The sequence below is a fragment of the Pyxidicoccus sp. M6 genome (assembly GCF_055568925.1).
In genome coordinates, this window is record NZ_CM145714.1 from 9,827,771 (window position 1) to 10,056,517 (window position 228,747).

Here is a 228,747-nt window from a genome sequence, read left to right on the forward strand (position 1 = left end):
GAGCCCAGGGCAAGCTGCCCAACCTGACCCAGGCGGTGGGTGCGGGCTGGGGCAACAACGGGAACGTGATGGTCGCCCGTGCCGGGCTGGACCTGACCGGGGCCCTCCAGTCGGGCATGCCTGCCATGGGCATCGACAACTGGGAGGATGCCGCCGCGCCGGTGTTCGCGGAGATCGCGCCGTTCCCGGCCGGCTCCGAGCTCTGGGTCAATCTCTATCTGGCCATCACCCGGAACTCCAACCGCGCCAGGTTCTCGTTCAACGCGGCCACCGGCAAGGTCGACCTCTCGTGGACGTCCAGCATGGCCCAGCCGTCCATCGACGCGGCGAAGCGGGTGTTCGACGCCATCAACAAGAAGGCCGGCACCGTGTACCGGACCGACCTCTTCGGCACCTACAAGACCTGGGGCGACGACCTCACCTATCACCCGCTCGGCGGCTGCGTGCTGAACGAGGCCACCGACAACTACGGCCGGCTGCCTGCGTATCCCGGGCTGTACGTCATGGATGGCTCGCTGGTCCCGGGCAGCATCGGAGTGAACCCGTTCGTCACCATCACCGCGCTGGCCGAGCGCAACATCGAGGAGATCATCAACACCGACCTGACCTAGGCAGGCCGTTACGGAAATCCCTCGTAATCTTTTCTGGGCCGGCTCTCGTCTTCGCGCCTCTCCACATTGAGACACGGTTCTGCCCACGGAGGGCAGAGCCGTAGCTCCACTGAGACACAAACACTGGAGAGCACCTCATGAAAAAGTATGTGTTGCTGTCGATGGTCGCCGCTGCGCTCGTGGGTTGTGGAGGAGGCGAGGAATCGTTCGAGATGGAGGGACAGGAGGACGAGACGGGGAACGTCACCGCCAGCGGGGTCGGCTGCAAAGTCTACATCGACTGGTGCAAGTCGCCCACCACCGGCAACGTTGAATGTTCCAACAACGGTCAGTGCACCTCCTTCCAGCACGCGCTCAACTGCGTTGCGTTGTTCAAGAAGTACTGCTGAGCGCGACGCTCCTCCGGGACGAAGCACACGCGCCGTCTCGCGAATTCTACCCGGGCATAAATGACGCCGATTTATACCCGGGTAGGTCGTCGCTACTTCGGGCTGAGCCCCTTGTTTTTCCTCGGGTTCCTCGTCGCGTGTCACATCTGGCCGCGCTCGCGTGTGTTTCTCCCCGCAACCGGAAAGGGAGATGCACATGCAACCCAGATTCAGTCGTTCAGGACGCAGCGCCAGCACGGCCCTCATGCTCGCCTTCTCGTGGCTTGCCTGGGGTTGTGGCGGCGAAGGCTCCCCCCGCGAGGGCCACGAGGAGACACAGCAACTGGGCCTCGTCGAGAGCTGTGCCACGGTGGTGCCCACCGGCGTGACGGCCAGCGGCGACGATGGAAACGTGCCCCAGAATGTCCTCGACGGCCTGCTGTCCACGCGCTGGTCGTCCTATGGTGCCGGGCAGTTCATCACCGCCGATCTCGGCTCGACGAAGACCGTCTGCTCCGTGTCCGTGGCCTGGTACCGCGGCGACCTGCGCCGCAACACCTTCACCATTTCCGTCTCCGAGGATGGCTCGACCTTCACCGAGGTCTTCTCGGGCCAGTCGAGCGGAGCCTCCGCCGCGCTCGAGACCTATGACATCCCGGATGGCACCGCCCGCTACGTTCGCGTGACGGTCAACGGCAACACCGACAACCTGTGGGCCTCGGTGAGCGAGCTCGGAGTCCAGGGCTCCGGCACGACGACGCCGCCTCCGCCTTCCGGCACCTGCGACCGGACCGCCACCAACGCGGCGACGCTGGCGAGCCAGTGGAGCGCGGCCACCGCCGGGCAGACCCTCTGCCTGGCCACCGGGAGCTACGGCACGTTCACCGCGGGCGCCAAGCCTGGAGTGGTGACCGTCAAGCCCCAGAGCGGAGCCACCGCCACCCTGGCGCTCCGCTTCAACGGCGCGAACAACGTCCGTCTCGAAGGGCTCACCATCACCTCTGCCACGCTGCTGGGCTCGACCCGCAACGTGACCATCACGGGGAGCCGCTTCACGGGCGCGGCGACGATTGACGGGGTGGCCAACTCCAACATCCTGTTCGACAACAACAGCCACCTCAACATCAACGCCCCCACGGGCTCCGTTCCGGCACGCATCCACCTGCCCTACAGCAGCGCGACACACTCCGGCGTCACCATCCAGAACTCGCGTTTCGAGGGTGGCGACGCGGACGGCATCCAGACGGGAGTAGGGGTCAACATCCTCAACAATCAGTTCAAGGACATCCAGGAGAACGGCCCCAACCACACCGACTCGGTCCAACTGCTCGGAGCGCCGGGCGCGGTGGTTCGAGGGAACTACTTCCTCAACTGCGTTACGGGCATCGTCGCCTTCGACGGTGTCGAGCGCGCGGTCATCGAAGACAACGTGCTGGATCTGCGCGGCCGCCCGTGGGCCATCGAGCTCTACTCGGATGACGGTTCCATCATCCGCCACAACACGCTGATGCATGGGGCCTGCGCCTACAACCTCCCCTGCGGAATCATCGACATCACTCGCAAGACGGCGGACGACGCCGGGCGGGGCACGGTGATTGTCGACAACGTGGCGACCGAAATCTCGGTGTCCAACGGCTCCACCGTGGCGGAGCGCCACCACAACCTCCTCCGGCAGGGCGCCCAGAGTGGCGAGCTGACCGGCGTCCCGGTGTTCGTGGGGGGAACCCAGCCCACGGACTACTCCGGCTTCCGCCTCGCGACGGGGTCACCCGGAAAGAGCGCGGCCTCGGACGGTACGGACATCGGTATTCGTTGACGGTGAAGGGCGCCAGGCGGCTGGCTGGCGGACCGGAGGCGCGGGGACTCGAGCCCCGCGCCTCCCCTATACTCTTTCGTGAGGACCCACCCATCGGTACGTCGTGGAAAGGCAACCGCGAGGAGATCGCCTCGCTCTATCGGGACTTCGCTCCGGCGATCCATCGTCAGTGCCTGGCCGTTCTCCGCGACCCGGAGGAGGCCCGGGACGCCACGCATGAGGTCTTCGTGAAGCTGTGCTCTGCCCGGCGGCTCCAGGACCGCGAGCACGCCGCGGCGTGGATCTACCGCGTGGCGACACACCATTGTCTGAACCGGGTGCGGAACGCCCAGCTTCACCGGGGAAAGCTGAACCAGCTGTCTCTCGACGTCGCCTCCACCGTGGCGCCCGAGACCTTCTCGGCGCGGAAGCTGACGCAGCAGCTCCTGAGTCGCTTCGATGAGACCACGTGCGTGGTGGCCGTGGGCGTCCTGGTGGATGGCATCGAGCAGACCGAGCTCGCTGGGATTCTGGGCCTCTCTCGCCGGACGGTGGCCCGCAAGCTGGAGCAGTTTCTCGCGCAGGCGCGAGCGTTGTTGAATGGGGGGAACGCATGACGGCCTGTCCTTCGCGAGTCGCCCTCGAGCAGTACGTGCTGGCGCCTGCCACGGCCGCCGCGCGCGCGCACATCGAGTCCTGCCCCGAGTGCGGCAACCAGGTGGCGCGCATGCGGGAAGAGGATGCATCGTTCCGCCGCCATGTCATGCCCGGCACCATCGATGCGGCGGTGGAGGCCGCCTCCGCTTCCCGGTGGAAGTGGCCGAGGTGGCCCATCATGGCACTGGCACTTCCGGCCATGGGGTTGGCGGTGGCGCTGATCGCGGTGCTTTCGCGGCCCATCGCCCCGCCCTCCGATTACGTAGGCGTAAAGGGAGCGGGCTTCTCGCTGGAGGTCTTCACCGAGGTCCAGGGAGGTTCCCGCCACGCGGCCGACGGCGCCGAGCTCCCGAGTGACGCCCGCGTCCGCTTCTCGGTGGCTATCGATCGGCCGTGCCATCTCTGGATCGTCTCCGTCGATGCCGCCGGGCAGCTCTCTCGCATCTCCCCCGCTGACGGAGACGGCGGAGCTTCGACACAGGCCTCGGGCCCGGTCTCCGGTGGCGGTCAGTTGGACGGTGTGGCGGGGCCGGAACGATTCGTTGCGCTCTGCAGCCCGGAGCCCCTCTCCTGGTCCGCGGTGGAAGAGGCCGTTCGGCGGACCTTCTCCCCACCCGGCGCGGACAGCGTCCGGCAGAAGCGTGACGTTCGAGGCCTTCCAGTCGGTGTAGCGCAGGCGAGCATCCTCGTGGAGAAGCGTGGATGACGCTCCTGGCGTTCCTCTCGGCTGCGCTCCTGAGCACCGCCCCGGCAGGACCCGCGCCGCGGTACGCCCTGGTGGTGGGGAACGACGAGGGGGCACCCCAACGGTCCCGGCTCTGGTTCGCGGAGCGCGACGCGGACAGGGTCGCGCGCGCCCTGGTGGAGCTGGGAGGATTTCCCGCGGAGCAGGTGGTGGTGCTGCGCGGCCAGGGGGCACAGGGAGTCCGGCAGGCGCTGGCCCAGCTCGAGCAGCGCATTGCCCGGTCGCCTGCCCGAGAGCGGTCGCTGTTGGTCTTCTACTACTCCGGCCACGCCGACGCGGCGGCGCTCGAGCTGGGGCGCGAGCGGATGAGCTTTGACGAGCTGCGGGGCCTGACCACCCGCTCCTCCGCGGCAGCGAAGGTGGTGCTGGTGGACGCGTGCCAGTCCGGTGCGCTGACGCAGGTCAAGGGGACCCGCGCCCTTCCCTCTCTCGACTTTCCGCTGCTGGCTCCGGGGGACGCGGTCAGGGGCGTGGCCTTTGTCGCCTCCACGGCCATGGGCGAGGCGGCGCAGGAGTCCGCGGCCCTGGAAGGAAGCTTCTTCAGCCATCACCTCGAGGTGGCGCTCCGGGGCGCTGGAGACAGTGATGGAGACGGCACGGTCACCCTCACCGAGGCCTTCAGGTACACCTCCCACCAGACCGTCATCGACACCGCCGCCACCGTGCGCGGGGCTCAACACCCGACGTACGACGTGAAGATGTCGGGCCGGGGAGATGTGGTGCTGAGCGACCTGCGGCGGGCGGAGTCTCGGCTCGTACTGCCGAAGGATGCCTCCGGGCTGTACCTGGTGCGTGGAGGGCCCGGCGTTCTCGCGGAGATTCCAGGAAGCCCCCAGGGGCTCACGCTGGGACTTCCCGCGGGGCGCTACGAGGTGCAGCGCCGGGAGGGGAAGCGCCGGACGGGAGGGCAGGTGGTGTTGGCGGCCGGGGAGACACGACAGCTCGACGGCCTGGTGGCGCTCGGGCCCGAGGAGGCGGCCGCCAAGGGAGGTGAGACGGTGGAGGTGCTGGCCGGTGGCGCGCTCATCACTGGGCTTCTGCCCGGCTTCGGGGCCAGCTTCGCCGGTCGCGTGGGGATGAGCCGCTTCGTGGGCGGGGCTCGGCTCCGCTTGAGGCTCGACGCGTTCGACCACGAGGGCAGGAAGGGCGTGCTCCAGTACCGGCTCCGGGGATTCAGCGTGGCGGCCGCGGGCCTCCATGGCGTGGGCGTCGGGCGCATCCTCCTCGAGGTGGGGCCGGAGCTGGGCGGCACCTGGGCCTCGCAGAAGACCTCGGAGGCGCGCTGGTCGGCCCCCATCTGGAGTGCCGGCGCGGTGGCAGGCGTCTCTCTCCGACTGGGCAACGAGGCGCGGCTTGCGCTGGAAGTGTCTGGCGCGGCGCTGGCTGTGCCCATCAACCGGCAGTGGAAGCTCCGCCCCGGACTGACCACCGCCCTGGCCCTGGGTTATGGCTTCTAGAGCGCTCCTTGCCGCGTGGGCACTGGCTCTCGCCGGCTGCCAGATGACCTTCATCGACGAGGTTGGCTTGCGCGCGAGTCAGCTTCCGGCCCATGCGCTCATCGTGGATGGGAGCTCGCTCGGGGGCCGGTGCGACGACGCCTTCTCCGCGGAGCAGGCCCTCTCATCCCAGACGCCGTGGTGCACCATCCCCCGCGCGCTCGAGGCCGCGCCGCGCGGCTGGTCGGTATGGCTCCGTGGCGGTGCCTACCCTGCCCTGATGGCTCGGACGCCGAGCGCCCGAAGCGCTGAGCTGGTCCTCCAACCCTATCCCCTGGAGCGAGCGGAGATCGCCGGGGTCGTTCTGGAGAGCCAGCAATACCTCCGGTTCCAGGGACTCCACTTCACGGGCCCGATCTCAATCAAGGCGGGCGTCTCCCACGTCTCCTTCTCCGATTGCGACATCACCTCGGAAACGCCGGCGGCGGGGGTGCACGTGGAGGCGCCAGTCGAAGACTTCTCGCTCGTTCGCTGCACCGTCCATGATCTCCACGAGGATGGAGATGGCGTCTCGGGGCGTGGCTTCATTGCCGATGAGGGGGGCGCCGGGATCCGCCTCCTGGAGAACCGCTTCCTCCGCCTGGAGGAAGTCGGGGTTCGCATCGCCAGCGCTCGAGACCTCACGGTGGAAGGCAATCAGCTTCCGGACAGTGCCCAGCCTTTCTTCATCACGGAGTCCCGTGACGTGACGCTGCGAGCAAACCGGGTCCACGGGGCCGGCGGCCCGGTCTGGCTGCACGGCATCGAGGGCCTGCGGCTGGAGAACAACCTGTTCACCGGCTTTCTCTACTGGGCGGTGGACCTCGCCAACGTGCCGGCGGCGCGGATCCTGAACAACACCGTTTGGAGCAACGGTAAGGGCGGCATCGATCTCAACGACGAGTCGGGGCCGGCCACCGTGGGAGTGGTGCTGCAGAACAACATCCTCCAGACGCTCGACGGCCGGAGCGCCAGGGCGGCCGCGTACGCGTTCGAGGACTACAACCTGGTGGGCGGCGGCAACGTCTCGGGAGCGCACGACCTGGCCCGTGCGCCCTTGTTCATGGATGCGGCAAGCCGCGACTTCCACCTGGCCCCGGGCAGCCCGGGCATCGACGCCGCGCTCGCCGACGGGGCTCCGGGAGTTGATGCCGACGGACGTCCTCGATGGGATGATCCGGAGGTTCCAGATACGGGCGCGGGTGATCCGCCGCACGGCGACCTCGGAGCATTCGAGGGCCGTTGACCGGCGCAGTTACGGCGGACAGCGGAAACGAAAAAGGCCCCAAGTCTCGTGGACTTGGAGCCCTCTCCGAAGCGAGGAGTACGGGACTTGAACCCGTGGGCAGGGCGATAGCAAACCCCAAGCAGGACGCGCTGTTACCCGCTATCGCCTTGATTTCCCTCGGGTCCGTCATCCCGCCTCGTCCCACTCCGTCCCCCGGTGTGCCGCCTCGAACCACGCTGGAGGGGCACACTGGGGGCACATGCGCCCCTTTCCTGCCAGTTCTCCGCATGGACGATGATGAGAAGCGCCTCATGAGAGCGGCCTGTGAGTGCGCCGAGCCGAGGTCAGCAGGCGGTGTTCCTATAGTTCGTCTTATGCAGTGACCGCATTGACCAACTACCCGTCCTTATGGGGTAACCGCCACTACTTGCCCTTGCGACGGCGCCCTTGAGTCTTTTTCTTCTTCTTCGGCGCCTTGACCTTGCGCTTAGCGTTAGCCTCCTTAAGCTTTTGCCGCACCTTGGTCAGTTGTTCACTAATCACATCGAGATCGTTCGTAGGATCAGGGACACCAGCAGCGCCCAGGTAGCGTTGCATGTCATGTTCAGTCTTTCGAAGATAGGCTCCCTCAAAGGCGAGCGAGTCAGACAGAGGAATCTGGCCAACAACAGCCTTAAACCCAGTGCCTACGCTCTTCAACTGCCAGGGCACATCCATCTCATCAAGGAAATGCTTAGCAGTCGGCCCAGTACTGGGCCAGAGTTCCTTCAGATGGTGACGCACAAGTATTTTTGTGTCCTCAATCTGTACCGGGACCTTAACAAATAGCGTTTGCGACTGGAGGAATCTCCCAACAGAAGAATAGTCTACGATGTATGCCCCGCTTTTCAGCTTTCCCAGACTCCATGGGAGTGAGTTCATGACGCACGGCACAACAGACTTCCAAGTCACATTCGTCCCGAGCTGAGCTCGGATTGCGTCTGGATATTTTTCCGCGCCTGACGCAAGCCGCTGAACCTGCTTAACCGCCTTGGCCATTTTCTCCCCGAACCAGAAAAGCGCCATCGGCCTGCGCAATGGGAGGGAGTAGCTCTTACATTCAAAAACAAATAAAATATCATCCCACACGAAAGCTGCATCATACTGATACGTCTTGTCGTCACGACTGAAGCTGAAGGACTTGGCATTTAGCTTTGCGCCATTGAGCAACTTCAGTGTCGCTTCTTCGAACGCAGTGCCCTTCGGACTGATCGATACTTGCAACAGCGAAAGCCGTGAGAGCACAACCCGAGGCAGATTGATCGTCTTGACGATGCCAGTGTGATAGACGAACGAACCGCCTTGCACTCGTATCAAGGGAGTATCAAACAGGTCACTTCGCCCTTTTGAAAGCGTGACCAAGTGTACGAATCGGGCGGACGCCTCGGACGACATTCCTACTTGTTGCAGTTCCTGTAGTGCTTCCGACTCGGAGATTTCGTCTACGAGTTTCTCGGATGCACGCGATGCTCGTTTCTGTAGCCACGCATAGCCTCTAATCCACTCTGCAAATCGCAAGCCGCCATAGCTATTTGAATCCTCCAACACATTGAAGTGCAAAAGGTTGCAAAGGCCAATTGCGGAGAATGCCTCTTCCTTAGATACGTATTGCTGCGGTGCTGGCGCAACGGCCTGCCCATCAGGCGGAATGCGTTTATCCACATTGGCCATGAAGGCAAGATCGGCCAAGTTGTCTAGGACATAGCGGTCTAGACGTTCCGAGGCGATGTGATCCATGAGATCTAAGGCCGTAAAATTCGGCTTGAACACGACGCTCTTTAGCGTTTTCTTGCTTCCGTCAAGGTCGACAGACGACATTTCGCCATCCGAGACTGTTCCGCCGAAAAAGCGCCACTGCTCTTCACTATACTCTATGTTGCTCCAGGCATTGCCAAGATACTCAGTAATGCCAACTGCATAGACATCCTCTTCAGAGGTGTCAACACGCGCCGGAACAACAACTCGATCTTCGCTGTCGATCCACCCATTGTTAATCGCCAGCATCGTGATTGATGAGGCAGTAACCTCTGCAAGTTTACCAAGAACGGAATCAGGCCGGTACAAGCCCCCTCCGTCTCCCTCAACGAGCATTGATGCAGGGTCAAAAATACGGCGGTTCTCACGTATTTGTTTCTGGATGTGTTGCTGAAGATCGTCCTCGATATGCCGAACTTGGCGGCCCATCCGAACGATCACAGCCCAAACATGACGGTCGACGGGAAGGCGTCCGGGGGCAGTTTTTGGCAAGGTCGATAGAAGCTCTCGAAAGCAGGCTTCGAAGCGCCTTCCCTCGGCAAGCCTATTCTGAATCTCTTGAGCACGATCGCGAAGTCCAGCATTCTCAAGCGCCGCCAATAGCGCGGTAACAAACGCTTCCCGCCTCTTGACCAAGCTTGCCTTCGGATACCGCTGCACAAGTTGAGTGCTCCGGTTGAACAACTCGGCAATATGCTCAACTTCGTCGGGATCTGAGATGTCAACTTTCTTGGCACAGCCAGCCCAATCAAGGGCTGCCACCAGTTTGTCGAGAGGATCAAGCGTATCTTCTTCATTCAGCGTATCTTCTTCATTTGAAGCTGTCATTGCCTCTCCAGTAACAGCAAGGCTGCGGCGTTCTTAGGCGACTCGCTTCCCGTTTCGCTTTAAGATCATGATGCCCATGGCAATACTCCCAGTCACGAGAAATCCGCTATCCTGGTATGGAGTCACAAGTCCGCGATAGCCAATCATCTTCGAGCGAAAGGGTTTGAAGTTCTCGAAGTGTCGTGCAACGAAGTCGCCAGCCATCTTGGGGACTAAATCGTCATCTCCTTCGGAAAAGGAATCTAGGGGGTCAAATTCAACTGGAACGGGATGAGCAGAAATCCCAATCCGAAGTACAAAAATCCCTCCTTCGCGCAGTGCATATGCAGCAGACCGCAAAGCACGCAGTATGCTTTTGCCTCTGAGGTTCACGGTTAGCAATCGATCAATCACCACATCGAATGTTCCAGGAGCATCTTCTCGGAATCGAAGTGCATCCGCCCGTGCAAAACGCAGGTTTGCCTGGGCCTTTTTGGGCAGCTTTCTCCCACGCTCTCTTGCCAACCGCAGCGCGGTGCCATCCTTATCAAGGTCGATGCCCAGTACTCTCCACCCCATCGCAGCAAGAAATAAACTCTCGGTCCCGTGACCACATCCCATGTCAAGGGCTCGTCCACGCGGAAGCACCCCTGCGGCGACAAGAGCAGCCAGTTCTGGCGAATGCCAATCAATCCGAGTGTCGTAGCCAACATGGCCAGGAAATTTTCGCAGAGTCTTCATAAGATGCAGGCCAGACTAGAAGGTACTTGGAGTTGGATGTGCACCGGATTCAGATTCAACGACGGAAACCTAATTTAACCAGGCAATGCCGAGTTGAGGGAGCTTTGAGAGGCAGTTTGAGACTGGGACAGTCCTAGCCGAATCCACAGTCTAGCGGGCCAGTGCGTCAGCGGAGTCAGGATTCGCACCAGTAGCGATCTGGAGCAGCCTGAAGCAACTGTGAGGGGCCGCCCCTTCGGCTCACACGCAGGTCACCGCTTCGGGTCGCAGTCTCGATCAGACCGGGAGTCGGCGCAGAGGGAGCATCAAGGGGCGGCTACGCCGAAATCTGAATGGTTCTGCGCCCTTGCCCATCCGCCCGCAGCATTAGGCAACCGGCCGCAAGCGGCCAGTCCGGAGCAACCAAGAGTCGCGATCCTTTTGGCTGGCCTGGGCGCGCTCCTCTTATTCGGCTCCTGACATCCAGAGTCTGGGGCTGATTCTGCTGGGCCTGTAGGCACCGGACGAGCGCGCCTACCGCGTCGTGATGTCGTCCAAGGTGCGCCCGTGACCATGGGGCCCCCGAAGGTCCAACTCCACCAACGTCTCGCTTGCGTCCTTCGCGGCGCGCCTTACCTCGGCAGCCGCATCGCGCTTGCCGTAAGCCTCGCCGTGCCACCGACGCAGGTCTGCCGCCAGCTCTCCCGCCGACTGGTAGCGCGCGGCAGGCTCCCGCTGGAGCAGCTTGCACAGCGGCACCCGCAGCAGTTCGGGAAGACTCGCCGTCATCGCGTCCACGTCTTCCGGTGCGTAGGTCGCCGCGCGCCAGATGACCGCGTCCATCGCGGGGCCCCAGCCGGCAAGCCGGGCACGCCTGAGCGCTCGATTGACCCGCTGGAGCTGCCGCCGCGACAGCCTCGCCTTGACCGCATCGGGAACCCCGTCGGGCGCGTCGAGCAGGTTTTTCCCCGTCGCCAGTTCGAGCATGACGAGGCCCAGCGTGTAGAGGTCCGAGCGCGCATCGACGCGGCCAGTCAGCAGCATTTCCGGAGAGGAGAAATAGGTATCCGCCTGCGGGCGGGCCACGGTGGACGCCACGCGTCCCGGCAAGTTGGAGAGCGCGAGCCCAAAGTCCGCGACCTGCACCGTGCCGTCCCAGTCCATGAAGACGTGATCCAAGTCGATGGCCCGGTGGACGATGCCGAGCGGATTCCCATTCTCGTCCGTTGCCGTGTGCGCGTGCTCAAGGGCGCTCGCCACCTGCGCGCCGACGTACAGCGAAAACAGGGGCGAGAACCAGCGTCGGCACTCTGAAACAACGGACAAGTGATCGTTGAGGGTATGTCCGGACGGGTGCTCGGTGATGACGTACCAAGCCCCTTCCGTCTTGCGTAGACCGTGGACGCGGAGGATGCCCGGGTGCTGGAGGTACGTTGCCAGGCGGACCTGCTCTTCCAGCTTCGCCCTTGCACGCTTGACGCGCGCCCCCTCCTCAGCGGTCGCCCTGCCTACCGCCTTGAGCAGCACCTTCCCCCGGGGGTTATTCCCCTCCATCGTCCGGCGCCGCGCGACGAAGAGGCTCAGCCCGTGGTGGGCCTCTCCCAGGTCTTCGCGGAACTCGTAAGCGAACTCGTCATCGGTGAACAGGATTGCTCCTCTGGGGAGCTTGAAGTCGATTGCCGGCATCCTCGGTCCTCCCGCCACTCGCGCAGGCTCCGGGCCGACGCGACGCAGGAGCACGTTACCCAGGGGATGGGACGGAAGGGAACCCCCTCACAGGGTGGTGTGCCGAAGTCGTGGCATCGGCCGAAAACCGACCACCTACCCGCCACGTCACCCTGCGGGGAACGCTCAGGGCCACTCAGAAACAGGCTTGCCGGTGCCCCAATTGCGAGCCTTCGCCGCAGTGTCCTTCAGCGCTTGGGCGGACAAATCCACCACGAAGCACACGGGCAGCTCGTCCTTTCCAGGCACCTTCACGCGGTCATATTTCACGATCACACTCCCGGGAGCCCCTCCGCGCGTCTTTTCGGGAATGAGATAGACCTTCCCGCCAAGAAACCGCGTGCCCGGGGGCGCAACCTGCAATTGCCGGGGGTCGCCCACGCCCTTCGGGACGACGCCCACCACGTCAGCGCCAGCGGGAAACCACGGGTCTTCCTCGCGTCCCTTCCGGTCGTCGATCACGAGTTCAAACCGCTCCCCGTCGACCCGCCACCCTAGCTCTTCGCTCATAGCCTCCTGCGCGCCCGATGGACACGAGAAAGGTTCGGGCCTGACCTGGACGCCTGGACACCCCATCGCAAGGGCGGCGGCGAGCGGCAGCGCCTTGCACACGTCCGGCAAGGGGGGCGCCTTTTGGACACGTCCGGCTCGCGCCTGCTTCGAGGGTTCGGGTCGCTGGGTCTTCACGGAAGCTTCCTCCTGAACGGCGGCAGGTGACGAACCTGCGTCTCCCGGAACGATGGGGGCGGGGGCTGACATATCAGGCGAGACTGTCTTGGGGGGCACGGAAGGGACGCGAGGGAGCACCGGGCGCGCGGCGACGGGCGGCTCGGTAGGTGGCGCGGACGCTTCCCGAGGGACATTCCAGAGGGCCACGACGGCGGCAAGCACGGCGGCAGCGGCACCCGCCGCGAGCGCCCCCAGCTTGCGCGGACGGGGCTTGCTCGCCGGCTCCGGCATAGCTGGCGCCTCACCGTCGGAGGGCTCAGGCTGCCGCTGCTCCGAAGGCGGATGCACTGGCGCAGCGTAGTCAGGCCCCGGATCCTCCAGAAGCTCCACAAGCTCGCGCCGAAGCACTTCGGTATCGACCGGACGCCGCGCGGGATCGCGGGACAGGATGCTTTCGACGAGGTCGCTGAACGCCTCCGGCACTCGCGGGTTCACCCTCCTTGCCGGGTCCGGCGGAATGTCAATGTCGTTGAGCGGCCAGCGTGCCCGGTACTCCGTCGGTCGCGGGTCGGTCAGCAGCTCATAGAGCATGGCTCCGACCGCGAAGATTTCGTCGGCCACCTGGAAGGCATACCGCGCCCGGTGCTCGTCTTTGTGCTCTCGGAGAAAGCTGAACTGCTCAGGGGCCCGGTAACGATCCGTGCCGGGGGGCAGGCCACCATCAGTCAAATCGTCAGCCAGCGCGTGAGTAGCACTGCTGAAATCAACGATGACCGGCTCACCGTCGCTCTTGCGAATCAGGACGTTGGCCAGCTTCAAGTCACGGTGAAGAACGCCCAGCCTGTGCATGTAAGCCAAGGCGGAGACAATCTTGACGGAGACACGCAGAACTTCATGCGCCGTGGGGTGCTTGCGTTCCTTCCACTCTCCAAGCGTCCACCCATCCACATATTCCAGCGCAAGGTAGAGGTTGCCAGTCTCCGCATATCCGGACCCGCGATGACTGACAATGTTCGGGTGATTCAGCGACGTGATGATCGACAGCTCGCGCATCATGCGGGCATGGGTCTGCATCTGGTCCCCGCTGGCGTCACGATGCCGTGCGAGCTTGAGCGCACATCGCTCGCCGTTCTTCTCCACGAGGTAGACGACGGCAGAGCCGCCGTTGCCGAGTTCCTTCACGACATGCCAGCCGTCGATGACCGTTCCGGAAGGCAGGCGGATCAGGTTCAAAGTCATCGGTCGCCCTCCGTAAAGCGAACATCCGGAATCACAAGACTGCGGCTCCCCGAACCGCGTACCTCCAATGAGAAAACCTCGCCCGCGCTCGCCGGAACCGTGTCCGCAACGGCGAGTACCCTTAGCGAGCCGCCGGGCGCGACCTCCCCGCCGCCGACTGTCACGACCCGAGCCCGAAGCGTGACGCCCCGCCTGCTCGTAAACGTCGCCTCCCGTGGCGTCCATGGTTGCTGACCGGCAGCGTTGACGATCCGCACGTCCACCAACGCCCACGTTGCCCCGCGATACGAGCCGCCCCGCCCTGACTCCAATCCCCGCGCTTCATCCTGAGCCTCGCCAACCGCGCCTGTTCTGACCCCATTCTCATCGACGTAGCCCAGCAGCACGAAGTCTTCCGGCCTCGGAGGGGGGCGCGGTGCTTCGACAGGGCAGGCTGCATCGGGCGGCTCGGGCCGCTCCACGTCGATCCGCGCGTCGACTTCGGCCGGGTCGGTCACGAGCACGAACGCGGCCCGTGCCGGTGCCCGCCCGTCCGCGAAGAAGACCGTCAGCTCGTGGCGCTCACCCGGCGGAAGATCCTCGACGGCTTGAACGATGATCGAGCGCTTGCCTACGTCGATCACCCGAATCCTCGTTCCGTCCCCAGGAACGGTCGCCGTATCGACCGTGCGCGGCTGCCCATCAACCGTCAGTGTGCTTTCCGCGATAGCGGTCGGGAAGTACAGCCATGTCGGCGACGCCGCTTCGACGCGAATCTCGGGCAACGGTGCATCCGGGTTGACGACGACAGAAGCGGCCCGCTTCCGCTCCGTGCGCGGCGGGGCGGCATCGGCTCGCGGCGCAGTCCCCCAGACGAGCACGAGCGCAAGGGCCAATCTAACAGGTTGCAGCAATGGTGCGTGACCTCCCAAGACAGCACGCTACCATCGGCTGCGCCTGCGCAGGGGCACCGTCTCGCCCGCAACGGCTCGCCCCAAGGGTCTACCGGTACACCTTGCCGCCCCAGAGGAACGCCCCTCCGACGAGCGGCACGCTGTAGGTCGCGACGTGCCCCGCTGGCATCAGGTGCGCGACGAGAAGCTTATTTCCCCACCCGGCCGTTCATTCAGCCAGTGCGGCGCGGGCGTTCTCTCGGCACCGACCGCGATCTCCCGGCAGTTACCCTCACGCCCCACCTTCACGTGAACAGCCGACAGGTGAAGAGTGCCCGAAGTGCCGGCACCTGGGAGTTGTGGAGCCGCCAAGGTGCGAAGACCTGGCCGGAAGAGGGACACCAGCGGAGGCCAGCCAAAGGCCCTGGAGGGCTCCAGGAACGCAGGAACCAACGCCACGAGCATCGAGAAGTGGGGAATGACACGACGGGGCCCTGGAGGGCGCCGGGAACGCGGCGGGCGTCGCTTGGCTGGACCTGACCGGGGAACAGAACGTTGGCGCCCTGGAGGCTCAGGAACGCGGCGACGGACGTGAGCCACCGGAAGAAGGGCAGTAGCGCAGTTGCCTGTGGAGCGTGTTAGCGCGAGTTGCCTGCCCGGCTTGTATCGGCGCCGCGTCAACGTCCAGCCAATCAGAGGCAGGTTTCGGCAAGAATTCCGGGGGGACGAACGGCGAAACGAGCGGGGTCCACGGTTTTTGGGAAATTTTCCCAGCGTGTACGACCGCCCAGCACGGTCCCGAGTGCTCGCACTTCGGAAATCGGAACCGGGGGGGCCCCAGGGCCGTCCACCGCGAGAGCAGGCTGCGGAATGCTAGGCCCTTTGGGTTGCGAGCGAGCGGAGCACGTTCGCCCATCGGTGCCGGTGCCCGTGAACCAACGGCCAAAAAACGCACGCATTTACCGTGATGGGAGAAACAACGAAAAACAAACATGATTGAAGTTCTCGAAAAGTACATTCCCCACGTCATTGCAGCGCTCACCCAAGCCGGGCCTGATGGCCTCACCGTGAAGGAGCTGCGCGGGCACCTCGTCGCGGGTGAGCAGTTCACTCGACGGGCCCTGACCCTTCTGCTGGCCACTGGCGCGGTGCGCGTGTCCCATCGTCACAGGCCCGGCGTGCGCGGTGCGGTGCCACGCGTCTACCTGCTCGCCGACCCCAACGCGCTGACGCCGGCAGCTACGCTGGCCCCACGTCGAGAGGGGGTGACGGAGTGACTGACGCAGCTCGTATCTCCTTCCCCTCTCTCTCTATTCTCCTTAAGGAAGAGAGAGTTCCGTCACTCCGTCACGTACAGAGTGAAAACCACGGTGACGGAGCAATGACGGAGCCCCAGCGCGTTGGGACTTCCGTCACAGCTCCCCCCATGCCGTCCCATGTTGACGCGGGAAACCGAGCGTCGGGCCCTGCGCAGGTGCCCGCTTCCTGGACGGTCTGCCTGACTGACTCGCGCTTCACTCCCGGGAGCCTGGATGTCGTGGAGTTCGGCTCAGCGGGCGAGCTGATGGCCGCTCTTTACGAGGTCGCCGCCGATCCGCTCGTGCGCCCGGAGAAGGATGGCCGCGCCATCATCCCTGCCAAGCCGCACCCGCCCCGCGCCGATGGGCTCTACGAGGGCAAGGATGGACAACCGACGCCAGCCCCCTACCGCCGCAACGCGAACTTCTCTCACGTCACCCTGGCCATCGTGGACTTCGACGGTGAAACGCAGGCTGCGTTGGATGCCTGGCTCGCGAGCCTGCGCCGTCGCGGGTTGTGGTTCCTCGCCTACCCGACGCACTCCTACGGGCGCACCGCGAAGCCCATCCGCTACCGCGTCGTCTTCCCGTTCAGCGAGCCCGTGCCCGCTGGCTCGGCGAGCCGCTGGTCCGAGCGCCTTTGGCCGCGCCTCATGCAGTGCGTGGGGCTCGGGGGCCTGACGGAAGCCACGTTGAAGGCCGATATCTCCTGCAAGGACGTTGCGCGGCTCTACTACCTGCCAAGCTGGGACCCCTCCAACGCGCTGCCACGTCCAGCCCCGGAGCACCACCAAGGCCGGTCGCTCGACGTGCAGGCCGAGTTCGGTCACCTGCTGCGGCAGCCCTTCGCGCGCTACGCCGAGAGGCCCAACGAAGAACAGGTGAACGGCTCGCGGGCGGCCGACCCCAACGACGTGCGCATGCGGCTCCGGCGCTTCAAGCGCCCCGACGCCGTGACGGTTCTCACGCAGATGGACGCGGGCGAAGTGCTCATGCTCGACGGGCAGCGGCACCTGGGCATCAACAAGCTGACCGAAATGCTCGCCCGCGTGGCCATGCCCGAGGAGAGTTCGGCAAGCCTCCTCGAAATCGCGTGCCGCTCGCTCGATGCGCTCGTGCGGCTGGAGCCCTCCCGTGACGTGTGGAGTGAAGCGCTGCGAGGGCTGCGCGGGGCTCGCGCCAAGCTCACGCAATGGGACCGCCAGAGAGCGGCCCAACGGGAAGCGGAGTACGCGGAATGGCGCCGGGCTCTGGGACTGGCGGCCAGCGCGGGCTGCCGAAACGAGGGCGCGCAATGAGCACGACCCTCAATCCCGGTGACGCGCTGGCGCACGCAGCCGATACGGCAGCGGCGCTTGCCCAGGTTGCCAAGCTGCCGCTCGTGAAGGTCGTTCCGCTGGAGCGATACCTTGCACGGCGCCACGATGGGCGCGGCTTCGCTCCGGAGTTCCTGACGCAGAAGGCGGCCGAGGACTACCTGATTCTGCGAGGGCTGGTGGAGCCGCGAAATATGTGGCCGCGTGGAGTCAGCCCGTTGGCCGCTTCGCCCGACGTGCCGACCCTTTGCGCGGGCGTCATGGCCATTGAGTGCAGGCCGAACGCGCCCGATCTCATCAGGCGCAAGGACGGGACGTTTGCGGTCAACACCTGGGAGGCTCCTACGCTCGCGCCAGTTCAGGGGGAGTGGTCCGCCGTGCGCCGCGTTCTGCTCTGGCTCGCCGAAGACGAAGCCGGCCTTGACTGGCTGCTCAACTGGATCGCGTTCAAGGTGCAGAGCCCGGGCTCCAGGCCGGGCACCGCCATCCTTCTGCAAGGGCCCCCGGGCTCCGGAAAGAACGTGCTCTATCGCGTGCTCGCGCACCTGCTGGGGCCCTCCAACTGCGTCCAGATTGGCGAGGCGGACCTGGCCAAGCCCTACAACCTCCACTTCGCTACGAAGCTCCTCATCTTCGCCAACGAGCTGCTCGACAACCACAAGCGCGGCGGTTCGCTCGGCGACGGGCTCAAGGCGATGATCACCGATAGCGAGGTCTTCCTGGAGAGCAAGGGCGTTCCCCGAACCCCAGCATCCAACCGCGCCGGGCTCCTCGCCGCTACCAACCGAACGAAGCCCATCGAAATCGAGGAGAACGACCGCCGCTGGACGGTGTTCCACAACAAGACCAAGCCCGCCGAGTATCAGCACCCGGACCTCGGCATGACGCATCGGGAGTTCTTGGAGTCGCTGCACGCGCCGGGTGCGGACGACGCCTTTACGCCGGAGTTCATGGTGCAGGTGGCGGCCTTCGCTCACGCGATGGTCACCCTCGCCGTGGACGCGCGGCGAGTCCGCAGGCCGCACGCGAACGCTTCCCGTGAGGAGCTTCAGCAGCTCAGCGAGCCGGTGACGGAGCAATTCCTGCGCGAACTCAAAGAGAGCCCAGATGGGGACGGGCTGCTTCGCGACTGGGCGACGAAGAGTCCCACCGCGCCGTCGAACATGCACGCGCCTCCGGGGCCCGTGGTCGGCAAGACGAAGGCGTTCACGAACGACGCGCTGTATGCGGCGGTCTGCGGCTTTTGCCGCATGGTGGGGCAGAAGCATCCGCCGCAGAAAAGGACCTTCCTTTCCGCGCTGAAGTCGGCGGGCTGGACTGAGCAGCGCGACAGCAAGACGCGGGGCTGGCTTCCTCCGTGGCACCAGACGGGCGACGATGCAACGGCGCTCGCATCGAAGGTCGTTCCTCTCACGGGACCACGTAGCACTGCCGGGGTGAGTGCTGGCGCCTCGTACTCGTCAGCCGAGTCCACGCCGGGCCACGCTACGCCCACCAACGGGAGCGGAGCCACACGATGAACATGCCCACGACAGAGGGCTCCAGCGCGCCCGAGTTCGTGACCGTCGAAGAGGCCGCAGGTCTCCTGCGCGTGAACCGGAAGACGCTCTACGAGTCGATCAGGCTCGGACAGGTGCCCGGAGTCCTCCTCATCGGTCGATCCATCCGCATCCGCCGCGTCGTCTTGCTACGTTGGATGCCGGGTAACGGCGGTCCTGCGCTCGGAGAGAAGCGATGAGCGTCAGGCTGCGGAAGTGGAAGACGAAGGAGGGCAAGGTGCAGGATGCGTGGTGGGTGGACGTGAAGTACCAGCACCCGAGCGGGAGGGTGGAGCGAGTCCGCAAGGCATCGCCCATCAACACCCGCCGGGGCGCTGAGGAGTACGAGCGTCAAGTCCGCCAAGCCCTCCTGACCGGTACCTTCGGGAAGGAGAAGCAGAACGAGCCGGGCCGGGTCCTCACCCTCGGGGATTTCGTCCCGCGCTTCATCACGTACAGCGAGAACAACAACAAGCACTCCAGCGTCGTCACCAAGCGGCAGATTCTTGATGACCACCTGCTGCCCGTGTTCGGGAACACGCCTCTTGACGCCATCGGTCCAGCGGAGATCGAGGACTTCAAGGCCGCGATGCGGAAGAAGCCAGCGGGCATTCCCGGACGGAGGGACGCCCCCTTGAAGGAGGCTCTGCGCAACCGCAAGGGCTCCGGGGTGAAGCTCCTGAGCCTCAAGTCCATCAACAACGTCCTGACCGTGCTGCACAAGTTGCTCGCACTGGCTCAGGAACAGGGCGTGCTCCAACACGTCCCGCGCGTGAAGCTCTTCAAGACGGACAAGCCCGCCTTTGACTTCCTCACCTTCGAGGAAGCCGAGCGCCTGCTCAACGCCGCCGAGCCGGAGTGGCGCACGTTGGTCCTGTTGGCGCTCAAGACAGGGCTGCGGCATGGGGAGCTGATCGGGCTCCAGTGGAGCGACGTGGACTTGAAGCGCGGCAAGCTCCAGGTGCGGCGCTCCATCTGGCAAGGCGTGACGGGGCTGCCCAAGGGCGGACGGGGACGGACGGTGGACCTTCCCGGCTCGGTGGTGGACGCACTCAAGGGGCACCGGCACCTGCGCGGCCCCTACGTGTTCTGCCAGCCGGACGGCCAGCCGCTCACCGCGAGCATGACGGAGCACCGGCTATCGCGGGCGGTGAGCCGGGCGGGCATCAGCCGCGAGCAGGGGCGCATCACCTGGCACGACCTCCGCCATTATGCCGACCTCCGAGTAATGCCGCGTCCCGGCCGCAGCGTGGTCATCATCGAGGAGGTGGTGGAGATGCACACGGCATAATCCGAGGCCGCGAAGTGCCTTGCTGGTGGGCGAAGAACGAGCGTCATTGGTCGTGGCCCGATGGCCTTCACGAGGAGACGCCCATGACGATCTACGCTGACACCACGCAGTCGCCGCGCACGCTGACAAAGCGCGAGCAGTTCCTGCTCCTGCGCACGACGGGACAGCGCTTCGATGGATACCGTGACCATGTGCTCCTCTCGCTCGCCCTCGCGACCGGGATGCGCGAGCACGAGTTGGTGGCCCTGAACGTCGGCGACGTGCTGACCGATGACGGCAAGGCACGACGCCGAGTGCAGTTGCGGATCTTCAAACGCAGCCGTGAGGACGCGCGGGGACAGGAGGTGGTGCTGTCGTCGGGCGTTCAGGCGAAGCTGGAGAAGTTCTTCCGGTGGAAGCGGCAGCGGGATGAGTCGATGACGACCAATGCGCCGCTCTTCGTGAGCCGCAAGGGCAACCGGTTGTCGACGAGGCAGGTTCGCCACGCCTTCCAGCTCTGGCAGGAGCGTGCCGGCTTCGCGCGGCGCTTCTCGTTCCATAGCGTTCGTCACTCGGCCATCACGAACATCTACGAGGCCACGCGCGACATCCGGCTGGCGCAGCGATTCGCCCGCCACAAGTCGATCACCAGCACGCAGCTCTACACGCACCCCACCGACGAGGCGCTGTTCCGGGCCGTGCAGGAACTGCCGTGCTGATGACGACGTCACGGCTACAGCCCCACCAGGAAGGCGAGCAGTTTGTCGCCGGGGCGATAGCGAGCGGGCTTCTGCTTCGTCGGCGTGGTGTGGGCGAGCGCCTTCTCCTTCAAGCCCATGTCGGCATGCAGGTAGAGCTGCGTCGTCTCGACGGACTCGTGGCCCAGCCAGAGCGCGATGACGGAGCGGTCGACCCCGTGCTGCAGGAGCGACATCGCCGTGCTGTGACGCAGCGTATGGGGCGTGGCCCTCTTGGCCTTGAGCGACGGACGTTGCTCGCGCGCGCTGGCGAGGTGGCGCTTCACCAGCGCTTCAACAGCGTCGCGGCTGAGCGGGCCGCCGCGCGAGCTGGGGAAGAGCGGCGCCGACGGCGGCCCTTCGTTCTCGGCCAGCCACGACTTGAGTACCGCGACGGCGTCCTTGCGCAGCGGCGTCGCCCGGTGCTTGCGGCCTTTGCCACGGCAGCGCACGTGGGCGCCGGTGCCGAGGCTGACGTCTTCGCGGCGCAGCCCAACGAGCTCCGACACGCGCAGGCCGGTCTGGGTCGCAACGAGCAGGAGCGCTCGATCGCGGCGCCCGATCCACTTCGTGAGGTCCGGCACCTTCAGCAGCACGGCGACGTCGCCGTCGTCGAGAAAGCCGACGGGCTTCCGCTCGTACCGCTTGTTGGGGATCGCGAGGACGCGCTGGCAGTGGAGCAGGTACGCGGGCTCGTTCATCGCGACGTAGCGGAAGAACGAGTGCAGCGCCGCCAGCCTCACGTTCCGCGAACGCACGCTGTTGCCGCGATCGCGCTCGAGGTGGTCGAGGAACTTGCTGATGAGGGCGGCGTCGAGGTCTTCGAGCGCGAGCGCGCTGGGCTGTTTACCCAGGCGCTTCGTCGCGAAGCCAAGCAGGAGCCGGAAGCAGTCGCGGTAGCTGGCGACGGTGTGCGAGCTGGCGCGCCGCTGCGCGAGCATCCTCTCGGTGAAGAAGGACTGAAGCAATGAGGGAAGCGTGGCGATGCTCATCGGCGGCCTCCCGCGCGCTGGCCCGTGACTCGCTCGGTCGCGAGCTGGAGCAACTCGGGAACCGCCTCGATGTACCAGTAGGTGTCGTTGACGTGCGCGTGCCCGAGGTAGGCCGACAGCTTGGGCAACTCGCGCTCGACGTCGACGCCAGCGCGGTACCAGGCGACCATCGTGCGTGCCGCGAAGCTGTGCCGCAGGTCGTGCACCCGAGGTCCGTGCCCGTGCCGGTAGCCCCCGGCAGGAGCGCGCAGACCGGCGGCGCGCGACACCATCGCGAAGTTGTACCGCGTGGCCCAGTCGGTGACGCGCCACCCACGCTCGGAGACGAAGAATGCAGGCGTCGTCACCACCGGGAGAGCTTGGTCCCGCTGCTTGGCGTACCGGCGAAGCGCCGCGATGGTGGAGTTGCTCAGGGGGACCAGTCGGGTCTTGCCGAACTTCGTGTTGCGAATGGTGAGCTGGCGCTCTTGCAGGTCGACGTCGCTGCGGTCGAGGGCGATGGCTTCGCTGATGCGCAGTCCGGCGACGGCGAGCAACCCGAACATCGTCGAGAACGTGGACGACCGCATGCCTCGACGGCACGACAACTTCTCCGCCTCGCGGACGATGTTGGCGATCTGCTCCTCGCTGAAGATGAAGGGCGGCTTCCTGCGCACCGACGCCGTCAGCAACCCCGCGTCAGGCACTTCGGTGCGCGGGTCCCGCGCGAGGTACCACGCCGCAAACAGGCGGATGCGCTGCATCCGCTGCGCCCATGTGAACGGGTCGCCGTTGGCCGGTCGGCGCGCCCAGCGCAGGGCGAGCTCGGTGGTGATGTGCTTGGCCCCTTCGGCGTTGAGGAAGCCGAGGAAGCCGCGCAGACACTGCTCCGTGCTCTCGAGCTTGAAACCGAGCGCGCGACGGAGCTTGAGGTAGTCGTCCAATGACTTGCGCAGCGTGCTCATCGGGCACCTCCGACAGGCCAGGGCTGGGCCAGCCGCTGCAGAGAGGCGATGTCCACCTTCGCGTAGATCTCCGTCGTCGCGGGGCTGCGGTGGCGGAGCACGACGCCGATCTCGCTCATCGAGGCGCCGTCGCGGAGCATGTTGGTCGCGAGCGAGTGGCGCAGCATGTGCGCGCCTCGCGTCGGCACGTCGAGCCCAGCCCTGAGCGTGGCGTCGCGCACAATCGTCGTCACCGTGCCCTGGCCTGCGATCGCGGCGATGGGAGCACGCATCCTTGTGAAGACCCGGCGCGTCTCGCACTTGGGCCGGTCCCTCTTGATGTACGCAGCCAGCGCCTCTCCCACCTCGGCGAGCAGCGGCAGCGTCTCGATCGTGCTGCCCTTGCCCCGAATGACCAGCTCTCCAGTCCGCCATCGGATGTCGTCGAGCTCGAGACGCGCGACCTCACACGCACGCAGTCCAAGCCGCGCGAGCAACAGAAGAATCGCGAAGTCGCGCCGTCCCATCGGCGTGCCTCGATCGCACGAAGCCAGTACCTGCTCGACCTGCCCGTGAGTGATGTACTTCGGCACGCCGGCGAACCGCCACCTCGCGACGGTGGGCACAACGCCGGTGAGGTCCACCTCGATCTCTCCCTGCTCGAGCAGGAAGCGAAAGAAGGACCGCAGGATGCTCATGTGGGTCTGTTGGGTGCGTGGAGAAAGGCGCTTGGCTGTCCACAACACGAAGCGCGTGATGTCTTTTTCTCCGAGCGCATGAAGTTGAAGCGGACCGTGACCGAAGCAGCGCTGGAGGAACTCCTGCACCACGGAGATGTGCCGACGCACGGTCTCGGGCATCAGCGCACGACGCTGCTCGAGGTACGTGGCGAAGCGGTGTGCCAGGGCGGCGGCCTCGGTGCGCTCCGGGGGCTGCTGCGATGGGACCACTCCCTGCGTGCGCAGGAGGCCGAGGAGCCGTCGCAGCGGCTTCGTCCCCGTGTGGCGCACGCGCGGCACTCGTCGCTGCTTCCGCCAGAACTCCGCGATGACGTCGTCGTCGATCTCCGCGACGCTCAGCCCGCGTCGCTCGAGCCATTGGCCGAAGAGTCGGAACACGTAGCAGTGATTGCGCACCGTATCTGGCGGGTACCCGTGCTCCTTCGCCGTCGAGGTGTAGGTATCGAGGTACGCGCCGAAGAACCCGGCGCGGTGGCGGCGCAGGATCTCTGCGCGCCTGAAGTAGTCGTCCAACATGGCTTCTCCTTGGGCGGCGTCAGTGCCGCCGGGAGAAGTCACCCTGATTATGCCGCGTCCAGAAAGGCCTCGGCGTCGCTCGCTGCTCGGCGCCACGCGCGTGTCGCGGCTCGAGTCGGCATTATTCGGAGGTCGGCATAATGGCGCTAATGCCGAGCGCGGCATTAGCGGCACACCTACGGCAGCCACCTCGCCATGAGGGGTGTCCCGCTCAAGGTCATCCAGGAGCTGATGGGCCACGCCACCATCGAAATGACGATGCGGTACGCCCACCTCGCGCCGGAGGCCCGGGAGAGCGCGGTGCAGCAGCTCGACAGGCCGGTGCCCCTCCAGCTCCACGCCGCTCCGGCCACCGACGCCGGAGGGGCACACTGAGGGCACATAGGGGGACGGAGGAAAAAGAAAAGCCCAGCAACCCCTGAGGATTGCTGGGCTCTCAATGGCGAGGAGTACGGGACTTGAACCCGTGGCCTCCGGCGTGACAGGCCGGCGTTCTAACCAACTGAACTAACTCCCCTCAACTATTGGCAACCGAAACACGAGCGCGGAAAAGCGAAGGGCCCGAAACCTTTCGATTCCGGGCCCTTCTTTTGGCGAGGAGTACGGGACTTGAACCCGTGGCCTCCGGCGTGACAGGCCGGCGTTCTAACCAACTGAACTAACTCCCCACAACCATGGGCGGAACAGGGATTGAACCTGTGACCCTCGCCTTGTAAGGGCGACGCTCTACCGCTGAGCTATCCGCCCTGAGGCGTCCGCCGCGCTGCAACGAGGGGGGCTTTTATAGACCGTGCCCCCCACTGTCAAGCATACGTTTTCGCAGGCCTGATCATTCCGCCAGGGCTCATCCGATACGTGCGGACGCTCGAACGAACCATGGCCTGACTGCCTGCTCGAAGGCCTCGAAACGCGCTCGGGGAAGATCGGCTTTCACCCTTCGTATAGCCGCCGATCCCTCACTCCCGAAGCCGAGAGCCTGACGACCATGCGAGAGCACCAGCGCTTCCCCTCCGATGTGAACCCGCCCTCCCCCGCCGCCCCTGGAGCCGAGCCCGTCCACCGGCTCTTCGCGGCCCAGGCCCGACGGACGCCCCAGGCCGTTGCCGTGGAGTCCGGCTCCGAGCGCCTCACCTACGAGGAGCTGGCCGGGCGGGTGCGGGACCTGGCGTTCCAGCTCCTGCGGCACGGGGTGGAGCCCGGCAGCCGGGTCGGCATCCTCCTCCACCCCTCCATCGACCTCGTCATCGCGGTGCTCGGGTGCCTCGAAGCCGGCGCGGCCTACGTCCCCCTGGAGCCGCTGCGACCGCTCGACTACACGAAGTTCGTTATCGAGAACGCCGGGGTCTCCGTCGTCCTCACCTCGCCCGAGCCGGCCGAGCGCCTCCAGTGCCTCCCGGTGCGCTGCATCTCCCCCACCGGGCACGAGCGCGCGCCCTCGGGGGCGGAAGACACGCACGTCTCCCCGGCGGACGCGGCCTACGTCATCTACACGTCGGGAACGACGGGGAACCCGAAGGGCGTCCTTGTCTCCCACCGCGCGCTCGCGAGCTATGTCGGGTGGGCGCGGGCGCTCTACGTGGGTAAGGAGGCCTCTGTCTTCCCGCTGTACTCGTCCCTGGCCTTCGACCTGACCGTCACGTCGCTCTTCGTGCCGCTGCTCTCGGGCGGGACGCTCATCGCCTACCCGGGGTCCTCGGCGGGCGCGGGGTTGATGGACGCCATCGAAGACAACCGCGTCGACACCGTGAAGCTCACGCCGAGCCACCTGTCGCTCCTCGTCACGCGCAAGCACCCCGGCAGCAGGGTGCGGCGGCTCATCGTCGGCGGCGAGAGCCTGGAGACCCGGCTGGCCCTGCGCGCCCTGGAGAGCTTCGGTCCGCACCTGGAGGTCTTCAACGAGTACGGCCCCACCGAGGCGACCGTGGGCTGCATCGTGCATCGGTTCGACCCCGCCAGGGACGTCCAGGACTTCGTCCCCATCGGCCGCCCGGCGGAGAACGCCCGCGCCTGGGTGCTGGACGAACGCCTGTCTCCAGTCACCGAGGGCGCGACAGGCGAGCTGTATCTCGGCGGTGACTGCCTCGCGCTGGGCTACCTCGGCAACCCGGAGGCGACCCGGGAGCGCTTCGTCCCCAACCCCTTCTCGAAGGACGAGGTGGTGTACCGCACGGGCGACCTCGCGCGCAGACTCCCGGGAGGACTCCTCGCCTTCGAGGGCCGCAATGACTCGCAGATCAAGTTCAACGGCCACCGCGTCGAGCTCGAAGGACTGAGGAGCCTGCTGAACCGGCACCCGTCGGTGCGCGACAGCATCGTCCTCCTCGGCACGGATGCGGGAGCCAGCGCGCTCGTCGCGTACTACGCCTCGGAGCAGGCGCTCGACGCGTCCACACTGAGGAGCTTCCTGGGGACGATGCTGAGCCAGGAAATCCTTCCCCAGTACTTCGTCCACCTCCCCTGGCTTCCGCTCACGGCCAACGGCAAGGTCGACACGAAGGCGCTGCCCCGACTCGAAGAGGTGAAGGCGGGAATGCGGAGCCACTCGGCACCGCCTCGCACGCCGACGGAAGAGGCGCTCGCGGCCATCTGGCGCAAGTCCCTGGGGCTCGCGGAGGTGGGCGTCGACGACGACTTCTTCGAGATGGGCGGCCACTCGCTGCTGGCCAACCGAATCATCCTGCAGATTCGCGAGGTCCTCGGCGTGGACCTCAACATGCGCAGCATCTTCGAGAACCGCACCGTCGCCGCGCTGGGCCGGAGCATCGAGGAGACGCGAGCCCGCTCGGAGATTCGCGTGGGCGCGGACGCCAGGAGTGACGGCGAAACACTCCCCCGATTCATCCCCGGCCCCGACTCGGCCGCCGAGGCGAAGCCCTCGCCCGGGGCCGCGACGAAGAAGAGCGACGAGGAGAACCTCGTCCTCGCGGAGTCCATCACCTCCGTGGACGAGAAGGTCGGCGAGTTCTACAGCCGCTTCCCCTGGCCGTGGAACTCCTCCAAGTTCGACACGCTCCAGGACCCCGACTTCGAGCGGACGATGGTCTGCCAGGAGGTGGGCGACTTCAGCCACACCCTCGTGCCTCGCGACGCCAACATCTGGGTGGCCGGCTGTGGAACGAACCAGGCGCTCCTCACGGCGCTGCTCTTCCCGAACGCGCGGGTGCTCGGCACGGACCTGTCCACGAAGTCGATTGAAATCTGCGCGGCCAACGCGGCCGACCTGGGCGTGAAGAACCTCGAGCTCCGGCTGGAGAGCATCAACGACGCGCCCTACGTGGAGCAGTTCGACTTCATCGTCTGCACTGGCGTCATCCACCACACCTACGAGCCGGCCCACGCGCTGGCTCGACTGTCCCGGGCCCTCAAGCGCGACGGCCTCATGGAGGTCCTCGTCTACAACCGCTTCCACCGCACGATTACGAGCGCCTTCCAGAAAGCCATCCGGCTGATGACGAAGGGGCTCTCGTCCAACGACTACGCGGTGGCGAAGCGACTGGCGGCGGGCTTCGCCATCGACAACACCATGGCGCGGTTCATCAGCCGCCACCGCGACTGGGAGGAGTCGGACTTCGCGGACCTGCTCATCAACCCCGTCGAGCACAGCTACACGGTGGACTCGCTGGCGGAGATGGCCGGCGGGTGCAACCTGGAGCTCGTGCGGCCCTGCATCAGCCTCTACGCGAAGTACCGCGCCGAGAGCATCTTCTGGGAGATGGCCTACGCAGACGCGGACATCCAGCGCGTCTACGACGCGATGCCGGACCTGGACCGTTGGCGCGTGTCCAACCTCCTCATGCACGAGAAGTCGCCGATGCTCTGGTTCTACCTGCGCCGCCAGGATGCGCAGCCCACTCGCCTGTCGGAGCGGCAGTTGAACGAAGAGTTCCTGCGCACGACGTTCGAGCGGGCGACGACGATGCAGCAGAGCTTCATCCGGGGACAGGACGGACGCTTCCGGCTCGCATCGAGGTCCATCGCCCACCCCGCCTCGGCGCCGGAGGACGCCGTGAAGCCGCTCTACGAGCGCTTCGACCGGAGCCGCGTCATGGGTGAGGTCTTCGCCGAGCTCGGGCTGCCGACGGACTTCGGCACCGTGCAGAGGGCTCGCATCCAGCTCACGACGCCGGCCTTCCCCTACCTCAAGGCCGTGGGCTCCCGGTGAGCGCGTGAGGGGCGCGCTCCCGGGCCGTGCCGCCGCGATTCAGCTCGTGCCGCGAGCCTCGATGCGTACCTCCTCCGCCGGATGCTCCAGACTCCGGCGGAGGTCTGAGGTGTCCACGGAAGGAGAGCCATCCGGCCCCACGAGCGTGTGCCCATCCGCGCCATAGAGCGCCGGGCGCCGGAACAGCGTGCGCAGGGCGTGCAGGTGTGGATAGACGATGGATGCCTCGGAATTGATCACGCGCAGCTTCTCGCGCAGGAGCGGAGCGAACTTCGGGCTCATCGCCGGGAAGATGTGGTGCTCCTGGTGGTAGCTGAAGTTCCAGTGGATGAGGTCCATCACCGGGTGCGTGTCCACGCTGGCCGTGTTGACGAAGGGGTTGTCGACACTCTCCGACGCCGGCTGCAGCCAGTGGTTGGTGGCGATGTAGACCATCAACGTGATGTTGCCGAAGACGTGCGGAAGGATGAGCGCGTAGAGCGCCCCTCTCCACCCCATGCCCCAGCCCAGCGCGCCCCAGCCCAGCGCGAGGAGCACGGTGAGCACGCGCTCCCGCGCCCGGTGCATGCGCACCTTCTCGAACTGCGGCTGGCCGCTGTAGTGCCACAGGAAGGCTTGCCCCTGCGCCGTGAAGAAGAACGTGAAGCTGATGTAGCTGAGCCACGTGCCCGAGCCGGGTGACAGCGCGTGGACCACCCGGGCGAACCCATGTGTCCTCCACTCGTGCTGCCGCGGGAGGATGTCCGGGTCCCTCACGTGGATGTTCGCGGCGCCGTGGTGCGCCTGGACGTGCCACGCGCGCCACGTGCCCGGCGTCACCAGGAACGGACTGAAGCCGACCCAGCCGAGGATGTCTTCGAGCACCCTGCTCCGGAACACGGAGTGGTGCAGCGCCTCGTGCGCGGCGAAGCCCACGGTGATGAGCATCTGCCCGAGCGTGAACGAGATGAGGAGGCATGCCCACCACGGCAGTCTCCCGCTCGCCGCCGCCCACACCAGTGCCACCATGACGGGTACGAGCGCGAGCGCGATGACTCCGCGCAGCGGCTGGGGCTTGAAGGCCTCTGGAGGCATCGCGCGCCGCAATTCGGTGCGCAGCCGCCGGAAGTCATCGACGGGAATGCAGTCTGTCGAAGGAATGGAGGAGCTCATTGCGTTCCCTCAAGCCATGGGGCGGGCAAGGCCACCTTCGATGACCATCTGGAGGCGGCCCGCCTCGTCGATGGCCGCGACGCTTCCGCACTGGACGAGTCCGCCCTCCACGCGAGGAGCGAGCGCCTTCAAGCGGAGCTGCTTGCGTCCCGCCCCTTCCACCAGGCCCCGGTCGAACGTGGCCCGCTGGAGCTGGATGGGAGCAAACACGGCGCCGGACACGCCCTCCACGTGCATGGCACTCAGTCGCCACGCCGCATCCAGGGCAAGCGCGGGGACGCTGCGCCCCGCCGCCTCCGTCGCGAGGCCCAACTTCGCGAAGCGCGCCGTCCGCTCGAGCCGGATGTCCTCCAGGCAGTCGAACATCTTCCGCAGCTCGATGGGTGAGCCCGTCATGCAGTGGGGATCCTGGACGGTGAGGCCTCCGCCCGAAGACGTGGCCGCGTCCAACTGCGGTGTGCCCCGAGGCGGCTCCGCCGTCAGCGTGAAGCGGGCCTCGGCGTAGACGACGTCCCGTTCGAGCACCACGCCGGAGGCATGGACGATGTCTCCAGTCAGCCTGACCTGCATACACATGCGTCCGGGCGCGTCGACCACGGGGGTGCACTCGGCACGCAGGGCCTGCCGCCCTCCGGGCTTGACGCGGATGAAGCGTGAGAACCGCACGTCCTCGATGGTGACGGTACGCAACTCCGGCCTCCCATCACCGAGCGCGGCCTGGAGCATCAGGTCCAGCGCCCACGCGCCGGGCAGCGTCGGTGTCCCCCGTACGAGGTGGTCTTCGAGGCACGGAATGCTCACCGCATCCACCACCACTTCCCGGCGGACGGGCCGCGTCGCGGGCAGCAACTCCAGCCCGTAGTACGCGCGCTCGCTCTCGGTGAGCTGCACGTTGATGGGCTCTCGCGGCCGGCCGTCGACGAGCTGGAGGAACAGGGCCTCGCCCTCCTCGGCGCGAATGCCTCGGAGCTGGCGGGTGGCTCCGAGCACCTTGTACTCGGAGCCGCGCGTCATCCCGATGCCGTCCCAGGCCAGCCAGCCCACGCTGCACCAGCGGACCTCGCGACTGGCATCGCTCACCCAGGCGCAGAGCCGGTCCAACGCCTCGTTCGCCGCTCCGTAGTCCGCCTGTCCGTCGTTGCCGATGAAGCTGAAGGCGGAGGTGAGGACGTGGAACGGCACGGGCCTGGCGAAGCGGCTCACGCAAGCCATGTGGAGATTGCGGAGCCCGAGCAGTTTTGTGTCCAGGTTGGTCCGCAGCTCCGCGAGGCGACGGCGGTTGAGCTTCTTGGAGGTCTGCGTGCCGGCGCCGTGGACCACGAGGTCCAGCCGCCCGTGCTCACGTACGAGCTCGTCCATCACCCGATCGACATCCTCGGAGCGGGTCACGTCGGCGGACCGGTAGACCATCTTCCCTGGGAGCTTCGCGAGCCCATCCAGCGTGGACCGCAGCTCTCGTGCGGCCAGGTACCGCTCGAAGCGCTTGCGCAGCTCGGGCAGCTTCGCGGCGCGGTTGCTGGCCAGCTCGGCGGCGTAGAACTCCCGCTCCACGCGTGGGAGGTCTTCTTCGCGCGCCTGGAGTACCTGCTCGGGTGCCTCGCCCGGGTCGCTCCGGCCGACGAGCACGACCTTGCAGCCGAAGCGCTTCAGGAGCGCTCCGGCGAGGACCGCCGTCACGCCTCGGCCTCCGCCCGTGAGCAGGACCACCGAGTCCTTGTCGAGCGTAGACGCTGGCTCCACCGTGACCTCCGTGGGCCGCAGGCGACGGACGCAGCGGCGCGGTCCGTCGAAGCAGACCTCGACGGAGGGGCTGCCGTCTTCCTCGGAGCCGAGCTCGTTGGAGACGAGCTCCAGCGCCGCGGGGAGCGGAAGCGGCGAGGTGGAGATGGCGCGAACGTTCCGGGCAGGAACCTCGCGTCCGATGGACTTCAGCATTCCGGCGAACAGCCCCGTCATCGGGTGCAGCGTCCGGCGCGGGCCCACTCCTCCGATGCACAGACTCGCCAGCTCGACCTCTCCCGCCGCCAGTCGCTCGTAGGCGCGCCGCGCGGCGAGGAAGAGGAGCTCCAGCGCTTCGTGGCGCAGAGCCGTGTCGGAGACCACCTCGGGCTCGCCTGCTCCGGACTCCAACCGGCAGACCGCGAGGATGACCTGTGGCTCGAAACCCAGCGACTCCAGCCCGGCCTCCGCCGTCTCCTCACGCGCGAGGTCGACTCCGTGGATGCGGCCCTCCGGCGCGGCAGTACCCGCGCGGAGGATGCGGTGCTCGGGTCCGCACAGCGTGGGTGCCAGGAGCGCGAGCTCGCGAGCCACTGATTCGTCCTGGGCGATGAACAACACGCGCCGGCCTCGCAGGTGAGCCGTGCGTGTCAATCGCGCGGGATGCTCGATGAGCACGGGCGCGTGGTAGCGGATGGGTGCCGCATGATCGAACCCGGTCGGCGCCGTCTCCGTTGGAGGCTGCTGGACCTCAGCGGGCCGAGGAGCGCAAGGACGCAGCTGAACTTCGAGACGACTGCCCGTCGCGGCATCCGGGTGGAAGCGCATCGTCGTGACGCGCCCCTCCGCGGCAGCAATGACCGACCGGAGGACCTCCAGACTCTCCCTGGCCGAGTGCGGCGGAAGCTGCACGGCATCCCCACGGGAGTCCGCCGACATCCTGAGCTGACACAGCGGCTTCAAGCCGCGCCGCGCGGCGATCTCTGCCGTGGTGACCGCCAACATCGCCACCCCCTCCTCCGGCGGTGACGACCCCAGCGTTTCTCCCGGCCGACGGACGTGCGTGCTGCCCACGAGCACCAGCTCGAACCCACTCTCCAGCACCGCACGCGCGGCCCGGAGCGACGCGGCCAGCGAGGCGGCGCCCGCGTCCACCACGAAGTTGGGGCCCTTGAGGTCGAGCGCCCCCGCGATGCGCCCCGGTGTGACGTTGGGCATCATCCCCTGGAGCGTGTACGCGCCCGAGGGACGCAAGGAGCCCGTCACGACCTCGTGAAGCCGCTCCACCGTCGGCAACACCGCCGCATGCTCGGGAGCGCGCTGGACGAGCTCGCGGAGCTTGCGCTGCGTGGAGGACGCCAACACGCGCTGGGTCGCCTCCACGCCACGACGGGTCTTCCCTTCGAGCCCGAGAACCAGCGCGGTCCCCGAGCGTAGCGAGTCGAACGCGCCGAGCCTCTGGACCAGCGCGCTCGCCACGGTGAGGCCGAGCGTCTGCGTCGCATCCATGTCCTCGGCGATGTCCGGCAACAGGCGCACCGATGAGGGCAGGCGGATGGCCGCCGCGTCGAAACGCGCTCCGGTTTCCGCGGGCGCTCCCAGCGCGGGCACTCCGCGCGCGTCCGGGAACAGCCCTTCCGCCGCCACGACCACCAGCTCGCTCATGGGAGCAGGCCGACGCGCAGGCACGACGCCTCGGTACTCCTCCAGCACCAGGTGCGCATTCGTGCCGCCGAAGCCGAAGCCACTCGTCGCGGCGCGACGCGGATGCTCCCCATTCTCCGGCCAGGGCCGCTCGCTCGTGCTCACCTCGAAGTCCGCGCCGAGGGCTCGCAGCTCGGCTCCGGGATTGTCGAAGTTGGACTGCTTCGGGACGAGCCGGTGCTCCAGTGCCTTGCACAGCTTGATGACCGAGGCCGCTCCCGCCGCCCAGCCCGTGTGACCAATCAGCGCCTTGACGCTGGCGAGCTGGATGCCTTGGCGCTTGCCTCCGAACACCCGCGCAATCGACTTGAGCTCCGTGGCATCTCCGGCCGGCGTGGCCGTGCCGTGTGCCTCGATGTACTGGATGCTCGCGGGGTCGACGTGGGCCGCAGCGTAGCACGCCTCCATCGCGGCCACCTGTCCCTCCGAGCGCGGGACGTTCGCCGAGCTGCTCCGGCCATCACTGGACAGCCCCGCGCCTCGGATGACGGCGCGCACCGGGAGTCCGGAGGCGACTGCGTCCGACAGGCGCATCAGGCCCACCACACCCGCGCCCTCTCCGAAGATGACGCCATCCGCCCGCTCGTCGAAGGGCCGGCTCCCCTTCGCGGAGAGCCCCTTGAACTGGGAGAAGAGGCAACTGTTTCCGGGGCCCGGTGAGAAGACGCCACCCGCGAGGACGAGGTCCGCCTCGCGCGACTCGAGCGCCTTCATCCCCAGCGCGATGGCGTAGAGCGACGAGGCGCAGGCCGCGTCGAGCAACACCGTGGAGACACCGCGTCCCACCACGTCCGTCACCACCGCCTGGAGCGCCGCGTGCGGCGCCAGGTCAGCGGAGGGTGAGCTGACTCCGAGGGCCTCTCGCGCGGCCCGAGCGAGGGCGTCGACTTCCGGGTCCTGGACACCCTTCGCGCGCAGCAGGGCCGCTCCGGCTTCCAGACACAGGGCGGCGTCGTACTCGGCGGACCCATCCGCGGTGGAGCCGAGCAGGCACTGGATGCGCCCCGAGGCGCTGATGGTCGTCGCCTCCAGGCCGCGCAGGGCCTGCGAGAGCGCGATGGCCAGCAGCTTCTGCTCGCGTACATAGCCGTGGAAGCGCTCCGGTTCGAGACCGGCGGGCGGAACGAGGTCCGCGTCACGCACAAGCCCTGTCAGCAGGGTATAGGTCCGGTCCGGCGTACCCACGGGGCCCACGAAGTCCGTCACCAACTCCGGATGCAGCTGGCCCTGGTCGACGATGCCGCTGATGCCCTGGCGGATGTTCTGCCAGTACGCCGCCGGGTCCTTTGCGCCGCCGGGAAGGATGCACCCGAGCGACACCACCGCAACCGAGGGGACCTCACCGCTGGTCGAATCGGTAATGACGGAGGACGCGTTGGCCGCATGCAAGCCTGCGACGTTGGCCACCTCGACGGGCGAGTCCTTCGGAACGATTCGCTGGACGATGCGCGTCAGCCGTCCATCCGTCCCGCAGTCCACGAAGCGGGTGCAGCCCGCGCGCGTCAGCGTCTCCACCGCTCCGAGGAAGTCGAACGGACGCACCAGATGCGAGGCGAGCGCATCCGCCAGCTCGCCGTGCCCTCCCGTGTACATGCGCCCTTCAATCGGCGAGTAGACGGGCGCCTGTGGCGGACGCATGGGCACGTTCGCGAGCGCGGCCCGGAACGCGTCCGCCGCCGGCTTCAGCCCCCGGTGATGGAAGGGGTAACGGCTGGAGATGAACGTGAACCCCTGCCCTCGCCCCTCCAGGAACGTACGAAGCCGCTCCAGCTCCGCGCGCGGACCCGCCACCACGGTCTGCCGGGCATGGTTGCGCCCGGCCATCTCCAGACTCCGAGCACCACACTCCGCGATGGCTCGAACCGTCTCCGCATCACCCAACGCCACGGCCGCGAGCGTTCCGAAGTCATCCGAGATGGCCCTCAGCGCTCGGATGCGCTGGCACACCACCTTGGCGCCCGTGCGCAGGTCCAGCGCCCCCGCCGCCGTCAGCGCGGCGATTTCTCCGAAGCTGTGCCCCACGAACACGTCTGGCCGCACGCCCTGGCCCCGCAGCCACCGCGCACCCAGCACCCCGGACAGGAAGATGCCGAGCTGGTCGAGCCGCGGCTCCTGTTCGAGCGCACGCGTCACCTCCGCGGCATCCCGGGCTTCGAGCAGCGGCGTCGCATCCAGCCCGATGACCTGGGACGCGGCCGCAACACCCGCGAGCTCGTCCCGCAGCTCGGGGTGCAGTTCCTTCAACCGGACGAAGAGCTCCGGCTGGAACGTGCCCTGCCCCGCGAAGAGGAACGCAGTGGAGCCGGGTGGCAGCCGGACCTCCCCCCCGGAAGCCGCCGCCGTGTCCACCAGCTTGGACGCTCCGAGCGACGCGGGGTCCGCGAGGAGCCGTTGCGCGAGCTGCCGGATGGCTTCCGGGAACAGCTCGTTGACGGCAGTGCCTCCGAGCAGCGCTCTCTCCCGGAAGCTCCGCGAAGCCTCGGGCTCGTGGATGCTCGGCATCGCCTCGAAGCATCGCCGGAAGGAGTCCGGGAACGCTCGGAGCGTGCCCTGCGCCCGGTCCGCGCAGAGGACCGTCTGATACCCGCAGGCCACCGGAGTGCCGTCGCTCTTCAGCGTCCGGAAGCAGAAGCGGACGGAGACCTCGCCGCGCTCCTCGACCGACGTCAGCACCACGAGCCTGTCTCCCAGCACCGCAGGTGCCAGGTTGCGCGAGTAGCCCTCGTAGGTGAGCAGCAGCACCTGCTCGAAGTCGCGCCGGAGGTCCGGCACGTCGAAGAAGTGCGGACCGAAGAGCAGGTGCTCGCGGCCGGCGCACTGGAACTTGAAGTTCGTCAGGAAGTGATGGCTCCCGTAGGCCATCGTGTCGTCGAAGTGGATGTCGTACGGGACAGCGAAGAAGCGCATGGGCAGGGCTCCGGTGGAGGGCTCAGGCATCGAGGGCGAGGAGCGCCCGCACGTCGTGACCATTTCGGCGACCCGCGCCATCCGCGTGCGCCGGCTTCGCGGCCGGGTGCGGCAGCAACCCGTCCACGGTCCCCGAGAGCCCACCGTCCACCACCCAGATGGCCCCATTCACCCGCTGCGTCTTCGCCCCCAGCAGGAGCTCCGTCACGTCGGCGACGTCGTCAGCGGTGCACAACCGCCCGCCGGGCGTGGCCGCCTCCCAGCGCGCCACGCGTCCCGCCGCGTCGGGAAACATCCCGAGCAGCTCGCCGTGCACCGGCCCCGCGGACACGCAGTTGGTGCGGATGCCCTCGGGGGCCAGCTCCGCGGCCAGGTAGCGCGTGAGTGACTCGACGCCCGCCTTCACCACGCCCTGGCAGCCCAGGTCGTGCATGTAGCGCTGCGACATCGAGGTGGACATCGTGACGATGCTGCCGCCGCCCCGCTTCGCCATCAGCGGCCGCGCACGCATCGCGCACTCGTAGGTGCCGGTGATGCAGGTCCGGAACGCCTTGTCCCAGTCACGCGGAGTAATCCGGTCGAACGGACCGATGAGCCCGTTGGACGCGTTGCACACCAGGAAGTCGAGCCCCCCGAGCTGGTCCGCGATGGCCGCGAACATCCGCTCCAGGTGCTCCTCCTGCGCGACCGAGCCCCACAGGTGCAGCGCCCTGCCGCCCGCCGCGATGATTTCTTGCGCGGTGCGCTCGCCCTCCTCGCGCGAGTGGAAGGAGTTCACCACCACCGTCGCCCCGGCCCGAGCGAGCCGCGTGGCGATGACCTTGCCGATGCCCTTCCCCGAGCCCGTGACGAGCGCAACCTTCCCCGCGAAGGGAAGCTCGGGCCGCGGCGAAATGGACGACGGTGCGGACGTTACCGCCGCAACGGGCGCGGTCCCCTGCGCGGCACGGGCGGCCTCGCAGATGGCGGAAAGGGTCCGCAGCCGCTGGGACGGCGTCGGCCCCTTCTCCAGGCCCAGCTCCTTCGCCAGCACCGCCAGCACCTCGGCCTGCTTCACGGAGTCGATGCCGAGCTCGTCCTCCAGGTCCGCGTTCGGCGTCAGCAGCTCCTCGGGGTAACGAGTCACCCGCGCGAACACCGCGCGCACTCGCGCTTCCAGGTCCTCGCTGATGGGCGGGAACGGAGCGGCAAGACTCGGGACGGACGCGGGCGCAAACGAAGTCGCGGAGCTGGCGAGGGTCGCGGGCGCAAAGGGCGCGACAGGGCCCGCGACGGACACGGACGTATGCGAGGCAGCAGGACTCGCTACGGACACGGACGTGTGCGGCGTGGCAGGGCTCGCCATGGCCACGGACGCATGCGAAGCGCCAGGGCTTGTGAAGGACACGGACGGAGCGACCGGTGCCACCGTCACGACTGGCGCCACGGTCCGCGCCGGAGCCGCGTCCGCGAGCAACCGCGCCACCACCTCCGCCATCGCGCCGAGCGTCCGGGCCTTTCCCCCCTTCGGCAGGCGCTCCGCGGGGATGTTGAACTCCCGTCCCACCACGGCGGCAATCTCGGCGAGCTTCACCGAGTCGATGCCGAGCTCATCCTCGAGCTGTGCCTCCGCCGTGAGGATGTCGAGGGGATACCGCGTGACGGCCGCCGCGCACTGGCGAACACGGTCGAGGACATTCGCCGCAAAAGCGGCGCTCTGCTGAGATGGATTTGGGGACATGTTTCGCGCTCTCGTCGTCGGTCTGTGCTGCGCGAAAACACATGCAACATGGGTCTGACACGCCCTGTTGGGGCGACTCAATCCGACACGGATTCAGCCCTGTCAGGACACACGCGTGACACGGCCGTGAAACACGGGCTGCATCCCGCGTTCCACCCACGTGCTCGACGCAAGCTTCGCTCTGGAGCGGCCCTCACGCGGGGGCCTGCGACAGAGACGGAATGAACGACACAAAATGCTTCAGGAGGGCACGCGCACACGCGGGCCCTCCCCTACGCCAGGGGTCGTCACATGCCTGAAAACACAAGACATGTGACAACGGTATCTGGATGTCTGATTTTGGATGGCTACTTCTTCGCCGCCACCTGCTCACGCAGGCGATGCTCCTGCGCGCGCAGCTCGCCCGACGGGTCGCTCGGAGCGAACTCCTCCGTCTCGAACACCTGGCGGAGCTCGATCATCTCGCCGCCCGCGGTGGGACAGCGCTTCATCCACTCGATGGCCTCTTCCCGGGACTTCACCTGAATCATCCAGTAGCCACCGACGATTTCCTTCGCCTCCGCGAAGGGGCCGTCGCTGACGACGGGCTTGCCACCCTTGGGAAAGCGGATGCGCGCGCCCTTCGCGGTGGGGTGCAGCCCCTCGCCGCCGAGCAGGATGCCCGCCTTCACCAGCTCCTCGTTGAACTTCCCCATCTCCGCCAGAATCTTCTCGTCCGGCAGGGCGCCGGTCTCGGCGGCGGGGCCGGGGTACATGATGACCATGAATCGCATCGTCGTCGCTCCTGTGGATTCGCTGCGGGTGTGCCCCGCCTTCTATCCATGCGTCGAACGAGCACCGAAGAATTCGACACGGATTTTCTCTTCCGGACAGGAACCGCCAACCCCTTGAAATCCCACGGCCCTGACGGCCGGTTGCTCAGTCCACCTCCAGCCCGTGGCGCTGATGCCACTGAGCGATGGACTCCTTGGGGTAGCGCTTGAACTCCAGCAAACGGGCGGCGCGACGCTGCCTGCCCGCCTACCCCACGGCGGCCGCGGGCGCCTCGGCGGCGTCCGGGAGCGCGTCGAAGCTCTCGAAGGGATTCTCCAGCATCTCGCGCAGCGTGTTGGCGAGCACGCCCGCGTGGAACCCGTCGATGAAGCGGTGGTCGAAGGTGGCGTTGATGTTCATCACCTTGCCCGGGACGATGCGGCCGTCCTCCACCACCGGCACCTCCTTCACCGCGCCGGGCGCGACGAAGATGGGCACGCGGGTGTACGGCGCCAGCGGCACGTACGCCGTGTCCAGCCCCAGAGAGCCCACGTTGGTGATGATGGCCGAGCCGAACGCGTCCTTCGGCATGCCGAGCCCGCTCAGGTCCAGGTTCAGCGTGTACATGAAGAAGGACAACAGCCACGTGAAGGTGTTGAGGAAGAGGTACGGAATCTTCTGGATGGTCCCCTTGCCCTTCTCCAGCGCCACGTCGCGGCGCTCGCGCACACGGCGCACCGCCTCCTCCAGGTCCGCGGCAATCTCCTTCAGGCTCTTCTTGTCCGCGTCTTCGATGCGCGCCGAGGTGAGGTCCACCTTGCCGCCATCCGTCTGCACCACCAGCGTGGAGAGCGTCACCTGCTTGCGCAGGTAGATTTTGTTGAAGCGGAGGATGGCGTTGGCGTCCGGGCAGCGGCGCAGGGCCTCGCCCATCGCCTTGGCCACCAGGTGCGTCACCGTCAGCCGCACGCCCGTGCGCTGGCGGAAGGCCTCGATGTACGCCATCGCCTTGTCCATGCGCACCGTCAGCGTGCCGTAGACGGTGGGGTCGTACGCCGTCTTCCAGCTTCCGATGGCCAGCTTGCGGAAGCTCGACAGGTCACGCTTCGGGGTCAACTCCAGGTGCGCCATGGCCGCAGTCCCTCCTCAGGAACGGTTCGCGGTGAAGGCTCAGTGTCCCTGCTTCACACCTTTCAAGGGAAGATGCCCGGAGTGCCTGCCCGCCTGCTTTCTCACAACGCGGTGCGCCACGAATTGGAGCGAGGCACCTGCATGCGGCTGCCTGCTCAATTCCTCATCAGGCCCTGCGCACCCCGGATTGTCCCGCGCGCCGGGAAGGACGGCAGTTCCCCCATGTCTTGATTACATGTCTCAGTACGCAATCCCTGTGCCCTGGGTCATATCCACCCCTTGCCATCGATGTATGATTAACGCATAACAATTCGCGGCCGAGACCCGGGCAGCGACCCCACTTCCCCCGGGCCCCCCCACTCCCGCCATGTCCCTGCCCCAACTGGAGTCCCCCACCGTCGCCGTCAGCCTGGAGCGTCTGGAGCGCATCCGCGACGTGCTGGCGATGATTTCCCTGGGCGAGTTCGACCCGTCCCAGCACCTCATCCACGTCGGCCAGGACGATGAGTTCTCCTCCTTCGAGGAGACCATCAACCTCTTCGCCCGGCAGCTCCACGCGTCGGTGACGGAGAACGAGCAGTCCATCAAGAAGCTCGTGTCCGCGCGCGCCGAGCTGGAGGAGAAGCTGGCCACCATCGAGCAGCAGCGGCTGGCCATCCGGGACCTGTCCACGCCCATCATCGAGCTGTGGGACAACATCCTGACGCTGCCCATCGTCGGTGTCATGGACACGCAGCGCTCGGTGGAGATGACGGAGCGGCTGTTGCACCGCATCTCTCAGGGCAAGGCGAAGTGCGCCATCATCGACATCACCGGCGTGGAGGTGGTGGACACCGCGACGGCCAATCACTTCGTGAAGATGGTGGCCGCCGCGCGCCTGCTCGGCACCCACTGCGTCATCACCGGCATCAGTCCCTTCATCGCCCAGACGCTGACCCAGATTGGCGTGGAGCTGCGCGGCGTGAAGACGCTGGCCACGCTCCGAGACGGCATCCAGGAATGCTTTCAGTACCTGCGCAACCACGCCTCCGCACGCACCCTCGGCTAGAGACAATCCAATTCCATGGTTGATACATCCTTCCGCGAGTACACAGTCACCGGCTCGAGCGCCACGTCCATCATCGAGGCCATCAAGTCGTTCACCGTCCTCGTCAACGAGCTGCTGTCGGCAATGAAGGTGCAGTCGCGCGACGCCAACGGCGCGCTCACCATCGACCCGACCGCCTGGTACCCCGTCGACGACTACCTGGCCGCCTACAAGAAGATTGACGCCCTGCTCGGGGGGCGCGGTCTGGAGAAGGTGGGTTCCTTCGTCCCCCAGAACGCCGTCTTCCCCGCCAACATCCAGGACATCCGGTCGGCGCTCGCGTCCATCGACATCGCCTTCCACATGAACCACCGCAAGGGTGGACAGCCGATGTTCAACCCGGTAACGGGCGAGATGCTGGACGGCATCGGGAACTACCGGAGCCAGCCGGTGGACGGGAAGAACGAAATCCAGATGGTCTGCGACACCCCCTATCCGTGCCGCTTCGACCAGGGGCTCATCAAGGGCATGGCCCAGCGCTTCCAGCCCAACGCCACCCTCACGCACGACACCTCCAAGGGCTGCCGGCACAAGGGCGGCACGAGCTGCACCTACGTCGTCACCTGGTGACGCGCCGTCCGCGCGAGGCCGACCGATGCGCGGCCTCGCGCGGTGCTTCCTCCCCGGCTACGGCTTCAGCTTGAGGCGCACCAGGTCCGAGCGCCGCGACAGCGGCGTGTACCAGGTGCCGTCCAGCTCGAACGGACCGGTGAAGGCCCCGGACACCACCACGCCGTCCTGCGTCGGCGCGAGCTGGAGCTGGTAGCCCAGGGCATCGAAGACGCGCACCCAGCGCGTCGACAGGTCCGCGCCGAACGCCGCCACCGTGGGCCGGGGCGTGTCGGTGGAGGGCCAGCCCACCGCGCCCAGCCCCATCCTGTCGCCCCCGCCCGACTGGGAGGTGACGAGGGTGCCCGCCGCGTCCACGACGAGGTCGTCGAAGACGTGCGCCGGGAGCTGGCGCAGCGCGAGCTCCGCGCCCGTGCTGGAGAACAGCCCCAGCATGCCGTCGCGCGGTCCGCCCTCGTAGTCATCCGGTTCGCTGCTGGCGTACTGCTGGCCCGCGAAGGTGATGCGGCCGCCGAAGTTCCCCACGAACGCCACGCTCCCATCCGGCAGGACGCCCACGCCCGCCAGGTCACTCCAGAAGACCGGGATGACGCGGGACCACGCGTGTGCGCCGGCCGTCGTCCACCGCGCCACGAAGGGCCCGCGCGCGGCGATGGCGCCCCCGCCGAAGTCCGTGTCGCCGCCCGCCCAGCCGCCGACGGTGACGTTCTCCACAGCGTCCACGGCGACGCTCGACGCCCGCGTGCCGCGCAGCCCGCTGCCCACCAGCACCCTGGACCAGAGGTACGCGCCGTCCCACTGGAGCTTCAGGACATAGGAGTTGGGGTACACGTCGTCGTACGGAAACGGTTTGCCCGAGTACACCGGGCCGGCGCCGAAGTCCGTGTAGCCCCAGAAGGTGCCCACGAGAATCGCGCTGCCGTGCGCGTCCGTCGCCAGGTCGAGCACGTTCATCGGGTTGTCCAGGCGCTCCTCGGACGTGTCGAACCACGCCGTGAAGCCGCGCGTCCAGTCCACCGCGCCCGACGGCGTGAGCTTCACCACCACCATGCCCGAGCCCTGAGGCAGCGCCCCCTTCCCCAGGTCCGGCGCCCCGGAGTAGCTGCCCGCCACCAGCACGTTGCCCAGCGCCGTCACCACCACCCGGCTCAGGCTCACGCCCGCCTGCGCGAAGGAGCGCGTCCACGCCACGGTGCCGTCCGCGCGGTGCAGGGTGACGACGTCCGTCTGCTCCGAGGCGTAATAGGGCGCGTCCTGGGTCTGCTCCACCGTGCTCAGCGCGGCGAAGCCTCCGTCCGGCGCCGGGGCGACGTGCACGGAGCGCTCCGCGAGCGGCCCCCCCGACTGCCGGGCCCACGCCGTGGTGCCCGAGGGCCGCGTGCCCCGGTACGAGCAGAACGCGTCCGTCTCGTACACGACGACGAGCTGGGGCGCGCCGGAGATGATGCCCTTCTCCTCCGCCTCCGACGAGACGAAGCGCGCGCCGTCCGTGCTGTCCGGCAGCAGCGCGAAGGAGTAGCGGCCGGAAGCCGTCACCACGCTCGTCACGTCGTACTCCACCCACGCGTCGCGGGCCACGGAGCCCAGATCACCCATGGCGCTCCCCGTCACCGCCGGGCGGTGGTTCCAGTCCGTCGCCGCGCCGTCGAAGGACGCCGCGCGGAACAGGCGCGGGCCGTTGCCCGTCGCATCCACCGAGTACAGGCGCAGCAGCACGCGGCGCACGTGGCCGGTGCCCAGCTCCACGTCGAAGTCGAGGAAGCTCTCCGCCGCCGGCTCCGAGTCCACCCGCAGCGCCGCCTGACGGTGGAACTTCGTGTCCGGCGTGCCCTCGTCCGCGGACGTGTCCTGCGTCGCGCGGAAGGTGCGGGAGAAGAGCTCCGTGCGCGTCAGGCACGCATCCGTGGGCGCGCTCTTCGGCGCTCCCGTCCACACGAGGAGCTTCGGGCGGCGCGCGGCGTCGGCGCTCTCGCGCGAGAGGAACGTCACTCCATTGGAGGACGTGCCGTAGAGCCCCAGCGTGTAGTCGCCGTTGCCGCGCACCAGGTCCGTCACGTCGTAGTCCACGTACGCGCCCGCGGCGATGACCTGCGAGTCGTCCAGCGCGGTGCCCACCTTCGCGGGCCGCGTGTTCCAGGTGACGGTGGACTCGCTCCAGCTCCCCTGCGTCGCGGACACCGCCGGGCCGTCCTCCGTGCCCGCGCTGGCGTACACGCGCAGCACCGCGCGCTGCACCGTCTCCGTCAGTCCCTGCACCGAGAAGCGCAGGTGCACCTCCTGTTGCGGCGAGCTGTCCGCGAGCAGCGACGCGGAGGTACCGCCACTGGCGGAGCCCGCGTTGTCCGCGGAGACATACGTGTCCGCCGTCGGCGCGAAGCTCATGGGCGCGGCGGACACCGGGAGCGGCGCGGGCGCGGGCCTCGGATGGCCCTCGGCGGACTCCACGGTGAGGACGAGCTGCGGGCGGAGCGACGCATCCGGGTACTCGCTGGAGGCCAGCGTGACGCCGTCCGTGCTGTCCGCGGCCATGTAGATGTTCACCCAGCCGCCCTCGTAGATGTACAGGTCCGAGACGTCGAGCTCCATCCAGGTGCCGCTGGCCACGGCCCCCGCGCTGGCAATGGCCCAGTAGCCGCCCCACTGCGGGCGGGTGTCCCACGTCACGGTCTCGTTCCACCCGTTGGCGCCCGGCGGGTCATACACGGAGGGCCCGTCGGCGGAGCCGTCCAGCGCGTACACGCGCAGCTTCGCCGCCGTCACCGTCCCTGGCAGTTCATTCGGGACGAGGAACTTGAGGTACGCCTGCGACTCGGGCGAGAGGTCCACCTCCATCGTGGACGAGGAGCCGTAGCTGGTCGCCGGTGTCGTCGCCACCACGTGCGCGTCCGCGAGCGCCGCCACCGTCACCGTCTGCGTCGTGAGCGGGGCCTCTCGCGTGCCCACGCTCTCCGAAGTCGCTGTGGAATCCGTTGCCTCGTCAGGGGTTCTGCCACACCCTGCGAGGACCGCGAGCGCCACACCCATGCCCCATCCCACCACCGCGCCTGTCCACCTTCTCACACGCCGCCTCCCTCTGGCCCCACGGCAGCGGTGGCTGAGCAACAGGCGCGCCAGCCCGGAGGAGCCACGGCTGCCCGGGCTCCGGACAGGCGCGGGCCTCCCCCGCGTTCGGGTGCCCAGGTTTCAGCAGCGGAACGACGCGGCGTGAGCGCCCATCGCACGGACACCGGGAAGGAGCAGACACACCCCATGGAGCAGCGAGCAGCCGGAGCGCCGCGCCAACGCGAGGGGTGGAGGTTCCTGCTCCGGGCCCTGGGCCACCGCAACTACCGGCTCTTCTTCGCGGGACAGAGCGTGTCGCTCATCGGCACGTGGCTCACGCGGGTGGCGACCGCCTGGCTGGTATACCGGCTCACGGGCTCGGCGTTGCTGCTCGGCGTCATCGGCTTCTGCGGGCAGATTCCCACCTTCCTCCTGGGCCCCTTCGCAGGCGTCCTCGTGGACCGGTGGAACCGGCACCGGCTGCTGGTGGTGACACAGGTGCTGGCGATGCTCCAGTCCCTCGCGCTCGCGGTGCTCGCCTTGAGCGGCCACATCGCCGTGTGGCACGTCGCCGCGCTCAGCGTGTTCCAGGGGCTCATCAACGCCTTCGACATGCCGGCGCGGCAGTCCTTCGTGGTGGAGATGGTGGACGACCGCGCGGACCTCCCCAACGCCATCGCCCTCAACTCGTCCATGTTCAACGGAGCCCGGCTGCTGGGCCCGTCCGTGGCCGGCGCGCTCATCGCCGCCGTGGGCGAGGGCGGCTGCTTCCTCATCGACGCCTTCAGCTACCTGGCGGTGATTGCCTCGCTGCTGGCCATGCGAATCCAGCCACGCGCCCGCACGCACCACCCGCAGCACGTCCTCACGGAGTTGAAGGAGGGCGTCCAGCACGCCTTCCACTTCCCGCCCATCCGCTCGCTGCTGGGGCTCATCGCGATGGTGAGCCTGATGGGCATGCCGCTGACCACGCTGATGCCGGTGATGGCGTCCCAGGTGCTGCGCGGCGGGCCCGACACGCTGGGCTTCCTGATGGCCGCGTCCGGCCTGGGCGCGCTCTCGGGCGCGTTGTTCCTGGCGTCCCGGCGCTCCGTGCGCGGGCTGGGCGGCGTCATTCTCACCACCACCCTGCTCTTCGGCGCGGGGCTGCTGGCGTTCTCCCTGTCGCGCCACCTGGCCTTGTCGCTGGTGGCCATGGTGGTCGCCGGGTTCGGGATGATGGTGACGACGGCGTCCAGCAACACCGTCCTGCAGACCATCGTCGAGGAGCGGATGCGCGGCCGGGTGATGAGCTTCTACGCCATGGCCTTCATGGGCACCGCGCCCTTCGGAAGCCTCATGGCGGGCGTGCTGGCCACGCACCTGGGCGCGCCGTGGACGCTCACCCTCTGCGGCGCCATGTGCCTGCTGAGCGCGGCGTGGTACCGGCAGAAGCTGCCCACGCTGCGCAAGCACGTGCGCCCCATCTATCAGCGCCTGGGCATCATCCCGGAGGTGGCCACCGGCATGGACATCGCGGCGGAGCGCGCCGGCCCCCGGGAGAGCTGAAGGCCGCGCTCAGCCCTCCGCGCGCCCCGGCGTCTTGTCCGGGTCCGGCCAGGGATGCGCTCGGTGCGGTGCCTCCTCGTCGTCGCCCTCCGCGCAGCCTGGCGTGTGGCCGGGCTCCTCCTCCTCGTAGGCGCCCTGTCGTTCCAGCAGGTCGTCCGCTGGCTCGCCCATGCGCCGGCGTTCATCATCGATGTCCGGCATGACGTCCTCCCTTCAGCGAAGATAGTCAGCCGTGAAAAGATGAGGACTCGCGCCGGAGGGTCCGCATGTCCACGAAGAAGGGAGCCGTCCGTCGGCTCCTCGCCGCCAGCCACCAGCTCGTGGGGAACGTCGTTGGCGGGCTGCTGACGTTGTACGTCGTCCTGCGGCCGGACCGCGCGGGCAGCGAGCGGGCCCGGAAGAACGCGGACGTCCTCATCGCCGCCTGCCGGGCCTTCCAGGCGAAGCACGGCCGCTTCCCCGCCGCGCTGGAGGAGCTGGTGCCCGACTTCCTCCCGGAGCTGCCGCGCGCGAAGTACGACGGGCCGCACTTCGGCTTCACCTACGAGTCCAACAGCGACTCGACGCGGCACGTGCTGGGCTGGACGGAGATGATTCCCTTCGGCCGCCCCTACTACGTCCTCGAGGAGGACCGCTGGGGCTACCTGGACTGAAGCGCCGTGCTGTGCGGGGAATGACAGACAGCGGACACCGCAGAATGCGGCGCTTCATGGCAGCGCAGTAGCTTGCCGCTCCATGCGCTCCTTCTTGTTCGCAGTCGTCACGCTGCTGTCCGCCTGCGCGAGCTCGCCGCAGCCCCAGCCGCAGCAGCCAGAAGCCACTCCCACCGCCACCGCGCCCGACGCCACCATGCCGGCGGGAGCCACGGGCATGCCCGACGCCAACCCGGCGAGTGCCACGGGTGTGTCCACGATTCCCGGAGACGGCACGCAGGCCAGCGGGGGACCGGCGACATCCGGGGCTGCCGCCCCCACGGATGGCGCGCTCGCGCCAGAGAAGGTGGCACCGGATGTGCCCTCCGGTGTGGACGCGGCGCGCATCGCGGACCTGGCGCGCAAGGTGACGCCGCTCGTGGATGCCTTCATCAACATGGAGCCCCGTCTCACTCCCGACGGCAAGAGCGTCCTCTTCGTCTCCAACCGCGATGGCCTGCCCCTGGCGTATGTCGCTGACGCCCGGAAGCCCGCCGCGCCCGCGAAGCGTCTCTTCGAGTGGGGCGAGCGTGTAGCGCAGCTCACGGTGGCGCCGGACGGGCGCACGCTGGTGTTCCTCTCGGACACCGGCTCCGACGAGAACTGGTCCATCTGGAAGGTGGGGCTGGACGGCTCCGCGCCGCCGGTGGAGCTCACCCCGGGCGAGAAGCTCAACCGCGACAACGCGCTGCTGCCGGACCTGGCGCCGGACACCGTGTACTTCAGCGGCAGGCCCATGAGCGCGGCGGAGACCACCGTGTATGCCGTGCCCCTCGCGGGTGGCGCGTCCCGGGCCGTGTACCGCGATGACATTCCCGGATTCCTCACCGACGTGAGCCGCGACGGCACGGCGGGCCTGTACGTGCGCTACCCGTCGCGCTCGGAGAACTCGCTCCTGCGCGTGGACCTGCGGTCTGGCGAGACGCGGACGCTCTACCCGCGCGAGGGCAAGGTGGCCATCTTCGACGCCCGCTTCTCTCCGGACCGGAAGCTCGTCTTCGTGGCCACCGACGGCGGCGGCGAGCAGGCCCTGCTGCTGGCGCTCGACGCGGAGAGCGGCGAGGAGAAGGCGCGCTACGTGGAGACGTCCCCCGCCACCGGGCTCGTCAGCGTCATCGAGGTCGCCAAGGCGGGTGGCCTCGTCGCCATCGCGGTGGAGGCCGGCAGTCACAGTGAATTGCGCCTGCTGGACGCGCGCACGCTGAAGCCCCGCGCCCGCGTCGCGCTGCCACTGGGGCAGGGCAACCTGGGCCGGTTCTCCGAGGATGGCCGGCGCCTCACCGTCGCCTGGTCCACGCCCACCACGCCCGGAGACGTCTGGGCGGTGGACACCAAGACGGGCAAGGTGTCGCCGCTGCGCCGCGAGGTGCGCCCGTCCCTGAAGGAGGTGCCCGCCATCGACGTGAGCATCACCACCGTCCGCGCTCACGACGGGCTGGAATTGCCGGTCAACGTCTACCTGCCGAAGCAGCGCACTGGGAAGAAGCTGCCGGTCATCGTCAGCTACCACGGCGGGCCCGCGGGCAGCTCGCAGGTGCGCTGGTCTCCCCCCACCGCGTTCTTCCTTTCCCAGGGCTACGCCTGGGTGGAGCCCAACGTGCGCGGCTCCGACGGCTTCGGCCGCGCCTTCGAGGAGGCGGACAACGGGCCAGCGCGCCTGGCTGCGTTCAAGGACATCGAGGCCACCGGCCGGTGGGCGGCCTCGCAGCCGTGGGCGGACCCGGACCGGGTCATCGTCTACGGCGGCAGCTATGGCGGCTACACCGTGCTGATTGGCCTCACGCGCATGCCGGACCTGTGGCGCGCGGGCGTGGACCTGTTCGGCGTGGCGAATCTGAAGACGTTGATGGCCACCACCAGCGGCTTCATCCGCGAAATCCTCACGGTGGAGTTCGGCGACCCGGAGAAGGACGCCGCGTTCCTGGAGTCCATCTCTCCCATCAAGGACGTGGACCGCATCGTCGACCCGCTCTTCGTCTACGCCGGGGCCAATGACCCGCGCGTGCCGCGCAGCGAGTCCGACCTCATCGTCCGCGCCCTGCGCGAGCGCAAGGTGCCCGTCGAGTACATGCTCGCGGGCGACGAGGGCCATTCGCTCACGCGCAGGGAGAACCAGATTGAGTTCATCTCGCGCATGGCCCACTTCCTGGAGGTCCATGCGGGCCCTTCCTCGAGAGCCGCGGCGAAGTAGCGACGACCAGCTTCCGTAGCGCTCAGGGCGCGGTGGGCGCAGCTTCGTCCGACGAGTTTGCGCGGCCGAGGTGTCTGCGGGCCTCGGAGATGGCCCAGGCCGCGTTCACCAGCCCCACGTGGCTGAAGGCCTGCGGGAAGTTGCCGAGCACCACCCGCCGCTCCTCGTCCACATCCTCCGCCAGCAGGCCCACGTCGTTGGCGAAGGAGACGGCGCGGGTGAAGGTGACGGTGGCCGCCTCCAGCTCGCCCGCCATCGCCTGCACCTGCGCGAGCCAGAAGGTGCACAACAGGAAGGCGCCCTCCTCTCCTTCCACCCCGTCGTCCATGCGGTAGCGGTGCACGAGCCCGTTGCGGTCCGTGAGGTGCTGCTGGATGGCGCGCACCGTGGAGCGCACGCGCGGGTCCTCCGCGGGCAGGAAGCCGACGATGGGAATCATCAGATACGCGGCGTCCAGCACCTCCGAGCCGAACGAAGCACCAGCGTCTGCTCACGGTAGCGGCGCGTGGCGCGGGCCTCGCCCTCGGAGCGCAGCGAGAAGTGCCCCGCCTTCGCGTCGAGCAGCCGGGCAAAGACAGACGGCCCGTCGAAGCGGGGGACGCAGAGCCAGTCCACCGAGCCCATCCGGCTCACCAGCGCCGCCGTGCGGCAGTCCGACAGAAGGGCGTAATCGCTGATGGCGAGCGTGCTCATGCGGTGCGTGGCCGTCCTGGCGTTGGAGGTCTCCGCCTGCTCACGGTTGGGATGGGCGGCCCGGGTCACAAGCACCACCGGGCACCCGGACCGGGACTGGAGTGCCCGTCCGGGGGGCAGGCGACGGGGCGAAGGGGCTTGGGCTAACGTCCGCCACCATGCACCTCATGCGCCCCTTCACCGCCGTGCTGCTGACGTGCCTCGTCGTGGCGGGCTGCAACCGTGGCTCCAGCTCGACGCCTCCCGCCGCGCCCGAGCCGCCCGCGCGTGCCGCGCTCACGCCGCCCTTCGAGAAGGCCGGGCTCGTCGCGCCCATGACGGTGCCGGGACAGCCCGACCCGGGCGAGGTGGACCTCGCGGAATTGCGCGACTCCGTGGCCGACCCGCAGGTGCTCAGCGAGGAGCAGATTGCGAAGCTGATGCGCTCCGCGGACGCCGAGGAACGAATGCGCGCCGCGGCCGCGCGGGACGAGCGGGATGCAAACCGCCTCCGCGCCGCGCTTTCCGAGCGCGAGGCGCGGGAGATGGAACAGCGCAGCGAGCGGCTCAGCGCCGTGGACCGAGAAGAAGAGGTGCGAGAAGAAGCTCCGGCCATGGAAGTGGCCGCGGCTCCGGCTCCCGCGGAGGTCCCCGGGAGCGACGTCGAGGGAGGCGTCGTCGGGGGCGTGGTGGGAGGTGTCATCGGAGGCTCAGTCGGCGGAGCGATGGCGCCCGCGGCCACGGGCGCGCCGCCGCCCCGCGTCCTCGAGCAGAAGCGTCGGGAAATCATCCAGATCATCAAGGGTGGTGGAGGAGGCGGCGCCGCCCCCAAGCCCTCGCCCGGTGGAGCGAACGCGGAGGACGACCTCCCCACGCCCGTGCTGCCCAAGGTGGAGGCTGCACCGCGCGCGGCGAAGGTGCTCGTCATGGACGAGTCCGGCCGCTATCAGCCCCTCAAGACGCGCGCCATCCGCGTGGTGACGTACATCCAGGGGGCTCGCGCCCGCACCGTGGTGGACCACCTCTTCGAGAACGACACGAATCGCAACCTCGAAGGCACGTTCTACTACCCCCTGCCCGGTGGCGCGGCCGTGGCCGGCTTCGCGCTCTACTCCGGCTCGGTCGCCGTCAACACGCCCTCGCTCTTCCAGTCTTCGGAGTTGCTGCCGCCACTGGGTGACGACTCGGCGCGGGTGGAGGAGTTGGGGGCCTCCGCGCCTCCCAGCCCGAAGGGCGCCAAGCGCTCCTGGGGCGAGCGCCAGGAGGCCCGCGTCGTCGAGCAGAAGCGCGCGCGCGAGGTCTATGAGGAGATTGTCCGCCGCAACGTGGACCCGGCGCTGCTGGAGTGGGCGGGCGCCTCCACCTTCAGCGCACGCGTCTTCCCGCTGCCGCCGAAGTCTCTCAAGCGCGTCGTCATCGCCTACGAGCAGACGCTCCTCTTCGACGGGAAGAACCTGCGCTACACGTGGCCGCTGCCCGCGGGCGCCGGCAAGGACGTCCAAGTCTCCGCGCGCCTCCACGTGGACCCGCGCCAGGCGGACGCGGTGACGGTGCAGCCGGAGTCCGCGGCGCCGCGCACCCTCGGCGCGTGGAAGGCGTATGACTTCCCGAAGCTGCAGGGAGACGGTGCGCTCGCGGCGGCGCTCACCCCGAAGCGCGCGGACGCGGACGTGCTCGTGGGCCGTGACGACGCGGGCCTGCCGGGCCAGGCATTCCATGCGCGCGTGCGGCTGCCGGCGCGGCTCACCTCGGAGGAGGAAGGGCCGCCCACCGGACGCGCGGTGCTGGTGGTGGACACGTCGCTGTCCATCGAGGACGGCAATGCGTGGGCGCTCCAGGCCGCCACCCTGCGCGCGCTGCTGGAGAAGGACGCGACGCTGAAGGAGTACGCCGTCCTCCTCTTCGACGTGCGCCCGCGCTGGCTGCACGGGACGGGCTGGCGCACCAATGACGCCGGCCACCGGCAGGAGACCTTCTCCGAGCTGGAGCGCGTCTTCCTCGAAGGCGCCTCGCACGTGGAGGGCGTGCTGACGGAACTGGACCGCGCGGGCGGCGAGTGGCTGAAGCCCGCGCAGCCCGGCGGGAAGGTGACGGCGTTCCTCCTGTCCGACGGCAACATCACCTGGGGACAGAGCAACGTGGAGGCGCTCATCTCCCGGCACTCCAGCGCGGAGTCGCTGCGCTGGGTGACGTACCGCTTCGGCGAGGCCGCGGTGAATGTCGAGCTGTTCGACGCGCTGGCCCGTTCGAGCGGAGGCCGAGTCGTCACTGTGCTCTCCGGCTCGGAGGTGGACGCCGCGGCCCGGGCGCACCGCGCCGCCCCGGTGGTGCTGGAGCGCGTGGAGGTGAAGGGCTCGGCGGTGAAGGACCTGGTCGTCGCGGGACGTCCGCACCTCGTGTTCCCCGGGCAGGAGCTGCAGGTGGCCGGACGGCTCCCCGAGGACGGCACCGCGGAGCTGGAGGTGGTGACGCGGGCCAACGGCGAGGAGCGCGCGTTGCGCATCCCCCTGCCCCGCGACGTGGACAGCCCCTTCGCCCCGCGCGCGTGGGCGGAGCTGCTCGTCGCGCGGTTGGTGGCGCTGGACGACGAGCGGCTGGACAAGATGGTGGTGGCGCTCAGCCAGCACTACCGGCTGGCCAACGCACGCGCGTCCATGTTGGTGCTGGAGTCCGAGGCCGACTACAAGCAGTACGCCATCCGCGACGAGCGCGTGGAGCTGACCGATTTGGAGGCGCTGCGCAGGCGCGAGCAGGACCAGCGCCGCGACAAGCTCCAGGGCATCGCGATGGATGAGGTGCCGAAGTCCGGCCAGGACGTCGTGCGCGGGCTGACCGAGCAGAAGCTGGCGCTGGCGACGCTGCTGAAGCGGCAGCCGCTGCGCGAGGACCCGTACGCGGGTGGCGAAGAGCGGCTCCAGGCGGAGCTGGCGTACCGGCAGGCCCGCCGCGCCAACAAGGACGACGTCATGGTGTACGAGGCCGTGGCCCGCAAGCGCGCCTTCGCGGGCGACACGTGGGGTGCCGTGCGCGCCCTGTCGTCGCCAGTGGAGCTGCGCCCGAAGGACGCGGAGGCATTGCGGCTGGTGGGTTACGGACTGCTGGCCATGGGGCAATACCCCGCGGCGGCGGAGCTGTTCGAGCACGTGCGGCTCAACCGGCCCTTCGAGGGACAGGCGTTCCTGGAAGAGGCGCTCGCGCTGGACGCGGCGGGGCGGTACGCGGAGGCGGCGCGGAACTACGAAATCGTCCTCGCGCGCTCGTGGGCGCGGCACACGTCCGAGCTGCGCGTGGTGGCGTCGTACCACTACGCGCGGATGCTGTGGGTGCTGATACATCACCCGCGCGCGGAGGGACTGGGTGTCGTGCTGAGTGCGCGCATGAGCCAGCTGACCGGGAAGAAAGGAGAGTACGACGACGAGCAGGTGACGGGCCCCGTCGTCTTGTCGCCCATCGACTACCAGCTCACGACGCACTGGAACTCGGACAGCACGGACATCGACCTGTGGGTCATCGAGCCGAATGGCGAGCGCTGCTACTACCAGCACAAGGAGACGCGGCTGGGCGGGCGGCTGTACTGGGACATCACGGACGGCCTGGGGCCGGAGCTGTACCACGCGCGCAAGGCGGCGCCGGGCCCGTACCACGTGGTGGTGCACTACTACGGCAACCGCTCCTCGCGCTTCGTGGTGCCCACGGCGCTGCTGCTCGTGAGTGACAGGGGCGTGTTCAGCGAGGAGGACTCGAACCGGAGGCGCTTCCAGCTCCGCATCCTGCCGAAGGACAACGCGCGCCTGTTGCTGCGCCGTGAGGAGCTGGTGGCCCGCGCGAAGGACGCGGTGTCGACGCAGTCCCCGCCGTGAGGCGCAAGAGAGGTCCGCGATGAGCTACGGACGGAGGCCGCGAGGTCCCATCGGCAGTGTGAAGGGCATCCGCCGGGTGGAAGGCGCGGATGCCGTTCCCCGCATCCGCGCGCCGGAGCGGGTGTCCGGAGTCGCGGCCATCGAAGCGCGTGAGGCCGGCAGGAGGTCCTTCTCCGATGCGCTGGAGCGGGTGGAGCGGGGACTGCACAGCGCGGAACCCCTGCCCACGCCGGCGCCCCGTCGTGCGCTGCCTCCGGTTCCGAGGCAGGAGGAGGATGATGAGGCGATGACGCCTCCCGAACCTCCGCCGGAGTCGTTCATCGGGCTGCTGTGGTGGAAGGTGAAGGGCCGGCTGCCCTGAGGCACCGCAGAGGACCTCAAGCGCATGGACTGGCGGCTGCGCGAGGTGCTGCTCGTCCCGGTGGAACGCCTCACCTGAGGACGAGGTCTCTGTCCGAATCCCGGCGGAAGGCTCCTCCGCCACCGCAGTGACACGGCCGACACTCCCTCCGCGCCAGCGGAGGGCCGTCCGCTCCACACGGCAGCGCGTCCGTCGCGGCCAGCCACTCCTCCGCTGCCTCAGAGGAAAACGCACGGCTGCCCCCGGACCACATTCCGTTCGCGGACGTGAATCTCTATTCAAGAGCCACTGCCGTACGCACCCGCCCCACGCACACCCGAACCTGGAGCCTTCATGATGGCCGCCACGACCCCGATGCCGACGCCCTCTTCCTCTTCCATGCCGATGATGGGGATGCCGATGAACCCCATGATGATGGGCATGGGCATGCCGATGAACCCCATGATGATGGGCGGAGGTATGGGCATGCCGATGAACCCCATGATGATGGGCGGAGGTATGGGCATGCCGATGATGAACCCCATGATGATGGGCATGGGCATGAACCCGATGATGGGCATGGGCATGGGGATGCCGATGATGATGCCCATGATGATGCGTCAGATGGCGCCGATGATGTGCCGGATGACCTGCGAGATGGGCAAGGACGGCATGGTGTGCAAGATGATGCCGATGGAAGGTCAGGACATGGCGATGATGAAGGAGTGCTGTGACGCCATGAACGCCATGATGACCATGGGCGCGCCGGTGACGATGATGTGCAACGGCATGCCCATGATGATGGGCACGGCCCGCTAGCCAGCCCGACTCAGCCGACTTCCTCGGCGTACGTCATCACCAGGTACATCTGCACGTCGTCGGGCCCCACGTTGCGGTAGACGTGGGGCTTGTCGGCCTCGAACAGGATGGCGTCACCCGCGGCGAGCAGGTGGCGCTCCGTTCCGACCTCCATCTCCAGCGTGCCACGCGTGACGATGAGGTTCTCCAGCGTGCCCGGAGGATGCGGCTCCGCGCGCTCCTCGCTGTGGCCCTTGAGCTGGAGCTCGTAGAACTCCACCCGCCGCGGCTCGTCGAACGGGAAGAGCGCCCGCGACACGAATCGCCCGTCATGGGACGTCAGCCGCTTGGCCTCGCGCGCCCGCATCAGCCGCGTGCCCGCGCCGCCCGTCATGCTGATGAGCGCGGAGAACGGCAGCTCCAACGCGCGGGCAATCTTCCACAGCACGTTGATGGTCGGCGCGCTCTGCCCGAGCTCTATCTGCCCCAGCATGGCCCGGCTCACGCCCGAGGCCTTCGCCAGCCGCTCCAGCGACAGGCCTCGCTGGCTGCGCAGCCGGCGCAGGTTCTTCCCCACGACGGGCGCCAGGTCCTGGTCCGTGTCGGGGTGGGCGACCTCGTAGGACCACGCCTTCTCCGTCTCCGGAGGAGCCTCCTGGGAAGCGGGCGCTGGCTCGACGGGTGGGACGGCTTCGTCGGCGGGCTCCCGCGCTTCGCGACGACTGCGCTCCGAAGCGCCCGTACCCCGCCGACCCGTGTTCTCCCGAACCGACTTCATACCGGCCAGACTACTACCCACACCCAGACGGGCATCCAGGGCCGAACCGGCGCGGGGCGCATCATCTGACACTGCTCGGCCTCACGCTTCTTGCGGAAGTCCTGCAGGTCGATGACGGCTGCGCTCATGGGTGGCCTCTTTGTTACCGGACGGATATCCGTCAAAACGGACGTACGGAATATCCGTTATGGCGGACGAATCGTCAAGGCAACGGAAAATGACGTTCAGAAGACGAAGCCGAGCCCCAGGTAGGGGCCGTGCAGGCGGTCCTGGTGGGAGATGCCGTCCACCGTGCCCAGGTCGTCCAGGAAGAGGCCGTGCCAGCCTCCGCGCATGACGAAGCCGCCCAGGTGCAGCGCCAGGCCGGCCGAGCCGTCGACCTGCCGGTAGGGCCAGGGGGTGACTTGCGCCCGCGCCTCCACATCCAGCGGCCCCAGCAGGCAGGCCTCGGCCGAGACGGCGAGGCTGGGCCCCACCAGGATGACGTCCGGCGCGCTGGCGGTGCTCACGCCCGCCTCCGCGCGGACGCGGCCACGCGGATGGACGTAGAGGACGTGGCTCAGGTGTGCCTCCACCAGCGTGAGCCGGTCCTTGCCTTCCGTCCCGTCGTCGGTGGGCAGCGCCAGCCGGAGCACGTTCGCGGCCACGCCGAAGCGGCGCTCCTCGAAACCGAAGGAGTAGTCCAGGGCGCTCGCGCCTTTTCCCGGGAGCATGCCCTGTGCGCCCAGGCGCAGAGACAGCGGCGCGGCGTGACGGCGCTCCCGGACGTCCGAGGCGTCAGGCTCCGAGTCCAGGTGCGTGCCCGTCGAGGCGATGGCGTAGACGAGCCCCTCCAGCATCACCTGGAAGAGGCTGCCCAGGACCTCCTCGCCGATGCTGCGCGCCGCCTCGCTGCAACAGCCGTCGCCGTCCGAGTCCGACGATTGGAAGCCCTCCCCCTTCGAGGGAGGCGCATCGTCGTCGTCATCATCGTCATCATCGTCATCGGAGCCGATGGCGGTGGCCTCGTGCGTCTCGTCCTTCGAGTCCGAGGAGGTGCGCTTGCCGAAGCGCGCGTCCGCGCCGGGCGCAAAGAGGAGGCAGGCGGCGAGCGCCGCCGACAACAGGGCCCTGGGTGCTGGCATGTCCCCCTCCGACGTGGTGGGCGCGGCGACGAAGGCCGCACCCGCCATTCAAGCCTGGAAGGGAGCTGGAATGCCAATCGGCCTCGCGGGGCAGGTCAGCGCCCGCGCGTGCCGCCCGCGCCGTCGTTGAAGGTGTCACACGCCTCCAGCGTCCCCTGCTCCAGGCCCCGGCGGAACCAGTGCACGCGCTGCGCGGAGGAACCATGGGTGAAGGACTCGGGGACGACGCGGCCCTGTGCGCGACGCTGGAGCGTGTCATCGCCGATGGCCGATGCGGCGCCCAGGCCCTCCTCCACGTCGCCCTCCTCCAGCACCTTGCGCTGCTTCTGCGCGTGGTGGGCCCAGATGCCGGCGAAGCAGTCCGCCTGGAGCTCCGTCAGCACGGAGAGCGCATTGGCGTCGCCCTCGGACATGCGGCGGTGCTGGGAGTGGACCTGGTCGGAGATGCCCAGGAGGTTCTGCACGTGGTGCCCCACCTCGTGCGCCACCACGTAGGCCTGCGCGAAGTCACCGGGCGCGTCGAAGCGGCGGTCCAGCTCGTCGAAGAAGGTGAGGTCCAGGTACACGCGCTGGTCCGGCGGGCAGTAGAAGGGCCCCACCGCGGCGTCCTGCGTGCCGCACGCGGACCGCACCATGTCCGAGAAGAGCACCAGGCGCGGCTGCTGATACGTGACGCCCAGCGGCTGCAACAGGCCGGGCCAGGTGTCCTCCGTGTCCGCGAGGATGACGGACACGAAGTCCTTCATCTCGTCCTGGCGCGGGTCCACCGGCTGCCCGGAGCCGCCCGTGCCCGGATACGAGCCCTGGCCTCCGCCGCTGTTCACCACGTCCGAGGGGTCGCCCCCGAGCAGCATCACCAGCAGGGCCACCACGATGGAGCCGACCCCACCCCCCACCGCCAGCGGGCGGCCGATGCCACTGCCCCGCCGGTCCTCGATGTTCGAGCTGCGACGTCCCCCCTGCCACCTCATGCGGCCTGCCCTCCTGATGGTTCCTCGCTGGGAGGAAGGTAGGCAGTCCCCGTGGGGTGTAGCGGCCTCCCCGACGCCCCCTCGCCCGGAGGAACGGACACCAGGCGAGGAGGCGTGCGGCGTGGACAGGGCCTGGAGGCGCGGCGCGGCCCGAAGCGTCAGGAGCGCCCACCTACCGCGTTGGCGACATGCTGGCTGCCCCAGTGCGCGACGCCGAGGATGGTCTCCATGGGATTGACACCCAGCGCGGTGGGGAACACGGAGCCGTCCACCACGAAGAGGTTGTCCGCGTCCCAGTAGCGCAGCGTGCTGTCCACCACGCTCGTCTTCGGACTGCCGCCCATGGCGCAGCCGCCCATCTGGTGCGCGCTGGCCACGCGGCACAGGAGCGGCGCGTAGGGAGCCTTGTCCAGCAGCGCCACGTCCTTCTCGCCGTGCATCACCACCGGCGATGAGTGCGGACTCAGCACCTGCTCCGCGCCCGCGGCGAATTGCAGACGCGCGGCCACCTTCAGCGCCTCGCGGAAGCCCTCCCAGTGGAAGTCCGTGAGCGGGTAGTCCACCTTCAGTCGCGTGTACTCGCCCTCGCCGCGCAGCCCCACCGTGCCGCCCTCGTCCTCGGGGTGCACGCCGTCCAGGGTGATGGAGATGACGGCATTGGCAAAGGGCAACTGCGACATCAATTCCTGGTGCGCGGCGCCGAAGCCCGGCATCGTCACCGAGGCGAGGACGGGGTGGATGGGCGGCACCTCGATGAGCCAGCCCAGCTTCCCGGGCCCGCGGTCGATGAACTGGCGCGAGTAGACACTGAGCGGCGCGCCGTAGAAGGCGTCCACGCGCTCGCGGAAGCGGCCCGTGGACACCACGACGGGGTGCAGGAAGAAGCGCTTGCCCACCAGCCCTCGCGCGGTGAGCCCGCTGCGCAACAGCAGTGCTGGCGAGTTGATGGCCCCACCGCACACCGCCACCACCTTCGGCTTCACCGTGAGCTTGCGTCCCGTGGGCCGGTCCGTGCGCGGGTCCAACACGTCCGCGTGCACCGCCACCACGCGCATGCCGTCCATCTCCAGCTTGCGTGCGTTGGCATTGGCGAACAGGCGCATCCCCTGCTCCACCGCGTCTGGAATCAGCGTCACCAGCATGGACTGCTTCGCGTCGGTGGGGCAACCCAGCCCGCACGTCCCCAGGGCCGCGCATTGTCTGACATTGCGCTTCACCGTGCCCCGGCTGTAGCCGAGCTTCCCCAATCCCTCCCACAGAAGCTGGTTGTTGCGATTGGCCCGTTCAATCGGCCAGTCGCGGATGTTCAGCCGCTCCTCCAGCCAGTCCCAGTGCGGGGCGAGCGTGTTCTCGTCCAATCCCTTCACGCCGTGCACGTCGCGCCAGCGGTGGAGGATTTCCGGCGGGGTGCGGAAGCTGGCGCACCAGTTGACGGTGGTGCCGCCGCCCACGGTGCGCCCCTGGAGGATGCTGATGGCCAGGTCATCCGTGGCCCGGTTGGCCAGCTCCTGGTACAGCGTCGAGTAGGCCGTGGCCTCCTTGAGGTCGAAGTCGCGGCGGGTGCGGTAGCCGCCGGCCTCCAGCATCACCACGTCCAGCCCGCGCCGCGCCAGCTCATGGCCCAGCACGCCGCCTCCCGCGCCGCTGCCCACCACGCACACGTCGCAGGTGATGACGCGGTCCTCGGTGAGCTCGTCTCCGGTGAAGATGCGTCCCGTCATGGCGTGCCCCCTTCCTTCTGCGTCAGCGGCGCGGGGCGCGGGCCTTCGCCCTTCCAGACCGGCGCGTTGGCGTCATGGAAGCCCTCCGGCGGGACGTAGCCCGCGGCCGCGGCCACCGACGGGTGCATGTAGTAGGCGCTGTACACCAGCGTGCGCAGCGCATGGTGTCCCGAGCGCCGCAACACCAGACGCGAGGTGCGCCAGTCCTCGAAGACGGCGTCCTGCTCCTCGGGAGACAGCCGCGAGAAGGGCGTCACCCGGCCGCTGAAGAGGAAGCCCGCGAGCGCGTTGTCGAAGAGGCCGAGCAACTCTCTCACCTCCTTCGCCACGGATGGGTCTCCGCGCGCGAGCAGCCCGTCCGCCGTGAGGGCCACGCGCGCCGCGTCCGCGTCCGGCCAGCCCGGGCGCCCCGGGAAGGCGCGCCGCGCCAGCGCCTGGAGCGTGGCGTACTCGCGAGGGCCCAGCACCTGGAGCCCATCAGGCACGGGCAGCGAGAGCCCATCGCGAGAGGCCAGCAGCGCGCTGCCGCCCAGCGCCAGCAGCGCACCTCCGAAGAGCCCCCGCTTGAGCAGCTTGCGGCGGGTCAGTGACACGTCCATTCCAACCTCCGGGTCCGGGAACGGCGGGGTTGCTCGACGTCTCAGCGTGCCGACCCGACGGCGGCGAAGTGCAGGGGCGAGGAGGAAGGTCGGTGGCCGCTGGCGGAAGATGAGGCGGACATGAGCAGCGCGGCACGAAGACGTCGGCTCATCGCGTGGCAGCCTACCGCTCCCTTGCCTGTTCTGACAGGGAGAGTGAGTGTCAACGCACGTGGCAACGCTCCCGCCTGTATGCCCCTACGAGGGCAGGGCGAGCATGGAGGAAGCGAGCACCCTGCGCGCACCTCCGGATGCAGGGCAAGCGGGGCTGAAGTGACCCTTTTTACTGCGGGGTCCGGCCACCCGAGCATGCACGTGTTCATGGCTGTCCCCCACCCTTCGCCGTTCCCCTCCTGCTTCTCGCGACTCGCCACGCTGGGCGCGGCGCTGCTCCTGCTCCTCACCGTGACGCCCATGGCCCGGGCCGCTCCCGAGCCCGACGCTCCCGTCGACCTGCGCGATGGGTGGCGCTTCCGCTGGGGTGACGCTCCCGCGTGGGCGACGGAGACAGGCGAGACGCCGGACTGGCGGCCCGTGCAGGCGCTGAAGCCGCCCGAGGGCCGCGGCGACAACACCTTCCTGTGGCTCAGCATCCCCGTGTCCACGGGCCCCTGGGAGAAGCCGGCCCTCTTCCTCGGCGAGGCCGCCAGCGCCGTCGAGGTGTATTTCCACGGCCAGCGCATCTACACCAGCGGCGAGCTGCGCCCCTCGGGCCGCGAGGTCCCCGAGAGAATGGGCTGGCACCTGGTGCCCCTGCCACGCGAGGCGCTCGGTGGGCGCGTGCTGCTGCGCCTCCAGTCCAGCACTCCGAACATCGGCGTGGGCGTGAGCGCCCGCGTCGGCGAGCACCATGCGCTGCTGACCTCGGCCGTGCGAGCCGGGCAGGCGCCCTTCATCATGAGCATCCTCATGCTCGCGGTGGCCGTCGTCGCGGGTGGTGCCTTCGCGATGCACTGGCGGCGCCGCATGCTGATGGGCCTCACCGTCTTCGCCGCCAGCGGCGCGATGATGCTGCTCGGCGTGAGCAACATGTTCACCGCGCTCTGGAATGCGCCCCGCGTCGGGATGCTGGCGGTGCAGGTGGGCATCTACCTCGTCGAGGCGGGGCTCATGGAGTTCGTCGCGGACGCGCTCGTGGACAAGCGCGTCCGCTGGCTCCACCGGAGCACGGCGGCGGTGTGGGTCGTCAACGTCGTGTGTGCCCTCGCGGTCCTCGTCACCCCCCGTCTTGGCCAGCAGTTGCTGTTCCTCCACATGCCCGTCTCGCTCGGTACCCTGTTGCTGTGCGTGGGGGTGGCCGCGCACGAGGCGTGGCGTGGCAACCCGGATGCCCGCATCTTCGCGGCCGGACTGGCCGCCTTCTTCGTCTCCGTCCTCATCACCGTGCTGCCCCTCATGGGGGCCGTGGAGACGTCGCCCGGCAACCTCACCCCCTGGGGCTACCTCGCGCTCACCGCGACGCTCGTCGGCGTGGTGGCACGCCGCTCCGTGCAGGTGGTCCGCTCGCTGTCGGAGTACACGCATCAGCTCGAGGCACGGCAGCAGGAGGTGCGCCACCTGGCCGAGCGCATGGGCAACGGCGCCGGTGAGCTGGCCACCGTGGCGCAGCAGCTCCGCACCTCCAACGACGCGCAGGCCTCGGGTGTCAACCGGCAGGCGGTGGCGCTCCAGCAGGCGGACCAGACGGTGCAGGAAATCCGCAGGGCCTCGCAGCTCACGGCCGAGAAAGCCGCGGCGCTCGCCGCCTCCGCCGAGGGCGCCGAGACGGTGGGGCGCGAGGGCGCGGCGGCCGTGGAGCGCACGCTGGCGGACCTCACCGCCATCCGCGCCGAGGTGTCGGAGATGGCCAACCGCATCCTCGCGGTGGAGACGCGCACGCGCGAAGTCACGGGCATCGTGGACGCGGTGAAGGCGCTGGCGGACCAGTCCAACATGCTGGCCATCAACGCGGCCATTGAAGCGGTGCGCAGCGGAGACAGCGGCAAGGGCTTCGGCGTGGTGGCGCGGGAGATGCGCAGCCTCGCGGACCAGTCCATCCAGGCCACCGAGCGCATCCGCGACGTGCTCGACGGCGTGAGCGCCAGCATGCGCGAGGCCGCGAAGGTCAGCGAGCAGGGCGAGCAGCGCGTGCGCGGCAGCGTGGACGCGGTGCGCGCCTCGGGCGCGCAGCTCCAGAAGCTGGCCGCCATCATCAACGAGACCAGCGCGAGCATGCGGCAGATTACCGCCGCCGTGAGCACGCAGGATGCGGGCACGAACCAGATGGCGCAGGCCATCCAGGAGCTGTCCGCTCAGATGTACCAGACGCTGAAGAGCGTCCAGGAGACGCAAGAGGCCACGCGCTCCGTGCACTCGCTGGCGGAGAGCATGTCGGGCATGGCCACCCAGGCAATGAGCTCCGAGGGGTGGACCACGCCCGCCCCCGTGGCCCGCTGACGCCGCATTCATGCAGGCTCGGGCGACGTCAGGGCTCAGGCGTCCACGTTGAAACGACAGGCGGGACGACCCCGGCCCGTCAGTCCACGCGCCGTGCCGGCACGACGCGCTGGTCGATGACGCCGAAGGGCCCATTTCGCCCGTCCGGCCAGCGCGCCTGCATCCGCACGCGGTCACCGAACTTCATGTACGGCGTCACCGCCGCACCGCCGTCGAGCAATTCGATGACTCGCCGCTCGGCGATGCAGGACGAGCCGGCCGTGCGCGCCTCGTTCGACACGGTGCCGGAGCCGATGACGGTGCCCGCCGTCAGTCGCCGCGTGCGGGCCGCGTGGGCGATGAGCTCTCCGAAGTGAAAGTGCATCTCACGCCCATGGGCATCACCGAAGCGCTGTCCGTTGAGCTCCACGCGGAGACTCAAGTGGAGCCGCCCATCGAGCCAGGCCTCGCCCAGCTCGTCGGGCGTCACCGCCACCGGTGCAAAGGCCGTCGAGGGCTTGGCCTGCAGGAAGCCGAAGCCCGTCTTCATCTCGCGCTGCCCGAGGACGCGCAGGCTCCAGTCGTTGAGCTGCACCACGAGCCGTACGCAGCCCAGCGCCCTTGCGGGGCTCGCGGCCATGGGCACGTCGCCGACGATGACGCCGAACTCCCCCTCGAAGTCGATGCCGTCGGCCTCATCGGGCAGCGGCACGTCCGTCATGGGGCCGAGGAAGTCGTCGCTCGCGCCCTGGTACATCAGGGGCACGGTGTCGAAGCCGGGAATGGGCGGGGTGTTGAAGGCACGCTCCATCAGCCGGCCGTGGTTCAGGAACGCGGAGGCATCACACCACTGTGGAGCGCGGGGCAGTGGCGCGGCGCAGCGCGCAGGCTCGAAGGCCGCGCCCGCGACGCGACCCGCATTCAGTTCGTCCGAGAGGGCACGGAGCCTCGCGTCGACGTCGCCCCACTGTTGAAGCGCGCCCAGGAGATGCGGCGCGATGGCGCTGGCGTCCACCCAGCGCGACAGGTCACGTGACACGACATGCAGCCGGCCATCCAGCGAACCGTCATTCAACGTCGCAAGCTTCATTGGAGACCTCACTCGAGCAGGCTGTGCGTTCTGCCAAACCGGATGTGCGACGTGCCGCGGGTCAGCGCGGGCTCAGCGCCTCGCGGATGGCCGGGTCGAAGGAGCCGTCCACCAGGATGAACAGCATCCGGCACGGCTTGCCGGAGCGGTTGGCCCAGGCGTGGTTGGTGCCGCGCTGGATGACGACACTCCCCGGCTTGAGGTCTACCTCCGAGTCGTCCAGCACGAGGGTGATTTCGCCCTCGATGACGATGCCGTAGTCCACCGACTCCGTGCGGTGCATGAGCGGATGCGGCGAGTCCGACTTCACCGTCGAAGCCCCGGCATCGCCAATCTCCGAGAAGGCGTCCTTCATCTTCGAGGCGCCATGCTTCAGGTACTCGTCCGTGTCCGGAGGAATGTCGACGAACCGGATGCGAGTGCCCGCCTTCGGGGGAGGCAGGCTCAGCGGGCCCACCGTCGGGTCCGCCCCATTGTCGATGGGCGCGGGAGTCGCGCGCGTGTTCCAGACCTCGTGAAACACCGTGCCGGGCACGTGCGTCAGCGGGACGACGGTGGGCAAAGGACCGTTGGAGGAGATGATGGCCTTGCCACGGGAGTCATGCCCCGTGACGACGCGGTGGATGATGGGAAGGCTCATGTCGGGCTCCGGGAATCAGTGGCTGACGGCGCTCTTCTGCGCTCCCGGCGGAGGACCGCCCGGAGCCCACTTCTCTCTCTGCTGGAACAGGAACAACTGCGACGAGTCCGCGCCCATCGGCACCTCGCGCGCCGCCCAGCTCTCGTCGTGCAGGTCCATGTCCGCGTCGTATTCGACGTGACAGGACAGCGGGCTCTTGAAGTACCAGAACCAGTTCGAGCCGAGCTTGTGACGGCCGGGCCCCCAGAAGGACTGATGGCCCTTGCTCACGAAGCGCGTGCCGGCCTGCATCACCTCCGTGGGCCCGCCCATGTGGAAGGTGAAGTGCTCGCAGCCCTTCATGTGCGGCGGCGTCTGGATGAGGAACAGCGTGTGGTGGTCCAGGGTGCCCGCGGGCCGCAGGAAGGGGCCCACGCCCTTGAAGCGGTCCGTGCAGTGGAAGCCCAGCCGCTGGACATAGAAGGCCTCGGCCTTCGCCGCGTCGGGCACGAAGTAGACGACGTGGGACAGCGAGCGCGGGCGAGCCACGGCCTCCTCGTCGACGGCCACGACATTGACGGGCCGGCGAGGCGGCGCTCCCGGCGCGTTCACCGCCTCCGCCGGCAGGCTCAGCGGCCTCCGCACCGTCACCTGGAAGGCGATGGAGAAGCCCAGGTCATCCGCCGTCTGGAACGAGCCATCCGCGAGCCACCGCACCTCGCGGTCCCTGACGAGCTCGGCGGCAATCTTCTCCAGCGTCGCCTTGTCGGCGACACCATAGACAGTCAGCCGCAGCATGCTGGCCGTGCCCAGCGGCGGAGGCAGGGTCGGGTCGTCCCCGCGCGCGATGACGATGGCGGTGCCATCCAGCGCCTCGAAGCGCCCTCCCCGCTCCGTCACGCCGACGGGCTCCAGGCCGTAGTCGGTGAGGTACTTCGCGCACGCGGCGACGTCGTCGACGCCGAACACGAGGGCATCCGGTCCGATGATGTTCATGACTCTCCCACTCTGAAATGTTTCGCGAAGCCGAAGCTCACGCCGAGGTGCGGCCGCCGAGCGTCTCCGCCACCCAGTCGGCGATGTAGTGGCCGGCGTTGATGCTGTTGTCGAAGCTGGAGTGCTGCGCGCCGCCCTCGCGCTCGGTGAAGACCTTCAGCTCGCGCTTCGGGCTGTTGACGAGCTGCGCGTAGGTGCGGTGCGCCCACTTCAGTGGAATCTGCGAGTCCTTCTCGCCGTGGGTCACGAGGAAGGGCACCTTGATGCGCTCGACGACGCCGTCCAGGTGGACGTTCTCCGCGAGCTTCATGAACTCCTCCACGCTCTTCGCGCCCCACACCCAGCACACGTGCGCCCAGTAGTGCGGCACCGGGAAGTTGCCCTCCTTCTCCAGCCGGCGCTTCTGCACGTCTCGCCAGTCGTGGTTGGCGCCCCAGACGACACCGCAGGCGAAGCGGGGCTCGAAGGCCACCGCGCGCGGGCAGTAGTAGCCACCGAGCGACACGCCCTCCATGCCGATGCGCCTCGGGTCCACGTCGTCGCGCGTCTCCAACCAGTCCACCACGCGGCTCGCCCAGTGCTCGCTGTCGAAGCGCGCCGTCATGCCGTGCAGCCGCAGCGCCTCGCCGGTGCCGGGCTGGTCCACCACCAGCGACGAGACACCCCGCCGGGCCAGCCACGCGGGCAGGCCCACGCGGTACTTCATCTCCTTGGTCGAATCGAGCCCGTTGACCTGTACGAGCAGCGGCGCCCTGCCCCGCACGCCTTCCGCGCGAACGTACAGGGCGGAGAGGTGCTTGCCCTCGTAGGGAATCTCGACGCGCTCACAGTTCTCACCGGAGAGCTTCAGCCCGTGGGCGAAGACCTCCAGGAAGCGCTGGTAGAGCTCCAGCCGTCCGGGCGCCCCGTGCGCCTGCAGGCGCTCACAGGTGAGGTAATAGGTGGCGGCGCGGCTGTATTTCTCGCCGGCCGACAGCATGCGTCCCTTCGCCTCGTCCTCGGCGGCCAGGGCACACAGCTTGTCGGCCATCTTCGACCAGGTCTCGCGGAAGGCCTGCACGCCGGCCGCGTCGGGCTGGCGGGCGGCCTCCTGCAGCGGCGCGCACATCTCCTCGATTTCGCCCAGGCGGGCGCCCATCTCGATGGCGAGGTCCACCGAGAGGTTCCAGACGTAGTTGGTGGGGAAGTATTTGAACATGAGGGGTCCGCCGTTCAGATGTCGGCCAGCAGTGCGTGGTGGGACTTCGCCATGAGGGCGTTGAGCAGCTCCGGGGAGCCGTTGCCCTGCTGCATCTCGCCAATCTCGATGGAGCTCTCGACCACCCTCCGGCAGCGCTCCCAGCGGCGTGCCATGAAGCGCTCGAAGGCGTCAGGCACCGAGCCGCTCGACGTGAGCAGCTCGCTCAGGACGAGCGCGTCCTCGATGGCGATGCCCGCGCCCGAGGCGAGGTGTGGCGTGGTGGCGTGCGCCGCATCGCCGATGAGGATGATGCGCCCGCGGAACCAGGGCCCCGGCACCAGCACCGCCTCGAGCGGGCGGTAGTTGATGAGCGATTGCGGCCCCAGCCCGTCGCGCAGCCGCCCCAGGATGCCGCCGAACGGGGCCATGACCTCGCGCAGGCGGAGGTGGTGCAGCCCGGGTTCAATCCAGACCTTCTCCGGCACCGGCTCCAGCAGCCACATGTACATCTGCTGCTGGGACACCGGCATCAACCCCGCCGTCACCCGGCCCGCCATGAAGAACCAGGGCCGGTCGACCTCCTCGGGGCGCTCCGCGACGAGCCGCCAGCAGTACTGCCCCGTGTAGCGAGGCACCGGCGCCTCCGGGAACAGCGCGGCCCGCGTCTTGGAGAAGACGCCATCCGCCGCGACGACGAGGCTGTAGTCGCGCACCGTCCCATCCGTGAAGGTGACGGAGACGGAGTCGCCCCGGTCCACCCAGGTGCTCGCGGATACGCCGAGGCGGACGTCCACCTCCATCGCCCGCACGCGGGACGACAGCACCTCATGGAGGTCCGGGCGCATGATGCCGCCGGCCGTGGGCAGGTCCGGCTCGATGGGGAACATGGGCAGCTCGGCCACCTGCGTGCCGTCCCCATGGCAGATGCGCGCGCCACAGTCGATGAAGAAGCCCTTCGCGCGGAGCGGCTCCAGGATGCCGAGCCGCTTGAAGGCCCGGTACGTCGGGCCGGTGATGCTGATGCCGGCGCCGTACACGCGCCACTGCGGGTCAGTCTCCACCAGGTCCACGCGCCAGCCCGCCTGGCGCATGCGGATGGCGAAGGACATGCCACCGATTCCCCCGCCCAGCACCAGCACCGGCAGCGAGGTCCCCACAGCATTCCGCGACGTCGTTGGGTTCATGAGCGTCTCCGTCAACCGAGGATGCGGACATCCGAGAAGTTGCCGCCGCCACGCGTGCGGACGTGGAACGCGCCCAGGAGCTCCAGCGGCCCGAGCCCGGCCAGCGCATTCACGATGTGGAACTGCGTGGGCATGTCCTCCCAGCGAGCCTCGGCGAAGGCGAAGTGGCCTGTGCCCCGAAGCTCCTCCTCCACCGCCACCGGCCCGGCGGGCGTCGGCCAGAGCGTCAGGGAGTCCGCGTCCCCTTCCCCGGGAGCGCCCGTCCTCGGGACGAACTTGTGGCTCACGATGCCGTCATGGCCGGCGGGCCGCGCCGAGCCCGCGAGCGACGACGCGGACGGCGGCGCGAGCCCCTCCAGCGTCATGGAGAAGAACGGGAAGCCGAGCCAGCTCGCGCTGTAGTGCCGCCGACCGGAGAGCACCCGAGGCGGCGGAATCTCCGCGTAGAGCTTGGGTGCACCGAGCTCGTCGCGCCCGGTGAGGATGGGGTCCGTCAGGCTCTCCCACATGACGGGGACGAAGCGGCCCCGCACGTCGTCGCGGCGGCCCCGGTAGCGCACGGGCAGATAGAGCGCGAGGAGGTTGTAGCCACGCCCGGCGAGCCATTCGACTTCCTCCAGCTGCTGGACCTCGACGGAAAAGGTGCCGTCTCCGTCGAGCTGGAGACCCGGTGGGAGCAACGCCTCGAGGCGCGTGCGCTCCACACGAGCGGTGATGCCGGCGACGGTGCTCCTCGGGCTCCGCGAGGCATCCGGTACGAAGGGCGGCGGAATCCAACGCGGCCCCGCGGACGGGCCGAAGCTCGTGGGCATGCGACGGTCGTAGACGGGCATCGGCACCTCCCTCGGAAAATCTGATACGTCATCAAATATGATTCGTCATCAGTTTTGTCATCGCGCAGTGCGTTAGCGGCGACCTGCAATGTGTTCGACGGCGTGGCCCGTGGCGGGCAGGATGCCGGCCGACATGGCGACACGCGGTAGAGCGAAGAAGAAGGCAGACGAGGCGACGAGCGAGACGCGCAACGAGCGCCGGAAGCGTGAGACGCGGGAGAAGCTGCTCGAGGCCGCGCGGGCGCTCGCCGCGGAGAAGGAACCGGCGGCCATCTCCATCGCGGAGATTGCCGAGCGGGCGGACGTCGGCTTCGGCTCGTTCTACAACCACTTCGAGTCGAAGGAGGCCATCCTCGAGGAGGCCACGCTGCAGGCGGCTCGCGAGCTGCGGGCCTCGATTGAGGCCGCCATCAGCCAGGAGCCGGACCCAGCCGTGCGGATGGTGCAGGCCATGCGCTACGTCATGCGCCACGCGCTGCGAGACAAGATGTGGGGCTGGTTCGTCGTCCGGACGGACCACGCCCTCACCGGCATCCGCGAGTCGATGGGCAGCGCCATGGCCAATGACCTGCGCCTCGGGCTGGAGACGGGCCGCTTCACCTTCGAGGACGCGTCCGTCGTGGTCGAGTTCCTCATGGGTGGCTCCCTGGCGCTGATTCGCGCGGCGCTGGAGGGCCGGCTGTCCCACGACAAGGCGGAGCAGGGCCTCACCCTGATGCTGCGCTCGCTGGTCGTCGAGGGAGCGCTGGAGCCGCTCACGAAGCACCCCCTCAAGCCACTGCGGCGCTGAAGGCTACGCGTCCAGCAGTACCTGCAAGTCGTCGGGGATGGGCATGGGCGTGAGGATGCCCACGTTGGCGCCGCCGGTGTTGCCCAGCGGCGCGCGGCCCAGCCACGAGCCCGGCCCCGCGACGAGGATTCGGGCGAACTGCCCCAGCAGCTCGCGCGCGTCGTTGCGCCGCCAGCCATAGGCGAACATCCGGCAGTGCACGTAGACGTGCGGCCCCGCGTAGGCCTGGCTCAGGATGTGGGCCCGCTCCAGGTGGCGCCAGGCGCGGGGCAATTCGTCGCGGGCCTCGGCCTCGACGGCTTCGCGCAATTCCGCCTCGTAGGCGGCGCGCAGCTTCGGCTTCATGGGCATGACTTCCTCCTCATTGAGTGCGCCCAAGCTCGCGCGAGGAGGGGCCCGTGGGCTTGTAAGAACTCGCTACTCCGGAGGTGGCAGCACCCAGTCCACGACGCCGGCAATCTCCGACGGGGACATGCCGAAGGTGCGACGGAAGGCGTGGCTCAGGTGCGCGCTGTCGGTGAAGCCCGCGGCGTGTGCCGCCTGCGTGAGTGACTCCCCGCGCTGGAGGTGCGCGGCGGCTCGCTGCAATCGCAACCACAGGATGTAGGGACGCAAGGGCAGCCCCACCTCCTCGCCGAACAGGTGAGACAGCCGTCCCTCGGAGAGCTCCACGCGCGCCGCGAGCGCGGACAGGCGCACGTCCTCCTCCAGCAGCTCCGGCAGCAGGCGCAGGAGCTTCTTCACCGCGGGGTGCGCCGGTGGGGCCTGCCGCGTGTCGGCACTCAGCGCGTGTAGCAGCGCGTGCGAGACCCGCTCCGCGTCGGCCCAGCGCCTCGGCACGGTCGTCACACCGGGCACCTCGCACAAGGGGACTCCCGCGCGCTGCCAGGCGTCCGCGTCCGCACCGATGTCCAGCGTGCGCAACTGACGGCCCACCACGTCATCGGGGTTGACGTGCAGGATGATGACGGCGGGTCCCGAGCGGACGATGGTGTGCTCGACATCGGGCGGAGTCACCGCCGCCCTGCACGTCACCACCTGCCCCCGCGCGTCCCGCAGCATCACCGGCTCCCCGAACGACACGAGGAGCTGGAAGGAGTGGTGCGCATGCGGGCGCGTCTCACCGAGCGGCCCGGCGTACAACAATCGCCGGGGCCCGAAGAAGAGCTGCCCCTTCCATACGCTCTGCCTGCTCACGGGGCTCAGGGCGTGGGCTGCGCCGAGGCCGCCTGGACCGCGGGAGGCGAGGCGAAGGCGGGGGCTTCCTGCGTGCCGTGCATCTCTCCGAGGACGATGAGGGCCGCGGGCTTCAGCAGTGCCTCCCTGCCGGGGATGGCCGGGCCACAGTCCGCCTTCGGCGCGGTGGCGACCAGCAGGTGACGCAGGGAGACGGTTGTCATTGGGGTGTGGGCCTCCTCGTTCGGCGTGGCACTCTGCCCGGGACCACGGAGGATGGACAACCCCAGACATCTCTCGCGGTCGCGGCCCACCCCTCCCCTGGATTTCGGATGAGCACCCGCCCGACAATGGGGACACATGGCAAGACAGGAGTCCCTTCCGGCGGAGTTGCGCCATCTGCTGGCCCAGGTCCTCGCCGAGGGCTCCCCCCGTCCCGAGGAACTGCGGAACCTGGCCGAGCAGCTCATCCGCGTCGCCGGGCACCTCGAGGGCGCCGGGAGCGCGGGAGCAGTGCGCGCCCTACCGGAGGCTTCAGGGCGCGATGCGAGCACAGCCAGAGCTGGAGCCTCACCCGCTGACGCGCTGCTGCCACTCCCGCCGCCTCCCCTGCCACAAGACCTCTTGCAGGCACTGGATGCGGAGTCGGCGCTCTACCGGGGGAAGACGCTCCACGGGGCCCGCGACGTCGAGGTGGAGCCACCGGGTCTCGTCAGCCTCGAATCAGACCGGATTCCAGACCCGTCGTGGGCCGGCGGAATCCTCCTGGGCTTCGCGGATGGGAAGACGGTCTTCCGCGGAGAGGTGCTGCACGTCGACCCCGTGACGGCGCGCCTGTTCTCCCAGCACCTGGGCCCGGAGCTTCGCGAAGCGGAGCTGGACCGGGTGGACCCCTGGGTCTTCACTCCCTTCGACTTCTCCCAGTCCATCCTCGCCGCTGCCCGCGCATGCGCACCACGCGCGGCGCGATTGGAAGAGGCGCTGCGCCTCGTGGAAGGGCACCTGCCTTCGGTCCGGGACGCTTCAAGTGCCGAAGGCAAGAGGCCGGAGTCGGTCTGGGGCCAGCCCTGGGCACTGCTGTGGGGACCGCCAGGGACGGGCAAGACGGAGATGACCGCGCAGCTCATCGCCGAGTCCCTGCTCGCGGCCCCGGAGCAACGAATCCTCGCGGTTGCGCCCACCAACCGCGCCGCCGACACGCTGGCCATGCGGGTGGCCCGGAAGCTGGAAGAGCGTGGCCAGCTCTTCCTGGGCGGCGCATCCCGGGTGTACCGGGGAGGACTCGGTGCGGGGCCCGACCTGCTGCGCCAGTTCCCCCGGCTGGTCCAGGACCCCGAGTTCGCGGACCTGGCCGCGAGCCGCGAGGAGGCGGAGGCCCGCGCCCGACTCGCGGAGGCCCGGGGCCGCCCGGCCCGGGAGGTGGCCCACGCGCGCGCCAACGCCGTCCATCAGCGTCACCAACTGACTGACGAGACAGCCCGGGTGGTGCAGCTCGGCCGGACGGGCCTGGTGGTTCTCACCGTCCACCGCGCGCTCAAGCTCGTCTCGGAGCTGGGGGGCCAGGAGTCCTTCTGGCGGCTCGTCATCGACGAGGCCGGCATGGTGCCTCGCGCCGCCGCCGCGCTGTTGACTCCGCTCGCGCGGACCGTGTTCCTGGCGGGAGACCCCAAACAGCTCGGGCCCATCTCCGCCGCGGAAGGCGTGCAGTCGTCCGTGCGGCGCTGGCTGCGCGCGTCCCCCATGTCGCACCTGCGTGATGCCGGGCGGGATTCCCAGGCCGCGCACGTCCTGCTGCTTCGCACCCAGCACCGCATGCACCCGGACATCTCCTCCGTGGTCAGCCACTTCGCCTACGAGGGGACGTTGGAGGACGGCGAGGGTCCACGCACCCGCGCGCCACTCCGGGTGCCCAAGCCCTTCCCCGAGACGCGTGCCGGCTGGGTCGTGCTGGACAGCTCGCTGGGGGACGGGAAGCACCTGCACGCCGAGCGCGGCCCGCGTGGGCGTGGGTACTGGCGCAAGGCGTCGGCGGAGCTCGCGCTGAGACTATCGGCCCCCGCGGTGCGCGCCCGGCTCCGCGTCCTCGTGGTGACGCCGTATCGCGCCCAGGCCGAGTGGTTGCGGAAGGAGGCCGCGGCACGGCGGCTCGACATCACCGTCTTCGCCGCGTCCACCGTCCATCGCCAGCAGGGCACGGAGTACGACGTGGTGCTGGTGGACACCGTCAACGCCGGCCGTCCCTTCGCCTCCAACGAATTGACAGCCATGCTGAACGTCGCGGCGAGCCGCGCACGCGAGTACCTGTTCGTTCTTGCCTCCAAGGCGGAGGCCCATGCCCACGTGCCCTGGCGGCTCCTGTCCAGACTGGAACCCATCCTCGTGCATGCCCCGGAAACGGGGCCGCTGAAGTGGGCCCGTGTGGAGTTCAAGCCTCGGCGCAAGGTGCCCGCGCGGCCGGCGCCCCGGGGCGTGGCGGATGAGATTCAGGCCTGGCGCGAGGGCGGAAACCTGGCGACCCACGAGCAGCGAGCCCTCTCCGAGCGGCGTGTGACGGAAGGGCACCACGTGGTGCGCGGCGTGGCGGGCAGCGGAAAGACCTACGTGCTGGTGCGCTGGGCGGCGCGCTTCCTCAGGGAGCACACCTCCGCGCGCGTCCTCATCACGTTCTTCAACCGCTCACTGGCCTCGCTGATTCGCAGGCTGCTCCGTGAGGCCCTGCTGGAGCAGGGCGCACCCGATGACGGAGAGTCGATGCTGGCCCGGGCATTCATCCTCAACGCGGACAAGGAGAGCCTGAAGCGGGTGGCGGACTTCGACGCCATCTTCGTGGACGAGGCGCAGGACCTGGAGGTGGAGCAACTCGTCGCCCTGCATGGCGCGGTGAAGCCGATTCCGTCACCCACCGGAGGTCCCCCGGCACGACCGCTCTTCCTGTTCCTGGATGACTCCCAGAACATCTACGGGCGCGGCACGCTGGAGGAGATGCGGGCCCTCCTCCCCGAGGACCTGTCCTTCGCCGGCCGCGTCCGCGTGCTGCGCGAGTCATTCCGGAGCACGCGCCAGGTGCTCGAGCTGGCCTTCAATGTCGTGCTGGACCCGCTGGGGCTCCACTCCGAGCCCAATCCCGGGATGCGCGAGTTCATGCGCACACGCGAGTTGTTGGAGCATGGACTGGTCCTGGAGCCACGCGGGGCCGACGAGATATTCCAGGTGGCGTTCACCGAGCGCGAGGGCACCGTGCCCGTGGTGAGAGGCTTCGACTCACCGGAGGCCGAGCACGCGTGGCTCATTGGCGAATTGCGGCGGGCCCTGTCCGAGGGTGTGAGGCCCGCCGATGTGCTCATCGTCGCGCTCCAGGGAACCCATCGGTACGCGGATGCGCTGAAGGGCGCCGGCCTCCACGCGGTTGCCTATGGCGGGAAGAACGGCGCACGGCCGGAGAGCTTCCCCTCCGAGGGCGCCGACCACCTTCGCGTCACGACCATCATGTCCGCCAAGGGACATGAGAGCCCCTTCGTGTTTTTCGTGGGCGTCGAGGACCTGGATGACATTGCCTGGATGATGAAGGACCGGCCGCGGAAGGATGCTCGGGAGATGGAGCGGACCCGGCGCTCGCTCTTCTACGTCGCGTCGACTCGCGCCACCCTGCGCCAATATGTATCGGGGCATGCACAGGCGCGGTTCGTGCGAGTCGCGCGGGAGTACGCGCGAAAGATGGAGGGAGTGAGAGTCACGGAAGGAGGCAGCGCGCCTTGACGTGGCTGCGCGTCAGGGCAGCAGCTCCCCTCCTTCCGACCCCCTATAAAGTAGCAACTTTCCCAAGAAGAACAACGGGTTGACCTGCACGCGTCCAGGGTTCACCTTGCCGCGCATGAGTCACCCCCATGGCACCCTTCCGGAGCACGCTCGCGCCATCATCGCCGAGGAGGAGGCCCTGCTCGCCCGCATCCAGGCGACGCTGGAGGCAGCCCGACACAAGGCCGGCAGCGGCCCGGACACCCGGGGCCTGGTCGCCCAACTCCAGGTGCTGCGCGACGACGCGGCCACCGCCGCCGTCGCGGACCTGCCGCACCTCTTCGCGCAGATGAACCAGATGCGCTCCCTCATGGAACGCCAGGAGGCCGCGCGCCTGCCGGACTCCCAGGCCCCCTACTTCGCGCACCTGCGCCTGGACGGCCAGGGCGGGCCCCGCGACTACCTCCTGGGCCGCACCACCTTCGCGGACGTGGGCGCCGGCGTGCGCGTCATCGACTGGCGCTTCGCCCCCATCGCCCGCGTCTTCTACTGCTACGAGGAGGGCGACTCGTACGAGGAGTACTTCGGCGAGCGGCTCGCGGAGGGCACCGTGGAGACGCGCCGCCTCGTCGTCATCGAGCGCGGCGTGCTCACGCGCATCATCTCCGGCCCGCTCGTCCTGGAGCGCGCGCCGGACGGCGAGTGGCACAGCGTGGGGCTCGACGTCACCACGCTCCAGTCGGGCGGCGCGGGCACCGCCGCGCGTCCGGAGTTCCTCGGCACCGGCAAGGGCGCTCACCGCCGCGAGGATGCCTTCGGCGTCACCGCCCTCCTGGACGCGGAACAGTACGAGGCCGTCAGCACCGGCCCGGACCGGCCACTGCTCGTGCTGGGCAGCGCCGGCAGCGGCAAGACGACGGTGGCCCTGCACCGGCTGGCGAAGATTGCCTTCGACGACGCGGAGACCTTCCCGCAGTCGCGGATGAAGCTCATCGTCCCCGAGGAGGGCCTGGCCCGGCTGTCGCGCCGCCTGCTGGCGCCGCTGGGCCTGGGCAACGTGTCGGTGCAGACGCGTGACTCCTGGCTGCTGCAGGTGGCGAAGCAGGCCTTTGATTTGCCCGGCATCAAGCTGTGGCACGACACGCCGCCGCTGGTGTCGCGCTTCAAGCGCCACCCCACCCTGCGGCGCGCGCTGGCCGCCCGCGTGGGCGTGCCGAAGACGTCGGCGGGCGTCACCCTGGAGCGGCTGCGCAAGCGATTGGCGGACGCGTACTTCGACCGGCACTTCCTGGATACCGTGGTCAACGCCGCCCACGGGGAGCTGCCGCGCACCGCCATCGACGAGGTGCTGGAGCACACGCGCCTCCAGCACGCCACGCCCCTGTCCAAGGAGCTGAAGGACATCACCGACCCGGACATGCTCGTCACCGTGGACGGGAAGGCCATCGAAGAGGACACGCCGTATGCCCTGGCCGGCACCGTGGACCTGGATGACCTGCCCATCCTCATGTTCCTCAAGGCACAGCACACCTCGCTGGGCCTGGAGCGGCTGGCGCACGTCGTGCTCGACGAGGCGGAGGACTTCTCCCTCTTCGAGCTGTTCGTCGTGAGCCGCCTGCTGGGCAAGGGCAAGAGCTGCACGCTGGCCGGGGACGAGATGCAGCAGACGGACGCCGGCTTCGCGGGGTGGCCCGCCGTGCTCAACGAGCTGAACATCCGCGACGCCGCCACGTGCCGGTTGCAGGTGTCCTACCGCTGCCCGCGGCCCGTGGTGGAGCTGGCGCGGCAGGTGCTGGGCACGCAGGCCCCCGAGGCCAACAACACGGGCCGCCCGGGCGCGCCGGTGGGCTTCCACCACTTCCCGGACGAGGCGCAGGCGCAGCTCTTCATCGGCGAGGCGCTGCGAGACCTCGTCTCGCGCGAGCCGCACGCGTCGGTGGGCGTCATCGCCGCCAGCCCCGAGTCCGCGGAGGCCGTATACCGCGTCGTGGCCGACATGCCCTGGGCCCGCCAGGTGAGCGACGGCGAGTTCACCTTCGAGCCCGGCGTGGACGTCACGGACGTGGGCAGCGTGAAGGGCCTGGAGTTCGACTACGTCATCCTCCCGGACGTGACGGCGCGGGCCTACCCCATGGACGACGAGTCGCGCCGCCGCCTGCACGTGGCGATTACGCGCACGTCACACCAGCTCTGGGTGGTGTCCTCCGGCGTGCGCAGCCACCTCATCCCGGGCGCTGGCGCGGCAGCTCCACGGTGAAGGTGGAGCCCCGGCCGGGCGCGCTCTCCACGTGGATGCGCCCTTCGAGCGCATCCACAATCTGCTTCACAATCCAGAGGCCCAGCCCCAGCCCGCCGTAGTGGCGCTCGCTGGCGAGCCGCTCGAAGCGCTGGAAGAGGCGCACCTGCCCTTCCGGGGCAATGCCCATGCCCTCGTCGCGCACCACCAGCCAGGCCTTGTCCGCGTCCGCGCCCACGCGCACTTCGATGGGGCGGCCCCGGCCGTACTTGATGGCGTTGGACAGGAGATTCTGCAGCACCTGCTCCAACCGCATCCTGTCCCAGTGGCCTCGCGCGGGGCCCGGTGCGTCCAGGCGCAGCTCGCACCCCGCGCGCGCCAGGTCCTCGGAGAAGCGCGGCACCATCTCCCGCGCGAGCGCGGCCAGGTCCAGCTCCTCGCGCTCCAGCTTCAGCCGACCGGCGGTGATGCGGGACACGTCCAGCAGCTCGCGCACCAGGCTCGACAGGCGGGAGAGCTGACGCTGCACGGCCACCACCTTGGTGGACAGCACCTCCGGTGCGCGCGAATCCAAATCCCTGCGCAGCGCGTGCACATTGAGGGTGAGCGAGGTGAGCGGCGTGTTCAGCTCGTGGGACGCGACGGAGAGGAAGGTGTCGCGCGCGCGGATGGCGTCCTGCGCCTCCATGTAGAGCCGGCCGTTGTCCAGCGACGAGGCCGCGCGCCGGGCCAGGTCCTCCGCGAGCCGCACGTCCGCCTGCGTGTACCGCCGCCGGGACTCCGTGTTGACGAGCGTGAGCGCACCGAGGACCCGGCCGCGGCTGATGAGCGGCACGGAGATGTACATCCGCACGCCCAGCTCGCGCGTGGCCTGGAGCCGCTCCGGGTCTCCCGCCAGCGCCTGCTCCACCAGCTCGGGGAGAATCTCCGGACGGAACTCGGTGATTCCCTCGCGCAGGACGCGGCCGATGCCCTCCGCGTCGTCCATGCGGATGGGGTAGCGGGAATGGAAGGCCTGCGTGCGCTCCACCATGCCGGGGCGCACGTGGGCCACCGCCACGCGCCGCACCTGCCCGTCCGGCCCGGGCACGTCCACGGCGCACCCGTCCGCCAGCGTGGGGACGGCGAGGTGGGCCATGCGCTCCAGAATCTGGTCGTGGTCCAGCGACGAAGCCAACACCGCGCTCGCCTGCGCGAGGAAGGCCGCGTGACGCTGCGCGCGCCGCGTCTCGTCGTACAGGCCGCGGAGCGTCGCCTCCTGCTTCTTCTCGGCCGTTATCTCCCGCGAGAAGACATAGACGCGCCCGTGGCCCCGGAAGAGGCGCTTGACGAACCAGCGCTCACGCTCCGCGAAGTGGCACTCGAACTCCTCGGACTGGCCCGTCTCCACCACCCGCCGGAAGCGCTCCTGGAACGAGTCGCCCGTGATGTCCGGGTAGAGCTCCCACAACACGCGGCCCAGCAGGTCCGCCCGGGACCGGCCGAAGTTCCGCTCCATCGCGGGATTGACGTAGAGGCACACCGCCGCCGCGTCGCAGACGGCGACGCTCTCCGGGAGCTGGTCGAGCAGGACGGTGTCGATGCCCGCCAGGTCGGCTCCGGCGGAACCGGCGCCGGCGAGGCCCTGTTCGGTCAGGGGATGTTCCACGCTTTGGGTGAAGGAGCGGACCACGGCGTTCGTTTCATTCGCTTAACATCACCGTCCCGCACGCCCCACTCCCACCCGCCGCGCTTGTGCTCGGCACCCAACACTCCCCGGCCCGGGCGGCCAGAAGTGCGAGCGGCCGGGGAGGCCGTCTTTCCCCGTGTCACACGCCGTGTGAAGACATCCATGCTCAGGGCTGCTGCCGGCCCTGACGCCACGCCTCGCGGCGGCGCTCCTGCTCCTGCCGGCGCGCGAAGGCCTCCTGCTCCTGGCGCGGCAGCTCCGCCAGCCGCGTGCGGTGCATGTCGATGCTCAATTCGTACAGGCCGCGCTCCTGCTCGGGGAGCCTGTCGCCATAGTCCGCGAGCACGGTGGTGGCGAAGGTCAGCATGTCCTCGGACACCTGGCGCCGGTGCGCGTAGTACTGGCGAATCTCCTCCTCGGTGGCCTCGCCGGACAGCACCTTGCCGTAGGCGTCGTTCCACCGCCGGGTGTCCTCGTCGCGCTGCCTCAGCACCTCCGGGTCCTCCGTGGGCGCGGCCAGCGTCCAGTAGAGGTTGTCCGGCAGCTTCGCGCGCAGCACCTTCAGGTCCACGGGGTGCACCTCCGGCGCCGGGGCATCCGCCGGCACGGACGGAGGCTGGGGCAGGTACGCCGCCACCGCATTGCCGTCGGGCTGAGCGGGCGCGGGCGGCGGAGTGGCCGGCGCAGAGGCCGCCACGGGTGAAGCGGGCGCCGAGACCGGAGGCGTCGCGGCCCCGGTGGAGTCCGCGGGCTCCGGGCTCTTCAGGAGCACGACGACGAGGACGACGAGTCCCACGACGGCTCCCACCGCCACCAGCCACGGGAGGCCCTTCCACCGAGCATTCACGGCCATACGGACCCGAATACCGCGCGCCGCGCGCACGAGGCAAACCCGGCCTGCCAACGCACTGCGCAATGACTCAACCGCGGCTGCCTTTGCCGCAATGCATCACAACCGCTGTCGTGGCTGAAACATGCAACACGGACAAAGGCGCTGACATAGTTGTAATTGTATTGTATAGACCGGTTTTCCCACCAAACCCGGAGGTTCCTGAATGAAGCGCCTACTGCTGGCCTGCCTCATGGCCGTCGCGCTGGTGCCCGGCATGGCCCGCGCGGAGGTCATCGTCTCCGCCATCGTCAGCGTGCTCGTGGACGGAGGTAACAACTACAACTGGGAGAAGGTGGAGCTTCCCGGGACGAAGTGTGGCAACGGCACGCAATACAAGTTCTATGTGCGCCGCACCAGCTCGCCCAACCTGCTGATGCTGCTCGAGGGCGGCGGCGCGTGCTGGGACTACGACACCTGTAGCGGGCGCGCGGGCATCCTCGGCGCGGCCAACCCCAACGGCATCAGCGACGACTACATCACCCAGTTCACCGCGAAGTACGTGTCGCCCATCGTCAACGGCGCGGACCCGGGCCTGCCGCTGCGCAGCCGCACGGACCTGGTCACCAAGGACTGGAACATCGTCTACATGCCGTACTGCACGGGTGACGTGCACATCGGCAACAACGTGAAGACGTACACGGACCCGACGGGGGCGAACCCGCCGCTCACCTGGTACCACTACGGCTACACCAACACGACGGCGGTGGCGAACTGGGCGAAGACCCAGTTCCCCAGCGTGCAGAAGTTCCTGATGACGGGCTACAGCGCGGGCGGCACGGCGACGTCGGCCGGCTACTACTTCGTGCGCAAGGCCATCAACCCGGCGCGCGGCTACCTGCTCAACGACTCCGGCCCCATCTTCCCCGCGCCGAACGCCTCGTCCCGCTCGCGCCCGCTGCACGACAAGATTCGCTCGTCGTGGAACCTGGACTCGGTGTTCGGCCTGCTGCCGGCCACGTTCAACATCAATGACTTCGGCAGCATCAACAAGATGGTGGCGACGGAGTTCCCCAACGACCAACTCGCGTACACGGGCTACACGCGGGACTACAACTACTCGCGCTTCTCCTATGAGCGCTTCATGACGCCCAACGACGAGGAGTCCGTCCACGGCTACTGGAAGGAGGACCAGGACAAGCTGGTGCAGCAGCTGAACCTCTACAACAACTTCAGCTACTTCATCCCCTACCACCGCGCCATCAACGCCAGCCACTGCAGCACCATCATCACCTTCATGGGCGCGCACGCCTGCCAGCAGATGGAGAAGAAGCGGTACTGGTACGAGTACCTCGAGTTCCCCCAGAGCCAGACGTACAAGTGCTACAGCGAGATGGTCGGCATGGACAAGTTCCTCACGCGGTGGATCAACGACAACCAGCGCGTCCGCATCTACGAGCCGGCCAACAACTACAACAACGAGGACCCCGGCATGCAGATTGTCGCGCCGCTCATCAACGGCGCCCTCGGCGGGTAGTCCCCGTCACGTCGTCTGACGTGGCTTGAAGACAGGAGCGGGACGTCCGGAAGCATCGGACGTCCCGCTTCGCCGTTCCAGGCCCCTGCTTCCTTCCGGAAGTCCGCTCCAAAAACGCCGAGGCCCCGAAAGAAGGAGCTGACTCCTTCCGCCGGGGCCTCGATGCGTCAGGGGCTGTGGATGCGGCTCAGGTCAGGCCGGACAGCGGACCGGTGTAGTCCGGGTGGCCGAACGTATTCACATTCACGCCGAAGGCCTGGGCAATGGAGACGAGCAGCTTGTTGTGCGCCACCGCGCCCGGCAGCGGCGTGCCGGGGCCGGCCCAGCCGGACAGCGGGTTGGAGCCCGCCGGACGCGCGTGGATGAAGCGGCCCATGCGGAAGCGGCCACCCGCGCCGCCCGCCAGCACCGTGGGCACGCGCACGTTCATGTGGCCCGACGCGTCGCCCAGCTCGTTGCCCCAGAGGATGAGCGTGTTGTCCAGGGCGGTGCCGCTGCCCTCCGGAATGGAGGCCAGCTGCGTCATGAGGTACGCCACCTGCTGCGCGTACCAGCGCTGCACCGTCACCATCTTGGTGCGGATGTCCGTGCGCAGCGGCTCGGTGGTGACGTCCAGGCGGTGCGCCAGGTCGTTGTGCACGTCCTCATTGATGCCAATCCACGGCATGCTCGGCGCGGAGATGGTCATGGTCACCACGCGCGTCAAATCACACGCGAAGGCGCGGGTAATCATGTCCATGTGCAGCTTCGTCAGCTCGGGCAGCCGGTTGAGGTTGCCCAGCTCTCCCAGGCCGTAGGCCGGGGGAATCACACCGCCCACACCGGTGCACGCCTCGGAAGTGGGCACGGGCGTGGGCGAGGGGCCCGTCGGAGTGCCGAGCGAGCCAATGCGCCGCTCGATGTCCGCGAGCGCCTCCAGGTGCGACTCCAGCTTCTGGCGCTCGTCGCCCGCGAGCTTGTCGCGCAGGCGCGCGGCGTCCTTGGAGAGGAAGGTCAGCAGGCTGCGGCGGCGGGCCAGCATCTTCTCGGCGTCCACCGGGTCCGCGGCGGGCGGGGGCGCGTTGCCGAAGAGGCGCTGGTAGACGGCGGCCGGGTCTCGCTCGAAGGGCACGCGCGAGCCGTTCGCCGTGAAGCTGATGCTGTTGTAGACGTGCTGGCCGCCGAACTGCTCCCACGCGTTGAGCTGGAGGGAGCGGAACTTGGTGGCGCCGCCGATGGTGTTGCCCAGCACCTGGTCCAGCGAGGCGCTCTCCGGCAGGTCGTCACCGCTGGCGGTGTTGACCTTGCTGCCGGTGAGGAAGGTGACGGGCGCGCCCTCGTGGCCCGTCAGGCCGTGCTCGTACAGCACGCGGTAGTCCAGGCCGTCCACCACCAGCAGCTTGGACTTGTGCGGCTCGAGCGGCTGCAGCATGGAGTTGGCGAAGTCGAGCGAGAAGTCCGACTCGCCGCCCTGCGGGTTCCAGAACTCCGGGAGGCACCCGTGGGGCGTGAAGAGGGCCACGAAGCGCAGCGGGGGCGCCGTGGTCTGGGCATGCGCGTCGGACGTGCCGAGGAGGTTGGCCAGCGGGAGCGCCGCGGCCGAGCCGCCCAGCAGCTTGAGCAGGTTGCGTCGGGAGAGTTGGCGGAGCATGGGGCGACTCACGGAGAAAGGGTGCGCCGGTGGACGAAGTAGGGGGAGCGGACCAGGGCGACGAACGCGTCCCCGAGCTGGAGGCGCGGGTTGGCCTTGAAGGTCGCCCGCATGTCGGCGAGGACCTGCTCGTCGAAGGTGTCCTCGTCACGGCCCATGGCGTAGCGGAAGATCTGCAGCGGCACGCAGTTGGCCACGTCCTCGCTGGTGGAGAGGAAGCGCGCCAGCTCGGCGCCGCCGGTGAAGTTGAAGGTGCCGTTGGAGTGCTCCAGCGCACCGCTGGCGTCCACCTTGATGCCGTTCTCCAGGGTGCGGGACTTGCCCAGGCCGTCGAAGTTCTCGAAGCCGAAGCCGATGGGGTCCAGGTTCCGGTGGCAGCCGGCGCAGGTGGGGTTGCTGGTGTGCGCGGCGAAGCGGGCGCGCGTGGTGGAGTCCGCGGCGGGCGCGGGAGGGATGATGACGATGGAGGCCGGCGGCGGCGGCACCGTGCGGCACATCAGGCGCGTGAGGACGAACTTGCCGCGGCGGATGGGCGAGCTGGAGTCGAACAGCGCGTAGGTGGCCAGCACGCTGGCCTCGGTGAGGATGCCCGCGCGGTCGGCCGGCAGCGGCACCCTGCCGATGACGCCGTTGGGCGTGCTGGTGGTGCCGTAGAACGCGGACATGCGGCCGTCTGCGAAGGTGTAGTTCGCGCCGAGCAGCTCCTGCACGGAGCCGCCCTCGTTGGCAATCACATGGTCGATGAAGGCGCGCGTCTCGGCCTGGCTGGAGTCCTTGAACGCCGCGCTGAAGTTGGGGAACACCTGGTTGTTCTTGTTGAGGTTGGCCAGGCCGGTGATGCCCAGCCACTCGCGGATGAAGTGGGCGAGGCGCTTCTGCGCGGCCGGGGTGGCGAGCAGCCGGCGCGCCTGCGCCTCACGCTGCTCCGGCGTCTTGAGCTCGTTGGCCTCCGCCGCGGCGAGCAGCTCCGCGTCCGGCGGGGCGGCGGTGATGGCGTAGGAGATGGCCGAGGCCACCTCGTGCGGCGTCAGCCGCACCACCTGGTTGGCGGCCTCACCCGGCGCGCCCAATTCCGTGCGGTACAGGAACGAGGCGGAGGAGAAGAGGCCCTGCAGGAAGATGCGGTGCGCGGTCTGCGGGTCCGCCGTCTTGCGCGCCTCCCGCCAGAAGTCGAGCAGCGCGCCCCTGTCCTCGTCCGTCAGGGGACGGCGGAAGGCCTTGCTGGCCACGCCGAAGAGGATGTCCGTCGTGCACTTCTCCTCGTTCGCGTCCACCGGGCACTGCTCGTGAATCCTGAGCTGGCTCTTGGCGAACTGGGCCGCGTTCGCCGCGGCGTTGTCCACCTGGTCCGCCAGCAGCGACGTCACCTGGAGCCGGTCGTGCGTGCTGAAGCCGAGGATGGTGTCCTCGGGAGCGAAGGTGCCGCTCAATGAGGGCATCCCCGGCACGACGGCGGCGAGGCTGTTGTCGAACTCCACGCGCGTCAGGCGCCTCACACGGGCCGAGGACGCCTCCGAGACTTCGGGAGGCTCCTTCTCGGCCCCAGGCTTTTCGCTGGTGCAGGAGGCGGCCGCTAGCAGCAGCGCCGCGGGAACGCAGAAACGAATGATTCGCATACGAAAGGCACCCTCGGACCAGCGACTCCCAGAAAAACCCCCTCTGGAGCGCTGGAGCGTCGACAACTCTAACCGTTCACCCCGTCGCGGCTGCTGGGGATTTCGTCCCCGCGGGTGCAGGCCTCGCGCGTTGCAGCTCCACTGACGCATTTCGCTACTGCTGCTGAGAAGGTGGTGACCCTGTTCCTGGAGTCCAAGACTTACGGGCTTTACACCTGCCACAGCTGCCCACTTGCACCTTCGTTGCGAAAGGAGGTGAGACACCCGCACACGGCCACGACGCGCGCGAAGGTACCATCCGGTGACGCGCCTCCGGATTCACGCGGCGTCGGGCTGATGCGCACGATTCGTGGTGGCGCGGGCCCCCAGCTCGTGGGGCGGCCAGGCGGGCGCGGAGGGCGGAGCGCGGTCCCCGGCTCAGCGCGAACGGGGGCGGTGCTCGACGCCGCCGGGGCCGGCTATCACGAGGTCCGTGGTGAGTCCGAGGAACAGGCCATGGCCCACCACGCCCGCGCGCGAGCCGAGGCGCGCGGCCAGCTCCTGCGGCGGGTCGATGGGGCCGAAGTCGCAGTCGAGGACGTAGTTGCCCTGGTCGGTGAGGACGTGCTCACCGCGCTCGTCGCGGCGCACGTTGACGGTGGCGCCGAGCGACTCCAGGAAGAGCGCCTGCGAGCGCCAGCCGAAGGGCAACACCTCCACCGGCAGGGGCCAGCGGGTGCCGAGCCTCGGCGACAGCTTGCCCGCGTCCACCACGATGACGAGGCGCCGGCTGGCCTGCGCGACAATCTTCTCGCGCAGCAGCGCGCCGCCTCCGCCCTTGATGAGGGACAGGTCCGGGGCCACCTCGTCGGCCCCGTCGATGGTGACGTCCACCACCGGGTCCTCCTCCAGCGTGGTGAGGGGCACGCCCAGCCCGCGCGCCAGCGACTCGGTCTCGCGCGACGTGGGCACGCCGCGCACGTCCACGAGCTGTCCCTTCGCGCGCAGCTCCGCCAGCCGCTGCACGGCGAACGCGGCGGTGCTGCCGGTGCCCAGGCCCACCACCATGCCCGAGCGGAAGAACCCATCCACCGCCCACGTGGCGGCCTCGCGCTTGAAGCGGGCGGTGTCGTCGGCCTCGGATTGGCTGCTCATGCCACACACGCTACACCCCAAACGCGACAATGAGGCGCCATGTCAGGGATTGGGGCGTGGGACGCTCGACATTCCCGTTGCGGCCCTGGAGCGCTCGGAAACCGACGGAAGGCCGGGAGCGCGACTCGAGGTCCGCGAGGGAGGCGACACGGAAGGCGCGAAGACCTTCCGTGTCACGCCAGGGCCGCGCGCGTGAAGGGGCGCGGCCCCGGTCCAGCCAGGAGCTACAGGGTGAAGGTGCCGCGCACGCCGAGGACGATGAGGCCGTAGGGGCCGTCATCCACGGGGCCGAGGTCGCTCGTGGTGGAGGTGCCACCGAGCTCCGTGGGCAGCGTCACCGTGGTGGTACCGGCGCGCACGGTGTAGCGGGCGTAGGTGCCGTTCAGGTAGGGGCCGAAGGCGAGGTTCTCACCGAAGTTCCACTTGCCGCCCACGGTGAGGTTGATGAACTCGGGGCCGCGCAGCTTGCTGTCGATGGCAATCTTGCCGTTGAAGGTGCCCGCCGGCGTCGCGATGGGCAGGGGGCCCTCGATGGTGGTGTCCAGCAGCACGATGCCGAAGCCCAGACCCACCCAGGGGTCGAACGAGGCCTTGGGCGAGAAGTGGTACTGCACCTGGGGCCCAAGGCGGATCTGGTTGGTGGAGCAGTCGTACCCATCCGGGCAGGAGTACGGGTTGTGCTTCACGAGAATCTTCGAATACTGGCCGAAGAGACCCAGGAACCACCGGTCATTGACGCGGTAGCCCAGGTCCGCCGCGAGGACGATGCCGCCGTTGGCGGTGTCGCTGAGCTTCACGTCACCCACCGTCCCGTCGAGCCGCAGGCCGTTCTTGTAGACGTAGCCCGCTCCCGCCTGGAAGCCCACGGCCAAGGAAACCTCCAGCCCGCTCTTCTCATCGGTGGAGGCCGGAACCGTCGTCGCCGCAGCCTCGCTCTCCTGCGCCATGACCGCGGAGGAAGCCAGCGCGCTCACCAATGCAACGGCCCGAAACAGCCTTCCCGTCATATGTCCCCTCCCAACAAGTGAGCTTTCACTTTATGACAACCCGCACCAACGAAGTAAGGCGCACTGCGTCGATACATGAGTGGTCATTCTGGACCTGGGGGTAACTGAGTTGCGTCGGGTGTCTGGGATTTCCGCCCGCATGCGGGGTATTCGGCCCTTAATGGAAATTTGACAAACTCCTGCCCCTGGTTGTCAGGGGCGCAGACAATGTCCGCATGAACGTCACCCTCGAGCAGGCCCGCGCGCTGGACGCCCTCGCCCGCCACGGCACCTTCGCCGCCGCGGCCACGGCCCTGCACAAGGGACACACCGCGGTGCTGTACGCGCTGCGCACGCTGGAAGAACAGACGGAGCTGACGCTGCTCGACAGGCGCGGTTACCGCACGCGGCTGACGCCCGCCGGAGAGCGGGTGCTGGAGCACTGCCGGAAGCTGCTGGCGGTGGAGCGCGAGTTGGAGGCCGCGTGCGCGGAGATTCGCGCGGGGTGGGAGCCATCGCTGCGCATCGTGTTCGACGGCATCTTCCCCGCCGAGCCCCTGCTGCGGGTGGTGAAGGAGCTGCGCGCGGAAGGGGCCAGCACGCGCTTCCACGTGTCCGCGGAGTTCCTCGCGGGCGTGGAGGCTGCCTTCGTACGTGAGGAGGCGGACCTGATGGTGTCCGTGCTGCCGCCCACGCTGCCGGGCCTGCGCACCTACCGGTTGCCGGAGTTGAAGGCGGTGTTGGTGGCGCACAAGAGCCACCCGTTGGCGAAGAAGCGCGGGACGCTGAAGGACGAGGAACTGGCGGAGCACCTGCTGCTCACCGTGCGCGGCTCGGACCCGCGGCTGCAGCTCAGCACCGGCGTGCTGGAGACGCGCTCCACGGTGCACCTCAACGACTTCGCCGCGAAGAAGGCCGCCATCCTCGAGGGGCTGGGCTATGGCTGGCTGCCGGAGCACCTGGCCGCACGCGAGCTGCGCCGGGGCGAGTTGAAGGCGCTGAAGCTCGCCCGGGGCGGCGCCACGCACGTGTTCCATCCGCAGCTCTACCACCGCGCCGGCGTGAAGCCGGGCCGCGCGGGCCGGCGCGTGGTGCAGTTCCTCACCGGCGCGGAAGCGGAGCCGTGAGGCCGGGCGCTACTGCGCGGTGGTGCCGCAGTCGCCCGTGATGTTCGCGGCGGGCTGCCCGTTCAGCGTGTTGCCCGTGAAGACGTTGTTGGCGGTCACCACCACATCCGCGGTGCCGGAGCCCCGGTTGCAGACGATGGTGCCGCCCGCGCCGCCCCGGTTGCTCACGAAGCGGTTGCCCCGGAAGGTGACGGCCCGCGTGCCCAGGTGCTCCAGGTAGACGGCCGCCCCGGGGCCCTGCGCCACGAAGTTGCTCTCGAAGAGGTTGTTCTCCAGCAAGTCATTGTCGGGCTGGAAGTAGTGCATGGCGCCGCCGCCGCCCAGGTCGACGATGTTCTGCGGGTTGGGATAGGTGAGGAGGGGCCGGGGCTCCAGCGCCGTGGTGAGGTAGCCCCGGTACGCCTCCACGCCGTTGTCGCGGAACGTGTTGCCCCGCACCACCGAGTTGCGGCCGTGGGTGATGCACACCGCCCCGCCTCCGGACATGGCATAGGTGCCGGCCTGCGCGAAGCGGTCTACATCGAAGACGCGGTTGTTCTCGAAGAGGGTGTCTTCGATTCGCGAGCCGTCGGTGTACATGAGGTCCAGCGCGGCGCAGTGCGCGGAGACCATGTTGTCTCGGAACACCGAGTGGAGAATCGTCACCGGCCCCGGGTAGTAGGCCCACAGCGCGCCGCGCGTCCAGTCGCGGTCGCCGTTGTACTGATTCTTCCGCACCTTCTCGAAGACCATGTACTCGAAGCTGGGGTGGCCATCGCCCACGGAGCTCTGCCCGTAGAAGTTGACGCCCCACCAGCCGTACGGGTTGGTGGACGTGAGCAGCACCGGCTTCTGCGCGGTGCCCTGCACGCGGATGGCGCCGTAGACGCGCACCTCCACCCTGCCCTTCTGGTGGTTCATCACGCTGTCCGGCGCGCTGGCGTCCACGTCCGCCTCCGTCACCTCCGGGCGGCCGCGGAAGTCGAGGATGACGCCCGGCTCCACCGTGAGCACCTGCCCCTTCGGGATGGTGACGACGCCATTCGCGTCACCGACGACGCGGTACGGAGAGCCCGCCTCCGTGAGCCGGCCCGACAACGTGCCGGTGACGACGGTGCCGCCATCCGCCGGCACGGGGATGACGGGCCCCGCGTCGGAGCCTCCGTCCGTGCCTCCGCCTGTCCCCGCGTCGGTGCCTCCGCCCGTCCCCGCGTCCGTGCCTCCGCCCGTGGTGCCTGCGTCGCTCCCTGAAGTGCCCGCGTCCTCGGTCCCCGAGTCGGAACCTCCGTCCTGAGTGCCCGCGTCCTCCTCCTGCGCGGCGGTGGGCGGCTTCGGCTCCGGGCTGGACGAACAGGCGGCGACGAGCAACCCCAGCGCGAGGAACGGGACGCACGGCTTCCAGCGGAGCGGGACGGAGGTATTCATGTCCTGCCGCGCTAACACGCGTCCCCGGTACCCGCCACCCCCTCCGGGGTCGGCAACCGTGAGGATTCCGTCACGCGCTCAGGAGACAAAGTCATGCCACGAGCGCCTGGGCCCGGAGCACCCGCCTTGTTAGAAGCGCCCCATGCCGAACGATGTCCTCATCCTGACGTACTCCGGCTGTGACACCTGCCGGAAGGCACTGAAGTGGTTGGACGCGAAGGGTGTCACGTACCAGGTGCGCCCCATCGTCGACACGCCGCCCACCGTGGCCGAGCTGGGCCAGTGGATTCCCCGCAGCGGCGTGTCCGTCCGCAAGTGGCTCAACACCAGCGGCCAGAGCTACCGCGCGCTCGGGAAGGCGAAGGTGGATGCCGCGACTGATTCGGACCTTGTGTCCTGGCTGGCCGCTGACGGAAAACTCGTCAAACGTCCGGTGCTCGTCACTGGAAGCACCGTCCTCGTCGGCTTCCAGCCGGACGCGTACGAGAAGGTCTTCAGCGCGGCCCGCTGAGGGCATGCCCCGGAAGCAGGCGGTGGAGCAGGCGCTCGGCGTGCCGTCCCTCGCAGGTTGGGACCTGGAGTGAAGACTCCTTTCCTACCATGGAGCCCGGCGCCCGACGTCCCCTCGGAGAAATCCTCCTGGAACTGGGAGTGGTCAACCGCGCCCAGCTCCGCGTGGGACTGGTCCACCACTTCGAGACACAGGTGCCCCTCGGCCGGGCGCTGGTGCGCGAGGGCGTCTGCTCCGAGGCCGACGTGCTCCGCGGCCTCGCCGCCCAGCTCGGCGTGGAGGCCGTGGACCTGGAGCACGTGATTCCCGAGCGCGCCGCGCTCTCGCTCATCCCCGCCCGGATTGCCCGCCAGTACCGCGTCGTCCCCTTGCGCGTGGAAATGGTGCCGCTGGAGCAGGGCGAGCGCGAGGTGCTCCACATCGCCCTGCCCGCTCCGGTGTCGCTCGAGGCGGTGGACGCCGTGCGCGCCGTGTCCGGCAAGCCGCGCGTGGAGGCGCATGTGGCCTCGGACTCCGCGCTGACGCGCGCGCTGGCCGACCTCTACGGCATCGAAGAGCCCGCGGAGCCCCCCACCGCTCCCGCGCCTTCGCCCGGCGGCCCGCTGCTGCTCTACGGGTGGCCGCCCGTCACCGCCGTGCTCATCTCCCGGCAGCTCGCGCGGCACGGCATCACCGCGAAGGTGGCCTCGCCGCTGGAGGTGCTGCACACCACCGCGAACGACATCGTCCTCGCGCCCATCCAGGCCATGGAGGGACTGCTGGCCGGTGAGGTGCACATCGCCGGCTCGCTCATCGTCCACGGCACCTCGGACGACGAGGGCTTCGAGCGGGCCCGGAAGCTCGGGGCGCGCGGCTACCTGGCCAACCCGCGCGACGAACAACTCCTCCTGCGCGCCATCCGCCGGCTGCGTCCCGAGGGCGGAACGTCCGACCTTCCCGGCGGGCCGGACTCCGCGCCGCAGTCCCACTGACGCGTCGAGGGCATCACCCCGAGGAGAGCCCCAGGAGGCCCAGCACCTCGGGGTACACCTTGTTGGCGAAGTACCGCCCTCCGGCCACGGTGAAGTGGACGCCGTCCTCCATGCGCAGGCGCATCGGCTTGCGGAAGCCCTCGACGCGGGCCTGCACGAGCGCGTGTCCCTTCGCGTCGGTGAAGAACGGACGCGTCTCCAGGTGCAGCGCATCCCGGTGCGCGGAGACGACCTCGCGCTGGAGGCCGCGGATGACCTCCAGCTTCTGCTCGAAGCGCTTGCGCCCGGTGGCGGGCAGCTCCAACCAGACAATCTTCCGGCCCGGCGCGGAGAGGACGTTCACGAAGTCCTCCAGGCGCTTGCGGTAGGCCTCCTGCCACTCGGGACGACCCCAGTGGATGGCCTTGCCACCCTTCGCTTCCTTGAGGGACTGGCCGTCATTGCCGCCAAGAATGACCACCACCACGTCCGGCTGGTGACGCGCCACCTCCTCCTGCCCCACCACCATCCAGTCGAAGAAGTCCGGGCGGGCCAGCCCCGTGGAGGACTTCGCGCGCCGGGCGGTGCGGATGTGCGGGTGAGACTCCAGCCGCGCCTGCAGGTACTCGCCGAAGCCAGTGGCGATGAGGCTGTCGCCCAGGAGCAGCACGGTGTGCTTGCGCTCCGCCGCGGGAGGCGACGGGCTCACGGCGGGCGGTGGGGCCGGCAGCACGGGCGCGGCGCTCAGCGCTTCCGTCGGAGCGCCGGCATCCGGCCCTGAAGCGGCGAGCACGGGAGCGGAGATGAAGAGGGGGACGAAGGTGAGCGCGCGAGCGAGACGGTTCCGCATTGGCGGCCGAACGCTACCGGCCGGACGCGGTCAGGTACATCCCCCCGAGGTGCCACCCACCTGTTCGTGGCCCGGCTGGCACACGGAGGGTGGCTTGACTCAAGCGGCGTCGCCGGCCACGCGCGGCCACTCGGGCGCGGTGACGGGCTGAGCGGGCGTCAGCGCCTCCAGCCAGGGGCGCAACAGGCGCGCGCAATCCTCCGGGTGGCTGAAGTACGGCACATGGCCCGCGCCCCGCAGCAGGTGGCGGGGCGTGCCCGAAGGAAGTGACGCGGCGAGCCGTTCCATCGTGGACGGCGGCACCAGCACGTCGCGGTCCCCCTGGATGCACACGCAGGAGACGGGAAGCCTGCGCAGCTCCGGCGGAGGCGCCTCGTCGTGGATGGCGAGCGCGCGGTGCCACGTCGTGTCGCGCTCCAGCTTCGTGGTGGGCACCACCTCGGCCACCTCTTCGAGCGGCACCAGCTTCCACGCGGCGAGCCCCGCCGCGACGATTCCGGGCCGGCCCCACACGGCGATGGGCCCCATCATTCCGATGACACGCCCACGCACTCCGAGCTGCGAGGTGCGGGTGAAGGAGCCCAGGAAGGCCACGCCACGCGCCGCGCCCGCCGCCGCGAGGTGTGCAGCCACCATGCCTCCGAAGGAGCTGGCCACCACCGCGTCGAACGTCCCGGCGGCCCGCAGCACCTGCCGCGCCAGCGCGCCCGCGCCGAACGCCGCGTGCCGACCCTCCGGGTACTCCACCAGGATGGGGCGGGACATGGGAGCGAGCTGCCGGGCGAGCGCCCCGAAGCCGGAGCCCCGAGCCCCCAGGCCGGGCAGCAGGAGCACCCTCGGCCCCCTGCCCGTTCCCAACTCCGTGAGCTGCACCTCTCGACGCATGTCACTCCCTCGCGAACGCGGCCAGGAACACCGCGGGCGCGCCGGTTCTGCCCGGCCCATTCCGCAGCATGCACCGCGGACGGGCGGACGCAACCGTCCGCCGGCCTCAGGACCCGAGGGGTGGAAGGCCGGCCACCCGGTCCAGCCCGAGGAAGGCCCGGGTGCGCTCGTGCTGTGGACTGGCGAGCACTCGGGACGGCGGTCCCTCCTCGATGATGCGCCCACCGTGCAGCACCAGCATTCGCGAGGCCAGCTCGCGCGCGAAGCGCATCTCGTGTGTCACCGCCACCAGGGTGAGCCCATCCGTGCGCAGCCGCGCCAGCAGGTCCACCAATTCTCCGACGCGCTCCGGGTCCAGCGCGCTGGTGGGCTCGTCCAGGAGCAGCACCTCCGGCTCCATCGCCAGCGCGCGGGCAATGGCCACGCGCTGCTGCTCTCCGCCGGACAGCTCGGAGGGGTAGGCATGTTCGCGGTGGGACAGGCCCACCTTCGCGAGCAGCGCGCGGCCCTGCTCCGCGGCTTCCTTCTGTCCCAGCCCCCTCACGTGGACGGGCGCCTCCGTCACATTGCCGAGGGCGGTGCGGTGCGCGAAGAGGTGCCACTGCTGGAAGACAAAGCCCACGCGGCGGCGGATGCGCCACAGCCGCTCGCCCTGCGCGCGCGTGTCGCCCGGCTCCAGCACGTCGTCACCCACGCGCACGCTGCCGCCGTCGAAGGGCTCCAGTCCGTTGAGGCACCGCAGCAGCGTGCTCTTGCCGCCGCCCGAGGGGCCCACCAGCGCCACGACTTCTCCGGAGCCGAAGGCCGCGCTGATGCCGTCCAGCACGGTGCGGCCATCGTAGCGCTTGCAGAGGTCCTTCACTTCAATCATCCGCGCTCGAGCCTCGCTTCCAACCGCCGGGCCAGGCGGGACAGGGGGTAGCTCATCGCCAGGTACAGCAGCGCGCACAGCGCTCCCGGCAGCAACCAGCTTCGAACATCCACCGCCGTAATCGTCATCCGCTTCGTCAACTCCACCACGGAGATGACGGACACGAGCGAGCTGTCCTTGAGCAGCGCGATGAAGTCATTGGTGACGCCCGGCAACGCCACCCGGAAGGCCTGCGGCATCACCACGCGCCGCAGCGCCAGCCGCATGGGCATGCCCAACGACAGCGCTGCCTCGAGCTGCCCGCGAGGCACCGCCAGTACGCCCGCCCGGTACACCTCCGCCTCGTAGGCCGCGTAGTTCAGCCCCAGGCCGAGGATGGCGGCGGAGAGCGCGTCCAGCCGCAGCACGCCCGCGAGTCCGTAGTAGAGGACGTAGAGCTGCAACAGCACCGGCGTGCCCCGGAAGAGCTCCACGTACGTGGTGGCCAGCCGCCCTGCCCACGCGGGCCCGTACAGCCGCACCAGGGCCAGCGCCACGCCCAGCGGAATCGCGAGCGCCATGGCGCCCACGGACACCAGCAGCGTGACGACGGACGCCTGGAGGAACAACACGAGCTGTCCCCACCCCATGCGCGCGGTGCGCGTGTCGGAGACGACCTCGCGCGTCTGCGCGTCCGTCCAGTCCACCATGCGCTGCTGCGCCGCGCTGTCGATGCCCCAGCGCCGGAAGATGGTGCGCAGCTCTCCGGAGCGGGCGATGCGGACCAGGGCCTCGTCCAGGGCCGCGCGCAGGTCCTCCTCTCCGGGGCGCACCGCGATGGCGTAGTAGCCCTCGCCCACGTCTCCCACCACGCGCAGGCCGGGGCGCGGCTGGCCGTAGCGCTGGGCGATGATGTCGTCCATGAGCACGCCGTCCACCCGCCCCTGCTCCAGGTCGATGTAGGGCTCCTCCACGCCCTCGTACGGCACCGCCTGCGCGCCGCTGCGCAGGAGCAGCTCCCACGCCTGCGAGTTGGCCAGCGTGCCCACGCGCCGGCCGCGCAGCGAGTCGAGCCGGGTGACGCTCGCGTCGTCCTTGCGCGCGAGGAGGCGGAGGTTGAAGACGTAGTAGGGCCGCGTGAAGAGGACGCGGCCGGCGCGGGCGGGGGTGATTTCGATGCCGTTGAGCGCGACGTCGAAGGAGCCGCGCTCCAGCGAGGGGATGAGGCTGGACCAGTCGTTCTGGACGAACTGCGCGCGGACGCCCAACTCGCGCGCGAGGGCATCCGCCAGCTCCACCTCGAAGCCGCGCATGTGGCCGGGTTGGTCCGGGTCCTCCATGGCGTAGGGCTCTCCACCCTGCGCGTCCGCACCCCAGCGCAGCACGCCCGCGCTCCGGACGCGCTCCAGCCCGCGAGCCTCCTTCCCTCCGCATGACGTCAGGGTGAGCGCCAGCAGCGCCACCACGCAGGTCCAGAGGGAAACGGGCCTTCGCGCCCGGGGCAGGGTCTCTCTCATGTCGGTGCCGGGACCCGACATAGGCGAAGTGCCGCCCGGCTTCCAGCGCCCTCCTCCCTGGCACGTCGGACGCGAGGCTCAGCGCGGCGACGCGGAACCCAGACGCAGCCACTCCGCGCTGATGCGCAGCGCGCGGCACAGCGCGACGAGCGTCGGCACCGTGGGCAGCAGCTTCCCGCGCTCCATGCGCACGTAGGCCTCCGGTGGAAGGCACGCCGCCTCCGCCACCTGGACCTGCGTCAATCCCGCTCGCAGCCGCGCGCCGCGCAGCCCGTTGCCCACCTGAATCCCCACCGATTCATCCATGCACTCCTCCTAATCCTGGCCGCACTCTACCCTGGAGGTCTCATCCGCGACGAACACCCCGTGCGGTCATCAGGGGCGCCGTTTCCCCTCCGGGGGTGAAGCTCCATTCATCTCCGGGTCCATGCTCGCCCGCCTGCATGGCCGGGGTGCTGCCTGCCCGCTTCCCGGCAAGGCTGGAGGCGCGAGCAGAATCCCACCCTGTCGCAGGTGCGAGCCTGACCCAGCGATGCCATCACGGACCCAAGGCATTTCGCGCGGGGCTTCGTTACAGTGCCCGCCAGAGGAGCCGACGCTGTCATGGAAGCATTCAAGCTGCTGGTGGTGGACGACGAACCGCAGGTTGCGCATGCGCTGCGGCGGCTGTTCCGGAGAGAAGGCTTCGATGTCCAGGTCGCCTTCAGCGGGAACGAGGCCCTGGAGCGACTCAAGGAGTTCATCCCTGACGTCGTCCTGACGGACTTCCGCATGCCGGGGATGACCGGCAGTGAATTCCTCCAGCGCGTCAAGCGCAGCCACCCGCTGGCGCTGCGGCTCATCATCTCCGGCTACGCGGACTTCAAGTCGGTGGTGGCCTCGGTGAATGACGGCGAAATCTGCCGCTTCATCAGCAAGCCGTGGGACGACGCGGAGCTGGTGACGTACCTCAAGTCCCTGCTCAGCCAGCGCGAGACGATGGCGCAGCTCTACGCGCCCTTCCGCGCGGCCCAGCCCGGCGTGAGCGCGGAGGTGGGCCTGTCCGACGCCTCCATGGTGCTGAAGGTGCAGATGCAGGACCCGGCCTTCCCGGCGGAGCAGGCCCTCTCCATCATCGAGCGCTTCGCCGGTGTGCTGGCGGAGGACAGCCTGAAGATGGTGGGCGGCCTGCTGGAGCGCTACGGCGGACGGCTGTCCTTCGTCGCCGAGGTGGGCGGAACGCAGCGGCTGCGGCTGGAGCTTCCGGTGCGCGCGGAGGAGGCGCAGCCCTCGGAGCGGCCCGGCGTGGGCAACGCATGACGCAGCGGCAGGCCGCGAGCCCCGTCGTCGACCCCGAGGCCGATGCGAAGTGGGTGAACGCCCGCCTCAAGCACGTCACCCTGGCGGCCTGCATCCTCATCCACGTGCTGCTCGTCCACGCCCTCTGGGGCCAGTGGAAGCGCATCGCTGTGGTGACGGCGGTGTTCGCGTTCGTGACGGGCACCAACATGGTGCTGGCGACGCGCTTCTTCTCCCAGGACACGCGGACCGCGGAGTCCGTGCGCTTCTTCCTCAACATGGGGGCCAACATCGTCTACGGCCTCTGCAGCGACTGGGCGCTGCCCGTCTGGCTGTACCTGCCCCTCAACGCCCTGTGGGTGGACCGCTTCGTGGACCCGCGCGCGCTGCCGCGCCTGGGGTGGATGCTGGCGCTGGTGGCGGGAGTGGCCCTCGTGGACGGCTGCCCGCCGCTGGTGCCCGCGTGCTTCGTGCTCGTGTCGCTGCTCGTCTATTTCATCTCCGAGGGGCGTGTCTTCCTCACGCACCAGGCGATGCGCAGCCTCGCACTGCAGCACGAGGAGCTGGCACAGGCGCACCAGCAGCTCGACAGGGCGCACCAGCGGGCGCGGGAGCAGGAGCGGCTGTCCAGCCTGGGCATGCTGGCAGCGGGCGTGGCCCACGAAATCAACAACCCGATGAGCTACGTGAAGAGCAACGTCAACTCGCTCCTGTTGGACTTGCGAGCGTGCCGGCAGTTGCCTCCGGAGCTCCACGAGTACGTGGATGACGTGCTGCCCGCCACGCTGGATGGCATCCGCCGGGTGACGGCCATCGTCGCGGACCTGCGCCGCTTCGCGCGCGGGGACCCGGAGGCCATGGTGGAGTACGACCTCAACCAGGAGGTCGCCGTCGCGCTGCGCATCGTCCGGGGACAGCTCGGCCCGCAGTGCGACGTGGACGTGGAGCTGAAGGAACTGCCGCACCTCTTCGGCCACCCGGGGCAGATTGCCCAGGTGGTCATCAACCTCCTGATGAACGCGGCCCAGGCCATGCCGGACGGCGGGCGCATCTTCCTGGCCACGCGGCTGAACGGCGAGGAGGCCGTGCTGGAGGTACGCGACACCGGCGTGGGCATGACGCCCGAGGTGCGCGCGAAGCTCTTCGAGCCCTTCTTCACCACCCGGTCCGCGGGCGAGGGCACCGGCATGGGCCTGGCCGTGGTGCACGGCATCGTCACCTCGCACCAGGGACGCATCCACGTGGACACCGCCCTCGGCCAGGGCAGCACCTTCACCATCCACCTGCCGCGGATTCCTCCGCTGGAGCTGGGACTCGCCCCGGAGCCCGACTTCGCGCGGTCGCGTACCGACACCGCCTGAGGCCGCATGGCGCTACGCTCGCGCGCCATGTCCACGCCCACGCCGCCCGCATTCTCCAGTCGCTTCGAGCCCCGGTACGTGGAGGACCCGTACCCGCTCTACGCCCGCCTGCGCCAGGAGGCGCCCGTCCAGTTCAGCAAGGAGCTCCACCTGTGGGTGGTGTCCCGCTACGAGGACGTGAAGACGGTGCTGCTCAACCCGGACGACTTCCTGTCCGCCAATGCCTTCCGCAACCCCGTGCCGCCCGCGCCCGAGGTGCTGGCCGCGCTGGCCGAGGGCTACCCGCAGGTGCCGGCGCTCGTGGACGACGACCCGCCCAACCACACGCGCATGCGCGTCATCGTCACCCGCGCCCTGGCGCCCCACCGCGTCTCCGCCATGGAGCCGCGCGTGCGCGCCATCGCCTCGGAGTTGGTGGACGCCTTCGTCCATGAAGGCCACGCGGACCTCGTCGAGCGGCTCGCCTTCCCCCTGCCCGCGCGGGTCATCGGGGCCATCCTCGGACTGCCGGACTCCGATTTGGAGCGGCTCAAGTCGTGGACCGAAGACTTGTCCACCCTGTCCGCGGGCAACGCGCCCGTGCCCCGGCAGGTGGAGTGCGCGAAGGGGCTGGTGGCCATCCAGAAGTACCTCGCGGGCCACATCGCGGAGCGGCGGCGCGCGCCGAAGGACGACCTCATCAGCGCCCTCATCGAAGCGCGCCACGAGGACACGCCCCCGCTGAGCGACGTGGAGCTCATCAGCCTCCTGTCCATGCTGCACTTCGCCGGACACGAGACGACGGCGAACCTCCTGGGCAACCTCCTCGTGATGCTCCTCCAAACGCCGGAGCGCCTGGAGGAGCTGCGCGGGGATTCGCGCCTCATCCCCGCCGCGATTGAGGAAACGCTTCGCTACGACGCTCCCGTGCAGGGGATGATGCGCACCACGCGGCGCGCGGTGACGTTGGGCGGAGTGGAAGTGCCCGAGGGCGCGCGGCTGCTCATCCTCTACGCCTCCGCCAACCGCGATGGCGCCGCCTTCCACGCGCCGGAGCGGGCGGACCCGCACCGCACGGACGTGGGCCGGCACCTGGGCTTCGGGCTGGGCATCCACTACTGCATCGGTGCCCCGCTGGCCCGCATGGAGGTGCGCATCGCCCTGGAATTGCTGCTGGCGCGGCTGCCCGGGCTGCGGCTCGCCCCCGGCAAGGCGGTGCAGTACGTGCCCAACTTCCTGCACCGGGGCCCGAGGCGGCTGCTCGTGGAGTGGGACCCGGCCTGAGGGCCGGGCCACGCGCTCAGCGCTTCAGCTCGGCGTCGATGACCTGGGTGAAGGCCTCCATCGGCTGCGCGCCCATGATGGCCTTGCCGTTGACGAAGAAGAAGGGCGTGCCGACGATGCCGCGCTTCTGCGCCTCCACCGTGTCCGCGTCGACGTAGTTGGCCCACGTGGAGCCGTCGAGCGCCTTCTTGAAGCGGGCGAGGTCCAGGCCGAGGGCCTTCGCGTAGCCCTCCAGCGACGCGCGGTCCAGCGAGCGCTGGTTGCCGAAGAGCACGTCGTGCATCTCCCAGAACTTGCCCTGCTCGCTCGCGGCCATGGAGGCGATGGCCGCGAGGCGCGCGTTGGAGTGCATGGGCAGCGGTTGGTGACGGAAGACGATGCGCACCTGGTCGCCGTACTTCGCGCGCAACCCGTCGACGATTTCGGAGCCCCTCTGGCAGAACGGGCACTGGAAGTCCGACCAGACCTCCACCGTCACGCGCGCATCGCGAGCACCGATGGACGGAGCATCCGCGCGGGGCGTGGCGGCGATGGGGTTGCCGCCATGGACCTGCGCGTGGTGCCCCTTGGGGCATTCCTTGCCACACTCGTGCTCTCCGGCGAACGCGGGGAGGGACAGCGCGAGCAGGGCACCTGCGGCCATGGCGGTGGAGACCATGAGCTTCATGGGAGAGACCTCTTTCGGTATGTGGGAATGGACGCCGGGACTCCCGCTGGGGGAGCCGGCGGCGCGGGGCCATCAAGCCCGCGCGCCACAGGAGTGACAGGAGCCGCGCGGGAGTTTCAGCGCGCCCGTGTTATCCCTTCCGGCGTCATGTCCACCACCGAGCGCCTCTACTACGCAGACCCCTTCCTCCACCGCTTCACCGCCCGCGTCGCCTCGCACGCGAGCTGGAACGGCGCGCTGTCGCTGGTGCTGGAGCGCACCGCCTTCTACCCGGAGGCCGGCGGGCAGATGGGCGACCGGGGCGTGCTCGGCGGCCTGCCCGTGCGCGACACGCAGGTGGATGACGCCGGCACCGTGCACCACCTGGTGGACGTCCCGGAGGGCACCGCGCTCCCCTCGCCCGGCACCGAGCTGACGGGCGTGGTGGACAAGGAGCGCCGCCGCGCGAACATGTCGCTGCACACCGGCCAGCACATGCTGTCCCGCGCGCTGGTGGACGTCATGAACGCCGCCACCGTCTCCTCCCGCCTGGGCGAGACGCTGTGCACCATCGACACGGACCAGGACACGCTGGACGAGCGCCAGGTGGCCGAGGCGGAGGCGCGCGTGAATGCCGTCATCGACGACGACATCCCCATCCGCGCCTTCTTCCCCACGCCGGAGGAGCTGGCCGCGCTGCCGCTGCGCCGCGCGCCCAAGGTGACGGACAACATCCGCGTCATCCAGATTGGCGACTTCGACGTGTCCCCGTGCGGCGGCACGCACTGCACGCGCACCGGGCAGGTGGGCATGGTGCGGGTGCTGGGCGTGGAGCGCTACAAGGGCAAGGGCCGCGTCCTCTTCTCCGCCGGCCCGCGTGCCCGGCGCGAGTTGTGGGAGGAGGCCGGAATCCTGCGCGCCATGGCCCGGTCCTTCACCTGCGGCGTGCCGGAGGTGCCCACGGCCGTGGACAAGCTGCGCCGCGAGCTGACCGAGGCCCGTGAGGCCCTGGGCGCCGCGCGCGCGAAGCTGGCGGAGCACGCCACGGTGGAGCTCGCCGCCGCGCTGGACGCTTCCGCGGACAAGCGCGTGGTGGCGGTGCTGGACGGCGCCGGGCCGGAGCAGCTTCGCGCAGTGGCCGCGCGCCTCACGTCCCGCCCGGAGGCGGTGGTGCTGCTCGCGGGCCGGCTACCGGAAGGCATGCCCGTCCTCATCGCCCGCGGGGCGGGTTCCACCTTTGGATGCGGCGCCTTCCTCAAGAAGGCCGCCGAGGCCGCCGGAGGCCGGGGCGGCGGACGCCCGGAGCACGCCGAGGGACGGCTTCCTCCGGGGACGGACTGGCCCGCCCTGGCGACCTCGCTCCTGGGCTGAACCCACCCGGAAGTGCGCTCCTCGCGCTGATCCTCCCCTCCCCGCCCCGAATCTCGTTTTTCCGGTGAGTCAAGGAAGCCCCGCCCTGACACGCCGTGCTATACGATTTCACCGAAGAGAATTCCCGGTGCACGTTCTCCCCGTGCGCAGGGGGCGCTCCACGCGTGGATCGACAAGAGACGATGGGAGCAGGGGGCGGCGCAGCGATGGACGAAGGGCAGCACCGCCAGTTCGACGAATTCGCGCGAGCACGGCGTCCGGGCCTATTGCGGGTGGCCCGGCGACTCTGTGCGGGGGGAGGCATTGATCCGGAGGACCTCGTGCAGGAGACGTTGGAGCGCGCGTACCGTCATTTCGACAAGCTGGAGGGAGAGAACGCGGGCGCGGTGAGCGTGTGGTTGAGCACCACGCTGAGCAACCGCTTCCTGGACCACTGCCGCCGCCGGCGCACCGAAGTCCTCGGCGCGCCCGCGCTGCGCGTGGTGCAGGGCGACGTGACGGACGCGCCGGAGCCCGCGGAGCAGTGGGAGCGCGTCACACGGGACGACTTCCAGCGCGCCATCGACCAGCTCCGGCCTCCGCAGGTGCGCGACGCGTACCGGCTGCATGCGTCGGGGCTGCGCTACCGGGCCATCGCTCAGCAGCTCGGCGCGCCCGAGGGGACGGTGGGACGGTGGTTGTCCGAAGCGCGGCAGGCCCTGCGGGAGCTGCTGACGCCCGGCGATGCGCCGCGTGAGGACAGGGTCGAGTCATGAGTGAGCTGTGCGAGAGGCTGGAGCGCTTCGTCGACGGGGAGCTGCCGCCCGTGGAAGCGGAGAACTTCCGGCACCACCTCACCCGCTGTGACGCGTGCGAGTCTCGGATGAAGGAGCTCCTCGCCATGGAGCTGCTCGCCGACGACGCGGTGAATGACAGCAACGAGGAGCCGCTTCCCCGGAACGTCATCGTGTCCGGACCTTCCTCCTGGCGCCGCAGGACCTGGCTGATGGTGGTGCCGCTGACGCTGGCCGCCGGCCTCGCCACGTTGGTGGTTTTATCGCGCGCGGACTCCCAGCCGGATGCGAACGCGCTGTGGCTTGCCCAGGCCCCCACGCGCACGCTGGAGGCGCGGGTGACGCTTCCGGGCGCGGACCGGCACAAGCCCTATGCGGTGATGCGCAGCCAGGGCACGACGGCGCAGCCGCTGCCCATGTACGCGATGGCGCAACTGGAGAAGGCCGGGGACGACCGGGGGCTGGCCACGGCCTTCCTGTTGCGCGGGGACCTGGGGCAGGCCTCCGCCTATCTCTCCAGGCTGCCCGCCTCGCCGGACCTGGACGTGGACCGTGCCGTCGTGGCCATGCAGCGGCAGGACTGGCATGAGGCGCTGCAGCTGCTGGAGCGTGCGCTGCGGGCACGGCCCCAGCACCCCCAGGCCCTCTGGAACCGGGGAATCACGCTGAAGGCGCTCGGACTGCCGCTTCAAGCGGCGGAGTCCTTCGAGCAGGTCGCCGCGCTGAAGGAGCCGGGCTGGAGCGAGGAAGCCGCCCAGACGGCCCGTGAGCTGCGTGGCGCGGCGGAGACGGAGCGAAAGGACTGGAAGGGCGCGCGGCAGGACTGCCAGCGCATGGTCGAGGGCGGCGAGCCCCTCTCCCTCGCGCAGGCGGAGGCCCTGCCGGGCATGGCGCGCGTGTGCCTCTACAACGCCTTGCGAACCGCGACCTCGCCCGAGCGCCTGGAGGCCCTGCGCCCGCTGGCCGCGAAGCTGGACGAGAAGCAGGGCGGCTCCCATCTGGAGGATGCCCTGCGCCGCACCGCCCGGCAGGACTTCGCCGTCCGCGCACCGCTGGCACGGGACTTCATCCCGCTCACCCGGAACGAGCTGAAGGGGGCGGAGCAGGAGTCGTTCTTCGCCCGGCTGCGGGCGGCCCGCCAGGAGGACATGCTCCTGGGAGCGCTGGCGTACGCAGACGCGAGGGAACACCTGGACGAGTACCGCGCGCTGGCGTTGGCCACGAGAGACCCGTGGTTCGCGCTGCTCGCGGAGGAGCGGCAGGCCAAGGCAGAGGCCTTGCGCGACGAGCTCTATGACGCCCAGGCGCGACTCGCCGCGGCGGTGCAGTCGTGCCGGGGGGATGCGAAGCAGGGCTACCGCTGCATGATGCTGATGCGCGAGCTGGGCCTGGTGAGCGTCCGCTTGAACCGCCCCGTCGAGGCCAACGCGCACCTCCTCGAAGCCATGGCCCTGGCGCGCGGTAGCCAGGAATGGGGCACCCAGCGAAACCTCCTGCGGGACCTGGGGCAGGTGGCCCGGACCCGCAATGACCTCGTGCTGGCACGGGCCTATCTGGAGGAGCTGGTCGCCCAGACGCCCGAGAGCTGCGCCGACTCGGAGGTGGCCATCACCAACCTCGCCATCGCCCACCACCGGGCGCTGGACTTCGCGGGCGCGCGCCAGCAGCTCGACCGGGCCTCGAGCTGCGGCAAGAAGCCCTCCATGGCCCGCATCTCCCTGCTCGCGGAGCTGGCGCGCACGAACCAGCACCAGCCCGGGGACACCGAGCGGCTCGTCGACGCGCTGGCCTCCATGCGTGAAGCCAACAAGCAGGACGCGGGGGGCCTGGCGCTGCTACGCCACTTCGAGGGCCGCTACTTCATCGAGCAGGACCGCCCGCGGGGACAGCAGTTGTTGCGACAGGCCCTGGCTGAAGCCGCGAAGCTGCCGGCCTCCGACGTGAGCGCGCGCAAGGCTCGCGTCTACAGCTACACCTCCCTCATCCTGGATGCGGGCCGCAACGGCGAGCTGGAGCAGGGGCTCGCCCTCTTCGCGGAGGAGCGTGGCTTCTCCGTGCCCGAGCGGTGCGTCCTGGGAGTCACCGTGGACGACGAGCGCACCTTCGTGGTGGCCCGGGACGCCGAAGGCCGCATCACCGGACACTACGACGCGGGGCGGAAGACGCCCCTGGAAGGCGTCGAGGGGCTGGTCCCCGCGAAGGTGGTGGAGACGCTGCGCGCCTGTCCGAGCGTGGAAGTCCTGGCACGTCCTCCCGTCCAGGGCCGCGCGGGCCTGCTGCCGCCGGAGCTCGCGTGGTCCTACCGTGTCGGCCCCGCGGCCTCTCCCCAGGAGCCGAAGGTGCAGGAGCGCCGCCTGGTCGTCACGGACGTGCGGGCACCCACGTCGCTGCGCCTTCCCGCGCTCCGCCCCTGGAGTGCGGCCACACCCGAGGACTCGAATGTCACCGTGCTGCGCGGCACGGCTGCCACCCCGGTCCGCGTCCTGGAGGCCATGCGGGACGCGACCGAGGTGCAGATCCACGCGCATGGAATCATCGACCCCGGCGTGGCGGACGCGTCCGTGCTCGTGCTCTCTCCCATGAGTGATACGGGGCGCTTCGCGCTCACCACGGAAGACCTGCACGAGCAACGGCTGCGCGGGCGTCCGGTGGTGCTGCTCGCCGCCTGCTACGCCGCGCACACCAGCGCGTATATCCACGAGAACTTCGGGCTGCCGCTCGCCTTCATCGAGTCCGGCGCCCGGGCCGTCCTGGCGGCCACCCAGGAGATTCCCGATGCCGAGGCCACAGCCTTCTTCGACCCGGTGCTCGCACGCATCCGGGCCGGAACGCCCGCCGCCGTGGCACTCCGGGATGAGCGGCAGTCCTGGCTGCAGCGCCACGGAAGCACGTGGGTGCAGCAGGTGCTGCTCTTCGAGTAGTCCCACCTCACAGCCAGAGCCACACCCCATGAAGAAACTCCTCTTGCCCCTTTCCTGTCTTCTCGCGCTGTCGGCCTGCTGGCGCGACCACAAGCCGCAGGGGCCGGACTTCGACCCGTCGCGGGACATCCCCGCCGGAACGCTCGTCCACGTCACCCTGCAGGACGTCAATGACGCGAGCCTCATCTCCACCTTCGTGGTGGACCCGCGCACCGGGCGCGTCGTCTCCCGCAGGGATGGAAAGCGGGCCCAGCAGCAGGAGGAGTCCGAGTCCAAGACGGCCCAGGCAGGACTCACCACGCAGACGGTGAGCACCGCTGTCAGGGTGCCGTGCCCGGAAATCAAGAACCCGGACGGGACGACGGAGCCGGGCTGCAACCTGAACGCGTCCGACCCCAAGCATGAGACGGATGGCGACCCCAACCCCATCCGGGATGCCAAGACGCGGGTCGCGCTCACGGAGAAGTTCGCCGTGCAGGTGGCCGTGAAGCTCCTCGAGGCCGCGCACATCACGGGCGCCAACATCACGGTCCAGAGCGCCCAGCAGGCGCCCCGGTAGCCGAGAGCCTCGGTCCTCGCGGGCCCTACTCCTTCGCGCCCTCGGGCGCGGAGGAGATGAGCCCGCCGAGCGTCTCCACGTAATGCGCGGCCACACGGAGGAAGCGCGCGCCGCGCACGCCCGTGAGGTACTGCCGCTTCATGGCGCGCGTGGAGCCCACGTAGAACATGGCCCGGCGGATGCGCTCGATTTCGCGCGCCGTCCGCTCGCGGCCCCCCGCCATCCAGTTCTCCACCGTGTCCAGCGCGTCCAGCCCCGCGAAGAAGACGATGGGGCACTCGTGTCCCTTGCATGAGAACACGGTGGTGGCACGCACGTGGTCCACCCCGCTCACGCGGAAGTCCGTCACGTCCCGTCCGCCCTTGCCGCCGTACGCCTCCGCCGGCACACCGGCGCGAATGAGCGCCTCCGTGTACTGCGAGGGCATGACCGGGGCCACCACCAGGATGTCGCCGGGGTGCACGCCCTCCTCACGGATGAGCCGTGCAATCTCCTTCGCCACCTGCCGCGCTTCACTCGCGCCCGACGCGAAGCCGCGCACGAAGGGCAGCACACCGCCGCGCTCGGTGGACTGGACGCGGAAGAGCCCCTCCAGCGTCTCCTCCGGGAGCCACAGGAGTCCTTCGCGCGCGAGCTCTCCGACCTTCATGTACTCGCGCATGCCGGGCTCGGCCGTCTGGTGCTGGCGCAGCGGGTCCAGCACCACGTTGAAGGCGATGTCGAGGATGTCGCGCGTGGCGCGGAAGGTCTCCTTGAGGACGCGGGTGCGGCCTCGGAAGGACAGGCCCTCCGGGAGCTGCTCCTTCAGCATGTCGATGGGAATCTGCCCATAGACATTCTGCGAGTCGTCCATGAAGAGCTGGAAGCAGCGCACCTGCCGGCCATCCGGCAGCGTGTGCGGACGCACGAGGCCGTACAGCGTGGCCAGCCCCTTCGCGTCCATGTCCTGCGCCTCGTCGACGAAGACGGCGTCGAAGCTGCCGGGCTCCGGGCGGCGCAGCGCGCCCACGTGCTTCACCGCCACCCGCGAGCGCAGCGCACGCACCCGCTCGCGGCCCGCGCGCTGCACCAGCGCCTCCGTCAGCAGCTTCTCCACCAGCGGCGCCAGGGCCCGGTTGAAGAAGGAGACCAGCACCTGCGTGTCCTCGTGCTCCAGCAGGTAGCGCGCCACCCAGTGCGCCAGCACGTACGTCTTGCCGCTGCCCGCCACGCCGCGCACCAGGTGGTGCCCGTCATCGAATTTTCGCTCGAAGAGGGACACCTGCTCGTGCGTGAAGAGCGGCCGGGCCGGGCGCGCGCCCTCGATTTCACCGCCCAGGCTCGCGGGCGGGACGGGCGCCGGAGGAGGAGGAGGCGGCGGCTTCTGCGGAAGGGGCAGCGGCTCCAGCTTCAGCGGCTCGCTGGAGAGGACGCGCAGGCGTGGCAGCAGCGTGAGGAAGCGCTGCGGGATGGTGGCGGCCCGGGCCTCGTCGCGTGAGGCCAGCACGAGCAGGTAGTCCCGTGCGCGGCTCGCGGCCACGTTGAGCATGGGCACCAGCGTGTGCGGCGGAAACGGCCGGCCTCCGGCCACCGTGTCCACCAGCACCACGTCGTACTGCGTGCCCTGCTGGCGGTGGATGGTGGACGCGCTGAAGACGTCTCCACGCAGGCCCGCGGAGTTTCCCAGCCGGCGCACCAGCGCGGCCTGGGCGCGGTACGGCGTGACGCACAGCACGCTCAATCCCGAGCGCACCGCCTCGCGCGCGAGCGACACGGCTAGCTTCGCCGACAGCTCGCGCTGGTAGCCGGAGCCCGTCTCCCCTCGCCCATGCGTGAGGCTGCGGACGTCGCGAGTGACGCTGTCCAGCACCACCCAGCCGGCTCGCGTCTCGGCGAAGGCGGAGACGGGGGCGGGCCGCGCCGCGCGGGCCTTGACGATGTCGCCGTCCTCCAGCGCGCCGCCGTAGCAGAAGTGGCTCACCACCTTCGCGATGTCGGGGTGCATGCGGTGCTGGATGCGCAAGAGCAGCACGTCCGGCCGCGCCGCGTCCTTCACCGCGTCCGCCAGGTGCGACAGGCCGCTGGCGCGCAGCCACTTCTGCGTGTCCTTCCCCGAGCCCTCCGCCGCGCGGCTCACCGGGCCAATCTGCTTCGGGTCCCCGGCGAGCGTCACCCGCTCCGCCAGCGGCGCCAGCAGCGCGGTGGCCGCGCGCGTCACCATGCCCGCCTCGTCCACCACGAGCCGCGAGAAGGTCTGCTTCCCCTCCAGCTCCGCCACCAGCCGCAGCGCGCGGTGCACGGTGAGCACCATCAGCGGGCAGTCCCCCTTCTCCGCTTCCTTCAGCGTGGGGTCCTTCACCTTGCCGCGCAGGCCGCGCAGCTCCGCCTGCAGCTTCGCCAGCTCGTGCGCGGGGCCGCCGCGGATGCGCTGGAGCAGCAGCTCCCGCTCGCGGTCCTCGATGGTGGAGCGGAGCTTCCCGCCCTTCTGGCTGTCCTCGACGACGACGGTGGGCAGCTTCGCCAGCGCGTCGCTCGCCCCCGTGCCGCCGCGGAAGATGCTGCGCAGCGGGCGCAGGGGAATGGGCTCGCGCTCCAGCAGCGCGCTCACGCGCATCACCAATTCGTCCGCGGCGCGGTTGGTGGGCGCCACCGCGAGGATGCGCTCATTCGGGAACGCACGGAGGCTGCGCGCGATGAGGTCCGCGACGGCCGTCGTCTTGCCCGTGCCGGGTGGGCCCCAGACGCAGCCCCAGGGCTGGCCCCACAGCCGGTCGACGGGCAGCTTCTCCGCGTCCTTCTCCGAGAGCGCGGGCGGCGTCTCCTCACCGGTGGCGCGGCGCAGCGCCTGGTGGAGCGCGGGCTGCCGCTCCTCGTACGCCGAGGCCGCCCGGCACAGCGCCTCCGCGAAGTCATAGGGCCGGTAGCACCAGCGGTCCGCGGAGAGCGCGCGGCGGTCCACGTCGTCGCCGTGCCCGGGCGAGGCGAAGACGCGGCCCGACTCGAAGTCCAGGTGGACGACGTCTCCGCCGAAGACGCACTCCTCGCCGTGGAACCCGAGGATGGAGCCGCCCGACCAGTCCGGGTCCGCCGCCGGGCGCGGAATGAGCGAGAGGACGGTGGGCGACTGGAGGCTCACCTCGCGCACGTCCTGCAACAACTGCGCGCGGAACTGGCTGCGCTCCGCCATGAGCGCCTCGCGCAGGTCCTCCGGCAGGTACGCGGGCGGCGTCCACACCTCGCGGCGCTTCCCCGCCGACACCGTGGCCTGCATGGCCTCGCGCTCGGACTGGCTCGCCGCCGGGCTCGCGGCGACGTCCACCGAGGGCACACCGTCCGGGTCCGCCTTCGCCGGGTCCACCGCGCCACGCTTCAGCCGCCCGAGCACGAGCATCGGGTTCGGCGAGACGGGCACGGGAGGCGCGACGCGCGAGCGCGGCTCCACTTCGGAGGGCCGGGGCCGGAGCACATTCCGAGAGCGCGCGGCCCCACCATCCGCGGGCGCATCGTCGTACTCGACGTGCAGCTCGCGAGGGGAATCGCCCGTCGACGGCGCTTCGCGCGCCTCGCCGGCCTCGTCGTGCATCCGGTGCGTCATCGGGGAAGGCTTCAGATTCCCTCTACCCTTCGCCGGGCACAGGGGGCGCGAAGGTAGGGGAGGCATGGATCCGCGTCAATGCGTCCGCCTCCGGGCACACTCCGTGCACACGGGGCGTGACTTGACAGCCGCGACAGCCGTCCGCCAGCGTCGTGAATCCCGGCGCGGGTGTGCCGTCTGGAGCACCGGGCCCACAGGGGGAACCGCCATGAAGGAAGTCGAGGACCAGGAGCAGGGACGCAAGCTCCTGACGGCCGTGGAGCGCATTCTCGCGGACACCGACAGCCTCGTCGCGCTGTCGAAGCAACACCTGGAGAAGGCGCGGCAGAAGCCGCTCCCCAGCGAGGACGCCGTGCGCGACACCGCGGCGCTTGAGGTGGTGCGCCACTTCTCCAACCGCTCCGCCGTGTCCGGAGGGCTCGCGGCCCTTCCCGGCATCCTTCCGGGCGCCGGCACGCTGGTGGCCGCGCTGGGTGGGACGCTCGCGGACATGTGCTTCATGCTCAAGTTCGAGGTGGAGATGGCGCTCGTGCTCAGCCACCTCCACGGCTACGACATCACCCGCGATGACGAGCGGCAGCTCGCGTTCCTCCTCGCCTCGGTGAGCACCTACGACGCGAAGCGCGAGAGCGAGCGCAGCACGGTGGCGGACCTCGCGGAGACGCAGGGCATCGCCTTCTGGAAGTACGCGCCGCGCGAGGCCTCCAAGGTGCTCGTCGGCGTCATGACGAAGATTGCCCTCCTGTCCGTGTCCAAGGGCTTCTTCCGCGCGCTGCCGCTGGTGGGCATCGCCGTGGGCTCGTCCATGAACAAGGTGCTCACCCAGCGCGTGGGCGAGCGCTGCACGCGAGAGCTGAAGAAGCGTCTCGAGGTGGCCCCACCCGAGAGCGCCAAGGCCCCCGCCAAGGAGCCCTCTGCCCGCAAGTCTTCGCGCCGCAAGTCCGGCTGAGCCCCGGGGACGGGCCCCGACCCGAACCGGCCGCCCCACTGACGGGTTGCTGGTGGTGTGACTGGCTGCCCGGCAGGGAGGCATGACCGCCGCCACGGAGGACACCTACATCCACGCCGGGTTTGCTTCCGGAGGCCCGGGGTGTTTAGGGAGGAGGTCTTCCGCAGCCGACCGAGTGCCATGCCCCCTCCGAGCCGCTACGCCCATCCCTTCCTGCCCATCACCCGCGCCGACATGCAGGCGCGCGGCTGGGAGCAGTGCGACATCATCATCGTCACGGGCGACGCGTACGTGGACCATCCGGCCTTCGGCCCCGTCCTCATCGCACGCTTCCTCGAGGGCCGCGGCTTCAAGGTGGGGCTCATCCCCCAGCCGGACTGGCACTCGGCCGAGCCCTTCAAGGCCCTGGGCCCGCCGCGCCTCTTCTTCGGCGTCGCGGCCGGCAACCTGGACTCGATGCTCAACCGGCTGACGGCCCAGAAGAAGAACCGCTCCGAGGACCAGTACAGCCCCGGCGGCCGCACCAACTGCCGGCCGGACCGCGCCACCATCGTCTACGCGCAGCGCTGCCGCGAGGCGTACCCCGACGTGCCCATCATCCTCGGTGGCATCGAAGCCAGCCTCCGCCGCATCGCCCACTATGACTACTGGAGCGACAAGGTGCGCCGCTCCATCCTCTTCGACGCCAAGGCGGACCTGCTCGTCTTCGGCATGGGCGAGCGCCCCATCATGGAAGTGGCGGACCGCATGCGCCGGGGCGAGCGCATCCAGGACATCCGCGACGTGCGCGGCACCGCGTACATCATCAGCGACGAGGAGATGCGCACGCACGAGGCGGACCCGGCGAAGCGCGCCGCGGACCGCAAGACGGTGGTGCTGCCCGCGTACGAGAGCGTCATCGCGGACAAGCACGCCTTCGCGCAGATGAGCCGCGACTTCCAGATGGAGACCAACCCGGGCAACGCGCGGCCGCTCGCGCAGCGCCACGGCAACCGCGCCATCTTCATGAACCCGCCCGCGCTCCCGCTGGAGGACGGCGTCGGGGCCGCGGACGCCAACGGGCGCTCGGTGGCCATGGACGAGCTGTACGATTTGCCCTTCAACCGCGTCCCGCACCCCATCTACAAGGACGAGGGCATCCCCGCGTACGAGACGGTGAAGCACTCCATCGTGCTGATGCGCGGGTGCTTCGGCGGCTGCACCTTCTGCTCGATTACGGAGCACGAGGGCCGCGTCATCCAGAGCCGCTCCGCGGAGAGCGTGCTGCGCGAGGTGCGCGCGCTGCGGCGCATGGGCGACTTCCGCGGGACGATTACGGACCTCGGCGGCCCTACCGCCAACATGTACAAGCTCAGTTGCAAGAGCGAGGACATCGAGAAGCGGTGCCGCAAGCTGTCCTGCGTGCACCCGGGCGTGTGTGAGAACCTCCAGACGGACCACGGGCCGCTCATCAGCCTGATGCAGGAGGTCCGCAAGGAGGAAGGCGTCAAGCACGTCTTCATCGCCAGCGGCGTGCGGTACGACCTGGCGGAGCGCTCGCCGGAGTACGTGAAGGAGCTGGCCGCGCACCACGTGGGCGGGCAGCTCTCCGTGGCGCCAGAGCACGTGTCGCCGCGCGTGCTGGAGAAGATGAAGAAGCCCGGCATCGAGAGCTTCGAGCGCTTCCAGACGATGTTCGCCTGCGCGAGCGAGGAGGCCGGCAAGGAGCAGTACGACATCCCGTACTTCATCAGCGGCCACCCGGGCTCCACGCTGGAGGACATGGTGGAGCTGGCGCTGTGGCTGAAGAAGAACGGCAAGCGGCCCCGGCAGGTGCAGGACTTCATCCCCACGCCCATGGCCATGGCCACGGCCATGTACTACTCGGGCATGGACCCGCTGAAGATGGAGCCCGTGTACACGGCACAGGGCCTGCGCGAGAAGAAGCTCCAGAAGGCGCTGCTCCTCTACTGGAACCCGGAGCAGTGGCCGCTGGCGCGCGAGGCGCTGAAGCTGGCCGGCCGCGAGGACCTCATCGGCCGAGGCCCGCACGCGCTGGTGCCGCCCGAGACGCCCGCCGAGGCCGCCCGCCGCCAGCGCGCCGAGTCGCGCGACGACGAGGACGGGCCGCGCGAGTCGAAGCCGCAGGCGCCCCGTCAGCACTCGGGGCCGCGGCCGCCGGCACGTCCCGGTGCTCGCCGCCCTGGTGGCCCCGGGCCTCGTCCCCGCTGACTCCCGAGGCAGGCTCGCACGGCTTGCGCGGTGCGCGCCGACCCGGGGCCCCGGGGCTTGTACCGGCTGACGTCTGAGGCAGGCTCGAACACCTTCCCTGGAGGGTGGATGCGCCGTGTGAGTCGGGTGGTGGGACTGGGCTGTCTGCTGGGGTTGCTGAGTGGATGCGCCACGCTGTCGAAGAGCACCGGAGGCGCGAGCACCTCCGGACCGGACGGCGCGGCGAAGCGGGCCGGAGCATCGGGTGACAGCGCGCCCAAGCCCACGTGTCCGGAGAGCATCCCCGACGAGCTGAACCTCGAGCTGGGCTTCCGGCCGGAGCTGGCCGCCCGGAACTGGGTGCCCGCGCTCTCGTTCGAGGACCTCGGGTTCAAGAACAAGGAGGCGGTGGCGCAGGCGTTCCAGACGGAGCTGGCACTCGCCTCGGGGACGGTGCAGGTCTTCGGGTTGAAGGAGCACAGCCTCCAGGGGCCGGAAGGCGGCGGCTCGCTGGTGGTGGCGCGTCCGCACGCGGGCGGCTTCTGCGTGGTGAACACCTGGTCCACGTGGCTGCCGGCTCGGGTGGAGCTTTCACTCGCGAACACCTGGACGTCACCGGATGGGCAGCTGGCCATCCTCCTGGTGCGGATGGACCTGAAGGCGTCTCCCGATGGACCGCAGACGCGCTGGGTGACGCTGGGCACGAATGGCAATCGCATGTGGATTGCATTGGGCAGCCCGCCGGAGCACCAGCTCATCGTCCCGTCGGTGGCGCTCTTCCCGAACGGGAAGAGCCTCTACCTGGACATCAAGCAGCGCTACATCACCCGGCTTCCCCTGGGAAAGGACGGGCACTTCGTCATCCCACCCAACATGTGACGGACTTTCGCGCGAGCGGTTTGAATAATTTCCCGGCCATTTCGTCGGGGGGGCACCATGCTCCCCCTGCTCACCTTGTTGTGGCTGGCGTCGACCCCCGTGGAGTCCGCACCGGAACCCCCGCCACGCCCTCCTCCACCGGAGTGCCTGTCCTCACAGGGGCGCACGGTGTGTGGCTACCAATGCAAGGCCAATGGGTCCGGCGCCAGATGTGCGCGGACTCCGTATGGCGTCTGTCAGGTGCTGGCCGGCAACGTGACTTGCTGGGACCCGCCACGCTTCGTCATCAACCACCCTCCGGACTCGGGCGCGAAGCCCGAGTGCAAGGAGAGCCGGGGCAAGGTGGCGTGCGGCTACAACTGCCGGCTGCACAACGGTGAGGTGGCCTGCAACAGCACGCCATATGGGGTGTGCGCCACGCACTTCGCGAAGCTCGTCTGCTGGGACCCGCCGGAGAGCGTCATCCACCAGTACGGCGCGGAGACGCCCGCGCCCCGCTGCCTCAATGCCTCCGAGGCGGTGAACTGCGGCTATGACTGCAAGTCCACGCGCACGGAAGTGCAGTGCGTCAGCACTCCGGACGGCGTGTGCCAGCTCGACGACGACCGCATCACCTGCTTCGACCCGCCGTCGCTCCTGCACTGCGACCACAGCTATCCGCCGCCTCCGAAGTGAGGCACCGGCCCAACGCTCCAGGTTGTCGAGGACGATGCGGGCGTGGGGCGATGCGTGAAGCACGCGGGGACTCGCTGGCACTCCAACAAACGTAAGGCCCCGCCTCCACGCCCGGGCTCCCCACGGAAAGCAGCCGGCCGGGCAATGCCACAGCGGAATGGAAGTCACCGATGTGGCAGCATGGCGTCGCAGTCCCGCTCCCCTGACGCGCTCACCACGTCACGGCGAGCGGCCTCCTGGCCATGACTTCTCCCGAGCATCTCCGGCGACGCACCTCCCAGCCCTGGGCCTGGGTGCTGCTGCTCGTGCTCGGGCTTGCGTGCTCGCGCGAGGCGCCGGTGCCCCTCACGCACGAAGCCTATGTGTGGCAGCGGGACTGGAGCCCGGAGCTGAGCGACGCGCTCTCCCACGTGCCCCCGGAGCTCGGCGCGCTGCGCGTCCTCGCGCGCGAGCTGTCCGGCCCCAAGCGCACGCCGGTGGACGTAGCGGTGGACGTGGACGCCCTGGCCCGCTCCGGCCGCGAGGTCGTCGCGGTGCTGCGGGTGGACGGCACCGCGCCGCTCGACGGCATCTCCCTCCAGGAGCTCGCGGCGCACGCACGTGCCTGGAAGGCCCGTGGCGTCCGCGTGCGAGGCCTCGAGGTGGACCACGACTGCGCCACCTCCGCGCTGCCCGGCTACGCGGATTGGCTGGAGCGCGAGCGGGCCTTGGTGAAGGACCTGTCGCTCTCCATCACCGCCCTGCCCACCTGGGCCACGTCGCCGGAGGTGAAGCGGCTCACCTCCATCCCCGATGATGTCGTCCTCCAGGTCCACGCGGTGCGCGCGCCCACGCTCTTCACTCCGGAAGAGGCGCGCGAGTTCGTCGAGTCCTGGTCCAGGGCCACGAGCCGCGCCTTCCGCGTCGCCCTGCCCACGTACCGCGTGCGGCTGCGCGACGGGACGCGCCTGTCGGCGGAGCCTCGAGACGTCTCCCGTTTCGTCGGCGGATTGCGCGAGCGCCCCGTGCGCGGCGTGACGGGCCTCATCTGGTTCCGGCTCGGCCACCGGGCCGACATGGACGCGTGGAGCCTGCCGACGCTGGAGGCCGTGGTGCGCGGCGAATCACTGGCGCCGAGCCTCTCTCCCCGGCTCGTCGACGCGGGCGGCGGCACGCGCGACATCGTCATCGAGAACACCGGCCGCGTGGACGCGGATGCGCCCGCGCGCCTCACCCTTTCTGGAAACCTGGAGGTCCTGGACGGCGTGGGCGGCTATGCCCCGCACGGGGCCTCCCTCGTGGCGCGCACGCCTCCCCGCCTGCGCGTTGGCGAGCGCCGCGTCGTCGGCTTCGTGCGGGGAACCGAGGTGTCCCTTGTCGTGCCGTAGTCTCCTCGCATCTCTCGTCGTCCTGATGCTCCTCGTCCCCGTGCGTGACGCGCGCGCGTGCGGCCCCTTCTTCCCGCCAGAGATTCTGAGCGACAGGGCCGGCACGCTCGCGGAGTTGCCGGAGGGCGCCTTCATGCTCGAAGCCACGCGGCTGGTACCCAAGCCCGCGGACGCCTTCCACGTGGTGGAGCTCCCCGAGGACCCGGACGAGAACGGCGAGCCCAAAGGCGCGCGCGAAGGTGGCGGGCCGAAGGAGACGGAGCTGTATGCCGCGGGCGCCAAGGCCTTCCACGCGGGCGACATCATGGAGGCGCGCGCCCGCTTCCAGGACGTGCTCGCGCTGCCCGCGGAGGAGCGCCGCCACTTCTCCACCTTCGCCGCGTACATGCTGGGGCGCACCGCTGGCGCGGGCCTGCAGCACGAGGCCCGGCCCCGCTTCGCGGAGGTGCGCGAGCTCGCACGTCAGGGCTTCCACGACCCGCTGGGGCTCGCGGTGGCGAGCCTCGGTGAGGAGGCGCGCCTGCTGCTGGAGCAGGGCGATGACGCGGGCGCCATCCGGCTCTACGCGGAGCAGGCGGCGTACGGCAGCACCACCGGGACCGTCTCCCTGCTGCTGGTGGCGCGAGCCCTCAAGCGGGACGAGGCCCGGCTGCACGCGGCCCTGAAGGACCCGATTGCCCAGCGCCTCATGGCGACCTACGTCTGGACGCGCGGGCGAGAGTGGGTGTGGACCGAGGAGGACGGACAGGGGCACGTGAAGCGGGTGCTGGAGGCGCTCGCGGCCGTGCCCCGGCTCGCGGGCGCGGACCGGCTCGCGGCGGGCGCGTGGCGGGCGGGCCGCTTCGACCTGGCCGAGCGCTTCGCCGCGCAGGAGACCACCCCGCTCGCCGCGTGGGTGAGGGCGAAGCTCGCGCTGCGCCGGGGAGACCGGAAGGCGGCGGAGGAGCTCCTCGCGCTGGTCGCGGAGGGACTGCCCGAGACGGAGGACTGGGCCGGCGAGTCGGAGGTGGGCACCCTGCGTCCCCGCTCGCGCGCGGAGGGAGAGCGAGCCCTGCTCACGCTCCTGCGCGGCGACTTCCCGCGGTCCGCGGAGCAGATGATGGCGAGCTGCTCGTGGCCGGACATCGCCTATGTGGCCGAGCGCGTCCTCACGGTGGAGGAGCTCCAGCGCTTCGTCGCCTCCACCGCCGAGCAGCGCTGCGCGCCCGAGATGGGGCGACTCTGGGACGACGATGCCCGCGAGGAGACGAACGCGCCGAACACCTTCATGGTGCGCCTGCGGCTGCTGCTCGGACGGCGCATGCTGCGCACCGGCGCGGGCTCGAAGGCCTTGGAGTACTTCCGGGGCACGAAGTTCGAGCAGCCCGCGCGGCAGTACGCGGAGGCCCTCGAGCGCGCGGACGCGGCGAGCGACAAGGTGGACAAGGCCCGCGCGCTCTTCGAAGCCTCGAAGCTCGCGCGAGCAGCGGGCATGGAGGTGCTGGGCACCGAGGTCGCACCGGACTGGGCCGAAGTGGACGGCATGTACGACAAGGGCGAGTACGGCGAGCACGAAGAGCTGCCACCGGAGGCGGAGGAGATTCGGAAGAAGATGGCTGAGCTCCCGCTCGTCTCGGACGCCGAGCAGCAACGGCGGAAGGCCCACGCACCGCCGCACGAGCTGCGCTTCCACTACCGCTCCACCGCGGCGGACCTCGCCGAGCAGGCCGCGGAGCTGATGCCCAAGCGCAGCCAGGCCTACGCGATGCTGCTCTGCCACGCGGCGCGCTACACCGCGAGCAACGAGCCGGAGCGCGGCCCGCGCCTGTGGCGCACCTACGTGAAGAACGGCGCCCTGCTCAGCGGCGCGGATGACTTGATGATCTTCGGCCAGAACTGCCTGGAGCCGGACTTCGAGCGCGTGCGCGCGCAGCAGCAGCAGAAGCTGTCCTTCAACTGGAAGGGGCTGCGGCGCCGCACGCTCGCGGCCCTGGGCGGCGGGGTGCTGGTGCCGGTGGCGCTGGGCGCCGTGCTGCTGCGCCGCCGCAAGCGTGGCAAGCCGGCCTGAGCCGCGCGCCCATACGCACTGGCAGCGAACCAGATACTCCCCACAAACGAGAATAGCGGGCCCGCGCGCCAGAGGCGGACACACCCCCACCTTCCGCCCCCCTGAATGCTCGTATAGGGTGCGCCGCCTTTCCGTCTCCCAACACTTCGAGGAGCTTGAAGAAAATGCCGAGGACTTCCCAGGAGCAGACCCAGGAACGCCACGCCTATCTGCTCGACCTCTTCCGCAACCAGCCGAACATCAGCACCAAAGAGGCGCTGGAGTCGTTCAAGGCGAAGTTCGGAGCAGCCATCAACCTGAAGACCTTCAACCAGCTGCGCGAGCAGGCCGAGGAGGAGGCCGAGGCCGCGGAGGAGACCGCCGCGCCCGCGCCGGTGGCCGAGGAGCCGGAGGTCGCTCCGGAGCCCCCCGCCGATGACGCCGCCGCCAGCCTCAAGGCCGCCGCCTCTCCGGAGGCGCTCAACGGCGCCGCCGCCGCTCCGGCGAAGAAGCCGAAGGCGAAGGGCACCGGCTCGAAGCACATCTTCGTGGACGCGCCGAAGGAGCACCTCACCTTCCTGGAGGGCATCGTCGCGCAGCTCCAGGAGGCCGGTGCCGCCAACGTCCGCATCGACCACTCCACGGACCGGTGGACGGTGCTGGTGGTGGACGCGAAGTAGCCTTCACGCACGCGGGCCCGTGCGCTCCCCCATGAGGGCGGGAGCCACGGGCCCGGGTGTCCCGGCCCGCACGTCGCGCATGGGGGCCGGGGTTTCACGCTGTCAGCGCGCCACGGCCGGCGCCGGCGTCCCCACCTCCATGGCGGACGCGCCCAGGCCGGTGAGCACGCGCCCCTGGATGCGCAGGTTCATCACGTCCTCCTCGGTGACGAACTCCGTGTAGAAGACGGCCACGCGTCCGCCCAGGGCGGAGACGAGGGCGGGCTCGGACTCGGGCTCGGGCTGGTGCGCGGCGATGACGCGGCCGCCCGAATCCCTCACGGTGCCGTTGGTGCGCACGCGCGCGCCGTAGATGTCCGAGCGGAACACCAGCGCCGGGAAGGACGACACGTCGGTGAGCTGCCGCCACGCGAGCCAGAAGTCCGTCCCGTCGAAGGTGGCGGTGATGTCGGCGCGGAGGCTGCCGCCTCCGGTAGCGACGGTGATGGGCGCGGCATCGAGGACGTTTCCACCCGCGCTCACGCGGACGGCGAGCGCGGCCGGGCCCGGAGCGGGGAAGCTGCCCTCGAACTCGCTCGTCCACGCCACCAGCGTGTTGGTTCCATCGAACGCGAGCCCGGGTGGCGCGCTGAAGGCCGGCCCCTCGGCGAAGAGGCGCGCCGGGATGTCCAGCACGGTGCCGTCCGCGTCCACGCGCGAGCCGCGGATGCTGCGCTCCGTCTCGCCGGGCACGGAGATGAAATCGATGTGCACCCAGGCGACGAGGTAGCGCAGGCCGCCGGTGGCCACGACGGAGGGGAAACGCTGGGTGAAGTCCGCGCCGGAGATGGCGAAGCCGCCGGCGTCCAGCACGGTGCCGCCGGAGCTCACCCGCGTGCCGACGATGTCCGAGACATTGCCGAAGTAGGAGCCGCGCTCGTCCGTCCAGACGACGAGGAAGTCGTCCGTGTTGGAGGCAATCGCGGGCTGGTACTGGTCATCCGGCAGCTCGGCGATGGCCAGACTGGCCGCATCCAGCAGCACGCCCGAGCCGCTCACCCGCGCGCCTCGGATGTCGATGCCGGTGCCTCCGCCGAACTCGTCGCCCTCCTCCCAGACAATCATCCAGATGTCGCCGTCCCACGCCACCGCGGGCGCGCGCGCGTCCGGGCCCGCCGGCAGCGTGAAGGGCACGTCGAGCACGCGGCCGTCGGGGCGCACCCGAGTCACCAGGAGCCGTGACACGCCGGCGCGGATTTCGCGCCACACGGTGAGGTAGACGCCTCCGCCCTCCGCGGAGGCGGCCTGGTCCTGGGCGAACGCGGAGCGGGTGAAGAGCTTCGCCGGAGAGTCCTTCACCGTCTTGTCGTGCTGCACGCGCGTGCCGAGGATGTGGTGCGGGCCGAAGAGCGGCGTGCCGGACTCCGCGCCCGCGTAGGCGACGAAGAACTGGTGGTCCCCCACCGCGATGCCCGGCTGGAGCTCCTCCTCCTGGTCGCCGGAGGAGATGGTGAAGCCCGCGACGTCCCAGACGCTGCCGTCGTCCCCCACGCGGGCGCCGCGCACACGGTGAGGCCCCAGGCGCGTGTCGTCCCAGACGACGAGCGACTTGCTGCCGCTGGGCGCCGCGCGCGGCAGCGTCTGGTCGCCGGGGCCGGTGGAGATGGGGAAGCCCTCGGGCCCGTACACCGTCAACTCCCTGCGGACCCGGGCGCCGTAGATGTCCTCGGTGCCGCTCCGGTCGTCCTGCCACACGAGGAGGAAGCGGTCCCCCGTCCACGTCAGGTCGGGCCGGGTCTGCGCGCCGGGCAGCGTGATGATGGGCACACCGCCGGTCGGGTCCAGCACGGTGCCGTCCTTCTTCACGCGGGCGCCGTAGAGGTCCTCCGCGCCCTCGCCTCCCCGCTCGTCCTGCCAGACGACGGCGAATTGCTTGCCGTCCCAGGCCGCCGTGGGCCGGCCCGCGATGCCGGGCAGTGCGGAGAGGGTCTCACCCGCGCGGACGTCGCCATCGGACTCCACGCGCTTGAAGACGATGATGTCCTCCTCGTCACCGGAGAGCACGTAGGCCACGAGGCACACCCCCTTCGTGCACGCGAGGCCCGGTGGGCCGAACACCTCGTCGGAGGCGGCGATGATGAAGTGGCGCTTCACGTCGCCGTCCGACTCCACGTGGGCGCCGAAGACGCCGCTGCCGCTCACCCAGACGACGACGAACTGCTTGCCGTCCCAGGCCACGCGGGGCTCACCGCCCTCCAGCCCGGTGCCGAGGTTGAGGGGGATGCCGCCCGGGTCGAGCAGCTTTCCGTCGGGCTTCACGCGGGAGCCGAAGACGCGGCCCTCGCGCTCGTCCTCCCAGGCCACGAAGTACTGCTTCCCGTCGAAGGCCACGCCCACTCCGGGACGGGCGGTGGGCTGCTTCCTCAGGACGGGCTTGTTCAGGTCGAAGGCGCTGGAGACACCCGAGCTCTTCTCCGCGGCCTCCCGGGAGTCATCGGGCTTCTCGTGTGGCGCGAGCGGCAGCGCGTCCTCCGTCATGGGCTCGGGGACTGTCGCCTCCCTCGCGCGGGTCTCGTCCCCTGGTGCCGGCTCGCAGGCGAACAGCAGCGCCCCAAGCAACACGCCTCCCCACCGCGAGAACCGCGCGGCCCTCCACCCTGATTGACGCATGCGCCTTCCCCTCCGGCCGACTGCGCCAAGGTCAGGCGAGCGGAGGCCGACGACAATCCCCCCCCGAGGGTGGGCGTGGTTCCTGCCGTGTGGGCGTATGCCTCGACGAAGGTCCACTGGCGCGTTGTCCGAGGACACGTGCATCGACCAGAGGAGCGGCGGAAGGGATGGCGCGCGGTACTGCGCCTGTGGGCACCCGGCGATGCGCCTCTCGGACAGCGGTGCGTCCGAGAAAGACCAATGCCTGGCGAAAGGGATGGCACGCGGCACTTCGCCTATGGATGAGTTCGGTTCGTGATGCGTACGTCCCTTGTCGCCATCGTGCTGCTCCTTGTCTCTGGCTGCGCGCACTCCGGTGCCACGCGCCCCGATGCCGTGTCCGGAGAGGAGGTCCTTCCGGGGGGCTGGTCCTCGCCGCTGTATCGCGACCATCCGCTCGCCGGACGCATCTGGGATGTGAAGGGCGGCCGCTTCGTGGACGAGGCGGAGTTGCTGAGAGCCCTCGGCACGGCGCGCTTCGTCGTGCTCGGCGAGCGGCATGACCAGGCGGACCACCACCGGCTCCAGGCGAAGCTGGTGCAGTCACTGGTGAGCAGCGGCAAGAAGCCGGTGCTGGCCTTCGAGATGCTGGACGTGTCGCAGCAGCCCGCGGTGGATGCGTCGCTCTCCCGTGCGCCGAAGGACGCGGATGCGCTCGCGCTCGCGGTGGACTGGGTTCACAGCGGCTGGCCGGACTGGACGCTCTACCGTCCCGTGTTCGCGGCGGGGCTGGAGGCGGGCCTGCCCGTGGTGGCCGCCAACCTTCCGCGCTCGCAGGTGCGGGACCTCGTGAAGCGGGGACCGGAGGCATTGTCTCCCGAGCTGCGAACGCGGCTGGAACTGGACGCGCCGCTGCCCGAGGACGTCGCGCGAGTCATGCGCGAGGAGCAGGACCAGGCGCACTGCGGCCAGCTCCCCGCGGATATGCTCGGGCCCATGGTGCAGGCCCAGCGCGCCCGGGATGCGCACCTCGCGGACCGGCTGCTCACGGCGGACATGGGTGCTGGCGGCATCCTCATCACCGGCAACGGGCATGCCCGAACGGACCGGGGCGTGCCCTCGCACCTCGCGCACCGTGCACCCGGGAAGCAGGTCGTCTCCGTGGGCCTGCTGGAGGTGTCACCCGAGTCGCCCGAGCCGAAGGACTACGCGGCGTCGTTCACCACGAGCGCCCTGCCCTTCGACTACGTGTGGTTCACCCCGGCGGCGCCGCAGGAAGACATGTGCGCGCCCCTCCGGCAGCGTTCGCGCTGAGCCGGAAACGGACGGCATGGCGCACGCCGCTCTGGAAGCGCGCTTCTGACGGCACCTCACCCGCGCAGCACCTTCAGCGCGCGCTCGAAGTCCTCGGGCATGGGGGCCTCCACGCGCACCGTGCGGCCGGTAGCGGGGCTCGGCAGCTCCAGGCGGAAGGAGTGCAGGGCCTGCCGTCCCAGGGCGCTCGCGGCGGGATGCGAGCGCGCCGCCTCGGTGCCGTAGAGCGAGTCCCCGAGCACGGGGAAGCCGGCCTCGGAGAGCTGCACGCGAATCTGATGCGTGCGGCCCGTGTCGAGGTCCACCTCCAGCAGCGCGGCGCCGGGGAAGCGCTCCCGCACCTCGAACGAGAGCGCGGCCCGGCGCGCGGACGGCACGCGAGTGGTGAAGCGGCGCGGGTCCTTCGGGTCCCTCGCGTAGGGACCTTCGAGCCGGCCCTGCTCGGGAGGATTGCCGAGCACGAGCGTCCAGTAGCGCTTGTCGACCTGCTTCTCCTGGAACGCGCGCAGCATCGCCGCGGCGGCCGCGTCCGTGCGCGCGAAAGAAAGACAGCCGCTCGTCTCGCGGTCCAGCCGGTGCACCACGCCGGGCTGGGCCAGTCCCTCCACGTCGAAGGGAGGCCGCTGCGCGGCGAGCAGCCCCACCACGGACTGCATGCGCCCCTCCGGCTCCACGACGAGCCCGGCGGGCTTGTCCACGATGACCAGGGCCGCGTCGTCATGGAGCACCGGCAGCAGCGGCCCCTGGGTGGACGCGGCGGGCGCGGCGCGAGGCTCCGGCCGTTCGATTTCGATTTCCTCTCCGCCCCACAGCTTGCGCGTGGGCTGGCACTTCTTGCCTCGGATGCGCACCGCGCCCGAGTCGATGAGCGCCCGTGCCCGCTCCGGCGTGAAGCCCGGCACGTGCTTCGAGAGGAAGCGGTCGAGCCGCTCACCGGCGGCCTCACGGGGGACCTGGACCTTCTGCTGCGCCATGCCCCTCCCGTCCCCCAACGCGAGCGGCGAGTCAATGTCCACGCGCTGTCTCCGCCCCCGGACGTCCGGCGAGGTACGGTGCGAGTCCATGAAGTACCCCTTCGTCTTCGCGACGACCGCTGTGCTGTTGACGTTCCTGGCCGTCCAGCTCGGAGGTCTGGCGTGGCTTCTCCTCTGGCCCGCTGTGAGCTTCGCAACCGTCGCGCTCGCCTACTCGGGCGTGGGGCCGCGCGTGTATGGGAAGCAGCTGGATGGACGGATGCATCCGGCGGCGATGCTCGTGCTCCTGCCGTGGCTGCTCCTGACGTGGGGTACCTGGAACCTCGCGAGGAAGTTCTCCCGCGAACCGGCCCACGCGGAGGTGGTGCCCGGCTTCTTCGTCGGACGCCGCCTCTTGTCCGGCGAATTGCCGCCCGGCATCGCCACCGTGCTGGACCTGACGTCCGAGTTCATCGAGCCGCCCGGAATCCGCACGGCATGCCGCTATGTGTCCCTGCCCGTGCTGGATGCCTCGACGCTGCCGGTGGAGCGCGTGGTGCCCGTGCTGCGTGAGTTGGCCACGCTGCCCGGGCCCCTCTACGTCCACTGCGCCCAGGGCCACGGCCGCACGGGAATGATGGCCGCGGCGCTCCTCGTCGCTCGGGGGCAGGCCGGAGATGCGCGCTCGGCGATGGCCCTCATCCAGCGCGTGCGTCCCGGCGTGCGCCTCTCACCGGTCCAGGAGCGCGCGCTCGAGGAACTGGCCGCCGCGCTGCGGCCCGTCACACGCCACTGACGGCTACTCGCCGCGCATCGCCACCAGCGGGTCCACGCGCGTGGCCCGCCGCGCCGGCAGCCACGTGGCTACCAGCGTCACCGCCGCCACCACCAGCGACAGACTGCCGAAGGTGAGCGGGTCCGTGGCGCTCACGCCGTAGAGCTGGCTCGCCATGCCGCGCGTGGCCGCCCACGCACCCGCGAGCCCCAGCCCCACGCCCGCCAGCGCCATGCGCATGCCGCTTCCCACCACCAGCCACAGCACATCACCGGGCCGCGCGCCCAGCGCCATGCGGATGCCAATCTCCTGCGTCCGCTGCCGCGCCATGTACGCGATGACTCCGGACAGGCCCACGCCGGCCAGGAGCAGCGCCAGCGCCGCGAACAGCGCCACCAGCGTGGACAGGAAGCGCGGGCGCGCCATCGCGGAGGCAACCACCTCCTCCATCGTCCGCACCTGCGAGATGGGCAGGTTCGAGTCCAGCGCGGCCACCGCCTCGCGCACCCCGGCCACCAGTCGCGTCGGGTCTCCCTCCGTGCGGGCGGTGAACTGGATGAAGTGGAACGTGCCCTGGAGCGCCGGGACGTAGACCTCCGGCCGAGTCTCCTCCAGCGCGCCGCCCTGCCGCACGTCGCCCACCACGCCGACGACGGTCGACCACTGCGCATCGGGGTTGGAGCCCAGGCGGATGCGCTGTCCCAGCGCCTCCTGTCCCGGCCAGTACTGGCGCGCGGTGGCCTCGTTGACGAGGACCACCTGCTGCGAGTCCGCGCGGTCCGCGAAGGTGACGTCCCGGCCGCGCTTCAGCGGAATGCCCAGGGTGCGGAAGTAGCCGGGGGTGACGACCTGGAAGCCCACGGAGCGCTCCTCGCCGGGCGCGGGGCGTGGCTGCCCCTCGAGGTCCATGGTCCGCCAGATGTTGTTGCCGCCGAAGGGCAGGTCCGCCACCGCTCCCACGCTCTTCACGCCGGGCAGCGCCTCCACGCGCTCCTGGAGCCGCTGGAAGAGGGCTGCCTGCCGGGCCTCGTCCGGGTACTCCGCGGCGGGCAGCGACACGCGCCAGGTGAGCACGCCCTCGGAGCGGAACCCAAGCTCCACGGACTGCATGCTCCACAGGCTGCGCAGGAGCAGCCCGGCGCTGATGAGCAACACCACCGCCAGGGCCACCTCGCCCACCACCAGTGCGCCGCGCGAGCGATGGCCCGCGCCGGAGAAGCGCCCGCCTCCTCCCTGCCGGAGCACGCCATTCAGGTCCGGCCGGGACGCCTGCATCGCCGGGACGAGCCCGAAGAGGACGCCAGTGGCCAGCGAGGTGAGCAGCGTGAAGGCAAGGACGCGGACATCCAGCCCCACCGCGCCGAGCCGGGGCAACTCCGGAGGCACCAGCGCGCGCAGCGCATCCATGCCCCACAACGCCAGCAACAACCCGAGCGCGCCCGCAGCCAGCGCCAGCAAGACGCTCTCCGTGAGGAGCTGCCGCACGAGCTGGCTCCGCCGGGCGCCCAGCGCCAGCCGCACCGTCAGCTCCTGCCGCCGCGCGGACGCCCTCGCGAGGAAGAGGTTGGCGACGTTGGCGCACGCAATCACCAGCACGAGACCCACCGCCGCCAGCAGCACCCACAGCGCCGTGCGCACGTTGCCCACGAACTGCTCGCGCAGCGGCACGAGGGTGATGCCGATTTTCGTATTCGCCTCCGGATACTGCTCCGCGAGCCGCGCGGCGATGGTGTCCATCTCCCGCGCCGCGCGCTCCCGCGTCACGCCCGGCTTCAGTCGCCCCACCACGCGCAGGTAGTTGCCTTCGCGCCACGCGCTCGTGTCCTGCGCCGTGTCCGGGCCGAGCTGCGGGATGTCGCGGTGGATGGCGGGCACGAAGAGCTGCGGAGGCTCGGTGGCCGACGCGTTGGTGGGGACGATGGTCGGCCACTCGAAGTGCTCCGGCATGACGCCCACGACTTCGTAGCTCGTGTCGTTGAGGCGCAACATGCGGCCGAGGACGCGAGGGTCTCCGCCGAAGTGCCGCTTCCACAGCGCGTGGCTGATGACCACCGTGTTCGGAGCACCCGCCCCTTCCGTCGGGAGGAGGGTGGTGCCCAGCGCCGCCGGAGTGCCGAGCACCTGGAAGAAGTTGGTGGACACGCTGGCGCCGCGGACGACCTCGGGAGTGCCTTCCCCCGAGAGGTTGAACGGGACGTGCGAGAAGGCGGCGAGCCCCTCGAAGGACTCACTCTGCGCGCGCCAGTCGAGGAAGTTCGCGGGCGCCACCGTCTGCCGGGCCTGGTTCGGGCTCAGGCTCCACACCATCACCAGCCGGTCCGGCTCCCGGTAGGGCAGCGGCGAGAAGAGCACCGCGTTCGCGACGCTGAAGATGGCGGTGTTGGCGGCGATGCCCAGTGCCAGCGTGAACAACGCCACGGCGGTGAAGCCAGGATGCCTGGCGAGCATCCTCAGCGCGAGGCGAAGCTCCTGGACGAAATCCCGCATGCGAACTCCGGAGGTGGGGGGCGGGGGTGGGATAGCAATGACCGAGCCACCCCTTTTCAACATGCCAACCCCTCGGGAATCCACGGGAGCGACTCCACCCCATGTCCACCCCTGGGAAGCGGCTTCCCATTCCCGGACATGCGAAGGCTCGCACCTTGCAGTCCGGCCGGGGCATGACCGCCCTGAGCCGCCTCGCTGCCCTGTTCGTCTGCCTGTCCCTGCCCGCCCTCGCCGACCCGTGGGAGACGCTCGCACCCGGGGTGGAGCTGGCGGAGTTCGATGCCCACCTGAAATCCACCGTGGGCGACTCGCGCGTCACCGTGGTGCGCGTGGACGTGGCGCGCCGGCCGGTGCGGCTGCTGAGCGCGAAGGTGGAAGACCCCGCGAATGAGCCGACGGCGGAGCAGTGGGCGGCGCGGCATGGGCTCGTCGCTGTCACCAACGCGGGCATGTTCCACCCGGGCGGCCAACCGGTGGGACTCGCGCGGACAGAGGGACGCGAGCTCAATGCCTCGCGCCGGAAGGACTACCGCACGTTCCTGGTGCTGCACCCTCGGGAGAAGGGCCTGCCCGCGGTGCAGCTCCTCGACGCGGCGTGTGACGACGTGGAGTCGCTGCTGCCTCGTTACGGCACGGTGCTCCAGTCGCTGCGCATGGTGGACTGCAAGGGGCGCAACACGTGGAAGTCCCAGCCGCGCGAGTGGAGCACCGCGGCGCTCGGCATCGACGCACAGGGCCGGCTCCTGCTGCTCCATGCGCGCTCGCCGTACCGCACGCATGACTTCATCGAGGTGGTCCGGCGCCTGCCCCTGGGCCTGAAGCGGATGATGTACCTGGAGGGCGGACCCGAGGCCTCGCTGCACGTCGCCGCGCCGGGGCGCACCGTGCGTCGGGTGGGCAGCTACGAGACGGGCTTCAACGAGAACGACGACAATGAGCACTACTGGGCACTGCCCAACGTGCTCGGAGTGGTGGCGCCCGCCGCGCCCGCGCGGCCCTGACGCTTGGAGGCGGTGTCACACGGCTTTGCACTTCGTAATGCCGTGTGACACCGCGCCCGGTGTCTCCCGAGGAGCGGAGCTGGCATGCCGGATTGCAATGGGACGCCGCATCCACAGGAGGCATCCCACCCATGAAGTTCCGCATCCCCGTCGTCGCGGCCCTCGCGGCCCTGCTCACCGCACCACTGGCCCTGGCGCAGCCGAAGTCCCCTCCCCCGGAGCAGGACCTGGACCTTGGCGACTACGAGGCCGGCCAGCCGGTGCTCGCCTACAACCTCGCGGTGGTGCCGCTGCACACGCGCAAGGGCCCGCCGTACGACGACTACACGGTGCTGGAGGAAGCGCAGGCGGCGAAGAAGGTCACCATCCGCGAGCTGGACAGCGACGGGACGGTGGGGGCGCTGCGGGTGCACAACCAGGACGCGCGGCCGCTGTACCTCGTGGGCGGCGAGCTGCTCCTGGGCGGCAAGCAGGACCGCATGGTGGGCAACGACGTGGTGGTGGACGCGGGCGAGCGCCAGCGCGTGCAGGTGTTCTGCGTGGAGCAGGGACGGTGGGAGGGCCAGAGCCTCGCCTTCCAGCCGGGGCTCGCGGTGGCGCACCCGGACCTGCGCCGCGCGGCCTTCTTCTCCGAGCAGGGCGCCGTCTGGGGCGAGGTGGCCCGCAAGTCCCAGGTGTCGGGCGTGTCCAGCCCGACGGGCACGTACCGGCGCGTGTTCCAGGACGCAGCGCTGCGCCAGCGCATCGGCAAGTACCTGGACGAAATCCAGGCGCAGCTCCCGCGTGACGAGCGGCTGGCGGGACTGGCGGTGGCCATCAACGGGGACCTGGAGGTGGTGGACGTCTTCGACAGCCCGAAGCTCTACTCGAAGCTGGAGCGCAAGCTGCTGGCCTCGTACGTGCTGGCCGCGCTGGAGAAGCAGCCGGGCCGCGCCAGTGAAGAGGAGGCCGGCCGCACGAAGGCCAAGGCCCTGAAGAAGGAGCACATCGACGAGTTCGTGGGCGGCACCGGGACGGGCAAGAAGGACGGAGTGGAGAAGAAGATGTTCCGCACCAAGGGCAAGCCGGTGCACGGGACGTTCTTCGGCAAGAAGAAGTAGGCGCTCGCGTCCGAGGCCTTCGAGGTGCCAGCACGGGGACGGCGCCTTTTCCGCTACAATGCGTTTCGTGGCGAGACTGGTGGCGATGTTCGGACCCTGCAGGGGGGTGGCGCGCGAGCTGGACGCGCCGCTGGTGGTGGGCCGTGCCTCCGAGGGCGGCCTCCAGCTCCTCGACGAGAAGGTCAGCCGCGAGCACTGTGTCTTCTCCCCGGACGGCGCCGGACACACGCTGAAGGACCTGGGCTCGCGCAACGGGACCTGGCTCAACGGGCAGCGCCTGCCCGCCCAGCAGGCCACGGTGCTGCGCCCCGGAGACCACGTCTCCGTGGGCGAGAGCGTGCTCGTCTACGAGCCGTCCTTCGATGCCCTGCGCGCCCGCGACGGCGAGTCCACGCTGGTGCTCACCCGGACCCGCGTGGAGCGTGCTCGAGGCAGCGGTGCTCCCGGCCCCGATGCGCTCGCCCGCGCCGGGGAGCTGGCCCTGCGCGCGGCCACCACGCCTTCTCCGGACGCCGCCGTGGGGCTCGTCTTCGAGGCCCTGGAGTCCGCGCTCCAGCCGTCCGCGCTCGTGCTGCTGCGCCTCGGTCCGCAGGGGCCACGGCCACGGCACACGCGTCCCCACGGCGCACACCTCACGGTGAGCCGCGAGCTGGTGGACACCGCGCTGCGCACGGGCCGCGCCCAGGTCATGCCCGAGCCGCAGGCCCGCGCCGAGCACGACGCGCACACCACCCGCGTGCGCCGCTCGGACGCGCACGTCCTCTGCGCGCCGCTCTACTCCGCGGGCCAGCCGGCCGGCGCGCTGTGCATCCTCCGTGAGCAGCCCTTCCAGGACGAGGAGCTGTCCCTCGCCGGAGCCCTCGCGCTGGCGGTGGGCCCGTCGCTCTGTCCGCCCGAGCCCCGGCCCGCGCCCGGCTTCCAGCCTCCCGTCGCGGAGAGCGCCAGCATGCGCGAGGCGATGCGCATGGCCGCCGCCGCGGCTGAGGTGCAGTCCACCGTCCTCATCACCGGCGAGAGCGGCACGGGCAAGGAGGAGGTGGCGCGCGCTCTCCACGCCCTGGGTCCTCGCGCGAAGGGCCCCTTCATCGCGGTGAACTGCGGCGCCATCCCCGCCGAGCTGGCGGAGAGCGAGCTGTTCGGCCACGAGAAGGGCGCCTTCACTGGCGCGCAGTCCACGCGTGAGGGAGTCTTCGAGCAGGCCGATGGAGGCACCCTCTTCCTGGATGAAGCCGGAGACCTGCCCGCGCCGCTCCAGGTGAAGCTGCTGCGCGTCCTGCAGGACCGCATCGTCCACCGCGTGGGGGGGAGGAACGGCGTGCCGGTGGACGTGCGGGTGGTGGCGGCCACGCACCGGGATTTGAAGGAGGCCGTACGCACGGGCAGCTTCCGCGAGGACCTGTACTGGCGCCTCAACGTGGTGCGCATCCATCTGGCCCCGCTGCGCGAGCGCCCCGAGGACGTGCTGCCCCTGGCGGAGCGCTTCCTCGCGAAGCTCGGCTCGCAGCTCGGCCGGCGCGCGGCGGGCTTCACTTCCGAGGCGAGCAGGGCCCTGCGCGCCTGTCCCTGGCCGGGCAATGTGCGGCAGCTCGCCAATGCGATTGAGCGGGCGCTCGTGCTCAAGGGGCCGGGAGACCGCGTGGGCGTCGACGACCTGCCGCCGGAGGTCATGTCCCCCGAGCGTCCCGAACAGCCCGGTGGAAACCCGGCCCCTGCCACGAGTGCCCAGGCCCCCCTGGCGGAGGTCCTCCGCGTCGTGGAGCGGGAGCACATCATCCTCGCGCTCAAGCGGGCACGCGGGGTGAAGAGCGCGGCGGCGGAGGCGCTCGGCATCTCGCGGCCGACGTTGGACCGGAAGCTCGAAGAGTACGGAATCGACATCTACGCATGAACTTCCTCTGCCCCGCCTGCCGCACTCCATTGCCGGGCGCCCGTGCGGCGCTGGTGGTGTCCTGCACCGCGTGCGGAGTGCAGGTGGACCTGGCCCGCGTGGAGACGGCCCCCGGTACCGCACGCTTCTCGCCGGAGGTGGACCTCACGGGCGAGACGCTCGGCGGCTTCCGGCTGGTGGGCCGGCTGGGCGCGGGCGGCATGGGCACGGTGTACGCGGCCGAAGGCTACACGGGCCCGTGCGCGGTGAAGGTGCTGTCGACGCTGGTGGCCGCGGACCCCGCCGTGCGCGTGCGCTTCCGCCGTGAGGCAGAAGCCCTGCGGCAGGTGCAGCACCCCGCCGTGGTGCGCGTGCTGTCGGACGGCGAGGAGCGGGGCTTCTGCTGGTACGCCATGGAGCGCGTGGACGGCCCGGACCTGCGCGCGAAGCTGACGAAGGATGGGCCCCTTCCCTGGCCCGAGGTGGAGGGGCTCGCGCGGAGGATGCTGGACGCACTGGGCGCCGCGCACGAGAAGGGTTTCATCCATCGGGACGTGAAGCCGGGGAACATCCTGCTCGCAGCGGATGGCGCGAAGCTGTGCGACTTCGGCATCGCGCGGCTGGACGGTGCGACGACGCTGACGGAGTCCGCCGCGCTCATCGGCTCGCTGCGCTACATGGCGCCCGAGCAGCAGCGCCTGGGCCGCGCGGTGGCGCAGTCGGACCTCTTCTCGCTGGGGCTGGTGTTGTACGAGTCGCTCGCGGGCGGCTTCCCCGGAGAGAAGCCGCTGCCTCCGGGAGTACCGTCGCGACTGCGCCGGCTGCTGTCACGGCTGCTCGCGGAGCGCATCGACGAGCGGCCCGACAGCGCGGCGTCCGCGAGCAGACTGCTGGAGCGGCGCGTCCCCGTGGGCGCGCTGGCCGTGGGCACCTCGGCGGTGCTGGCCCTCGCCGCGTTCCTGTTGCTGGGCCCGGCTTCCTCCGCGCGGCAGGATGGACGGAACGCAGTGGCCGCGACGAAGGAAGAGCCCGCACCGGCGACGGCGCCCCAGCAGGAGAGCCCGCCCCTGCCCGACAGCGCGCCTCAGCCGCAGGTCCTGGAACTCCCACGCGCGACGGTGAAGCAGACGTCACCGGCCTCGGGCACGGAGACGCTTCCCTCCTCGCCCCCGGCGCAGAGCCTTCTCAAGTCATCCCCGCGCGGCAAGACCAGCCCCGCGCAGCCCATCCTCGACGTCGGCACCAAGGCGGAGAAGTCCTCCGCGCCGCCTCGCAAGGGCACGCGGATGAAGGAATCGAAGCCCAAGGAGTAGCCGGCAGCCCTGTGCGCACGGTCGTGCCTCCCCGTGGGGCTACGACTTCCGGACGACACGAGCGGAGGATGCCGCGCAGCCCCGCTCCGGCACCAGGCAGGAGGCGCGAGCAGGCAACGCCCGTCACGACGACGGTGTCCACACTCCATCAGGAAGGGTCGGCGAGCCCCACCCTGCCGTCCGTGAATGGAGGTGCTGCATGGCCCGGGCGTTCGACATCACCACCACGTCGCCCACGCTGAAGCTGGGTGGCAACCGGAAGGGCGAGGTGGCCTTCACCGTCACCAACTCACTCAACAAGCCCGTCCGGGGCAGGGCCGTCATCATCCCCGAGGGCAACACGCCCCCCGGGTGGCTCACCCTCAACGACGAGGCCGAGCGGGACTTCCCACCCAACGGCACGCACGTCTTCCAGGTCCAGGTGAATGTCCCGCCCACGCAGGCCGCGGGCGACCATTCCTTCCACCTGCTCGTCGCGGACCAGTCCAACCCCGACGAGTACTTCGCCGAGAGCTCCCCGGTGGCCTTCAAGGTGCCGGCCCCGATGGTGGCTCCACGCAAGAAGATTCCCTGGTGGGTTCCCGTGACGGGCGCGGCGGCCGTGCTCATCATCGTGCTGGTCGGCGTCCTGCTGAGCCGGCACGGAGAGCCGGAGCCGGAGCCGGGCACGGGCGGCTCCGGCGGAGTACCCCAAGCCGAGCCTCCACCTCCCGCTCCGGTGCTGACGTTCAATGGCACCACGTCCTACGTGGACCTCGGGCAGCCCCTGTCGCTGGAAATCACCGGCCCCCTCACCCTGGAAGCGTGGGTCCGCCCCGTGAACTCCGGCAACCAACAGGGAATCATCACCCGGGGCTATGTCTTTGACCCGGCCGGGGCCATCTACATGCGCATCGCCTTCGGCAGCTACCAGGTGGGCTCGTACATGCAGGGAAAGCCTTATGGCGGCACCTCCGCGAGCGTGCCTCTGCAGGACTTGAATCAATGGGTCCACATCGCCGGCACCTACGACGGCGAGAAGTGGAGGCTCTACCGCAACGGCGAATTGCTGGCCGAGGCGCCCATTGCGCAGGGCGGCGGCTTCCCCCTCGGCACGCGCTGGGCCATCGGCTCCAGGGGTGGGGGCGGAGATCAGACCTTCAACGGCAGCATCCGCGACGTGCGCATCTGGAGCGTCGCCCGCACCCAGGACCAGGTCAAAGACGACATGAAGAACCCTCCCGCCAAGGACACGGAGGGACTGAATGGCTACTGGCCGCTGGACGAGGGACGCGGCAGCCGCGTCCTGGACCACAGCGGCAACGAAGCCCACGGCTTCGTCCACGACGCGCCGTGGACGCCACGGCCGTGACGCCCTTCAAGCCCGCTGCACCTGGGCCAGGGACATGCGGCGCTTGGGCTTGCGGCGGATGAAGCGGCTCGCGTCGCCGCGCCGGTAGCAGGTGATGAGCCGCTCCTCGTCGCTCAGCAGCACAATCCATCCCCGAGCCTGCCTCGCCAGGGCGGAGCTCCGCCACGAGATGGGCAGGTCGCGCTCCAGCACCGTGACATGGGTCAGCCCGGAGGCGCGGGCACGGGCGCCGAACTCGAGGATGAAGTCGAGGACGTCGTCTCGAAGCTGGCGGCGTGAGCGGCGCTCGACGAAGTGGCGGGTCAGGGAGAATGCACGGGGTGGGACCGGACAGCTCAATGGCGGGACCTCCTTCGCGGGTCCTCCCTCTACACACGGCGTTCCAACCGGCCGCGCTCCGGATTCCGGGGACTTGGCCCGCCCCCTGACATCGGCCCGAGCGACAATCCGTCAATTTCCGGGCGAGCGCGTGACAGCGCGACGCCGCGGCCCGCGACCGGGTTGACGCTCCCGGCGGGCCATGCGAGAGCCGCCGCCATTGCCCATGCCCTCCCCTTCCGAGCTCATCCACGAGGAGACCCGGCGCTACGTGCGCGGGTACCGGTCCGCGTCGCTGTGCGCGGGCGTCACCCTGCGCGGTGAGCACCACGTGCACGCCGTCCGGGCCAGAGGCGCCCCGCCGTCCCCCAATGCCATCTACGCGCTGGGAGAGCTCACGCAGGTCTTCACCGGCGCGCTGCTCGCGCTGCTCGTGGACAAGGGCGACCTGCGGCTGGACACGCCGCTGTCGGAGCTCATCCCCCGCCCGCTGCTGCCCGACGAGGCCGCGGGCCGCATCACCGTGGAGCAGCTCGCCACGCACACCTCCGGCATGCCGCACCTGCCGCCCAATCTGGAGACGCCGGAGCAGAAGCCGGAGGACCCCTTCGGCCACTACTCCGCGGGCCTCTTCGGGGACTTCCTCCGGAGCTATCACCCCGTGAGTCCTCCGCCGCGTCCGCATGCCGAGTCCCTCCTCGGAATGGGCGTGCTCGGCCACGCGCTGTCGCGGCGCGCGGGGCTCAACTACGCGCATGCGTTGAGAGACCTGATGTTCAAGCCCCTGGGCCTCGTGGACACCACGGCGCGGCTCGCGGACGAACAACAGCCACGCCTCCTCTCCGGCCACACCGCGCGTGGCAAGCCGCTGCCCGCGTGGACCTTCCCAGCGCTGCCCGGCGCGGGCGCGCTCCACTCCACCGCGCCGGACCTGCTGCGCTTCCTCGATGCACATATGGGGCGCGGCGATGCCACGCTCGTGCGCGCCTTCAAGCTGGCGCAGACGCCTCGCGTGGATGCGGGGCCCGCGCGTTTGGCGCTGGGCTGGACGGTGTCCACCGTGCGCGGGCTGGACGTGGTGTGGCGCTCGTCCGTGATGGGCGGCTACACGGGCTTCCTCGGCTTCGCGCCAGCAGCGGACGCGGGCGTCGTCCTGCTCTCGGACCATGGTTGGTCCCTCTTCGCGGCGCTGCGCGGCCGTGTTCCCCTGGAGACCCCGGGGCTCGCGCTCCTCACCCGGGTGAGTCACGCATGAAAATCTGGGTCGATGCCGATGCCTGTCCCGGGCCCGTCCGGGACATCCTGCTGCGCGCCTCACAGCGACTGAAGGTCCCCATCGTCTTCGTGGCCAACCGCGCCCTCTCCCTGCCGCGCTCGGAGCTCGTGTCCACGGTGCAGGTGGGCGCGGGCCTGGACGTGGCGGACCGGCACATCGCCGCCTCGGCACAGAAGGGGGACCTGGCCGTCACGCAGGACATTCCCCTGGCCGCGCTGCTGGTGCCCCGGGGCGTGGTGGCGCTGGACCCGCGCGGCGAGCTGTTCACCGAGGAGAACATCTCCGAGCGCCTGTCCGTGCGGAACTTCATGCAGGAGCTGCGCGAGAGCGGCGTCATGACGGGCGGCCCGAGCGGCTTCTCCGCGCAGGACCGCCAGCAGTTCGCCGCCGCCCTGGACCGCGAGCTGACACGCCTGCTCCGCAAGCCGCCAGTGTAGGGCGCGAAACGCACGCGGCCGCGGAATGCGCGTTCGCCCCTGGCCGCTCCGCCCGGCATGCGCTACCTGAAGGCCCATGCCTACCCTTGCTCTCGTCCGACACGGTCAGTCCCTCTGGAACCATGAGAACCGCTTCACCGGCTTCGTGGACGTGCCCCTCACCGAGCAGGGCCGCGGCGAAGCCCGGCTCGCGGCCAAGGCCCTCCAGGGGATGAAGTTCGACGTCGCCTACACGTCCGCGCTCACCCGCGCGCAGGAGACGCTCGCCATCATTTTGGAGGCGCTCGGCCAGCGCATCCCCGTCATCCGCGACGCCGCCCTCAACGAGCGCCACTACGGAGACCTCCAGGGCCTCAACAAGGCGGACGCGGCGAAGGAGTTCGGCGAGCAGCAGGTGAAGCTGTGGCGCCGCTCCTACGACGTGCCCCCGCCCAACGGCGAGTCGCTGGCCATGACGGCGAAGCGCGTGCTGCCCTTCTACGACCGCGCCATCGCGGGCGATTTGCGCCAGGGCAAGCACGTCCTGGTGGTGGCGCACGGCAACTCCAACCGCTCGCTGGTGATGAAGCTGGACGGGCTCACGGGCGAGCAGGTGGTGGGCCTGGAGCTCGCCACCGGCGTGCCGCTCGTGTACGAAATCGGCGCCAACGGCGAGGTGCTGTCCAAGCGCCTGCCCGTGCCCTGAGCCCCCGCGGGAACGCCGCTCCCTCCTTGCGGGTCCAACGAGAGGACACTCCGGGCGCACGTGCCGCCCGGCCGGAGGGGAGCCCATGAGACGCGGTCGGCTGTGGATGGGAATCGGAGTCGCGGTGCTCGCGGCGGTGGGACTGGCACGGGCCTTCGGCGGGAGCTCGCCGGCAGCCGCCCCCACCGTCCCGCCCACGCGGGAGAGCCCCGCGGTGAGCGCGGAGCCACTGCGCGCGCACGTGCGCATGCTCTCGGAGACCTTCCACCCTCGCGACTCCAGGCACCCCGAGAACCTGGACCGCGCCGCGGACTACATCGCGGACCACCTCTCACGAGCGGGCGGCACGGTGGAGCGCCACTCCTTCTCCTTCGCCGCGAGCGGCCCCGCCTTCAGCAACGTCAGCGCCCGCTTCGGGCCGGAAGACGGCGAGCGAATCATCGTCGGCGCGCACTATGACGCCGTCCTCGGCACGCCGGGCGCGGACGACAACGCGAGCGGCGTCGCCGCGCTGCTGGAGTTGGCGGTGCTGCTGGGCAAGCACCCGCCGCACCTGCGCGTGGACCTGGTGGCCTACACGCTCGAGGAGCCGCCCTACTTCGGCACCGCGCAGATGGGCAGCGCCCTCCACGCGCGCTCCCTGAAGCAGGACGGCGTGAAGGTGCGCGCCATGCTCGCGCTGGAGATGCTGGGCTTCTACAGCGACGCGCCGGGCAGCCAGGACTACCCGCTTCCCGCGCTCGACCTGCGCTACCCGGACACGGGCCACTTCATCGGCGTGGTGGGCCTCCCGGGGGACGGAGGCCTCACCGACACGGTGGCCGGGGCGATGCGCGCGGGCAGCCCGCTGCCGGTGGAGAGCCTCACCGCACCCGCCGCGCTGCCGGGGGTGGCCCTCTCGGACCACGCCAGCTTCTGGGAGCAGGGCTACCGCGCCGTCATGGTGACGGATACGGCCTTCTTCCGGAACGCGCGCTACCACACCGCGGACGATACGTGGGACTCGCTTGACTATGTGCGTATGGCCCGTGCCGTCCAGGCGGTGTATGCCGCCGTCAGGACGCTGGCCTCGAGCCCGCCCTCCGGGGATTGAATGAAGGGGGACCGGGCGCGTCGGTAGTGTCGAGTACACGAAAGGACGCACACCCCATGAAGGCCCTCGCCCTCGCCCTGACCATCCTCACCGCCTCGTCCGCCTTCGCCGCCAACGAGCCCCAGCAGGCCGCCGAGCTGAAGCGCTCCCCGCCCCCGGGACGCCCCATGCCGCAGCCGCCTCCGCCGCAGCCGCCTCCGCCCTCGCGCCACCTGGCCGTGGTGGACCGCGAGGAGATGAACGCCCGCATGGCCCGCCTGGAGCGGCTGCTGGAGGACGTGGAGGACCGCCTGGATGGCCGCGGTGATGGCCGCGGTGACGCGCGCAACAAGCTGCGCCGCGCGCAGGAGACGCTGGACTCGCTGCAGCAGTTCCTCGCCGAGGCCCCGCCGCTGGGCGCCGTGCAGCCCCTCCCCTCGCCGGCCCCGCAGCCGCCGCCCCCGCCGCCGCCCGCGCCGGTGGTGCGCCCCATGCCGGACGGCCCCTTCAAGCGCATGAACGACGCCGTGGCCAGGGAGAGCTTCGCGGAGGACAAGATGCGCGTCCTCAAGATGGCCGCCGGTGACAACTACTTCCTCATCTCCCAGGTGGGGCAGCTGATGGAGCACTTCCAGTTCTCGCAGGACAAGCTCACCGTGGTGCGCGAGCTGAAGCCCCGCATCCTCGACCCGGAGAACGGCTACACGCTCTACAGCGCCTTCTCCTTCTCCAGCGACAAGAAGCGCCTCCAGGAAATCCTCGCGCAGCGTTGACGGGCCGGACGACGCGAGCGCCACTGGGGCACCGCGGGCGCCTTGGGATTCTTCCCGGGGCGCCCGTGGTCTTTTCAGCGCCCAGCGCTCACGCCCACTGGATGCGGTAGGTGCAGGCGCCGCCGTCCTTGTGGAGGATGTCCACGCGGCCGTCCTTCGCGCCCGCGACGCGCAGGGCCTGAATCATGATGCCGCCGAAGTAGCGGGGCACGCCGCTCGTCTCATTGATGACCATCTCGAAGGTGTTGGGGCTGCCCTCCACCGGCTTCAGCTTCGTCTCCAGGTAGTTCGTCGCGGAGCGGAAGTTGTGCGTCGTGCGCTCCAGCATCCGCTTGGGCCCGAGCATCCGCACCGTGGCCATGACGGCCTTGCCCATCATCGTCTTCTCGTAGCCCGTCACCAGCGACTCGCCCACGTGCTCCAGGGCCTCGTCGAGCGGCACGCCGGGATAGGCTTCCTCGGCCGCGATTCGCACCCAGCGGTGGTACTGCTCCTCGGGATAGGCCGGCGCGAAGGCCCGCCCCAGGTCCAGCCCCGCCGCCTTCAGCCGCTCCTTCGCGGTGGGGGTCAGCTTGTCCGCCAGGGCCTGCACGAAGAGGCCCTCGACGGTGTGTGCGAATACGACCTTCTGCTCTTCAACCATGATGGAGACTCGGGGAACGCAGCGTCACTGAAGCAGTGTGGCTGCAATATAATGTTGCGCTCGTAAATTTCCACCGAGGCAGGGGGGTTCAGCCCCGGGTGAGGGCGTCCCATACGGCCTGTGCTTCCGGTGCGTCGGCGGTGCCGTGGACGGCGGCCACCACGCGCCCCTGCGAGTCCAACGCGAAGGCGTACGGAGTGTGGCTGGAGTCCAGGCCCAGCGCCTTCGCCATGGCGCCGTTCTTGTCCAGCCAGGTGTCGCCCCAGAACTCGCGGGGCACCTTCTCCCGCGCCTTGCCGCGCACGGTGCCGGTGCTCACGAAGAAGGGCAGCTTGAAGGTGAGGATGGACGCGCGGTGGACGGACTTCGGCACGCGCGTGTCCGCGGCGTCGAACCACTGCCTCATCGCGTCGCCGCCGTCCTTGTCGGTGATGACCACGAGCAGCGTCGTCCGCCCCTTCAGCTCGTGGCTCTGGTGGGGCGCGTCGAGCAGGTCCTTCGTGGAGAAGTCCGGCAGCGTCTCACCGGGCCGGGGCATGGCGCCCACGGCGGTGGCGACGAGCAGCGCGCCCACCAGCACCCCGCGCCGCAGCACACGCGCCGCCCTCGTGACTCCCTCTCGTCGTGCCATGCGCGCCCCCCTCGTGCGAGGTCCACACGGGTAGAGGTGGCCATCCTCCGGCCGTGACTCCAGGGGAGCGGGCCCGGGCGGCGGCCGGCTGCCTGCTCCCCTCGGGCGCGGGGCTCGCTCAGTACGAGCGCACGACGCCCATCACCACGGAGCGCATCGGGCGGACCGGGGCGAAGGCACGCTCCATGGCCTCGACGGCCTCGGACATGGGGCCATGCGAGGCCTCGATGCGCGCGTAGCGCGTGCGCATGCGCTCCAGCACGTCGGCGGGGAGCAGCCGGCGCGCGAGGGGAAACACCTGCGTCTCCTCCGCGGCGGTGTGGCCTTGCTGCAATTGGAGGTAGGCCTCGGCCGCTTCGAGCATCGGCTCCGGGTCCGCGCCCTCGCGCAGCGTCGCCTCGGCCGCGCGCTGGAGCGCCAGGGCCTGCTCGCTGCCGGTGCCGTGCTCACCCGTCACCTGGGACAGGAGCCCCGGCGTCAACGGCAGCCGGTGTACGAGCATCGTCTGGAAGAGCACCATCTCCTTGGCGTGGTGACTGCCATCCACGTACGTGCGGAAGAAGTTGGCGGCCCGCAGGAAGAGCGATGCGGAGACGAACTCTCCCTCGCGCCCCCGCGCCACCGCCTGCCCCAGCAGGTCCAGCACGTGCTGAATCTGCCGGTGCTCGTCCTTCAACACATCCAACGCGTCCATCGAGGTCCTCACACCGTACGGGAGAAGCGGGGCCTCTCGGCCCGGGAGAGATAGGCGTCGAACACCATCGCCACGTTGCGGACGAAGAGGCGGCCCAGCGCCGTGAGCTCCAGCTGCGTGCCGGTGCGGACCACCAGCCCGTCTTCCTCGAAGGCGCGCAGCCGCTCCAATTCCGGGGCGAAGTCGCGCGCGCCCTCGTGGCCCAGGTCCGTCCAGAAGTTGCACATGAGCTGGGTGATGACGGCGCGGCGCCGCTTGTCGTCCTCCGTGAGGGCGATGCCGCGCTCGGTGGCGAGCCTCCCTTCCGCCACGCGCGCGTAGTAGTACGGCAGCGGCCGGACGTTCTGCGCGTAGGCGCCGCCCACGTCGCTGATGCCGGTGCTGCCGAGCGCCACCACGTCCGACGCGGCCTTCACCGTGTAGCCCTGGAAGTTGCGGCCCAGCCGGCGCTCGGCCTGGGCACGCGCGAGCTCGTCCTCGGGCACCGCGAAGTGGTCCATGCCGATGGGCCGGTAGCCCGCCGAGACGAAGGACTCGTAGGCGGAGCGGAACAAGTCCAGCTTGGTGCGCGTGCCGGGCAGCGCGTCCGCGGGCATGCGCTTCTGGTGCTTCAGCACCTCCGGCATGTACGCGAACGAGTAGACGGCGAGCCGGTCCGGCCGCATGGCCAGCACCGTCTCCAGCGTGCGCGCCCAGCGCACCTCGTCCTGATGGGGCAATCCGTAGATGAGGTCGAAGTTCACGCCGGTGAAGCCCAGCTCGCGAGCGTGCTCCAGCAGGGCGCGCGTCTGCTCCGGCGTCTGGATGCGATTGGTGGTCTGCTGCACCAGCGGGTCGAAGTCCTGCAGGCCCATGGACACGCGGTTGAAGCCCAGCTGCCGCAGGAGCGAGAGCTGGCCTGGCGTGGTCAGCGCGGGGTGCACTTCAATGGCGACCTCCGCGTCGGGCAGCGGCGTGAAGCGGCGGGTGAGCTCCGTCCACAGCCGCTCCAGTTGCGACTCGGTGAGGAAGGTGGGTGTGCCGCCGCCCCAGTGGATTTGCGACACGCTCCGCCGCGCGCCGAGCCGCCGGGCCACCAGGTCCATCTCCATGACGAGGTGGTCGATGTACTGGTCCGCCGCGCCCCGGTCCTTGCTGATGACGACGTTGCAGCCGCAGTACCAGCAGAGGCTCTTGCAGAACGGGAGGTGGACGTAGAGCGAGAGGGGCTCCGCGCTGTCCCGGTCGCCAGCGAGGGCCAGCCGCTCGGAGAGGGCCTCGGCGCCGAAGTCGGCGCGCCACTCGGGGGCGGTGGGATAGCTGGTGTAGCGCGGGCCGGCGACGTTGTACCGGCTCAGCAATTCCTCGGAAGGCGTGGGGACGTCGAGGCGGGGTTCCATGACACCCCTGCCCTACTCCAAGCCCCGTGCCAATCCCGGCACCGGGCGGCTGGGGCTGGAGGGGCGCAACTCCTGCGCCCGACCCCGGTCGGCCCGCAAACCCCGCGCGAAGTCCCCCCGCCAGGCGGGCGAGCGTCCGCTGTCCACCACCAGCGTCGCCTTCGGCTCCGGCTCGCCCTGCCCGGGGTCCCCTCGCGGGGCTACGTGCGTCAGCCCTGTTGCACCTGGAAGGGGATGTCGAGCGTGCCAAGGTGCTCGTTCGTCCTCGCGTCCACGAGCTGCACCTGGAGCGACACCGCGCGCTCGCGGCGGGTCACGCCCTGGAAATAGAGGAAGCCATCGAGGGCGCCTCCGGGCTCCAGCACGCCTTCCGGCAGCGCCCGGGTGAGCATGTCCTCGGTGGGCAGCGGCACCTCGTACGGGTAGCCCCAGTAGTAGGGGTAGGTGGGGCCGGCCCAATAGGGGCCCCCCCAATACGGGCCGCCCCAATAGGGGCCCCACCCCCAACCCAGCCCCCAGCTCCATCCCCAGCCATACCAACCGCTGACGCCCACGTGCCACGACGCGGGCTCGATGAGCCCCACGCTCCCCTGCGTGCCGCCGCTGCCCTCGTGCCACGACGTGGGCTCGATGGGCCTCGTGCTCCCCTGCGTGTCGCCGTTGCCGTTCTGCTCGCCGTTCTTGTTCCCCTGCGAGGGGGCGGCCCACGGCGCGCGGGTCTCCAGGGTTGGAAGCGCGGTGTAGCGGAAGCGCGACGTCTCGCCCACGAGTGAGAAGTCCGTGTAGCGCAGGCGCAGCGGCCGGCCGCTCCCGTTCTCCAGCCGGACATAAATGGGCGTGAGCCGGCGCTCGAGGTCGGAGGGATAGCCCTTCCAGGCATTGCCATCCGCCAGCAGGTGCACGCCCTGCGCATCGGCGACGGCGGTCGCACGGTGCCCGCTCTGGATGACGTGTGCTTCCGTGCTCGGCCACAGCCGGGGCTCCGCGGTCACGCAGCCCACGGCCAGCAGCAGCACCGCGATGCCGGCTTCACGTGCGCGCATGGCCCCTCCTCTCGTTGAACCTAACGAGTCCGAGACCTCGAGAGAGTCAGGGGCCGGAGGACTCCCGGGGCCCGGGCAGGGAGGGTGGCGCCGTCATGTATCCTCTCCCTTCCATCTCACCTCGAGCTCCCGATGACGAACACCCTCCTCCGCAACTGTCATGCGCTCGTGCCCGGTGCGCGCGGTGAGCCCACCGTCGCACGCAACCAGGACATCGTCGTCCGGGGCAACCGCATCATCGCCATCCGCCCCACCGGCCAGGCCCCCGAGCCCGACCTCGACATCATCGAGGCTCACCAGCAGCTCGCCATGCCCGGCCTCATCAACACGCACTCCCACGTGCCCATGGTGCTCTTCCGCGGCCTGGCCGAGGACGTCCCCATCGAGCGCTGGTTCAACGAGTTCATCTGGCCCCTCGAGAGCAACCTCTCCGAGGAGGCCGTGTACTGGGGCATGCAGCTGGGTCTCATCGAGATGATCGAGGGCGGCGTCACCACGGTCGCCGACCACTACTTCTTCATGGACCAGGCGGCTCGGGCCGTCCAGGACGCCGGCACCCGCGCCCACCTCGGCTGGGCCGTGTTCGGCAGCCGGGGCCTCGAGGCGCTCGACGAGACCGCCGACTTCGCCCAGCGCTGGAACCTCGGCGCAGACGGCCGAAAAACTGGCCATGGGTCTGACGCCCATCTCCGCGCTGCGTAGGGCCGGCATCCCCGTGGGCCTCGCCACCGACGGAGCCGTCAGCAACAACACGCTCGACATCCTCGAGAGCCTCCGCCTCATGGCCATGCTGCAGAAGCATGACGCGAGCAATCCCGAGGCGCTCCCCATCCCCGAGGCCCTCGACATCGCCACGCGCGGCAGCGCGGCCGTGCTCGGAATGGGCGACCGGCTCGGGCAGCTCGCCCCCGGCTTCCTGGCGGACATCATCCTCGTGGACGCGAGCGGCGCCCACTGGCAGCCGCCCCACAACCTCGCCGCCGGGTTGGTCTACAGCGCTCGCGCCAGCGACGTGCGGACGGTGATGGTCGATGGCCGCATCATCATGCGGGACCGTCACCTCCTCACCCTCGACAAGGCCCGCGTCCTCGCCGAGGTGGCCCGCCACATGGAGCACCTCGCTCGCCGTGTCCCCGAGGCTCGCATCCAGGTCTACAAGCCGTAGCCGCGTCGCGCGGCCTAATCCTGGGCGTGGTCCTTGCGCAGGCCGTCCTTGACCCTGGCCGCGCCTTCCGCGTTGAGGAGCTCGACGAAGTCCGTCACGCGGGGCCCGCTTGGAGCCAACTCCTGGGTGAGGAAGTCGGACACGGGCGAGGCCGTGCCGGCCTCACGCGTGCGCACGTGGAGGAAGTTCGTCCCCGTCTCCGCCTTGTGACACCCGCTGCACGTGGCCTTCGCGAAGGCGTGGCGTACTTCCTCCGTCGCTCCGGGCACCTGCCAGAGGCTGCCCGCGGGCACCGGCGCCGCGCCCGCGCGGAACGGCACGCCTTGCCACGTGGCGGGCACCTCGTGCGTGCCCGCGAGGATGGCGCTCGCGTTCTGGGTGGCCCAGTCCCCCAGCGCCTGCGTACCGTTGAGGGCCGAGTCCACCTCCTGCTTCACCGTGTCCGGCGTCAGGTAGCCCGTGGGGCCGAGGACGAACTCGCGCATCTCCCACACCTGGGGGTCGGACGGCGACAGGGGAACCTCGTTGGTGCGCAACTGGAGCAGCGCACTGCCGTTCCGCCGGGAGGGCGAGGCGGCCCGCTTCGTGAATCTGCGCGTCGCCTCGAACAGCTTCCCGTTGAACTTCGGGCCGAAGGACTGCAGCCCGAGCGCATAGTAGCGGTAGGCCCAGGTGAGGATGTCCGCCTTGCTGGCAATGGGCAGCTCGTACTCGAAGATGACGGTGAAGGGCTTGCGCTCGCCGTTGGGGCCGAGCACGCCGAAGACGAAGCGGCCCTCGCCCGCGCGGCCCGGCGAGTCCGCCGTGGGCAGGCGCCGCAGGTCGGGACGGTAGACGATGGCCAGCAGCCGGAAGGGCGCCTTGCCGAAGTCGAGCACGCACTGGTTATCGGCGCCGGTGCAGCCGCTGGCCGCGAGCCACGGGGTGATGACGAGCGAGCGGATGGCCGGGCGCGCGGGGACGTGCTGACCATTGATGACCTGCTCCTGCTCCCACGTGTGCAGCCACCGCAGCACGAACATCGACCGCGCCCATTCCTTGTCGCGTCCCTTCAGCGTGTACAGCGAGTCCGGCAGCATGTTGTCGATGAGCCGACCGAAGCTCCAACCGCCGCCGGGGTCGGTGTTCACCTGCTCCGGGTCCCACTGCGTGAAGCGCAGGTCATCCACCACGCTCACGTCGGTGACGAACAACTGGCGAGCCGGGTCGATGGACGCGCTGTCAACCGCCTGAGGGCGTGTCCGCGTGGCCACGACGTCCTGTTCGTCCCTGGACGCGGGACAGGACGCGAGGGCGAGGACACAGACGGTGAGCCTCCTCAGCCAGGAATGCGAGGTGACGACATGCGGCCGCGTGATGGGCTTCAGAGATGACATAACTGCTTCTCCAGCGATGATGGAAAACACCGGAACGGCACGCAGGGACAGCTGTGCCGTCCGTGCGACTGAGAAGTGGCCATACCGTCGGGAGCGGCAAGCCGCGCCAGTCCAGGTGTTCACACGCCGGGGCGCTCCCATCAGGCATTCATCAGCGCCCTGCCCTCGGGTTCCATCCTCGTTTCCGGGTTGCAGCAGCAATCTCACCGCGAACTTTCTTGGGACGGCCGCGAGCCTCGGGCCTCTTTTCGCATCCAGAACGCCTGATGGCGTTGGGTTGCGTTCTTCCGAGGGCTCCATGGCGTCAGACAAGCGAGACGCGTCCACCCCTTACGAGGAATTCCAGCGCCGTGCGAGAGCGCGTGCCGAGGCCATTCGACGGGCCCGGGAATTCGCCCGGCGACGGGCGAAGGCGCGCGAGAAGTCGGCGGCCGCGCCATTGCAAACCGGCCCGAGGCCCCCGGAGGACGCCGTCGCACGGAAGCCCGGGGACCCGCTCGCGAGGGTCGACGCCTTGGCCCTCCAGGCGGAGCTGGAGGGAGCATTCCTCGCGCTGGACACACTCTTGCTGAAGCTGGAGCAGAGAGCCGACGAAGAGCGGCACGCAACTGTCGAGCCCTCCGTGGAACGAGAGGACCGCGCGCAGGAGGAACAGGAGCGCGAGGACTTCCCGCGGGAGGACAGCAACGACGCGGAAGCGGACCTGGGTGGCACTGCCCGAGAAGCGGGCATTCCGTGGCGCTCCTGCACGCGCACGGACCGTTTGGAGAATCTCGAAGAATCAAAAGGGGGCACGCACATGCGAGGACTCGAGGGCAAGGTCGCAGTGGTGACAGGAGGCAGCTCGGGCATCGGACTGGCGACGGCGAAGCTGCTGTGCGCGGAGGGCGCGAAGGTGGTCGTCGCCTCGCGTGGGGAGGAGCGCGGCCGCGCCGCGGAGCGGGGGCTGCGCGACGCCGGGGGCGAGGCCCTCTTCGTCCGGACGGACGTGGCGCGGGCGGACGACGTGCGGCGCATGGTGGACGCGGCACTGGAGCGCTGGGGGCGCCTGGACCTCGCGGTGAACAGCGCGGCCTTCGGAGACGTCACGTACGCGCTGACGGCGGAGCTCTCGGAGGAGGAGTTCGACCGCACCCTGGCGGTGTGCCTCAAGGGGGTGTGGCTGTGCCTCAAGTACCAGTTGCCGGCCATGGTGCGCGGCGGGGCGGTGGTGAACGTCTCCTCCATCAACGGCCTGTCGGGCACGCCGATGGGCTCGTTCTACTGCGCGGCGAAGCACGGGGTGCACGGCCTCACCCGGTCGGCGGCAATCGAGTACGCGGCGCAGGGGGTCCGGCTCAACGTGCTGTGCCCCGGTGCGCACCGCACCCCCATGCTCGAGGGTGTGTTCAACAAGCTCTCGCCCGGCGCGCCGGAGAAGGCGGCGAAGCTCGTGTCCAGCAGGGTCCCCCTGGGCAGGATTGGCGACCCGGAGGAGAGCGCGCGGGCCATCGTGTGGCTGCTCTCCGACGAGGCCTCGTACGTGACGGGCGCGGTGCTGACGGTGGACGGTGGCCTCATGGCCGGAGCGGCGTAGCCCGCCTGCTGTCGCGCGGCCTCGCGCAGGTGAAGGTACTGGCGGACCCGCTGCGGCCGCTCTCACGCAGACAGAGGCCGCTCCATCCCTCCGCGAGCCATCACCCGCCAGCCGGCCCCAGGAACCGCGCCTCCATCCGCTTCACCTCGCCCGAGGCCGAGTCCTTCACCTCCACCGTGAAGACAAAGGGCGCTTTGACGCGCCCCTGCTGGACGGTGATGAACAGCGGCACGCGGAAGCTCTCCAGCGAGGCCAGCTTCACCTCCGCCTGAGGCACCACCACGTGCGCGGGCACGGGGCTCTCCACCCGGATGGTGAATGTCGTCTCCTCCGGGTTCTTGTTCACCAGGTGCAGCTCGAACTGGTTGCGCACCGTGCCCTCTTCGATGAGGTACGGCATGCCCTGGAAGCGCAGCAGGTTGGCCTCGAACGGGACGCGCTGCACGAGGCTCAGCGTGAGGCCGGTGAAGGCCGCCACCATCAGCGCGCCGTACAGCACCAGCCGGGGCCGCATCACGCGGCGCTTCTGCCCATCCAGCCCGTTGAGCGAGTCATACCGGATGAGCCCACGCGGCCGGCCCACCTTGTCCATGACGTCGTCGCACGCGTCCACGCACTGCGCGCACGCCAGACAATCCATCTGCAAGCCATTGCGGATGTCGATGCCCGTGGGACACGCCATGACGCACCGGCGGCAGTCCACGCAGTCCCCGCGCGGCGGCGTCACCTCGCCGGGCGTCGGCCTCACCTTCAACATCCGCCCGCGAGGCTCCCCGCGCTTCACGTCGTAGCCGATGATGAGCGAGTCCCGGTCCTGCATCGCCGACTGGAGCCGGCCGTAGGGACACACCACCACGCAGAGCTGCTCGCGGAACCACGCGAAGTTGAAGTACAGCGCGCCGGTGACGGCCATGGCCCACGAGAAGGCCACCGGCGACACCGCCGGGCCCGCGGACACCATGGACACGAGCCCGCCCGCGGACACGAAGAGGCTCAGCGCCGCGTGTGAAATCAGCAGCGACACGCCCACGTACGCGGCATGCTTCAGCACCGCGCGCACCACCCGGCCCGCGGTCCACGGCGAGCTCGCCGCCTTGAGCCGCCGCTCTCGGGGCCCATCGAAGAAGCGCTCAATCGGCCGGTACACGCCCTCCAGGAACACCGTCTGCGGACACGCCCAGCCGCACCAGACGCGGCCCAGCCACGCAGTGACGAACAGCAGCCCGAAGCCCAGGGACGTGACGAGGAACAGCACGCGCCAGAAGTCCTGCGCGTTGTACGTGCCGCCGAAGAGGTAGAAGCGGCGCGCCGCCACGTCCAGGTGCACGGCCGGGTGGCCTCCCACCTGGATCAGCGGCAGCGCCACGTAGATGGCCATCAGCACCGCGAACAGCATCCGCCGCCGGGTGATGAACCGGCCCTGCACGTCCGAGGGATGGATGGCCACCCGCGAGCCATCCGCCCGGATGGAGCTGAGCTGGTCGATGCGGGGACTGTTCTGCTCCGGTGCCGCTGACATACGCCGCTTCCTCTCCGTGCCTTCGGTGCTACGGCTGCTCGGGCTCGCCCTGCGGCGCCTTGCCGCCGGCCACGTTGGTTCCCTTGAGCGTCAGCACGTACGCGACAGCGGCGCGCACGCGCTCGGCACCCAGCGTGCGCTCCCACGCGGGCATGCCCTTGGCCACCACGCCCTCGGCCACCACCTTGTGCACGTCCATGGGCTTGCTGCCGTGCAGCCAGAAGCCGTCCGTCAGGTTGGGGCCGATGAGCCCCTGCCCCTGCGCGCCGTGGCAGGACGCGCAGTTCGCCTGGAACACCGCCTTGCCGTTACCCACCGTGCCCGGGTCCTGCACCAGCGCGAGCAACGTCTCGTTGGAGGCGGGCTTGTTGTCCGCGTTCCGCTTCGCCACCTCCGCGGACTCGCTGTGGTACTCGCCGAGCTGCCCCGGCGCCATCTCCGCGATGTGGTACCAGAACCAGTACCCCGCGCCGAAGACGATGGTCGTCCAGAGGATGAACAGCCACCAGTTGGGCAGCCGGTTGTCGTGCTCCTCGATGCCGTCGTAGACGTAGTGCACCGGAGCCTGCTCTACCTTCTCACTCATGGCCCTGCTCCCCCTGCTCGGCGAGCGGAAGCTGCGCGAGCGCGTCGAAATCCTGGCTGCGCCGCGCCACGAATACCCAGACGCAGACGCCGAGGAACACCGCGATGAACAGCCAGAGCGCGAAGAGCGGCAGGTGCGTCAGCGCCATTCCCTCATAGAATTGCTTGTACATCAGTGCGTCCCTCCCTGGCCGCCGACGACCGCCGCGGTGGGCGCCCCAGGAGCCTGCACCGGCGCGTCCTGCGGCCCGCGGCCCAGGCGCTGCAGGTAGGCGATGAGCGCCACCATTTCCGAGTCCCACTTCACGCTGACACCCTGCGTGGCCAGGTCCGCGGTGATGGCCTCGGCCTGCGCCTTCTGCCGCAGCTCCGCGGTGTCGACGTCCGCGTTGGTGTACGGCACGCCCAGCTTCTGCATCAGCGCCAGCTTCTTCGGCGCGTCCTTCACCTTGAGCTGGTTCTCCGCCAGCCACGGGTACGGCGGCATGTTGGAGCCGGGGCTCGTCGCGCGCGGGTCCAGCATGTGCGTGTAGTGCCAGAGGTTCGGGTACTTGCCGCCCACCCGGTGCAAATCCGGCCCCGTGCGCTTGCTGCCCCACTGGAAGGGGTGGTCGAAGATGAACTCCTCCGCGCGGGACACGTCGCCGTAGCGCTGCGTCTCCGCCACGAAGGGACGAATCATCTGCGAGTGGCACGTGTAGCAGCCCTCGCGGACGTACAAGTCACGGCCCTGCAGCTCCAGCGGCGAGTACGGCTGCTGCGCCTCGCCGTGCGCGGGCACCGCCTGCTTGATCATGATGGTGGGCAGCAGCTCCGCCACACCGCCGATGAGGATGGCCACCAGCGTGAGCACGGTGAAGGCGAGCGGCCGGCCCTCGATGAGGCCGAACCAGGACGGCTTGCCCGCCTCGCGCTCTCGGCGGGTGACAATCCAGGCGAACTCGCCCATGGCGACGATGGCGCCCATCAGCACCAGCGCGCGCACCGGCTTCGCCCAGCCGAGGAACATCGTCACCGTGAGGATGGCGAGGGCGAAGATGAGCGGGCGGCCGGTGACGACCTGCACCCAGCCGGGCGTGGGCGCCGCGACGGGCTGCGCCTCGGGCGCGGCGGCCGGCGTCTCCACCACGACGGTGGTCTCACCGTTGACGGGCTGACCGGCGCGGGCCGTCTTCCACAGGTTCACCGCCATCATGATGAAGCCCACGAGGTACATGGAGCCGCCGGCGAAGCGGACGATGTACATGGGCCGGATGGCCAGCAGCGTCTCCACGAAGTTCGGGTAGAGCAGCGTGCCGTCCGGGTTGGTGGCGCGCCACATGAGGCCCTGGGTGATGCCGCTGATCCACATCGACACCGCGTAGAGAAGGATGCCCACCGTCGCGAGCCAGAAGTGCGCGTCCGCGGCCTTCGTCGAGTGCAGCTTCGTGCCGTACAGCCTGGGCACCAGCCAGTAGAACATGCCGGCGGCCATGAAGCCGTTCCACCCCAGCGCGCCGCTGTGCACGTGGCCGACAATCCAGTCCGTGTAGTGGCCCAGCGCGCTCACCGACTTGATGGAGAGCAGCGGCCCCTCGAACGTGGCCATGCCGTAGAAGGTGACGCCGGCGATGAGGAACTTGAGGACGGGGTCCTCGCGCAGCTTGTACCAGGCGCCCTTCAGCGTGAGCAGGCCGTTGAGCATGCCGCCCCACGACGGAGCCCAGAGCATGACGCTGAAAATCATGCCCAGCGACTGCGCCCAGTCCGGCAGCGCGGTGTAGAGCAGGTGGTGCGGACCGGCCCAGATGTAGATGAAGACCAGGGCCCAGAAGTGGATGATGGAGAGCCGGTACGAGTAGACGGGCCGCTCCGCCGCCTTGGGCAGGAAGTAATACATGATGCCCAGGATGGGCGTGGTGAGGAAGAAGGCGACGGCGTTGTGGCCGTACCACCACTGCACCAGCGCGTCCTGCACGCCCGCGTAGACGGAGTAGCTCTTCAGCGGAGAGAACGGCAGCGCCAGGCTGTTGACGATGTGCAGCACCGCCACGGTGACGATGGTGGCGATGTAGAACCAGATGGCGACGTAGAGGTTCTTCTCGTTCCGCTTCTTCAGCGTCCAGAAGAAGTTGATGGCGAAGACCACCCAGATGACCGCGATGGCCAAATCAATGGGCCACTCCAGCTCCGCGTACTCCTTGGAGGTGGTGATGCCCAGGGGCAGCGTGACGGCCGCCGCGACGATGATGAGCTGCCAGCCCCAGAAGTGGATTTTCGAGAGCAGGTCGGACGCCATGCGCGCCTTCAACAGGCGCTGCGTGGAGTAGTAGATGCCGGCGAACATCATGTTGCCGACGAAGGCGAAGATGACCGCGTTGGTGTGCAGCGGGCGCAGGCGCGAGTACGTCGTGTAGGGGATGCCCAGGTTGACCTGCCACCATGCGAGCTGGCTGGCCACGAGCGCCCCTACCGCCATGCCCACGATGCCGAACAGCACCGACGCCATGATGAAGCGCCGGACCGTGGTGTCGTCGTAGATGATTCGTTGCTGTTGCACGGAATCACTCCTGGGAAGCGGAAGGCTTGGACTCGGGGGCGGCGGCCGAATGGGCGCTGTCGTCCTCGAGCGGGAAGAGGGAGAGGCGGTCGGCGTGCTCGTGGTCCCGGTGGCGCACGCTGTACGCGAACAGCAGCACCGAGCTGGCCACGAGCATCAGGCTGACGAAGACCTGGAGGACGAGGACGTTCATGCGGGCACCTCCCGCAGCTGCGTGGGGGTGGAGGCCGGGCGCTCGCGCGCGGCGGACAGGCTCCACACGGTGAAGAGGACGGTGGCGAGGCTGGTGGCGGGCATGGCCAGCGCGGCGCGCAGCGGCGTCATCCACCCGGCGAGGCACACGGTGACGGCCACGACGTTGTAGGACACCGCGAGCATCAGCAGCCGGCGCACCACCTGGCGCAGCCGCAGCGACAGGCGCAGGGCCTCGCGGATGGAGGCGAGCCCTTCACCGAGGAGGAAGAAGTCGCTCTTGCCCGGCATCACGGGCCGGTCGATGGCCGGCGTGCCCGCGCACAGGGCGCGCTCGAAGGCGAGGCTGTCGTTGACGCCGTCGCCCAGGTAGAGCGTGTCGGCCTCGTCGAGCGCCGCGACGGCGGAGGCCTTGTCCTCGGGACGCTGGCCGCCCAGCGCGTGCCCGGTGGGGATGCTCAACGCCTCGGCCATGTCGCGCACGCGGGCCGGAGCGTCGCCGGAGATGAGCCACACCGAGCGGCCCTCGGCCTGCAGCGCCTGCACCTCGCGCCGCGCGTCCGAGCGGACCGACTCGCGCAAGGGGAAGTTGGCCATGAGCATGCCGTCTCGGGTGAGCACGGGACCGGCCTGCGGTGTCGTGCCCTCCGCGTCGCCCTGCCCTTCCAGCGCCCACTGCGCGCGGCCCAGCCGCCAGCACACGCCGTCACGCGTGAGCTCCACACCCTGCCCCGAGTGCTCCGTCACGCGGGCCTCGGGATTGAACCGGGCCCCCGCGCGGGCCAGCGCGGCGCTGAGGCACCGGCTCGCCGGGTGGTTGCTGCGCGAGGTCAGGTCGAAGGCCACGTCACGGGCCTCCGGCGTCAGCGCGTCCACCGACGTGCGGTCCACCAACTCCAGCCGGCCGAGCGTCAGCGTCCCCGTCTTGTCGAACAGCACCTTCTTCACGCGAGGCAGCCGGTCCAGCAGGTCCGGGCTGCGCACGAAGAAGCCGCCCCGGCGCAGGCGCGCCTGCACCAATTCGTACGCCAGCGGCGTGGCGATGCCAATGGCGCACGGGCACGTCACCACCAGCAGCGCCACCGCCACCTCCAGCGCCTTGTCCGGCCCCGCCGGCCACCACAGCGCGAGCCCCAGCGCGGACACCGCCAGCACGGTGACGACCCAGCGGCGCGACACGCGGTCCCAGAAGCGCGTGTGCACCGCGGCGCTCCCCGTCCCCGCCGGAGCGCGCCGCAGCAGCGCCACCAGCGGCGAGTCCGTGAAGGCCTGCGACGCGCGCACCCGCACCGCCTCGCGGCCCGAGTTGAAGGCACCGGCGGGCAGGGCGTCCCCCTGCGCAACCCCACGCACGCCCGGCTCGCCAGTAATCCAGTCGGTGGACACGCGCGCTTCCGCGTCCAGCAGCACCGCGTCCACCGGCACCAGGTCGCCCGGAGCAATCACGAGCACGTCACCCTCGGCCACCTCGGCGGCGCGCACGGTGGAGAGCCGCTCGCCCTCCTGCTTGCGGACGAACAGCCCCTCCGCGCCGTCGTCCTCCAGGAGGAAGCGGCGGTTGCGCTCCAGCACGCGCTGCTGGAGCCAGCGTCCCACCAGCATCAGCGTGACGAAGGTGTTGAGCGTATCGAAGTACGCCAGGTCGCCGCGGCCGCCGCGCGCCTGCACCAGCGAGGTGCCGAACACCAGCAGGATGCCCAGCGCAATGGGCAGGTCCAGGTGCAGCACGCCGCGCCGCAGCCCCTGCACGGCGGAGCGGAAGAAGGGCCACCCGCCTACCAACACGACGCCGGTGGACAGCGCCAGGCTCAGCCGCGTGAAGAGGCGGAAGACGTCGGCGTCCTCCGGAGTGAGCCCGACATAGAAGCTCACCGAGAACAGCATCACGTTCATCGCCAGCGCGGCGCAGATGCCCAGGCGGATGGGCAAATCGAGGCTGGCCGCCTCGGGGTGCTTGCGGCTGGGGCCGAAGAGGTAGCCGAAGCCCTCCACCGTGCGCAGGAAGTCGCTCACGTCGAAGGCCCCGCGCCTCCACTGCATGCGCACCTTGCCGAGCGCCGGGTCCACCGTGAGCCCCGCCCCGCCCTGCTGCCTTCGGAACAGCTCATTCATCAGCCACACGCATGCGGCGCAGTGGATGCCCTGAACGTCCAACTCCAGCGCGCACACCGGACCGGGCACGGCCTCCGCGCGCGCCACCAGCGGCTCCAGCCACGCGAAGCCTCGGTCCTTGCGAGGCTCCGGCGCGGGCGCCGCCTTCCCCTGCGTGAGCTGGTAGTAGCGGGTCAGCCCCTGCTCACGCAGCAGGCCGTACACGGCCTCGCACCCCGCGCAACAGAAGTCGCGCGAAGCCGCGCCCATGGGGACGGGACTGCCACAGTGGAGGCAGGCGTCCGAGGCGCGAGCGATTTGCGAGGAAGCAGGCATGCACGGTGTCACCTTGCGAACGGCATGCCTGTTGCGAAGCAGGGGGGCATGCCGCTCGATACGAACGCGATTTCCCCGTTGCTGGCCGCACTGCCTGGTTCACCCGCGGTGGCCGTCGGTGCACTCGGTGCGCTGACGGTGGGGCTCACCGGGAGCGTGCACTGCCTCCTCATGTGCGGGCCGCTCGCCTGCGCGGGACTTCCCTCCGTGCCGGGCCCCGAGCGGCGCCGCGCGGTGCTCGCGTATCAGGGCGCACGCGTGGCGGCGTACACGCTCGTGGGTGGAGCCCTGGGAGCGCTCGGCGGAGGCGTCACGGCGGCGCTGGCCGTGTCCACGCGCCCCTATCTGCCGTGGCTCATGGCGGCGGCGCTGGTGGCCTCCGCGCTGGAGGTGGGCAAGCGGCTGCGCCCGTTGCCGGGCCTGTCGCACGTGGCGCGGTACATCTCGCGCTGGGGCGCAAAGTTTTCGTGGACGGGGCGCGCGGGCGCAATGGGTGCGGTGACGCCGCTGTTGCCCTGCGGCCTGCTCTACGGCGTCTTCGCGGCGGCGCTGGCGAGCGGATCATTCGGAGGGGGCGCATTGATTATGGGCGCCTTCGCGCTGGGTGGGCTCCCCGCGCTGCTCGGCGCGCAGCTCCAGATGGGGCTGTGGAAGCACCGGCCCCGCGCCGCATCCTTCGTCCTACAGCGGGCGGTGCCCCTGGTCGCGGCGGCGGTGCTCATCTACCGCGCCGTCGGCACGGCGAGCGGCCGGCCGAGCTGCCATTGAAGGCCCGGTGCTCGGGTGCTTCAGAAACACTTGAAGCGCTTCGAGCAACACCGCGGGTGCACCCGGAGTGACAGTGCGCTTGTAGGGCCATGGGGCATGGGCGAGGCTCGCGCGTCCCCTTCCCCGAGGCCCCATGAACGCACTGCGCCCCACGAGCGTCCTCGCCGCGTTGCTGCTGCTGTCCCCTGGCTGCACCACCTCGCGTCCGCCGGCCCAGGCCGCCTCCCCGGCCGTCCATGCCGCCACGCCGATTGGACTGTCCCGCGAGCAGACGGCGCTGCGCGCCTTCGTGGACGCGCACTTCGAGGAGCACTTCCGCCGCTCGCCCATGTCGGCCACGTCCGCGGGCATGCACGCGTATGACGGCGAGCTGCGCGGCTTCCGGCCCGAGGAGCGGGCCTCCAATCTGGCGTACTACCAGGACCGGCTCGCCGCGCTGCCCAAGGCCGTGGACCGCCACGCGCTGCCGCCCGAGGACCGCGCCGACTACGACATGCTGGAGAACCACTTCCGGTCGAAGATTCTGGACCTGGAGACGGTGCGCTCGTGGGAGCGCAATCCCAACCAGTACCTGAGCTTCGCGTCGGGCGCCGTGTACCAGCTCGTCAACCGCGACTTCGCGCCGCTGGAGGAGCGGATGCGCTCGGCGCTGAAGCGCATGTCCGTGGTGCCGGAGGTGTTCGCCGCCGCGAAGGCCAACCTGAAGAATCCGCCGAAGCTGTGGACGGAGATTGCGCTGGAGCAGGCGCGGGGCACGCGCTCGTTCTACACGCAGACGCTGCCGCAGGCCTTCGCTCCGGTGCAGGACGCCACGCTTCAGGAGGCCTTCAAGAAAGAGCAGGCGCGCTGCCTGGAGGCCATCGACGACTACACGCGCTTCCTCAAGGAGGACCTGCTGCCACGCTCCAACGGAGCCTTCGCGATTGGCGAGGAGACGTACCGCAAGAAGCTCCTGTACGAGGAGGGCGTCACCGAGAGCATCGACTCGCTGCTCGCCTGGGGCCGCGCGGAGATGAAGCGCACGCAGGAGCAGTTCCGCGAGGTGGCCGGACGCATCGCCCCGGGCAAGCCGCCCATGGACGTGTACCGCGACCTGGGCAAGGACCACCCGGCGCCCGCGGAATTGGTGGCCACGACGACCGCGACGCTGGAGGACATCCGCCAGTACCTCATCGACCACCACATCATCACCGTGCCGAGCGAGGTCCGGGCGCGGGTGGCGGAGACGCCGCCGTTCAACCGGGCGCTGTCCTTCGCGAGCATGAGCACGCCGGGCCCGTTCGAGACGAAGGCGACGGAGGCGTACTACTACGTGACGCCGCCGGACCCGGCGTGGAACGCGGAGCAGACGCTGCAGCACATGAGCTTCTACAACCGCTATGCGCTGCCGCTCGTCTCCATCCATGAGGCGTACCCGGGCCACTACGTGCAGTTCCTGTGGACGAACCGCATTCAGTCCAAGGTGCGCCGGCTGTTCGGCTCGAGCTCGTTCAGCGAGGGCTGGGGCCTGTACACGGAGCAGATGATGCTGGACGAGGGCTACGGCGGCACGGGTCCGCAAGCGGACCGGCTGCGGCTGAACCAGCTCGCGCTCTACCTCCAGCGGCTGGCGCGCTACATGGCCGGCCTGTCGCTGCACACGCGCGGTATGACGTACGAGCAGGCCGTGCGCCTCTTCGAGGAGGAGGCATACATGACGCACGTCAACGCGGAGCGCGAGGCGCGTCGGGGCACGTCGGAACCGACGTACCTCGTCTATGTCCTGGGCAAGAAGATGCTCATGGAGCTGCGCGAGGACGCGAAGGCGAAGTGGGGCAAGGACTTCACCCTCCAGCGCTTCCATGACCAGGTTGTCTCCTATGGGTACCCGCCCGTGCCCATCGTCCGGCGACTGATGCTGGGTGAGGACGCGGCGCCCACCTCCGCGCGCTGAGCGACCATCCGGAGTGTCGCGGCTCCGCTTGACCCGAGGGAAAGGCCAGGACGAGAGTCCCGCCATGGAGAAGTCACGCCGCAGCGCCGTCGGTGAGCGGAGCCGCCGCGCCATCCTGGATGCCGCGCTTCAATGCTTCACGAAGCTGGGATGGGCGGCGACGACCATCGAGGACATCCGCGAGCTCAGCGGCGCCAGCGTGGGAAGCGTCTACCATCACTTCGGAGCGAAGGAGGGCATCGCCGTCGCCCTCTACATCGACTGCCTGCGCCAGCATCAGGAGGTGCTGCACACGCGCCTGGAGCAGGTGCACGACGCGGAAGGCTTCATACGTGCCATCGTCACGCACCACATCGCCTGGTCGCGCGCGAATCCCGAGGCGGCGCGCTATCTCATCCAGATGCGCCGCGAAGAGGCGGTGGCCGCCGCCGAGCCCGAAATCCAGTCCGCCACGGGCCACTTCATGCGCGAGGGCTACGCCCAGATGAAGGCCTACGCGAAGGAGGGGCAGATTCTCGCCCTGCCCTCCTCCGCGTACATACCGCTGATGCTCGGGCCCGCGCAGGAACTGCTCCGCTACTGGGCCAGCGGCCGCGGCGAGCTGAAGCCGGGCATCGAGAAGGTGCTCGCCGACGCGGCGTGGAGATGCCTGCGTCCGGAGCCGCCTCCACGCAAGACGCCATGACGAGTGCGCGGTTGTCTCGGAATGGCGCACGCCGAAGGCGATGGCCGGAACGAGCACACCGACTCATCTCATCCCCGGCAGCACGGGATGACGGCCCCGGCGTCAGCGTGTCCCGCCTGCGCGGCTCGCATCCGATGCGCGTGACAGCAGACGAGCACCCGCGCGGACTGTTAACCGTATCCACTGAACGCTGAACAATGCCCCGGGACTCAGGCGCCGCGGTCCGGACCACCAGCGCGGGCTCATCGCGCTGCCCCGCCACCCGCCGGACACGGCACCGCATTGAATTCTCGATGAACGATGGCCGAGTGCGCAGGCGCCGCAGTCCGGACCACCAGCGCGGGTTCATCACGCTGCCCCGCCGGACGCGGCACGGCATTGAATGCTCGATGAACGATGGCCGAGTGCTCGGGTGTGGCAGTCCGGAATGCCGGCGCGACCCTCTCGCGTTGCCCCGCCAGCCGGACGCAGCACCGCATTGAATTCTGAGAGCGCGTTGCCGCCGAAGGCGCACGCCCTCCGGACCACCAAAGAGGTTGCCTTTGCAGCGTCTGACCCGTGATGTCAGTCCCCTCCGGTAGAAGGGTTTCATGGAAGGAACGTTCCTTCCACGGGACGGCCGCCCCGGAGGGGGCGGGAGGGGCAGGGGCATGGGGTTCACGGAGTATTTCCTGTCGGGGATGATGCAGAGCTCGGCGGAGGTGCTGGGCCAGCACGGCTACGAGCACGTGAAGGCCGAGCAGTTGGCCCGGGCCGCGGGCATGTCGGTGGGCTCGCTGTACCGACGCTACGGCAGCAAGCCGCGCTTCGCTCAAGAGGTGCGCGACTTCAGCGAGAATGTCTTCTGCCAGGACGTGGACTGGGCATACATCTGCAAGCACGGGGCGGAGGGCGTCACCTTCCGCGAGGCCTTCTTCGTTTTCTGGAACGCGATGGCGAAGTGGGCGCTGGGCAAGCCCGGCCCCTTCAGCTTCACCTTCCTGCATCCGAGGGTCCCCGGCCAGCAGGTGCCCGGCGGCGCGGCGCGGGCGCTGGTGCGCGAAGTCCTCCAGCACGGCGAGCAGGAACAAGCGCTGAGGCCCGGCTGCGTCAGGGCGGGTGAAGCCCTGGTCTGGGGCACGTTGACGGAGCTGGCGCGGGCGTCGGCGGAGCGCAACGAGCCGGTGTACCTGGAGGACATCGCCGAGTCGGGAGAGGCCCTCTGGCTCGCACTGGCGAAGACGGATGGCTCCGGCGGCACTCACGGGGGCGGCACGAAGCCTCGTGCCGCGCAGCTCGAAGCCGCCACTCCCGAGCGACTCTCGGATGTGGGCGCCCCCGAAACACTCGACGCGCCAGAGGCCGACGCGTGCGCCGGCGCCTCAGGTCTGGTCACCCTTGCCGGCCAGGGCCCAGGCGATGGCGTCGGAGATGCGGTCCTGGCCGAAGAAGAGCTCTCCCCGCACCACACAGTTGGGGGCACCGAAGATTCCCAGCGCCGAGGCCGCATCGGTATTCGCGCGGAGCCGGGCCTTGTTCTCGTCGGTGACGGCCGAGGCGAGCACCTTCTCCGCATCGACGCCGAGCCCGCGCAGCACCTCCGCGAGGACGGCCGGCTGCGAGATGTCCCGGTCCTCCGCGAAGTTGGCGCGGAACACGGCGCGAATGAAGTCCCCGAGCCAGGGCTGCCCCTCTCCCGCGCAGGCCACGCGCAGGGGGAGCACGCTGCCTCGGGGGAATTCACTCGGACGCGTCCAGGGCAGGCCGTGCTTCGCGCACAGCCGCTCCAGGTCGCGCCACATGTACCGGCCGCGCAACGGATTCACGTTGAACGGCGAGTCCTTGATGCCGAGCTGCGCGGTGAACAGCGGCCCCAGGAGGAACGGCTTCCACACCAGGGGCACTCCGGCAGCCCGGCACTCCTCCTCGATTCTCAGCGCACCCACGTACGAGTAGGTGCTGGCGAACTCGAACCAGAACTCCAGCGGCGCGGCCATGTAGACCTCCTTGCCGCGAGGTCTACACGCGCTCGAGCACCGCCGCCACCGCCTGGCCGCCGCTCGTGCACAGCGTGACGACGGCCACACTGCCGCCGCGCCGCTCCAATTCATCCAGAGCCGAGCCCACGAGCATGCTCCCCGTCGCGCCCAGCGGATGGCCCAGGGCGATGGCGCCGCCGTTGACGTTGACGCGCTCCAGGTCGATTTCCAGCGCGCGCGCCGTCTGGAGGACGACGGCCGCGAAGGCCTCGTTGATTTCCCACAGGTCCACGTCGCGCGGCGTCAGGCCCGCGGCCTTCAGCGCCTTGAGCGACGCGGGCGCCGGGCCCGTGAGCATCAGCACCGGGTCGCTGCCCACGGCGGAGACGGCCCGCACCCTCGCGCGAGGCTTCAGCCCGTGCGCCTTCACGTACTCGCCGGACGCCACGAGAATCGCCCCCGCGCCGTCCGTGATTCCGCTGGACGTGCCGGCCGTGTGCAGGTGCTTCACCTCGCGGGCCCGGGGCCACGCGCGCACCGCCAGCGCATCCAGCGTCTCACCATTCGGCCCCGCGGGCTGCGCGCCCGCCTGCGTGAAGGCCGGGGCGAGCGCCGCCAGCTTCGCAAGCGACGTGTCCGCGCGCGGAGAGTCATCCGCGGCCAGCAACACCTCGCCGGTGTCCGGGTTCTTCACGGGGAAGAGGCTCTTGTTGAAGCGCCCCTCCTGCTGCGACCGCACGGCGAGCTGCTGCGACCGCAGGCCGAACGCGTCCAGCTCCTCGCGGGTGAAGCCCTCCAGCGTGGCGATGAGGTCGGCGGAGATGCCCTGCGGTACCTGGAAGAGGCGCTCGCGCAGGCGGAGATTGTTGCCGTCCGTCCCTCCGCCGTCGGCGCCCAGGCCCAGCCGGCTCATCTGCTCCACGCCTCCGGCCACCACGAGCCGCTGCGCTCCCGAGGCCACGCCCATGGCGGCCAGCGACAGCGCCTGGAGCCCCGAGCCGCAGAAGCGGTTGAGGCTGAGCGCCGGCACGGAGCTGGGCCAGCCCGCGACGAGCACCGCCTGCCGCGCGATGTTGGCGCCCTGCTCTTCCAACTGGGCCACGCAGCCGATGAGCACGTCATCGACTTCCGACACGTCCACCTGCGTGCGCTTCGGAAGCTGTTGCAGCGTCTGCGCCAACAGCTCCTGCGGGTGCAGCCCGCTGAGGGCGCCCTTCCCGGGCTTCGCACGGGCCCTCGGCGTCCGGACCGCATCCAGAATGTAGGCATCCATCGTCATACCCCTCCTGCTCGCGGCGAGGCCTCGTGCCCCGGTCATCGCGCGGCAACCATATTGTGGCCATAATATGGTCGCAACCCTCCGTGGCATCCCCGCGTCCCAAAAGGAGATTTCGCACATGGCGCCCGGGACAGGGGAAAGAGACCAGAGGCCAGATGATGGATATAATCTGGATGGAACAGTGAGGTGACAGCGGATGGGACATCCCCCGGAGCAGAAGCAGGCGACGCACGAGCGCATCCTGGAGGCGGCGGGGGTCCTCTTCCGTCGGCAGGGCTTCTCGGCGACGAGCGTGGAGAACGTGATGCGCGCCGCCGGGCTGACGGTGGGGGGCTTCTACGCGCACTTCGGCTCGAAGCAGGCGCTGCTCATCGAGTCGCTGTCGCGCATCATGTCGCGGCGCCGGGACGAGTGGTTCCAGGGGCTGGAGGACCTGCGAGGCGCGGAGTGGCTGAGCCACGTCGTGAGGCGCTACGTCAACCGGGCCCACCGTGACGCGGAGGTGCCCGCGTGTCCGCTCCCCGCCGTGCTGTCCGACGTCGTCCGGGGTGAGGCGGAACTGCGGGAGACCCTCGCGAAGGGCGTGGACCACATGGTGGAAGGCATCGCCGCGAACCTCCCCGCTGACGAACGGGCGAGCGCCCGGGAGCGCGCGCTGGCGGCCTATGCGCTGTGCATCGGAACGCTGACCCTCGCCAGGGCCACTCATGGGACGGCCCTGTCGGACGAGCTCATCACGGCGGCCCGCCGCGCCTCCGTGCTGCTGGCGGAGGCGAAAGAGAAACCCGAGACGTGAGGCGCGCACGACTGCCGCGCCTTGCCATGGCGACTCCGCGCCGCAGAAGGCATGAGAGAAGTCCGAGAGGTGAAACAAGCACGGCAGCTGCGCCTCGCCGTGCGCGGGCATGGCCTGCTTGCTCATGTTGGCAGGCAGCGATTCAGCCCCACCGCCGATGCGCAAGGGGCCGGCTCGCGGCGGCCTCTGTCCCCGGGCTACAGTCCCGGCCCGAGATGATTCGCGAAAACCCGAGCGTGCCGATTCTCACGGGCCTGGTCCTGGTGGTGCTGGGGCTCATCATCGGTGGCGAGCTGCTTCAGGACTCGAGCGCCAACGAGGACCCGACGGTCGCGAGGCCGCTGCGTCCCGTGGCGCGCACGCCGGGCCGGCAGCCGACCTCGCCGTCGTCGAAGCTGGCCGTGAGCCTCGGGTGTGTTGCTCTCGGCGCGGGGCTGGGCCTGTATGGATTGCGCCAGTCGAAGCGGCAGGGCTTGCTGCTGCGGGACGGTGTGCCGGTGACGGGGCGCATCGTCCACATCCAGCATGCGCGCAAGCGCAGCAGCCGCGTCACCTACCGATTCACCGACGATGATGGCCAGGTGCGCGAGGGTGTATACGCCACCCTCTTCGCGGGAAGCCCGCTGGATGACTGGCAGGTGGGCACCGAAGTCACCGTCGTCTACGACGCCGCCGACTCGCGCAATCACACCCTCGACGTGGACCACGTGCGGCGAGCGGATGCCGCGTTGCGACGGCTCTGACCTGACATGCCCATGTACGAGCGCCGTACTCATGGCCTGAGCCATCCCATCGAAGTCTTCGCGAAATGCGGGATGCACACCCAGGAGTGGACCGAGAAGGTGAACCACGTGAGCCTGGATGTACTCCTGCAAGAGGCGATAAAGCGAAGCCGGGGGTTGCCTGAGCGCTGACCCAAGCGTGGCCAGTGTGCGTGTCCGGACGCGACGGACCGAGAGCCCTCACGCCGTCTCGGTGCGCAGTGTGATGGGATGCTCGCGCAGCCACTCCTGGCTGCGCTGGATGCGCGCGGCGGCGGCGGGCAGGCCCATGCTCTCCAGTAGCGCGCGGTAGGGCTCGAACGTCTCCGACGTCCACGTGGTCGACGCCTTGAGGTCCGCGAGCATCACCATCTCCTCCGCCGAGCGCCCCGTGGCCTCCTGCCTCGACGTGAGCAGCGCGGCCAGCGTCATGCGCGCGGGCTCGGCCTCGAAGGCGATGGCGGTGTCCATGAACGCGGCGCGAGTGGCCTCGTCCGCGGACGCATCCTTCGCCTTCTCCCGCAGGCGCCCGAGCAACCCGGCCAGGAAGTCCTCGTCCAGCGCGCCCTTCACCGCGCGCATCATCGCCGTCACTGCCTCCCGCCGTATCGCCGGGTCCGCGCCTTGCGGCAGCGACTTCAGCGCCTGCATCGGCTCCCACAGGACGCAGGTGAGCCACAGCTCCTCCTCTGGCGCGAAGATGGGCGGCGCGGACGGCTCACGCATCCGCGCTTCGACGCGAGTGGCACGCTCTCGGGCCTCGCGGGCAATGCGCTCGGCGATGCCCGGGTCCGACTGCACGTAGCGCGTCAGCGCATCCACGTCGCCGCCGCGCGCCTTCTGGAGCGCCTCGCGCGCCTCGGGCGGCAACGTCTCCTCCGCGAAGCTCCCCGCGAGCGCCTCGTACTTCTTCACCAGCTCCGCGTGCTTCGCGCTCCACTCGCGGAACTGCACGTCGAACACCACGTCCAGCAGCGGGTTGTCCTCCGGCCGGGAGCGGCCCGTCTTCCTCGACGCCGAGGCGAACAGCACGCCCACGCTCAGGGCCTGCCTGTCCCCCGCCGAGAGTCCCGCCTCCGAGGCACGTCCGAGCAGCGCCGTGCCCAGCTCCTCCAGGAACGCGGGCGTGCCCAGCTTGCGCACCGTCCCCACGAGCAGCTCGCGCCGGGCGCTGAGGGCATCCTGCCCCTCCTTGTCCGCCAGGCGCGCCAGCTCCGGGCCCACGTGGTCGGCGAAGGCCTTCGCGTCGAAGCGGAGGCCCGGAGCGGGGCCCCACCCGGTCAGCAGCGCGCCCAGGCGCACGAGACAGCCGGACAGCCGCGACGTGTCCGGGTCCCCCAGAATCTCCATCGCCGCCTTCAGGTCCGCGGCGAGCGGATGGGCGGGAGCGGGCGGAGGCGCGGCCTTCGCCCGGTCCTCGGCGGCATGACAGACCTTGTACTTCTTGCCGCTCCCACAGGGGCACGGGTCATTGCGGCCGGGCTTCTTCGAGCTCAATCAGTCGTCCTCACGGGTCGCACTGGCGACGGGTTCAATCCGGCGCCACCGTAGCAGGCGGCCTCCCGATGCAAACGCCGATGTGAGGTCGAGATGCTCGACGGACAACGACCTACTTGCTCGTCGGAGCGGGAGCCACGCCCTCGACGTGCGCCTTCCCGTCCTTGTCCACTTCCAGCTTGAGGCGCGGCGCCCCCTGCGGGTCCATCAACTCCAGCGTGGCGACGCCATCCCTCACCCGGAGGGAGATACGCTGCGCGGAGGCATCACCCAGGCGGAGCTCCGGCTGCCCCTTGTCGACCGAGAAGCACAGCGCCTCGACCCACTCGTCCGTGTCGAAGCAGAACGCGCGCATGCCCATGGGCTCCAGGACTCCGAGCCCACCCACTTCCTGCCCCTCCGAGCCGATGAACTGGATGCCATAGGCCTTCACCTTGCGGCCGGCGGCCCCCTTGGGAGGCGGAAGCGGAGCTCCGAGCCGGAGGCGCACCTGGCCCTGCTCATCGACGATGTTCACCTCGCGGGCGTTGATGGACTCGGCCGTCTGCCCACCCGTCGTGGCACAGGCGCAGATGACACAAGAAGCAAGGAGGACGGTGAGCGGCAGGGCGGACTTCGACATGGGGGCTCCCCTTCGTGGATGAGAAGCCAATGTGAGGGAAGCCCACCCAGAGCCCAAGCCATGGTTGTGTCATGAATCCGCCAGGATTGAGCCGGGCTCACACCACGTCAGCCGTGAAGCTCGCGCGCTCCTCCGCGGTGAGGTCCGGCCGCTGCTCACAGCCCTGCGCCGCCGCGCGAATGGCGGCGTCCATCACAGACATCACTGCCAGCGCCTGCGCGGGCGTCACGGGGTTGGGTCCCCTGCCCTCCAGCGCGTCGCGGAGGGCTCTGTAGTAGCGACGGTAGTCACCGGGTGGCGCCACCGTGGTCCGCTCGGCCCCCGTAACACCGTCCAGCAATCGCCCGGGTGAAGGGTCCTCGCCCCAGCCCGGGGCTCCCGGCTTCACGTCCGCGCGCAGCCGGTCCTCCTGCGTGTCCATTCCGTACTTGAGCCACGTGCCCTTCGTGCCGTGCACCGCGAAGCGAGGCATGCCGCCCGCGACGAGCATCGACGCCTGGAGCACGACATGCCGCCGCGGATACGCGAGCGTCACCTGGCACCAGTCATCCACCTGCGCACCGTCGCGATGCTTGCCAAGCGTTGCCGCCACGGTGTCGGGCAGTCCGAACAGGCACAGCGCCTGGTCCACGAGGTGAGGCCCCAGGTCGAACCAGACGCCCGCGCCCGGCAGGGCCTGCTCGCGCCACCGCGCACGCACCTCGGGGCGGAAGCGGTCGAACCGCGATTCCATGTGCGTCACCCGCCCGAGCGCGCCCTCCTCCAGCACGGCCCGCAGCGCGAGGAAGTCACTGTCCCAGCGCCGGTTGTGGAACACCGACAGCACCCGGCCTCGCGCCTTCGCAAGAGCGCACAGGGCACGCGCCTCCGCCAGGGTGACGGTGAAGGGCTTGTCGACGACGACGTGCTTCCCCGCCTGGAGCGCGACCTCGGCCAGCGGCGCGTGGCTCTCGTTGGGCGTGGCGATGACGACGAGGTCCACGTCCGGGTGCGCCGCCGCCTCCCGCGCGGACGCCACCACCATCACCCCGGGTAGATGTGAGCGAACATTCTCAGTCTGACTGGACGCGACGACGCGGAGGTCCAGCCCGTCCACCGACTGAATCAGCGGAGCATGGAATGTTCTTCCCGCGAAGCCATGGCCCAGCAGCGCGACACGTACGCTCATCTTTCGGAACCCTCACGCACCCGCATAGCATCCGGACTCCCCCTTGGAGGATGAGTCCCATGCGCCCCTTGCCCCTCGCCTTGCTGCTGCTGTCCGGAACCAGTCTCGCTGCGGTGAAGAATGTCTCCACGGTAGCCCAGCTCCAGTCGACGCTCGCCTCGGCACAGGCGGGCGACGAGATTGTGCTCGCGGACGGCACCTATAACGTCACCCAGAACCTGGGGTGTTCAGCGGAGGGCACCGCGTCGCAGCCCATCCTCGTGCGCGCGGCGAACAAGCACGCGGCGCACATCCGCTTCAATGCGACGGAGGGCTTCAAGGTCTCCGGCCGGTACTGGACGTTCGACGGGCTCGACATCGAGGGTGTGTGCGCGGTGGACAACGACTGCGAGCACGCCTTCCACGTCACCGGGCACGCGGAGAACTTCGTCCTGCGCAACAGCCGCGTCCGGAACTTCAACGCTCAGCTCAAGGTGAACGCGACGAAGAACGCCAGCGGCGTCTACGAGATGCCGCACCGGGGCCTCATCGAGCGCAACGAGGTCTACGACACGCGCGCCCGGAACACCGGCAACCCGGTGACGAAGCTCAACATCGACACCGGCGACGACTGGGTGGTGCGCGACAACTACCTGCACGACTTCTCCAAGGCGGGCGGCATCTCCTACGGCGCCTTCATGAAGAGCGGAGGCAAGCGGGGCGTGTTCGAGCGCAACCTCGTCATCTGCGTCAAGGACGCGCCGGCGGGAGACACGCGCATCGGCCTGTCCTTCGGCGGCGGTGGCACGGGGAACGCGTTCTGCGCCCCCGCCTTCGACCCGGACGTGACGTGTGACCCGGAGCACACGGACGGGGTGGTGATGAACAACATCGTCATCAACTGCTCGGACGTGGCCGTCTACCTCAACAAGGCCAAGAACACGCAGGTGCTGTTCAACACGTTCATCTCCACCACGGGCGTGGACTTCCGCTACGCCTCCAGCACCGGCAGCGCCCACGGCAACGTGATGTCCTCCGTGGTCAAGGCCCGCGACACCGGGAGCTTCGACGCGGGCACCAACCTCATGAACGTGGCGACGGGCACGTGGACCACCTGGTACCAGGCGCCGCAGAACGGAGACCTGCGCCTCAAGGGTGACGTGTCACAGCTCATCGGCAAGGCGGCGGCGAGGACTCCGGTGACGGTGGACTACTGCTCGCGGCCCCGGCCCACGGGTGGGGCGTACACGCTGGGCGCGCTGGAGCACTCCCTGGGAGATTGCAGCGACGCCGGCACGGGCGGCCCCGGTGACGCGGGCACGGATGCAGGCACCACGGCCGACGCAGGCACCACGGCGGACGCGGGTACGAAGAGTGACGGCGGCACCTCGGGAGGAGTGGACCCGGGCCCTGCTCCTGGTGGAAACGCGGACTCCGACGAAGGCGGCTGCAACGCGGCGCCTGGCCTTGCCGCCGCGCTCGTCGCCCTGCTGCTGCCGCTCGCGCTGCGGCGCCGTGAGTCCAGGCCCCGGCTCTGAATAAAACGCGGCGCCGCCCGCCGAGGAGGTCGGGCGGCGCCGCTCCCGGGGCCGTGTGTGGTCCAGGCAACTGGGCAGGAGTTGCCAGTCGGTTCACGGCCCGCGGTCATCCATCAACCGTGGTGGTGCAGGCTCTCCACGAGGTACGGGTCGCCCGCCGGAACCATCGGCGCCGAGCGCACCGCGCGCGTCACCGCCAGGACGAAGAGCGCGCCCACGCCCAGGAAGCCCGCCACCTCGAACACTCCGAGCCCCGCGCCATCCGGATGGTTCGCCGGAGCCACCATCAGGTGCAAGTCCAACCAACGCCCCGCCAGCAGCACGGCGGCCACGCGCAGCACGTGCGTCGGGCTGCGCTTCGCCGGCCTCGGCAGCAGCAGCAGGAAGGGCAGCGCCCAGTTCAGCACCACGTTCAGATAGAAGGGCACCTCCCACCCACCGTGCATCCGCGCGATGAAGTAGACCGTCTCCTCCGGGATGTTCGCGTACCAGATGAGCAGGAATTGCGAGAACCAGAGGTACGCCCACAGCGTGGCGAAGCCGAACATCAGCTTGCCCAAATCATGGAGGTGGCTGGTGTTGAACTGGGGCAGCGCGCCCGCCCGGTGCAGTAGAATCGCGGCCACCGCAATCGCGCACACGCTGGAGCTGAGCATCCCCGCGACGTTGTAGAGCGCGTAGATGGTGCTGAACCAGTGCGGCTCCAGGCTCATCAGCCAGTCGAACGCCGCCAGGCAGAACGTCAGGCCGAAGAGCACGAGGAACACCGCGGACACCGCCACGTTGCGCTTCGTCAGCGCCACCGTCTGCTCCGTGTCCTGCTTCAGCGAGTTGCGCCGCAACATCCACGTGAAGCCCGTCCACAGCGCGAGCATCACCACCATGCGGATGGTGAAGAAGGGCACGTTGAGGAAGGCCACCTTCTTGTGCAGCAGGTGGTCCGTCTCCATGATGCCCGGCCGCGCCCACAGGTAGAGCTTCGGCGCGAAGGGCACCAGCGCCAGCATCGTCACCGCGCCCCACGGCACGTACGACGCGAAGGCCTCCGGAATCCGCTTGAAGACGGTGAACCAGCCCGCGTTGGCCACGTACATCAGCGCCAGGAACATGGCGCCGCCCAGCCCCAGGCACAGGAAGTAGAAGCCGCTGGTGAGCAGGCTCGACAGCGCGCGCTCCGGCTGGAGCGCCACACCCGCGGCCAGCGTCCCCAGGCCCAGCACCGCCACGGCCAGGGCCGCGCGGCGCACGCCCGGGCCCACCTCGAATCCTCCGCTCGACGCGGGAGGCACCTCATGCACGTGGGAGCTCATGGCACGTCCTTCCGCGCCGTTTGCGCGGGGTTCTGCAGCGTCCGGATGTAGTGGACGATCTTCCACCGGTCCTCCGGCGCCACCTGCGAGCCATGCGCCGGCATCAGCCCCTGGCCCGTGGTGATGATGTGGAAGATGCGCCCGTCGGGCAGGCCCTTCGCGTTCTCCGCCAGCAGCGACGGCGGCATGGGGAAGCGCGCCGTCACCAGCCCATCACCCATGCCTCCCGAGCCGTGGCACGGGCTGCAATACCGCTGGAAGGCCACCTGCCCTCGAGCCAGCACCTCGGGCGAGGCGGGATAGGGATTCTTCAGCTCCTGCCCCGCCTTCACCGCCGCCTCCGGGCCGGAGGCCAGGTGCAGCGGCTGGAAGCCGCGCGGCACCGTGCCCTTCGCGGGCCCCACCAGCGTCTTGCCGTCCGGCGTGTTGGGGTTGGGCGCGAAGCTGTCGTACGGCACCGAGGACACCATGTCCGGCGCGTACTCGTAGTTGGGCCGCGTCTCGTCCTGCTCGCAGCCGGCGGCGGCCACGGCCAGGGCCACCACTGCTGGAATAACCTTCCTCACGACGCCACCTCCATCCGGGCCGTCTCCACCGCGCCGTGCCGGCGCAGCATGTCCTCCACAACGGCCGCGTCCCCGGCAACCGCGTCCCCGGCGGCCTCGCGCGGCTGGACGGCAATCGCGAACCGGTCATCCGTCACCCGGGGCAGCGCCACGCGGCGGTTGCCCGGGAAGAGCTTCACGCGCCCCAGGAAGGAGGCGACGGTGATGAGGGCGGCGAAGAGCACCGTCAGCTCGAACGCCACGGGGACGAACGCGGGGAACGAGTTGAACGGCTTGCCGCCCACGTTGAGCGGCCAGCTCACCACGCTGGTGTACAGCTGCAGCGCCAGCGCCAGCGAGCCGCCCATGAGCCCCGCACCGAAGCACACCCAGGTGAGGCGGCTGGGCTTCAGGCCCATGGCCTCGTCCAGGCCGTGCACCGCGTAGGGCGTGTACACGTCATGCAGGGTGAAGCCGGCCTCGCGCACCGCGCGCGTGGCGTCGAGGACCTTCTCCTCACTGTCGAAGTAGCCGACGAGGACGGGGGCGCTCATACGGGGGCATCCTTTCGGGTGGCGAGGGCCAGCGCCGGAGCCGCGAGGCCCTCCGTCGCGGGCTGCACTTCCGCGGCGGCGTGCGCAGGCTTGCGGGTACCCCGGGTGGCGGCCGCGTCGGCGTGCGGGTCTCTCGCGAAGCCCAGCACGCTCTTCACCTCGCCGATGGAGATGATGGGCAGCACGCGCACGAAGAGGAGGAACAGGGTGAAGAACAGGCCGAAGGTGCCGATGAAGGTACCCGCCTCCACCGCCGTCGGCGTGTACATGGACCAGCTCGACGGCAGGAAGTCGCGGTGCAGGCTGGTGACGATGATGACGAAGCGCTCGAACCACATGCCCACGTTGATGACCAGCGACAGCACGAAGATGGCCGCGGGCGAGGTGCGTATCTTCTTGAACCAGAACAGGTGCGGCGACACCACGTTGCACGTCACCATCGTCCAGTAGGCCCAGGCGTACGGGCCGAAGGCGCGGTTGAGGAAGGCGAAGCGCTCGTAGTCGTTGCCCGAGTACCAGGCGACGAAGAACTCCGTCCCGTACGCCAGCGACACCAGGCCGCCGGTGACGATGATGACCTTCGTCATGTTCTCGAGGTGGCGAATCGTAATCAGGTGCTCGTAGCCCAGCACCACGCGGGTGATGATCATCAGCGTCAGCACCATGGCGAAGCCGCTGAACACCGCGCCGGCCACGAAGTACGGCGGGAAGATGGTGGTGTGCCAGCCGGGGATGACGGACGTGGCGAAGTCCATGGAGACGATGGTGTGCACGCTGAGCACCAGCGGCGTCGCCAGGCCCGCGAGCAGCAGGTACACCGTCTCGTAGCGGCTCCACGTCCGGTGCGAGCCCGTCCACCCCAGCGACATCACCTTGAAGATGGCCTTGCGGATGCCCGCCTTGGCGCGGTCTCGCACGGTGGCCAAATCAGGGATGAGGCCCACGTACCAGAACACCGCGGACACGGTGAAGTACGTGGAGATGGCGAACACGTCCCAGAGCAGCGGCGAGCGGAAGTTCACCCACAGGCTGCCGCGCGAGTTCGGGTACGGGAACACCCAGAAGGCCAGCCAGGGGCGGCCCATGTGGATGAGGGGAAAGATGGCCGCGCACATGACGGCGAAGAGCGTCATCGCCTCGGCCGCGCGGTTGATGCTGGTGCGCCACTTCTGCCGGAAGAGGAAGAGGATGGCGGAGATGAGCGTGCCCGCGTGACCGATGCCCACCCAGAACACGAAGTTGGTGATGTCGAAGGCCCAACCCACCGTCTTGTTCAGGCCCCACACGCCGATGCCCGTGCCCACCTGGTAGGCGACGATGCCGGCGCCGGTGCCCAGAATCGACACCGCCACCGCGAAGGCGGCCCACCACCGCCAGGTGGGTGGGCGCTCCATGGGCGCGCAGATTTCCTCGGTGAGCTGGCCCAGGCTGCGCGCCTCGCTGACCAGCGGCACGCGCAGCGGGGACAGGTGCTGGTTGCTCATGACTCGCTTCCCGACCCGGTGTTGCGGATCTTGGTGAGGTAGGTGATGGACGACCCGATGTTCAGCTCCTCCAGCAGCCGGAAGGCGCGGCCGTCCTTCGCGAGCTTCGCCACGGCGCTGCCGGGGTCATTGATGTCGCCGAAGTGGATGGCCTTCGCGGGGCAGCTCTGCTGGCACGCCGTCTGGATGTCGCCGTCGCGCAGGGCCCGGCCCTCGCGGTTGGCCAGCGCCTTGGCCTCGGTGACGCGCTGGACGCACATGGAGCACTTCTCCATGACGCCGCGGCTGCGCACGACGACGTCCGGGTTGAGCACCATGCGCTCCAGCGGCTCGTCGTGCTTGTAGTCGAACCAGTTGAAGCGGCGGACCTTGGTGGGGCAGTTGTTGGCGCAGTAGCGCGTCCCCACGCAGCGGTTGTAGACCTGCTGGTTGAGCCCCTCGCTGGAGTGCATCGTCGCGAGCACCGGGCACACCGTCTCGCACGGCGCATTCTCGCAGTGCTGGCACATCATCGGCTGATGGACGACCTGCGGATTCGCCTCGTCGCCCTCGTAGTAGCGGTCGATGCGCATCCAGTGCATCTCGCGCGAGCGCAGCACCTCGTCGCGCCCCACGCTGGAGATGTTGTTCTCCGCCTGGCAGGACACCACGCACGCCGAGCAGCCCGTGCACGCGCTCAGGTCCACGGCCAGCGCCCACCGGTGGCCCTTGTACTCGTGGCCGGACCAGATGGAGAGCGGGTGCTTGTCGTTGCCGCCGTGCGCCTCGTGCTCCTCGTTGCCCGCGCGCGGGTTGGCCAGGTACTCGGCCAGCTCCGCCTCGCGCACGTGGGGGCGCCCCTCCAGCCGGTGGTACGTCTGCGTGAGGGCGAGCTTCTGCGTCTCGCCCGTGGCCTCCACCGTGACACCGGGCACCATGCGCCGCGCCTGTCCGCCCACCACGCCGGCCAGCGGGTAGCCATTGGAGCCGATGCCGTCGGCGATGCGGCCCGCCTTGGTGCGGCCATAGCCCACCGCCACGGCGATGACGGACGGGTGTGTACCGGCCTGCACCAGCACCGGCAATTCCACCGTCTTCCCACCCGAGCGCACGCGCACCACGTCGCCATCGGACAGGCCCAGCGCCTTCGCTCGCGCCGGGGCGATGCAGGCCTGATTGCCCCACGTCGCCTTGGTGATGGGGTCCGGCACCTCCTGCAGCCAGGCATTGTTGGCGAGCGCACCGTCGCGCACGCCCACGTTGGGGAACAGCACCAACTCCCAGTCCACGGACGCGCGGGCCACACCGGCCAGGGCCTTGGCCAGCCCATCCTCGCGGAAGGCGGGCGCGGACACCTGCGTCGCGGGCAGCGTCACCACGCCCCGGCGCACGGCGTCGTCCCAGAAGGCGGTGAAGTCCTGCCCGGACGCGGCGCGGGGGAACACCTCCGTCTCCCAGCGCGCGCGCAGGAAGTCGTAGTGCGACTGGGGCGCGCCCGCCCACAGGAGCAGCGACTCCACCAGGGGCCGCGTCTCGTGCAGCGGGGCCACCGCCGGCTGGCGCAGGGACAGCACGCCGCGCCGGGGCTCCGCGTCACCCCAGGACTCGAAGGGGTTGGAATCCGGCGCGTGGTAGCGCGCCAGCGAGGCCGTCTCGTCCAGCCTGTCGTTGGTGGCCACGGTGAGGAGCACGGACTTCAGCAGCGTCGCCAGCTCGTCGCCGCGAGGGTCCGCGTAGGCGGGGTTGACGCCGGCGAAGAGCACCGCGCCCACGCTGCCCGCGCGCAGCTCCGTCAGCAGCTCGCCGTAGGACATGGCGTCCGCGTCCAGCGCCACGCCGTCCGCCACGGACACCGTCGTGCCCTCGTTGCCGAGCAGCGCGTTGGCGGTGTTGGCCAGCACCTGCGCGGCCACCTCGTCCCCCCCCGCCACCACGAGCGCCCTGCCCCGCTGCGCCCACAGCGCGTCCGCCATCTCCTCCAGCGCCTTCTCCTCCAGCCTCGGCGCGGGCACGGAGGCCACCGCCGGCACCGCGCGGCCCGCCTTCTGCGCCAGCCTGCGCACGAGGTCCGCCAGTGCGGGCGTCAGGTCCGACGGGGCCACGAGGAAGCGACGGTCCGCGGCGGCGCCGGTGAGCGTCAGCGCGGGCTCCACCTGGAAGTGCCGCGCCATCTCCCGCTTGCCGGCCGCGTCGCGCGCCTCGGAGTACTGGCGCGTGAAGGCCACCGGAGACACCCAGGTGCCGAGGAAGTCCGCGCCGAAGCTGGCGATGACCTTCGCCTGGTCGAAGCGGTAGTCCGGCACCACGCGCGCGCCGTGCGTCATCCGGTGCGCGTCGCCGATGGCGGCGAGCTCGCCCAGCGGCTCGTAGCGCACCGTGCGCGCCGTGGGGTACGCGGCGAGGAAGCGCTTCACCGCGGCCTCGGCCGTGGGGCCCATCACCCAGGGCAGCACCACGCGGATGGCCATGCTCGCGTCGGCGGCCTGCTTCAGCCCCTCCGCCACCTTCTTGTCCAGCGCCGCCCACGCGGTGCGCTGGCACGACAGCGCGGGGAAGCGCGCGCGGCTGGCGTCATAGAGGGACAGCACGGACGCCTGCCCCACCGCGCACACGCCGCCCTTCGAGACGGGGTGCTCGTCGTTGCCCTCCACCTTGATGGGGCGGCCGTCGCGCGTCTTCAGCAACAGGCCACACTGCGCGCTGCAGCCGTTGCAGGTGGACGCGTACCAGAGCGCCAGGCCGGGCGTGACTTCATCCGGCCGCGAGACGTAGGGGATGACCTTCTGCACGGGGGCGCGCTGGCAGGCCACCATGGCGGCGGCGGCGCTCAGGCCCATCACCTTGAAGAAGTCGCGGCGGCTGCTCGCGTCGGGCTGCACCGCGGCCACGCCCACCGGGAGCTCCTCGGCGAACTCGTTCCGCGCCTGCTCGGGCAGCTCGCCCGCGCGCTGGGCCAGGCTCTGCCAGTATTTCGGAAGGGACTCGGACATGGGAGGCGGTCCTCAGCGGTGACAGCTCGAGCAGTCCGTCGGGGGCTGCAGGATTCGGGGGGCCTTCAGCGGCTCGGGCGCCGGGGCCTGGGTGGACATGGCGAGCAATTCGCCGGAGCGCGGCGCGGAGGGCGGAGGCGCGGAGACCTGCTCCGCGGCCGTCGTGCGGTGGCAGTCCAGGCACCAGCCCATCGTCATCGGCTCGGCCTGCTCCACCCGCACCATCTCCTGCACCTTGCCGTGGCACGTCTGGCACTTGAGGCCCGCGGTGACGTGGCTGGCGTGGTTGAAGTACGCGTGGTCCGGCAGGCGGTGGATGCGCACCCATTCGATGGGCTTGTTCGCCGACACCGCGGCCGCCACCTTCTGGATTTCGGGCGAGTCCGTCTTCACCTGCGTGTGGCAGTTCATGCACACGCTGGAGGCGGGCACGCCGGCATGGCGGCTCTTCTCCGCGCCCACGTGGCAGTACTGGCAGTCCAGTTCGTACTGGCCGGCGTGCACGGCGTGGGAGAAGGCCACGGGCTGCTCGGGCATGTAGCCCTGCTGGTTGTTCACCGGGCCGCTACAGCCGGCCAGGGCCAGGGCCAGCAGCGCGCCCGCGTGGCCGGCGGCGCGGTTGAGGCGTGGAAGGCGAATCGAGTCGTTCATGGCGGTGGGCCGCGCGCTTCAGCGGGCGGTCTCCTCCCGGGGCGTGGCGAGGAGGTTCGGCTCGGTGGCCTGCGGCACCCGCGCCACGGCGGCGACCTTCCGCGCGCGGGCGAAGGGGGCCAGCGCGAGCAGCACGAAGCCGCAGAGGAGGTGGACCTGGAAGACGAGCGGCGCCTGCGCCAGCGGCGTCGCGTCCGGATGGAAGGCCAGCACCGAGCGCAGGTACGGCACCGCGAGGTGGAGGTACCACGCCGAGGCCCAGCGCAGCGTCACGGCGATGTGCACGCCGGTGAGCACCTGCGCCAGCAGCAGGCCGAGGAAGCCGGCCAGCACCCACTGGCCTTCACGCGCACGGCGCAGGGTGAGGCTCAAGAGGCCCCAGCCGAGCAGCAGGCCGCCGATGAGGCTCACCGCCTCCAGCGTGAAGAGGCGCGCCGGAGAGGCACTGAAGGCCTGCATGGCCTTGGGCGCGGCCAGCCCCAACAGGTGGTTGAGGGCCACGGTGACGCCGCCGGCCAGCACCGCGCGGCCCGCGGGCGTCCACGGCTCGCTGGGGGCGCGCTTGGGCTCGCGCGTGGACAGGCGGTGCACGGTGCCCGCCACGGCGGTAACGGCGGCCGCGTAGGGAAGGAAGGAGAAGAGGAGGGAGTCGCTCACGGGTGGCCTCGCACGAGCAGCGCCGTCAGTGGGCGCGCGGGTCCTTCCCGCGCGGCCCCCAGACGAGTCCGATGAATCCCAGCGCGGCGATGAGCCCGACGACGCCGAGGTAGAAGAAGTCCCTGTCCTTGCGCGGCCGGCTGCCGTCGCGCGAGACGTCCGCGAGGTATGCCTTCACGGCGTACTGCTCCTCCTCCGTGAGAGGCGTCTTCGCGTACAGCTCGCGCATCAGCGGCGTGTCCAGCTTCGCCAGGAGCGGTGTCACGCCCCGGTCTCCGAGGCGCGCGAAGGTGAAGGTGAGGTTGGGGCCCAGCGTGCCGCCGCCGGCCACGCCCGCGCCGCGCACGTCGTGGCAGCCGAGGCACGCGGCGCCGCCATTCGCCAGCGGCTCGGCGCCCTCGAAGAGGCGGCGGCCTCGAGCGATTTCCTCCGGCGTCGCGTCCGTGCCCGGCTTCGCGGTGGGGGTCGGCTTGCAGTTCCCCTTCCCCTTCGCGGTGCAGTCGCGGAAGAAGGCGAAGAGGCTGGCGCGCTCGTCGTCGGTGAGCGCCTGGTCCGGCATGCGCACGCCGTTGAACTGCTTCAGGAGTCCGGCGGCGACGGCGTCACCGGAGTCGATGAGCGCGCCCGGGCTCTTCAGGAAGCGGGTGACCCAGACCTCGTCGCGGCGCTCCAGCACGCCGTGCAGGTCGGGGCCCACGCGGTCGCCCTCGCCCATCGAGTGGCACGAGCCACAACGCTGGGTGAAGAGTTTCGCCCCCTGCGCGGTGCCTTGCGCCAGCGCAGCGGGTGCCACCAGCACGACCAGGAGCTGAATGACGGGGGACAGGCCGCGCGTGAATCTCGGCCTTCGTCCGCCCAGGGCTTGTGTCCGCATCGCTGCGTGCCCCTCCAAAGGGAGGCCGGGCTCAGTGCCCGGCACGCAGCGTCATGACTGCAATGAGAGGGCCAGGATGCCCGCTTGCCAACACAGAGGCGGACTGTGGGGATCAGCGGCTGAAGGAGCGCAGCTTTTGCGCCGCGAGGCCCGCGCGAGCGCAGCATTTTCCCGCAAGGGGGCGCCGCGCTCGCGATACGGCCGCATCACATCGCGGTGGAGGTGAACACGCCGCGGCCGATGGCCATGATGCCGCCGACAATGAAGACGAGCGCCAGCACCACGCCAATCAGGGGCAGCACGAAGGCGGGCTGGGGGCGGCGGCGGTTGAGGGACATCGTCACCTGGGCGGTGGCGGCCGCGAGCACCATCATCACGATGTGGCCGATGAGCGCGGGGTAGTAGACGCGCGTCACCAGCACGAGGATGCCGAGCAGCACCTGGGTGTGCAGCAGCCCCGCGAAGGAGGCGCCGAGGATGCGCCCGCCCTTGTCGAAGGGCCGCTTCGTGGCGAGTCCGAAGGCGAAGTACGCGAGGGCCAGCACCCCGGCGAGCAGCACGAGGTAGCGGAGCCCGGAGTGGGCGTAGAAGAAGAATCGGTCCATGGGCCCCGCTGCTTAGCAACGCGCGGGGCGCCACGCACGTTTCACGCGCGTTTCAGGTAACGCTTCAGGACGGGTCCGGCTTGGGCGTCCTCGGCGTGCTGGGCGGCAGGGGCGGCGCGGAGATGAGCTCCTGCGAGGGCAGCTCGCCGGTGAGGCTCTTGAGGAAGGCGACCAGGTCGTCCACCTCGGCGTCCGTGAGGGTGCGGGCGAGCTGGTGTTTCGCCATGAGGCGCACCATGGCGGGCAGCTCCTTCACGCTGCCGTCGTGGAGGTACGGGCCCGTCTTGTCCACGTTGAGCAGCGTGGGCACGCGGAACTTGCCCCGGTCGTCCTCGTTCTTCGTCGCGTCGAAGCGGCCGGCGTCGGTGAGGCCCGGGTAGTCCTCCACGAGGCCGAGCTTCTGGAAGGACGTGCCGCCCACCGCCGGGCCGTTGTGGCACGTGGTGCAGCCGGTGGTGGCGAAGAGCTGGAGGCCGCGCTGCTCCTGCTCGGTGAGCGCGTCGTGCCTGCCCGCGAGGTACTGGCTGAAGCGGGACGGCGTGGTGAGCCGACGCTCGAAGGCGGCGATGGCGCGCGCGGCGTTGGCCAGCGACACGGGCTTCTTCTCGCCGGGGAAGGCCTCGCGGAAGCGGGCGGTGTACTCGGGGATGGAGTTGAGCGTGGCCACGACGCGCTTCTCGTCGGGCATGGCCATCTCCACCGGGTTGAGGATGGGGCCCTGCGCCTGCGCCTCCAGCGTATCCGCGCGCCCATCCCAGAACTGCGCGATGTGGCCGCCCGCGTTGTACACGGTGGGCGAGTTGCGCGAGCCCTTCTGCCCCTTGTGCCCGTCCGACAGCGGCTTGTTGTCCACGCCGAACGTCGTCAGGCCGTGGCAGGTGTTGCAGGACACGTCGTGGTTCTTCGACAGGCGCGGCTCGAAGTAGAGCATGCGCCCCAGCGCCACCTGGACCTCGGTGTCCTTCGGCTCGGGCTTCGCGTCCTTCGCCCTGGGCAGCGGCTGGAAGAAGTGGGTGAGCTGCTCGGGCGTCAGCGGCTTCGGCGCGCGCGGCTTCGCGGCGACAGGTGCCGGCGCGGCGGGCGCGGGCGCGGGTGCCACCACGGGCTCCGGGGTGCGCTCGCACGCGGGGAGCGCCGCGGCGCCCAGGGCAGACAACGTGAGGAGCGGGAGCAGGCGATTTCGGAGCATGGGATGTGGGCCCTCCGCGAAAGCCGGAGACGGGCGCGACGCTAACAGCAGGTTTGCAGGAAGCGTTCCGCGTCAATGTGACGCACCCCCACCCGAGCTTTCCGCATCCATCAGGACGCACGAGCCCGGAGGCGCTCCCCTGCCCGCCCGGCGGGCCGTGCCTGCGAGGACAGGGGCGCGCGGCTACCTCGTCCTTCCGCGTGTTTCAGCGAGTACCAGCGGGGCATCGGTCTGGTGCGCCGCGCGCGCTTCCGGCGAGGAGGATGGATGCAGGACGACGGCAGGAACGGAGCGGGAGACGCGGCGCGCGAGGTGGAGGTCCTCCCGCCCCTCTATCGCCGCCGGGCCCTCGCGTCCGACAAGAGCGAGGGTGACACCCGGGGCGAGCCCCCAACGACCGGGCTCAGCGGGGATGAGCGAGGCACCGGGGCGTAGCGCCACGGACCGCGACGCCGGCTCGTCACGTCCGAACACGAAGCGGTCCACGAGGTACGCCACGCCGAGCCCCGTGGCCGTCCCCACTGCATCCCACGCGAGGTCCTTCACGGAGAAACCGGAGCCTCCACTCCGCGTGTCGTACAGCTCCTTGCCCAGCCCCGCTCCCATCGCGAGCCCCGCGCCGGCAATCCACCGCGCCGAGGGCTCCTCGAACAGGAGCGCCCGACCGCCGTAGCCCGCGCCCGCGAGCACCGTACACACGGCGAAGTGCTTCGCCTTGTCGGTGCCCAGCCAGTCATCCCCCGAGGAGGCCCCGAGCGCGGACGTGCCCGGCAGGACGAGGAGCAGGCCCAGAAGCAAACGTCGGGTCGGTCGCATGTCCCAGGCATGTAGCACCAGACAACCTGTCTGGGCGCCTCTCCCATTGTGCGTTTTCGAGACGTGGCCCGCACATCGTCCTATGCTCCGGGTCGCGTGAAACGACCTGCCCCCTCGTTCACTTTCGAGAAGCAGCCCACCCGTCACCCCGGACTCGACGGGGCGCGTGGGCTCGCCGTCTTGGCGATGGTGCTGGGGCACACGCTGGACGCGCTGCTGACACCGGCCGCGCGAGCCCTGCCGTGGGTGCAGCACTACTGGGCCTTCCGCGGCATCACCGCGCCGCTGTTCCTGCTGGTGAGTGGCTGGGCGGTGGTGGCGGCGCTGGGAACGAAGCCCAACGCGGCGCGCGACACCTACGGGCGCCGCTTCCGCCGCTCCCTGCTGCTCATCTTCCTCGGCTACCTGCTGCACTGGCCGGGCTGGGGCGCGGTGCGGGACATGGGCTGGTCGGCCCAGATGCTCTCGCACGTCTTCACCTTCGACGCGCTCCAATGCATCGGCTTCGCGCTCCTGCTGGGCTCCACGCTGCTGGCGCTGGCACCGCCGCGCTGGGGCCGGTCAGTCGTGCTGCTCGTGCTGGCGGTGGGCATCCCGCTGGCGAGCACGGCGATGTGGCGCTTCGGCGCGGGGCTACCGGGGCCGCTGCAGCAGTTCATCGGCAGCGCCGAGGGCAGCCGCTTCCCCTTCTTCCCCTGGGCGGGGTTCTTCTTCGCGGGCGCGCTGGCCGCGCAGGCGCTGCACCTGCTGCGCCCGGGTTGGCCGCAGGGGCTGGCGCTGCTGGCCCTGGGCGCCGGGCTGCTCGCGCTGACGCGGGTGGTGCCTTCCGACTGGGCTCCCACGAGCCCGTGGATGGTGATGTACCGCGTGGGCCAGGGGCTCATGGTGCTGGGCGCGGTGAACCTCGCGCCGCGGTGGCTCAGCGGGCTGCTGGCGCCCTTCGGCCGGCTGTCGCTCTGGGTCTACGTGCTGCACCTGCCGGTGGTCTACGGCTGGGCGGACATCGCGGGCCTGGCCGGACACATCGGCCCCACGCTGAGCGTGCCCGCCGCGCTGGGCGTGGCCGCGGCGCTGCTGGTCGTGTGCGCGCTGCTGGCGCGCTTCGGGCGCTGGTTGCTCGCGCAGGCGCGGCCGTGGCGCGCGGGTTCCACGACACTGGATGCGAGCATCAGTGGCGGAACGCGGCTCGGCACGCGCAGCTGAGCGCGCACCGCACCGCTCGCAACGAGCGACCCGCCAGGTGAGGACGCGCTCCCCCAAACGGGGGAAGACGCCCGGACCCGCATCAGTATCCTGATGCACGTGTTTCCCGGCGGACACCTGTCCGTCGGGCTTCACCCCTCCTCACATCTCACAAGGAAGCCTCCATGCCCAAGGCAACCCCGACCCCGGGAAAGAGCCTCCTCACGCCCGGCGACCACGCGCTCATCCTCATCGACCACCAGTCGCAGATGGCGTTCGCCACCCGGTCCATCGACATCGTGCAGCTGCGCAACAACACCGCGATGATTGCCAAGGCCGCCGCTGGCTTCGGTGTCCCCACCCTGCTGACCACCGTCGCGGAGAAGAGCTTCTCCGGCCCCCTGTTTCCCGAGCTCACGGCGGCGTTCCCCGACGCGAAGGTCCGGGACCGCACGACGATGAATGCCTGGGAGGACTCGCATGTCATCGAGGCCGTCAATGGCTTCGGCAAGGACCGGCTGGTCATCGCCGGCCTCTGGACTGGCGTGTGCATCGTCGGCCCGGTGCTGTCGGCCATCGACCAGGGCTTCAAGGCGTACGTCATCACCGACGCCTGCGGTGACGTCTCCGACGAGGCGCACGAGCGCGCGGTGCAGCGGATGATTCAGGCCGGCGCGGTGCCGATGACCAGCGTGCAGTACCTGCTGGAGCTGCAGCGCGACTGGGCCCGGAGCGCCACCTACGCGCTGACGACGGGCATCGCCTCCACGCACGGCGGCGGCTACGGCCTCGGCATCCAGTACGCCAAGACGATGTTCGGCGGTTCCGAAGGCGGCCACTGAGCGCGCCGCGACGCTCGACCCGACAGTACCCGCAGGAGACTTGCACCGATGGCCGACCTCATTGTCCGCAACGCCCGAATCACCACGCTGGACCGGGACCATCCGGAAGCGACAGCCCTGGCCGTCGCCAACGGAGTCCTGGTGGCGGTGGGGGACGAGCCCTCGGTGCTGAAGCACTCGACGCCGGGCACTCGCATCATCGACGCGCGTGGCCGGCGGCTGATTCCCGGCCTCAACGACAGCCACCTCCACCTGATTCGCGGAGGCCTGAACTACAACATGGAGCTGCGCTGGGATGGCGTCCGCTCGCTGTCGGACGCCATGGCCCTGCTGAAGGCGCAGGTGGCGCGCACTCCGGCGCCGCAGTGGGTGCGCGTGGTGGGCGGCTTCACGGAGCACCAGTTCGCCGAGCGTCGCCTGCCCACGCTCGACGAGCTCAACGCCGCCGCGCCGGAGACGCCGGTCTTCATCCTGCACCTGTATGACCGCGCGCTCCTCAACCGCGCCGCGCTGCGCGCCGTGGGCTACACGAAGGACACGCCGGACCCGCCTGGTGGGCGCATCGATCGGGACAGGGCGGGCAACCCCACCGGCCTGCTGCTGGCCAGCCCCAACGCGCTCATCCTCTACGCCACGCTGGCGCAGGGGCCAAAGCTGCCGCCGGAGTACCAGCTCAACTCCACGCGCCACTTCATGCGCGAGCTGAACCGGCTGGGCATCACCTCGGTCATCGACGCGGGCGGCGGCTTCCAGAACTACCCGGAGGACTACGACATCATCCAGCGGCTGCACGCGTCCGGTGAGCTGACGGTGCGCATCGCCTACAACCTCTTCACGCAGAAGAAGGGCGGCGAGCTGGCGGACTTCGACCGCTGGTCGAAGCTGTTGAAGCCGCTCCAGGGTGATGACCTGCTCCGCCACAACGGCGCGGGAGAGATGCTCGTCTTCTCCGCCGCGGACTTCGAGGACTTCCGCGAGCCGCGTCCGGAGCTGCCGCCAGGCATGGAGGGCGAGCTGGAATCCGTGGTGCGCCTGCTGGCCGAGCGCCGCTGGCCGTTCCGCATCCACGCCACCTACGACGAGAGCATCAGCCGCGTGCTGGATGTCTACGAGAAGGTGAGCCGCGACGTGCCGTTCGACGGCCTGCACTGGTTCATCGACCACGCGGAGACCATCTCCGAGCGGAACATCGACCGCATCCGCGCGCTGCAGGGCGGCATCGCCATCCAGCACCGCATGGCGTACCAGGGTGAGTACTTCGCGGAGCGCTATGGCTCGCAGGCGCTCGCGCACACGCCTCCGGTCCGGCGGATGCTGAACGCGGGCATCCCGGTGGGCGGCGGCACGGATGCGACGCGCGTGGCCAGCTACAACCCGTGGGTGTCGCTGTACTGGCTCGTCACCGGCCGCACCGTGGGCGGGCTGCCCATGTATGGCGACGACAACCGCCTGGAGCGCGAGGAGGCGCTGCGCCTCTGGACGCACGGCAGCGCCTGGTTCTCGCACGAGCAGGACCGCAAGGGGCTCCTCAAGCCGGGCTACTTCGCGGACTTCGCGCTGCTGTCCTCGGACTTCTTCGGCGTCGAGGAAGAGGGCATCAAGGACATCACCAGCGTGCTGACGGTGTTGGGCGGACGGGTGGTGCACGGCACTGGTGAGTTCGGCCCGCTCGCCCCCAACCTTCCGGGCGCCATGCCGGACTGGTCGCCGGTGAATCGCTTCGGCGGCTACCAGGGTGCGCCGATTCCGGCCGCGCGCCTGGGGCTCGCCAACGAACGGAGGCACGTGCACGCGCCCGGTGAGATGTGCAGCGCGCACCGCGTGAAGCCCCCGAGCCGCTCCAACGAGCACGGTGGGCTGTTCAGCTTCTGGGGTGCGCTCGGCTGCGCGTGCCATGTCTTCTGACGCCACCGCCATAGGGACGTCCGCGCCCCCTGCGCCAGCCGTGGGCGCGTGGGCGCCGCTCGGCCACTCCACCTTCCGGGCGCTGTGGCTGGCGGTGCTGGCCAGCAACATCGGCACCTGGGTGCATGACGTCGCCGCCGCATGGTTCATGTCGGAGCGCACGAACTCGCCGCTGATGGTGGCCTCGGTGCAGGCCGCGACGACGCTGCCGGTGGTGACGTTCGCGCTCGTGGCCGGCACGCTGGCGGACATCGTCGACCGGCGGCGCTACCTCATCGTGGTGCAACTGTGGATGCTCGTCATGGCCACGGTGCTCGCGCTGCTGGCGCACGCGGACCGGCTCGACTCGGGGACACTGCTGGTGCTGACCTTCGCGATGGGCGCGGGCGCGGCCATGGCCATGCCGGCGCAGGCCGCGACGACGGCGGAGCTCGTGCCACGCCCGCTGCTGGCACCCGCGGTGGCGCTGAGCTCCATCGGCGTCAACATCGCGCGCTCCATCGGCCCCGCGCTGGGCGGGCTCATCGTGGCGCGCTTCGGCGCGGCGTGGGCATTCACCATGAATGCGGTGTCGTTCCTGGGCGTGGTGATGGTGCTGTGGCGCTGGCGGCGGGTGGCACCGGTCTCGTCCCTGCCCTCCGAGCCCTTCGGCCTCGCGCTGCGGGCCGGGCTCCGCTACGCGGCGCGGGCGAGCGAATTCCGGTCGGTGCTGTTCAAGTCGGCCTGCTTCTTCGTGTTTGCCAGCGCCCTGCCCTCGCAGTTGGCCATCGTGGTCCGCCAGCAGCTCTCCGCGGGTGCGGGCACGTATGGAGCGCTGCTGGGCTGCATGGGCCTGGGTGCCGTCGCTGGCGCCATCGTCCTGCCGAAGCTGCGCAGCCGGCTGGATGCGGACCGGTTGGTGCTGGGCGCCACGCTGCTCTACGCCGTCACCATGCTGACGCTCGCGGCCGTGCGGGACGTGCGCGTCCTCGGGCTGGCGATGCTGTTCAGCGGCGCGGCGTGGATTGTCGTGCTGTCCTCGCTACAGACGGCCGCGCATGTATCGGTGCCCACGTGGGTCCGGGCCCGCGCGCTGGCGCTCTACATCGGGACCTTCTCCGCGGGCATGGCGGGCGGCAGCCTGCTCTGGGGCACCGTCGCACAGCAGGCCGGCACCGAAGTCGCGCTGACAGCGGCTGCCGCGTCGGCGGTGGTCGCGGGATTCTTCTCGCTGCGCTTCCGGCTGAGCGCGGCCATGGGGCGGGACACCTCGCCTTCGAAGCACTGGCCCGCGCCCGCCGTGGCCGGTGACATGGCCCCTGACCGGGGCCCGGTGCTGGTGACGGTGGAGTACCGAATCGAGTCCGTGGCGCGTGACGAGTTCCTGCACCAGTTGCACCTGCTCGGTGAAACGCGGCGGCGCGACGGAGCGATGCAGTGGGGCGTGATGGAGGACGCGGCCGAACCTGGCTGCTTCCTCGAATACTTCCTCGTCGCGTCCTGGATGGAGCACCTGCGCCAGCACGAGCGCGTCACGAACGAGGAGAAGCGAATCCAGGACGCGCTCCGCACGCTGCATCGCGGTGCGCAGCCTCCGGTGGTGCGCCACTTCGCCACCGCCTCGCCATCCACATCTCGCAACGTCACCTTGGAGGAGGACCTGCCTTGAATCTGAAACTGTTCATCGGACTGCTGCTGGGCCTGGGCATCGGCTTCGGCTGCCGCTGGCTGGGCATTCCCGCCCCCGCGCCGCCGCTGCTGGCGGGCGCGCTCCTCGTGGTCGCGATGACGAGCGGCTACGTGGTGACGGATGCGTGGCTGGCGAAGCACCCCGCGCACAGCAAGGTCAACTGTGGCGGGCCCACGGGTGAGACGCGGAGGACGCGCGCGTGATGATGGCGATTGTCGGACTCGTCCTCGCGCTGGCCATCGGCGCCGGCTGCCGTCTGCTCGACATCCCTCTTCCGGCGCCGCCGAAGCTGCAGGGCGCGCTGCTGGTGCTGGCGATGACGCTCGGCTTCGTGGCCGGCGACTACCTGCTGCGCTGAGCGGGCCTCCACGGGACGCCTCGCGGCGTCTCCCGCTGAGCCAGGGGACACCCGCCGTTCAGCCAATCCTCAGTGCCTCGGCTCGTCCTCGGAGAACTCCGCGTCCACCTCGGCCTGGGATTGCTGCCGCTGGCGCGACGGCGCTCCGGGGCCCTCATCGAAGACGCTCCCGGAGAACGGCCCCGCACTGCTCGGACCACTGAAACCGCCGAAGCCCACGGTGGTGACGCGCACCGCGCCGTCGCGCACCTTGCGCTCCAGGGACTTCCGCACCCGCGCGGCCACGAGGCGGCGCGTGGGAGGCAGCAGCAACAGCAATCCCACCACGTCGGTGAACACGCCCGGCGCCACGAGCAGCGCGCCGCCCACCAGCACCAGCGCGCCACTGAGGATGCCCTCCTCGGGCACCTGTCCGCGGGCCATGGACTCGCGCCAGCTCCGCATCACGCGGCTGCCCTCCCGCCGGGCGAGCCACGCGCCCACCAGGCCCGTCAGCAGCACCATGGCGAGCGTGGGCACGAAGCCCACCTCCCGGCCAATGGCCAGCAGCAGGTACAGCTCGATGAAGGGCACCACGGTGAAGGCGAGCAGGAGGTACTTGAACACGCCCCCACCCTAACGCGCCGCCCCGCCCCGTGCCGGACAACCGGCCCCGCGCCGCTCAGCTTCCGGCGAGATTGGACAGCAGCCTGTCCACCACGACGTACAGGGCGAACAGCACGCCGATGGCGATGAGGATGAGGCGCCCCGACGGCAACATGCTCGACGAGTCCCCTGTCGCCGAGGGACTCGGCACGCTCATGACTTCCGACATGCCGGCCACGTGCCCCGCGTACCACGCGGTCCGCATGTACTGCTCCACCACCACGCCGTCGTCATTGGCGCCCAGCGAGCGGCCGAGCTGCGGGTCCACCAGCCGGGCCCCGGCCTCGGCGGCCAGCGTCGCCGCCTCGGTCACCACCTCCCGCACCAGGTCCGGCCGGTCCGACAGCGGCACGCGCAGCTCGGTGGCCACCACCTGGCCGCCCTCCCGAAGCTCGGCCACCTCCACCTCCCCGCCGCGCAGGCGCCAGACGCGCAGGCCGTCCGGGCGGGCGGCTACCCGCCGTTCGGCCAGCAGGGCATCCACCCGCGCCGGCTCGTAGGGTACGCCCGGCGTCATCGTTTGGAGGAGCAACTCGTATCTCACGCGGGTTGCGAGTATACGCCGCCAACGCCATGCCCACCTCCCCCAAGCCCCCGTCTCCCCACCGCGCTGGGAGGCCCTCCTCCCCGCCCCAGGGCCGCAACCGCCCCCACGCCCGCCCGGAGAAGCCCGCCCCGGACCGCACCACGCCGGACATCGGCCCGGACGGCCTCCCCCAGGTGTCGCTGGTGCGCCGGGGCGTCGAGCGCTGGCAGGCCGGCCACCCGTGGATCTACCGCGCCGACCTCAACGGCGACCCGGCCCTCGCGGGCGGCGAGGTGGTGCGCGTGGTGGACGGCCGCGGCTGGTTCCTCGGCAAGGCCTTCTATTCGAAGCAGTCGAAGATTTCGCTGCGCTGGCTCAGCTTCGACGACGTGGCGGTGGACGCGGACTTCTTCCGTCAGCGCCTGCTGGCCGCGGACGAATTGCGCCGCCGCGCGCTGCCCGGCGAGAAGACGTACCGCCTCATCCATGGCGAGGCGGACGGGATTCCGGGCCTCGTGGTGGACCGCTACGGCGACTACCTGAGCTGCCAGTTCCTCGTGCCCGCGACGGAGCAGCGCAAGGCGCTCTTCGTGGACCTGCTGGAGCAGCAGTTCCACCCGCGCGGCATCATCAACCGCTCGGACGTGGGCGTGCGCAACCTGGAGGGACTCACGCCGGAGAAGGGCCTGCTGCGGGGTGAGCTGCCCGGCCCCGTGTCCTTCGACGAGGGCATGGTGCGCATGCGCGCGGACCTGCTGGAGGGCCAGAAGACGGGCGCCTTCCTGGACCAGCGGGAGAACCACGTCATGGCGGCGCACTACGCGCACGGCGAGGCGCTGGACTGCTTCGCGTACGTGGGCGGCTTCGCGCTGCAGCTCGCCACGCGGGCGAAGCACGTGACGGCCATCGAAATCTCGGACGCCGCGGCCGGGCTGATTCGCGAGAATGCCGCCGCCAACAAGCTGTCCAATCTGGACGTGGTGGTGGCGAACGCCTTCGACTTCCTCCGCGACGCGGTGGACGAGGGCAAGCACTTCGACACCATCGTCCTGGACCCGCCGTCCTTCGCGAAGAACAAGGACGCCATCGCCTCGGCGCTGCGCGGGTACAAGGAAATCAACCTGCGCGCCATGCAGCTGCTCAGGCCCGGCGGCATCCTCATCAGCGCGAGCTGCACGTACCACGTGGACGAGCAGGCGTTCGAGGACATGCTGGCCTCGGCCGCAGCGGACGCGAAGCGGCGGGTACAGATTATCGAGCGGCGCGGCGCTGGGAGGGACCACCCCGTGCTGCTGAACCTGCGCGAGACGCGGTACCTCAAGTGCTTCGTCCTCCGCGTGCTGTAGAGGACACCTGACCGGGCACGTCGACCCCGGCCCGGGAGACGTGCGAGAACACCGGAGACATGCGGACGCGGGACTGGGACGAGCAGGACGACGACGCGCCGGCGGGGGGCACGCGGGAGCGCGAGCGGGCACTCAAGGAGGTGCGCACCGTCTACCGTCAGGCGGACGCTGCGTACGCCCCCTTCTCCTGTCCGGCCAGCGGCGAGTGCTGCCAGCTCGCGCGCACCGGCCGCCAGCCCTGGCTGTGGCAACCGGAGTGGGAGCTGCTCTCCCGGGGCCGCCCGCTGCCCCCGCCGCGCGAGGACGGAGGCTGTCCGTACCTGGATGCGACGGGCAAGCGGTGCAGCGTGTACGCGGACCGGCCCTTCGGCTGCCGCACCTTCTTCTGCGAGCGCATCCGCGGCCCCGTGCGCCAGCCGGCTGAAACGGTGGGCGCACTGCTGGAGCGGCTGGAGCGCATCTCCCAGCGCGTGGCCCCGGCCCTGAAGGCGCCGAGGCCCCTGCTGGAATGGCACGCGGAGGCCTGGGCCGATGCGGCCCCCCACGCGCCGCCCGGGGGGGCCTCCACGCCATGATTCCGTGCCTGGACTCACGGCTACTCAGCAACTCCGGAATACCTGTGTCCCTGGCGTGCGGAACCGCGGATCCGAAACGCCCGCGGAGTGGTAGACCTGCACTCACGCCATGGCCGGAGAGCGAAGCGCGATGAGGGCGGCAGGAAAGCGTCGGTGGCTCATCGCATTGCTCGTGTTCGCCGGCTGCCGGGGCGCGGACGGGGCCGTCGTCAACGCGCTCATCAACACCAGCATCGCCATGGGCAGCGCCGCCGCGCAGCGCGCCGCGGGAGGCTGCTACGCCACCTGCCCCGTGGGCACGGCGTGTGACGCGGTCACCGGCTACTGCGAGCCCCTGCCCTGCCGCGGCCGGTGCAGCGCCAGCGAGCGCTGCGTGCAGCTCGGACTCGAGGAGCGGTGCGAGTCGCGCGCCGTGCCGGAGGGCGGCCTGGACGTGCGGCCCGCCCCGCCTCCCGCCAACACTTCATCGACGCCTTCGGACGCTCCCAGGAAGGACCCGGTGCCCACCCCGTGATTTCTCCCCGCTGGCTCGTCGCACCTCAGGAGTTCAAGGGCACGCTCACCGCCGCCGAGGCAGCGGAGGCGATGGCCAAGGGCATTCGCGAGTGCTCACCGGAGGTGGTGCTGGACATCGCCCCGCTGGCGGACGGCGGCCCGGGCACCGTGGACGCGCTCCTCGCTGGCACGCGCGGTGAGCGCCGCACGCAGGTGGTGCAGGGCCCGCTGGGCGCGCCCGTGGAGGCGCACTGGGCGCTGCTGGAGGACGGGCGCACGGCGGTGGTGGAGATGGCGGCGGCCTCCGGCCTGTCGTTGCTGCCCCCCGAGGCACGCGACGCGCGGCGCGCCTCCACGTACGGCACCGGCGAGCTGATGCGCGCGGCGCTGGACGCCGGCTGCGAGCGCCTCATCGTCGGGCTTGGCGGCAGCGCCACGACGGACGGAGGCACCGGCGCCCTGTCCGCGCTGGGCTACCGCTTCCTGAACGCGCAGGGACAGCCGCTGCCTCCCGGAGGCGCCGCGCTCTCCCGTCTCGCCCGGGTGGATGCCAGCAGGCGCCACCCGAGGCTGGGCTCGGTGGAGGTGCTGGGCGCCACGGACGTCACGTCTCCGCTGCAGGGGCCGGACGGTGCCGCGCGCCTCTTCGGGCCGCAGAAGGGCGCGGACGCCGCGGCGGTGGAGGAATTGGAAGCGGCGCTGGCGCACCTCGCATTCGTGGTGGGTGACACGTCCGCGGGCTGGCCCGGCACGGGCGCGGCGGGAGGCTTCGGGTTCGGGCTGGTGGCGCTGGCGGACGCGCGACTGGTGCCCGGCTACGAGCTGGTGTCTCGCGCGCTGGGCCTGGAGCGCCGCGTGCTGCTGGCGGACGTGGTGCTCACCGGCGAGGGCCGCTTCGACCGGCAGACGTCCCTGGGCAAGGGCCCGGGTGGAATCGCCCGGCTGGCCCGCGAGCACGGCACGCCGGTGGTGCTCTTCGCCGGTACCGTGAAGCGCGAGGACGGGCTGGAGCTGGACCTCTTCCACGAGGTGGTGGAGCTGGCCACGCAGGCCCATCCGGAAGACTCGCCCTCGAAGACGCTCTGCGAGGCCGCGGCGCGGTGGTGCGCGGGGCGGCTCAAGGGGCGATAGAGGCACTCACTCGGCGTCGACGCTCTTCCAGGCCTCCTCGAAAGCGGTAGGGCACAACCTGGAGGCCGGGAACAACGGCGCAATGTTACCTCATGGAGGCAACACCACCGCCGCCCCGGAGCCGGAGGGAGCGGTTCAGCCGTCGAGCGGGTCCGTCGTCTTCACCACGCGCATGCCGGCGGCTCGGAAGTCCTGGAGCGCGGCGTCCGCCACGCGGGGGAAGTCCAGCGCGGGAGGCAGCGGGTCCAGCGGAGGCGCGGGCACGGGGCTCATCGCGTCCTCGAGGATGAAGATGCGCCCCATCTTCGAGCGGTCCGTCCGCTCGATGTGCTGCTTCAGGTCCTGCAGCGTGGACAGGACGCAGTGGGACTTGGCCTGCCCGAAGACGTACACGCGGTCGAACGACATCAGGTGCTCGAAGAGGCGCGTGTTGAATTCGCCCACCTTCTGCCCCTTCACCTCCGTCACCTCGGGGGAGAGGACGGAGTAGTTCTCCGTGAGGGGGTGCTCGCCCTTGAGCTCGAAGTGCGTGGGCGTGTCGCGCACGAGAGCGTGGAAGAGACTGGCCTCGTAGACGGCGGGCACCAGCGCGTGGCTGAGGCCGCCGAGGAGCGCGTGGTAGGGCCAGATGGTGAGCACGTACCGGCCGCTGGCCTCCAGCCGCTCGCAGTAGGCGAGGCTCTCCTCCGGGTAGCGGGTGGCCTGCCACTTCCCGGACCGCACGTCCGCGGCCGTAATCACCGACAGCGGCGCGGGAGGCCGCCCTTCCGCGTCGCGCCACCAGGCGGGGTGGAAGATTTGGAACGCCCGGTGGGTGTCGAGCGAGAAGACCAGCTCGGTGATGCGGTCCAGGTGCGAGTAGAGGAAGCGCAGCGCGCGTTGGGTGTCCTCGACGGCGCCGGGGACGAAGAGGCTGGCGCCGGGAGTGCAGAAGGCCACCTGCACGTCGATGCCGAAGGCGGCGATTCGGAGCTTGTCCTCGCGGGCGGGGCGGATGCGGTGCTCGGCGGCGTAGCGGCGGGCCTCCTCGGCGACCTGGGCGCCGCGCTCCAACTGGAGCTGACCGGCGCGCGCGTCGTCATGGAAGCGGGGCATGGGCAGGGGCATGGCGTCCTCGGGATGACCTTCGCGCGAAAAGGTGCTCAGCGGCCGCGGGGGAAGTGGCGCCGCGTCAGCTCCTCCACGAGCGCCTGGGTGGCCGGGGTATAGGCGACGCGGGCGTCGGTGGCGGACTCATGCGCGCCGACGAGCGACGGCGCCTCGGACGCGCTCTCCATGAGGGGGAAGTAGCCCTCGGGCACCGGCTCGCCCTCCTGGCCGACGAGCCCGATGGGCCCGGAGCCATGGCGGCGGCGGAAGAGGACGGGCGTGCCGGGGATGCTCTGCTTGCCCTCGGCCAGCTCGTTGCCGAACTTCATGACGGGCGTGTGGCCGGTGCGAGCCAGCTTGTAGATGGCGGCGACGCGGTCCCGGGTGAAGGGGCAGTCCATGGTCCGCGCGACGATGTGGCCGCCGTAGCCGTAGAACTGCGCCGTCGGCTCCCAGCCCACCTGGCGGCGCAGGTCCTCGAACTCGCGGGTGGCCTGCGCGTCCAGGCCGTCCTCGAGGATGTTGACGGGACGGACGCCCGCGTCGCGCGCGCGGGTGACGGCGTAGAGGTACTGGAGCTTCTTGTTGCCCGAGTCGAAGCGGATGGAGTCCTGCGCGGACGGGTCCTCGCGGATGAGCTGGAAGGCGGCGGGGATGCCGGAGGTGAGCGTGTCGAAGGTGTCGAGCAGGTAGCTGGAGCGGCTGGGGCGGCGCTCGCGCATGGCGCGGAAGGCGGCCTCGTCCGAGCCGTAGCGCTGCACGTGCTCATGGCCCATGGTGCCCACGGGAATCATGCCGAGCTTGCGCGCGCCCTCGACGTTGCTGGTGCGCTGGACGCCGGCCTCCTTGCAGGCGCGCAGGGCCAGCTCGTGGTGCTCCTGGCAGGTGGCGGCGCGCAGGCCCACCTCGAAGATGCGCGAGGGGTCCTCGACGATGTCGACGAGCTCCTTCACGGAGGCGCGCACGCGGCGCAGGTAGCCCTCGGAGTCGACGGTGATGGGGACGGGCTTCACGCCGACGGCGTCGAGCGTCTCCAGGGCGATGGCCTTCTGCTCCTCGCAGGTGACGGTGGCGAGGGCGCGCGCCAGCGTGTCGCGGTCCGAGAGCGCCTGGGTGGCGACTTGAATGCGGTAGTTGAGCTGCAGGAGCAGCGGCTCCACCCAGGACACGAGCGCGGAGGGGCCGGTGACGGTGAGGATGGGCTCGCGCGGGTAGAAGAGCGCGCCGCGGGGAATGGCGCGGACGGTGAGCCTGTCCTTGCGGAGGATGGCGGCCTTGAAGCCGACGCCCATCTCGTAGTCGTAGCGGGCGAGGAACTCGTAGTCCTCGGGCTTCGGCTCGGGGATCAGCGCCTTGACGAAGGCGGCGAGGTCCAACGGCATGACCTGGAGACCGCCCTTGCGGTGCGAGTAGTAGAAGGTCTCCTGGCGCAGGGGCCAGCCGGCCTCCGCCATGCTGAACTTGTAGCCATCCGTCGCGAGCAGCGAGGTCGCCATCCTGGGTGTACTCCTCCGTGTAGGACGAGCCTAAGCGCGGGAGGGTGCACTTTCCTACCCTTCCTCCCATTTCCACCGCGGATTGACGGGCGCGGCGAGGGGGCGGGGTTAAAAGCAGGGGCCATGTCGCCGGCTCCCCCTCGACGACTCCTCCCAGCGCTCGCGGCCAGCCTGGGTGTCCATGGGCTCCTGTGGTTCCTCCTGGGGCTGGGAGAGCCGCGTGAGGTGCACCGGGCTCCGGAGCCGGTGGCGGAGGTGGCGTCCCCTGTGGAGTGGGTCGAGGTGGAGGTGGCCGGGTCGCCCATGGCTGACACCCGGGTGGCCCCACGACCGCCCGAGCCGCTGGCGGCGCCTCTTCGAGTCCGAATCGCACAGCGGCCACGCACCGCTCCGTCGGCAACTCATGTCACTCCGTCCCAAGAATCACCCAGGCCGCCGCCCCCTGCTTCCGACGTTCCGATAACGGACGCACCTCGCGCCGACCTGCTGCCCACGGACCTTCCCCGTGCGGACCCCACAGGTGCGCCCCTGTTGCTCGCGGCGCGCGTGGTGACGCCGCGCACGGACCAGGACTCGCCAGTGGCCGTGCTCGACGCGGGAGTCCCGGACCCGCACGCGCCGCCCACGGCGCAGGACCTCGTGCAGGACCTCGTCGCGGAGGGCGTCGGCCGGGGCAAGGTGGAGCGCGGGCTGGTGCACCCGTACTTCAGCCAGCTCGGCAAGGCGCTGCTGAAGGTCTGGGACGCGGACCGCTCCGTCAAGGAGCACGGCCTGCAGGGCTACTTCGACATGGGCCTGGAGCGAAGCCGCGCGTTCTCGCGCATCTGGCTGGAGCGCGCGGAGAACTACGGCGCCTCAGGCGCCTTCGGCACGAAGGACGCACCGGAGTCCGACCGGCGCCGTCCCGTCAGCACCGTGGGAGACACCGCGCTCCGCGCCCGCCAGGAGATGCGCGCGAAGATGCGCGAGGAGTTCCGAGCCACCCGCCGGGCCACCATCCGCGTGGTGCAGGACGCGCAGGGCCAGCTCCTGGACGTGAGGCTCGTGGACCCGAGTCACCAGCCGGAGGTCGACCAGGAAGCCGTCAAGGACGTGCGCGCCGCTGCGGAGAAGCTGCCTCCGCCCCCACCCGAAGCAGTGAGTGGCCGGGAGCGCATCGTCAGCCTCTGGCAGTTCGAGCTGATCCTCTCCATCAGCCCGCCCATTCCCACGTTCACCTTCGAGTTCGACGAAGCGCTCGGCTTCATCGACACGCGCATGCCGCTGGACCGCCGCATCTACAAGCGCGTGCGGCTGCTGGAGGTCCGTTAGACAAGCGCTTTGACTGCCGCTCGAGCATTCAGCGGGCCCAGGCGCCGTCCGCGCGGGAGCGGGAATGCCCTCCCCTGTCCGCCCGCTGGTACGGCAGGGGAATCTCCCGTCCGCGCGCTGGCATCTCCATCATCGGATGGAGCCGTTGTCTCCACCTCCGGGGGAGGAATGCCGCCGTGAATCTCGAGACGCATCAGCCCGAGTCCCAACCGGCCTCGCTGGTGGACGTGCTGGAGGCCCGACATGACGACATCGTCCACCACTGGGTGGAGCGGCTGCGCGAAGAGCTGGCCCCGACGCCCCGCTCCCAGGGCGTGCTGGAGGACCACATCGGCGACTACCTCCAGAACCTGGCGGCGGTGCTGCACCGGGCCGGGCGGCGGGGCGACGCCGCGGTATGGGAGGAGAGCACCGAGGCCCGGGAGCACGGCCGCCAGCGCCTGCGCATCGGCTTCGACCTGGGAGAGCTGGTGCGGGAGTACGGCCTGCTGCACGAGTGCATCCTCGACTCGGTGGAGCAGACGGGCGCGCGCGTCACCCTGGCCGAACTCCGCACGCTCGCCTCCCTCATCGTCCACGGCATCGCCGAGGCGGTGGACGAGCACACCCTCCAGCGCGAGGCGGCGCGGCGGCTCGACGAGCTCCGGCTCCAGGAGCTGTTGGACCATGCCCCCGTCGCCATCTACGCCAAGGACACCGAGGGACGCTACTTCGTGGCCAACCGCCACGCGCAGGAACTGGTGGGGCGCTCGCGCGAGGAGATTCTCGGCCGGGACGACCGCTCGCTCTTCCCCCCGGAGACCGCCGACGCGTTCCGGGCCAACGATGCCCAGGTCCTGGCCGGCCACACCCGTGTCACCGAGGAGGTGGTGCACCGGCCCTCTGGGCCGCGCACGTACCTGGCCGTGAAGTTTCCCCTGCCCGGGGACGAGGGCACACCCGCGGCCATCGGCGGCATCTCCACGGACATCACCGAGCGCAAGGAGGCCGAGAACGCCCGGGCCCTGTTGCTGCGCGAGTCCGAAGCCCAACTCGAGCGCCTGGGCGCGCTCTTCCAGCTCTCCTCGGTCATGATCTTCGTGATGAAGGGGCCCGAGCACATCGTCACCCTGGCCAATCCCTTCTTCGCCCAGCGCCGCGGCCGGGACGTGGTGGGCAAGCCCCTGCTCGAGGCCATTCCGGAGCTCGTGGAGCAGGGCTACGGCGAGCTGATCGACAACGTCTACCGCACGGGCAAACCCATCGCGGGCAACGAGGCCCCGGTGTGGGTGAACCCACCCGACGGAGGGCCACCCGATGAGGCCTTCTTCAACTTCGTCTACACGCCCAGCCATGGGCCGGACGGCCAGGTGGATGGCGTCGTCGCGCACGTGGTGGAGGTGACGGAGTGGGTTCGCACGCGCCGCAAGGCAGAAGAGGCGCTGGCGCTGCTGGACACCCTGCTCACCACCGCCCCCGTGGGGCTGTCCTTCCTCGACCGCGACCTGCGTTACGTGCGCGTCAACCAGATGCTGGCCGACATGAGCGGCGTGCCCACCGGGAAGATATTGGGCAGCACCGTGAACGAGGTCGCTCCCGACATGGCCGGCCAGCTCGAGCCCATCCGCCGCCAGGTGCTGGAGACGGGGCAGCCGGTCTTCGGCCAGGAGGTGACGGTCACCTCCTCCACGACGGGCGGAGAGGTCCGTCACTACCTCTTCAACCACGCCCCGGTGCGCAACCGGGCCGGCGAGGTCATCCTCGTCGCCAGCGCGGTGCTGGACATCACGGAGCGCAAGCGCGCCGAGAACGCGACCGAGGAGCGCTTCCGTCTGCTGGTGGAGGGCGTGGAGGACTACGCCATCTTCATGCTCGACCCCGAGGGCCGGGTGACGAGCTGGAATCCGGGCGCCGAGCGCATCAAGGGCTGGAAGGCGCCGGAGGTCCTCGGCCGCTCCATGTCCCTCTTCTTCCTCCCCGGAGACGTGGTGGCCGGGGTCCCCGAGGAGGCCCTGCGGCTCGCCGGCGCCGAGGGGCAGTACCGCGCGGACATGCCCCTGGTGCGCAAGGACGGCAGCCGGTTCTGGGCGGACATCCTGCTCACCGCCCTGCGCGACGAGCAGGGGAACCCGCGAGGCTTCGCCATGATTACCCGCGACATCTCACCGCGGCGGCAGGCCGAGGAGATGCTGCGCGCGACGGCCCAGCGGCTCCAGGCCATCCTGGAGACGGCGGTAGATGGAATCCTCACCATCGACGAGTGGGGCCGCATCCAGAGCATCAACCCGGCCACCGTGCGCATCTTCGGCCATCCCCCCGAGCAACTGCTCGACCGCGACATCCGCGACCTGGTGCCCGAGCCCCACCTGAGCGGCACCCTCCAACCGGGGACCCACAAGCTGCTCGGTGGCGGGCGCGAGGTGCGGGGCCGGCGCAAGGACGGGAGCCTCTTTCCGCTGGAGCTTTCCGTCAGCGAGACCCGCCTGTCGCAGGGACGCATCTTCACTTGCATCGTGCGCGACATCACCGCGCGCAAGCACGCCGAGGAGGCCCAGGCCCTGTTCGTCCAGGTGGGCACGCTGCTGTCCCAGTCGCTCGACGTCCCCATCACCCTCAAGAGCCTCGCCTCGCTCGTGGTCTCCCATCTGGCCGACTACTGCCTGGTGGGCCTGCTGGGGGAGGACGGGCGGTTGCAGCGGTTGGAGGTGGCGGCACGCGAGCCCGAGCGTCAGGCGCTCATCCGCCGCTCGGTGCCCTCTCCCCTCCACCTGGGACACCCCAGCGACATGCTGCGCGTGCTGGAGAGCGGCGTGCCCCTGGCCGAGCCGGAGCCCTCCCCCGAGCAGCTGGCCGCCCTCGCCTGTGACCCGGAGCACCGGGCCCTCCTGGAGACGCTCGGCCTGAAGTCCTTCCTCCTCGTCCCGCTGGTGGCCCGGGGCCGCAAGCTCGGCCTCATCTCCTTCGCCTGGAGCCAGCCCCGCCCCACATGCGCCACGACGGACCTGGAGGTGGCCCGAGGCGTGGCCGATCGCGCGGCCATGGCGCTCGACAACGCGCGCCTCTACCAGGAGGCCCAGGACGCCATCCGTGTGCGCGAGGACGTGGTGGCCATCGTCAGCCACGACCTGCGCACCCCCCTCAACGCCATCAGCTTGTCGGCCACGAGCCTGCTCAAGCGCGAGGACGCGGACGAGCGAACGGCGAAGGCCGCCAGCCACATCCGAGCGGCGTCGGACCGGGCCAGTCGGATGATTCGGGACCTGCTCGACTTCAACCAGGCCCGCATGCGGGGCATCCCCATCCACCGCGTGCCCCAGGACTTCCACGAGCATGTCCTGCGCGTGGTGAAGGAGGTGCGGCTCGCCCATCCGGACCGGTACATCGCGTTCCACTCCAGCGGCGAGGGGCGGGGCGAGTGGGATGGAGATCGCCTGGCCCAGGTGGTGACCAACCTGGTGGGCAATGCGCTCCAGCACAGTCCGGCCGACTCACCCGTGCGCGTGTCCACCCGGAGCGAGGACTCGAGCCTCCTGCTCGAGGTGCACAACGAGAACGCAGGTCGCGCCATCCCCCCGGAGGTGATGTCCAACCTCTTCGAGCCCTACCGGCGGGGGCCCGAGGCCGGGCCGGGTCAGGGCAGCCTCGGCCTGGGGCTCTTCATCACCCGGCAGATCGTCCTCGCTCATGACGGGGGCATCGACGTGCGCTCCACGCCGGAGGAGGGCACCACCTTCACCGTGCGCCTGCCGCGGCTCTCGGGCCCGCGGTAGCGCCTCAGCGGCGCTCCGCACCTGTCACCGCCTGCAACGGGTGACAGGGAGCAATGGGCCAGGTCCAGGCAGCAGGTGCAACTCCAGAGCAGGTCAGGGTCTGCCCCGGGGCACCTTCAGCCCGCGCGCGCCCGCGTCCGCGCCTTGCGCGCCGGCCGCGCACGGCTCACCGTCGTCGTGGCCTTCGTGCCGTACAGCCGCTCGTAGTCCTTCATGCTGCGCTTGATGACCTCGAGCGCCTCGGGCTGGTCATACACCTCGGCGATTTCCACGCTGCGCTTCCCCTCGCCCGGAATCTGCTTGTACGTGAGGAAGTAGTGCTTGAGCCGGTCCAGCAGCGCGCGCGGCAACTGGGCAATGTGCTGCAGCTCGCCGTACACCAGGTCCGACTCCAGCACCGCGATGATCTTGTCGTCGGCCTCGTTGCCGTCGACCATCCGGAAGCCGCCAATCGGCACCGCGCGCACCAGCAGATTCCCGTTGGAGATGACCTTCTCCGTCAGCACGCAGATATCAATCGGGTCGCCGTCGCCGCGGACGTCCTTCAGGCCGGTGCGCTCGGCGCAGCGCTTCGCCACCAGCTCGTCGCAGTACGTCTGCGGGATGAAGCCGTAGAGCGTGGGGCACTGGCTGCTGAAGCGCTGCGGGCGGTCCAGCTTGAGGATACCGGACTCCTTGTCCAGCTCGTACTTCACGGCGTCCGTGGGGACGATTTCGATGTACGCGGTGACGATGGTCGGGGCGTCTTCCCCGGGCGTGATGCCATGCCACGGGTGAGCCTGGGATGTGGTCTGTACGGGCTTCTTCATGATGGAACGTCTCCCGAGCGCTTGCAGGCCTCGGAATAGAGTTGAGCGACCGCGTCCTCCAGCCGGCGCGTGAGCGGCTCGCGGTCTTGAATCTTCAGGCCTTCGGTCGAGATGGGCTCGCCCACCACCAGCGATACGCGCTGGCCCCACCGCACCGCCCTGCCCCCCTTGGGAAGGATGAGCCGTGTGCCTGACACGGCCATGGGCACCACCGACACGCCCGCCTGGATGGCGAGCGCCGCGGCCCCCTTCTTGAACGGCCGCAACAGGCCGTCCTCGCTGCGCGTGCCTTCCGCGAAGAAGAGCACGCTCACCCGCTCGCGCACCGCCCGCGCCGCCTCGGACAGACGGGCCCTGTCTCCCCCGCCCCCCGTGCGCTCCACGGGGATGTTGCCCGAGCGCCGCAGCGCCGCGCCGAACACCGGTATCTTGAAGAGCTCCGCCTTGGCCACGTACCGCGTGTGCTTGCGGATGTGCGCCAGGTGCACCAGCGCGTCGTAGTGCGACTGGTGGTTGCACACGAAGACGACGTGGCTGTCCGCGGGGATGTGCTCCAGCCCCACCGCCTCGTGCCGCACGCCCGCGGACGCCAGCACCATGTTCGCCCATACGTTCAGCGCCCGGTCCGCGTCGCGCGAGTCCTCCTTCAGCGACAGCGCCGACACCACGGTGGAGAACACGCCCGTGAGCCCCACCGCCGCCGTCCCGGCAAACGCCGTCTGCAGGAGCTTGCGAATCACACGAACTCGTGGGCGGGGAACAGGAGGACATCCGAGATGCGCTGGACCCCGAGCAGCAGCATCAGGATTCGGTCGAGCCCCACGGCGATGCCCGCCGAAGGTGGCATTCGACCTACCGCGTCAAGGAACCGCTCGTCCAGTGGATACACGGACCGCCCCAGCCTACGCCTGAGTTCCTGTTCTTCCACCAACCGGGCCCGCTGTTCTATCGGGTCTGTCAGCTCCGAGAACCCGTTCGCGAGCTCCAGCCCCTTGGCGTAGAGCTCCACGCGCTCGGCCACGGCGGAGTCACCGGGCTTCAAGCGGGAGAGCGCCGCCATGGACGCCGGGTACTCAATCAGGAAGGTGGGCCGCTCGAAGCCCAGCCCGCGCTCCACCTTCTGCAGGAAGAGGTGGAAGAAGACGTCGTCGAAGCTCTCCGAGTCGCCGGTGCGCACGCCCGCGGCCTCGGCCGCCCGCTTGAGCGAGGGCCCGTCCGAATGCACGCGGATGTCCACGCCGGTGGCGCGCAGCACGGCGTCGCGCACGGTGAGGCGCTCGTACGGGGTGCGCGTGAAGAAGGCCGGGTCTGCGCCGGGCTCACCCTCCGTCGCGCTGCGCCCGGCCTCCGCGAGCGCGCCCTCCAGGTCCGCCATGATGCCGTGGTAGTCCGTGTGCGGCCGGTAGAACTCCAGCATGGTGAATTCCGGGTTGTGCGTGGGGGACACCTCGCCGTTGCGGAACACCTTGCAGATTTGGAACAGCGGCCCGGCCCCGTCGGCGAGCAGGCGCTTCATCGCGTACTCGGGGCTGGTGTGGAGGTAGAGCGTCCGAGCCTGCCCGACGTCGGTCTCCGGGATGAAGCCGGCCTCGAAGGCGTTGATGTGCGGCTCCATGCCGGGCGCGGGGATGAGGAGCGGCGTCTCCACCTCCAGGTAGTCGTGGGCGGCAAAGAAACGTCGCAGGGCGGAGTAGAGGGCCTGGCGGCCCCGGGCGGCCCGCCATCGAGAAAGGTTGGGCATGGGCAGAGCGCAAGTAACATGAGGCCCCACATGCACCCAAGGATTCCCCTGCTGCTGGCTGTCGCCTTCTGCATCACCGCCTGTCCCAAAGGTCCACCGGCGGATGCCCGGAAGGCGCTCACCGAGCAGCAGCAGCTCACCGCCGACGTGAAGGACCTGTCCATGCAGGCGGAAGCGCTCCTCGAGGCGCAGCACCGGCTCGTCTGGGTGTTCTGGACGGAGGGGCGCCACGTGGACGTCGCCGGGACGTACTCGGGCAAGGAGGCGCTCTTCAGCATCGAGAACATCCGCAAAATCGACCGGCTCCGACAGCTCACGACGGACCCGCGCGAGCTGCGCGCCCTCACCGCGCTGCACTCGCACTTCGCCGGTGAGTACCTGTCGCGCGCGCTCGCCGAGTTCAACGACGCGGCCGCCAACCTGGAGGCGTCCCTCACCTTCACCGTGGACGGGAAGGACCTGCGCTACCGGGATTTGGAGCGGCTGCTCGCCAACGAGCGGGCGGTGGCGCGCAGGCGGGCCATGTACTCGGCGGCCACGCCCGGGATTGAGCGGCTCAACCAGACGCTGCGGCGGCGCGAGGAGCGCGCGGAGGAGCTGGTGAAGGAGCTGGGCTTCTCCTCGTACGAGGCCTTCGGCGGCGAGCTGCGGCAGGCGGACCTCGCGAAGCTGAGCGTGCTGGCGGAGGAAATCCTCCAGGCCACGCAGGCGCCGTACCGGGTGGTGATGGAGCGGCTGAGCCAGCGCGAGCTGGGCGTGCCCTTCAAGGACATCACCCGCGCGGACATCCCCCGGCTGTTCAAATCACGCGAGGTGGAGGACGCCTTCCCCAAGGGCGAGTCGCTGCTCAAGGCGCACGGCACGCTGGCGGGCATGGGCATTGATTTGGGCGAGATGCCCAACGTGAAGATTGATTCACGCGACATCCGCGGCAAGAGCTCGCGCCCGCTGGCGCTGGCGGTGCGGGTACCGGACGACGTGCGGCTGTCCTTCAAGCCGGGCTCGGGCGTGCTGCACCAGGGGCGCGTGCTGCACGAGTTCGGACACGCGCTGCACTCGGCCTTCACGAAGGAGACGCGCTTCGAATTGGCGCGGCTGGGCAACCCCACGGTGGGCGAGGCGTACTCGGCGCTCTTCGCGGACCTGGTGGAGGACCCGGTGTGGCTGGAGGAGCACGCGGGCGTCGCGGGCGAGCAGCGCGCGAAGTACCTGGCGGCGTCCAGCGCGCACAAGCTGTACCTCATCCGTCACGCGGCGGGGCGGCTGTTGTACCAGCTGGAATTGCACCGGCGCGTGGAGGCGGACCCGAAGGAGCTGTACCGCGAAATCATGTCGCGCACGGACGACATCCCGATGACGGACGAGGACGTGGCGCGCTACCTCGTGGACCAGGAGGACTTCTTCCAGTCGGCGGACAGCTTCCGCGCGTGGTTCCTCGCGGGGCAGCTCCAGGCGCAGCTCAAGGCGCGCTTCGGGCCGGCGTGGTGGCGCTCGCAGCAGTCGGGCGCGTTCCTGAAGGACTTGTGGGCCAGGGGCAACGCGCTGTCCGCGCGCGAGGTGGCCGAGGCGATTGGCGAGAAGGGAATCGCGCCGGACGTGCTGCTGCTCCGGCTGGGCACCACGCTCCAGGTGCCGATGAAGCTCAACCTGGAGGGCGTGGAGGACGCCATCCTCCCCGCAGCCCCGGGCCTCGAGGACTTCACGCAGCCGCCTCCGGCGCCGGGCCTGGAGGAGTTCACCCCGCCGCCCGAGAAGCAGCAGAGCACCCCGAAGGCGGTTCCGCAGGCGGGCGACGGGCGCTGAGCCACGAGGCGCACGCCCGTTCCGCGCAGGGCGGGCCCGACCTGCCCCGGGCGCGGTGGAGTGTGGCCAGGACGCGCTGAAACGCACAGGGCCCCCATCCGCGGTGGATGGAGGCCCTGAGTCACTTCGCGCATCAGCGCGGCGTTACAGCAGCTTCATCAGCTCCGCGCGCTTGGCGTTGTACTCCTCGTCGGAGAGCACGCCCGCGTCCTTCAGCTCCTTGATTTCCTTCAGGCGCTGCGCGGGGCTGCGCGTGTCTGCGGGAGCCGCCTGGGGGGCGGGCTGCTGCTGTTGGGGCTGCTGCTGGTGCTGCTGGTTCATGAACTGCTGGGCCATGCCGAAGCCCATGCCCATGCCCATGCCGCCCAGCGCGGTGCCGCTGCCGCTGCCGTCGCCGCCCTTGGCCATGCCCTCGGCCGCGCCGAGCATCGCCTGCCCCTGCGCGTACTGCTGGAAGCCACCAGCCAGCCGCGAGTAGGCCACGTCCTTGGACAGCTTCTTCAGCGTCGCCTCGTCCTCGGGCTTGATGCTGACGTGGAAGTTGCCCATGCGCACCACGGTGAGGCCGTACGTGTCCACGTGCGGCTTCAGCCCGGCGATGACCTCGGTCTCGATTTCCTCCGTGTACGCACCGCTCGTCACGTCGAGCAGCGGCCAGCGCTTCTTCACCAGCAGCTCGGCGATGCGGTCCCGCGTCACCTTGAGCACCTGGTTCTTGAACCAGCCCAGCAGCTCGTCGTTGCCGGTGCGGCCCATACCCACGAGGCCCACCACCAGCTTCTCCGGGTCCGTCACGCGGATGGAGAAGTCGCCGTACACCATGGTGCCGATGCCGAGGCCCGTCTCAGGGTCTCGCACGTCACCGATGGGCCCGCCGAACTTCACGCCGGCCACCTCGCGCACCGAGACGAAGAAGACCTCGGAGATGAAGAGGTTGCCGCCGGTGAAGGACTCCATCAGCCGGGACAGGAAGGGGATGTTGTTGGTGTCCAGCGAGTGCCGGCCGGCCCCCAGCTTCCCCTCGACCTTGCCGTCCTTGACGAAGAGGGCCACCTCGTCCGCGTCGACGGTGAGCTGGGTGAGCATCCGGATGTTGTTCTCCGGATACTTGTAGATGATGTCGCCCTTCGCCGAATCCGCGCGCGCGATGAAGTTGCGCTTCGCCTCGCCCTTGATGCTGTCGAAGATACCCATTGCTCGTCAGCGCCTCCGTGGCCGCGTCGGCAGCCGGTCAACCCGCACCGCCACCCGCTCCTCTTAAGAACGTGGCACCCGCGACGAAAGCGCGCCCGCCGTCGCCCGGCTGCTTGCTCGCAACATGCCATTTTCACTGGCCATTGCCTAGCGGCCTGCCCACCGGGCGGCCGTCATGGCCCTGGAGCGGACGTCAGCCCCAGCGGCTCACGAGGCGCTCGCGGTCCAGCAGGCGGATGCTCGCCCACAGCAGCACCGCGTCCAGGACCAGCACCACGGCGCCCTGGAGCGTGTAGTAGCCCAGCCCCGCCTTGAGGAAGCCGGCCACCTGTCCGCCCACCATGCCGACGATGGGCAGCACCACCAGCGCGGAGAGCTGCTGCGCCATTCGCGCCTCGCTCACCCGCGCGGAGATGAGCACCGCCACCCCGTTGCCGAAGAAGGCGAAGAGCGGCGCAATCACGAAGATGCCGAACGTCCACAGCGCGTCCGGTATCAGCGGCATCTGCACCAGCGGCCACGCGACGATGTCCACGCCGATGCAGAGGAAGATGAAGGCCGTCCACGTAATCGCCACCGCGGGCACCAGCGCCGCCAGGCTCTTGCCCGTCACCAGCTCCGCCGCCGTCACCGGCGAGGCGAGCAGCGGCTCCAGCGTGCGCCGCTCCTTCTCCCCCGCCACGCTCTGCGAGGCGATGAGGATGGGGACGAAGACGGGCATCACCAGGAACATGCCGAACCAGTCGACGAGCGTCTTGTCGATGAGGAAGCGCGCCGCGCTCGCGCCCAGCGGCAGGCTGGGGTCGTAGAACATGGCCACGCTGCGCAGGTCCGCGTGGTTGGGATTGCGCACGTAGGACCAGACGACGCCAATGGGCACCACCACCATGATGGTGGGCAGCACCGCCATGGACACCAGCAGGCCCACGTTCTTGCGCAGGTCCAGGAAGTCCTTCCAGAACACCGCCAGGGCGCGGCGAGGACGAAACGCCATGGGCTACCCCCTCTCCTCGCGCAGCAGGTCCAGGTACACCTCTTCGAGCGGCCGCTGCGCCGGCACCGCGCTGTGCACGCGCGCGCCCGCGCCCACGAGGCACGCCACCACGTCCGGCGCGTTCCCCTCGTCCGTCAGCATGACGCGCAGCCGCGCCCCTTCCGCCAGCACGTTGGGCGCGAAGGGCAATGACGACAGGACGTTGATGAAGCGCTCCGCCTCGCCCTCCACGTGCACGTCCAGCGAATGCCCCGCGCGGCGCAATTCACGCACGGGGCCGATGGCCAGGAGCGTCCGCCTCACCACCGCCACGCGCTCGCAGAGGCGCTCCACCTCCGAGAGGTTGTGCGAGCACAGGACGATGGTGCGCCCCTCCGACGCCAGCTCCGCCACCGCGTCGCGCACGGTGCGCGCGGACTCCGGGTCCAGGCCGCTGGTGGGCTCGTCGAGGAAGATGACCTGCGGGTCGTGCACCAGCGTACGGATGATGGCCAGCTTCTGGCGCATGCCCTTGGAGAAGCCGCCCACCGGCTCGGACTCGCGCCCGCCCAGCCCGAAGCGCTGGAGGTAGTGCTGCGAGCGGGGCCAGGCCTTCGCCTCGTCCAATTCATGCAGCTTCATGAAGAAGCGCAGGTTCTCCCGCGCGGTGAGCCTGTCGTAGAGGCCGGGCTGCTCCGTGAGCAGGCCCACCACCTTGCGCAGCGACTCGCCGTCGCGGTCCACGCGGTGGCCCCACACGGTGGCCTCGCCCTCGCTGGGGGTGAGGAGGCCGGTGAGCATGCGCACCGTCGTCGTCTTCCCCGCGCCGTTGGGCCCGAGCAGGCCGAACACCTCACCGGGCCGCACGTGGAAGGAGAGTCCCTCCACCGCCGTGCGGTCCCCGAAGCGCTTTCCCAGGCCCTCGACGTGGATACCGCTCAATCGACCGTCACCAGGACGAACTTGTTGTTGATGTCCCGGTCCACCGGCGTCACCACCTTGTCCGGGCCCACCGCGTTGCGCACCAGGTTGAGGCGGTTGTGCTCCACCAGCACCCACTCACGGCCGGGCCGCAGGGCCAGGTTGCGCATGCGCGTGTTGGCGTCGCTGCTGCGGTACTGCTCCACCGTGTTCTGCGAGTAGAACGTCTCGCCGCGCCAGTTCATCATGTACGCGACGATGGGCTCGTCCGCCTGGCGCTGCGCGTAGTAGCGCCAGAAGAGGTCGCGCTGCGTCCAGTGGTGGGACAGGTCCACCCAGTGGCTCCAGTTGAACCAGAGGGCCACGCCCGCCGCGAGCGCCCAGAAGGTGCCGAACAGCATCACCCGCGCGCGCAGGATGGCCGCGACGACGGCCAGCGCCCCGGCCACCGCGAAGGTGAAGCCCAGGGTGGCCTTGATGTTGACGGGCTCGGACAGCGCCTTGAGCAGCGGGTCCTCCGCCACCGGATGGCGGAAGCCACGCACCGCGAGCGCCACGCCCGCCACCGCGATGAGGCCCGCCACCGTCTGCAGCGTGGCGCGGCTCTCCGTGCCCGGACGCGACGCCTGCCAGCCCAGGAAGCCCGCCACCGCCAGCAGCGCCAGGCCCATCAGCGCCGCCGCGGACACCTGCGCCTGCGACGCCACCGCGCCCAGCGTGGCCACGCCGGACAGGAGCAGCAGGAGCGCCACCGCGCGCGTCCCCGGAGACGACTTCTCCTTCGCGCGCGGGGAGAACGCGTCGAAGGACAGGTACACGCCGAAGGCCAGCAGCACCAGCGTCACGAGGTCACCGGTCCACAGCGGGCGCGAGGCGAAGAAGGCGATGGGCTTCGTCACCAGGTCCTGCGGGTACGGGCGGTCGTAGTTGAAGACGAACAGGTCGGTGAAGTTCTTCGGGTTCTCCGCCAGGTCCTTGCCCACGAGGATGAAGAGGACGAGCCCGAAGATGAGGCTCACCGAGTGCTCGGAGATGCCCTCCTCCCACAGCCGGTCCACGAAGAGCGCCAGCAGGATGGCCAGGCCCGGCAGCACGGGGAAGACGTAGTGGTGGAACTTCGTGGCGCTGGAGGCCAGCAGCCAGAACGAGAAGGCCACCCACAGCACGGCGATGACGGCCAGGTGGTCCGCCTTGCTCGCCGAGCGCAGCTTCAGCCGCGACACGACGGCGAAGGCACCGGGCAGCAGCGCCACCCAGGGGAAGATGGCGTAGCCGCCCTGCTCGATGAAGTAGATGAACGTGCCGCCCGGCGTGGTGGTGTACACGCCCGCCGTGAGGCGGTTGAGGTGGTCGTGGATGAAGAAGCGGTACCAGAAGAGCTTCCCCTCGTCGTCCACCTGGTCGAAGAGGGACATCGTCAGGTACCAGGGCACCGCCACCGCGAGGAAGACGAGGATGCCCGTGCCCAGGTGCATCTTGTACATCTGCCCCCACAGCACCGGCATGGGCAGACGGCCCTCGCGCACGTCCTTGCGGAAGCCCTTGTTCGTCAGCCAGCGCAGGTGCCGCTCCACGCTGGCGCCGTCCCAGGGGATGACGGCCAGCACGGCGTAGAGCACCAGGATGACGGCGGGCAGGCCCACGCCGAGCAGGCCCTTGGCCAGCGTGGCCAGGCCCGCGAAGAAGTAGAAGCCGTACCACCACGCGGCGCGGTGCTTCGTCGTCTCATCCAGCTGGCCGATGAGCGCGCACGCCATGGCGCACACGAACGTGGTGACGAAGGGCGTGTCCGTCACCGTCTGCCGCGTGAGCAGGAAGTACAGCGGCATGGTGGCCAGGATGAAGCCGGTGGCCAGGCCCGCGCGGCGGCTGACCACGCGCGACACCGCCAGCGACAGCAGCGCCACCGCGGTGATGCTCAGCAGGGCAAAGGGGATGCGCATGCCCCACTCGGTGTAGAGCCCCACCGCGCCATCGGTGCGCACGGTGCCCACCACCTGCATGCCCAGCGCCTGCATCCACATGGTGAGCGGCGGCTTGGAGAAGAACCAGGAGCCTTCCCAGAAGGGGTACACGTAGTCGCGGCGCTCGATCATCATCCGAGCCACCTCGCCGTAGTGCGTCTCCCAACAGTCCCACAGCCCCACCGCTCCCAGGTACGGGAGGAAGAGCAGGGCCGCGAAGCCGGCCGTGGCCACCAGGACGCGCGTACTGAAGGGCAGCGCCAGCCACCGCTTCATCCAATTCGCGGAGAGGGTCTCCTTGCCGAGAATGGCCTCGGTGAAGGTCTGCTCCTGATGCTGTTCGCCTTCGCTCGCCACGGGCTGAAGCTCCTTGAGTCGTTCTGGCGGATGGCCCGCGCATGTAGGCACGGGCCGCGGCCTTATATCCCCGCCGCCCCCTGGGGTCGACCACGGCCACGGGGCCAGTGGGCTGTGCAGGGGGACGCGCCATTGTGCAGGAGCCTGCACGATATGGGGAGTCCAACCCCGCGAAAGCCCGGCTACCAACCGGGGGCACGGCCTTTGTAACGGTTGCCGGCGCCGGCCCTTCCCGACTTTCTTCACCCCACCCTCACCGGGCCGTCCCTTCGAGGAGACCTCATGCTCTCACCCGCCGTGGCCCTGGGTTGTGCCCTCCTGCTCGCACAGGCAGGAGGCGGCGAGGACGAGGAGGCCCGACCACCCGACGCACAGCCCCGCCCGGCCGAGGAGCCTGGCGGCCCGCCCGTCCTCCAGCCCCCCGCCTCACCGCTGCCCCCGCAGAATCCGGACGTCCTCACGGTGTGCCTGACGCTGCCGCCGACGAAGGCGGTGCCCTCCGGGAAGTGGCGGGCGCAGTGTGACGATTCGACGCGGCGGTGCCTCGTGGCGCCGGTGCACGAGCTGGACGCGGACGGCCTGGAGACGGACCGCCCGCTGGAGCGCGTGGGGCTATGCACCGACGAGTCCTATGTCCCGGAGGCGGAGCGGCTGAAGACGTACCGGCTGGAGCCCGCCATCGCGGACACGCCCGCCGGCTGGTACCGCGACGAGCGCGGACGCGTGATGCAGTTCAACTTCGACCTGAACCGGCGCATCTGGCTGGGCGGTGCGTGGGCGCCGCTGTGGCGCGACGGAGAGATGGACGGCCGCATGCGCGCGGACTTCGGCATCTCCGTGGAGTTGCCCGGCGAGGGCCGGCGGCTGCACCGGCTGCGCTTCCTGGAGACGGAGCTGTACCTGGGCGAGCCGTCCTTCGAGACGACGCTGATGCGCTACGACTTCAGCGTGGAGCGCGACGAGCCGCTCTTCCGCGTGACGACGTTCTTCGGCAAGCCGCGGCGGTACGACATCGACATCAACCTGGGCCTGTGGATGGAGTTCCTGCGCGTGGAGGAGCTGGAGCGCGACGAGGTCGAGGCGGGCTTCCTCACCTGGAGCGCGGTGCACGCCACGTTGGATTTGTGGCACTCGAAGGACATGGTGTCGTACGTGCGCGTGCGCGCGGGTGCGGCGGCGGAGCGCGACTACAAGAATGGCTTCAACACGGTGGTGCCGGGCGCGGCGCTGGAAGGCGATTTGACGCTGGACCGGGATGGCTTCCACCACCTGCGCCTGGGTGTTGAGGCGGAGAAGGTGCTGCTCGCGGAGGCGGTAGAGGGGCGCCCTCTGCGGCCGGAGCGGCTGAAGGTGCATGCGGGCTACGAGCTCATCCTCCTGGCCATCAACGACCAACCGCTGAGCGCGGTGGTGGATGGGCGCGGGGTGTGGCGCAGTGACCTGCCGGATGTGCCCGCGCGGTGGGAGTGGTCCGCCTCGGCGGGGCTGCGCTTCTCGCTGTGGGCCCCGGCGCGGCGCTCGGCGCCCATGGCCTCGGCAGTGAGGGAGTAGGCGCGTGCGCGTGCTCCGACTGGTGTTCCTGCTCGCCTCCTCGGTCGCCTTCGCCGTCCCCGCCGAGGCCCCGGCGACGGAGACAGAGGCATGCCTGCGCACGGACGAGCGGGGCGAGCAATATCCCGTGTGCTTCGACCCGGGAGACGGGCTGCTGTTGGGCACCGGCCTGCGCATGCAGGAGGGCGAGGGAGCGCAGTCCGTGCGGGCCGGCATCCTCATCCGCACCGGACGCACCAGTCACAGCAAGGGCACGCCGTGGTTCAACAGCCACCGGCTGCTCGGCGTGGAGGCCTGGGGCGGCGAGCGACGCGGGCTCACCGCCACCGCGTATGACGGCAACCTGCGCCGGCACCTCGAAGAGGGCTTCATCCTCCTGCCCACCGCGCGCCCGGTGCGCATCCCATTCCCCTTCGATGTGACGTTCGCTCCGCGCCTGGGACACCTGGAGCGCCGCGTCTGGGAGGGCCCGGGTTGGACGCTCGAGACGGCACGCGTGGGCCTGTTGGTGGACCCGGTGCGCGCGGACACGGGGCGCGTGTGGCTGGGCATCGGCCCCGCCGCGAGCCACACCCTGCGCCGCTCACCCGATGGCTCCGAGCACACGGTGTCGCCCTTCACCACGCTGATGGTGGACATGGGACTGGAGTCCGGGGATGGACTCTGGGCCCTGCGAGCGTCCGGGCTGGCCGGCTGGAGCCTGGGCTTCGAGGGCGGCACCTTCTTCCGCGCACGAGGGGAAGCAGGCGTGGAACGCGTGCTCTTCGCGGTGCAGGACCAGCCCGTGGTGTTCCAACTGTCCGGCGCGTACGTGCACCAGGACGCGGGGCTCGCGAGGGCGAGCGAGTGGACGGCCGGCGCGGGACTCGCGGTGCGCGCCTTCAGCGCGCGGTGGTGACACGGCTCCACCCGCGGTGAAGCGTGCGATGGCAACGACCAAATACAGCGTGAGGGTCCGTATCGCAGTCATGGAGGGCACATTTCCCGAGCCCTCCGGGACCCAACCATGGCACCGAGCTTCTGGACCCACGCGTCCCTGGACGCGCTGCGGATGCGTGGAGATCCGCTCGCGGACTCCGTCATCGCGCGGCTGTACACCGAAGGCAGGGTGGATGCCGTCAACCTGCTGATGCGCGGGCTCGTCTCGAACGGCGATGCGCCCTCCTCGCAGCTCCCGCCCTACGTCCTGGATTACCTCGCGCGCACGTCCGAGGACCTGCCCGCCATCGACACCGAGCGCCTGCACCAGGCCCAGTCCCTCTTCGACCTCTTCGGGCCGGAAATCCTCGCGGTGCTCGGCTTCTATTCGCTGCCCGCGTCCTACGCCGCGCGCAAGGGCGTGCAGGTGCTGGACCGCACCGGCTACCTGCGCAAGGCCCCGGTGCGCCGCCTCTTCGAGACGGCGCAGTTCGTGGTGGACGTCATGAGCAGCGGCGGGCTCGAGCCCGGAGGCCGCGGCGTGTGCACCGCGCAGAAGGTGCGGCTGATGCACGCGGCCGTGCGCCACCTCATCCTCCAGGACACCTCCCGCCCGTGGGACATCGCGGAGCTGGGCGCGCCCATCAACCAGGAGGACATGGCCGGCACGCTGATGACCTTCTCGTACGTGGTGCTCGAAGGGCTGAAGGCGCTCGACGTGCCCCTCTCCCTGCGGCAGCAGGAAGCATGGCTGCACGCGTGGGGCGCGGTGGGCCATGTGCTCGGCCTGGACGCGCGCCTCATCCCCACCACCCTCGACGAGGCCCGCGAGCTGACGTACCTCATCCGCGAGCGGCAGATTGCCGTCGCCCCCGAGGGCGTGGTGATGACGCACTCCCTCATCGAAGGCCTGAAGGAATTGGTGCCCGGCCCGCTGCAGGGGCTGCCCGCCAGCTTCATCCACTTCTTCCTCGACCAGGACCAGTGGCGAGGCATCAACGTGGCGGACATGCTCCAGGTGCCGAAGCCGGACTGGACCGCCGCCATCCCCGAGGGCCTGCGCTGCGTGGGCGGGCTCGTGGGGTGGATGGGAGACCGCACGCCGCTCGCGGCGAAGCTGCTGCGCTTCGTCAGCCGAGACTTCGTGGCGGCCATGGTGCGCGCCGGCAACGGAGGCCCTCGTGCGGCCTTCACGCTGCCGGAGGACCTCCAGTCCAAGTGGCGGCTCGCGCCCGAGCGCCGCTCCACCCTGCCCGAGGCCATTCGTGGCTTCGGCAATGTCCTCGCCGCGGCCCGTGAAGCGCTGACGCCGCGCGTGCTCTCCCGGAAGGTGGCCTGAGATGCTGGACGCGCTGTTCCCCGAGAATCCAGTCCCCGGCGGGCCATATGACCCGCTGGCCTGGTTCAACATCGTCGGCGAGGTGGGCTGCGTCTTCTGGGTGCTGGCCTACGCCTTCATCATCCGCCAGTGCTTCCGCGACAAGTCCTACGGGCTGCCGCTGGTGGCCATCTGCATGAACCTGGCGTGGGAGTTCCTCGCGTCGTGGGTGTTCCCCAATCCGGTGCCGCTGTGGCACCTGTTCGACCGGGTGTGGTTCTTCGTGGACCTGGTCATCGTCTACCAGCTGCTGCGCTACGGGCGCGCACTGCAGACGATTCCGGAGGTGAAGCGCCACTTCTTCACGGTGGTGGCGGGCACCACGGTGCTGGCGGGCATCGGCCTGTACACGTTCTTCGTGCAGTACCACGACCTGCTCGGGCTGGTGGGCGCGTTCATGATCAACCTCGTCATGAGCGTGAGCTTCGTCTTCTTCTACTTCTCGCGCCGCCACCAGGGAGGCGTGGGCCTGTCCTGGCCCGCCGCGCTGTGCAAGATGCTGGGCACGCTGGGCACCTCCATCGAGTGCCACCACGTCATCGGCATGACGCAGCCGTGGCTGGGCGGGCTGTCCTTCCTGCACTTCCTCTGCGTCTCCATCTTCCTCTTCGACGTGCTCTATCTCGTCCTCGTGGTGAAGGAGGCTCGGGCCCGGGCCCCGGCGGCCGAGCAGGCACGGACCGGGGCGGCCCTGGCCGTCGCGTAGACTGCTGTCAGTCCGGGTGGCGCACTCCGTCCCCTGGGAGCCCCGGCGCTTCCGCCAGCGGGAAGGAGGGCCTCATGGAGAGAAAGCTCGTCTCGATTCAGCGCATCGACCACCTGGAGCCCATTCCCGGAGCGGACAACATCCTGAAGGCGCGGGTGATGGGCTGGGACGTGGTGGTGAGGAAGAGCGAGTTCGCCCCCGGGGATGCGTGCGTCTTCTTCGAAATCGACAGCCTGCTGCCGGAGGGGAAGGAGTGGGCGGAGTTCCTGCGGCCGAGGAGCTTCCGGGTGAAGACGGCGCGCCTGAGGGGTGTGCTGTCGCAGGGGCTCGCGCTGCCCACGTCCATCCTTCCCGGCGAGGTGCCGTTGCAGGGGACGGACGTGCGCGACGTGCTCGGCGTCGTGAAGTTCGAGCCGCCGCTGCCGGACGCGGGGGGCGTCGCAGGCCCGTTCCCGGGCCAGGTGCCGAGGACGGATGAAATCCGGCTCCAGTCGGCGCTGGGTGTCCTGGACGAGATTCGGGGCCACGACTTCTTCGTGACGACGAAGCTGGACGGGACGTCGACCACGTTCTTCCGGCCGCTGGAGGGCGAGCTGGTGGCGTGCTCGCGCAACTGGTCGCTGAAGCGCGGGGCAGGCCCGGTGTGGGCCATGGCGGCGAAGTACGCGCTGGAGACGGTGCTGCCTCCGGGCTTCGCGGTGCAGGGCGAGCTGTGCGGCCCCGGCATCCAGAAGAACCGCCTGGGGCTCACGGAGCCGGACCTGTTCATCTTCAGCGTCCACGACACGCGCACGGGCTGCTTCCTGGGCCACGCGGACTTCATCGCCTTCTGCGCGGAGCACGGGCTGCGCACCGTGCCGGTGGAGCACGTCATCACCGGCGAGGCGGCGCGCACGTTCGACCACGGCCTGGAGAACTACCTGAAGCTCGCCCAGGGCCTCTACGCGGGCACGAAGAACCGCAAGGAGGGCATCGTGGTGAGGCCGCTCGTCGAGCGCCCCTCCCCCACGCTGGGCGGCGGCAGGCTGTCGTTCAAGATCATCAACAACGACTTCCTGCTCAAGGACGAGGACTGACGGCACCGCGCGCGGGCGCGCCGAGACGCCCCGGCGCCTCCATCACCGCCCGCAGCGCCACCTCCGCGGCGCGCAGCCGCGCGTCTCGCGGATCCACCCGCCGCGCTTCCTCCAGCCGCTCCAGGGCGCGCGCCACGTCGCCGCGCGCCAGCTCGCAGCGCACGCCGGCCTCCAGCGCGCCCGTGTCCGACGGCCCATACACCCGCGCCTCCGCCGCCGCGTGGCATCCCTCGTCCACGCGGCCCGTCTCGAAGAGAGCGCGCGCCAATTCCACCCGCGTCTCCACGTTCGAAGGTGCCAGCCGCACCGCCTCCGCCAGCGGCGCCACCGCCTCCTCCGCCAGCCCCCAGCGGCGCAGCTCACTCCCCAGCGCTCGCAGCGGTCCCGGCGCGCCCGGCACCAGCAGCGCGCGGGCCCGGGCCTCTCGCAACAGCGCGGGCTCGCCGAAGCGCAATTCCGCCACCATCCGGCTCACCACCGCCTCGTAGGCCGGGTACGCCGAGGGCCAGGTGAAGACGAGCCGGTATACCCACTCGCCGCGCGGCACGAAGAAGGCCATGAGGTGCGTCCGTCCTCCGGGCCCCTCCAGTTCCGCGCTCACCCGCCGCGCGTCCCGTCCGCCCACGCGCGCCGCCACGGGGCCCGCCACCTTCAGCGTGCGCCCCACCGGCCCCGGCGCGCCGGGCACCAGCGCCTCCTCCTGGAAGTGCCGCGCCTGCACGGCGCCGTCGCCGGGCTCGCCCACTTCGATGACCTCGGCGGAGAACGTCGCCCGTCCCAGTCCCGGCAGCCCGTTGGAGAAGGAGCGCCGCCCCTGCCCGTCCTCCTCGCCGCGCCAGTCCTCCGGCAGCACCACGGACACGCCGAAGCCGTCGTCGCGCTCCACCCGCCAACCAGAGCGCTCGCCCACCACCAGCGCCGCCACCACGCCCGCGGCCACCACCAGACCGAGCGGCCGGGCGAGCCCACGGCTGAGCGCTCGCGGCTCCAGGAAGGCGCCCACCAGCAACCCCGTGAGCAGCCCGCCCAGGTGCCCGGCGTTGTCCACGCCCACCGAGGTCCATCCCATCCAGAGAAAGATGAGCACCGTGGGTAACGCGCTTTCCCCGGACATCCACCGCTTCCCGAGCCGACCGCGGTAGCGCCGGCCCAGCACCAGCAGCGCTCCCACGCAGGCATAGACGAGCCCCGACGCTCCGACGCTCACCGCTCCGGACCACGCCAGCGAGCCCGCCATGGTGATCAACCCCGCCGCCACCAGCAGGGCCACGTAGTCACGGCGCCGGCACATGCGCTCCAGCGCGACTCCCGCCGCCACCAGCACGAGCAGGTTGAGTCCCAGGTGCGGCCAGTCCCGGTGGAGGAGGTTGGCCGTCACCAGTCGCCACGGCTGACCCGCCTCCACCACCAACGGCCCCGCCTTGGCGCCCCACCGCACGAGGGCGTCCACGTCCACCGGCCCCGCCAGCCCCAGCACGGCGTGCACCGCCATCAGACCCGCGGCCAGGGCCAATGTGACCCAGGGGAGGGTGCGCCATCCCCCCGCCACGGCCGACTGACCGATGGACAACAAGCCCGGTTGTCCCTCCTCTTGGGGAGAAAGCCCTGTCTTTTGAGGGGGATACATGGCTTGTACAGGTAAAGCCCGTTCTGCTATGACTGTACGCGGATCGGACCCGTGCTGAAGCTCATCATCGAAGACGACGAGGGGCGCAAGACCGTTGTTCCCTTCGTGCGTGACGAGATCACCATCGGCCGTCAGGAGGGAAACACCATCCGCCTGACGGAACGGAACGTGTCTCGCCGTCACGCACGACTGGTACGACTGAATGGCCACGTCGTGGTGGAAGACCTGGGGAGCTATAACGGCACCCGGATCAACGGCGAGCGGATCGCGGGTCAGTCACCCCTGAAGGAGGGGGACCTGATCCAGATCGGCGACTACGACCTGGCCCTACAGACGGAAGGTGCGGCCAGCGTGTCAGGCCCCATCACCGCCAAGGTGCCCTCGGCCCTCCGCAAGACGGAGCCCGCGCTCGAGCCCATGGGCAGTGAGCCGGACTCGGACGAGGAGCAGGAGGAGGACGCCTCCGCCGCGCCCTCCGCCGAGGACTCGGACGGCGATGGGGACGAGCTCGACCACACCCCGCCCTCCAACGCCGCCGACGTGCGCCGGCACTCCACCTCCATCATCCGGTTGGATCAGGTGGAGGCGGACCGCCCGCGCAAGGTGATGGACGTGCCCGCCGAGGACGCGCCCCGCCTGCTGGTGCTCACGCCCGACGAGCTGAAGGGCCAGGAGTTCGCGTGCATCCGCACCGAGCTCCGCATCGGCCGCACCGACGACAACGACATCACCCTGGACCACCGCTCCCTGTCGCGCACGCACGCCAAGCTGGTGCGCGAGGAGACCGGTGAGTGGCGCGTCATCGACATGCAGTCCGCCAACGGGATGACGGTCAATGGCGAGAGCTACGCCCAGGCCACGCTCGGCTCCGGCGACATCATCGAGCTGGGCCACGTGAAGCTGCGCTTCCTCAACGCCGGCGACGCCGCGGACGACGTGCCCGCCAGCGAGGTCGGCTCGCGCTCCAAGCTTCCGCTGGTGGCGGGCCTCGTCGCCCTGCTGCTGGGCGGTACCGCCGCGGGCCTCTACTTCCTTCGCTCGGAGCAATCCGCTCCCCCGGTCAACCCCGTGGCGCACCAGGACCCGGAGGAGCAGCAGCCGCCGGCCACCGGCACCGAGCCGGTCAACGCCGCGAAGCCGCCCCCGGAGGCTCCGCCCGAGGCGCCCCCCGAGCCGACCGGCCCCACGCTGGAGCAGCGGCTGGCCCTGGCCCGGAAGGCCATCTTCGAGGACAAGAATTTCGAAAGGGCCGAGGACTTCCTCTCCAACGCCAAGGACGCACAGGGCAACCGGCCGAAGGAGGCGGAGGATCTCCTCGACATGGCCCGCGCGGAGTCAATGGTGCAGCAGCAGCTCGCCAACGCCGAGGCGGCCCTGACGGCCGGCAAGCTCTCCGAGGCGGAGACCATGCTGACCGGCATCTCCGGCACCAAGGTCTTCGCGGCCCGGCACTCCAAGCTGATGGCGCAGCTCACTGACGCCAAGCAGAAGGCCGCCGCCGTGACGCCCCCGCCGCCCAACCCCACGCCCGCCAGCGCCACCACCCCGGTGGAGCCCACGCCTCCCGCCGGCTCGGGTCCGTCGGTGGACAAGCTGCTCTCCGACATCCGCGAGCTCTTGAAGGCCAAGCAGGACGCCAAGTACCGGGACGCGCTGCGGCTCGCCAAGGAGTGCACGCAGGTGGCGCCCAACAACGCGGACTGCCACCTCATGCTCGGCACCGTGGAAGCGCGCCTGGGCAACATCGACAAGGGCGCGGACCACTACCGCCGTTATCTGGAACTGGCGCCTGACAATCACCCGTTGCGCGCCGGTGTGCTCGAGCGGCTGCGCTCGTACGACACGGGGAAGCAGCAGCAACAGAAGAATCCGGGAGGCTGACCCGTCCACTGCCGGCTGTGGATGCTTGCCCCTCCCCGAGCTCCACATCCGCCCCCTACCGACGCTGTTCACCTGCAGCGAGGAGACGCTGTGCAGATTCGCATCCTGGTAGTTGATGACGAGCAGGACAACTGCGACTACCTCAAGCTGGTGCTGACCCGCGAAGGTTACGAGGTCGTCACCACGACGGACCCCACGCAGACTGTGGAGATCCTCCGCGGCTCGGACTTCCACCTGGTCATCCTGGACATGATGATGCCCCAGATGTCCGGGACCGAGGTGCTCGAGCAGATTCGCAAGTACGACACCGACGTCGCCGTGATTGTGGCCACCGCGTACCCCACGGTGGACACGGCCGTCGCGTCGCTCAAGGCCCAGGCTTCCGACTACGTGAAGAAGCCCATGGAGCCGGAGCAGTTCATCACCGCGGTCCGCAACGCCCTCCAGAAGAAGGGCCTGTCCCAGGACCCGGAGGCGGACCTGCACCGCGCCATTGGCCGCACCATCCGCGACGCGCGCAAGACACAGGAGCTCACGCTCAAGCAGCTCGCGCGGCGCACCGGCCTGTCCGTGTCGCTGCTGTCGCAGATTGAGCGCGCGGAGTCCTCGGCCTCCATCTCCTCGCTGTACAAGATTGCCTCGGCGCTGCAGCTGCGCATGGGCGAGCTGTTCGGCGACACCTGAGCGACAGGTGCAACCGCGTCACCGGCCGCCGCGGCTCTCGCCGACTAGCGGCCGGTGAAGCGGGGCGGGCGCTTCTCCAGGAAGGCAGCCCGCCCCTCCTTCGCGTCCTCGCTGCCGAAGGCCGCCGCGCGCAATTCCCGCAGGCGGGCCCGGTCCGAGTCCTCCAGTGGGGCGCGCGCCAGCCGGCCGAAGGACTCCTTCATCCCCGACACCGCGAGCGGCGCATGGGCGGCCAACGTGGCGCACAGGGACAGTGCGCGCGCCTCCGCGTCCTCCACGCACTCGTCCAGCAGGCCCCACGCCAGGGCCTCGCGCGCGTCCAGCTTGCGCGCGGTGAGGAAGAGCTGCTTCGCGCGGGAGAAGCCCACCAGCCGCGTCGCGCGGGCCAGGCCCTCCGGCGAGTAGACGATGCCCAGCCGCGCGGGAGGCATGAGGAACACCGCGTCCGGCGTGCCGATGCGGAAGTCACACGAGGCGGCGAGGTCGAAGCCCGCGCCCACCGCCGCGCCCTGCACCAGCGCCACGCTGGGCACCGGGTGCCCCTCCAGCTTGAGGAGGCACGCCACCAGCGGGTCATCCGGCAACAGCCCGTCCTCACCGGGCGGGCCCAGCCGCGTTAAATCGTAGCCGGAGCAGAAGGTACCGCCCGCGCCGCGCACCAGCAGCGCGCGGACGTGCGGCGCGGGCTCGAGCGCCGCGTCCAGTTGCGCCAGCAGCGCGTCGTTGAGCGCGTTGCGGCGGGCCGGGTGCGACACCGTGAGGACGCGGATGCCGCCCTCACGGTCCTCCACATGGAGCGTTGGCTCCTGGGACGGCTGCACCGCTAGCCGAGCACCACGAGGACGTCGCCCTCGTTGACGGACTGCGACTCCTTGCAGCGAATCTCCTTCACCACGCCGCCCTCCTCGGCCTCCACCGGCATCTCCATCTTCATGGACTCGAGGATGACGAGCGTGTCGCCCGCGTTGACCTGCTGGCCGACCTTCACCTCAATCTTCCACACCGTACCGGTGATGTGCGCCGCGACGTCCGCCATGAAACCTTCCTCCTCAGGGGTGGGGGTGGGGCTGGATGCTCTACGCCGGCTTCGCGTGGTGCTCCAGGAAGTGCGTGTCCAGCTCGCCGGCCCGGAAGGCCGCATCCTGCACGATGCGCAGGTGGAGCGGGATGTTCGTCTTGATGCCTTCGATGCGGAAGTCCTGGAGGGCCTTCACGGAGCGCTCGATGGCCTGCGCGCGCGTCTCGCCGCTGATGATGAGCTTGGCAATCATCGGGTCGTAGTTCGGCGTGACGGTGTTGCCCTCGGCGTAGCCCGAGTCGAGCCGCACGCCCTCGCCCGTGGGGGGCTGGAAGACCTTGAGCGGGCCCGGCGAGGGGAAGAACTTCACCGGGTCCTCCGCGTAGATGCGGAACTCCAGCGCCGCCCCGCGCCGCTTCACGTCCTCCTGCTTCACCGTGAGGCGCTCGCCCGCGGCGATGCGCAGCTGCCAGCCGATGAGGTCCAGCCCCGTGGTGAGCTCCGTCACCGGGTGCTCCACCTGGAGGCGGGCGTTCATCTCGATGAAGTAGACCTGCCCGTCCGAGTAGAGGAACTCCACCGTGCCCGCGTTGGCGTAGCCGAACGTCTTCGCGGCGGTGACGGCGGCGTTGAAGAGCGTCTGCGCCAGGGCCGCGTTCTTCCCGTCCGCGAACAGCACGGAGGGGGCCTCCTCCACCACCTTCTGGTGCCGGCGCTGGATGGAGCACTCGCGCTCCAGGCCGTGGATGAGGTGGCCGTGGTGGTCTCCCAGAATCTGCACCTCGATGTGGCGCGGCGCGGGGAAGTAGCGCTCCAGGTAGACGCCCTCCTTGCCGAAGGCGGCCTTCGCGCGGTCCGTGCACTGGCGGAAGACCTTCTCCAGCTCACCCGGGTCCTTTGCGACGGCCATACCGATGCCGCCGCCACCGCTGGCGGCCTTGCACAGCACCGGGTAGCCGATGCGCTCCGCCGCGGCGAGCGCGCCCGCCACGTCCGGCACCACGCCGTCGCTGCCGGGCACCACCGGCACACCGGCCGCGGCCACCAGCTTGCGGGCCTGGCTCTTGTCCTTCATGCGCGCCATGGCGGCGGGCGGAGGGCCCACGAAGGTGAGCCCCGCGTCCGCGCACGTCTGGGCGAACTCTCCATTTTCGGACAGGAAGCCGTAGCCGGGGTGCACGGCCTGGGCGCCCGTCTTCTTCGCGGCGTCGAGAATCGCGGCGATGTCCAGGTAGCTGTCCTTCGCGGCGGCGGGGCCGATGCGTACGGCTTCATCCGCCTCCTTCACGAAGGGCAGGTCCACGTCGGCGTCCGAGTAGACGGCGACAGTCTTGAGACCCATCCCCCGGGCCACCACGCCGATGCGGCGGGCAATCTCTCCCCGGTTCGCGATGAGCAGCTTCTGGAACATGGCGGTCGGCCTCCCCTACGAAGGGCGGCGAACCTAACCCTCGACCCCTTCCGTGACAAGCATGCGGGAGAGCGCGCAACAGGTTGGTACAGTCCCGTAAATTTGCGGGGTTGCGAGGCCCTGACGTACCTTGCCGCACGTGAAGCCCCCCTCTTCCCCAGGCACTGGCGGCGTCGTCGATTTGCACCGCGCGCGGCGAGCGAAGCGGCTGGACCTCTACCGCTCCAAGCAGGCGGACCGCGTCCGCAGCGTGCGCACCACGCTCGAAGCGCTCACGCAGAGCGGCACCCTCTTCACCCAGGAGGGCACGCAGCGCGGACTGTCCCTGCTGAAGGCCCTCCAGCTCCTGCAGCGCGCCAACGCGCGCCTGGAGGAGCTGTCCGGCATGGGCGTGCTGCCCGCGCCCCGGCGTCCGGAAACCGTCGACGCGCTGTACGAGGAGGTGGATGACCTCCTCGACCGCGCGGACACGCTGGCCGGCCGCGACGAGGCGAGCGTGGCGCGGCTTCCGGGCCACTAGCACCGGCCCCCGCGCCACCTCCCCGCCGTCCCTGCTACGGCAGCTCCGTCTGGCCCTGACGCCGGAGGAAGGTGGGGATGTCGAACTGGTCCTCGTCCAGCGGCAGCGCGGCGTCCTTCACCACCGCGGTGCGCGTGCTCATGGCCTTGCCGCCCTCCACGGCGGACAGCGGCCGCGGGGCGCCACCCTTGGCGGGCACCAGGCTGGCCACCTCCTCGCGCGCATTGGCGAGGGCCGCCGGCGTCGGACGGGACATGGGCACCTGCACCACCGGCGCCACGGGGCGCGCCTTGGGCGCGTCGCGGTGGACGAAGCCGGTGGCGATGATGGTGATCTTCACCTCGTCCTGAATCTGGTCGTCGATGAGCGAGCCGAAGATGATTTCGGCCTCGCTGTCGGCCGCGTCGTGCACCAGCGTCAGCGCCTCGTTGACCTCCTGCAGAGTCATGTCGCGGCCGCCGGTGATGTTGATGAGCAGGCCGGTGGCGCCGTCGATGGAGACGTCCTCGAGCAGCGGGCTGGAGATGGCCTGCTGCATGGCCGTGAGCGCGCGCTTGTCACCGGACGCGTGGCCGGTGCCCATGAGCGCCAAGCCCTTGTCGCTCATGATGGTCTTCACGTCCGCGAAGTCCACGTTGATGTAGCCGTGGTACTGGATGAGGTCGCTGATGCCCTGCACGGCGTTCAGCAGCACCTCGTCCGCGCGCTTGAAGGTCTCCAGGAGCGGCATGGGCTCGTTGGAGAGCGACAGCAGGCGCTGGTTCGGAATGGTGATGAGGGTGTCCACCGCGGCCTTCAGCTCCACGATGCCCTGCTCGGCCTGCTTGCGGCGCTTGTTGCCCTCGAAGAGGAAGGGCTTTGTCACCACGCCCACCGTGAGGCACCCCAGGCTCTTGGCGATGTCCGCGATGATGGGCGCGGCGCCCGTGCCGGTGCCGCCACCCATACCGGCGGTGACGAACACCATGTCGGCGCCCTCGAGCACCGCGGCAATCTGGTCCCTCGACTCCAGCGCGGCCTCGCGGCCCATCTCCGGATTGGCACCCGCGCCCAGGCCCTTCGTCAGCGTCTGACCGAGCTGGAGGCGCGTCGGGGCCTTGCTCGCCGCGAGCGCCTGCACATCCGTGTTGGCGGCGATGAAGTCGACCCGGTCGAGCTTCGACAGAATCATCGTATTGACCGCGTTGCAGCCGGCCCCACCTGCCCCCACGACCCGAATCTTGGCGGCCTGCTTGTTCTGATCGAACTGATCCATGGCGGTCCTTTCAGCTGGAGCGGCGCGGTGCAGCGCGCGCACTCCCAACCTCCACAATCATCAGCAAGTCCCGCTCTTTGGCAAGTATTCCGCTACGCGCCTGTAGCAGGATGCGTCACCTCCGAGTCCTGACGCGCACTTACGCAGCGACTCCGCGTGCACGCGGTGCGGCGCGGTGGGTGCACTTCACCTCTTGACTCGCGAAAAGCGGTACGCCTCCGCGGGTCGGAATCACGCGTGGGTTGAAACGCGAAGGGTGGTCCCGGAGCCATGTCCAGGACCACCCTCGCGCATCATCCGGTAGTGCTCACCGGGCCGTCATGGCCGGTACTTCACTGGGCCTCGCGCTCCACCTCCACCTTGCCCACGCGGAGGATGGTGAACTCCACGCGGCGGTTGTTCTCGCGGCCCGCCGCCGTCTTGTTGGTGTCCACCGGCTTCGTCTCGCCATAGCCCACCGCCTCCAGGCGCACCGGGAGGATGCCCTCGGTGACCAGGAACTGGCGCACGTTGGCGGCGCGGCGCTGGGACAGGTCGAGGTTCATCGCGTCGTTGCCCTGGTCGTCGGTGTGGCCCTCGATGCGGACGAGCTCCACCTGCGGGTTGGCGCGCAGCACCGCGGCCACCTGCTTCAGCAGAGGGAAGGAGCGCGCGAGGATGACGTCCTTGCCCGTGGCGAAGTAGACCTTCTCCAGGATGAGGATGCGCTCGCCGTCCACGAGCACCTTCACCTTGCCCTTGTCCGGGCAGCCATCCTCGTCCTCCACGCCGTTGATGACCTCGGCCTCGTTCGGGCACTTGTCCACGACGTCCGCGAAGCCGTCCTTGTCGTTGTCCGGGTCGGGGCAGCCGTCCTCGTCCTGGAAGCCGTCCTTGTCCTCGGCCCGAGCGGGGCACGCGTCGTCCGGGTCCAGCAGGCCGTCGCCATCCGAGTCCATCGGCGGGGGCACCTCGTCCGGGCAGCCGTCCTCGTCCTGGAAGTCGTTCTTCGACTCCGGGGCGTTGATGCACTTGTCGGCGCCGTCGAGGATGCCGTCCTGGTCGTTGTCCGGGTCGGGGCAGCCGTCGGAGTCCTCGAAGCCGTCCTTGTCCTCGGCCTCCACGGGGCAGCGGTCCTGCGGGTCCATCAGGCCGTCGCCGTCGGTGTCCACCGGCGCGGGCGGGGCGACATGCTCGGGCTCACGCGAGGGCGGCGGGCTATAGCTCAGGCCCGCGAGGACGCGGAAGCCCGGCGTGCCATAGCCGCGCGTGAGGCCGGGGCCGGCGCCCAGGTGCGCGGAGAGGCCGCTCAGCGCGCGGTACTTCAGCGCCGCCAGCAGCTCCAACGGGCGCTCCTCGACGTCCTGCTCCTTGAAGCCGATGGCGCCCACCAACGTGGCCTCGGCGGACAGCGGCACGTCGCGAAGGGTGAAGGGCAGCTCCGCGCCGACACCGAAGGCCAGCGCGTTGCCCGTCACCAGGTTGCGAAGCTGCTGCTGCTTGCGGAGGTCCACGCCCAGGTTGGCGGCGAGGCGCAGCCGCTGGCCATACTCGGCCACCAGGCGCGGCTGCACGCCAACGCCCGAGCCTCCGAGGAAGTCCGAAGCGCCACCGGTGGGCAGAATCACCGGCACCACCAACGCGAGGCCGAAGGAGTCCCTTTCGAACAGCCGCGCCTTGGGCACCAGGCGCAAATCACCGATGCCTCCCGAGCCCACGCCGTTGGAGAAGCTGGAGTCCACCTGCGGCGCCGGCTCCGAGTCCTGCAACGTCACCGGCAGCAGCACGCCGAGCTCGAAGCGGTCGAACAGGCCCACCGCGCCCATCAGGTCCAGGCCCACCTGGCTGCGCACCAGCGCGGTGATGAACCGGTCCTGCCTCGGGTCGAGGAAGTCGAGCGGCTTGTCGCCGTAGTTGAGCGACAGGCCCACGTTCCAGTTGAGGTGGCTCTGCACGCGGGCGCTGTGCACGCCGAGGATGTCCCCGGCGCCCGGCCCCGGCTTGTACTGCTGCACGTCGATGGCCTGCGAAGCCGGCACCTGCGCCGCGGCCGCCGGAGCGACCAGCGCGCCCGTGAGGGCCACGCCACCGGCCGCACCCGCCACCAGCGCCCGCGCGGACCGCCGGCCCGCGCGGCGCAGGCGGCCCAGCAGCGGCAGCGCGAGGAGCAGCAGCGCCAGCGGAGCGAAGGTGCCCGCCCCACCCGTGCTGCAGCCACGGCCCACGACAATGAAGTCATCCATGGCGTCCAGCGGGTTGCTTCCGCCATTGACCTCTTCACCGTCGTTGGCGCCGCCCTGGTCCGTGTCGCGGTTGTTCGGGTCCGTCTCGCCGTTGTCGAGGCCACCGTTGTGGTTGGCGTCCTCCACGCCGTCCTGCAGACCGTCGTCATCCGAGTCCGCATCGAGCGGATTGGTGGGGTTGGCGCCCCGCACCTCGGTGCCGTCGTTCAGGCTGTCGCCATCGGTGTCCGCCTTGTTCGGGTCGGTCTCCGTCGTGCCCACGCGACCGTTGTGGTCCGCGTCCTCCTCGCCGTCGTTGAGCCCGTCGCCATCCGTGTCCGCCTTCTTCGGGTCGGTGGTGGTGCTCGGGTCGTCATCCGGGCGGAAGTTGGGCGACGAGGTGTCGGTGTCAGCCGGAGCGTTCTCCAGCGTCACACCGCGCTCCGTGCCGTCGAGAATGCCGTCGTTGTCGCTGTCCGGGTCCCTGGCGTCGATGAGGCCGTCGCCGTCCGTGTCGGTCAGGCCGTCCACGCCGTCCAGCACGCCGTCATCGTCCGTGTCCGCATCGTGCGGGTCGGTGCCCAGCTCGATTTCGGTGTCGTCATCCACACCGTCACCGTCCGCGTCCTTGTCGTCCGCAGCCGCCAGCGGGTCGGTCTCGTCCTCGTCCACGCGGCCGTTGTGGTTGGCGTCCTCCACGCCGTCGCGCACGCTGCCACCGTCGGTGTCGGCGTTGAGCGGATTCGTCGTGGTGCTCGGGTCCGCGTCCGGCGTGAAGTGCGCCGGGTCGGTGTCGTCGCCCTCCGGCTGCGTCAGGCCCAACTCCAGGCCGTCCGTCAGGCCGTCGCCGTCCGTGTCCGCGATGTTCGGGTCCGTCTCATTGGCGTCGACGATGCCGTCGTGGTCGGCGTCCTCCGTGCCGTCCATGAGGCCGTCGTCGTCGGAGTCGTCGTCCAGCGGGTCCGTCTCGCCGACCTTGACCTCGATGCCGTCCGTCAGGCCGTCACCGTCCGTGTCCGGGTTGTTCGGGTCGGTGCCGAGCGCAATCTCCTCGGTGTCCGTCAGGCCATCGCCGTCCGTGTCGGCGGCGACCGCCCAGGTGTACGTGGCCGGCGTCGGGTCCACGTTGCCCGCCCCATCCACCGCGCGCACCGCCAGCGTGTGGTTGCCCGAGGCCAGGCCCGTGAAGGTGCTCGGGTCGGAGCACGGCACGAAGGCCGCGCCGTCCACGCGGCACTCGTAGGCCACGCCACCACCCGTCTGGTCGAAGTCGAAGGTGGCCGTGGTCGGCGCGTCCACCAGCACCGGGCCGCTGACGATGACCGTATCCGGCGCCGTGGTGTCCACCGTCCACGAGTACGTAGCCGGCGTCGGGTCCACGTTGTCATCCGTGTCCCGCGCACGCACCGCCAGGATGTGCTCACCCTCGGCCAGGCCGTTCAGCGTGTATGCCGCGGGGCACGCGGTAAAGGCCGCGCCATCCAGGCTGCACTCGTACGTCACCGGCGACTCGTCCGAGCCGAACCCGAACGTCGCGCTCGTGCTGTTCGTCAGCGCCGGGGGCGTGGACGTGAACAACGTGTCCGGCGGCAGCGCGTCCACCGTGAACGCGTGCGTCACGGGCTGGCTGGTATTGCCCGCCTCATCCGTGGCCGTGACGGTGACGGAGTGCGGGCCTTCCGCCAGCACCGTGCCCACCGGCAGCGTCCAGTTGCCGCCGGCATCCGCCGTCACCGTGCCCACCGGGACGCCGTCCACCACCACCGTCACCGTGGCGCCCGGCTCCGTCGTACCGGAGTACGTCACCTGCGGATTCGTCAGCACCGCGCCACTGGCGGGCGTGGTGAGCGTCACCACCGGCGCCTGCGTATCCACCGTCCACGTGTGCGTGGCCGGCGTCGCGTCCACGTTGCCCGCCGCGTCCACCGCGCGCACCGCGAGGGTGTGGTCGCCGTCGGCCAGCGGGCCGAAGCTCGCCTGCGCCGGGCAGGCCGTGAAGGGCCCGCCGTCGAGCGAGCACTCGTACGTCACCGGGCTCTCGTTCGAGGAGAACGTGAAGTTCGCCGTCGTCTCGCGAGTCAGCACCGCCGGGCCGCTGTCGATGGCCGTGTCCGGAGCGGACGTGTCCACCGTGAAGGTGGAGGTCGCCGGACCGCTCGTGTTGCCCACGTTGTCCACCGCCACCACCGAGATGGTGTACGGGCCATCCGCCAGCGTCGCCGGAGGCGTGAAGGTCCAGTTGCCCGAGGCATCCACCGGGATGGGGCCATACGTCACGCCGTTGAGCGTCAGCGTCACCGAGGTGGCGCCGTCCGCCGTACCAGAGATTGTCACCACGCCCGAGTCCAGCACCGCGCCGTTGGCCGGCGTGACGATGACGGGCACGGCCGGAGCCGTCAGGTCCACCGTCCACGTATAGGTGGCCGGCGTCGGGTCCACGTTGCCGGCCGCATCCACCGCGCGCACGGCCAGCGTGTGCTCACCCTCGGCGAAGCCCGCGAAGGTGTCCGGGTCGGTGCACGGCACGAAGGTCGCGCCGTCCACGCTGCACTCGAAGGTGGAGCCCGGCTCGGAGGCCTCGAAGTCGAAGGTGGCCGTCGTGGAGTTGGTCACCAGCGCGGGGCCCGAGTCGATGAGCGTGTCGGGCTCGGCGGTGTCCACCGTCCACCGGTGCTCGGCGGGCGTCGGGTCCACGTTGCCCACCGCGTCCACCGCGCGCACCAGCAGCACGTGCTCGCCGTCAGCGAGGCCCGTGAAGGTGCTGGGGTCCGTGCACGGCACGTAGGAAGCGCCGTCGAGGCTGCACTGGTAGGAGACGCCACCGCCCGTCTGGTCGAAATCGAAGGTGGCCGACGTCGCGTTGGTGGGCGAGGCCGGGCCGGAGACGATGAGCGTGTCCGGGCCCGTCAGGTCGACGATGAAGGTGCTCGTCACCGGGCCGGCCGTGTTGCCCGCCGCGTCCACGCTGGTGGCCGTCACCGTGTACGGGCCCTCGGCCAGCGGCACGGGCACGGTGAAGGTCCACTCGCCCTGGGCATTCACCGGAATCGGGCCATACGTGGCGCCGCCCAGCTCCAGGAAGATGCTGCTGCCTGGCTCACCGGTGCCGGTAACCGTGGGCGTCGCGGTGCCCACCGTGTCGCCGTCGGCCGGAGATTCGATGGTGGGCAGCGTCGGCGCCGTCAGGTCCACCGTCCACGCGTACGTGGCCGGCTCCGGGTCCGCCGTGCCAGTCGAATTGACGGCGCGCACGGCCAGCGTGTGGTTGCCCTCGATGAGGCCCGTGAAGGTGCTCGGGTCGTTGCACGCCGTGAAGGCCGCGCCGTCCAGGCTGCACTCGTAGCGCACGCCGCCGTTCACCTGGTCGAAGTCGAAGGTGGCGGACGTCGCGTTGGTGCGCGAGGCCGGGCCGGAGACGATGAGCGTGTCCGGCGCGGTGGTGTCGACGAGGAAGTCATGCGACGTCGCCTCGCTGATGTTGCCCGCGGCATCCGTCGCCGTGGCGTCCACCGTGTGCGAGCCGTCCGTCAGGTCCGTCGTCTCCACGATGCTCCAGCGGCCGTTACCATCCGCGGTGACGGTGCCCACCACGCGGCCGTCCACCGTCACCGTCACCTGGGCGTTGGGCTCGGCGGTGCCCTGGTACGTCGGGCGGCGCGTGGCCACCGTCGCACCGTCGGCCGGGCGCTCGATGACCGGCGCGTCCGGACGCACCGTGTCCACGATGAAGCCATTCGTGTTGCTCGGCTCGCTGACGTTGCCCGCCGCGTCCATGGACGTGGCGACCACCGTGTGCGGGCCCTGCTCCAACGCCACCGGGCTGGGGAAGCTCCACGCACCCGAGGCATTCACCGGCGCGGTACCCAGCACCTGGCCGTCCACCACCACCGTCACCACCGTGCCCGGCTCCGCCGTGCCGGTGAACGTCGGCTGCTGCGTCGGCACCACCGAGCCATCCGCCGGAGCCGTCACCACCGGGCGCGTGGGCGCCGTGCGGTCCACCGTCCAGGAGTACGTCGCCGGAGTCGGGTCCACGTTGCCGGCGCTGTCCACCGCGCGAACCGCCAGCGTGTGACCGCCCTCCGAGAGACCCGTGAAGGTCACCGGGTCCGTGCAGGCCGCGAAGGCCGCGCCGTCCAGCGAGCACTGATACGTCACCGGGCTCTCGTTGGAGCTGAAGTCGAACGTCGCCGTGGTGGCGTTGGTCATCAGCGCCGGGCCGGTAACAATCGTCGTATCCGGCGCGGTGCGGTCCACCGTCCAGGTGTGAGTCGCCGGAGTCGGGTCCACGTTGCCGGCCGTATCCACCGCGCGAACGGCCAGCGAGTGGTTGCCATCGGCCAGCCCCGTGAAGGTCACCGGGTCCGTGCAGGCCGCGAAGGCCGCGCCGTCCAGCGAGCACTGGTACGTCACCGGGCTCTCGTTGGAACTGAAGTCGAACGTCGCGCTGGCGCTGTTCGTCAGCGCGGGCGGGCCGCTCACAATCGTCGTGTCCGGGGCAGTGGTATCCACCGTCCACGAGTACGTCGCGGGCGAGGGGTCCACGTTGCCCGCCGCATCACGCGCACGCACCGACAGCGTGTGGCCACCCTGGGCCAGGCCCGTGAAGGTCACCGGGTCCGTGCACGCTGTGAAGGCCGCGCCATCCAGCGAGCACTCATACGTCACCGGGCTCTCATTGGAGCTGAAGTCGAAGGTGGCCGTGGTGGCGTTCGTCACCGTGGCCGGGCCGCTCACAATCGTCGTGTCCGGAGCGCTGCGGTCCACCGTCCAGGTCCGCGTGGCCGGCGTCGGGTCCACGTTGCCCGCCGCATCCACCGCGCGAACAGACAGCGTGTGGCTGCCATCCGCGAGGCCCGTGAAGGTCACCGGGTCCGTGCACGCCGCGTAGGTGCCATTGTCGAGCGAGCACTCATACGTCACCGGACTATCAGGCGAGCTGAAGTCGAACGTGGCGCTGGTCGAGGTCGTCGAGCCCGTGGGGCCGCTGTCGATGACCGTGTCCGGAGGCACCGTGTCGACGGTCCACGTGTACGTGGCCGGCGTCGGGTCCACGTTGCCGGCGCTGTCCGCCGCGCGAACCTGGAGCGTGTGGCTGCCGTTCGACAGGCCCGGGAAGGTCTGCGGGTCCGCGCACGGGGTGAACAGCGCCGCGCCGTCCAGGCGGCACTCGTAGGTGACGGGGCTCTCGTTGGAGCTGAAGTCGAAGTTGGCCACCGCCGAGTTCGACATCAGCGGTGGAGTGCTGGTGAACGAGGTGTCCGGAGCCACCGTGTCGACCGTCCACGAGCGGGTGGCGGGCGTCGGGTCCACGTTGCCCGCCGCATCCACCGCGCGCACCGCCAGGGTGTGGTTGCCCTGGGCGAGCCCCGTGAAGGACTGCGGGTCGGTGCAGGCCACGAAGGCCGCGCCGTCCAGCGAGCACTGATACGTCACCGGACTCTCGGGCGAGTTGAAGTCGAAGTTGGCCGTCGTGGAGGCCGTCACTCCGGACGGGCCGCTCACGATGATGGTGTCCGGAGGCGTGGTGTCCACGCGCCACGCGTAGGTGGCGGGCGTCGGGTCCACGTTGCCGGCGGCGTCCACCGCGCGAACGGCCAGCGTGTGGTTGCCGTCCACCAGCCCCGTGAAGGACTGCGGGTCCGTGCAGGCCACGAAGGAAGCACCGTCCAGCGAGCACTGGTACGTCACCGGGCTCTCGTTGGAGCTGAAGTCGAAGTTGGCCGTGGTGGCGCTCGTCACCGCCGCGGGGCCGCTGTCAATCGTCGTGTCCGGAGCGGTCTGGTCCACCGTCCAGGAATACGTCGCCGGAGTCGGGTCCACGTTGCCCACAGCGTCACGCGCACGCACCGACAACGTGTGGTTGCCCACGGCCAGGCCCGTGAAGGTCACCGGATCCGCGCAGGCCGTGAAGGCCGCGCCATCCAGCGAGCACTCGTACGTCACCGGGCTCTCGTTGGAGCTGAAGTCGAAGGTGGCCGTCGTGGCATTGGTCGACGCGCCCGGACCGCTGACAATCGTCGTATCCGGCGGCATGTTATCCGTCACCACGTTGAACGTGTTGGTGTTGCTGACGGGGCTGGTCACTCCCTGCAGCTCGGCAATCGCGTTCACGGTGTGCGTCCCGTTCGTCAGGTCGGACGTCGGGGTGAACGTGAAGTTGCCCGAGGCGTCGGCCGTCACGCGGGCCAGCTCGACACCGTCGACGGAGATGACCACCGTCGAGCCCGCAGGCGCCGTGCCCGTGAAGGGAGGACGGTTCCCAACCGTGGAGCCGTTGGCGGGCGTGATGACGACGGGCGCGGCCAGCGGGCCCGGGAAGGCGTTCGGCAGGAGGGTGACGACGCCCGGGTTGCCAGCCACCGAGCCATACGTGACGCCATCCGGAGCGCCCGCGGCGGGCTGCGTGCCCGCCGCACCACCGGTGACCGCGGGGGTGCAGGTAATGGTGGAGCCCTGCATCAGCACGTGCCCGCCGCCGCCGCCGCCGCCGGTGCCATGGGGCTCGGCGAAAATGGAGCTTCCTCCCGCGCCGCCCCGGGCCGTCACGGTGTTGGCGCCGCACGTGAGAGTCCCCGTGAAACGGAGGTAGAGGGTGCCACCCGCGCCGCCGCCGCCGGCCGCGTCGTTGCCACCGCCTCGCGCGTTCTCGCCCGCCACGCCATCCGCGGAAATCGTCCCCACGCCCGTCAGCGACGCGGCACGAATGAACACGATGCCGCCGCCCGCATTACCCCGGCCGCCCAGGTTGTCGTTGCCGTGTCCCGAGCCACCACCGCCACCGAAGAGCACGTGGTCCACGGGCGAATACGTCATCGGCACGCCGCCACGGCCTCCCACGTCGCGCGCCGGAAAGGCCTCCCCGCTCCACGTGCGTCCGCCCTTGCCACCCGAGCCAGCGCCGCCACCGCCACCGCCGCCCGAGTTATGGCAGATGCCACCACCCGCTCCGTTGGCCACGTTGCCATAGCCCGTCGTCCCCACCGGAGGCGGGAACGGGTCGAGCCCGGTGAAGCGGGAGGGCACCACACCCTCTCCCTTCAACGCGCCATCCGGGAACTCCGCATCGAACCCGTTGCAGCCATCCCCCTGCCCATTGAGGAAGATGCCGCCACGGAACCCGAGACCCGCCGCGGAGATGCCGCCCGAGTTGTCGACCACGCCCTGCGACAGGAACGCCACGACGCCGCCCGTGGCCCCATCCCAGGCCCGGGCGACGATGCTGCGCGTCGCGTTGATGGTCAGCGTCTGGTACTCGGGAACCATCACCACCTGCGTCACGCTGGCCGCGAAGGACTTCGTGAGCGGCGCGCGGAGGGTGATGGTGAGCGCCCCCGCGGAGACGCTGGTCACACGCGCCAGCTCCCAACGGCCCACCGCGTTGCCAGCCAGGTTGATGCCCGTGTTGTCGCCCGACGCGGGAATGGGATTGAGGCCCGTCGCCTGGAGCAACAGGACCAGGTCGTTGGCCGCGAAGCCCGTCGTGGTGCTCACCGGGATGACGCTCTGCCCGGCCGCCAGGTTCGCCGTCACCTGCGCATAGTTGTTGATGACGGTGCCGGTGCCGGTGTTGATGACCCGGTTGCCATCCTGGCCGTTGCCCAGCCCGAACGTGTCCGGCTCGGCGGACGCGACCGGAGCCACCAGCGCGGCGCACAGCAGCGCCAACAGGCCCGCGGCAGGCAGGCAGGCACGTACGCGCCGGGCCGGCGAAGTGGGGGGGTGGGTGTGCTCGTTCATGGGGGCAGCGCCGCACGGGGTGGAATGGGGGTCCCGGCAGCAACGGCCGCACAAAGCAATCCCGAAGCCAGCCCCCGTCCACCTCGTGCCCCTCGCGTTTCCGAGGGCTTCGACGACCCACCCCCCCCGCATCCCCGAGGACAATCCGAATCACGGATCCAGATTCTGGAAACCGGACAGCTTGACGCCCCAACTGGGCGCGAGAGGCCCCTCACGGGCCGGAACGCAAGAAGGGGCGCCCCTCGCGGAGCACCCCTTCGCATGCGGCGGCAGGCAGGCAGGCTCAGGCCGTCAGAAGATTTCCTCGAGCCACTCGCGCATGCGGCCCTTCACCTTCTTGTACACGTTCTCCTCGCGGATGCGGAACATGCGCCGGTCCAGGTGCTTGGCGCCGTAGACGACGAGGCCCACGCCCGTCGCGTACATGGGGCTCTTCACCACGTCCACCAGCCCGCCGATGCCGCGCGGCATGCCACGGCGCACCGGCAGCCCGAGCACCTCTTCCGCCAGCTCCGGCATGCCCGCGAGCAGCGTGGAGCCACCCGTAATCACCACGCCCGAGGCGAGCAGGTCCTCGTAGCCGCACTTCTGGATTTCGCGGTGCACGAGCTGGAAGATCTCCTCCACGCGCGGCTCCAGGATTTCGCACAGAATCTGCCGCCCGAGCACGCGCGGCTGGCGGCCGCCCACGCTGGGCACCTCGATGGTGTCGTCCTTGTTGATGAGGGACGCCAGCGCGCAGCCGTACTTCTGCTTGATGCGCTCGGCCTCGTGCGCGGGCGTGCGCAAGCCGATGGCGATGTCGCTGGTGAGGTTGTTGCCGCCCAGCGCAATCACCGCCGTGTGGACGATGGAGCCGCCGGAGAAGATGGCGATGTCCGTGGTGCCGCCGCCGATGTCGACGAGGCACACGCCCAGCTCCTTCTCGTCCTCACCCAGCACCGCCTCCGCGCTGGCCAGCGGCTGCAGGACGATGTCCGAGACATTCAGCCCCGTGCGGTTGGCGCACTTGACGATGTTCTGCGCGCTCGAGACGGCCCCGGTGACGATGTGCACCTTGGCCTCCAGGCGCACGCCCGCCATGCCCAGCGGCTCCTTGATGCCGCCCTGGTCGTCGATGATGAACTCCTGCGGCAGGACGTGGATGACCTCCCGGTCCAGCGGAATGGCCACCGCCTTCGCCGCGTCGATGACGCGGGCGATGTCCGCCTCGCGGACCTCCTTGTCCTTCACCGCGACGATGCCCTGGGAGTTGAAGCCCTTGATGTGGCCACCGGCGATGCCGGTGTAGACGTGGGAGATTTCGGCCCCCGCCATCAGCTCCGCCTCCTCCACCGCGCGACGGATGGAAGAAACCGTCGCCTCGA

The 228,747-nt window shown here is 69.9% G+C and carries 182 protein-coding genes, 3 tRNA genes and 2 pseudogenes (2 of these 187 only partly in view); 88 read left to right on the forward strand and 99 right to left on the reverse strand.

Annotated elements, in window-relative coordinates:
• From ACVTJA_RS38495 to ACVTJA_RS38525, 7 genes are all read left to right on the forward strand, one after another.
• A protein-coding gene (locus ACVTJA_RS38495) for a GMC oxidoreductase (protein WP_465827778.1) crosses the window boundary here: on the forward strand, positions 1–611 show its final stretch. Its footprint begins 931 nt before the window's first position; 611 of the gene's 1,542 nt are visible here — the last part of the coding sequence; its start codon lies off the left edge, out of view; the stop codon is at positions 609–611.
• A gap of 137 nt (positions 612–748) precedes the next feature.
• A complete protein-coding gene (locus ACVTJA_RS38500) occupies positions 749–1,000 on the forward strand; it encodes a hypothetical protein (protein ID WP_465827780.1) in 252 nt (83 codons plus the stop codon).
• 196 nt (positions 1,001–1,196) lie between these two features.
• Positions 1,197–2,795, forward strand: coding sequence for a discoidin domain-containing protein (locus ACVTJA_RS38505; RefSeq protein WP_465827782.1), 1,599 nt, complete (start codon positions 1,197–1,199; stop codon positions 2,793–2,795).
• A gap of 2 nt (positions 2,796–2,797) precedes the next feature.
• Entirely contained in the window at positions 2,798–3,391 is a 594-nt protein-coding gene (locus ACVTJA_RS38510; RefSeq protein WP_465840624.1) for an RNA polymerase sigma factor, read from the forward strand.
• Positions 3,388–4,137, forward strand: a complete 750-nt coding sequence (locus tag ACVTJA_RS38515) for a hypothetical protein (RefSeq protein WP_465827784.1) — start codon at positions 3,388–3,390, stop codon at positions 4,135–4,137. Before ACVTJA_RS38510 ends, ACVTJA_RS38515 begins: the two co-directional genes overlap by 4 nt.
• The gene (locus tag ACVTJA_RS38520) at positions 4,134–5,633 is read left to right on the forward strand and encodes a caspase family protein (RefSeq protein WP_465827786.1); all 1,500 of its coding nucleotides are present in this window, start codon (positions 4,134–4,136) and stop codon (positions 5,631–5,633) included. The genes ACVTJA_RS38515 and ACVTJA_RS38520 overlap by 4 nt, the downstream gene beginning before the upstream one ends.
• A 43-nt stretch (positions 5,634–5,676) precedes the next feature.
• Positions 5,677–6,897, forward strand: coding sequence for a right-handed parallel beta-helix repeat-containing protein (locus tag ACVTJA_RS38525; protein ID WP_465827788.1), 1,221 nt, complete (start codon positions 5,677–5,679; stop codon positions 6,895–6,897).
• Between the two features lie 405 nt (positions 6,898–7,302).
• Here ACVTJA_RS38525 and ACVTJA_RS38530 read toward each other — a convergent pair whose 3' ends face one another.
• From ACVTJA_RS38530 to ACVTJA_RS38550, 5 genes are all read right to left on the reverse strand, one after another.
• Complete coding sequence (locus ACVTJA_RS38530) at positions 7,303–9,501, reverse strand: hypothetical protein (protein WP_465827790.1); 2,199 nt, start codon at positions 9,499–9,501, stop codon at positions 7,303–7,305.
• Between the two features lie 33 nt (positions 9,502–9,534).
• Complete coding sequence (locus tag ACVTJA_RS38535; RefSeq protein ID WP_465827792.1) at positions 9,535–10,221, reverse strand: class I SAM-dependent methyltransferase; 687 nt, start codon at positions 10,219–10,221, stop codon at positions 9,535–9,537.
• Between the two features lie 513 nt (positions 10,222–10,734).
• Positions 10,735–11,886, reverse strand: coding sequence for a serine/threonine protein kinase (locus ACVTJA_RS38540; protein WP_465827794.1), 1,152 nt, complete (start codon positions 11,884–11,886; stop codon positions 10,735–10,737).
• A gap of 165 nt (positions 11,887–12,051) precedes the next feature.
• The gene (locus tag ACVTJA_RS38545; protein ID WP_465827796.1) at positions 12,052–13,833 is read right to left on the reverse strand and encodes a serine/threonine protein kinase; all 1,782 of its coding nucleotides are present in this window, start codon (positions 13,831–13,833) and stop codon (positions 12,052–12,054) included.
• Complete coding sequence (locus ACVTJA_RS38550) at positions 13,830–14,708, reverse strand: DUF2381 family protein (RefSeq protein WP_465827797.1); 879 nt, start codon at positions 14,706–14,708, stop codon at positions 13,830–13,832. Before ACVTJA_RS38550 ends, ACVTJA_RS38545 begins: the two co-directional genes overlap by 4 nt.
• Positions 14,709–15,697: 989 nt before the next feature.
• Between ACVTJA_RS38550 and ACVTJA_RS38555 the strand changes: the two genes are divergently transcribed.
• The 6 genes from ACVTJA_RS38555 (at position 15,698) to ACVTJA_RS38580 (ending at position 20,846) form a co-directional block, all read left to right on the forward strand.
• Positions 15,698–15,982 (forward strand): hypothetical protein, encoded by a 285-nt coding sequence (locus ACVTJA_RS38555; RefSeq protein WP_465827799.1) that lies wholly within the window; start codon positions 15,698–15,700, stop codon positions 15,980–15,982.
• Positions 15,983–16,242: 260 nt separating this feature from the next.
• Positions 16,243–17,301, forward strand: coding sequence for a hypothetical protein (locus tag ACVTJA_RS38560; protein WP_465827800.1), 1,059 nt, complete (start codon positions 16,243–16,245; stop codon positions 17,299–17,301).
• Positions 17,298–18,839: a DUF5906 domain-containing protein gene (locus ACVTJA_RS38565; protein WP_465827802.1), complete on the forward strand. Its 1,542-nt coding sequence runs from the start codon at positions 17,298–17,300 to the stop codon at positions 18,837–18,839. The genes ACVTJA_RS38560 and ACVTJA_RS38565 overlap by 4 nt, the downstream gene beginning before the upstream one ends.
• Positions 18,836–19,057: a helix-turn-helix domain-containing protein gene (locus ACVTJA_RS38570; RefSeq protein WP_465827803.1), complete on the forward strand. Its 222-nt coding sequence runs from the start codon at positions 18,836–18,838 to the stop codon at positions 19,055–19,057. Before ACVTJA_RS38565 ends, ACVTJA_RS38570 begins: the two co-directional genes overlap by 4 nt.
• Complete coding sequence (locus ACVTJA_RS38575) at positions 19,054–20,148, forward strand: tyrosine-type recombinase/integrase (protein ID WP_465827804.1); 1,095 nt, start codon at positions 19,054–19,056, stop codon at positions 20,146–20,148. Before ACVTJA_RS38570 ends, ACVTJA_RS38575 begins: the two co-directional genes overlap by 4 nt.
• A gap of 83 nt (positions 20,149–20,231) precedes the next feature.
• Positions 20,232–20,846: a tyrosine-type recombinase/integrase gene (locus ACVTJA_RS38580; RefSeq protein WP_465824697.1), complete on the forward strand. Its 615-nt coding sequence runs from the start codon at positions 20,232–20,234 to the stop codon at positions 20,844–20,846.
• Positions 20,847–20,860: 14 nt separating this feature from the next.
• Here the strand turns inward: ACVTJA_RS38580 and ACVTJA_RS38585 are convergent, their stop codons facing one another.
• The 3 genes from ACVTJA_RS38585 to ACVTJA_RS38595 are packed head-to-tail and all read right to left on the reverse strand — an operon-like array spanning position 20,861 to position 24,035.
• Positions 20,861–21,856: a tyrosine-type recombinase/integrase gene (locus tag ACVTJA_RS38585; protein WP_465824696.1), complete on the reverse strand. Its 996-nt coding sequence runs from the start codon at positions 21,854–21,856 to the stop codon at positions 20,861–20,863.
• The gene (locus ACVTJA_RS38590) at positions 21,853–22,800 is read right to left on the reverse strand and encodes a tyrosine-type recombinase/integrase (protein WP_465827806.1); all 948 of its coding nucleotides are present in this window, start codon (positions 22,798–22,800) and stop codon (positions 21,853–21,855) included. The genes ACVTJA_RS38585 and ACVTJA_RS38590 overlap by 4 nt, the downstream gene beginning before the upstream one ends.
• Complete coding sequence (locus tag ACVTJA_RS38595) at positions 22,797–24,035, reverse strand: tyrosine-type recombinase/integrase (RefSeq protein WP_465827807.1); 1,239 nt, start codon at positions 24,033–24,035, stop codon at positions 22,797–22,799. The genes ACVTJA_RS38590 and ACVTJA_RS38595 overlap by 4 nt, the downstream gene beginning before the upstream one ends.
• A 168-nt stretch (positions 24,036–24,203) precedes the next feature.
• Between ACVTJA_RS38595 and ACVTJA_RS38600 the strand changes: the two are divergent.
• Positions 24,204–24,410 (forward strand): annotated as a pseudogene (locus ACVTJA_RS38600) (tyrosine-type recombinase/integrase); the annotation flags it as partial.
• A 65-nt stretch (positions 24,411–24,475) separates the two neighbouring features.
• On the opposite strand, the gene ACVTJA_RS38605 reads toward ACVTJA_RS38600, so the two are convergent.
• From ACVTJA_RS38605 to ACVTJA_RS38615, 3 genes are all read right to left on the reverse strand, one after another.
• A tRNA-Asp gene (locus ACVTJA_RS38605) sits at positions 24,476–24,552 on the reverse strand.
• A gap of 74 nt (positions 24,553–24,626) precedes the next feature.
• Positions 24,627–24,703: transfer RNA gene (locus ACVTJA_RS38610), tRNA-Asp, on the reverse strand.
• A 7-nt stretch (positions 24,704–24,710) separates the two neighbouring features.
• Positions 24,711–24,782: transfer RNA gene (locus tag ACVTJA_RS38615), tRNA-Val, on the reverse strand.
• Positions 24,783–25,020: 238 nt separating this feature from the next.
• On the opposite strand from ACVTJA_RS38615, the gene ACVTJA_RS38620 reads away from it, so the two are divergent.
• On the forward strand, positions 25,021–28,197 hold the full coding sequence (locus ACVTJA_RS38620; protein WP_465827808.1) for an amino acid adenylation domain-containing protein: 3,177 nt from the start codon (positions 25,021–25,023) through the stop codon (positions 28,195–28,197).
• A gap of 39 nt (positions 28,198–28,236) precedes the next feature.
• Here the strand turns inward: ACVTJA_RS38620 and ACVTJA_RS38625 are convergent, their stop codons facing one another.
• From ACVTJA_RS38625 to ACVTJA_RS38645, 5 genes are all read right to left on the reverse strand, one after another.
• Positions 28,237–29,349, reverse strand: a complete 1,113-nt coding sequence (locus ACVTJA_RS38625; protein ID WP_465827810.1) for a fatty acid desaturase family protein — start codon at positions 29,347–29,349, stop codon at positions 28,237–28,239.
• A 9-nt stretch (positions 29,350–29,358) separates the two neighbouring features.
• On the reverse strand, positions 29,359–35,679 hold the full coding sequence (locus ACVTJA_RS38630; RefSeq protein ID WP_465827812.1) for an SDR family NAD(P)-dependent oxidoreductase: 6,321 nt from the start codon (positions 35,677–35,679) through the stop codon (positions 29,359–29,361).
• Between the two features lie 22 nt (positions 35,680–35,701).
• Positions 35,702–37,399, reverse strand: a complete 1,698-nt coding sequence (locus tag ACVTJA_RS38635; protein ID WP_465827814.1) for an SDR family oxidoreductase — start codon at positions 37,397–37,399, stop codon at positions 35,702–35,704.
• Between the two features lie 347 nt (positions 37,400–37,746).
• Positions 37,747–38,172 (reverse strand): YciI family protein, encoded by a 426-nt coding sequence (locus tag ACVTJA_RS38640; RefSeq protein ID WP_465827816.1) that lies wholly within the window; start codon positions 38,170–38,172, stop codon positions 37,747–37,749.
• A gap of 247 nt (positions 38,173–38,419) precedes the next feature.
• On the reverse strand, positions 38,420–39,283 hold the full coding sequence (locus tag ACVTJA_RS38645; protein ID WP_465827818.1) for a 2-oxo acid dehydrogenase subunit E2: 864 nt from the start codon (positions 39,281–39,283) through the stop codon (positions 38,420–38,422).
• A gap of 367 nt (positions 39,284–39,650) precedes the next feature.
• Here ACVTJA_RS38645 and ACVTJA_RS38650 point away from each other — a divergent pair, with 367 nt between their 5' ends.
• Together ACVTJA_RS38650 and ACVTJA_RS38655 are read left to right on the forward strand one after the other, a co-directional pair.
• Positions 39,651–40,331: an STAS domain-containing protein gene (locus tag ACVTJA_RS38650; protein WP_465827820.1), complete on the forward strand. Its 681-nt coding sequence runs from the start codon at positions 39,651–39,653 to the stop codon at positions 40,329–40,331.
• Positions 40,332–40,346: 15 nt separating this feature from the next.
• Positions 40,347–40,940 carry a hypothetical protein gene (locus ACVTJA_RS38655; protein WP_465827821.1) on the forward strand — a complete coding sequence of 198 codons (594 nt, stop codon included), beginning with the start codon at positions 40,347–40,349 and terminating at the stop codon, positions 40,938–40,940.
• Between the two features lie 57 nt (positions 40,941–40,997).
• On the opposite strand, the gene ACVTJA_RS38660 is transcribed toward ACVTJA_RS38655, so the two are convergent.
• On the reverse strand, positions 40,998–43,883 hold the full coding sequence (locus ACVTJA_RS38660; RefSeq protein ID WP_465827822.1) for a CBM96 family carbohydrate-binding protein: 2,886 nt from the start codon (positions 43,881–43,883) through the stop codon (positions 40,998–41,000).
• Between the two features lie 306 nt (positions 43,884–44,189).
• Here ACVTJA_RS38660 and ACVTJA_RS38665 point away from each other — a divergent pair, with 306 nt between their 5' ends.
• Positions 44,190–45,530: an MFS transporter gene (locus ACVTJA_RS38665; protein WP_465827823.1), complete on the forward strand. Its 1,341-nt coding sequence runs from the start codon at positions 44,190–44,192 to the stop codon at positions 45,528–45,530.
• Positions 45,531–45,539: 9 nt separating this feature from the next.
• Here ACVTJA_RS38665 and ACVTJA_RS38670 read toward each other — a convergent pair whose 3' ends face one another.
• Positions 45,540–45,731, reverse strand: a complete 192-nt coding sequence (locus ACVTJA_RS38670; RefSeq protein ID WP_206725779.1) for a hypothetical protein — start codon at positions 45,729–45,731, stop codon at positions 45,540–45,542.
• A 65-nt stretch (positions 45,732–45,796) separates the two neighbouring features.
• On the opposite strand from ACVTJA_RS38670, the gene ACVTJA_RS38675 reads away from it, so the two are divergent.
• A complete protein-coding gene (locus ACVTJA_RS38675) occupies positions 45,797–46,183 on the forward strand; it encodes a hypothetical protein (protein ID WP_465827824.1) in 387 nt (128 codons plus the stop codon).
• 82 nt (positions 46,184–46,265) lie between these two features.
• Positions 46,266–48,413 (forward strand): S9 family peptidase, encoded by a 2,148-nt coding sequence (locus tag ACVTJA_RS38680; RefSeq protein WP_465827825.1) that lies wholly within the window; start codon positions 46,266–46,268, stop codon positions 48,411–48,413.
• A gap of 22 nt (positions 48,414–48,435) precedes the next feature.
• On the opposite strand, the gene ACVTJA_RS38685 is transcribed toward ACVTJA_RS38680, so the two are convergent.
• Complete coding sequence (locus ACVTJA_RS38685; RefSeq protein WP_465827827.1) at positions 48,436–48,852, reverse strand: glycoside hydrolase family 15 protein; 417 nt, start codon at positions 48,850–48,852, stop codon at positions 48,436–48,438.
• Entirely contained in the window at positions 48,852–49,181 is a 330-nt protein-coding gene (locus tag ACVTJA_RS38690) for a trehalase-like domain-containing protein (RefSeq protein ID WP_465827831.1), read from the reverse strand. Before ACVTJA_RS38690 ends, ACVTJA_RS38685 begins: the two co-directional genes overlap by 1 nt.
• 83 nt (positions 49,182–49,264) lie before the next feature.
• Here ACVTJA_RS38690 and ACVTJA_RS38695 point away from each other — a divergent pair, with 83 nt between their 5' ends.
• The 3 genes from ACVTJA_RS38695 to ACVTJA_RS38705 all read left to right on the forward strand — a co-directional run bounded on the left by ACVTJA_RS38695 (position 49,265) and on the right by ACVTJA_RS38705 (position 54,104).
• On the forward strand, positions 49,265–52,945 hold the full coding sequence (locus tag ACVTJA_RS38695; RefSeq protein ID WP_465827834.1) for a VIT domain-containing protein: 3,681 nt from the start codon (positions 49,265–49,267) through the stop codon (positions 52,943–52,945).
• 19 nt (positions 52,946–52,964) lie between these two features.
• Positions 52,965–53,306 carry a hypothetical protein gene (locus ACVTJA_RS38700; protein WP_465827836.1) on the forward strand — a complete coding sequence of 114 codons (342 nt, stop codon included), beginning with the start codon at positions 52,965–52,967 and terminating at the stop codon, positions 53,304–53,306.
• Positions 53,307–53,639: 333 nt separating this feature from the next.
• Positions 53,640–54,104 carry a hypothetical protein gene (locus tag ACVTJA_RS38705; RefSeq protein ID WP_465827838.1) on the forward strand — a complete coding sequence of 155 codons (465 nt, stop codon included), beginning with the start codon at positions 53,640–53,642 and terminating at the stop codon, positions 54,102–54,104.
• Positions 54,105–54,114: 10 nt separating this feature from the next.
• Here the strand turns inward: ACVTJA_RS38705 and ACVTJA_RS38710 are convergent, their stop codons facing one another.
• The 6 genes from ACVTJA_RS38710 to ACVTJA_RS38735 all read right to left on the reverse strand — a co-directional run bounded on the left by ACVTJA_RS38710 (position 54,115) and on the right by ACVTJA_RS38735 (position 59,276).
• Positions 54,115–54,861, reverse strand: coding sequence for a helix-turn-helix domain-containing protein (locus ACVTJA_RS38710; protein ID WP_465827840.1), 747 nt, complete (start codon positions 54,859–54,861; stop codon positions 54,115–54,117).
• Positions 54,858–54,989: a hypothetical protein gene (locus ACVTJA_RS38715; RefSeq protein WP_256445442.1), complete on the reverse strand. Its 132-nt coding sequence runs from the start codon at positions 54,987–54,989 to the stop codon at positions 54,858–54,860. The genes ACVTJA_RS38710 and ACVTJA_RS38715 overlap by 4 nt, the downstream gene beginning before the upstream one ends.
• Before the next feature lie 96 nt (positions 54,990–55,085).
• A complete protein-coding gene (locus tag ACVTJA_RS38720) occupies positions 55,086–55,985 on the reverse strand; it encodes a hypothetical protein (protein ID WP_465827842.1) in 900 nt (299 codons plus the stop codon).
• Between the two features lie 95 nt (positions 55,986–56,080).
• Positions 56,081–56,956 carry a KPN_02809 family neutral zinc metallopeptidase gene (gene ypfJ, locus ACVTJA_RS38725; protein WP_465827844.1) on the reverse strand — a complete coding sequence of 292 codons (876 nt, stop codon included), beginning with the start codon at positions 56,954–56,956 and terminating at the stop codon, positions 56,081–56,083.
• Between the two features lie 158 nt (positions 56,957–57,114).
• Positions 57,115–58,677: a GMC family oxidoreductase N-terminal domain-containing protein gene (locus ACVTJA_RS38730; protein ID WP_465827846.1), complete on the reverse strand. Its 1,563-nt coding sequence runs from the start codon at positions 58,675–58,677 to the stop codon at positions 57,115–57,117.
• On the reverse strand, positions 58,674–59,276 hold the full coding sequence (locus tag ACVTJA_RS38735; RefSeq protein ID WP_465827848.1) for a gluconate 2-dehydrogenase subunit 3 family protein: 603 nt from the start codon (positions 59,274–59,276) through the stop codon (positions 58,674–58,676). Before ACVTJA_RS38735 ends, ACVTJA_RS38730 begins: the two co-directional genes overlap by 4 nt.
• A 360-nt stretch (positions 59,277–59,636) precedes the next feature.
• Between ACVTJA_RS38735 and ACVTJA_RS38740 the strand changes: the two genes are divergently transcribed.
• A complete protein-coding gene (locus ACVTJA_RS38740; protein WP_465827850.1) occupies positions 59,637–61,751 on the forward strand; it encodes a methyl-accepting chemotaxis protein in 2,115 nt (704 codons plus the stop codon).
• Positions 61,752–61,830: 79 nt separating this feature from the next.
• Here ACVTJA_RS38740 and ACVTJA_RS38745 read toward each other — a convergent pair whose 3' ends face one another.
• The 6 genes from ACVTJA_RS38745 to ACVTJA_RS38770 all read right to left on the reverse strand — a co-directional run bounded on the left by ACVTJA_RS38745 (position 61,831) and on the right by ACVTJA_RS38770 (position 67,632).
• The gene (locus ACVTJA_RS38745; RefSeq protein ID WP_465827852.1) at positions 61,831–62,820 is read right to left on the reverse strand and encodes a fumarylacetoacetate hydrolase family protein; all 990 of its coding nucleotides are present in this window, start codon (positions 62,818–62,820) and stop codon (positions 61,831–61,833) included.
• Positions 62,821–62,881: 61 nt separating this feature from the next.
• Positions 62,882–63,460, reverse strand: coding sequence for a cupin domain-containing protein (locus ACVTJA_RS38750; RefSeq protein WP_465827856.1), 579 nt, complete (start codon positions 63,458–63,460; stop codon positions 62,882–62,884).
• 15 nt (positions 63,461–63,475) lie between these two features.
• Positions 63,476–64,435 carry a VOC family protein gene (locus ACVTJA_RS38755; RefSeq protein WP_465827860.1) on the reverse strand — a complete coding sequence of 320 codons (960 nt, stop codon included), beginning with the start codon at positions 64,433–64,435 and terminating at the stop codon, positions 63,476–63,478.
• A 37-nt stretch (positions 64,436–64,472) separates the two neighbouring features.
• Positions 64,473–65,633 carry an alpha/beta hydrolase family protein gene (locus ACVTJA_RS38760; RefSeq protein ID WP_465827863.1) on the reverse strand — a complete coding sequence of 387 codons (1,161 nt, stop codon included), beginning with the start codon at positions 65,631–65,633 and terminating at the stop codon, positions 64,473–64,475.
• 14 nt (positions 65,634–65,647) lie between these two features.
• Entirely contained in the window at positions 65,648–66,799 is a 1,152-nt protein-coding gene (locus tag ACVTJA_RS38765; protein WP_465827865.1) for an FAD-dependent monooxygenase, read from the reverse strand.
• A gap of 11 nt (positions 66,800–66,810) precedes the next feature.
• On the reverse strand, positions 66,811–67,632 hold the full coding sequence (locus ACVTJA_RS38770; protein ID WP_465827868.1) for an acetoacetate decarboxylase family protein: 822 nt from the start codon (positions 67,630–67,632) through the stop codon (positions 66,811–66,813).
• A gap of 133 nt (positions 67,633–67,765) precedes the next feature.
• On the opposite strand from ACVTJA_RS38770, the gene ACVTJA_RS38775 reads away from it, so the two are divergent.
• A complete protein-coding gene (locus ACVTJA_RS38775) occupies positions 67,766–68,422 on the forward strand; it encodes a TetR/AcrR family transcriptional regulator (RefSeq protein WP_465827870.1) in 657 nt (218 codons plus the stop codon).
• Positions 68,423–68,425: 3 nt separating this feature from the next.
• Here ACVTJA_RS38775 and ACVTJA_RS38780 read toward each other — a convergent pair whose 3' ends face one another.
• The 3 genes from ACVTJA_RS38780 to ACVTJA_RS38790 form a co-directional block, all read right to left on the reverse strand.
• The gene (locus tag ACVTJA_RS38780) at positions 68,426–68,773 is read right to left on the reverse strand and encodes a DUF3703 domain-containing protein (RefSeq protein ID WP_465827871.1); all 348 of its coding nucleotides are present in this window, start codon (positions 68,771–68,773) and stop codon (positions 68,426–68,428) included.
• Positions 68,774–68,839: 66 nt separating this feature from the next.
• Positions 68,840–69,619, reverse strand: a complete 780-nt coding sequence (locus ACVTJA_RS38785) for a helix-turn-helix transcriptional regulator (protein WP_465827873.1) — start codon at positions 69,617–69,619, stop codon at positions 68,840–68,842.
• 5 nt (positions 69,620–69,624) lie between these two features.
• Positions 69,625–69,822: a hypothetical protein gene (locus tag ACVTJA_RS38790; protein ID WP_465827876.1), complete on the reverse strand. Its 198-nt coding sequence runs from the start codon at positions 69,820–69,822 to the stop codon at positions 69,625–69,627.
• Positions 69,823–69,958: 136 nt separating this feature from the next.
• Between ACVTJA_RS38790 and ACVTJA_RS38795 the strand changes: the two genes are divergently transcribed.
• Positions 69,959–73,354, forward strand: coding sequence for an AAA family ATPase (locus ACVTJA_RS38795; RefSeq protein ID WP_465827877.1), 3,396 nt, complete (start codon positions 69,959–69,961; stop codon positions 73,352–73,354).
• A gap of 115 nt (positions 73,355–73,469) precedes the next feature.
• On the forward strand, positions 73,470–75,590 hold the full coding sequence (locus ACVTJA_RS38800; RefSeq protein WP_465827879.1) for an ATP-binding domain-containing protein: 2,121 nt from the start codon (positions 73,470–73,472) through the stop codon (positions 75,588–75,590).
• On the opposite strand, the gene ACVTJA_RS38805 is transcribed toward ACVTJA_RS38800, so the two are convergent.
• Both ACVTJA_RS38805 and ACVTJA_RS38810 read right to left on the reverse strand, forming a co-directional pair.
• A complete protein-coding gene (locus ACVTJA_RS38805) occupies positions 75,556–77,217 on the reverse strand; it encodes a PAS domain-containing sensor histidine kinase (RefSeq protein ID WP_465827882.1) in 1,662 nt (553 codons plus the stop codon). The genes ACVTJA_RS38800 and ACVTJA_RS38805 overlap by 35 nt on opposite strands.
• Positions 77,218–77,404: 187 nt before the next feature.
• Positions 77,405–78,091, reverse strand: a complete 687-nt coding sequence (locus ACVTJA_RS38810; protein ID WP_465827884.1) for a hypothetical protein — start codon at positions 78,089–78,091, stop codon at positions 77,405–77,407.
• 202 nt (positions 78,092–78,293) lie between these two features.
• Here ACVTJA_RS38810 and ACVTJA_RS38815 point away from each other — a divergent pair, with 202 nt between their 5' ends.
• On the forward strand, positions 78,294–79,604 hold the full coding sequence (locus ACVTJA_RS38815; RefSeq protein WP_465827886.1) for a pectin acetylesterase-family hydrolase: 1,311 nt from the start codon (positions 78,294–78,296) through the stop codon (positions 79,602–79,604).
• Positions 79,605–79,791: 187 nt separating this feature from the next.
• On the opposite strand, the gene ACVTJA_RS38820 is transcribed toward ACVTJA_RS38815, so the two are convergent.
• From ACVTJA_RS38820 to ACVTJA_RS38835, 4 genes are all read right to left on the reverse strand, one after another.
• The gene (locus ACVTJA_RS38820) at positions 79,792–81,234 is read right to left on the reverse strand and encodes a DUF1552 domain-containing protein (RefSeq protein ID WP_465827888.1); all 1,443 of its coding nucleotides are present in this window, start codon (positions 81,232–81,234) and stop codon (positions 79,792–79,794) included.
• Positions 81,235–81,242: 8 nt separating this feature from the next.
• Positions 81,243–82,850, reverse strand: coding sequence for a DUF1592 domain-containing protein (locus tag ACVTJA_RS38825; protein ID WP_465827890.1), 1,608 nt, complete (start codon positions 82,848–82,850; stop codon positions 81,243–81,245).
• Positions 82,851–83,267: 417 nt separating this feature from the next.
• Complete coding sequence (rpiA, locus tag ACVTJA_RS38830; RefSeq protein WP_465827892.1) at positions 83,268–83,984, reverse strand: ribose-5-phosphate isomerase RpiA; 717 nt, start codon at positions 83,982–83,984, stop codon at positions 83,268–83,270.
• A 224-nt stretch (positions 83,985–84,208) separates the two neighbouring features.
• On the reverse strand, positions 84,209–84,991 hold the full coding sequence (locus tag ACVTJA_RS38835) for an outer membrane beta-barrel protein (RefSeq protein WP_465827893.1): 783 nt from the start codon (positions 84,989–84,991) through the stop codon (positions 84,209–84,211).
• A gap of 215 nt (positions 84,992–85,206) precedes the next feature.
• Here ACVTJA_RS38835 and ACVTJA_RS38840 point away from each other — a divergent pair, with 215 nt between their 5' ends.
• On the forward strand, positions 85,207–86,097 hold the full coding sequence (locus ACVTJA_RS38840) for a LysR family transcriptional regulator (RefSeq protein ID WP_465827895.1): 891 nt from the start codon (positions 85,207–85,209) through the stop codon (positions 86,095–86,097).
• A 9-nt stretch (positions 86,098–86,106) separates the two neighbouring features.
• Here ACVTJA_RS38840 and ACVTJA_RS38845 read toward each other — a convergent pair whose 3' ends face one another.
• On the reverse strand, positions 86,107–87,501 hold the full coding sequence (locus tag ACVTJA_RS38845; RefSeq protein ID WP_465827897.1) for a right-handed parallel beta-helix repeat-containing protein: 1,395 nt from the start codon (positions 87,499–87,501) through the stop codon (positions 86,107–86,109).
• Between the two features lie 142 nt (positions 87,502–87,643).
• Between ACVTJA_RS38845 and ACVTJA_RS38850 the strand changes: the two genes are divergently transcribed.
• Entirely contained in the window at positions 87,644–88,012 is a 369-nt protein-coding gene (locus tag ACVTJA_RS38850; RefSeq protein ID WP_465827898.1) for an arsenate reductase family protein, read from the forward strand.
• A gap of 89 nt (positions 88,013–88,101) precedes the next feature.
• Positions 88,102–88,983: a GspE/PulE/PilB domain-containing protein gene (locus ACVTJA_RS38855; protein WP_465827900.1), complete on the forward strand. Its 882-nt coding sequence runs from the start codon at positions 88,102–88,104 to the stop codon at positions 88,981–88,983.
• A gap of 13 nt (positions 88,984–88,996) precedes the next feature.
• On the opposite strand, the gene ACVTJA_RS38860 is transcribed toward ACVTJA_RS38855, so the two are convergent.
• The 5 genes from ACVTJA_RS38860 to ACVTJA_RS38880 all read right to left on the reverse strand — a co-directional run bounded on the left by ACVTJA_RS38860 (position 88,997) and on the right by ACVTJA_RS38880 (position 93,370).
• Entirely contained in the window at positions 88,997–89,812 is an 816-nt protein-coding gene (locus ACVTJA_RS38860; protein WP_465827902.1) for an SGNH/GDSL hydrolase family protein, read from the reverse strand.
• A 99-nt stretch (positions 89,813–89,911) separates the two neighbouring features.
• Complete coding sequence (locus ACVTJA_RS38865) at positions 89,912–90,697, reverse strand: alpha/beta fold hydrolase (RefSeq protein ID WP_465827904.1); 786 nt, start codon at positions 90,695–90,697, stop codon at positions 89,912–89,914.
• A gap of 106 nt (positions 90,698–90,803) precedes the next feature.
• A complete protein-coding gene (locus ACVTJA_RS38870; protein WP_465827905.1) occupies positions 90,804–91,568 on the reverse strand; it encodes an amino acid ABC transporter ATP-binding protein in 765 nt (254 codons plus the stop codon).
• Positions 91,565–93,064 carry an ABC transporter substrate-binding protein/permease gene (locus ACVTJA_RS38875; protein WP_465827907.1) on the reverse strand — a complete coding sequence of 500 codons (1,500 nt, stop codon included), beginning with the start codon at positions 93,062–93,064 and terminating at the stop codon, positions 91,565–91,567. Before ACVTJA_RS38875 ends, ACVTJA_RS38870 begins: the two co-directional genes overlap by 4 nt.
• 78 nt (positions 93,065–93,142) lie before the next feature.
• Positions 93,143–93,370, reverse strand: a complete 228-nt coding sequence (locus ACVTJA_RS38880; RefSeq protein WP_465827908.1) for a helix-turn-helix transcriptional regulator — start codon at positions 93,368–93,370, stop codon at positions 93,143–93,145.
• 297 nt (positions 93,371–93,667) lie between these two features.
• Here ACVTJA_RS38880 and ACVTJA_RS38885 point away from each other — a divergent pair, with 297 nt between their 5' ends.
• From ACVTJA_RS38885 to ACVTJA_RS38895, 3 genes are read left to right on the forward strand one after another with little or no spacing between them, the layout of a single operon-like run.
• On the forward strand, positions 93,668–94,363 hold the full coding sequence (locus ACVTJA_RS38885) for a response regulator (RefSeq protein WP_465827910.1): 696 nt from the start codon (positions 93,668–93,670) through the stop codon (positions 94,361–94,363).
• Positions 94,360–95,703: a sensor histidine kinase gene (locus ACVTJA_RS38890; RefSeq protein ID WP_465827912.1), complete on the forward strand. Its 1,344-nt coding sequence runs from the start codon at positions 94,360–94,362 to the stop codon at positions 95,701–95,703. Before ACVTJA_RS38885 ends, ACVTJA_RS38890 begins: the two co-directional genes overlap by 4 nt.
• Positions 95,704–95,709: 6 nt before the next feature.
• Complete coding sequence (locus ACVTJA_RS38895; RefSeq protein ID WP_465827914.1) at positions 95,710–96,966, forward strand: cytochrome P450; 1,257 nt, start codon at positions 95,710–95,712, stop codon at positions 96,964–96,966.
• A gap of 16 nt (positions 96,967–96,982) precedes the next feature.
• Here ACVTJA_RS38895 and ACVTJA_RS38900 read toward each other — a convergent pair whose 3' ends face one another.
• Positions 96,983–97,633, reverse strand: a complete 651-nt coding sequence (locus tag ACVTJA_RS38900) for a DsbA family protein (RefSeq protein ID WP_465827918.1) — start codon at positions 97,631–97,633, stop codon at positions 96,983–96,985.
• A gap of 147 nt (positions 97,634–97,780) precedes the next feature.
• Here ACVTJA_RS38900 and ACVTJA_RS38905 point away from each other — a divergent pair, with 147 nt between their 5' ends.
• From ACVTJA_RS38905 to ACVTJA_RS38920, 4 genes are all read left to right on the forward strand, one after another.
• Positions 97,781–98,983 carry an alanyl-tRNA editing protein gene (locus tag ACVTJA_RS38905; protein ID WP_465827920.1) on the forward strand — a complete coding sequence of 401 codons (1,203 nt, stop codon included), beginning with the start codon at positions 97,781–97,783 and terminating at the stop codon, positions 98,981–98,983.
• 182 nt (positions 98,984–99,165) lie between these two features.
• Entirely contained in the window at positions 99,166–99,738 is a 573-nt protein-coding gene (locus tag ACVTJA_RS38910) for an RNA polymerase sigma factor (protein ID WP_465840626.1), read from the forward strand.
• On the forward strand, positions 99,735–102,677 hold the full coding sequence (locus ACVTJA_RS38915) for a CHAT domain-containing protein (RefSeq protein WP_465827922.1): 2,943 nt from the start codon (positions 99,735–99,737) through the stop codon (positions 102,675–102,677). Before ACVTJA_RS38910 ends, ACVTJA_RS38915 begins: the two co-directional genes overlap by 4 nt.
• A 28-nt stretch (positions 102,678–102,705) precedes the next feature.
• Positions 102,706–103,236: a hypothetical protein gene (locus ACVTJA_RS38920; RefSeq protein WP_465827924.1), complete on the forward strand. Its 531-nt coding sequence runs from the start codon at positions 102,706–102,708 to the stop codon at positions 103,234–103,236.
• Positions 103,237–103,261: 25 nt separating this feature from the next.
• Here ACVTJA_RS38920 and ACVTJA_RS38925 read toward each other — a convergent pair whose 3' ends face one another.
• The gene (locus tag ACVTJA_RS38925) at positions 103,262–106,798 is read right to left on the reverse strand and encodes an AAA family ATPase (RefSeq protein ID WP_465827926.1); all 3,537 of its coding nucleotides are present in this window, start codon (positions 106,796–106,798) and stop codon (positions 103,262–103,264) included.
• Between the two features lie 220 nt (positions 106,799–107,018).
• Between ACVTJA_RS38925 and ACVTJA_RS38930 the strand changes: the two genes are divergently transcribed.
• The 7 genes from ACVTJA_RS38930 to ACVTJA_RS38960 all read left to right on the forward strand — a co-directional run bounded on the left by ACVTJA_RS38930 (position 107,019) and on the right by ACVTJA_RS38960 (position 115,576).
• Positions 107,019–107,759, forward strand: a complete 741-nt coding sequence (locus ACVTJA_RS38930) for a hypothetical protein (protein WP_465827927.1) — start codon at positions 107,019–107,021, stop codon at positions 107,757–107,759.
• Between the two features lie 180 nt (positions 107,760–107,939).
• On the forward strand, positions 107,940–109,970 hold the full coding sequence (locus ACVTJA_RS38935) for a YgiQ family radical SAM protein (protein ID WP_465827930.1): 2,031 nt from the start codon (positions 107,940–107,942) through the stop codon (positions 109,968–109,970).
• Positions 109,971–110,078: 108 nt separating this feature from the next.
• On the forward strand, positions 110,079–110,828 hold the full coding sequence (locus ACVTJA_RS38940) for a hypothetical protein (protein ID WP_465827931.1): 750 nt from the start codon (positions 110,079–110,081) through the stop codon (positions 110,826–110,828).
• Positions 110,829–111,083: 255 nt separating this feature from the next.
• Entirely contained in the window at positions 111,084–111,503 is a 420-nt protein-coding gene (locus ACVTJA_RS38945) for a hypothetical protein (RefSeq protein WP_465827934.1), read from the forward strand.
• Between the two features lie 242 nt (positions 111,504–111,745).
• Positions 111,746–112,870 carry a DUF3142 domain-containing protein gene (locus ACVTJA_RS38950; protein ID WP_465827937.1) on the forward strand — a complete coding sequence of 375 codons (1,125 nt, stop codon included), beginning with the start codon at positions 111,746–111,748 and terminating at the stop codon, positions 112,868–112,870.
• Positions 112,857–114,917, forward strand: coding sequence for a tetratricopeptide repeat protein (locus ACVTJA_RS38955; protein WP_465827940.1), 2,061 nt, complete (start codon positions 112,857–112,859; stop codon positions 114,915–114,917). The genes ACVTJA_RS38950 and ACVTJA_RS38955 overlap by 14 nt, the downstream gene beginning before the upstream one ends.
• A gap of 164 nt (positions 114,918–115,081) precedes the next feature.
• Positions 115,082–115,576 carry a hypothetical protein gene (locus tag ACVTJA_RS38960; protein WP_465827943.1) on the forward strand — a complete coding sequence of 165 codons (495 nt, stop codon included), beginning with the start codon at positions 115,082–115,084 and terminating at the stop codon, positions 115,574–115,576.
• A 102-nt stretch (positions 115,577–115,678) separates the two neighbouring features.
• On the opposite strand, the gene ACVTJA_RS38965 is transcribed toward ACVTJA_RS38960, so the two are convergent.
• The gene (locus ACVTJA_RS38965) at positions 115,679–118,225 is read right to left on the reverse strand and encodes a hypothetical protein (RefSeq protein WP_465827945.1); all 2,547 of its coding nucleotides are present in this window, start codon (positions 118,223–118,225) and stop codon (positions 115,679–115,681) included.
• A 297-nt stretch (positions 118,226–118,522) separates the two neighbouring features.
• Here ACVTJA_RS38965 and ACVTJA_RS38970 point away from each other — a divergent pair, with 297 nt between their 5' ends.
• The gene (locus tag ACVTJA_RS38970) at positions 118,523–119,518 is read left to right on the forward strand and encodes a ChaN family lipoprotein (protein ID WP_465827947.1); all 996 of its coding nucleotides are present in this window, start codon (positions 118,523–118,525) and stop codon (positions 119,516–119,518) included.
• Between the two features lie 56 nt (positions 119,519–119,574).
• Here the strand turns inward: ACVTJA_RS38970 and ACVTJA_RS38975 are convergent, their stop codons facing one another.
• On the reverse strand, positions 119,575–120,492 hold the full coding sequence (locus tag ACVTJA_RS38975) for an RluA family pseudouridine synthase (protein WP_465840628.1): 918 nt from the start codon (positions 120,490–120,492) through the stop codon (positions 119,575–119,577).
• Positions 120,493–120,580: 88 nt separating this feature from the next.
• On the opposite strand from ACVTJA_RS38975, the gene ACVTJA_RS38980 reads away from it, so the two are divergent.
• Entirely contained in the window at positions 120,581–121,267 is a 687-nt protein-coding gene (locus ACVTJA_RS38980; protein ID WP_465827948.1) for a phosphatase domain-containing protein, read from the forward strand.
• 3 nt (positions 121,268–121,270) lie between these two features.
• On the opposite strand, the gene ACVTJA_RS38985 is transcribed toward ACVTJA_RS38980, so the two are convergent.
• Entirely contained in the window at positions 121,271–123,733 is a 2,463-nt protein-coding gene (locus ACVTJA_RS38985; protein ID WP_465827951.1) for an ABC transporter permease, read from the reverse strand.
• 101 nt (positions 123,734–123,834) lie between these two features.
• Here ACVTJA_RS38985 and ACVTJA_RS38990 point away from each other — a divergent pair, with 101 nt between their 5' ends.
• The 5 genes from ACVTJA_RS38990 to ACVTJA_RS39010 all read left to right on the forward strand — a co-directional run bounded on the left by ACVTJA_RS38990 (position 123,835) and on the right by ACVTJA_RS39010 (position 130,365).
• The gene (locus tag ACVTJA_RS38990) at positions 123,835–124,734 is read left to right on the forward strand and encodes a phosphodiester glycosidase family protein (protein WP_465827954.1); all 900 of its coding nucleotides are present in this window, start codon (positions 123,835–123,837) and stop codon (positions 124,732–124,734) included.
• A 131-nt stretch (positions 124,735–124,865) separates the two neighbouring features.
• Positions 124,866–125,834 carry an ARPP-1 family domain-containing protein gene (locus ACVTJA_RS38995; protein ID WP_465827957.1) on the forward strand — a complete coding sequence of 323 codons (969 nt, stop codon included), beginning with the start codon at positions 124,866–124,868 and terminating at the stop codon, positions 125,832–125,834.
• An 85-nt stretch (positions 125,835–125,919) separates the two neighbouring features.
• Positions 125,920–127,722, forward strand: coding sequence for a sigma 54-interacting transcriptional regulator (locus ACVTJA_RS39000; protein WP_465827959.1), 1,803 nt, complete (start codon positions 125,920–125,922; stop codon positions 127,720–127,722).
• A complete protein-coding gene (locus tag ACVTJA_RS39005; RefSeq protein WP_465827963.1) occupies positions 127,719–129,014 on the forward strand; it encodes a serine/threonine-protein kinase in 1,296 nt (431 codons plus the stop codon). The genes ACVTJA_RS39000 and ACVTJA_RS39005 overlap by 4 nt, the downstream gene beginning before the upstream one ends.
• Before the next feature lie 199 nt (positions 129,015–129,213).
• Positions 129,214–130,365 carry a LamG-like jellyroll fold domain-containing protein gene (locus tag ACVTJA_RS39010; protein ID WP_465827965.1) on the forward strand — a complete coding sequence of 384 codons (1,152 nt, stop codon included), beginning with the start codon at positions 129,214–129,216 and terminating at the stop codon, positions 130,363–130,365.
• Between the two features lie 6 nt (positions 130,366–130,371).
• Here the strand turns inward: ACVTJA_RS39010 and ACVTJA_RS39015 are convergent, their stop codons facing one another.
• Entirely contained in the window at positions 130,372–130,704 is a 333-nt protein-coding gene (locus tag ACVTJA_RS39015; RefSeq protein ID WP_465827967.1) for a hypothetical protein, read from the reverse strand.
• Positions 130,705–130,909: 205 nt separating this feature from the next.
• Here ACVTJA_RS39015 and ACVTJA_RS39020 point away from each other — a divergent pair, with 205 nt between their 5' ends.
• The 5 genes from ACVTJA_RS39020 to ACVTJA_RS39040 all read left to right on the forward strand — a co-directional run bounded on the left by ACVTJA_RS39020 (position 130,910) and on the right by ACVTJA_RS39040 (position 134,926).
• Entirely contained in the window at positions 130,910–131,938 is a 1,029-nt protein-coding gene (locus ACVTJA_RS39020; RefSeq protein WP_465827969.1) for a serine hydrolase domain-containing protein, read from the forward strand.
• Positions 131,935–132,396, forward strand: coding sequence for a YaiI/YqxD family protein (locus ACVTJA_RS39025; RefSeq protein WP_465827972.1), 462 nt, complete (start codon positions 131,935–131,937; stop codon positions 132,394–132,396). Before ACVTJA_RS39020 ends, ACVTJA_RS39025 begins: the two co-directional genes overlap by 4 nt.
• A gap of 76 nt (positions 132,397–132,472) precedes the next feature.
• Positions 132,473–133,081 (forward strand): 2,3-bisphosphoglycerate-dependent phosphoglycerate mutase, encoded by a 609-nt coding sequence (locus ACVTJA_RS39030; protein WP_465827975.1) that lies wholly within the window; start codon positions 132,473–132,475, stop codon positions 133,079–133,081.
• An 85-nt stretch (positions 133,082–133,166) separates the two neighbouring features.
• A complete protein-coding gene (locus tag ACVTJA_RS39035; RefSeq protein WP_465827977.1) occupies positions 133,167–134,174 on the forward strand; it encodes a M28 family peptidase in 1,008 nt (335 codons plus the stop codon).
• 56 nt (positions 134,175–134,230) lie between these two features.
• Positions 134,231–134,926: a DUF4476 domain-containing protein gene (locus ACVTJA_RS39040; protein WP_465827978.1), complete on the forward strand. Its 696-nt coding sequence runs from the start codon at positions 134,231–134,233 to the stop codon at positions 134,924–134,926.
• 88 nt (positions 134,927–135,014) lie between these two features.
• On the opposite strand, the gene ACVTJA_RS39045 is transcribed toward ACVTJA_RS39040, so the two are convergent.
• From ACVTJA_RS39045 to ACVTJA_RS39065, 5 genes are all read right to left on the reverse strand, one after another.
• Positions 135,015–135,569: a DUF2378 family protein gene (locus tag ACVTJA_RS39045; RefSeq protein WP_465827979.1), complete on the reverse strand. Its 555-nt coding sequence runs from the start codon at positions 135,567–135,569 to the stop codon at positions 135,015–135,017.
• Between the two features lie 88 nt (positions 135,570–135,657).
• Positions 135,658–136,200 (reverse strand): hypothetical protein, encoded by a 543-nt coding sequence (locus ACVTJA_RS39050; RefSeq protein ID WP_465827980.1) that lies wholly within the window; start codon positions 136,198–136,200, stop codon positions 135,658–135,660.
• 118 nt (positions 136,201–136,318) lie between these two features.
• Positions 136,319–136,894 carry a hemerythrin domain-containing protein gene (locus tag ACVTJA_RS39055; RefSeq protein ID WP_465827982.1) on the reverse strand — a complete coding sequence of 192 codons (576 nt, stop codon included), beginning with the start codon at positions 136,892–136,894 and terminating at the stop codon, positions 136,319–136,321.
• An 8-nt stretch (positions 136,895–136,902) separates the two neighbouring features.
• Complete coding sequence (hemN, locus tag ACVTJA_RS39060) at positions 136,903–138,273, reverse strand: oxygen-independent coproporphyrinogen III oxidase (RefSeq protein ID WP_465827984.1); 1,371 nt, start codon at positions 138,271–138,273, stop codon at positions 136,903–136,905.
• A 209-nt stretch (positions 138,274–138,482) separates the two neighbouring features.
• Positions 138,483–139,316 carry a hypothetical protein gene (locus ACVTJA_RS39065; protein WP_465827985.1) on the reverse strand — a complete coding sequence of 278 codons (834 nt, stop codon included), beginning with the start codon at positions 139,314–139,316 and terminating at the stop codon, positions 138,483–138,485.
• Between the two features lie 132 nt (positions 139,317–139,448).
• Here ACVTJA_RS39065 and ACVTJA_RS39070 point away from each other — a divergent pair, with 132 nt between their 5' ends.
• Together ACVTJA_RS39070 and ACVTJA_RS39075 are read left to right on the forward strand one after the other, a co-directional pair.
• Entirely contained in the window at positions 139,449–140,018 is a 570-nt protein-coding gene (locus ACVTJA_RS39070; protein ID WP_465827986.1) for an amidohydrolase family protein, read from the forward strand.
• Complete coding sequence (locus ACVTJA_RS39075) at positions 139,987–140,481, forward strand: amidohydrolase family protein (protein WP_465827988.1); 495 nt, start codon at positions 139,987–139,989, stop codon at positions 140,479–140,481. The genes ACVTJA_RS39070 and ACVTJA_RS39075 overlap by 32 nt, the downstream gene beginning before the upstream one ends.
• A gap of 14 nt (positions 140,482–140,495) precedes the next feature.
• Here ACVTJA_RS39075 and ACVTJA_RS39080 read toward each other — a convergent pair whose 3' ends face one another.
• Positions 140,496–141,857: a hypothetical protein gene (locus tag ACVTJA_RS39080; RefSeq protein ID WP_465827990.1), complete on the reverse strand. Its 1,362-nt coding sequence runs from the start codon at positions 141,855–141,857 to the stop codon at positions 140,496–140,498.
• A gap of 514 nt (positions 141,858–142,371) precedes the next feature.
• Between ACVTJA_RS39080 and ACVTJA_RS39085 the strand changes: the two genes are divergently transcribed.
• Positions 142,372–143,433 carry an SDR family NAD(P)-dependent oxidoreductase gene (locus tag ACVTJA_RS39085; protein ID WP_465827992.1) on the forward strand — a complete coding sequence of 354 codons (1,062 nt, stop codon included), beginning with the start codon at positions 142,372–142,374 and terminating at the stop codon, positions 143,431–143,433.
• Positions 143,434–143,533: 100 nt separating this feature from the next.
• Here ACVTJA_RS39085 and ccoG read toward each other — a convergent pair whose 3' ends face one another.
• Genes ccoG through ACVTJA_RS39115 form a run of 6 tightly spaced genes read right to left on the reverse strand, consistent with a single transcriptional unit; the run spans position 143,534 to position 150,695 of the window.
• On the reverse strand, positions 143,534–144,952 hold the full coding sequence (ccoG, locus tag ACVTJA_RS39090; protein WP_465827994.1) for a cytochrome c oxidase accessory protein CcoG: 1,419 nt from the start codon (positions 144,950–144,952) through the stop codon (positions 143,534–143,536).
• Positions 144,953–144,980: 28 nt separating this feature from the next.
• Positions 144,981–145,538: a c-type cytochrome gene (locus ACVTJA_RS39095; RefSeq protein ID WP_465827996.1), complete on the reverse strand. Its 558-nt coding sequence runs from the start codon at positions 145,536–145,538 to the stop codon at positions 144,981–144,983.
• Positions 145,531–145,710, reverse strand: coding sequence for a cbb3-type cytochrome oxidase subunit 3 (locus ACVTJA_RS39100; protein ID WP_465827998.1), 180 nt, complete (start codon positions 145,708–145,710; stop codon positions 145,531–145,533). The genes ACVTJA_RS39095 and ACVTJA_RS39100 overlap by 8 nt, the downstream gene beginning before the upstream one ends.
• Positions 145,710–148,076, reverse strand: a complete 2,367-nt coding sequence (ccoN, locus tag ACVTJA_RS39105; protein ID WP_465828000.1) for a cytochrome-c oxidase, cbb3-type subunit I — start codon at positions 148,074–148,076, stop codon at positions 145,710–145,712. Before ccoN ends, ACVTJA_RS39100 begins: the two co-directional genes overlap by 1 nt.
• Positions 148,077–148,080: 4 nt before the next feature.
• On the reverse strand, positions 148,081–148,269 hold the full coding sequence (locus ACVTJA_RS39110; protein ID WP_465828002.1) for a cytochrome oxidase: 189 nt from the start codon (positions 148,267–148,269) through the stop codon (positions 148,081–148,083).
• Positions 148,266–150,695 carry a heavy metal translocating P-type ATPase gene (locus ACVTJA_RS39115; protein ID WP_465828004.1) on the reverse strand — a complete coding sequence of 810 codons (2,430 nt, stop codon included), beginning with the start codon at positions 150,693–150,695 and terminating at the stop codon, positions 148,266–148,268. Before ACVTJA_RS39115 ends, ACVTJA_RS39110 begins: the two co-directional genes overlap by 4 nt.
• A gap of 48 nt (positions 150,696–150,743) precedes the next feature.
• Here ACVTJA_RS39115 and ACVTJA_RS39120 point away from each other — a divergent pair, with 48 nt between their 5' ends.
• The 4 genes and pseudogenes from ACVTJA_RS39120 to ACVTJA_RS39135 form a co-directional block, all read left to right on the forward strand.
• On the forward strand, positions 150,744–151,463 hold the full coding sequence (locus ACVTJA_RS39120; RefSeq protein ID WP_465828006.1) for a sulfite exporter TauE/SafE family protein: 720 nt from the start codon (positions 150,744–150,746) through the stop codon (positions 151,461–151,463).
• A 133-nt stretch (positions 151,464–151,596) separates the two neighbouring features.
• Complete coding sequence (locus tag ACVTJA_RS39125; RefSeq protein ID WP_465828008.1) at positions 151,597–153,396, forward strand: DUF885 domain-containing protein; 1,800 nt, start codon at positions 151,597–151,599, stop codon at positions 153,394–153,396.
• Between the two features lie 64 nt (positions 153,397–153,460).
• Positions 153,461–154,081, forward strand: coding sequence for a TetR/AcrR family transcriptional regulator (locus tag ACVTJA_RS39130; RefSeq protein ID WP_465828010.1), 621 nt, complete (start codon positions 153,461–153,463; stop codon positions 154,079–154,081).
• Positions 154,082–154,764: 683 nt separating this feature from the next.
• Positions 154,765–154,830 (forward strand): annotated as a pseudogene (locus ACVTJA_RS39135) (hypothetical protein); the annotation flags it as partial.
• Between the two features lie 612 nt (positions 154,831–155,442).
• Here ACVTJA_RS39135 and ACVTJA_RS39140 read toward each other — a convergent pair.
• A complete protein-coding gene (locus tag ACVTJA_RS39140; protein WP_465828012.1) occupies positions 155,443–156,057 on the reverse strand; it encodes a DsbA family protein in 615 nt (204 codons plus the stop codon).
• A 22-nt stretch (positions 156,058–156,079) separates the two neighbouring features.
• Positions 156,080–157,312, reverse strand: a complete 1,233-nt coding sequence (locus ACVTJA_RS39145) for an acetyl-CoA C-acyltransferase (RefSeq protein ID WP_465828014.1) — start codon at positions 157,310–157,312, stop codon at positions 156,080–156,082.
• 202 nt (positions 157,313–157,514) lie between these two features.
• Between ACVTJA_RS39145 and ACVTJA_RS39150 the strand changes: the two genes are divergently transcribed.
• Together ACVTJA_RS39150 and ACVTJA_RS39155 are read left to right on the forward strand one after the other, a co-directional pair.
• Positions 157,515–158,114: a TetR/AcrR family transcriptional regulator gene (locus ACVTJA_RS39150; RefSeq protein WP_465828016.1), complete on the forward strand. Its 600-nt coding sequence runs from the start codon at positions 157,515–157,517 to the stop codon at positions 158,112–158,114.
• A gap of 215 nt (positions 158,115–158,329) precedes the next feature.
• Positions 158,330–158,857 carry a DUF3592 domain-containing protein gene (locus ACVTJA_RS39155; protein WP_465828018.1) on the forward strand — a complete coding sequence of 176 codons (528 nt, stop codon included), beginning with the start codon at positions 158,330–158,332 and terminating at the stop codon, positions 158,855–158,857.
• Between the two features lie 219 nt (positions 158,858–159,076).
• Here the strand turns inward: ACVTJA_RS39155 and ACVTJA_RS39160 are convergent, their stop codons facing one another.
• The 3 genes from ACVTJA_RS39160 to ACVTJA_RS39170 form a co-directional block, all read right to left on the reverse strand.
• Positions 159,077–160,372: a YecA family protein gene (locus ACVTJA_RS39160; RefSeq protein WP_465828020.1), complete on the reverse strand. Its 1,296-nt coding sequence runs from the start codon at positions 160,370–160,372 to the stop codon at positions 159,077–159,079.
• A 112-nt stretch (positions 160,373–160,484) separates the two neighbouring features.
• Positions 160,485–160,994 carry a hypothetical protein gene (locus tag ACVTJA_RS39165; RefSeq protein WP_465828021.1) on the reverse strand — a complete coding sequence of 170 codons (510 nt, stop codon included), beginning with the start codon at positions 160,992–160,994 and terminating at the stop codon, positions 160,485–160,487.
• A 97-nt stretch (positions 160,995–161,091) separates the two neighbouring features.
• On the reverse strand, positions 161,092–162,162 hold the full coding sequence (locus tag ACVTJA_RS39170; RefSeq protein ID WP_465828022.1) for an oxidoreductase: 1,071 nt from the start codon (positions 162,160–162,162) through the stop codon (positions 161,092–161,094).
• Positions 162,163–162,221: 59 nt separating this feature from the next.
• Here ACVTJA_RS39170 and ACVTJA_RS39175 point away from each other — a divergent pair, with 59 nt between their 5' ends.
• Complete coding sequence (locus tag ACVTJA_RS39175; RefSeq protein ID WP_465828024.1) at positions 162,222–163,679, forward strand: chondroitinase-B domain-containing protein; 1,458 nt, start codon at positions 162,222–162,224, stop codon at positions 163,677–163,679.
• A gap of 113 nt (positions 163,680–163,792) precedes the next feature.
• Here ACVTJA_RS39175 and ACVTJA_RS39180 read toward each other — a convergent pair whose 3' ends face one another.
• The 11 genes from ACVTJA_RS39180 to ACVTJA_RS39230 form a co-directional block, all read right to left on the reverse strand.
• Positions 163,793–164,989: a hypothetical protein gene (locus tag ACVTJA_RS39180; RefSeq protein ID WP_465828026.1), complete on the reverse strand. Its 1,197-nt coding sequence runs from the start codon at positions 164,987–164,989 to the stop codon at positions 163,793–163,795.
• Positions 164,986–165,555: a c-type cytochrome gene (locus ACVTJA_RS39185; protein ID WP_465828028.1), complete on the reverse strand. Its 570-nt coding sequence runs from the start codon at positions 165,553–165,555 to the stop codon at positions 164,986–164,988. The genes ACVTJA_RS39180 and ACVTJA_RS39185 overlap by 4 nt, the downstream gene beginning before the upstream one ends.
• Positions 165,552–166,088, reverse strand: coding sequence for a DUF3341 domain-containing protein (locus tag ACVTJA_RS39190; RefSeq protein WP_465828030.1), 537 nt, complete (start codon positions 166,086–166,088; stop codon positions 165,552–165,554). Before ACVTJA_RS39190 ends, ACVTJA_RS39185 begins: the two co-directional genes overlap by 4 nt.
• The gene (nrfD, locus tag ACVTJA_RS39195; protein ID WP_465828032.1) at positions 166,085–167,572 is read right to left on the reverse strand and encodes an NrfD/PsrC family molybdoenzyme membrane anchor subunit; all 1,488 of its coding nucleotides are present in this window, start codon (positions 167,570–167,572) and stop codon (positions 166,085–166,087) included. The genes ACVTJA_RS39190 and nrfD overlap by 4 nt, the downstream gene beginning before the upstream one ends.
• Complete coding sequence (locus ACVTJA_RS39200; protein ID WP_465828033.1) at positions 167,569–170,541, reverse strand: TAT-variant-translocated molybdopterin oxidoreductase; 2,973 nt, start codon at positions 170,539–170,541, stop codon at positions 167,569–167,571. The genes nrfD and ACVTJA_RS39200 overlap by 4 nt, the downstream gene beginning before the upstream one ends.
• Positions 170,542–170,553: 12 nt before the next feature.
• Positions 170,554–171,192 carry a cytochrome c3 family protein gene (locus ACVTJA_RS39205; RefSeq protein ID WP_465828035.1) on the reverse strand — a complete coding sequence of 213 codons (639 nt, stop codon included), beginning with the start codon at positions 171,190–171,192 and terminating at the stop codon, positions 170,554–170,556.
• Between the two features lie 18 nt (positions 171,193–171,210).
• Positions 171,211–171,849 carry a respiratory nitrate reductase subunit gamma gene (locus ACVTJA_RS39210; protein ID WP_465828037.1) on the reverse strand — a complete coding sequence of 213 codons (639 nt, stop codon included), beginning with the start codon at positions 171,847–171,849 and terminating at the stop codon, positions 171,211–171,213.
• Positions 171,850–171,874: 25 nt separating this feature from the next.
• Positions 171,875–172,723: a c-type cytochrome gene (locus ACVTJA_RS39215; protein WP_465828038.1), complete on the reverse strand. Its 849-nt coding sequence runs from the start codon at positions 172,721–172,723 to the stop codon at positions 171,875–171,877.
• A gap of 206 nt (positions 172,724–172,929) precedes the next feature.
• Positions 172,930–173,328: a hypothetical protein gene (locus tag ACVTJA_RS39220; protein WP_465828040.1), complete on the reverse strand. Its 399-nt coding sequence runs from the start codon at positions 173,326–173,328 to the stop codon at positions 172,930–172,932.
• A gap of 64 nt (positions 173,329–173,392) precedes the next feature.
• The gene (locus ACVTJA_RS39225) at positions 173,393–174,517 is read right to left on the reverse strand and encodes a cytochrome-c peroxidase (protein ID WP_465828041.1); all 1,125 of its coding nucleotides are present in this window, start codon (positions 174,515–174,517) and stop codon (positions 173,393–173,395) included.
• Positions 174,518–174,700: 183 nt separating this feature from the next.
• Positions 174,701–175,333, reverse strand: a complete 633-nt coding sequence (locus tag ACVTJA_RS39230) for a hypothetical protein (protein WP_465828043.1) — start codon at positions 175,331–175,333, stop codon at positions 174,701–174,703.
• A 96-nt stretch (positions 175,334–175,429) separates the two neighbouring features.
• Here ACVTJA_RS39230 and ACVTJA_RS39235 point away from each other — a divergent pair, with 96 nt between their 5' ends.
• The 6 genes from ACVTJA_RS39235 (at position 175,430) to ACVTJA_RS39260 (ending at position 181,289) form a co-directional block, all read left to right on the forward strand.
• Positions 175,430–176,536 carry an acyltransferase family protein gene (locus tag ACVTJA_RS39235; protein ID WP_465828044.1) on the forward strand — a complete coding sequence of 369 codons (1,107 nt, stop codon included), beginning with the start codon at positions 175,430–175,432 and terminating at the stop codon, positions 176,534–176,536.
• A gap of 164 nt (positions 176,537–176,700) precedes the next feature.
• Complete coding sequence (locus ACVTJA_RS39240; RefSeq protein WP_465828046.1) at positions 176,701–177,357, forward strand: hydrolase; 657 nt, start codon at positions 176,701–176,703, stop codon at positions 177,355–177,357.
• Positions 177,358–177,405: 48 nt separating this feature from the next.
• Positions 177,406–179,262, forward strand: coding sequence for an amidohydrolase (locus ACVTJA_RS39245; protein ID WP_465828047.1), 1,857 nt, complete (start codon positions 177,406–177,408; stop codon positions 179,260–179,262).
• Entirely contained in the window at positions 179,252–180,910 is a 1,659-nt protein-coding gene (locus ACVTJA_RS39250; RefSeq protein ID WP_465828049.1) for an MFS transporter, read from the forward strand. The genes ACVTJA_RS39245 and ACVTJA_RS39250 overlap by 11 nt, the downstream gene beginning before the upstream one ends.
• Entirely contained in the window at positions 180,907–181,134 is a 228-nt protein-coding gene (locus tag ACVTJA_RS39255; RefSeq protein ID WP_465828050.1) for a DUF1427 family protein, read from the forward strand. The genes ACVTJA_RS39250 and ACVTJA_RS39255 overlap by 4 nt, the downstream gene beginning before the upstream one ends.
• On the forward strand, positions 181,134–181,289 hold the full coding sequence (locus ACVTJA_RS39260) for a DUF1427 family protein (RefSeq protein ID WP_465828052.1): 156 nt from the start codon (positions 181,134–181,136) through the stop codon (positions 181,287–181,289). Before ACVTJA_RS39255 ends, ACVTJA_RS39260 begins: the two co-directional genes overlap by 1 nt.
• 69 nt (positions 181,290–181,358) lie before the next feature.
• On the opposite strand, the gene ACVTJA_RS39265 is transcribed toward ACVTJA_RS39260, so the two are convergent.
• Both ACVTJA_RS39265 and ACVTJA_RS39270 read right to left on the reverse strand, forming a co-directional pair.
• On the reverse strand, positions 181,359–181,895 hold the full coding sequence (locus ACVTJA_RS39265; RefSeq protein ID WP_465828055.1) for an FxsA family protein: 537 nt from the start codon (positions 181,893–181,895) through the stop codon (positions 181,359–181,361).
• A 55-nt stretch (positions 181,896–181,950) separates the two neighbouring features.
• Positions 181,951–182,451 carry a hypothetical protein gene (locus ACVTJA_RS39270; protein WP_465828056.1) on the reverse strand — a complete coding sequence of 167 codons (501 nt, stop codon included), beginning with the start codon at positions 182,449–182,451 and terminating at the stop codon, positions 181,951–181,953.
• A 56-nt stretch (positions 182,452–182,507) separates the two neighbouring features.
• Between ACVTJA_RS39270 and ACVTJA_RS39275 the strand changes: the two genes are divergently transcribed.
• From ACVTJA_RS39275 to ACVTJA_RS39290, 4 genes are all read left to right on the forward strand, one after another.
• A complete protein-coding gene (locus ACVTJA_RS39275; RefSeq protein ID WP_465828058.1) occupies positions 182,508–183,806 on the forward strand; it encodes a class I SAM-dependent rRNA methyltransferase in 1,299 nt (432 codons plus the stop codon).
• A 59-nt stretch (positions 183,807–183,865) separates the two neighbouring features.
• Positions 183,866–184,381: a YkgJ family cysteine cluster protein gene (locus tag ACVTJA_RS39280; RefSeq protein WP_465828061.1), complete on the forward strand. Its 516-nt coding sequence runs from the start codon at positions 183,866–183,868 to the stop codon at positions 184,379–184,381.
• Positions 184,382–184,511: 130 nt separating this feature from the next.
• Positions 184,512–184,895, forward strand: a complete 384-nt coding sequence (locus ACVTJA_RS39285) for a hypothetical protein (RefSeq protein WP_465828065.1) — start codon at positions 184,512–184,514, stop codon at positions 184,893–184,895.
• Positions 184,892–186,007 (forward strand): glycerate kinase, encoded by a 1,116-nt coding sequence (locus tag ACVTJA_RS39290; RefSeq protein WP_465828069.1) that lies wholly within the window; start codon positions 184,892–184,894, stop codon positions 186,005–186,007. The genes ACVTJA_RS39285 and ACVTJA_RS39290 overlap by 4 nt, the downstream gene beginning before the upstream one ends.
• 135 nt (positions 186,008–186,142) lie before the next feature.
• On the opposite strand, the gene ACVTJA_RS39295 is transcribed toward ACVTJA_RS39290, so the two are convergent.
• Together ACVTJA_RS39295 and ACVTJA_RS39300 are read right to left on the reverse strand one after the other, a co-directional pair.
• Positions 186,143–187,114 (reverse strand): cysteine hydrolase family protein, encoded by a 972-nt coding sequence (locus ACVTJA_RS39295; protein ID WP_465828072.1) that lies wholly within the window; start codon positions 187,112–187,114, stop codon positions 186,143–186,145.
• Positions 187,115–187,149: 35 nt separating this feature from the next.
• Positions 187,150–188,592 carry a nicotinate phosphoribosyltransferase gene (locus tag ACVTJA_RS39300; protein WP_465828075.1) on the reverse strand — a complete coding sequence of 481 codons (1,443 nt, stop codon included), beginning with the start codon at positions 188,590–188,592 and terminating at the stop codon, positions 187,150–187,152.
• A 531-nt stretch (positions 188,593–189,123) separates the two neighbouring features.
• Between ACVTJA_RS39300 and ACVTJA_RS39305 the strand changes: the two genes are divergently transcribed.
• The gene (locus ACVTJA_RS39305) at positions 189,124–189,903 is read left to right on the forward strand and encodes an energy transducer TonB family protein (protein WP_465828079.1); all 780 of its coding nucleotides are present in this window, start codon (positions 189,124–189,126) and stop codon (positions 189,901–189,903) included.
• A gap of 176 nt (positions 189,904–190,079) precedes the next feature.
• Positions 190,080–193,652 (forward strand): PAS domain S-box protein, encoded by a 3,573-nt coding sequence (locus ACVTJA_RS39310; protein ID WP_465828083.1) that lies wholly within the window; start codon positions 190,080–190,082, stop codon positions 193,650–193,652.
• A 116-nt stretch (positions 193,653–193,768) separates the two neighbouring features.
• Here ACVTJA_RS39310 and ACVTJA_RS39315 read toward each other — a convergent pair whose 3' ends face one another.
• From ACVTJA_RS39315 to epmA, 3 genes are read right to left on the reverse strand one after another with little or no spacing between them, the layout of a single operon-like run.
• Entirely contained in the window at positions 193,769–194,461 is a 693-nt protein-coding gene (locus ACVTJA_RS39315; protein ID WP_465828086.1) for an inorganic pyrophosphatase, read from the reverse strand.
• The gene (locus ACVTJA_RS39320; RefSeq protein WP_465828087.1) at positions 194,458–195,201 is read right to left on the reverse strand and encodes a lysophospholipid acyltransferase family protein; all 744 of its coding nucleotides are present in this window, start codon (positions 195,199–195,201) and stop codon (positions 194,458–194,460) included. Before ACVTJA_RS39320 ends, ACVTJA_RS39315 begins: the two co-directional genes overlap by 4 nt.
• Positions 195,198–196,202, reverse strand: a complete 1,005-nt coding sequence (epmA, locus tag ACVTJA_RS39325; RefSeq protein ID WP_465828089.1) for an EF-P lysine aminoacylase EpmA — start codon at positions 196,200–196,202, stop codon at positions 195,198–195,200. Before epmA ends, ACVTJA_RS39320 begins: the two co-directional genes overlap by 4 nt.
• 30 nt (positions 196,203–196,232) lie before the next feature.
• On the opposite strand from epmA, the gene ACVTJA_RS39330 reads away from it, so the two are divergent.
• Entirely contained in the window at positions 196,233–198,005 is a 1,773-nt protein-coding gene (locus ACVTJA_RS39330) for a chromosome segregation protein SMC (RefSeq protein ID WP_465828091.1), read from the forward strand.
• 144 nt (positions 198,006–198,149) lie between these two features.
• On the opposite strand, the gene ACVTJA_RS39335 is transcribed toward ACVTJA_RS39330, so the two are convergent.
• The 4 genes from ACVTJA_RS39335 to ACVTJA_RS39350 all read right to left on the reverse strand — a co-directional run bounded on the left by ACVTJA_RS39335 (position 198,150) and on the right by ACVTJA_RS39350 (position 203,414).
• Entirely contained in the window at positions 198,150–199,199 is a 1,050-nt protein-coding gene (locus tag ACVTJA_RS39335) for an SPFH domain-containing protein (RefSeq protein ID WP_465828093.1), read from the reverse strand.
• A 193-nt stretch (positions 199,200–199,392) separates the two neighbouring features.
• A complete protein-coding gene (locus tag ACVTJA_RS39340) occupies positions 199,393–200,193 on the reverse strand; it encodes an ABC transporter permease subunit (protein ID WP_465828094.1) in 801 nt (266 codons plus the stop codon).
• A gap of 3 nt (positions 200,194–200,196) precedes the next feature.
• The gene (locus tag ACVTJA_RS39345) at positions 200,197–201,114 is read right to left on the reverse strand and encodes an ABC transporter ATP-binding protein (RefSeq protein WP_465828096.1); all 918 of its coding nucleotides are present in this window, start codon (positions 201,112–201,114) and stop codon (positions 200,197–200,199) included.
• Positions 201,111–203,414 (reverse strand): ArnT family glycosyltransferase, encoded by a 2,304-nt coding sequence (locus ACVTJA_RS39350; protein WP_465828098.1) that lies wholly within the window; start codon positions 203,412–203,414, stop codon positions 201,111–201,113. Before ACVTJA_RS39350 ends, ACVTJA_RS39345 begins: the two co-directional genes overlap by 4 nt.
• Before the next feature lie 282 nt (positions 203,415–203,696).
• On the opposite strand from ACVTJA_RS39350, the gene ACVTJA_RS39355 reads away from it, so the two are divergent.
• The 5 genes from ACVTJA_RS39355 to ACVTJA_RS39375 all read left to right on the forward strand — a co-directional run bounded on the left by ACVTJA_RS39355 (position 203,697) and on the right by ACVTJA_RS39375 (position 209,043).
• Positions 203,697–204,965: a hypothetical protein gene (locus tag ACVTJA_RS39355; protein WP_465828099.1), complete on the forward strand. Its 1,269-nt coding sequence runs from the start codon at positions 203,697–203,699 to the stop codon at positions 204,963–204,965.
• Positions 204,966–204,969: 4 nt separating this feature from the next.
• Positions 204,970–205,863 (forward strand): hypothetical protein, encoded by an 894-nt coding sequence (locus tag ACVTJA_RS39360; RefSeq protein WP_465828100.1) that lies wholly within the window; start codon positions 204,970–204,972, stop codon positions 205,861–205,863.
• 108 nt (positions 205,864–205,971) lie between these two features.
• Positions 205,972–207,222 (forward strand): oxygenase MpaB family protein, encoded by a 1,251-nt coding sequence (locus tag ACVTJA_RS39365; protein WP_465828102.1) that lies wholly within the window; start codon positions 205,972–205,974, stop codon positions 207,220–207,222.
• 1 nt (position 207,223) lies between these two features.
• Positions 207,224–207,967, forward strand: a complete 744-nt coding sequence (locus ACVTJA_RS39370) for a transmembrane-type terpene cyclase (protein WP_465828104.1) — start codon at positions 207,224–207,226, stop codon at positions 207,965–207,967.
• A gap of 74 nt (positions 207,968–208,041) precedes the next feature.
• Positions 208,042–209,043 carry an RNA ligase family protein gene (locus ACVTJA_RS39375; protein WP_465828106.1) on the forward strand — a complete coding sequence of 334 codons (1,002 nt, stop codon included), beginning with the start codon at positions 208,042–208,044 and terminating at the stop codon, positions 209,041–209,043.
• Here ACVTJA_RS39375 and ACVTJA_RS39380 read toward each other — a convergent pair.
• Positions 209,027–210,535 (reverse strand): rhomboid family intramembrane serine protease, encoded by a 1,509-nt coding sequence (locus tag ACVTJA_RS39380; protein ID WP_465840629.1) that lies wholly within the window; start codon positions 210,533–210,535, stop codon positions 209,027–209,029. The two genes, ACVTJA_RS39375 and ACVTJA_RS39380, sit on opposite strands and share 17 nt — an antisense overlap.
• Positions 210,536–210,721: 186 nt before the next feature.
• Between ACVTJA_RS39380 and ACVTJA_RS39385 the strand changes: the two genes are divergently transcribed.
• Together ACVTJA_RS39385 and ACVTJA_RS39390 are read left to right on the forward strand one after the other, a co-directional pair.
• Complete coding sequence (locus ACVTJA_RS39385) at positions 210,722–212,551, forward strand: FHA domain-containing protein (protein WP_465828108.1); 1,830 nt, start codon at positions 210,722–210,724, stop codon at positions 212,549–212,551.
• A 90-nt stretch (positions 212,552–212,641) separates the two neighbouring features.
• Complete coding sequence (locus tag ACVTJA_RS39390; RefSeq protein ID WP_002634367.1) at positions 212,642–213,235, forward strand: response regulator; 594 nt, start codon at positions 212,642–212,644, stop codon at positions 213,233–213,235.
• Between the two features lie 44 nt (positions 213,236–213,279).
• On the opposite strand, the gene ACVTJA_RS39395 is transcribed toward ACVTJA_RS39390, so the two are convergent.
• Genes ACVTJA_RS39395 through ACVTJA_RS39405 form a run of 3 tightly spaced genes read right to left on the reverse strand, consistent with a single transcriptional unit; the run spans position 213,280 to position 215,664 of the window.
• Positions 213,280–214,056: an enoyl-CoA hydratase/isomerase family protein gene (locus tag ACVTJA_RS39395; RefSeq protein ID WP_465828110.1), complete on the reverse strand. Its 777-nt coding sequence runs from the start codon at positions 214,054–214,056 to the stop codon at positions 213,280–213,282.
• Between the two features lie 2 nt (positions 214,057–214,058).
• Positions 214,059–214,271: a biotin/lipoyl-binding carrier protein gene (locus ACVTJA_RS39400; protein ID WP_206725623.1), complete on the reverse strand. Its 213-nt coding sequence runs from the start codon at positions 214,269–214,271 to the stop codon at positions 214,059–214,061.
• 40 nt (positions 214,272–214,311) lie between these two features.
• Positions 214,312–215,664, reverse strand: a complete 1,353-nt coding sequence (locus ACVTJA_RS39405; RefSeq protein ID WP_465828112.1) for an acetyl-CoA carboxylase biotin carboxylase subunit — start codon at positions 215,662–215,664, stop codon at positions 214,312–214,314.
• A 130-nt stretch (positions 215,665–215,794) separates the two neighbouring features.
• On the opposite strand from ACVTJA_RS39405, the gene ACVTJA_RS39410 reads away from it, so the two are divergent.
• Complete coding sequence (locus tag ACVTJA_RS39410) at positions 215,795–216,184, forward strand: hypothetical protein (RefSeq protein WP_465828114.1); 390 nt, start codon at positions 215,795–215,797, stop codon at positions 216,182–216,184.
• Positions 216,185–216,218: 34 nt separating this feature from the next.
• On the opposite strand, the gene ftsZ is transcribed toward ACVTJA_RS39410, so the two are convergent.
• The 3 genes from ftsZ to ftsA form a co-directional block, all read right to left on the reverse strand.
• Positions 216,219–217,439, reverse strand: a complete 1,221-nt coding sequence (gene ftsZ, locus ACVTJA_RS39415) for a cell division protein FtsZ (RefSeq protein ID WP_465828116.1) — start codon at positions 217,437–217,439, stop codon at positions 216,219–216,221.
• Positions 217,440–217,771: 332 nt separating this feature from the next.
• Positions 217,772–227,380, reverse strand: a complete 9,609-nt coding sequence (gene agmC, locus ACVTJA_RS39420) for an adventurous gliding motility protein AgmC (RefSeq protein WP_465828119.1) — start codon at positions 227,378–227,380, stop codon at positions 217,772–217,774.
• 291 nt (positions 227,381–227,671) lie between these two features.
• Positions 227,672–228,747 carry the 3' portion of a cell division protein FtsA gene (gene ftsA / locus ACVTJA_RS39425; RefSeq protein WP_163995185.1) on the reverse strand. The gene runs 157 nt beyond the window's last position, so 1,076 of the gene's 1,233 nt are visible here — the last part of the coding sequence; its start codon lies beyond the right edge, outside the window; the stop codon is at positions 227,672–227,674.

Bases quoted from the DNA above. Each gene is read 5' to 3' on its own strand.
- ACVTJA_RS38500 (WP_465827780.1), top strand. From the start codon at position 749: ATGAAAAAGTATGTGTTGCTGTCGATGGTCGCCGCTGCGCTCGTGGGT.
- ACVTJA_RS38505 (WP_465827782.1), top strand. From the start codon at position 1,197: ATGCAACCCAGATTCAGTCGTTCAGGACGCAGCGCCAGCACGGCCCTC.
- ACVTJA_RS38515 (WP_465827784.1), top strand. From the start codon at position 3,388: ATGACGGCCTGTCCTTCGCGAGTCGCCCTCGAGCAGTACGTGCTGGCG.
- ACVTJA_RS38520 (WP_465827786.1), top strand. From the start codon at position 4,134: ATGACGCTCCTGGCGTTCCTCTCGGCTGCGCTCCTGAGCACCGCCCCG.
- ACVTJA_RS38525 (WP_465827788.1), top strand. From the start codon at position 5,677: ATGACCTTCATCGACGAGGTTGGCTTGCGCGCGAGTCAGCTTCCGGCC.
- ACVTJA_RS38530 (WP_465827790.1), bottom strand. From the start codon at position 9,501: ATGACAGCTTCAAATGAAGAAGATACGCTGAATGAAGAAGATACGCTT.
- ACVTJA_RS38535 (WP_465827792.1), bottom strand. From the start codon at position 10,221: ATGAAGACTCTGCGAAAATTTCCTGGCCATGTTGGCTACGACACTCGG.
- ACVTJA_RS38540 (WP_465827794.1), bottom strand. From the start codon at position 11,886: ATGCCGGCAATCGACTTCAAGCTCCCCAGAGGAGCAATCCTGTTCACC.
- ACVTJA_RS38545 (WP_465827796.1), bottom strand. From the start codon at position 13,833: ATGACTTTGAACCTGATCCGCCTGCCTTCCGGAACGGTCATCGACGGC.
- ACVTJA_RS38555 (WP_465827799.1), top strand. From the start codon at position 15,698: ATGATTGAAGTTCTCGAAAAGTACATTCCCCACGTCATTGCAGCGCTC.
- ACVTJA_RS38565 (WP_465827802.1), top strand. From the start codon at position 17,298: ATGAGCACGACCCTCAATCCCGGTGACGCGCTGGCGCACGCAGCCGAT.
- ACVTJA_RS38570 (WP_465827803.1), top strand. From the start codon at position 18,836: ATGAACATGCCCACGACAGAGGGCTCCAGCGCGCCCGAGTTCGTGACC.
- ACVTJA_RS38575 (WP_465827804.1), top strand. From the start codon at position 19,054: ATGAGCGTCAGGCTGCGGAAGTGGAAGACGAAGGAGGGCAAGGTGCAG.
- ACVTJA_RS38580 (WP_465824697.1), top strand. From the start codon at position 20,232: ATGACGATCTACGCTGACACCACGCAGTCGCCGCGCACGCTGACAAAG.
- ACVTJA_RS38585 (WP_465824696.1), bottom strand. From the start codon at position 21,856: ATGAGCATCGCCACGCTTCCCTCATTGCTTCAGTCCTTCTTCACCGAG.
- ACVTJA_RS38590 (WP_465827806.1), bottom strand. From the start codon at position 22,800: ATGAGCACGCTGCGCAAGTCATTGGACGACTACCTCAAGCTCCGTCGC.
- ACVTJA_RS38595 (WP_465827807.1), bottom strand. From the start codon at position 24,035: ATGTTGGACGACTACTTCAGGCGCGCAGAGATCCTGCGCCGCCACCGC.
- ACVTJA_RS38620 (WP_465827808.1), top strand. From the start codon at position 25,021: ATGCGAGAGCACCAGCGCTTCCCCTCCGATGTGAACCCGCCCTCCCCC.
- ACVTJA_RS38625 (WP_465827810.1), bottom strand. From the start codon at position 29,349: ATGAGCTCCTCCATTCCTTCGACAGACTGCATTCCCGTCGATGACTTC.
- ACVTJA_RS38630 (WP_465827812.1), bottom strand. From the start codon at position 35,679: ATGCGCTTCTTCGCTGTCCCGTACGACATCCACTTCGACGACACGATG.
- ACVTJA_RS38635 (WP_465827814.1), bottom strand. From the start codon at position 37,399: ATGTCCCCAAATCCATCTCAGCAGAGCGCCGCTTTTGCGGCGAATGTC.
- ACVTJA_RS38640 (WP_465827816.1), bottom strand. From the start codon at position 38,172: ATGCGATTCATGGTCATCATGTACCCCGGCCCCGCCGCCGAGACCGGC.
- ACVTJA_RS38645 (WP_465827818.1), bottom strand. From the start codon at position 39,283: ATGGCGCACCTGGAGTTGACCCCGAAGCGTGACCTGTCGAGCTTCCGC.
- ACVTJA_RS38650 (WP_465827820.1), top strand. From the start codon at position 39,651: ATGTCCCTGCCCCAACTGGAGTCCCCCACCGTCGCCGTCAGCCTGGAG.
- ACVTJA_RS38655 (WP_465827821.1), top strand. From the start codon at position 40,347: ATGGTTGATACATCCTTCCGCGAGTACACAGTCACCGGCTCGAGCGCC.
- ACVTJA_RS38665 (WP_465827823.1), top strand. From the start codon at position 44,190: ATGGAGCAGCGAGCAGCCGGAGCGCCGCGCCAACGCGAGGGGTGGAGG.
- ACVTJA_RS38670 (WP_206725779.1), bottom strand. From the start codon at position 45,731: ATGCCGGACATCGATGATGAACGCCGGCGCATGGGCGAGCCAGCGGAC.
- ACVTJA_RS38675 (WP_465827824.1), top strand. From the start codon at position 45,797: ATGTCCACGAAGAAGGGAGCCGTCCGTCGGCTCCTCGCCGCCAGCCAC.
- ACVTJA_RS38680 (WP_465827825.1), top strand. From the start codon at position 46,266: ATGCGCTCCTTCTTGTTCGCAGTCGTCACGCTGCTGTCCGCCTGCGCG.
- ACVTJA_RS38685 (WP_465827827.1), bottom strand. From the start codon at position 48,852: ATGATTCCCATCGTCGGCTTCCTGCCCGCGGAGGACCCGCGCGTGCGC.
- ACVTJA_RS38695 (WP_465827834.1), top strand. From the start codon at position 49,265: ATGCACCTCATGCGCCCCTTCACCGCCGTGCTGCTGACGTGCCTCGTC.
- ACVTJA_RS38700 (WP_465827836.1), top strand. From the start codon at position 52,965: ATGAGCTACGGACGGAGGCCGCGAGGTCCCATCGGCAGTGTGAAGGGC.
- ACVTJA_RS38705 (WP_465827838.1), top strand. From the start codon at position 53,640: ATGATGGCCGCCACGACCCCGATGCCGACGCCCTCTTCCTCTTCCATG.
- ACVTJA_RS38710 (WP_465827840.1), bottom strand. From the start codon at position 54,861: ATGAAGTCGGTTCGGGAGAACACGGGTCGGCGGGGTACGGGCGCTTCG.
- ACVTJA_RS38715 (WP_256445442.1), bottom strand. From the start codon at position 54,989: ATGAGCGCAGCCGTCATCGACCTGCAGGACTTCCGCAAGAAGCGTGAG.
- ACVTJA_RS38720 (WP_465827842.1), bottom strand. From the start codon at position 55,985: ATGCCAGCACCCAGGGCCCTGTTGTCGGCGGCGCTCGCCGCCTGCCTC.
- ypfJ (WP_465827844.1), bottom strand. From the start codon at position 56,956: ATGAGGTGGCAGGGGGGACGTCGCAGCTCGAACATCGAGGACCGGCGG.
- ACVTJA_RS38730 (WP_465827846.1), bottom strand. From the start codon at position 58,677: ATGACGGGACGCATCTTCACCGGAGACGAGCTCACCGAGGACCGCGTC.
- ACVTJA_RS38735 (WP_465827848.1), bottom strand. From the start codon at position 59,276: ATGGACGTGTCACTGACCCGCCGCAAGCTGCTCAAGCGGGGGCTCTTC.
- ACVTJA_RS38740 (WP_465827850.1), top strand. From the start codon at position 59,637: ATGGCTGTCCCCCACCCTTCGCCGTTCCCCTCCTGCTTCTCGCGACTC.
- ACVTJA_RS38745 (WP_465827852.1), bottom strand. From the start codon at position 62,820: ATGAAGCTTGCGACGTTGAATGACGGTTCGCTGGATGGCCGGCTGCAT.
- ACVTJA_RS38750 (WP_465827856.1), bottom strand. From the start codon at position 63,460: ATGAGCCTTCCCATCATCCACCGCGTCGTCACGGGGCATGACTCCCGT.
- ACVTJA_RS38755 (WP_465827860.1), bottom strand. From the start codon at position 64,435: ATGAACATCATCGGACCGGATGCCCTCGTGTTCGGCGTCGACGACGTC.
- ACVTJA_RS38760 (WP_465827863.1), bottom strand. From the start codon at position 65,633: ATGTTCAAATACTTCCCCACCAACTACGTCTGGAACCTCTCGGTGGAC.
- ACVTJA_RS38765 (WP_465827865.1), bottom strand. From the start codon at position 66,799: ATGAACCCAACGACGTCGCGGAATGCTGTGGGGACCTCGCTGCCGGTG.
- ACVTJA_RS38770 (WP_465827868.1), bottom strand. From the start codon at position 67,632: ATGCCCGTCTACGACCGTCGCATGCCCACGAGCTTCGGCCCGTCCGCG.
- ACVTJA_RS38775 (WP_465827870.1), top strand. From the start codon at position 67,766: ATGGCGACACGCGGTAGAGCGAAGAAGAAGGCAGACGAGGCGACGAGC.
- ACVTJA_RS38780 (WP_465827871.1), bottom strand. From the start codon at position 68,773: ATGCCCATGAAGCCGAAGCTGCGCGCCGCCTACGAGGCGGAATTGCGC.
- ACVTJA_RS38790 (WP_465827876.1), bottom strand. From the start codon at position 69,822: ATGACAACCGTCTCCCTGCGTCACCTGCTGGTCGCCACCGCGCCGAAG.
- ACVTJA_RS38795 (WP_465827877.1), top strand. From the start codon at position 69,959: ATGGCAAGACAGGAGTCCCTTCCGGCGGAGTTGCGCCATCTGCTGGCC.
- ACVTJA_RS38800 (WP_465827879.1), top strand. From the start codon at position 73,470: ATGAGTCACCCCCATGGCACCCTTCCGGAGCACGCTCGCGCCATCATC.
- ACVTJA_RS38810 (WP_465827884.1), bottom strand. From the start codon at position 78,091: ATGGCCGTGAATGCTCGGTGGAAGGGCCTCCCGTGGCTGGTGGCGGTG.
- ACVTJA_RS38815 (WP_465827886.1), top strand. From the start codon at position 78,294: ATGAAGCGCCTACTGCTGGCCTGCCTCATGGCCGTCGCGCTGGTGCCC.
- ACVTJA_RS38820 (WP_465827888.1), bottom strand. From the start codon at position 81,234: ATGCTCCGCCAACTCTCCCGACGCAACCTGCTCAAGCTGCTGGGCGGC.
- ACVTJA_RS38825 (WP_465827890.1), bottom strand. From the start codon at position 82,850: ATGCGAATCATTCGTTTCTGCGTTCCCGCGGCGCTGCTGCTAGCGGCC.
- rpiA (WP_465827892.1), bottom strand. From the start codon at position 83,984: ATGAGCAGCCAATCCGAGGCCGACGACACCGCCCGCTTCAAGCGCGAG.
- ACVTJA_RS38835 (WP_465827893.1), bottom strand. From the start codon at position 84,991: ATGACGGGAAGGCTGTTTCGGGCCGTTGCATTGGTGAGCGCGCTGGCT.
- ACVTJA_RS38840 (WP_465827895.1), top strand. From the start codon at position 85,207: ATGAACGTCACCCTCGAGCAGGCCCGCGCGCTGGACGCCCTCGCCCGC.
- ACVTJA_RS38845 (WP_465827897.1), bottom strand. From the start codon at position 87,501: ATGAATACCTCCGTCCCGCTCCGCTGGAAGCCGTGCGTCCCGTTCCTC.
- ACVTJA_RS38850 (WP_465827898.1), top strand. From the start codon at position 87,644: ATGCCGAACGATGTCCTCATCCTGACGTACTCCGGCTGTGACACCTGC.
- ACVTJA_RS38855 (WP_465827900.1), top strand. From the start codon at position 88,102: ATGGAGCCCGGCGCCCGACGTCCCCTCGGAGAAATCCTCCTGGAACTG.
- ACVTJA_RS38860 (WP_465827902.1), bottom strand. From the start codon at position 89,812: ATGCGGAACCGTCTCGCTCGCGCGCTCACCTTCGTCCCCCTCTTCATC.
- ACVTJA_RS38865 (WP_465827904.1), bottom strand. From the start codon at position 90,697: ATGCGTCGAGAGGTGCAGCTCACGGAGTTGGGAACGGGCAGGGGGCCG.
- ACVTJA_RS38870 (WP_465827905.1), bottom strand. From the start codon at position 91,568: ATGATTGAAGTGAAGGACCTCTGCAAGCGCTACGATGGCCGCACCGTG.
- ACVTJA_RS38875 (WP_465827907.1), bottom strand. From the start codon at position 93,064: ATGAGAGAGACCCTGCCCCGGGCGCGAAGGCCCGTTTCCCTCTGGACC.
- ACVTJA_RS38880 (WP_465827908.1), bottom strand. From the start codon at position 93,370: ATGGATGAATCGGTGGGGATTCAGGTGGGCAACGGGCTGCGCGGCGCG.
- ACVTJA_RS38885 (WP_465827910.1), top strand. From the start codon at position 93,668: ATGGAAGCATTCAAGCTGCTGGTGGTGGACGACGAACCGCAGGTTGCG.
- ACVTJA_RS38890 (WP_465827912.1), top strand. From the start codon at position 94,360: ATGACGCAGCGGCAGGCCGCGAGCCCCGTCGTCGACCCCGAGGCCGAT.
- ACVTJA_RS38895 (WP_465827914.1), top strand. From the start codon at position 95,710: ATGGCGCTACGCTCGCGCGCCATGTCCACGCCCACGCCGCCCGCATTC.
- ACVTJA_RS38900 (WP_465827918.1), bottom strand. From the start codon at position 97,633: ATGAAGCTCATGGTCTCCACCGCCATGGCCGCAGGTGCCCTGCTCGCG.
- ACVTJA_RS38905 (WP_465827920.1), top strand. From the start codon at position 97,781: ATGTCCACCACCGAGCGCCTCTACTACGCAGACCCCTTCCTCCACCGC.
- ACVTJA_RS38910 (WP_465840626.1), top strand. From the start codon at position 99,166: ATGGGAGCAGGGGGCGGCGCAGCGATGGACGAAGGGCAGCACCGCCAG.
- ACVTJA_RS38915 (WP_465827922.1), top strand. From the start codon at position 99,735: ATGAGTGAGCTGTGCGAGAGGCTGGAGCGCTTCGTCGACGGGGAGCTG.
- ACVTJA_RS38920 (WP_465827924.1), top strand. From the start codon at position 102,706: ATGAAGAAACTCCTCTTGCCCCTTTCCTGTCTTCTCGCGCTGTCGGCC.
- ACVTJA_RS38925 (WP_465827926.1), bottom strand. From the start codon at position 106,798: ATGCACGACGAGGCCGGCGAGGCGCGCGAAGCGCCGTCGACGGGCGAT.
- ACVTJA_RS38930 (WP_465827927.1), top strand. From the start codon at position 107,019: ATGAAGGAAGTCGAGGACCAGGAGCAGGGACGCAAGCTCCTGACGGCC.
- ACVTJA_RS38935 (WP_465827930.1), top strand. From the start codon at position 107,940: ATGCCCCCTCCGAGCCGCTACGCCCATCCCTTCCTGCCCATCACCCGC.
- ACVTJA_RS38940 (WP_465827931.1), top strand. From the start codon at position 110,079: ATGCGCCGTGTGAGTCGGGTGGTGGGACTGGGCTGTCTGCTGGGGTTG.
- ACVTJA_RS38950 (WP_465827937.1), top strand. From the start codon at position 111,746: ATGACTTCTCCCGAGCATCTCCGGCGACGCACCTCCCAGCCCTGGGCC.
- ACVTJA_RS38960 (WP_465827943.1), top strand. From the start codon at position 115,082: ATGCCGAGGACTTCCCAGGAGCAGACCCAGGAACGCCACGCCTATCTG.
- ACVTJA_RS38965 (WP_465827945.1), bottom strand. From the start codon at position 118,225: ATGCGTCAATCAGGGTGGAGGGCCGCGCGGTTCTCGCGGTGGGGAGGC.
- ACVTJA_RS38970 (WP_465827947.1), top strand. From the start codon at position 118,523: ATGCGTACGTCCCTTGTCGCCATCGTGCTGCTCCTTGTCTCTGGCTGC.
- ACVTJA_RS38975 (WP_465840628.1), bottom strand. From the start codon at position 120,492: ATGGCGCAGCAGAAGGTCCAGGTCCCCCGTGAGGCCGCCGGTGAGCGG.
- ACVTJA_RS38980 (WP_465827948.1), top strand. From the start codon at position 120,581: ATGAAGTACCCCTTCGTCTTCGCGACGACCGCTGTGCTGTTGACGTTC.
- ACVTJA_RS38985 (WP_465827951.1), bottom strand. From the start codon at position 123,733: ATGCGGGATTTCGTCCAGGAGCTTCGCCTCGCGCTGAGGATGCTCGCC.
- ACVTJA_RS38990 (WP_465827954.1), top strand. From the start codon at position 123,835: ATGTCCACCCCTGGGAAGCGGCTTCCCATTCCCGGACATGCGAAGGCT.
- ACVTJA_RS38995 (WP_465827957.1), top strand. From the start codon at position 124,866: ATGAAGTTCCGCATCCCCGTCGTCGCGGCCCTCGCGGCCCTGCTCACC.
- ACVTJA_RS39000 (WP_465827959.1), top strand. From the start codon at position 125,920: ATGTTCGGACCCTGCAGGGGGGTGGCGCGCGAGCTGGACGCGCCGCTG.
- ACVTJA_RS39005 (WP_465827963.1), top strand. From the start codon at position 127,719: ATGAACTTCCTCTGCCCCGCCTGCCGCACTCCATTGCCGGGCGCCCGT.
- ACVTJA_RS39010 (WP_465827965.1), top strand. From the start codon at position 129,214: ATGGCCCGGGCGTTCGACATCACCACCACGTCGCCCACGCTGAAGCTG.
- ACVTJA_RS39020 (WP_465827969.1), top strand. From the start codon at position 130,910: ATGCCCTCCCCTTCCGAGCTCATCCACGAGGAGACCCGGCGCTACGTG.
- ACVTJA_RS39025 (WP_465827972.1), top strand. From the start codon at position 131,935: ATGAAAATCTGGGTCGATGCCGATGCCTGTCCCGGGCCCGTCCGGGAC.
- ACVTJA_RS39030 (WP_465827975.1), top strand. From the start codon at position 132,473: ATGCCTACCCTTGCTCTCGTCCGACACGGTCAGTCCCTCTGGAACCAT.
- ACVTJA_RS39035 (WP_465827977.1), top strand. From the start codon at position 133,167: ATGAGACGCGGTCGGCTGTGGATGGGAATCGGAGTCGCGGTGCTCGCG.
- ACVTJA_RS39040 (WP_465827978.1), top strand. From the start codon at position 134,231: ATGAAGGCCCTCGCCCTCGCCCTGACCATCCTCACCGCCTCGTCCGCC.
- ACVTJA_RS39045 (WP_465827979.1), bottom strand. From the start codon at position 135,569: ATGGTTGAAGAGCAGAAGGTCGTATTCGCACACACCGTCGAGGGCCTC.
- ACVTJA_RS39050 (WP_465827980.1), bottom strand. From the start codon at position 136,200: ATGGCACGACGAGAGGGAGTCACGAGGGCGGCGCGTGTGCTGCGGCGC.
- ACVTJA_RS39055 (WP_465827982.1), bottom strand. From the start codon at position 136,894: ATGGACGCGTTGGATGTGTTGAAGGACGAGCACCGGCAGATTCAGCAC.
- hemN (WP_465827984.1), bottom strand. From the start codon at position 138,273: ATGGAACCCCGCCTCGACGTCCCCACGCCTTCCGAGGAATTGCTGAGC.
- ACVTJA_RS39065 (WP_465827985.1), bottom strand. From the start codon at position 139,316: ATGCGCGCACGTGAAGCCGGCATCGCGGTGCTGCTGCTGGCCGTGGGC.
- ACVTJA_RS39070 (WP_465827986.1), top strand. From the start codon at position 139,449: ATGACGAACACCCTCCTCCGCAACTGTCATGCGCTCGTGCCCGGTGCG.
- ACVTJA_RS39075 (WP_465827988.1), top strand. From the start codon at position 139,987: ATGGGTCTGACGCCCATCTCCGCGCTGCGTAGGGCCGGCATCCCCGTG.
- ACVTJA_RS39080 (WP_465827990.1), bottom strand. From the start codon at position 141,857: ATGTCATCTCTGAAGCCCATCACGCGGCCGCATGTCGTCACCTCGCAT.
- ccoG (WP_465827994.1), bottom strand. From the start codon at position 144,952: ATGTCAGCGGCACCGGAGCAGAACAGTCCCCGCATCGACCAGCTCAGC.
- ACVTJA_RS39095 (WP_465827996.1), bottom strand. From the start codon at position 145,538: ATGAGTGAGAAGGTAGAGCAGGCTCCGGTGCACTACGTCTACGACGGC.
- ACVTJA_RS39100 (WP_465827998.1), bottom strand. From the start codon at position 145,710: ATGTACAAGCAATTCTATGAGGGAATGGCGCTGACGCACCTGCCGCTC.
- ACVTJA_RS39110 (WP_465828002.1), bottom strand. From the start codon at position 148,269: ATGAACGTCCTCGTCCTCCAGGTCTTCGTCAGCCTGATGCTCGTGGCC.
- ACVTJA_RS39115 (WP_465828004.1), bottom strand. From the start codon at position 150,695: ATGCCTGCTTCCTCGCAAATCGCTCGCGCCTCGGACGCCTGCCTCCAC.
- ACVTJA_RS39120 (WP_465828006.1), top strand. From the start codon at position 150,744: ATGCCGCTCGATACGAACGCGATTTCCCCGTTGCTGGCCGCACTGCCT.
- ACVTJA_RS39125 (WP_465828008.1), top strand. From the start codon at position 151,597: ATGAACGCACTGCGCCCCACGAGCGTCCTCGCCGCGTTGCTGCTGCTG.
- ACVTJA_RS39130 (WP_465828010.1), top strand. From the start codon at position 153,461: ATGGAGAAGTCACGCCGCAGCGCCGTCGGTGAGCGGAGCCGCCGCGCC.
- ACVTJA_RS39140 (WP_465828012.1), bottom strand. From the start codon at position 156,057: ATGGCCGCGCCGCTGGAGTTCTGGTTCGAGTTCGCCAGCACCTACTCG.
- ACVTJA_RS39145 (WP_465828014.1), bottom strand. From the start codon at position 157,312: ATGGATGCCTACATTCTGGATGCGGTCCGGACGCCGAGGGCCCGTGCG.
- ACVTJA_RS39150 (WP_465828016.1), top strand. From the start codon at position 157,515: ATGGGACATCCCCCGGAGCAGAAGCAGGCGACGCACGAGCGCATCCTG.
- ACVTJA_RS39155 (WP_465828018.1), top strand. From the start codon at position 158,330: ATGATTCGCGAAAACCCGAGCGTGCCGATTCTCACGGGCCTGGTCCTG.
- ACVTJA_RS39165 (WP_465828021.1), bottom strand. From the start codon at position 160,994: ATGTCGAAGTCCGCCCTGCCGCTCACCGTCCTCCTTGCTTCTTGTGTC.
- ACVTJA_RS39170 (WP_465828022.1), bottom strand. From the start codon at position 162,162: ATGAGCGTACGTGTCGCGCTGCTGGGCCATGGCTTCGCGGGAAGAACA.
- ACVTJA_RS39175 (WP_465828024.1), top strand. From the start codon at position 162,222: ATGCGCCCCTTGCCCCTCGCCTTGCTGCTGCTGTCCGGAACCAGTCTC.
- ACVTJA_RS39180 (WP_465828026.1), bottom strand. From the start codon at position 164,989: ATGAGCTCCCACGTGCATGAGGTGCCTCCCGCGTCGAGCGGAGGATTC.
- ACVTJA_RS39190 (WP_465828030.1), bottom strand. From the start codon at position 166,088: ATGAGCGCCCCCGTCCTCGTCGGCTACTTCGACAGTGAGGAGAAGGTC.
- nrfD (WP_465828032.1), bottom strand. From the start codon at position 167,572: ATGAGCAACCAGCACCTGTCCCCGCTGCGCGTGCCGCTGGTCAGCGAG.
- ACVTJA_RS39200 (WP_465828033.1), bottom strand. From the start codon at position 170,541: ATGTCCGAGTCCCTTCCGAAATACTGGCAGAGCCTGGCCCAGCGCGCG.
- ACVTJA_RS39205 (WP_465828035.1), bottom strand. From the start codon at position 171,192: ATGAACGACTCGATTCGCCTTCCACGCCTCAACCGCGCCGCCGGCCAC.
- ACVTJA_RS39215 (WP_465828038.1), bottom strand. From the start codon at position 172,723: ATGCGGACACAAGCCCTGGGCGGACGAAGGCCGAGATTCACGCGCGGC.
- ACVTJA_RS39220 (WP_465828040.1), bottom strand. From the start codon at position 173,328: ATGGACCGATTCTTCTTCTACGCCCACTCCGGGCTCCGCTACCTCGTG.
- ACVTJA_RS39225 (WP_465828041.1), bottom strand. From the start codon at position 174,517: ATGCTCCGAAATCGCCTGCTCCCGCTCCTCACGTTGTCTGCCCTGGGC.
- ACVTJA_RS39230 (WP_465828043.1), bottom strand. From the start codon at position 175,333: ATGCGACCGACCCGACGTTTGCTTCTGGGCCTGCTCCTCGTCCTGCCG.
- ACVTJA_RS39240 (WP_465828046.1), top strand. From the start codon at position 176,701: ATGCCCAAGGCAACCCCGACCCCGGGAAAGAGCCTCCTCACGCCCGGC.
- ACVTJA_RS39245 (WP_465828047.1), top strand. From the start codon at position 177,406: ATGGCCGACCTCATTGTCCGCAACGCCCGAATCACCACGCTGGACCGG.
- ACVTJA_RS39250 (WP_465828049.1), top strand. From the start codon at position 179,252: ATGTCTTCTGACGCCACCGCCATAGGGACGTCCGCGCCCCCTGCGCCA.
- ACVTJA_RS39260 (WP_465828052.1), top strand. From the start codon at position 181,134: ATGATGGCGATTGTCGGACTCGTCCTCGCGCTGGCCATCGGCGCCGGC.
- ACVTJA_RS39270 (WP_465828056.1), bottom strand. From the start codon at position 182,451: ATGACGCCGGGCGTACCCTACGAGCCGGCGCGGGTGGATGCCCTGCTG.
- ACVTJA_RS39275 (WP_465828058.1), top strand. From the start codon at position 182,508: ATGCCCACCTCCCCCAAGCCCCCGTCTCCCCACCGCGCTGGGAGGCCC.
- ACVTJA_RS39280 (WP_465828061.1), top strand. From the start codon at position 183,866: ATGCGGACGCGGGACTGGGACGAGCAGGACGACGACGCGCCGGCGGGG.
- ACVTJA_RS39285 (WP_465828065.1), top strand. From the start codon at position 184,512: ATGAGGGCGGCAGGAAAGCGTCGGTGGCTCATCGCATTGCTCGTGTTC.
- ACVTJA_RS39295 (WP_465828072.1), bottom strand. From the start codon at position 187,114: ATGCCCCTGCCCATGCCCCGCTTCCATGACGACGCGCGCGCCGGTCAG.
- ACVTJA_RS39300 (WP_465828075.1), bottom strand. From the start codon at position 188,592: ATGGCGACCTCGCTGCTCGCGACGGATGGCTACAAGTTCAGCATGGCG.
- ACVTJA_RS39315 (WP_465828086.1), bottom strand. From the start codon at position 194,461: ATGAAGAAGCCCGTACAGACCACATCCCAGGCTCACCCGTGGCATGGC.
- epmA (WP_465828089.1), bottom strand. From the start codon at position 196,202: ATGCCCAACCTTTCTCGATGGCGGGCCGCCCGGGGCCGCCAGGCCCTC.
- ACVTJA_RS39330 (WP_465828091.1), top strand. From the start codon at position 196,233: ATGCACCCAAGGATTCCCCTGCTGCTGGCTGTCGCCTTCTGCATCACC.
- ACVTJA_RS39335 (WP_465828093.1), bottom strand. From the start codon at position 199,199: ATGGGTATCTTCGACAGCATCAAGGGCGAGGCGAAGCGCAACTTCATC.
- ACVTJA_RS39340 (WP_465828094.1), bottom strand. From the start codon at position 200,193: ATGGCGTTTCGTCCTCGCCGCGCCCTGGCGGTGTTCTGGAAGGACTTC.
- ACVTJA_RS39355 (WP_465828099.1), top strand. From the start codon at position 203,697: ATGCTCTCACCCGCCGTGGCCCTGGGTTGTGCCCTCCTGCTCGCACAG.
- ACVTJA_RS39365 (WP_465828102.1), top strand. From the start codon at position 205,972: ATGGCACCGAGCTTCTGGACCCACGCGTCCCTGGACGCGCTGCGGATG.
- ACVTJA_RS39370 (WP_465828104.1), top strand. From the start codon at position 207,224: ATGCTGGACGCGCTGTTCCCCGAGAATCCAGTCCCCGGCGGGCCATAT.
- ACVTJA_RS39375 (WP_465828106.1), top strand. From the start codon at position 208,042: ATGGAGAGAAAGCTCGTCTCGATTCAGCGCATCGACCACCTGGAGCCC.
- ACVTJA_RS39380 (WP_465840629.1), bottom strand. From the start codon at position 210,535: ATGGCGGTGCACGCCGTGCTGGGGCTGGCGGGGCCGGTGGACGTGGAC.
- ACVTJA_RS39400 (WP_206725623.1), bottom strand. From the start codon at position 214,271: ATGGCGGACGTCGCGGCGCACATCACCGGTACGGTGTGGAAGATTGAG.
- ACVTJA_RS39405 (WP_465828112.1), bottom strand. From the start codon at position 215,664: ATGTTCCAGAAGCTGCTCATCGCGAACCGGGGAGAGATTGCCCGCCGC.
- ftsZ (WP_465828116.1), bottom strand. From the start codon at position 217,439: ATGGATCAGTTCGATCAGAACAAGCAGGCCGCCAAGATTCGGGTCGTG.
- agmC (WP_465828119.1), bottom strand. From the start codon at position 227,380: ATGAACGAGCACACCCACCCCCCCACTTCGCCGGCCCGGCGCGTACGT.